The organism is Arthrobacter sp. OAP107 (assembly GCF_040546765.1).
Lineage (GTDB): Bacteria > Actinomycetota > Actinomycetes > Actinomycetales > Micrococcaceae > Arthrobacter.
Genome location: NZ_JBEPOK010000001.1, coordinates 849,671 through 1,078,132, shown reverse-complemented (window position 1 = coordinate 1,078,132; position 228,462 = coordinate 849,671). Strand labels below are relative to the sequence as shown.

Annotated in this window: 202 protein-coding genes and 8 pseudogenes (2 of these 210 only partly in view); 89 read left to right on the top strand and 121 right to left on the bottom strand. The window is 65.4% G+C overall.

Going from position 1 to position 228,462, the window contains the following annotated elements:
* The 7 genes from ABIE00_RS05010 to ABIE00_RS04980 all read right to left on the bottom strand — a co-directional run.
* Positions 1–936, bottom strand: the beginning of a protein-coding gene (locus ABIE00_RS05010) for a peroxidase family protein (RefSeq protein ID WP_354257536.1). 5,028 nt of this gene lie to the left of the window's left edge; only the first 936 of its 5,964 coding nucleotides appear in the window; the start codon lies at positions 934–936; its stop codon lies beyond the left edge, outside the window.
* Positions 937–1,179: 243 nt separating this feature from the next.
* Entirely contained in the window at positions 1,180–1,641 is a 462-nt protein-coding gene (locus tag ABIE00_RS05005) for a DUF779 domain-containing protein (RefSeq protein ID WP_354257533.1), read from the bottom strand.
* Positions 1,641–2,663 carry an alcohol dehydrogenase AdhP gene (gene adhP / locus ABIE00_RS05000; RefSeq protein ID WP_354257530.1) on the bottom strand — a complete coding sequence of 341 codons (1,023 nt, stop codon included), beginning with the start codon at positions 2,661–2,663 and terminating at the stop codon, positions 1,641–1,643. Before adhP ends, ABIE00_RS05005 begins: the two co-directional genes overlap by 1 nt.
* Positions 2,664–2,823: 160 nt before the next feature.
* Positions 2,824–4,347: an acetaldehyde dehydrogenase ExaC gene (gene exaC, locus ABIE00_RS04995; RefSeq protein ID WP_354257527.1), complete on the bottom strand. Its 1,524-nt coding sequence runs from the start codon at positions 4,345–4,347 to the stop codon at positions 2,824–2,826.
* Positions 4,348–4,480: 133 nt separating this feature from the next.
* Positions 4,481–5,857: a GAF domain-containing protein gene (locus tag ABIE00_RS04990; RefSeq protein WP_354257524.1), complete on the bottom strand. Its 1,377-nt coding sequence runs from the start codon at positions 5,855–5,857 to the stop codon at positions 4,481–4,483.
* A 51-nt stretch (positions 5,858–5,908) separates the two neighbouring features.
* Positions 5,909–7,348, bottom strand: a complete 1,440-nt coding sequence (locus ABIE00_RS04985; protein WP_502914199.1) for an FAD-dependent oxidoreductase — start codon at positions 7,346–7,348, stop codon at positions 5,909–5,911.
* A gap of 115 nt (positions 7,349–7,463) precedes the next feature.
* Positions 7,464–8,462, bottom strand: coding sequence for a DNA topoisomerase IB (locus ABIE00_RS04980; protein WP_354257521.1), 999 nt, complete (start codon positions 8,460–8,462; stop codon positions 7,464–7,466).
* A gap of 115 nt (positions 8,463–8,577) precedes the next feature.
* Here ABIE00_RS04980 and rarD point away from each other — a divergent pair, with 115 nt between their 5' ends.
* Positions 8,578–9,615: an EamA family transporter RarD gene (gene rarD / locus ABIE00_RS04975; RefSeq protein WP_354257519.1), complete on the top strand. Its 1,038-nt coding sequence runs from the start codon at positions 8,578–8,580 to the stop codon at positions 9,613–9,615.
* Between the two features lie 72 nt (positions 9,616–9,687).
* Here rarD and ABIE00_RS04970 read toward each other — a convergent pair whose 3' ends face one another.
* From ABIE00_RS04970 to ABIE00_RS04960, 3 genes are all read right to left on the bottom strand, one after another.
* A complete protein-coding gene (locus ABIE00_RS04970) occupies positions 9,688–10,554 on the bottom strand; it encodes a universal stress protein (RefSeq protein WP_354257516.1) in 867 nt (288 codons plus the stop codon).
* Positions 10,555–10,856: 302 nt separating this feature from the next.
* Positions 10,857–12,212 (bottom strand): 4-aminobutyrate--2-oxoglutarate transaminase, encoded by a 1,356-nt coding sequence (gene gabT, locus ABIE00_RS04965; RefSeq protein WP_354257514.1) that lies wholly within the window; start codon positions 12,210–12,212, stop codon positions 10,857–10,859.
* Positions 12,213–12,240: 28 nt separating this feature from the next.
* Positions 12,241–13,671 carry an aminobutyraldehyde dehydrogenase gene (locus ABIE00_RS04960; RefSeq protein WP_354257511.1) on the bottom strand — a complete coding sequence of 477 codons (1,431 nt, stop codon included), beginning with the start codon at positions 13,669–13,671 and terminating at the stop codon, positions 12,241–12,243.
* A gap of 142 nt (positions 13,672–13,813) precedes the next feature.
* Here ABIE00_RS04960 and ABIE00_RS04955 point away from each other — a divergent pair, with 142 nt between their 5' ends.
* Positions 13,814–15,250 (top strand): PucR family transcriptional regulator, encoded by a 1,437-nt coding sequence (locus ABIE00_RS04955; RefSeq protein ID WP_354257509.1) that lies wholly within the window; start codon positions 13,814–13,816, stop codon positions 15,248–15,250.
* A 6-nt stretch (positions 15,251–15,256) separates the two neighbouring features.
* Here the strand turns inward: ABIE00_RS04955 and ABIE00_RS04950 are convergent, their stop codons facing one another.
* Genes ABIE00_RS04950 through ABIE00_RS04935 form a run of 4 tightly spaced genes read right to left on the bottom strand, consistent with a single transcriptional unit; the run spans position 15,257 to position 20,688 of the window.
* Positions 15,257–15,940: an alpha/beta fold hydrolase gene (locus ABIE00_RS04950; protein ID WP_354257506.1), complete on the bottom strand. Its 684-nt coding sequence runs from the start codon at positions 15,938–15,940 to the stop codon at positions 15,257–15,259.
* Between the two features lie 34 nt (positions 15,941–15,974).
* Positions 15,975–16,241, bottom strand: a complete 267-nt coding sequence (locus ABIE00_RS04945) for a YciI family protein (RefSeq protein WP_354257503.1) — start codon at positions 16,239–16,241, stop codon at positions 15,975–15,977.
* 39 nt (positions 16,242–16,280) lie between these two features.
* Complete coding sequence (locus tag ABIE00_RS04940; RefSeq protein WP_354257500.1) at positions 16,281–18,980, bottom strand: PEP/pyruvate-binding domain-containing protein; 2,700 nt, start codon at positions 18,978–18,980, stop codon at positions 16,281–16,283.
* Between the two features lie 10 nt (positions 18,981–18,990).
* Positions 18,991–20,688: a CYTH and CHAD domain-containing protein gene (locus tag ABIE00_RS04935; protein WP_354257498.1), complete on the bottom strand. Its 1,698-nt coding sequence runs from the start codon at positions 20,686–20,688 to the stop codon at positions 18,991–18,993.
* A gap of 140 nt (positions 20,689–20,828) precedes the next feature.
* On the opposite strand from ABIE00_RS04935, the gene ABIE00_RS04930 reads away from it, so the two are divergent.
* The 3 genes and pseudogenes from ABIE00_RS04930 to ABIE00_RS04920 all read left to right on the top strand — a co-directional run.
* Positions 20,829–22,085, top strand: coding sequence for an MFS transporter (locus ABIE00_RS04930; RefSeq protein WP_354257495.1), 1,257 nt, complete (start codon positions 20,829–20,831; stop codon positions 22,083–22,085).
* Between the two features lie 6 nt (positions 22,086–22,091).
* On the top strand, positions 22,092–22,772 hold the full coding sequence (locus tag ABIE00_RS04925; protein ID WP_354257492.1) for a FadR/GntR family transcriptional regulator: 681 nt from the start codon (positions 22,092–22,094) through the stop codon (positions 22,770–22,772).
* 83 nt (positions 22,773–22,855) lie between these two features.
* Positions 22,856–24,043: pseudogene (locus ABIE00_RS04920) on the top strand (AI-2E family transporter); the annotation flags it as partial.
* A gap of 95 nt (positions 24,044–24,138) precedes the next feature.
* Here ABIE00_RS04920 and ABIE00_RS04915 read toward each other — a convergent pair.
* The gene (locus ABIE00_RS04915) at positions 24,139–24,672 is read right to left on the bottom strand and encodes a hypothetical protein (protein WP_354257490.1); all 534 of its coding nucleotides are present in this window, start codon (positions 24,670–24,672) and stop codon (positions 24,139–24,141) included.
* Positions 24,673–24,839: 167 nt separating this feature from the next.
* Here ABIE00_RS04915 and ABIE00_RS04910 point away from each other — a divergent pair, with 167 nt between their 5' ends.
* The 3 genes from ABIE00_RS04910 to ABIE00_RS04900 are packed head-to-tail and all read left to right on the top strand — an operon-like array spanning position 24,840 to position 27,410.
* On the top strand, positions 24,840–25,130 hold the full coding sequence (locus ABIE00_RS04910) for a hypothetical protein (protein ID WP_354257487.1): 291 nt from the start codon (positions 24,840–24,842) through the stop codon (positions 25,128–25,130).
* Between the two features lie 23 nt (positions 25,131–25,153).
* Complete coding sequence (locus tag ABIE00_RS04905) at positions 25,154–25,981, top strand: DUF1206 domain-containing protein (protein ID WP_354257485.1); 828 nt, start codon at positions 25,154–25,156, stop codon at positions 25,979–25,981.
* A gap of 34 nt (positions 25,982–26,015) precedes the next feature.
* Complete coding sequence (locus tag ABIE00_RS04900) at positions 26,016–27,410, top strand: SRPBCC family protein (protein WP_354257482.1); 1,395 nt, start codon at positions 26,016–26,018, stop codon at positions 27,408–27,410.
* 51 nt (positions 27,411–27,461) lie between these two features.
* Here the strand turns inward: ABIE00_RS04900 and ABIE00_RS04895 are convergent, their stop codons facing one another.
* Entirely contained in the window at positions 27,462–28,928 is a 1,467-nt protein-coding gene (locus tag ABIE00_RS04895) for an FAD-dependent oxidoreductase (protein WP_354257480.1), read from the bottom strand.
* Between the two features lie 101 nt (positions 28,929–29,029).
* Positions 29,030–30,316, bottom strand: coding sequence for a uroporphyrinogen-III C-methyltransferase (gene cobA / locus ABIE00_RS04890; protein WP_354257478.1), 1,287 nt, complete (start codon positions 30,314–30,316; stop codon positions 29,030–29,032).
* A 201-nt stretch (positions 30,317–30,517) separates the two neighbouring features.
* On the opposite strand from cobA, the gene ABIE00_RS25930 reads away from it, so the two are divergent.
* Together ABIE00_RS25930 and ABIE00_RS25925 are read left to right on the top strand one after the other, a co-directional pair.
* Entirely contained in the window at positions 30,518–31,183 is a 666-nt protein-coding gene (locus tag ABIE00_RS25930; protein ID WP_502914198.1) for a hypothetical protein, read from the top strand.
* A 983-nt stretch (positions 31,184–32,166) separates the two neighbouring features.
* Positions 32,167–32,679 carry an Rv1352/Rv1906c domain-containing protein gene (locus ABIE00_RS25925; protein WP_502914271.1) on the top strand — a complete coding sequence of 171 codons (513 nt, stop codon included), beginning with the start codon at positions 32,167–32,169 and terminating at the stop codon, positions 32,677–32,679.
* A 67-nt stretch (positions 32,680–32,746) separates the two neighbouring features.
* On the opposite strand, the gene ABIE00_RS04880 is transcribed toward ABIE00_RS25925, so the two are convergent.
* The 9 genes and pseudogenes from ABIE00_RS04880 to ABIE00_RS04840 form a co-directional block, all read right to left on the bottom strand.
* Positions 32,747–33,742: an ABC transporter permease gene (locus ABIE00_RS04880; protein WP_354257474.1), complete on the bottom strand. Its 996-nt coding sequence runs from the start codon at positions 33,740–33,742 to the stop codon at positions 32,747–32,749.
* Positions 33,732–34,457 (bottom strand): ABC transporter ATP-binding protein, encoded by a 726-nt coding sequence (locus ABIE00_RS04875; RefSeq protein ID WP_354257471.1) that lies wholly within the window; start codon positions 34,455–34,457, stop codon positions 33,732–33,734. The genes ABIE00_RS04880 and ABIE00_RS04875 overlap by 11 nt, the downstream gene beginning before the upstream one ends.
* A gap of 52 nt (positions 34,458–34,509) precedes the next feature.
* Positions 34,510–35,641: pseudogene (locus ABIE00_RS04870) on the bottom strand (ABC transporter substrate-binding protein).
* Between the two features lie 147 nt (positions 35,642–35,788).
* A complete protein-coding gene (locus tag ABIE00_RS04865) occupies positions 35,789–36,955 on the bottom strand; it encodes an RtcB family protein (RefSeq protein WP_354257468.1) in 1,167 nt (388 codons plus the stop codon).
* A 137-nt stretch (positions 36,956–37,092) separates the two neighbouring features.
* Complete coding sequence (locus ABIE00_RS04860; RefSeq protein ID WP_354257465.1) at positions 37,093–38,514, bottom strand: sulfate adenylyltransferase subunit 1; 1,422 nt, start codon at positions 38,512–38,514, stop codon at positions 37,093–37,095.
* A complete protein-coding gene (gene cysD, locus ABIE00_RS04855; protein ID WP_331573258.1) occupies positions 38,514–39,461 on the bottom strand; it encodes a sulfate adenylyltransferase subunit CysD in 948 nt (315 codons plus the stop codon). The genes ABIE00_RS04860 and cysD overlap by 1 nt, the downstream gene beginning before the upstream one ends.
* Positions 39,458–40,198 carry a phosphoadenylyl-sulfate reductase gene (locus tag ABIE00_RS04850; RefSeq protein ID WP_354263276.1) on the bottom strand — a complete coding sequence of 247 codons (741 nt, stop codon included), beginning with the start codon at positions 40,196–40,198 and terminating at the stop codon, positions 39,458–39,460. Before ABIE00_RS04850 ends, cysD begins: the two co-directional genes overlap by 4 nt.
* A gap of 26 nt (positions 40,199–40,224) precedes the next feature.
* Positions 40,225–41,964, bottom strand: a complete 1,740-nt coding sequence (locus ABIE00_RS04845) for a nitrite/sulfite reductase (RefSeq protein ID WP_354257462.1) — start codon at positions 41,962–41,964, stop codon at positions 40,225–40,227.
* A gap of 145 nt (positions 41,965–42,109) precedes the next feature.
* Positions 42,110–42,970, bottom strand: coding sequence for a sirohydrochlorin chelatase (locus tag ABIE00_RS04840; RefSeq protein WP_354257459.1), 861 nt, complete (start codon positions 42,968–42,970; stop codon positions 42,110–42,112).
* Between the two features lie 60 nt (positions 42,971–43,030).
* Between ABIE00_RS04840 and ABIE00_RS04835 the strand changes: the two genes are divergently transcribed.
* Positions 43,031–43,702 (top strand): trimeric intracellular cation channel family protein, encoded by a 672-nt coding sequence (locus ABIE00_RS04835; RefSeq protein WP_354257456.1) that lies wholly within the window; start codon positions 43,031–43,033, stop codon positions 43,700–43,702.
* Between the two features lie 14 nt (positions 43,703–43,716).
* Positions 43,717–44,139 (top strand): hypothetical protein, encoded by a 423-nt coding sequence (locus ABIE00_RS04830; protein ID WP_306925158.1) that lies wholly within the window; start codon positions 43,717–43,719, stop codon positions 44,137–44,139.
* A 184-nt stretch (positions 44,140–44,323) separates the two neighbouring features.
* Here the strand turns inward: ABIE00_RS04830 and ABIE00_RS04825 are convergent, their stop codons facing one another.
* The 4 genes from ABIE00_RS04825 to ABIE00_RS04810 all read right to left on the bottom strand — a co-directional run bounded on the left by ABIE00_RS04825 (position 44,324) and on the right by ABIE00_RS04810 (position 48,763).
* Positions 44,324–45,088, bottom strand: coding sequence for a DUF559 domain-containing protein (locus ABIE00_RS04825; protein ID WP_354257453.1), 765 nt, complete (start codon positions 45,086–45,088; stop codon positions 44,324–44,326).
* A 446-nt stretch (positions 45,089–45,534) separates the two neighbouring features.
* On the bottom strand, positions 45,535–46,635 hold the full coding sequence (locus ABIE00_RS04820; protein ID WP_331573246.1) for a polyprenyl synthetase family protein: 1,101 nt from the start codon (positions 46,633–46,635) through the stop codon (positions 45,535–45,537).
* Between the two features lie 9 nt (positions 46,636–46,644).
* Positions 46,645–47,979 carry a geranylgeranyl reductase family protein gene (locus tag ABIE00_RS04815; RefSeq protein ID WP_354257450.1) on the bottom strand — a complete coding sequence of 445 codons (1,335 nt, stop codon included), beginning with the start codon at positions 47,977–47,979 and terminating at the stop codon, positions 46,645–46,647.
* A gap of 4 nt (positions 47,980–47,983) precedes the next feature.
* Positions 47,984–48,763, bottom strand: a complete 780-nt coding sequence (locus tag ABIE00_RS04810) for a demethylmenaquinone methyltransferase (protein WP_354263275.1) — start codon at positions 48,761–48,763, stop codon at positions 47,984–47,986.
* 122 nt (positions 48,764–48,885) lie between these two features.
* Here ABIE00_RS04810 and ABIE00_RS04805 point away from each other — a divergent pair, with 122 nt between their 5' ends.
* From ABIE00_RS04805 to ABIE00_RS04790, 4 genes are all read left to right on the top strand, one after another.
* Positions 48,886–50,238 (top strand): isochorismate synthase, encoded by a 1,353-nt coding sequence (locus ABIE00_RS04805; protein ID WP_354257447.1) that lies wholly within the window; start codon positions 48,886–48,888, stop codon positions 50,236–50,238.
* Positions 50,239–50,418: 180 nt separating this feature from the next.
* Entirely contained in the window at positions 50,419–51,375 is a 957-nt protein-coding gene (locus ABIE00_RS04800) for an ABC transporter substrate-binding protein (protein ID WP_354257444.1), read from the top strand.
* Between the two features lie 35 nt (positions 51,376–51,410).
* Positions 51,411–52,376: an amino acid ABC transporter permease gene (locus ABIE00_RS04795; RefSeq protein WP_354257441.1), complete on the top strand. Its 966-nt coding sequence runs from the start codon at positions 51,411–51,413 to the stop codon at positions 52,374–52,376.
* Positions 52,373–53,149, top strand: a complete 777-nt coding sequence (locus ABIE00_RS04790; protein ID WP_354257437.1) for an amino acid ABC transporter ATP-binding protein — start codon at positions 52,373–52,375, stop codon at positions 53,147–53,149. The genes ABIE00_RS04795 and ABIE00_RS04790 overlap by 4 nt, the downstream gene beginning before the upstream one ends.
* Before the next feature lie 121 nt (positions 53,150–53,270).
* Here ABIE00_RS04790 and ABIE00_RS04785 read toward each other — a convergent pair whose 3' ends face one another.
* Positions 53,271–54,224, bottom strand: coding sequence for a hypothetical protein (locus tag ABIE00_RS04785; protein ID WP_354257434.1), 954 nt, complete (start codon positions 54,222–54,224; stop codon positions 53,271–53,273).
* Positions 54,225–54,438: 214 nt separating this feature from the next.
* Positions 54,439–56,202: a 2-succinyl-5-enolpyruvyl-6-hydroxy-3-cyclohexene-1-carboxylic-acid synthase gene (gene menD / locus ABIE00_RS04780; protein WP_502914197.1), complete on the bottom strand. Its 1,764-nt coding sequence runs from the start codon at positions 56,200–56,202 to the stop codon at positions 54,439–54,441.
* A gap of 125 nt (positions 56,203–56,327) precedes the next feature.
* On the opposite strand from menD, the gene ABIE00_RS04775 reads away from it, so the two are divergent.
* Positions 56,328–57,392 (top strand): LacI family DNA-binding transcriptional regulator, encoded by a 1,065-nt coding sequence (locus ABIE00_RS04775; RefSeq protein ID WP_354257431.1) that lies wholly within the window; start codon positions 56,328–56,330, stop codon positions 57,390–57,392.
* 78 nt (positions 57,393–57,470) lie between these two features.
* Here the strand turns inward: ABIE00_RS04775 and ABIE00_RS04770 are convergent, their stop codons facing one another.
* The 8 genes from ABIE00_RS04770 to ABIE00_RS04735 all read right to left on the bottom strand — a co-directional run bounded on the left by ABIE00_RS04770 (position 57,471) and on the right by ABIE00_RS04735 (position 68,813).
* Positions 57,471–58,892 (bottom strand): glycoside hydrolase family 32 protein, encoded by a 1,422-nt coding sequence (locus tag ABIE00_RS04770; protein WP_354257428.1) that lies wholly within the window; start codon positions 58,890–58,892, stop codon positions 57,471–57,473.
* Positions 58,893–58,914: 22 nt separating this feature from the next.
* Positions 58,915–59,820, bottom strand: a complete 906-nt coding sequence (locus tag ABIE00_RS04765; protein WP_354257425.1) for a carbohydrate ABC transporter permease — start codon at positions 59,818–59,820, stop codon at positions 58,915–58,917.
* A gap of 8 nt (positions 59,821–59,828) precedes the next feature.
* Positions 59,829–60,800, bottom strand: coding sequence for a carbohydrate ABC transporter permease (locus ABIE00_RS04760; RefSeq protein ID WP_354257422.1), 972 nt, complete (start codon positions 60,798–60,800; stop codon positions 59,829–59,831).
* Positions 60,797–62,218 (bottom strand): extracellular solute-binding protein, encoded by a 1,422-nt coding sequence (locus tag ABIE00_RS04755; protein ID WP_354257419.1) that lies wholly within the window; start codon positions 62,216–62,218, stop codon positions 60,797–60,799. Before ABIE00_RS04755 ends, ABIE00_RS04760 begins: the two co-directional genes overlap by 4 nt.
* A gap of 274 nt (positions 62,219–62,492) precedes the next feature.
* Positions 62,493–64,577 (bottom strand): PhoX family protein, encoded by a 2,085-nt coding sequence (locus ABIE00_RS04750; RefSeq protein WP_354257416.1) that lies wholly within the window; start codon positions 64,575–64,577, stop codon positions 62,493–62,495.
* Between the two features lie 229 nt (positions 64,578–64,806).
* Positions 64,807–65,805: an o-succinylbenzoate synthase gene (locus ABIE00_RS04745; protein WP_354257413.1), complete on the bottom strand. Its 999-nt coding sequence runs from the start codon at positions 65,803–65,805 to the stop codon at positions 64,807–64,809.
* A 121-nt stretch (positions 65,806–65,926) separates the two neighbouring features.
* A complete protein-coding gene (locus tag ABIE00_RS04740) occupies positions 65,927–67,318 on the bottom strand; it encodes a sensor histidine kinase (protein WP_354257410.1) in 1,392 nt (463 codons plus the stop codon).
* Entirely contained in the window at positions 67,311–68,813 is a 1,503-nt protein-coding gene (locus ABIE00_RS04735; protein ID WP_354257407.1) for a BTAD domain-containing putative transcriptional regulator, read from the bottom strand. Before ABIE00_RS04735 ends, ABIE00_RS04740 begins: the two co-directional genes overlap by 8 nt.
* 561 nt (positions 68,814–69,374) lie before the next feature.
* Between ABIE00_RS04735 and ABIE00_RS04730 the strand changes: the two genes are divergently transcribed.
* The 4 genes from ABIE00_RS04730 (at position 69,375) to ABIE00_RS04715 (ending at position 72,741) form a co-directional block, all read left to right on the top strand.
* Complete coding sequence (locus ABIE00_RS04730; RefSeq protein ID WP_354257404.1) at positions 69,375–71,087, top strand: sensor histidine kinase; 1,713 nt, start codon at positions 69,375–69,377, stop codon at positions 71,085–71,087.
* Entirely contained in the window at positions 71,084–71,812 is a 729-nt protein-coding gene (locus tag ABIE00_RS04725) for a response regulator transcription factor (protein ID WP_354257402.1), read from the top strand. Before ABIE00_RS04730 ends, ABIE00_RS04725 begins: the two co-directional genes overlap by 4 nt.
* Before the next feature lie 139 nt (positions 71,813–71,951).
* A complete protein-coding gene (locus tag ABIE00_RS04720; protein WP_354257399.1) occupies positions 71,952–72,368 on the top strand; it encodes a hypothetical protein in 417 nt (138 codons plus the stop codon).
* Between the two features lie 55 nt (positions 72,369–72,423).
* A complete protein-coding gene (locus ABIE00_RS04715; RefSeq protein ID WP_354257397.1) occupies positions 72,424–72,741 on the top strand; it encodes a hypothetical protein in 318 nt (105 codons plus the stop codon).
* A 147-nt stretch (positions 72,742–72,888) separates the two neighbouring features.
* Here ABIE00_RS04715 and ABIE00_RS04710 read toward each other — a convergent pair whose 3' ends face one another.
* Both ABIE00_RS04710 and ABIE00_RS04705 read right to left on the bottom strand, forming a co-directional pair.
* Entirely contained in the window at positions 72,889–73,284 is a 396-nt protein-coding gene (locus ABIE00_RS04710) for a hypothetical protein (RefSeq protein ID WP_354257394.1), read from the bottom strand.
* A gap of 51 nt (positions 73,285–73,335) precedes the next feature.
* Entirely contained in the window at positions 73,336–73,539 is a 204-nt protein-coding gene (locus ABIE00_RS04705; RefSeq protein ID WP_354257391.1) for a hypothetical protein, read from the bottom strand.
* A gap of 173 nt (positions 73,540–73,712) precedes the next feature.
* Between ABIE00_RS04705 and ABIE00_RS04700 the strand changes: the two genes are divergently transcribed.
* The 6 genes from ABIE00_RS04700 to ABIE00_RS04675 all read left to right on the top strand — a co-directional run bounded on the left by ABIE00_RS04700 (position 73,713) and on the right by ABIE00_RS04675 (position 79,409).
* Positions 73,713–74,669, top strand: coding sequence for a phosphatase PAP2 family protein (locus tag ABIE00_RS04700; protein WP_502914196.1), 957 nt, complete (start codon positions 73,713–73,715; stop codon positions 74,667–74,669).
* A 182-nt stretch (positions 74,670–74,851) separates the two neighbouring features.
* Positions 74,852–75,526, top strand: a complete 675-nt coding sequence (locus tag ABIE00_RS04695) for a D-glucuronyl C5-epimerase family protein (protein WP_354257388.1) — start codon at positions 74,852–74,854, stop codon at positions 75,524–75,526.
* On the top strand, positions 75,478–75,822 hold the full coding sequence (locus ABIE00_RS04690) for a D-glucuronyl C5-epimerase family protein (protein ID WP_354257385.1): 345 nt from the start codon (positions 75,478–75,480) through the stop codon (positions 75,820–75,822). The genes ABIE00_RS04695 and ABIE00_RS04690 overlap by 49 nt, the downstream gene beginning before the upstream one ends.
* A gap of 144 nt (positions 75,823–75,966) precedes the next feature.
* Positions 75,967–76,824 (top strand): class I SAM-dependent methyltransferase, encoded by an 858-nt coding sequence (locus ABIE00_RS04685; protein ID WP_354257382.1) that lies wholly within the window; start codon positions 75,967–75,969, stop codon positions 76,822–76,824.
* On the top strand, positions 76,821–78,092 hold the full coding sequence (locus tag ABIE00_RS04680) for an aminotransferase class I/II-fold pyridoxal phosphate-dependent enzyme (protein ID WP_354257379.1): 1,272 nt from the start codon (positions 76,821–76,823) through the stop codon (positions 78,090–78,092). The genes ABIE00_RS04685 and ABIE00_RS04680 overlap by 4 nt, the downstream gene beginning before the upstream one ends.
* Positions 78,093–78,287: 195 nt before the next feature.
* Entirely contained in the window at positions 78,288–79,409 is a 1,122-nt protein-coding gene (locus ABIE00_RS04675; protein ID WP_354257376.1) for a serine hydrolase, read from the top strand.
* Between the two features lie 127 nt (positions 79,410–79,536).
* Here the strand turns inward: ABIE00_RS04675 and ABIE00_RS04670 are convergent, their stop codons facing one another.
* Positions 79,537–80,934, bottom strand: a complete 1,398-nt coding sequence (locus tag ABIE00_RS04670; protein ID WP_354257373.1) for an MFS transporter — start codon at positions 80,932–80,934, stop codon at positions 79,537–79,539.
* Between the two features lie 116 nt (positions 80,935–81,050).
* A complete protein-coding gene (locus ABIE00_RS04665) occupies positions 81,051–81,986 on the bottom strand; it encodes a dihydrodipicolinate synthase family protein (RefSeq protein WP_354257370.1) in 936 nt (311 codons plus the stop codon).
* A gap of 160 nt (positions 81,987–82,146) precedes the next feature.
* On the opposite strand from ABIE00_RS04665, the gene ABIE00_RS04660 reads away from it, so the two are divergent.
* From ABIE00_RS04660 to ABIE00_RS04645, 4 genes are all read left to right on the top strand, one after another.
* Positions 82,147–83,190 carry a LacI family DNA-binding transcriptional regulator gene (locus ABIE00_RS04660; RefSeq protein WP_354257367.1) on the top strand — a complete coding sequence of 348 codons (1,044 nt, stop codon included), beginning with the start codon at positions 82,147–82,149 and terminating at the stop codon, positions 83,188–83,190.
* Between the two features lie 425 nt (positions 83,191–83,615).
* Positions 83,616–83,936, top strand: coding sequence for a hypothetical protein (locus ABIE00_RS04655; protein ID WP_354257364.1), 321 nt, complete (start codon positions 83,616–83,618; stop codon positions 83,934–83,936).
* Positions 83,933–84,493 (top strand): hypothetical protein, encoded by a 561-nt coding sequence (locus tag ABIE00_RS04650; protein ID WP_354257361.1) that lies wholly within the window; start codon positions 83,933–83,935, stop codon positions 84,491–84,493. The genes ABIE00_RS04655 and ABIE00_RS04650 overlap by 4 nt, the downstream gene beginning before the upstream one ends.
* Before the next feature lie 368 nt (positions 84,494–84,861).
* A complete protein-coding gene (locus ABIE00_RS04645; RefSeq protein WP_354257358.1) occupies positions 84,862–85,542 on the top strand; it encodes a hypothetical protein in 681 nt (226 codons plus the stop codon).
* 104 nt (positions 85,543–85,646) lie between these two features.
* Here the strand turns inward: ABIE00_RS04645 and ABIE00_RS04640 are convergent, their stop codons facing one another.
* Complete coding sequence (locus tag ABIE00_RS04640) at positions 85,647–86,864, bottom strand: MFS transporter (RefSeq protein ID WP_354257355.1); 1,218 nt, start codon at positions 86,862–86,864, stop codon at positions 85,647–85,649.
* Positions 86,865–87,077: 213 nt separating this feature from the next.
* On the opposite strand from ABIE00_RS04640, the gene glgX reads away from it, so the two are divergent.
* The 4 genes from glgX (at position 87,078) to ABIE00_RS04620 (ending at position 91,901) form a co-directional block, all read left to right on the top strand.
* Positions 87,078–89,243 (top strand): glycogen debranching protein GlgX, encoded by a 2,166-nt coding sequence (gene glgX, locus ABIE00_RS04635; RefSeq protein ID WP_354257352.1) that lies wholly within the window; start codon positions 87,078–87,080, stop codon positions 89,241–89,243.
* A gap of 228 nt (positions 89,244–89,471) precedes the next feature.
* Positions 89,472–90,377, top strand: coding sequence for a hypothetical protein (locus tag ABIE00_RS04630; protein WP_354257349.1), 906 nt, complete (start codon positions 89,472–89,474; stop codon positions 90,375–90,377).
* Positions 90,378–90,380: 3 nt separating this feature from the next.
* The gene (locus tag ABIE00_RS04625) at positions 90,381–91,058 is read left to right on the top strand and encodes a class F sortase (protein ID WP_354257346.1); all 678 of its coding nucleotides are present in this window, start codon (positions 90,381–90,383) and stop codon (positions 91,056–91,058) included.
* A gap of 153 nt (positions 91,059–91,211) precedes the next feature.
* Complete coding sequence (locus ABIE00_RS04620; RefSeq protein ID WP_354257342.1) at positions 91,212–91,901, top strand: hypothetical protein; 690 nt, start codon at positions 91,212–91,214, stop codon at positions 91,899–91,901.
* 207 nt (positions 91,902–92,108) lie between these two features.
* Here the strand turns inward: ABIE00_RS04620 and ABIE00_RS04615 are convergent, their stop codons facing one another.
* A complete protein-coding gene (locus tag ABIE00_RS04615; RefSeq protein WP_354257339.1) occupies positions 92,109–94,091 on the bottom strand; it encodes an APC family permease in 1,983 nt (660 codons plus the stop codon).
* A 405-nt stretch (positions 94,092–94,496) separates the two neighbouring features.
* Between ABIE00_RS04615 and ABIE00_RS04610 the strand changes: the two genes are divergently transcribed.
* Both ABIE00_RS04610 and ABIE00_RS04605 read left to right on the top strand, forming a co-directional pair.
* Complete coding sequence (locus tag ABIE00_RS04610; protein ID WP_354257336.1) at positions 94,497–95,957, top strand: TrkH family potassium uptake protein; 1,461 nt, start codon at positions 94,497–94,499, stop codon at positions 95,955–95,957.
* On the top strand, positions 95,950–96,642 hold the full coding sequence (locus ABIE00_RS04605) for a potassium channel family protein (RefSeq protein WP_354257333.1): 693 nt from the start codon (positions 95,950–95,952) through the stop codon (positions 96,640–96,642). The genes ABIE00_RS04610 and ABIE00_RS04605 overlap by 8 nt, the downstream gene beginning before the upstream one ends.
* A 22-nt stretch (positions 96,643–96,664) precedes the next feature.
* Here the strand turns inward: ABIE00_RS04605 and ABIE00_RS04600 are convergent, their stop codons facing one another.
* Together ABIE00_RS04600 and ABIE00_RS04595 are read right to left on the bottom strand one after the other, a co-directional pair.
* Entirely contained in the window at positions 96,665–97,069 is a 405-nt protein-coding gene (locus ABIE00_RS04600) for a hypothetical protein (protein ID WP_354257330.1), read from the bottom strand.
* A gap of 124 nt (positions 97,070–97,193) precedes the next feature.
* Positions 97,194–98,366, bottom strand: coding sequence for a hypothetical protein (locus ABIE00_RS04595; RefSeq protein ID WP_354257328.1), 1,173 nt, complete (start codon positions 98,364–98,366; stop codon positions 97,194–97,196).
* A 296-nt stretch (positions 98,367–98,662) separates the two neighbouring features.
* Between ABIE00_RS04595 and ABIE00_RS04590 the strand changes: the two genes are divergently transcribed.
* The 5 genes from ABIE00_RS04590 (at position 98,663) to ABIE00_RS04570 (ending at position 103,839) form a co-directional block, all read left to right on the top strand.
* On the top strand, positions 98,663–99,277 hold the full coding sequence (locus ABIE00_RS04590) for a hypothetical protein (RefSeq protein WP_354257326.1): 615 nt from the start codon (positions 98,663–98,665) through the stop codon (positions 99,275–99,277).
* Between the two features lie 116 nt (positions 99,278–99,393).
* A complete protein-coding gene (locus ABIE00_RS04585) occupies positions 99,394–100,164 on the top strand; it encodes a YcnI family copper-binding membrane protein (RefSeq protein WP_354257323.1) in 771 nt (256 codons plus the stop codon).
* A gap of 283 nt (positions 100,165–100,447) precedes the next feature.
* A complete protein-coding gene (locus tag ABIE00_RS04580; RefSeq protein ID WP_354257320.1) occupies positions 100,448–101,965 on the top strand; it encodes a PepSY-associated TM helix domain-containing protein in 1,518 nt (505 codons plus the stop codon).
* 58 nt (positions 101,966–102,023) lie between these two features.
* Positions 102,024–102,200 (top strand): CsbD family protein, encoded by a 177-nt coding sequence (locus ABIE00_RS04575; RefSeq protein WP_354257317.1) that lies wholly within the window; start codon positions 102,024–102,026, stop codon positions 102,198–102,200.
* Between the two features lie 391 nt (positions 102,201–102,591).
* Positions 102,592–103,839 carry a glycoside hydrolase family 3 N-terminal domain-containing protein gene (locus ABIE00_RS04570; protein ID WP_354257314.1) on the top strand — a complete coding sequence of 416 codons (1,248 nt, stop codon included), beginning with the start codon at positions 102,592–102,594 and terminating at the stop codon, positions 103,837–103,839.
* A 22-nt stretch (positions 103,840–103,861) separates the two neighbouring features.
* On the opposite strand, the gene ABIE00_RS04565 is transcribed toward ABIE00_RS04570, so the two are convergent.
* From ABIE00_RS04565 to ABIE00_RS04555, 3 genes are all read right to left on the bottom strand, one after another.
* On the bottom strand, positions 103,862–104,536 hold the full coding sequence (locus ABIE00_RS04565) for a DUF1345 domain-containing protein (RefSeq protein WP_354257311.1): 675 nt from the start codon (positions 104,534–104,536) through the stop codon (positions 103,862–103,864).
* Positions 104,537–104,732: 196 nt separating this feature from the next.
* Entirely contained in the window at positions 104,733–105,698 is a 966-nt protein-coding gene (locus tag ABIE00_RS04560) for a polysaccharide deacetylase family protein (protein ID WP_354257308.1), read from the bottom strand.
* A gap of 48 nt (positions 105,699–105,746) precedes the next feature.
* Positions 105,747–107,279 (bottom strand): purine-cytosine permease family protein, encoded by a 1,533-nt coding sequence (locus ABIE00_RS04555; RefSeq protein ID WP_354257305.1) that lies wholly within the window; start codon positions 107,277–107,279, stop codon positions 105,747–105,749.
* A 133-nt stretch (positions 107,280–107,412) separates the two neighbouring features.
* On the opposite strand from ABIE00_RS04555, the gene ABIE00_RS04550 reads away from it, so the two are divergent.
* Positions 107,413–109,029, top strand: a complete 1,617-nt coding sequence (locus ABIE00_RS04550) for a PucR family transcriptional regulator (protein WP_354257302.1) — start codon at positions 107,413–107,415, stop codon at positions 109,027–109,029.
* 52 nt (positions 109,030–109,081) lie between these two features.
* Here ABIE00_RS04550 and ABIE00_RS04545 read toward each other — a convergent pair whose 3' ends face one another.
* The gene (locus ABIE00_RS04545; RefSeq protein ID WP_354257299.1) at positions 109,082–110,107 is read right to left on the bottom strand and encodes a DUF695 domain-containing protein; all 1,026 of its coding nucleotides are present in this window, start codon (positions 110,105–110,107) and stop codon (positions 109,082–109,084) included.
* A gap of 81 nt (positions 110,108–110,188) precedes the next feature.
* Between ABIE00_RS04545 and ABIE00_RS04540 the strand changes: the two genes are divergently transcribed.
* Positions 110,189–110,884: a maleylpyruvate isomerase family mycothiol-dependent enzyme gene (locus ABIE00_RS04540; protein ID WP_354257296.1), complete on the top strand. Its 696-nt coding sequence runs from the start codon at positions 110,189–110,191 to the stop codon at positions 110,882–110,884.
* Between the two features lie 244 nt (positions 110,885–111,128).
* On the opposite strand, the gene ABIE00_RS04535 is transcribed toward ABIE00_RS04540, so the two are convergent.
* The 5 genes from ABIE00_RS04535 to ABIE00_RS04515 form a co-directional block, all read right to left on the bottom strand.
* Positions 111,129–111,890: an ABC transporter permease gene (locus tag ABIE00_RS04535; protein WP_354257293.1), complete on the bottom strand. Its 762-nt coding sequence runs from the start codon at positions 111,888–111,890 to the stop codon at positions 111,129–111,131.
* Positions 111,887–112,699, bottom strand: a complete 813-nt coding sequence (locus ABIE00_RS04530) for an ABC transporter ATP-binding protein (RefSeq protein WP_354257290.1) — start codon at positions 112,697–112,699, stop codon at positions 111,887–111,889. Before ABIE00_RS04530 ends, ABIE00_RS04535 begins: the two co-directional genes overlap by 4 nt.
* Positions 112,696–113,067, bottom strand: coding sequence for a DUF1048 domain-containing protein (locus ABIE00_RS04525; protein WP_354257287.1), 372 nt, complete (start codon positions 113,065–113,067; stop codon positions 112,696–112,698). The genes ABIE00_RS04530 and ABIE00_RS04525 overlap by 4 nt, the downstream gene beginning before the upstream one ends.
* A 2-nt stretch (positions 113,068–113,069) precedes the next feature.
* Positions 113,070–113,399 carry a PadR family transcriptional regulator gene (locus ABIE00_RS04520; RefSeq protein ID WP_354257284.1) on the bottom strand — a complete coding sequence of 110 codons (330 nt, stop codon included), beginning with the start codon at positions 113,397–113,399 and terminating at the stop codon, positions 113,070–113,072.
* A 205-nt stretch (positions 113,400–113,604) separates the two neighbouring features.
* Positions 113,605–113,931 carry a YciI family protein gene (locus ABIE00_RS04515; protein ID WP_354263272.1) on the bottom strand — a complete coding sequence of 109 codons (327 nt, stop codon included), beginning with the start codon at positions 113,929–113,931 and terminating at the stop codon, positions 113,605–113,607.
* 1,004 nt (positions 113,932–114,935) lie between these two features.
* Here ABIE00_RS04515 and ABIE00_RS04510 point away from each other — a divergent pair.
* Positions 114,936–115,487, top strand: a complete 552-nt coding sequence (locus ABIE00_RS04510) for a dihydrofolate reductase family protein (protein ID WP_354257282.1) — start codon at positions 114,936–114,938, stop codon at positions 115,485–115,487.
* A 28-nt stretch (positions 115,488–115,515) separates the two neighbouring features.
* Here ABIE00_RS04510 and ABIE00_RS04505 read toward each other — a convergent pair whose 3' ends face one another.
* On the bottom strand, positions 115,516–116,073 hold the full coding sequence (locus ABIE00_RS04505; RefSeq protein ID WP_354257279.1) for an NADPH-dependent FMN reductase: 558 nt from the start codon (positions 116,071–116,073) through the stop codon (positions 115,516–115,518).
* Positions 116,074–116,449: 376 nt separating this feature from the next.
* Here ABIE00_RS04505 and ABIE00_RS04500 point away from each other — a divergent pair, with 376 nt between their 5' ends.
* The 3 genes from ABIE00_RS04500 to ABIE00_RS04490 all read left to right on the top strand — a co-directional run bounded on the left by ABIE00_RS04500 (position 116,450) and on the right by ABIE00_RS04490 (position 120,123).
* On the top strand, positions 116,450–117,793 hold the full coding sequence (locus tag ABIE00_RS04500; RefSeq protein WP_354257276.1) for an MFS transporter: 1,344 nt from the start codon (positions 116,450–116,452) through the stop codon (positions 117,791–117,793).
* 32 nt (positions 117,794–117,825) lie between these two features.
* Entirely contained in the window at positions 117,826–119,097 is a 1,272-nt protein-coding gene (locus ABIE00_RS04495; protein WP_354257273.1) for an aminopeptidase P family protein, read from the top strand.
* Between the two features lie 171 nt (positions 119,098–119,268).
* Complete coding sequence (locus ABIE00_RS04490) at positions 119,269–120,123, top strand: IclR family transcriptional regulator (protein ID WP_354257270.1); 855 nt, start codon at positions 119,269–119,271, stop codon at positions 120,121–120,123.
* Between the two features lie 121 nt (positions 120,124–120,244).
* Here the strand turns inward: ABIE00_RS04490 and ABIE00_RS04485 are convergent, their stop codons facing one another.
* From ABIE00_RS04485 to ABIE00_RS04475, 3 genes are all read right to left on the bottom strand, one after another.
* Entirely contained in the window at positions 120,245–121,360 is a 1,116-nt protein-coding gene (locus ABIE00_RS04485; protein WP_354257267.1) for an ABC transporter substrate-binding protein, read from the bottom strand.
* Positions 121,361–121,435: 75 nt separating this feature from the next.
* Positions 121,436–122,317 (bottom strand): ABC transporter permease, encoded by an 882-nt coding sequence (locus ABIE00_RS04480; protein WP_354257264.1) that lies wholly within the window; start codon positions 122,315–122,317, stop codon positions 121,436–121,438.
* Complete coding sequence (locus tag ABIE00_RS04475) at positions 122,314–123,162, bottom strand: ABC transporter ATP-binding protein (RefSeq protein ID WP_354257261.1); 849 nt, start codon at positions 123,160–123,162, stop codon at positions 122,314–122,316. Before ABIE00_RS04475 ends, ABIE00_RS04480 begins: the two co-directional genes overlap by 4 nt.
* 280 nt (positions 123,163–123,442) lie before the next feature.
* On the opposite strand from ABIE00_RS04475, the gene ABIE00_RS04470 reads away from it, so the two are divergent.
* The gene (locus tag ABIE00_RS04470; RefSeq protein ID WP_354257258.1) at positions 123,443–125,056 is read left to right on the top strand and encodes an ATP-binding protein; all 1,614 of its coding nucleotides are present in this window, start codon (positions 123,443–123,445) and stop codon (positions 125,054–125,056) included.
* A gap of 5 nt (positions 125,057–125,061) precedes the next feature.
* Positions 125,062–125,739, top strand: coding sequence for a response regulator (locus ABIE00_RS04465; protein WP_354257255.1), 678 nt, complete (start codon positions 125,062–125,064; stop codon positions 125,737–125,739).
* Between the two features lie 65 nt (positions 125,740–125,804).
* Here the strand turns inward: ABIE00_RS04465 and ABIE00_RS04460 are convergent, their stop codons facing one another.
* The gene (locus ABIE00_RS04460; protein ID WP_354257252.1) at positions 125,805–126,107 is read right to left on the bottom strand and encodes a helix-turn-helix domain-containing protein; all 303 of its coding nucleotides are present in this window, start codon (positions 126,105–126,107) and stop codon (positions 125,805–125,807) included.
* A gap of 67 nt (positions 126,108–126,174) precedes the next feature.
* On the opposite strand from ABIE00_RS04460, the gene map reads away from it, so the two are divergent.
* The gene (gene map / locus ABIE00_RS04455) at positions 126,175–126,951 is read left to right on the top strand and encodes a type I methionyl aminopeptidase (protein WP_354257249.1); all 777 of its coding nucleotides are present in this window, start codon (positions 126,175–126,177) and stop codon (positions 126,949–126,951) included.
* Between the two features lie 9 nt (positions 126,952–126,960).
* Here the strand turns inward: map and ABIE00_RS04450 are convergent, their stop codons facing one another.
* Positions 126,961–128,679 (bottom strand): M23 family metallopeptidase, encoded by a 1,719-nt coding sequence (locus ABIE00_RS04450; RefSeq protein ID WP_354257245.1) that lies wholly within the window; start codon positions 128,677–128,679, stop codon positions 126,961–126,963.
* 606 nt (positions 128,680–129,285) lie between these two features.
* Here ABIE00_RS04450 and ABIE00_RS04445 point away from each other — a divergent pair.
* Complete coding sequence (locus ABIE00_RS04445; RefSeq protein ID WP_354257242.1) at positions 129,286–129,534, top strand: hypothetical protein; 249 nt, start codon at positions 129,286–129,288, stop codon at positions 129,532–129,534.
* Positions 129,535–129,541: 7 nt separating this feature from the next.
* Positions 129,542–130,447, top strand: a complete 906-nt coding sequence (locus ABIE00_RS04440; RefSeq protein ID WP_354257239.1) for a diacylglycerol/lipid kinase family protein — start codon at positions 129,542–129,544, stop codon at positions 130,445–130,447.
* Positions 130,448–130,509: 62 nt separating this feature from the next.
* Here the strand turns inward: ABIE00_RS04440 and ABIE00_RS04435 are convergent, their stop codons facing one another.
* The 5 genes from ABIE00_RS04435 to ABIE00_RS04415 all read right to left on the bottom strand — a co-directional run bounded on the left by ABIE00_RS04435 (position 130,510) and on the right by ABIE00_RS04415 (position 134,228).
* The gene (locus ABIE00_RS04435; RefSeq protein ID WP_354257236.1) at positions 130,510–130,953 is read right to left on the bottom strand and encodes a hypothetical protein; all 444 of its coding nucleotides are present in this window, start codon (positions 130,951–130,953) and stop codon (positions 130,510–130,512) included.
* 237 nt (positions 130,954–131,190) lie between these two features.
* Entirely contained in the window at positions 131,191–132,438 is a 1,248-nt protein-coding gene (locus tag ABIE00_RS04430; RefSeq protein WP_354257233.1) for an ABC transporter permease, read from the bottom strand.
* A 4-nt stretch (positions 132,439–132,442) separates the two neighbouring features.
* Positions 132,443–133,372, bottom strand: a complete 930-nt coding sequence (locus ABIE00_RS04425) for an ABC transporter ATP-binding protein (RefSeq protein WP_354257230.1) — start codon at positions 133,370–133,372, stop codon at positions 132,443–132,445.
* A 49-nt stretch (positions 133,373–133,421) separates the two neighbouring features.
* Complete coding sequence (locus ABIE00_RS04420) at positions 133,422–134,024, bottom strand: hypothetical protein (protein ID WP_354257228.1); 603 nt, start codon at positions 134,022–134,024, stop codon at positions 133,422–133,424.
* A gap of 3 nt (positions 134,025–134,027) precedes the next feature.
* Positions 134,028–134,228, bottom strand: coding sequence for a hypothetical protein (locus tag ABIE00_RS04415; RefSeq protein WP_354257225.1), 201 nt, complete (start codon positions 134,226–134,228; stop codon positions 134,028–134,030).
* Positions 134,229–134,377: 149 nt separating this feature from the next.
* Between ABIE00_RS04415 and ABIE00_RS04410 the strand changes: the two genes are divergently transcribed.
* The gene (locus tag ABIE00_RS04410) at positions 134,378–134,800 is read left to right on the top strand and encodes a hypothetical protein (RefSeq protein ID WP_354257222.1); all 423 of its coding nucleotides are present in this window, start codon (positions 134,378–134,380) and stop codon (positions 134,798–134,800) included.
* Between the two features lie 17 nt (positions 134,801–134,817).
* Here ABIE00_RS04410 and mmuM read toward each other — a convergent pair whose 3' ends face one another.
* Positions 134,818–135,771, bottom strand: coding sequence for a homocysteine S-methyltransferase (gene mmuM / locus ABIE00_RS04405; RefSeq protein WP_354257219.1), 954 nt, complete (start codon positions 135,769–135,771; stop codon positions 134,818–134,820).
* Positions 135,772–135,852: 81 nt separating this feature from the next.
* Between mmuM and ABIE00_RS04400 the strand changes: the two genes are divergently transcribed.
* The 3 genes from ABIE00_RS04400 to ABIE00_RS04390 all read left to right on the top strand — a co-directional run bounded on the left by ABIE00_RS04400 (position 135,853) and on the right by ABIE00_RS04390 (position 137,944).
* Complete coding sequence (locus ABIE00_RS04400) at positions 135,853–136,356, top strand: YqfO family protein (protein ID WP_354257216.1); 504 nt, start codon at positions 135,853–135,855, stop codon at positions 136,354–136,356.
* Positions 136,353–137,105: a cyclase family protein gene (locus ABIE00_RS04395; RefSeq protein WP_354257213.1), complete on the top strand. Its 753-nt coding sequence runs from the start codon at positions 136,353–136,355 to the stop codon at positions 137,103–137,105. Before ABIE00_RS04400 ends, ABIE00_RS04395 begins: the two co-directional genes overlap by 4 nt.
* Before the next feature lie 77 nt (positions 137,106–137,182).
* A complete protein-coding gene (locus tag ABIE00_RS04390) occupies positions 137,183–137,944 on the top strand; it encodes an IclR family transcriptional regulator (protein WP_354257210.1) in 762 nt (253 codons plus the stop codon).
* Here the strand turns inward: ABIE00_RS04390 and ABIE00_RS04385 are convergent.
* A complete protein-coding gene (locus ABIE00_RS04385) occupies positions 137,937–138,752 on the bottom strand; it encodes an IclR family transcriptional regulator (protein WP_354257207.1) in 816 nt (271 codons plus the stop codon). The two genes, ABIE00_RS04390 and ABIE00_RS04385, sit on opposite strands and share 8 nt — an antisense overlap.
* Before the next feature lie 123 nt (positions 138,753–138,875).
* Positions 138,876–140,315, bottom strand: a complete 1,440-nt coding sequence (locus ABIE00_RS04380; RefSeq protein WP_354257204.1) for an amino acid permease — start codon at positions 140,313–140,315, stop codon at positions 138,876–138,878.
* Positions 140,316–140,605: 290 nt separating this feature from the next.
* On the opposite strand from ABIE00_RS04380, the gene ABIE00_RS04375 reads away from it, so the two are divergent.
* Together ABIE00_RS04375 and ABIE00_RS04370 are read left to right on the top strand one after the other, a co-directional pair.
* Positions 140,606–141,658 carry a homoserine dehydrogenase gene (locus tag ABIE00_RS04375; protein ID WP_354257201.1) on the top strand — a complete coding sequence of 351 codons (1,053 nt, stop codon included), beginning with the start codon at positions 140,606–140,608 and terminating at the stop codon, positions 141,656–141,658.
* The gene (locus ABIE00_RS04370) at positions 141,651–143,072 is read left to right on the top strand and encodes an aldehyde dehydrogenase family protein (RefSeq protein ID WP_354257199.1); all 1,422 of its coding nucleotides are present in this window, start codon (positions 141,651–141,653) and stop codon (positions 143,070–143,072) included. Before ABIE00_RS04375 ends, ABIE00_RS04370 begins: the two co-directional genes overlap by 8 nt.
* A gap of 21 nt (positions 143,073–143,093) precedes the next feature.
* Here the strand turns inward: ABIE00_RS04370 and ABIE00_RS04365 are convergent, their stop codons facing one another.
* From ABIE00_RS04365 to ABIE00_RS04355, 3 genes are all read right to left on the bottom strand, one after another.
* On the bottom strand, positions 143,094–143,594 hold the full coding sequence (locus ABIE00_RS04365) for an Lrp/AsnC family transcriptional regulator (protein ID WP_354257196.1): 501 nt from the start codon (positions 143,592–143,594) through the stop codon (positions 143,094–143,096).
* A 313-nt stretch (positions 143,595–143,907) separates the two neighbouring features.
* Complete coding sequence (locus ABIE00_RS04360) at positions 143,908–144,552, bottom strand: LysE family translocator (RefSeq protein ID WP_354257193.1); 645 nt, start codon at positions 144,550–144,552, stop codon at positions 143,908–143,910.
* Positions 144,553–144,633: 81 nt separating this feature from the next.
* Positions 144,634–145,230, bottom strand: a complete 597-nt coding sequence (locus tag ABIE00_RS04355; protein WP_354257190.1) for a TetR/AcrR family transcriptional regulator — start codon at positions 145,228–145,230, stop codon at positions 144,634–144,636.
* A gap of 154 nt (positions 145,231–145,384) precedes the next feature.
* On the opposite strand from ABIE00_RS04355, the gene rox reads away from it, so the two are divergent.
* The 4 genes and pseudogenes from rox to ABIE00_RS04335 all read left to right on the top strand — a co-directional run bounded on the left by rox (position 145,385) and on the right by ABIE00_RS04335 (position 148,695).
* Entirely contained in the window at positions 145,385–146,839 is a 1,455-nt protein-coding gene (rox, locus tag ABIE00_RS04350; protein ID WP_354257187.1) for a rifampin monooxygenase, read from the top strand.
* Between the two features lie 181 nt (positions 146,840–147,020).
* Positions 147,021–147,581 (top strand): annotated as a pseudogene (locus ABIE00_RS04345) (hypothetical protein); the annotation flags it as partial.
* Between the two features lie 55 nt (positions 147,582–147,636).
* A complete protein-coding gene (locus tag ABIE00_RS04340; RefSeq protein WP_354257184.1) occupies positions 147,637–148,095 on the top strand; it encodes a type 2 periplasmic-binding domain-containing protein in 459 nt (152 codons plus the stop codon).
* 354 nt (positions 148,096–148,449) lie between these two features.
* Positions 148,450–148,695 carry a hypothetical protein gene (locus ABIE00_RS04335; RefSeq protein ID WP_354257181.1) on the top strand — a complete coding sequence of 82 codons (246 nt, stop codon included), beginning with the start codon at positions 148,450–148,452 and terminating at the stop codon, positions 148,693–148,695.
* Positions 148,696–148,844: 149 nt separating this feature from the next.
* Here ABIE00_RS04335 and ABIE00_RS04330 read toward each other — a convergent pair whose 3' ends face one another.
* The gene (locus ABIE00_RS04330) at positions 148,845–149,165 is read right to left on the bottom strand and encodes a hypothetical protein (RefSeq protein WP_354263518.1); all 321 of its coding nucleotides are present in this window, start codon (positions 149,163–149,165) and stop codon (positions 148,845–148,847) included.
* On the opposite strand from ABIE00_RS04330, the gene ABIE00_RS04325 reads away from it, so the two are divergent.
* From ABIE00_RS04325 to ABIE00_RS04315, 3 genes are all read left to right on the top strand, one after another.
* A complete protein-coding gene (locus ABIE00_RS04325) occupies positions 149,103–149,324 on the top strand; it encodes an ATP-binding protein (RefSeq protein WP_502914270.1) in 222 nt (73 codons plus the stop codon). The genes ABIE00_RS04330 and ABIE00_RS04325 overlap by 63 nt on opposite strands.
* Positions 149,325–150,512: 1,188 nt before the next feature.
* Entirely contained in the window at positions 150,513–152,189 is a 1,677-nt protein-coding gene (locus ABIE00_RS04320) for an acyltransferase family protein (protein WP_354257178.1), read from the top strand.
* Complete coding sequence (locus ABIE00_RS04315) at positions 152,186–152,734, top strand: hypothetical protein (RefSeq protein ID WP_354257175.1); 549 nt, start codon at positions 152,186–152,188, stop codon at positions 152,732–152,734. Before ABIE00_RS04320 ends, ABIE00_RS04315 begins: the two co-directional genes overlap by 4 nt.
* A 27-nt stretch (positions 152,735–152,761) precedes the next feature.
* Here ABIE00_RS04315 and ABIE00_RS04310 read toward each other — a convergent pair whose 3' ends face one another.
* Positions 152,762–153,349 (bottom strand): PDZ domain-containing protein, encoded by a 588-nt coding sequence (locus tag ABIE00_RS04310; protein WP_354257172.1) that lies wholly within the window; start codon positions 153,347–153,349, stop codon positions 152,762–152,764.
* 178 nt (positions 153,350–153,527) lie between these two features.
* On the opposite strand from ABIE00_RS04310, the gene ABIE00_RS04305 reads away from it, so the two are divergent.
* Together ABIE00_RS04305 and ABIE00_RS04300 are read left to right on the top strand one after the other, a co-directional pair.
* Positions 153,528–158,726, top strand: a complete 5,199-nt coding sequence (locus ABIE00_RS04305) for a hypothetical protein (RefSeq protein ID WP_354257169.1) — start codon at positions 153,528–153,530, stop codon at positions 158,724–158,726.
* A complete protein-coding gene (locus ABIE00_RS04300; protein ID WP_354257166.1) occupies positions 158,723–162,022 on the top strand; it encodes a hypothetical protein in 3,300 nt (1,099 codons plus the stop codon). The genes ABIE00_RS04305 and ABIE00_RS04300 overlap by 4 nt, the downstream gene beginning before the upstream one ends.
* Positions 162,023–162,190: 168 nt before the next feature.
* On the opposite strand, the gene ABIE00_RS04295 is transcribed toward ABIE00_RS04300, so the two are convergent.
* Positions 162,191–164,401 (bottom strand): S8 family serine peptidase, encoded by a 2,211-nt coding sequence (locus ABIE00_RS04295; protein ID WP_354257163.1) that lies wholly within the window; start codon positions 164,399–164,401, stop codon positions 162,191–162,193.
* A 262-nt stretch (positions 164,402–164,663) separates the two neighbouring features.
* Between ABIE00_RS04295 and ABIE00_RS04290 the strand changes: the two genes are divergently transcribed.
* The 4 genes from ABIE00_RS04290 (at position 164,664) to ABIE00_RS04275 (ending at position 166,967) form a co-directional block, all read left to right on the top strand.
* Positions 164,664–165,248: a signal peptidase I gene (locus tag ABIE00_RS04290; protein ID WP_354257160.1), complete on the top strand. Its 585-nt coding sequence runs from the start codon at positions 164,664–164,666 to the stop codon at positions 165,246–165,248.
* 35 nt (positions 165,249–165,283) lie between these two features.
* The gene (locus ABIE00_RS04285) at positions 165,284–165,946 is read left to right on the top strand and encodes a TasA family protein (protein ID WP_354257157.1); all 663 of its coding nucleotides are present in this window, start codon (positions 165,284–165,286) and stop codon (positions 165,944–165,946) included.
* Positions 165,947–165,951: 5 nt separating this feature from the next.
* On the top strand, positions 165,952–166,530 hold the full coding sequence (locus ABIE00_RS04280; RefSeq protein ID WP_354257154.1) for a hypothetical protein: 579 nt from the start codon (positions 165,952–165,954) through the stop codon (positions 166,528–166,530).
* A gap of 65 nt (positions 166,531–166,595) precedes the next feature.
* Positions 166,596–166,967, top strand: a complete 372-nt coding sequence (locus tag ABIE00_RS04275; RefSeq protein ID WP_354257151.1) for a hypothetical protein — start codon at positions 166,596–166,598, stop codon at positions 166,965–166,967.
* Between the two features lie 162 nt (positions 166,968–167,129).
* Here ABIE00_RS04275 and ABIE00_RS04270 read toward each other — a convergent pair whose 3' ends face one another.
* The 5 genes from ABIE00_RS04270 to ABIE00_RS04250 form a co-directional block, all read right to left on the bottom strand.
* The gene (locus ABIE00_RS04270; RefSeq protein ID WP_354263270.1) at positions 167,130–168,248 is read right to left on the bottom strand and encodes an acyltransferase family protein; all 1,119 of its coding nucleotides are present in this window, start codon (positions 168,246–168,248) and stop codon (positions 167,130–167,132) included.
* A gap of 248 nt (positions 168,249–168,496) precedes the next feature.
* Positions 168,497–170,491, bottom strand: a complete 1,995-nt coding sequence (locus ABIE00_RS04265; protein WP_354257148.1) for an FG-GAP repeat domain-containing protein — start codon at positions 170,489–170,491, stop codon at positions 168,497–168,499.
* A 75-nt stretch (positions 170,492–170,566) separates the two neighbouring features.
* Positions 170,567–171,937, bottom strand: a complete 1,371-nt coding sequence (locus ABIE00_RS04260) for a hypothetical protein (RefSeq protein WP_354257145.1) — start codon at positions 171,935–171,937, stop codon at positions 170,567–170,569.
* The gene (locus ABIE00_RS04255; protein WP_354263269.1) at positions 171,937–173,187 is read right to left on the bottom strand and encodes an IS256 family transposase; all 1,251 of its coding nucleotides are present in this window, start codon (positions 173,185–173,187) and stop codon (positions 171,937–171,939) included. The genes ABIE00_RS04260 and ABIE00_RS04255 overlap by 1 nt, the downstream gene beginning before the upstream one ends.
* 72 nt (positions 173,188–173,259) lie before the next feature.
* The gene (locus ABIE00_RS04250) at positions 173,260–173,424 is read right to left on the bottom strand and encodes a hypothetical protein (RefSeq protein WP_354257143.1); all 165 of its coding nucleotides are present in this window, start codon (positions 173,422–173,424) and stop codon (positions 173,260–173,262) included.
* 140 nt (positions 173,425–173,564) lie between these two features.
* Here ABIE00_RS04250 and ABIE00_RS04245 point away from each other — a divergent pair.
* Positions 173,565–174,465 (top strand): annotated as a pseudogene (locus ABIE00_RS04245) (IS982 family transposase).
* A gap of 16 nt (positions 174,466–174,481) precedes the next feature.
* On the opposite strand, the gene ABIE00_RS04240 reads toward ABIE00_RS04245, so the two are convergent.
* The 9 genes from ABIE00_RS04240 to ABIE00_RS04200 form a co-directional block, all read right to left on the bottom strand.
* Entirely contained in the window at positions 174,482–174,787 is a 306-nt protein-coding gene (locus ABIE00_RS04240; protein ID WP_354257140.1) for a hypothetical protein, read from the bottom strand.
* A gap of 568 nt (positions 174,788–175,355) precedes the next feature.
* Entirely contained in the window at positions 175,356–175,697 is a 342-nt protein-coding gene (locus ABIE00_RS04235; protein WP_354257137.1) for a hypothetical protein, read from the bottom strand.
* Between the two features lie 176 nt (positions 175,698–175,873).
* Positions 175,874–177,115 carry a MinD/ParA family ATP-binding protein gene (locus tag ABIE00_RS04230; protein WP_354257134.1) on the bottom strand — a complete coding sequence of 414 codons (1,242 nt, stop codon included), beginning with the start codon at positions 177,113–177,115 and terminating at the stop codon, positions 175,874–175,876.
* 266 nt (positions 177,116–177,381) lie between these two features.
* Positions 177,382–177,528 (bottom strand): hypothetical protein, encoded by a 147-nt coding sequence (locus ABIE00_RS04225; RefSeq protein ID WP_354257131.1) that lies wholly within the window; start codon positions 177,526–177,528, stop codon positions 177,382–177,384.
* Positions 177,529–177,955: 427 nt separating this feature from the next.
* Complete coding sequence (locus ABIE00_RS04220; RefSeq protein ID WP_354257128.1) at positions 177,956–178,219, bottom strand: hypothetical protein; 264 nt, start codon at positions 178,217–178,219, stop codon at positions 177,956–177,958.
* A gap of 94 nt (positions 178,220–178,313) precedes the next feature.
* Complete coding sequence (locus tag ABIE00_RS04215; RefSeq protein ID WP_354257125.1) at positions 178,314–179,129, bottom strand: MBL fold metallo-hydrolase; 816 nt, start codon at positions 179,127–179,129, stop codon at positions 178,314–178,316.
* 368 nt (positions 179,130–179,497) lie between these two features.
* Positions 179,498–181,045 (bottom strand): dihydrolipoamide acetyltransferase family protein, encoded by a 1,548-nt coding sequence (locus ABIE00_RS04210; protein ID WP_354257122.1) that lies wholly within the window; start codon positions 181,043–181,045, stop codon positions 179,498–179,500.
* Between the two features lie 4 nt (positions 181,046–181,049).
* Positions 181,050–182,162 carry an alpha-ketoacid dehydrogenase subunit beta gene (locus tag ABIE00_RS04205; RefSeq protein ID WP_354257119.1) on the bottom strand — a complete coding sequence of 371 codons (1,113 nt, stop codon included), beginning with the start codon at positions 182,160–182,162 and terminating at the stop codon, positions 181,050–181,052.
* Entirely contained in the window at positions 182,159–183,433 is a 1,275-nt protein-coding gene (locus tag ABIE00_RS04200; protein WP_354257116.1) for a thiamine pyrophosphate-dependent dehydrogenase E1 component subunit alpha, read from the bottom strand. The genes ABIE00_RS04205 and ABIE00_RS04200 overlap by 4 nt, the downstream gene beginning before the upstream one ends.
* Positions 183,434–183,592: 159 nt before the next feature.
* Here ABIE00_RS04200 and ABIE00_RS04195 point away from each other — a divergent pair, with 159 nt between their 5' ends.
* The 3 genes and pseudogenes from ABIE00_RS04195 to ABIE00_RS04185 all read left to right on the top strand — a co-directional run.
* The gene (locus ABIE00_RS04195) at positions 183,593–184,057 is read left to right on the top strand and encodes an Lrp/AsnC family transcriptional regulator (protein WP_354257113.1); all 465 of its coding nucleotides are present in this window, start codon (positions 183,593–183,595) and stop codon (positions 184,055–184,057) included.
* Between the two features lie 226 nt (positions 184,058–184,283).
* Positions 184,284–185,825 carry a tyrosine-protein kinase domain-containing protein gene (locus tag ABIE00_RS04190; protein ID WP_354263268.1) on the top strand — a complete coding sequence of 514 codons (1,542 nt, stop codon included), beginning with the start codon at positions 184,284–184,286 and terminating at the stop codon, positions 185,823–185,825.
* Positions 185,826–185,831: 6 nt separating this feature from the next.
* Positions 185,832–186,915 (top strand): annotated as a pseudogene (locus ABIE00_RS04185) (ISL3 family transposase); the annotation flags it as partial.
* A 112-nt stretch (positions 186,916–187,027) separates the two neighbouring features.
* Here ABIE00_RS04185 and ABIE00_RS04180 read toward each other — a convergent pair.
* The 7 genes and pseudogenes from ABIE00_RS04180 to ABIE00_RS04150 form a co-directional block, all read right to left on the bottom strand.
* A complete protein-coding gene (locus ABIE00_RS04180) occupies positions 187,028–187,981 on the bottom strand; it encodes an aldo/keto reductase (RefSeq protein ID WP_354263267.1) in 954 nt (317 codons plus the stop codon).
* A 7-nt stretch (positions 187,982–187,988) separates the two neighbouring features.
* The gene (locus ABIE00_RS04175; RefSeq protein ID WP_354263266.1) at positions 187,989–189,029 is read right to left on the bottom strand and encodes a GMC oxidoreductase; all 1,041 of its coding nucleotides are present in this window, start codon (positions 189,027–189,029) and stop codon (positions 187,989–187,991) included.
* A 339-nt stretch (positions 189,030–189,368) separates the two neighbouring features.
* Positions 189,369–189,470 (bottom strand): annotated as a pseudogene (locus ABIE00_RS04170) (FAD-dependent oxidoreductase); the annotation flags it as partial.
* Between the two features lie 27 nt (positions 189,471–189,497).
* Positions 189,498–190,700: a lipopolysaccharide biosynthesis protein gene (locus tag ABIE00_RS04165; protein ID WP_354257110.1), complete on the bottom strand. Its 1,203-nt coding sequence runs from the start codon at positions 190,698–190,700 to the stop codon at positions 189,498–189,500.
* Positions 190,701–190,782: 82 nt separating this feature from the next.
* Complete coding sequence (locus ABIE00_RS04160; protein ID WP_354257107.1) at positions 190,783–191,853, bottom strand: polysaccharide pyruvyl transferase family protein; 1,071 nt, start codon at positions 191,851–191,853, stop codon at positions 190,783–190,785.
* Between the two features lie 96 nt (positions 191,854–191,949).
* The gene (locus ABIE00_RS04155; protein ID WP_354257104.1) at positions 191,950–192,879 is read right to left on the bottom strand and encodes a nitroreductase family protein; all 930 of its coding nucleotides are present in this window, start codon (positions 192,877–192,879) and stop codon (positions 191,950–191,952) included.
* Positions 192,880–193,011: 132 nt separating this feature from the next.
* Positions 193,012–194,157 carry a glycosyltransferase gene (locus ABIE00_RS04150; RefSeq protein WP_354257101.1) on the bottom strand — a complete coding sequence of 382 codons (1,146 nt, stop codon included), beginning with the start codon at positions 194,155–194,157 and terminating at the stop codon, positions 193,012–193,014.
* A 575-nt stretch (positions 194,158–194,732) separates the two neighbouring features.
* Between ABIE00_RS04150 and ABIE00_RS04145 the strand changes: the two genes are divergently transcribed.
* On the top strand, positions 194,733–195,122 hold the full coding sequence (locus tag ABIE00_RS04145) for a hypothetical protein (protein WP_354257098.1): 390 nt from the start codon (positions 194,733–194,735) through the stop codon (positions 195,120–195,122).
* A gap of 359 nt (positions 195,123–195,481) precedes the next feature.
* Here ABIE00_RS04145 and ABIE00_RS04140 read toward each other — a convergent pair whose 3' ends face one another.
* Entirely contained in the window at positions 195,482–196,600 is a 1,119-nt protein-coding gene (locus ABIE00_RS04140; protein WP_354257095.1) for a glycosyltransferase, read from the bottom strand.
* Positions 196,597–197,460, bottom strand: coding sequence for a glycosyltransferase family 2 protein (locus ABIE00_RS04135; protein ID WP_354257092.1), 864 nt, complete (start codon positions 197,458–197,460; stop codon positions 196,597–196,599). The genes ABIE00_RS04140 and ABIE00_RS04135 overlap by 4 nt, the downstream gene beginning before the upstream one ends.
* A 670-nt stretch (positions 197,461–198,130) precedes the next feature.
* Between ABIE00_RS04135 and ABIE00_RS04130 the strand changes: the two genes are divergently transcribed.
* The 7 genes from ABIE00_RS04130 to ABIE00_RS04100 all read left to right on the top strand — a co-directional run bounded on the left by ABIE00_RS04130 (position 198,131) and on the right by ABIE00_RS04100 (position 206,944).
* Positions 198,131–199,372, top strand: coding sequence for a glycosyltransferase family 4 protein (locus ABIE00_RS04130; protein ID WP_354257089.1), 1,242 nt, complete (start codon positions 198,131–198,133; stop codon positions 199,370–199,372).
* A gap of 57 nt (positions 199,373–199,429) precedes the next feature.
* Positions 199,430–200,458 carry a GDP-mannose 4,6-dehydratase gene (gene gmd / locus ABIE00_RS04125; RefSeq protein WP_354257086.1) on the top strand — a complete coding sequence of 343 codons (1,029 nt, stop codon included), beginning with the start codon at positions 199,430–199,432 and terminating at the stop codon, positions 200,456–200,458.
* Complete coding sequence (locus tag ABIE00_RS04120) at positions 200,458–201,432, top strand: GDP-L-fucose synthase family protein (protein ID WP_354257083.1); 975 nt, start codon at positions 200,458–200,460, stop codon at positions 201,430–201,432. Before gmd ends, ABIE00_RS04120 begins: the two co-directional genes overlap by 1 nt.
* Positions 201,433–201,492: 60 nt before the next feature.
* Positions 201,493–202,929 carry a sugar transferase gene (locus ABIE00_RS04115; RefSeq protein ID WP_354257080.1) on the top strand — a complete coding sequence of 479 codons (1,437 nt, stop codon included), beginning with the start codon at positions 201,493–201,495 and terminating at the stop codon, positions 202,927–202,929.
* Positions 202,930–202,974: 45 nt separating this feature from the next.
* On the top strand, positions 202,975–204,288 hold the full coding sequence (locus ABIE00_RS04110; protein ID WP_354257077.1) for a UDP-glucose dehydrogenase family protein: 1,314 nt from the start codon (positions 202,975–202,977) through the stop codon (positions 204,286–204,288).
* A 251-nt stretch (positions 204,289–204,539) separates the two neighbouring features.
* The gene (locus tag ABIE00_RS04105) at positions 204,540–206,156 is read left to right on the top strand and encodes a DUF4012 domain-containing protein (protein ID WP_354257074.1); all 1,617 of its coding nucleotides are present in this window, start codon (positions 204,540–204,542) and stop codon (positions 206,154–206,156) included.
* Between the two features lie 170 nt (positions 206,157–206,326).
* Positions 206,327–206,944, top strand: coding sequence for an LPXTG cell wall anchor domain-containing protein (locus ABIE00_RS04100; protein WP_354257071.1), 618 nt, complete (start codon positions 206,327–206,329; stop codon positions 206,942–206,944).
* Positions 206,945–207,130: 186 nt separating this feature from the next.
* On the opposite strand, the gene ABIE00_RS04095 is transcribed toward ABIE00_RS04100, so the two are convergent.
* The 3 genes and pseudogenes from ABIE00_RS04095 to galU form a co-directional block, all read right to left on the bottom strand.
* Positions 207,131–207,877 (bottom strand): ATP-binding protein, encoded by a 747-nt coding sequence (locus ABIE00_RS04095; RefSeq protein WP_354257068.1) that lies wholly within the window; start codon positions 207,875–207,877, stop codon positions 207,131–207,133.
* Positions 207,874–209,441: pseudogene (gene istA, locus ABIE00_RS04090) on the bottom strand (IS21 family transposase). The gene ABIE00_RS04095 and the pseudogene istA overlap by 4 nt, the downstream one beginning before the upstream one ends.
* Positions 209,442–209,682: 241 nt before the next feature.
* The gene (galU, locus tag ABIE00_RS04085) at positions 209,683–210,567 is read right to left on the bottom strand and encodes a UTP--glucose-1-phosphate uridylyltransferase GalU (RefSeq protein WP_354257066.1); all 885 of its coding nucleotides are present in this window, start codon (positions 210,565–210,567) and stop codon (positions 209,683–209,685) included.
* Between the two features lie 86 nt (positions 210,568–210,653).
* Here galU and ABIE00_RS04080 point away from each other — a divergent pair, with 86 nt between their 5' ends.
* The gene (locus ABIE00_RS04080) at positions 210,654–211,133 is read left to right on the top strand and encodes a VanZ family protein (RefSeq protein WP_354257063.1); all 480 of its coding nucleotides are present in this window, start codon (positions 210,654–210,656) and stop codon (positions 211,131–211,133) included.
* Here the strand turns inward: ABIE00_RS04080 and ABIE00_RS04075 are convergent.
* The 8 genes and pseudogenes from ABIE00_RS04075 to ABIE00_RS04040 all read right to left on the bottom strand — a co-directional run bounded on the left by ABIE00_RS04075 (position 211,130) and on the right by ABIE00_RS04040 (position 218,619).
* Entirely contained in the window at positions 211,130–211,909 is a 780-nt protein-coding gene (locus ABIE00_RS04075; RefSeq protein WP_354257060.1) for an enoyl-CoA hydratase/isomerase family protein, read from the bottom strand. The two genes, ABIE00_RS04080 and ABIE00_RS04075, sit on opposite strands and share 4 nt — an antisense overlap.
* A gap of 100 nt (positions 211,910–212,009) precedes the next feature.
* Positions 212,010–213,236 (bottom strand): 1,2-phenylacetyl-CoA epoxidase subunit PaaE, encoded by a 1,227-nt coding sequence (paaE, locus tag ABIE00_RS04070; protein ID WP_354257057.1) that lies wholly within the window; start codon positions 213,234–213,236, stop codon positions 212,010–212,012.
* Between the two features lie 10 nt (positions 213,237–213,246).
* Positions 213,247–213,796 (bottom strand): annotated as a pseudogene (paaD, locus tag ABIE00_RS04065) (1,2-phenylacetyl-CoA epoxidase subunit PaaD).
* The gene (gene paaC, locus ABIE00_RS04060) at positions 213,793–214,707 is read right to left on the bottom strand and encodes a 1,2-phenylacetyl-CoA epoxidase subunit PaaC (RefSeq protein ID WP_354257054.1); all 915 of its coding nucleotides are present in this window, start codon (positions 214,705–214,707) and stop codon (positions 213,793–213,795) included. Before paaC ends, paaD begins: the two are co-directional and overlap by 4 nt.
* Positions 214,704–215,096, bottom strand: coding sequence for a 1,2-phenylacetyl-CoA epoxidase subunit PaaB (gene paaB / locus ABIE00_RS04055; protein WP_354263265.1), 393 nt, complete (start codon positions 215,094–215,096; stop codon positions 214,704–214,706). Before paaB ends, paaC begins: the two co-directional genes overlap by 4 nt.
* Positions 215,097–215,149: 53 nt before the next feature.
* Positions 215,150–216,166, bottom strand: a complete 1,017-nt coding sequence (gene paaA / locus ABIE00_RS04050; RefSeq protein WP_354257051.1) for a 1,2-phenylacetyl-CoA epoxidase subunit PaaA — start codon at positions 216,164–216,166, stop codon at positions 215,150–215,152.
* A gap of 636 nt (positions 216,167–216,802) precedes the next feature.
* Complete coding sequence (locus tag ABIE00_RS04045) at positions 216,803–217,090, bottom strand: hypothetical protein (protein ID WP_354257048.1); 288 nt, start codon at positions 217,088–217,090, stop codon at positions 216,803–216,805.
* A 62-nt stretch (positions 217,091–217,152) separates the two neighbouring features.
* Positions 217,153–218,619 carry an amidase gene (locus tag ABIE00_RS04040; RefSeq protein WP_354257045.1) on the bottom strand — a complete coding sequence of 489 codons (1,467 nt, stop codon included), beginning with the start codon at positions 218,617–218,619 and terminating at the stop codon, positions 217,153–217,155.
* Between the two features lie 466 nt (positions 218,620–219,085).
* Between ABIE00_RS04040 and ABIE00_RS04035 the strand changes: the two genes are divergently transcribed.
* Positions 219,086–219,373, top strand: coding sequence for an ArsR/SmtB family transcription factor (locus tag ABIE00_RS04035; RefSeq protein WP_354257042.1), 288 nt, complete (start codon positions 219,086–219,088; stop codon positions 219,371–219,373).
* Entirely contained in the window at positions 219,370–219,762 is a 393-nt protein-coding gene (locus ABIE00_RS04030) for a VOC family protein (RefSeq protein WP_354257039.1), read from the top strand. Before ABIE00_RS04035 ends, ABIE00_RS04030 begins: the two co-directional genes overlap by 4 nt.
* Before the next feature lie 673 nt (positions 219,763–220,435).
* On the opposite strand, the gene ABIE00_RS04025 is transcribed toward ABIE00_RS04030, so the two are convergent.
* The 3 genes from ABIE00_RS04025 to ABIE00_RS04015 form a co-directional block, all read right to left on the bottom strand.
* A complete protein-coding gene (locus ABIE00_RS04025; protein ID WP_354257036.1) occupies positions 220,436–220,972 on the bottom strand; it encodes a hypothetical protein in 537 nt (178 codons plus the stop codon).
* Positions 220,973–221,092: 120 nt separating this feature from the next.
* The gene (locus ABIE00_RS04020) at positions 221,093–221,263 is read right to left on the bottom strand and encodes a hypothetical protein (protein WP_354257033.1); all 171 of its coding nucleotides are present in this window, start codon (positions 221,261–221,263) and stop codon (positions 221,093–221,095) included.
* Positions 221,264–221,276: 13 nt separating this feature from the next.
* Positions 221,277–221,537, bottom strand: a complete 261-nt coding sequence (locus tag ABIE00_RS04015; RefSeq protein ID WP_354257030.1) for an SNARE-associated domain-containing protein — start codon at positions 221,535–221,537, stop codon at positions 221,277–221,279.
* 21 nt (positions 221,538–221,558) lie between these two features.
* On the opposite strand from ABIE00_RS04015, the gene ABIE00_RS04010 reads away from it, so the two are divergent.
* Both ABIE00_RS04010 and ABIE00_RS04005 read left to right on the top strand, forming a co-directional pair.
* Entirely contained in the window at positions 221,559–222,122 is a 564-nt protein-coding gene (locus ABIE00_RS04010) for an alkaline phosphatase family protein (protein WP_354257027.1), read from the top strand.
* Between the two features lie 275 nt (positions 222,123–222,397).
* The gene (locus tag ABIE00_RS04005; protein ID WP_354257024.1) at positions 222,398–223,873 is read left to right on the top strand and encodes a sensor histidine kinase; all 1,476 of its coding nucleotides are present in this window, start codon (positions 222,398–222,400) and stop codon (positions 223,871–223,873) included.
* On the opposite strand, the gene ABIE00_RS04000 is transcribed toward ABIE00_RS04005, so the two are convergent.
* The 7 genes from ABIE00_RS04000 to ABIE00_RS03970 all read right to left on the bottom strand — a co-directional run.
* A complete protein-coding gene (locus ABIE00_RS04000) occupies positions 223,870–224,541 on the bottom strand; it encodes a response regulator transcription factor (RefSeq protein WP_354263264.1) in 672 nt (223 codons plus the stop codon). The two genes, ABIE00_RS04005 and ABIE00_RS04000, sit on opposite strands and share 4 nt — an antisense overlap.
* A gap of 24 nt (positions 224,542–224,565) precedes the next feature.
* On the bottom strand, positions 224,566–225,186 hold the full coding sequence (locus ABIE00_RS03995; RefSeq protein WP_354257021.1) for a DedA family protein: 621 nt from the start codon (positions 225,184–225,186) through the stop codon (positions 224,566–224,568).
* A gap of 28 nt (positions 225,187–225,214) precedes the next feature.
* On the bottom strand, positions 225,215–226,198 hold the full coding sequence (locus tag ABIE00_RS03990; protein WP_354257018.1) for a sensor histidine kinase: 984 nt from the start codon (positions 226,196–226,198) through the stop codon (positions 225,215–225,217).
* Positions 226,195–226,866, bottom strand: coding sequence for a response regulator transcription factor (locus ABIE00_RS03985; RefSeq protein ID WP_354257015.1), 672 nt, complete (start codon positions 226,864–226,866; stop codon positions 226,195–226,197). Before ABIE00_RS03985 ends, ABIE00_RS03990 begins: the two co-directional genes overlap by 4 nt.
* A gap of 52 nt (positions 226,867–226,918) precedes the next feature.
* Positions 226,919–227,635, bottom strand: coding sequence for a phosphatase PAP2 family protein (locus tag ABIE00_RS03980; RefSeq protein WP_354257011.1), 717 nt, complete (start codon positions 227,633–227,635; stop codon positions 226,919–226,921).
* Positions 227,636–227,844: 209 nt separating this feature from the next.
* Positions 227,845–228,135, bottom strand: coding sequence for an antibiotic biosynthesis monooxygenase family protein (locus tag ABIE00_RS03975; RefSeq protein ID WP_354257008.1), 291 nt, complete (start codon positions 228,133–228,135; stop codon positions 227,845–227,847).
* Between the two features lie 192 nt (positions 228,136–228,327).
* Positions 228,328–228,462, bottom strand: partial view of an MFS transporter gene (locus ABIE00_RS03970; RefSeq protein WP_354257005.1) — the end only. The gene runs 1,113 nt beyond the window's last position; the window shows 135 of its 1,248 coding nt (coding positions 1,114–1,248); its start codon lies off the right edge, out of view — the gene reads right to left on this strand; its stop codon occupies positions 228,328–228,330.

Sequence of the window (228,462 nt, the reverse complement as noted above, 5' to 3'; positions counted from 1 at the left end):
GAGGTCGTCCGCGTTGCCGAAGACGTGGTCCGGACCGGCGATCAGGGGGTCGTCATCCTTCAGCGGAACGAACACGGTTCCGCCGCTCTTGACGGTCTGGTCCACGCCGTGGTCAAAGAACTGTCCGAACAACGTGAACATCGAGTTGTAGGGCGGGGACAGTCCGACGTCGGTGGTCACGTTCTCGATGAACAGCGTGCTGTGGGACGGCACGCAGCCGGCTGGAACGCCTTCCACCGCCGGGGTTGCCAGCGGATCCGGGTCAGTGGTGCAGGGAACGACGCCCGTGTTGCCCTGCGTCCGGACCGGGTTGCCTGCCGCCGCGACTGCAGCCGGGTTGGTGGAGGTCTGGTCCACGATCAGGTTGCTGATCACGCGGGGCTCGGAGTCGAAGACGTTGCCCTTCTTTTGGGCATACGAGGTCGGCTGGGAAGGCCCGAACGCGGGGGGCGAGTTTTCGGCACTTTTAAACACCGGCGTGGTCAGGCGGGGGAACTTCTGGTCGGCTGCGCCGAACGTTTCCTGCCCCGGCTGGAGGTTGTTGCATGACCCGTCCACCGTCCGGAGACCCTGGGAAACCAGAGGGCTCGGAATTTGGTTGGGGCCGGTGCCGATCAGCGCGCCGCAGGGGCCGGTGGCTGAGGTCGTGTTGGCCACATGTGCCTCGGCGATCTTGATCTGCTTCAGGATGTAGGAGAGATCGGAGGGGGTGATGGTGAATCCCTCCCCCACAGGTGCCTGGACCGCGTTGGCTGCCACGACTGGCAACCCCATGGCGATCGGCATCATCAGTGTGGTTGCTGCTGCCACCATCCGGAAGGAGATGGACTGCTTGCGGTGCTTCTTGCGTCGCTGACGCCGGTTTGTTGTTTCGGTGGGTGCAGCGGATCGACTTTGATCCGTGCCCCCGTCTGACTTCCATGCTGAGACATTCATGGCACACCTGCCGCTAGGAGGGGTTTGACCGTGCCATCGTCCGTGGCCCTGCCCGTGAAAACCTTGTGGAAGCGGCCGAGCCGGAGCACTTTGCCCTGGTGAGCCACCCAAATTGGGGGTTTTCATCGAGAGAATTAACAGGCGACACTCAGGCGGGGCCACTAGCGTGTGGCCCCGCCTGAGCAGTGTGAACCTTGGAATTGCAGTGCGGAAATTCCAGCCGGGCGCTGCGTATCGGGCGGTTTACACCGGCCAGTCCATGAGCGTGGAACGGATCAGGAAGCGCTGGCCTTCCGGCGCCTCGACGGAAAATCCGCTCCCCCGGCCCTGCACCACATCCACCGTCAGGTGGGTGTGGCTCCAGTAGCCGAACTGTTCCCTTGACATCCAGAACTCCAGCGGCTGGCCGCCGTCGTGAGTGCCGCGGCAGCCGCCGCCGTTGTCCGCGGAACCGGACCATTCGCCGTCGTCCGCAAAGAGATTAAACCGGCCCAGCAGCACATCGGACTCCCCGGTGAGGAAGTCCCCGGACGGGTAGCACATGGGCGCGGAACCGTCGCAGCAGCCTCCGGACTGGTGGAACATGAGCGGGCCGTGCTGCGCCCAGAGCTTCCGCAGCAGCTTCACTGCCTCGGCGGTGAGCGCCACCCGGGAAAAGTCCTCCCCGGGCAGCGTCACTGCGGCGTCGAGCCTGGTGACGGGCATCAGAACCTCAGCACCACGCGGCCGTCGATCTTGGCGTGCTTCATCTCGTCAAAGACCGCATTGACTTCGGAGAGTTCCCGCGTGGAGACGGTGGGGTGAATCTTGCCCTGCGCGTAGAAGTCCAGGGCTTCTTCCAGGTCCTGCCGTGTTCCCACGATGGAGCCGCGGACGGTCAGGCCCTTGAGCACGATCTCGAAGATCGGTGCCGGGAAGTCACCCGGCGGCAGGCCGTTGAACACGATGGTTCCACCGCGGCGGGCCATGCCGATGGCCTGGCCGAAGGCCGACGGGTGCACCGCCGTGACCAGGACTCCATGGCAGCCGCCGGTTTCCCGCTGGATGACTTCCACGGGGTCCTCGTGCAGCGCGTTCACGGTGAGTTCAGCACCGTGCTTTTTGGCCAGGGCGAGTTTGTCGTCCGCGATGTCCACGGCGGCGACGCGCAGGCCCATGGCCACGGCATACTGGACGGCAATGTGCCCCAGGCCGCCGATGCCGGAGATGGTGACCCACTCCCCCGGCTTGGCCTCCGTCATTTTCAATCCCTTGTAGACGGTGACGCCGGCGCAGAGCACCGGGGCCACCTCCACGGGATCCGAGCCCTTCGGAATCCGGGCGGCGAACCGGCTGTCCACCAGCATGTACTCGCCGAAGGAGCCGTCCACGCTGTAGCCGGCGTTTTGCTGGGACTCGCACAGCGTTTCCCAGCCGGTGCGGCAGTACTGGCAGTCGCCGCAGGCAGACCAGAGCCAGGCGTTGCCCACCAGGTCACCGACGGCGAGGTCCGTGACGCCCTCACCCAGGGCCACCACCTCGCCCACGCCTTCGTGGCCGGGCACGAAGGGCGGCGAAGGCTTCACCGGCCAGTCCCCTTCCGCGGCGTGGAGGTCGGTGTGGCAGACACCGCTTGTGATCAACTTGACCAGTGCCTGGCCGCGGCCGGGGGTGGGAACGGGAATGTCCCTGATCTGGAGGTCCTTGGCGAATTCGGTTACTACGGCTGCTTGCATTGTCGTCGTCATTGGCGAAATCCTTGCGTCGTGAGTGCGGTTGTTTTGGGCGGGCTAGAGTGGGGCGCGAGGGCCCCGTGGTGGCGACGGAGTCGCCGGATCAGCCCTTCCCGCAGCTCGCAAGCTCGCGGCGGGGCCCTCGGCCTGATCCTTCACGGGAGCGCCCCAATCTTTAGAAGAACCCGAGTTTGTTTTCGTTGTAGCTGACCAGGAGGTTCTTGGTCTGCTGGTAGTGATCCAGCATCATGGCGTGGTTTTCGCGTCCGATGCCGGAGGACTTGTAACCGCCGAACGCGGCACCGGCCGGGTAGGCGTGGTAGTTGTTGACCCAGACGCGGCCGGCCTGGATTTCGCGACCTGCCCGGTACGCGACGTTGCCGTTGCGGGACCAGACGCCGGCGCCGAGGCCGTAGAGGGTGTCGTTGGCGATGCCCATGGCATCGTTGTAGTCGCTGAAGCGGGTCACGGACACCACAGGGCCAAAGATCTCCTCCTGGAAGATGCGCATCCGGTTGTGGCCCTCGAAGATTGTCGGCTGGACGTAGTACCCCCCAGCCAGCTCCCCGGGCAGTTCGGCACGGGCACCGCCGGTGAGTGCCTTGGCGCCCTCCTGCTTTCCGATGTCAATGTAGGAGAGGATCTTTTCCAGCTGGTCGTTCGAGGCCTGCGCACCTATCTGGGTTTCGGTGTCCAGCGGGTTGCCCTGGATGATCTTCTCGGTCCGTGCCAGCGCGTCGGCCATGAAGGAGTCGTAGATGCCTTCCTGGACCAGGGCGCGGGAGGGGCAGGTGCAGACTTCGCCCTGGTTGAAGGCGAACAGCGCGAAACCTTCAAGTGCCTTGTCGTAAAACGCGTCGTTGGATTCGGCGACGTCGTTGAAGAAGATGTTGGGGCTCTTGCCGCCGAGTTCCAGCGTCACAGGGATCAGGTTGTTGGAGGCGTACTGGCTGATGAGGCGGCCCGTGGTGGTCTCGCCGGTGAAGGCGATCTTGCGGATCCGCGGGCTGGAGGCCAGCGGCTTGCCCGCCTCGACGCCGAAGCCGTTGACCACGTTGACCACGCCGGCCGGGAGCAGGTCGCCGATGAGTTCCATCAGGACCAGGATGGACGTCGGCGTCTGTTCTGCGGGCTTGAGGACGACGGCGTTGCCCGCCGCGAGCGCGGGGGCCAGCTTCCAGACGGCCATCAGGATGGGGAAGTTCCAGGGGATGATCTGGCCGACGACGCCGAGCGGCTCGTGGAAGTGGTAAGCGGTGGTGTCGTCGTCGAGCTGCGACAGCCGGCCCTCCTGGGCCCGGACGGCGGAGGCGAAGTAGCGGAAGTGATCGGCTGCCAGCGGGATGTCGGCGTTGAGGGTCTCGCGGACCGGCTTGCCGTTGTCCCAGGTTTCGGCGACGGCCAGGAGCTCGATGTTCTCATCGATGCGGTCGGCAATCTTGTTCAGGACCGCGGCGCGCTCGGCCACCGAGGTCCGGCCCCAGGAGGGAGCAACCTTGTGCGCGGCGTCCAGGGCGAGTTCGATGTCCTCGGCGGTGCCGCGGGCCACCTCGCAGAACGGTTTGCCGGTGACCGGGGTGATGTTCTCGAAGTACTGGCCCTTCACGGGTGCAACCCACTCGCCGCCGATCCAGTTCTCGTAGCGGTCCTTGAAGGTGACCTTCGAACCTTCGGTGCCGGGCTGTGCGTAAACGGTCATTGCTAGCTCCTTTGCTCTGCAACACGGTGGCGATCCGTCATGGTGTTCGCCGATGCATCGAGCCTAGGAGCGTGCAGGTTGCAGCCAGGTTGCAACGAGGTCAGTCATAGGGGGCAGGTGGTGGACTCTGGGGTTACGCGCCCAGTTCGGCTTCCAGCCGCTCGAGATCAGCGACGACGGCGGCCCGCTTGGGCGAGCGCGGCGGCAGGAGCTTCAGGGCGGCACGGCGGACGCCGGCGTCGTCCGCTGCCTCCGGCAGTTCCGCGTACTTGAGCAGCGACTCCGCGCTGCCGTCTGTCAGGACGGCCTCGCGCAGCAGCGCGGACACGCGGTTCCGGAGTTCGACGACGCCGGGCGCCTCCGAGCGGGGCAGGACGGCGCCGCGGTAGATATCCAGGGCGATCCGGTGGGCGCCGCGCTGCAGGCAGGTGAGCACCTGGCTGCTGTCCGGCAGGAGGTCCATGGGCAGCCGGTACGGCCGCGACTCCGGTACCGAGGCAGGGTTCAGCTGCTGCAGGACCTTACGGAGCCGCACCATCTCGGCGCGCAGAGTGATCGTGGAGCCGTCGCCCGGGTACAGGAGTACGCTCAGCTCCTCGGCGCTCAGGCCGTCCGGGTGGGTGCTGAGCAGGGCAAGGATCTCGCTGTGCCGGGCGGACAGCACCACACTGCGGCCCTCGATGCTCAACAGCGCCTGGTCACGGCCCAGCAACTGCAGGCTGTTGCGGTACAGGCTGCCTTCCCGCGCGGAACCGCCGGCCGCCCCGGAACCTGGGTGCCGCCGTCGTGCTTTGGTCCGTTCCTGGGCCGCCGCAAGCTGCAGGCGTTCCACGCGCAGCTGGGCCTGGGCCGCCGCCACCGTGGCCTCGACGAGCGAGAGCGTGTGCGGAGCCACGGCCGCCTCCGTGCCCGTGATGTCCACGACCCCCAGCAGTGCGCCGGAGTCGGGGTCCTGGAACGGCACCGCTGTGCAGCTCCACGGGTGGACGGACCGCTGGTAGTGCTCGGCGCCGGAAATCTGGATGCCCCGGCCCAAGGCAAGGGCCGTCCCGGGGGCGCTGGTCCCCACGGTTGCTTCAGACCAGTCGGCGCCCGGAACGAACATCATGCGCTCTGCGCGGCTGCGCGCGCCGGTATCGCCCTCCACCCAGAGGAGCCGGCCCACCTCGTCGCCGACGGCAACCAGCAGGCCGCTGTCATGGCTGGGCCGGATGAGGAGCTTCTGGATGACCGGCATGATGGCGGCGAGCGGGTGCTGGCGGCGGTATTCCTCCAGCTCGTCCGGGGCGATGGCCAGCGGCGCCTCGGGGTTGTCCGGGTTGGCCCGCAGCTTGGCGGACCGCTGCCAGGATTCGCGGATCAGGCGGCGCAGCCCGGGGATTTCGTCGGCATCGGGGAACGCTTCACTCTGCGCGTAGCTGCCAAGGAATTCGTGCCCTGCCAGGGCGCGGCGCTGCGCCAGCACCGAATCATTGGTTTCGGATGCCGCCGGCTGGATCAGGTTCTTCATTGAACTCCCACTCGCCCAAACGCTTGCCCGCAAAAGTCTAGCTGGTTGGGTTTAGGCGCGGGAGATTTGGATCATCTCCTCGCGCGGCACCACCTTGATGCGTTCGCGCACGACACCGCCGTCCGCCTCGGCGGCTTCCGACCAGGATGCGCCGAGGGCTGCCTCGTGGGCGTTCAGCTTGTTCCAGCCTTCCCACGTGGTGTACTCGATGCCGCGCTCCTCGAGCAGGTCGATGATCGCCTGCGGGTCGGGGTTCTTAGCCGGCGGCAGTGTGAGCCGGTCCTCGAGGAGGAAGCCGATGGTTTCCAGGGCGTCGCCCTTCGTGTGGCCGATCAGCCCGACCGGCCCGCGCTTGATCCAGCCCGTGGTGTAGATGCCGGGGACGGGATTCCCGTCAGCGTCAAGGACGCGGCCGCCCTCGTTGGGGAGGACCCCGCGCTTCGCGTCGTATTCCAGTTCGTCCAGCGCGGAGCCGTGGTAGCCGATGGCACGGTAGACAGCCTGCACCGGGTAGTCGATGAACTCCCCCGTGCCCTTGACGTTCCCCGTGCCGTCCAACTGCATGCGCTCGAACTTGATGCCGGCCACCTTGCCTGAACCGCCGTCGTCGTAAATCTCCACCGGGCTGTGCAGGAAGTGCAGGTGCAGGCGGCGCGACGACGGCTGCTCAGCCTCGGCGTGCTCCTCGACGAGCCAGTTGGTCAGGGTGTTCACCATGGTTTTGGTCTGGTTGTTGCTCCGGATCGCGTCGTCGGAGGCCTCGTCGAATTCGAAGTCCTCCGGGTACAGCACGATGTCGACGTCGCGTGCGTGGCTGAGTTCGCGCAGCTCCAGCGGGGTGAACTTCACCTGGGCGGGGCCGCGGCGGCCGAAGACGTGGACGTCGGTGACCGGGGAGTTCTTCAGACCCAGGTAGACGTTGTCCGGGATTTCTGTGACGAGGAGTTCGTCGGCGTGCTTGACCAGCATTCGCGCGACGTCCAGGGCCACGTTGCCGTTCCCGATGACGGCGATTTCCTTGGCGTCCAGCGGCCATTCGCGGGGAACGTCCGGGTGGCCGTCGTACCAGGAGACGAAGTCGGCGGCGCCGAAGGAGCCCTCAAGGCCGATGCCGGGGATGTCCATGTCGGCATCCTTGATGGCGCCGGTGGAGAAGATGACGGCGTCGTAGAAGGCGCGGAAGTCATGCAGCGTGAGGTCCCGGCCGTAGGTGACGTTGCCCAGGAACCGGATATCGCCGCGGTCCAGGACCTTGTGCAGGGCGTTGACAATGCCTTTGATGCGCGGGTGGTCCGGAGCCACGCCGTAGCGGATCAGGCCGTACGGTGCCGGGTGGGCCTCGAAAAGGTCGATGCTGACCTCGAAGTCGCCGTCCTTGACCTCGTTGGACTTGGTCAGGATGTCCGCGGCATAGACCCCTGCGGGCCCGGCGCCGACGATCGCGACGCGGAGCGGGCGCTTGGCCGCGGATTCAGCTGTGTTGGACACCATAAGCCCTTCCGGAACGGGACACCGCGCCCCACCGGCGCGCAGTTTTCAATTCTAATTGTCCGCCCGGCCGGGCGTCCCACCCGTGACGGCGCAGGGCGGTCCGTGACGGCCAGCGTCAGCCGCTCTTACGCAAGGCCACCACATCGCCCTCGCGGTACAGCAGCGCCCGGAGTTCCGACTCCGCCGAGTCCAGCCGCTTGGGGTCGATGGTCTCACCGGCCGCGAAGTGGTCCAGCAGCCGGGGGTCCACGTAGCTCTTGCGCGCGATCGATGGCGTGTTCCCCAGCACCGCCGCGGCCTCCATCATGGCGACGCTGATGGCCCGCTTCCGCTTTGCCTCGGTTTTCTGCGGCCCGCTCCGGGCCAGGCTGACGGCGGCCGCGGCGGTGCCGCGGAGGGTCCGGAAATCCTTCGCGGTGAAGTCGTCGCCCGTGCGCTCCTTGACGTAACTGTTGATGTCGGCGCTGGTGACCGGGTGCCACGCCCGGCCGTTCTTGTAGGCCAGCAGCCGCGCGTTGCCGCCGCGCCGCTTCAGGATCTGGGCCAGCGCCGCAAGGTCCGGATCGTCGATGACCGAGTCCCAGGTTTTGCCGCTCTTGGCGGGGAAACTGAGATGCAGGCAGCCCTTCCGGACACGGACGTGGGCGCAGAGCAAGGTGGCAAGCCCGTGGCTGCCGTTTTCGTTTGTGTACCGCTCCGAGCCCACCCGCAGGGAGCCGCTGTCCAGCATCCTGAAGGCCGCGGCCAAAACGCGCTGGCGGGTGACGCCGTCGGACCTCAGATCCATCGTGACCAGCCGGCGGGCGGTGGGCAGAGATTCGGCGAGCTGGAGCGCACGGTCGAATTTCACCCGGTCTTTCCGTTCACGCCACTCCGGATGGTAGATGTACTGCCGGCGGCCCACGGCGTCGAGCCCCGTGGCCTGGATGTGCCCGTTCTCGAACGGGGCGATCCATACGTCCGTCCAGGCGGGCGGAATGCCGATGCTCTCCAGCCGGTCCCGGACCGGACCGGGCGGCAGCGTGGAGCCGTCCAGGTCCCGGTAGCTGAACCCCCTACCGGCCCGCACCCGCCGGTATCCGCGGCCGGAAGCGTTGCTGCGGCGGAGCCTCATGGGGCTGTCGCCCTTCGGTGAGTCGTCCTCATAATAGCAAGCCTACTGACTAATTCCTTTCGGCAGGCAACTTTTTGCCCGTGGCAGGCGGAATACCGCTCTCTAAGATGGTGTTATGGGTCTTGTGCCTAACCCCGACGGATACGTCTCCTCCGCTGTTCCGACTGCCTCAACATCCGGCGCCGCGCCCTCGGGCGTGACCAGCCCAGGCCCCAGGGCCTTGGACAAAGACACGACGGCGGGCATGCTGTTCGGCATCGGCGCTTACGGGCTGTGGGGGCTGCTTCCGCTGTACTTCTTCGTGCTGCAGCCGGCAAGCGCCGTGGAAATCGTGGCCAACCGTGTGGTCTGGTCGCTGATCTTCTGCGCCCTCCTGATCACGGTGACCAGGGCGTGGCGTGTTCTGGGTGCTGCGCTGCGGAACCGCTCCGTGTTCTGGACCCTGGCGGCAGCGGCCGGCCTCATCGCGGTGAACTGGCTGACGTACACCTACGGCGTCACCACGGGGCAGGCGGTTGAGACCTCGCTTGGCTACTTCATCAACCCGCTGGTGTCTGTCCTCCTTGGCGTGTTCGTCCTCAAGGAGACGCTCCGGCCGCTGCAGTGGGCCGCCGTCGCAATCGGTTTCATCGCTGTCGGCGTGCTGACGGTGTCCTACGGGAAACTGCCATGGATCGCCCTGACCCTCGCCGTCAGCTTCGGCCTGTACGGCTTCGTGAAGAAGCGGGTGGGCCCGCGGGCGGACGCCGTCACCAGCCTCACGGTGGAGACCATCGTCCTCACTCCCCTGGCCGCGGCAACGATGATTTTCCTCGCGGTGACCGGCACTGCCTCGCTGACCACCCACGGCGCCGGGCATTTCTGGCTGCTCCTGGCGTCGGGTGTCATCACGGCCGTGCCGCTCGTGTTCTTCGGCGCCTCTGCCCGCCGGCTGCCGATGACCACCATCGGGCTGCTGCAGTACTTCGCACCGGTGCTTCAGTTCATCGTTGCCCTGATGGTGTTCGGCGAGACCATGACGCCGGCCCGGTGGATTGGCTTCGGCGTCGTGTGGCTTGCGCTGCTGGTGCTCACCGTGGACATGCTGGCCGCGACACGCAGGAGTTCAGCGGCAAAGCGGCTCGCCCGCAGGGAAGCTCGGGCGGACACTTAGGCCCCCGCGGGCGGGGCCACAACTGTACGTTCGCGCTCGGCGGGGCAAGGAGCTCGGCTGGGCAAGGAACGGTCAGGGGGCCGAGTCCGCGCGGTCGTAGTCGCGTGGTACCACCACCATGGGAACCGGCAGGGCGCGCAGCACCTTGTTGGCGGTGCTGCCCAGGAACATGCGGTTCTTCTCGGCCAGGCGCGAGGACCCGACGATGAGGATCTCGCCGTCGTCCCATTCGAGTCCGTCGATGGCTTCCTCAATGGTGCGGCCGTGGGCTACAGCCACGCCGACCTCGTGGCCGGCCGGGACCTTCCCCGATGCTGCCGTCAGGACGGTGTTCGCGTGGATGTGCGCGGCATTGATGGCCTCCCCTGCGTCACCGGCGGCGTCGAGTTCCACCAGCGACACCAGCCGCAGCGGCACTCCCCTCCGCTTCGCCGCCCGAATGGCGGTCTCAATGGCGGCATCGGCGCCGGCCCGCTGCCCCACGGCCAGCGTCAGGCGCGTGACGGGCGCCGTCCGCTGGTAGCCGCGCGGCGCAAGTGCCACCGGGACCGGCGAGGCGTGCAGCAGCGCGTTGGCCACTGACCCCACCGTGTAGCGCTTGAACAGGCCTGTGCTGGCGGCGCCCACGGCGATGAGTCCGGCGTCATATTCCCCCGCCGCCTCGATGAGCCCGCCGGCGAAGGAATCAGCCTCGCGCACATGGAATTTTGCGGGCAACCCCTCCGGAACCAGGGCCAGGCCCTCCCGTTCCGCCGTCAGCACCTCCTGCTCCGCGGCACTGACCCGGCTGCCCTCCGGGTTCAGGGCCAGGTACGGCATGCTCGGCTTCACCACATAGACCAGGTCCAGTTCAGCGCCCTGTGCCAGGGCCAGCGACGTGGCCAGGGCGACGGCGTCCGCGCCGCGCTCGGTGGGTGTGTAACCGACTACGTATCGCATGCGAAGCCCCTCTTTGGGTAGTGCAGACCGATCCCCGGTTCCCGGCGCCGCTCACCGGTCTGCGGCGTGAAGTGCAGTGGTGAGGATGACTCTACCGCTGCGCTGCCGCTGGTGGAGGGGAAGTCGGCAGGCAGGACCACCACGCAAGCACGACGGCGGCAACAACGACGGCGGGCCGGGCACCTTTTGGTACCCGGCCCGCCGTCGTCGTACATCCGTTAACGCGCGAACTGGCAGCTAATGCCCCGTCCGGAGCATTTTGCGGGCATCAGCTGCCAGTTCGCACTAAAAGCAGTGTGGAATTACGCGTTGGCCTTGATGGCCGCGGCGAGCACCTCCAGGCCGTCCAGCAGCAGCTCGTCGCTGATGACCAGCGGCGGCAGCAGGCGGATGACGTTGCCGTAGGTTCCGCAGGTCAGGATGATGACGCCCTCCTTGAGGCAGGCGGCGGCAACGGCCTTGGTGAGCTCCGGGTTCGGCTCCTTCGAACCGGCCTGGACCAGCTCGATGGCCAGCATGGCGCCACGGCCACGGATGTCGCCGATTACGGAAACTTCGGAGGCCACCTCGCGAAGCTTTCCGAAGGAGAGTTCCTCGATGTGCTTGGCGCGGGCGTTGAGATCGTACTCCTGCATGGAACCGATGGAGGCCAGCGCGGCGGCGCATGCCACCGGGTTGCCGCCGTAGGTGCCGCCAAGGCCGCCCGGGTGGACGGCGTCGAGCAGGTCGGCGCGGCCGGTGATGGCGGACAGCGGCATGCCGCCGGCGATGCCCTTGGCCATGGTGATGATGTCGGGAACGATGCCCTCGTGGTCCACGGCGAACCATTCGCCGGTGCGGCAGAAGCCGGACTGGACCTCGTCGGCGATGAAGACGATGCCCTTTTCCTTGGCCCAGGCGGACAGCGCCGGCAGGAAGCCAGCGGCTGGGACGATGAAGCCGCCCTCGCCCTGGATCGGTTCGATGATGATGGCGGCCACCTGGTCGCCGCCGATCTGCTTCTCGATTGCGGTGATGGCGCGCTTGGCGGCCTCGGCACCGGTGATCTCCGGGTTTTCCTCGCGGAACGGGTAGCTCATGGGCATGCGGTAGACCTCCGGCGCGAACGGGCCGAAGTTGGTCTTGTAAGGCATGGCCTTGGCGGTCAGGGCCATGGTCAGGTTGGTGCGGCCGTGGTAGGCGTGGTCAAAAGCGACGACGGCGTCCCGGCCGGTGGCCAGGCGGGCCACCTTGATGGCGTTTTCCACGGCTTCGGCACCCGAGTTGAAGAGGACGGTGCGCTTCTCGTGGGTGCCCGGGGTGAGCTTGTTCAGCTGCTCGGCGACCGCGACGTAGCCCTCGTAGGGGGTGACCATGAAGCAGGTGTGGGTGAAGTGCTCCACGGCCTCCTTCACGGCACCGACGACGGCGGGATCGGACGCGCCGACGCTGGTCACCGCGATGCCCGAGCCGAGGTCGATGAAGGAGTTGCCGTCGACGTCGTGGATGATGCCGCCGTCGGCGTCTGCGACGTAGACCGGAACGCTGGAGGCGACGCCGGCGGCGACCACTGCCTTGCGGCGTTCGGTCAGGGCCACGGACTTGGGGCCCGGGAAGTCGGCCTGGACGCGGCGCTTCTGTTCAAGGCGGTAGGTGATTTCGTTGGCGGTGGTGGTCATAAGATTGGCCTTTCTTTGCGTCAAGGATTTAAGCGTCAAGCGCGGACATGACGTGCTTGATGCGCGTGTAGTCCTCGACGCCGTACATGGAGAGGTCCTTGCCGTAGCCGGACTGCTTGAAGCCGCCGTGGGGCATTTCGGCGGTGAGGAGAATGTGCGTGTTGATCCAGACCGCACCGAAGTCAAGATCGCGGCTCAGGCGCATGGCCGTGCCGTGGTCACTGGTCCAGACGCTGGACGCCAGCGCGTACTCGACGTCGTTCGCCAGCTCCACTGCCTCGGCCTCCGTGCTGAACTTCTGCACGGTGATGACCGGGCCGAAGGTTTCCTTCTGCACGATGTCGTCCGTCTGCTGGGCGCCGGTGATGATGGTGGGCTCGAAGAAGAACCCCTTCTCGCCGGCACGGTGGCCGCCGGTTTCGATCCGGCAGTGTGCCGGCAGCGAATCGACGACGGCGCTGACCGCCTTGAAGTGGTTGACGTTGTTCAGCGGGCCGTAGTAGTTGTCCTCGTCGTTCTGCGAGCCCGTGTGCAGGGTCTTGGTGTGTTCCACCATGGCTGCCACGAGGTCGTCATGCACCGAGTCCTCAGCAAGCACGCGGGTGATGGCCGTGCAGTCCTGGCCGGCGTTGAAGAACGCGAACTCGGCGATGGCCGCGGCGCTCTTCTTGATGTCGGCGTCCTTGAAGACGATGGCCGGGGCCTTGCCGCCCAGTTCCAGGTGCGCCCGCTTGAGGCCCTTCGCCGCGCCCGAGGCGACGGCGATGCCGGCGCGGACGGAGCCGGTGATGGACACCAGGCCCGGGACCTTGTGCTCCACCATCAGCGCACCGGTTTCGCCGGTGCCGAGGAGGACGTTCAGGACGCCGGCCGGCAGGATGTCCGCGGCAAGGCGCGCCAGGACCAGGGTGGATTCGGGCGTCGTGTCGGACGGCTTCAGGACCACGGTGTTGCCGGCTGCGAGCGCGGGGCCGATCTTCCAGATGGCCATGAGGAACGGGTAGTTCCATGGGGCCACCTGGGCTACGACGCCGATCGGCTCGCGGCGGACGAATGAGGTGTGGCCCTCGAAGTACTCGCCGGCGGACTTGCCTTCGAGGATGCGGGCGGCGCCGGCGAAGAAGCGCAGCTGATCGGCACCGGCGGCGACCTCCTCGGAGGCGATCAGGGAACGGACCTGGCCGGTGTTGCGGTGCTGGGCATCGACGAGTTCGTCGCTGTTGGCCTCGATGGCGTCGGCGAGCTTGAGCAGCATGAGCTGCCGCTGTCCGGGGGTCACGTGCTTCCAGGACTTGAAGGCGTCCTTGGCGGCGTCCATGGCGGCGTCGACGTCGGCCGCCACGGAAACGGGCGACTTGGCCACGACGTCGCCCGTCACAGGGTTCACGATGTCGATCAGGCCCGTGCCCGCAGGCGTGACGAACTCTCCGTTGATGAAGTTCTGCAAGGTTTGAACCACGGTGTACAACCTCTTTCGTCCTGAATGGTGTGATGCGGCTGACTCGAGCCTATTCCAGCCCACCACCACGGGGAATAGCCACCTGCACACCCTTGAACCGGTGCTTTAGTGCGATCGGCCAGCCGCCGGCTACCCTTGACCCATGGCAATTTCCCTCGCGGCGCTGCTGGCCGTGCAGTCTCTGGGACTCAAGAAATCCAGCCTGGCGGAGACCACTTCGCACCAGGACATCCGCTGGGTTGCGGTCACCGAGCTGGAGGACCCGCAGCGCTTCCTCAACGGCGGCGAACTGGTGCTGACCACCGGGCTGCGGATGAAGAGTGCGCCCGAACAGCGGCGCTTCGTCCGCCAGGTCCAGAGGGCCGGCGCGGTGGGCATTGGCTTTGGCGTGGGACTCTCGCACGACGCCGTTCCGCCGGCTTTGATCGCGGAGGCAAACCGGTGGGGGCTGCCGGTGGTCGAAGTGCCGTACGGCACCCCGTTCATCGCCATCAGCAAGCTCGTGGCCGACGCACAGTCCGCGGACCACTATTCGAAGCTTGAGCGGCTCATCGCCGGGCACCAGATCCTGGCCCGCGCGCTGCTGACGGGAGGCGGCCTGGCCGAACTCCTGCGGCACCTGGGCGGCATGCTGCGCACCGAGATCGCACTCACCCAGTTCACCGCCCAGCTGTACAACAGCGGCAGCGAACCGCCGTCAGCCGACTCCTGGACCACCTACCCCATCCCCACCGGCCGCCGCGATGCCTGCACGCTCTGGGTGAAGCACCCGTTCGAGGATTCCGGCATCATCGGCTACGCGCAGAACCTCATCAGCGTGGAGCTCAACAACATGGTCAAGCAGCGCCAGTCCGAGCGGGCGCTCTGCGGGCAGGTGCTCGAGGATGTGATTCACGGGACTTTGGACCCCAGCGAGGCCCAGCGCCGCCTCGCTGGGACGGGTATCAACAGCACGCGCAAGAACGTGGTGATTCTGGCCGGATCCGAGGCGCACCACAAGCAGCTGGTCAGCTCCTCACTGCCGCAGGCGCTCGAGAACGCGGTGACCGCCGTCGTCGGAAAGGACCTGGTGACCGTGGTGCCCGACGACGGACGCGGCGCCACGGCGATGGCCAAAAGCCTCAGCGACCACCTCGCCGAGGCCGGCATCCACGCGACCATCGGCATCGGCGGTGCGTACACCAAACCGAACGGCCTGCGGTGGAGCTACTTCGAGGCGCGCGACGCTGCCAGCCACGGGCTTCCGGTCAATGAGCCTGAACGGCTCAGCCTGACCTCCCTGCTGCTGGCCAGCGAGGATGTGCCGCTGGCGGACATGGCGAATGAATCACTCGACCCGCTCCGCAGCTTCGATGCCGCCCACGGCGCCGAACTGATGGCCACGCTGGAGAGCTACCTGAACAACAACGGCTCTGTTGCCGCCGTCGCCGAGGCGCTCACCCTGCACCGGAACACGGTCCGCTACCGGCTGGCGCAGATCACTGAACTCACCGGCTACGACCCTTCCGTCACCGCCGACCGGGTGCAGCTGTGGCTGGCCCTGGCGGTCGCCCGGCTGGGCGCGCGGCACGCCGGCTGAGCCCGGTCACTGCGAGCCGCGGGTGTAGCCGTCCAGCCGGCTTGCGAGCTCAACCGGGTTGCTCAGGGCCACCAGGTGTCCGCCCGGGATTTCCTCAATCCCCAGACCCAGCCGGGCCCGGACCACGCGGCGTTGAAAGTCCAGCGGGAAGAAGCGGTCGTCGCGTCCAACCAGCACCTTGGTGGGTACGTCGGGCCAGCGGTCGATTTCGCAGGGCTGCCTGAAGGGCGTGCCGGAAGGGGCGCGCTGCTCGCCGGCGCCCGCGGCCACTACCTCCGGGGGAACGTCGTGCAGGAAGTGCACACGTTCATCAAAATCACCGCTGCGCCCGTTCAGCCTGTCATTGAGCGCCAGGGCCTGGGGCTGGCCGGTAGCCTCCCACCACTCGCCGGGCGTCTCACCCGGAAGCGGGACCATCGGGTTCAGCAGGACTATGAGCCCCACCGGCACCCGCCCCGCGACAACCGGGACCGTGAAGGCCCCCAGGGACTGGCCCACAAGAACCACATCGCGGTGGTCACCGGTGGCCGCGACGACGATGTCGGCGTAGTCCTGCAGGCCCAGACCTGGATCGTCCTCGCGGATATCCACCGCAATTGCCTGGTGCCCCAGCCGTTCCAGCTCAGGAACCAGCCGGTGCCAGTACCAGCCCGCTCCCCCGGCGCCCGGGACAAGAACGAAAGTGCTCACAGCCCTCCTGCTCTGCCGTCTGGTGCTGACGCGTTTACTCGAAACGCACTGCATTCCAGTCGAGGATCCGTGGCTCCGCCAGCCCCTCGGTGGTGAACGGGTCACCGGCAATGAACCGTTCGGCGTCCTCGCGCGACGTGAAGATGCCCATCGATGAGCCGGCCGGGTCAGGGCCCTGGAACGGGCCGAGCGCGACGAGCCCGCCACCGCCGGCGCGGAACTCCTCGTAGTAGGCCTTGTGTCGGGGGTAGGTCTCCATCACGCGGGAGCGGTCGACGCCCTTGCGCAGGCTGTACAACACGACGAATTCCATGACGCGATCCTACCGGCCGCCCCGGACTCACGGGAGGCCGCCGTCGGACGCGCGGGAGACGCCGTCGGACGCAAGGGAGGTGTCAACCACAACCGTCCCGGCGGCACCGTCCACGGTGACGGTATCCCCGGTTCGGATCCGGACAGTTGCGTCGGGGACACCTACGACGGCGGGAATTCCGTATTCGCGCGCCACCACCGCACCGTGGGAAATGGGTCCGCCCATTTCCATGACCAGCGCCCCGGCGGTCATGAACAGCGGCGTCCAGCCCGGGTCCGTCGACGGGGCCACGAGGATTTCGCCCGGCTCAAGGTGGGCGCCGGCCGGGTCCAGGACGACCCTGGCTTTGCCTGTCACGGTGCCGGCCGAGGCTGGCGCCCCGGCCAAGGTGCCCGGCTGCAGCTTGCCGTTGGCCGACGACCCCGCGCGGGCCGCGGCCATGGCCGCCTCGACGTCGGTGCCATCGGAAAGCAGCAGCCGGGGGATGCGCCGGCGCCGCAGTTCCCGCTGGTAGCTCCGGCGGCGTTCGGCGACGGGTCCGCGCAGGTCCGCGCCGCGCAATGCCACCCGCGCTTCGGTAAGGTCCAGGAAGAAGACGTCCTCAGGCGCCGCAATCCGGCCCGCATCCGCGAGTTCCGCGCCCACCTGCTGGAGCTGGCCGCGGAGGATGGCGAAGGCCGTTATCAGCCGGAACTTGGGGTATTCGCGCATGCCGGCGGTTTCCCGTGCGCGCCGCAGACCGTGGGCGACGATCCTGCCGTACAGCTTCCCCCTTGACCGGGCCGCGCGCGCCGCCAGCTCGGCAACCTTGGCGTCGGCCGTTTCGGCGGCCCGCTGGAAGATCCGGTCCGGTGCGAGCTCCGGGTCGGCCAGTTTCAGGTAGTTGGCCAGGACATTGATGATGTGGGCGGGGTCCTCGCCCCACCGGGGAACACCAAGGTCGATTTCGGCCACGGCGCGGTGTCCGTACCTGGCGAGGAAGCTGCTCAACGCGCCCTGGCAGACGGCAGGCAGCGTTCCTGCAAAGTAGCGGCCGGCGAGTATCTGCGGATCGTCCCCGGTCAGTGCTCGGACCGAGTCAGTGTCCTGCCGGATGACGGTGGCCGTCCGCCAGAGCTCCAGATCCATCTCGGTGGTCACGTTGTGCGGCAAGCCGCGCAGTACGGCCTGCAGTTCGCCGGGCTGCGCCAGCCGGCCCAGCAGCAGCCGGGCCAGGCCCAGCCAGAGGTATCCGGCGGCCGCCGGCGGCAGGACCCGCATCACGGCGGGCGTGATCTCAGTGGTGAGGACGCGTTCCACGAAGTCCAGCCGCCGGGCGCCGGAGACCGGCCCCGGCAGCACCAGCATCCGGTCCATCTCCTGGTCCGATTCCCTGACCCGTTCCAGCGCGGAGGCGGGGTTGGCCATCGCGCGCAGGACGTTCCCAAGCAGGCCAAAGGGCGGCGAGGCCCTGAGCTCCGCTTTCAGTGACGCCAGCCTGGGTGCCCTGGTGAGGGTAAAGCGGGGGTCATCGGCCAGGTACGCCAGCACATCCACTGACCTGGCATCAGCCACCTTCATTGCCCGCCGAAGGCTGCGCCTCCCGCCCTTGCTCCGCAGCAGGGACGTGACATCGACAAACATGCGCATGCCGGCCTGGGTGGAACGGTAGGCGGCAGGTCCTCCGCCGGCTGACCGGTAACTGTTGCTCATCAGGGTGAAGGACGCCAAGCCCATCGGTGTCAACGGCCGGGTCAGCCCCTGCAGCAGGCTGGCGCACAGGTAGGCGCGGGTGCGGCCATCGTGGTTGTCTGGCTCGGGCAGCGGAAACAGTGTGGTGATCGGACGGGACTGCACCACCAGGATCCCGCCGGCCGGATCGATGGCCCATTCCACGTCCTGCGGCTCCCCATAGAGCTCTTCCGCCCGGGCGCCGACCCTGGCCAGCGAGCGGACCTGCGCATCCGTCAGGCACGCCTGCCGCGCGCCGCCTTCCCGGTGCACCAGCCGGGTCCCGCCGCCCGGGGCGGGCCGGCTCTGGACAGGTTTATAGCCCTGGCTGCGCTCGAGGATCTCCCCTGTGGCGGCGTCGACCCGATAATGGTCCGGGTTCACAGCCCCGCTTACCAGCGCCTCGCCGAGCCCGGGCGCGGCGTCGATCACCATTTCCTTCCGCCGGCCGGTCAGCGGGTTCGCCGTGAACATCACCCCGGCCACCTGCGCGTCCACCATCTTCTGGACAACGACGGCGATCCCGACTGAGCCGTGGTCTACCCCGTGATCGGCGCGGTAGGCCACCGCCCGGTCTGTCCACAGGGAAGCCCAGCAGCGGCGGACTGCATCCGCCAGCGCGTCAGTACCGACGACGTTGAGGTAAGTGTCCAGCTGGCCGGCGAAGCTGGCTTCGGGCAGATCCTCGGCGGTGGCGGAGGAACGCACGGCCACCGGAGCGTCTTCGCCCAGGGTGGCATAGGCGGCAAGGATGGCGCTGACGGTGTCCGCGGGCACGGCTGCCGACGCCAGCCTGCTGCGCGACTGTTCCGCCGGCCCGGAAGGATCCACTCCGGCCGCCGCCGCCACCTGCCGGTATGCGGCGGTAGTGACGCAGAATCCGGGCGGGACCGGCAACCCTGCCGCCAGGAGCACACCGAGATTGGCAGCCTTGCCGCCCACCTCCAGCACCATGCCGGCTTCCACCCGGGCCAGGCTGATGACTGTGTCCCCCGGGCGTGGTGGCTGCTCGTCCACCGCCGCCCCGCTATCCCACTCCGCGCCGGATGGCCTTCCGGGACTTCCGGTGCGCCTTGCGGTACTTGGTTTCGGCCTTGGCTGCCATCTTCTGTTCCCGCTTCAGGAGCGAGCCGTAGGCCGCATCCACCGGCTCCGGCAGGTCGGGGCCGCCGGCGAGCTTCCCCAGGAAAATCCGCGCCATCACGCTGTCGTGGTGGTCGCCGAGGATCGTCTGCTGCTTGTGCGCCGCCTTGGCCAGCTTGGCGGCCCGCCGGCCGAAGACCGGGTCCACGGTCTCGGCAGCATGCCGCAGCCGTTTGGCGTCCTTCCGTACCTGGTGCAGCGCGGCTTCGTGCGCGGTGGCATCTTTGAGCTCCATGCCGGGTTTTTCGCCGGCGCCGTCCTTGACCCGCAAAGCCGACTTGTGGGCGCGACGCAGCCGTTTGGCCGACTTGCCCACCAGCTTGCGGGCGGCCTTACGCGCGGGTGCGGAAGCGGCCGGGCGGACGGGCGGGTGGTCGCGGAAGTCTTCGAGGTCGTCGAGGAGGCGGAAGTAGCGGTCGGTCAGGAGCACTTCCTGCGCCTTGCGGTAGGCGGCGTCCAGCCTGGTGCCCAGCTCCCGCTCGATCCGCTGTTTCACGTCGTCGGCCCCCTCACCCCGCGGAAGCTTCGCCGCGTGCTTCCGTAGCCGGTCCTGCATGACTTCGGCGTCGCGGGGCGTGCCGAGGATCCGGCCCAGCCACTTGAGCTCGTCGCGCAGCCGGCCAACGGCGCCCTTGCCATACAGCTTCCGGTAGACCGCGAGTGCCGACCGCACCCGGCGGGTGGCCGAGCGCATCGCATGAACCGCGTCCGGCTCCTCCAGCCGTACCCGGGCGTCGTTGGCCAGGATTTCGCTGATCTGCCCGGCCAGGTATTCGCTTACGACGGCGGACGCCGGCCATTTCTTGCCCGGTTTCCTGCCCCCGGGCTGCTTCGCCCCTCCGGAAGATCCCACTGTGCTGTCAGTCGCGGCAAGGCCTGCAGATTCTGCAACGGCTGCAGGTTCTGCAACGCCTGCAGGTTCTGCAGCGGCGGGGGCTTTCGGCGCCGCCTCCCCCAGCACGCGCCGCAGCTTGGACTCGTGCCCTGACGGCCGGGCACCCGCCGACGCCAGCACCGGCGCCGCTGCCTTGAAGACCTCCGGCTGGCCGTGAACCAGCTCGAGTTCCCATTCGCGCCACTGATGCTTCTGGCCTGCCGGTTTCTCACCTGACCCGTGAAGAAGCTCGGCGTCCACGGTGTCATCGGCGAAGTCGGCGAGGTGCACGCCGTCGTCCCCGTAGAGTGCATGGGTGGTGCGCCGGGTGTTCAGCCGGGCTACAGGCACCGGATCCGATCCGCGGAGGTAGGCGTGCAGGTAGGCCAGCAGTTTCTCGGGGACGACGTTGGCCTGGCCCAGCGGGGCGTGGACCTCCCGGCGTGGCCCCGGCTCCTCCTCTGACCCTGATGCAGGTTCCGGTGGCAGCTTCACATGCCAGCCGGCATCGGTTCCGCCGCTCCTGCGCCGCAGGGTGATGCGGCGGGAGGCGAGGACGAGGTCCTCGGTGTCGAAGTAGACTGCTTCGAGTTCAGCATCATGCGGTTCACCCACGCCGCCCACCCCGGGGATGGCGGCGAGATCGGGCAGCGCCGTGCCGGTGTCGACGTCGTACTTCTTCTCCGATTCAAGGCCTTCGGCAGTCATGGCTGGGCGGCGTCCTTTCCCATTGCCGGTTGCTGCGCTCAATGCGCCTGCTGGCCCGAGTCTATGCCCGGGCAGGGGTGCCCGCGAGAGTTTCCCCACAAAGTTCTAGACATCAAACATCAAACGTCTAACGTTAAGGAATGGCGACCACTTCTTCAGCACCCCCGACAACAGCCACGTACCCGACCAAGCCGCGAACCGCCGTCGTCGCCGGCGTCATAGCCCTGGTCCTCATCGGCCTGAACCTGCGCGCCGGCATCACCGGCGCCTCGGCCCTGCTGCACGATTTGCAGCAGGTTCTGGGTTACGGGCCGCTGGTCGCTTCACTCATCCCCTCCATTCCCACGCTGTGCTTCGCCGTGGCGGGGGCGGCAACGTCCTGGCTGACCGGGAAGCTCGGCGTCGAGAAGGCCATCCTGCTCTCGCTCGGCATGCTGGCGGGCGGGCTGCTGGTCCGGGGCATTCCCACCACCGGCATGCTGGTGGTGGGCACGGTGGTTGGGATGTCCGGCCTGGCCGTCTGCAACGTGTCCATGCCGTCCTTCATCCGGGAGCACTTTGCCGCGCGCACCTCGCTCATGACGGCCGTCTACACGGTAACCATGACCAGCGGCGCCACGGTCATGGCTGTGGTGGTGGTCCCGCTGTCGCAGTTGCTGGGGTCGCCGTCGGCCGGGCTGGGCACCATAGGGATCCTCGCCCTGTCTGCTTTCCTGGGCTTCCTGCCCGTGACGCTGCACGCCCACCGCAACACCGTGCGGAAGACGGCCGGACACGTGTCCCCGTGGCCGCTGCTGCGCACCAAGACAGGGCTGCTGCTCACGGGCATCTTCACCCTGCAGGCACTGCTCGCCTATGCGCTGCTCAGCTGGTTCCCTTACATGCTCACCACCATGGGGCTCAGCCCCGCGGACAGCGCCCTCATGTTCGGCGTCATGCAGCTGGTCTCCGTCCCTGCCGGCATGACGCTGATCGCCATCGGCTCCCGCCCGCGGATGCTGCGTCCCGCCGTCTACCTGGCCACTGTGACCATGACGGCAGGCATTGCCGCGCTTCTTGTCCTTCCCGTTTCACTGGCCGTTGTCCCGGCCGTGCTGCTGGGCTTCGGCCTGGGCATCTTCCCCCTGGTGATGGTGATCATCAGCCGCAGCGGCCGGAACACTGCAGAGACCACGGCCCTGTCCACGCTCGCGCAGTCCACCGGCTACCTCCTCGCCACCGCGGGGCCGTTCGGCATGGGCCTGCTGCACAGCGCGACGGGCAGCTGGACCCTGCCGATCGCACTGCTCCTGGTCATAGCCCTGGTGCAGATCGTCGTGGCGCACCTGCTCAGCAGCGGCCGGGCTGCCGGCGTTAGCGCCACTGGCACAGGCAGCGCCGCCGGAATGAAAGAATAAGACGCCATGACCCTGAGCACGTCGCACCGCCCGCCGCTGACGGACGAAGTCACCGCCAAACTCCGTGGCATGATCCAGACCGGCGAGTGGCCGCTACAGCAGCGCATACCCTCCGAGACCGAGCTCATGTCAGGGCTGGGCGTATCCCGCGGGACGCTGCGGGAAGCTGTTAAGGCGCTGGCCCACAGCGGGATGCTCGAGGTCCGCCGCGGCGACGGAACCTACGTCCGGGCCACCAGCGAGATTTCCGGGGCCGCCCGGCGGCTCTACAAGGAACACACGGACGTGCACGTCCTCGAGGTCCGCGTGGGGCTGGACACGCAGGCGGCCCGCCTCGCCGCCCGGCATGCAACGGCCGACGACGTCGCCGCCATGCGCGCGCTGCTCACCGAACGCGGGGAGGCCTGGCACGCCAAAGACTTCGCGCGATGGGCCCGCGCCGACTGGGGCTTTCACGAGCGGGTGGCGCAGGCCTCCGGCAATCCCCTACTGCACGAGCTCTACGTCAGCTTCGGCGACGTGTTCCACGCCGATCTTCTGAAGCAGCACCGGCGCGCCGGTTTCAACGGCCTGCCGGACGCGGGCCACGGCGAGCTCGTGAACGCTATCGAAGCGCAGGACGGCGACGCTGCCGTGGCCAGCGTGCTCCGGAACCTCAACTCCTGCGCGGAGTGGCTGGCGGAATAACGGGCTTTCGCCTCAACAGAAAAAGGTCAGTAGGCTTACTAATCAAGCCAGTCGACTGATTGATCTGATGAGTAGGAGTTCCCATGGCCCGAACAGCCCGCCTGTCCGAGCAGGATCCAGTGTCCGAGCAGGATCCGGCCCAACGGCTTATGTCCGGTCCCAACTCGCCGCGCCGGGCTGCCCGGCAGCCGGAGCATAAGCCGGCCCGGGAGCTGTGGTCCGACAACCTGGGAAGGGTGGGAATCCGGTGCGGCCAGATCCTGCTGGTCCTTGCCGTGGCGGCCGTGTCCGTCTACGGCCTTTTGCAGGTCCGGCTGCTCGTCATTCCGGTGCTGATCGCACTGATCCTCGCCGCCGCCATCGGGCCGTTCGTCAACCTCCTGCGCCGCCGCGGACTGCCCGGCGGAGCTGCCACGGCGGTGGCATTCGCGGCCCTGCTGCTTCTGCTGGCGGGCGTCGGCACCGTGATCTATTTCTCGGTCCGCAGCCAGTGGGGCGAGCTGGTCCAGCAGGCCTCCGAGGGCCTCGACGAACTTGAAAGCCTCCTCCTCTCCGGCCCGGTTCCCGTTGACCGCGAGCAGCTGAACCAGGCCAGGGAGGGCGCCGTCCAGTTCGCCACGAGCAGCCAGGTCCGGTCGGGCGCCATCACCGGCCTCTCCGTGGTCACGGAGTTTCTGGCCGGCGCCAGCCTCATGGTGGTGATCCTGTTCTTCTTCCTCAAGGACGGGGCGAGGATCTGGAACTTCCTTCTGCGGCCATTCTCCGGGGAACGGGAAGCCAGGCTTCGGCGGGTGAGCAAGCGGACCCTCGAGGTTCTGGGCGGCTACGTCCGCGGCACTGCCATTGTGGCACTGGCGGATACCGCAGCAATCGGCGCCGCCCTGCTGATCATGCAGGTGCCGCTGGCCATTCCGCTGGCCATCATCGTGTTCATCGGCGCGTTCGTTCCTCTGGTCGGGGCCACGGTTGCCGGGATCCTCGCCGCCCTGGTGGCACTGGTTGCCAACGGCCCGGTGGTGGCGGTGGTCATCGCCGTGAACCAGCTCGAAGGCGACCTGCTCCAGCCAGTCGTCATGGGCAAGTCCCTGCAGCTCCACGCCCTCGTCATCCTCATGGCCCTGACGGCGGGGACCATCCTGGCGGGCATCATCGGCGCAGTGCTGGCCGTTCCGCTGACAGCCGTGGCGTGGGCCATCATCCAGGTGTGGACCGCCGAGAATCCGCACCTCCAGGACATGAACCCAAACTTGCCGCCGGCGGACAGCCAGCCCGTAGAAACTCAGCGGTGCGGAGGTGAACCGAGCACTGCGGCCGGGCACTTGGGTGCCCGGCCGCCATGGTGCGTTATTGGTTTAGGAAGAACCCGTCAGCGCAGTCCCTTGAAAACATTCTTGGGCCGTTGCATCTCGCCGTGCTTGGCACCGAGGACGATCACCGAGGCGGCGAAGGCGGGGATGGCCCATTGCAGCACCTTCAACTGCCTCTGCGCCGACTGCAGCTTTGCCGAAGAACCGGACCGCGGCTCGGTGGCGCCCTTGGCACCTTCATCGGCCAGTTTGTCCACTTTCTTCCCCAGCACCCCCGCATACAGGGTCACGGCAGCGCCCGCCACCGTGACGGCCGTCTTGTAAACGGTGTCCCGGGCCACGCCCTCCTGGCTTGCGATCCTGTCCCTGTTTTCCAGCGCGATGAACAGGTCCGCCAGCAGGTGCGTTGCGAAGGCGGCCGTCTGGACCGGCGCCCATTTCATCCAGCCGCGGCTTGAGAGCCGCGTACGCTCGGCCGGGTCCTTCGCCTCCGCAGTGGCCCCGTTCAGGCCGATGGCGCCCATCAGCGAGCCGCCAAACCAGGCCGCTGCCGTGAGGTCGTGAACAGACCGCGCAAAAAGATTTCCAGCCATGATGTCCTTCCTAGTGCAAGAGGTTCAATCCGGAACAGTGGCTTTCGCGGGCCCGAGGTTCAGATGCCCGCCAGCCGCACCAAAGACATGGTCCCCACATGGTAAGCACACTTACTAACGTTACGGTAGCCCGTAATATCAACGGTTCTGTGCGTAAAATCAACGCCATGGGATCAACAGGAACACTGTTCGGCTGGGCATTCGGCGACTCCGAACGCGAGGACGACCAGGCATATGTGGACAGGCTGAAGGGCGAGGCGCTGGCCAACGCAACGCAGGCCGCCAAGAGCAAGGGCTTCGACGTGGAGGCCGGCTCGGAAGTATTCACCGTCCTCAGCGCTGGCGACGCACTCGTCGACATTGACACCGCACCCGACGACCTCGTGGTGCGTTGCACGGTAAAACTCGTGGGCGAAGGCTCGGAGCGCATCCATGCAGAAGGGCCGATGAACGGCTAAACGGAACGGTTAAACCGGAGGGCATGACGGACAACGATTCGACGATCAGCGAGGCGGCCGACGCCGCTGAGGCTGCATCGAACACCAAGGCGCTCGACGTCGTCGCGCGTTCCGGTTTCGCTGTCATGGCCCTGCTGCACATCATCGTGGGCGTCATCGCGATTGCCCTGGCCTTCGGGCATCCCGGCGAGGCCGAGCCCACGGGCGCCATCGAACAGCTGGCCGCCAACCCCTGGGGCCCGGCACTCATGTGGGCCGGCATGGTCGGGTGCGCCGGGCTCTCCCTTTGGCAGCTCAGCGAGGCCACCCTCCGGGCCCGCCACCTGCGCCGCAAGGAACGGATCGGGAAGCTGATCTCCTCCGGGTTCCTGGCAATCGCCTACGGCAGCGTCGGGCTCAGTTTCGGCGGCTTTGCGGTGGGGCTTCGCGGCGACTCCGGCGAGTCAACGAGGGACGTAAGCGCGGCCCTGCTCACCAATCCCTTTGGCGGCGTGATCCTCAGTGCCTTGGGCCTGACCGTCATAGGCGTGGGCATCTACTTTGTGGTGAAGGGCTTCCGGCGGGGGTTCAAGGAGGAGCTCTTCCACTTTGACGGCACCCGCCGGGGCAAACTCATCGATTCGCTGGGCGTGACCGGCCACGTGGCGAAGGGCATCGCACTGTTCCTCGCGGGGCTGCTTTTCGCCATCGCCGCCGCCAAGCACACCCCCGAAGAATCCACGGGTCTCGACGGCAGCCTGAAGGCCCTCCGCGACCACGAGTACGGGCCCTACCTGCTGTTTGCCATCGGTGCAGGCTTCATTTGCTACGGGATCTTCGCGCTGGTCCGGTCGAAGTTCGGCAGGATGTAGCCATGGGAAAGGTCTGGTCATGGGAAGGCGAAGCATGAAAAGACGATTCAGCGGCGATCCGGCGGGGGCGCCGAACCGGACCTCCAACCGCACGGCCGACCTCGCCGGGCGTGCTTTCGCTGCCGCGTTCCGGGCCGTCAAGGCCGTGCGCCCCGTCCGCCCCATCCATCCGCGGGGCATCAGCCTGGTCGGCGAACTCGTCCTCACGGGCGCCGCGGGGCGCGCTGCTGCCGGACTCCCGGGAGCCAGCGGGATCTCTTGGCTCGACGACGCCGGAACCTGCCAGGTGCGCGGGCGGTTTTCCCGGTCGGTGGGGCTTCCTGAATCGCTACCGGACATTCTGGGCCTGGCGCTGCGGATTTCTCCCGCTTCCGACACTTCCAGCCGCGCCGGTTCTCTCGGTGCCGGCGGCGCCGGTGACTTTGACGCCTCCGGCGACAGTGCCGACGTCGGGGATGTCCTGTTCGCTTCGACCGGCTGGGGCGTGCCGGGCCGTTACATGCTGCTGCCCAAGCTGGATGTTGGCACTGCCAGGTTCACCACGCTGATGCCGTACAAGGGTGCCAACGGCCCTGTCCTCCTGGGGCTGCGCACGCTGTCTCTGCCCGGGCGTGCGACCGGCCGGGCAGACACCGGAGGAAACTTCAAGGAGTCGCTGGCGACGGGAGACTGGACCCTGGCGCTGTCGTACGCCAGCCCGGCAGGCCTGTGGGTGCAGGCCGGCCTGCTGCACCTGAGAGCAGCCGCCACTGCCACCGCCCCGGGGGACGCTGCCGCGGGGGACACGGCCATCCGGTTCGATCCGCTGAAGCACCCCCTGCCCGGCGCCGGAACCTACCCCTGGGCCCGCCGGCTCCGGGAGCGTTCGTACCGGGCCGCCCGACGCCCCGCAGCCCGCATCATCGGCGGCCCGGATCCCGCCAGGTTCACAGCTGCAGACCAGACCTCCGCCTCCCGGCGTCAGGGTTTGGCCGACGAAAGGAACACCATGTCAACCGTCACGCAGGTCTTCAATTCACCGGCATCGGCAGTCTGGACAGTGATCGCGGACGGGTGGCTCTACTCCGGCTGGGTGGTGGGTGCCTCGAGAATCCGCGACGTGGACGCCCGCTGGCCGGAGGTGGGCGCCCAGCTCCACCACTCGGTGGGCGCCTGGCCGCTGCTCATAAATGACTCAACCAAGGTGACAGCGGCCGATCCGGGTAAGCGGCTGGAACTGATTGCGCGCGGCTGGCCGATCGGCGAGGCCAAGGTGGTCATCACCCTCGAGGACTTGGGCGAGCAGTGCCGCGTGACGATGATGGAGGACGCCGTCCGCGGGCCCGGCCTGGCCGTGCCGAGGGCCCTGCGCGGCCCGGTCATCACGGTCCGCAACCGCGAAACCCTGCAGCGGCTCGAACTCATGGCCGCCGGGGGCGCGGGAGCTTAAACCAAAGGAGGCCCACACCCGGCGGGTGAGGGCCCCCTTTGCCTTAAGGAGCTAGACGCTGGCGGCGATCCCGTCGCGGGAGATGGAGACCATGTCCTCGCGCGGCACCACCTTGATGCGCTCACGCACAACCTCAACGCCGTGCGAGCCGCCGGCAGCGGTGGCCTCGGCGCCCAGGGCGAGCTCGTGTGCGTCCAGTGCCAGCCAACCTTCCCAGGTGGTGTATTCCACGCCGCGGCTTTCGAGCAGGTCGACGACGGCGCTGGCAGCAGGTGCCTCGGCAACCGGCAGGTTCTCGCGGTCTTCCAGCAGGAAGGTCACCGTCTCCAGGGCGTCACCCTTGGTGTGGCCGATGAGGCCGACGGGTCCGCGCTTGATCCAGCCGGTGGCGTAGATGCCCGGGACGTGCTCGCCGGAGGCGTCCAGGACCCGGCCGCCGGCGTTCGGGACGACACCCTTCTTGTGGTCGAACTCGATCTCGGGCAGGGCGGAACCGAAGTAGCCGATGGCCCGGTAGACGGCCTGGACCGGGTAGTCGATGTACTCGCCGGTGCCACGGGCGTTGCCTGTGCCGTCCAGTTCGGTGCGCTCAAACTTCATGCCGCTGACGCGCCCGGGGTTCTCGGCGTCGTCGTAAATTTCCACCGGGCTGTGCAGGAAGTGCAGGTGCAGGCGGCGGGAGGCCTTGAGCTCGGAAAGGTCCTCGGGCTGCTCGGCGATCCAGTTGGTGAGCGTTCCGACCATGGTCTTGGTCTGGTTGTTGGTCTGGATCTGGCGGTCGGATTCCTCGTCGAACTCGAAGTCCTCCGGGTACAGGATGATGTCCACGTCCTTGGAGTGGGACAGCTCGCGCAGTTCCAGCGGGGTGAACTTGACCTGGGCGGGGCCGCGGCGGCCGAAGACGTGGACGTCGGTGACGGGTGATGCCTTCAGGCCGGCGTAGACGTTGTCCGGGATTTCGGAGACCAGGAGGTCGTCGGCGTGCTTGGAGAGGACACGGGCCACGTCGAGGGCCACGTTGCCGTTGCCGATCACGGCGATTTCCTTGGCGTCCAGCGGCCATTCGCGGGGAACGTCCGGGTGGCCGTCGTACCAGGAGACGAAGTCGGCGCCGCCGAAGGAGCCTTCGAGTTCGATGCCCGGGATGTTCAGGTCGGCGTCCTTGATGGCGCCGGTGGCGAAGATGACGGCGTCATAGTGTGTTTGAAGGTCCTCGATGGAGAGGTCCGTGCCGTAGTCAACGTTGCCGAAGAAGCGGATGTCGCCGCGGTCCAGGACCTTGTGCAGGGCGTTGACGATGCCCTTGATGCGCGGGTGGTCAGGGGCCACTCCGTAGCGGATCAAACCGTAGGGTGCCGGGTAGCGGTCGAAGAGGTCGATGCTCACGGTCAGCTCGCCGCTTTTGACGGCCTCGCTCTTGGTGAGGATGTCCGCTGCGTAGACGCCGGCCGGGCCGGATCCGATGACGGCCACACGCAACGGGCGGGCGGCGGTTCCTACGGTGGTGCTGGTTGACACGGCTGTGTTCCTTTTCTTCGGTCCCACCCAACTAGCTCGCATGTGTTGTCGTTTTGAGGGCTCAAAACGACAACAACTGCCAGCCAGTTGGGACTCGGGGGCTAGGGGGTGAGAACGCGGGTGGTGCTTGTGCGGGGCTTGTTGGGGCTGGTGGTGCTGTAGTCAGCGGTTTTGAAGTGCGACGGCGCGAAGGGGCTGACGCGGACAACGTCACCGATGACGATCACTGCAGGATTGGCGACGCCGGCGGCCTCGGCCTGGTCGGCGATGGTGCCGAGGGTGCCGATGGTGACGCGCTGGTCCGGCAGGTAGCCGTTTTCAACAATACCAACTGGTGTGTCACCGGGCAGGCCGGCTTTGCCGAGGGCGGACGCGGATTCGCGGAGCTGGCCAACGCCCATGAGGAGCACCACTGTGTGGTCCGCACGGGCCGGGACCTCGGACAGTTCCTCGTGGCCGGTGACCACGCTGAAGCCCTTCGCCAGACCGCGGTGCGTGACCGGGATGCCGGCAGCCGCGGGGACGGAAATCGCGGAGGTCACTCCGGAAACCACTTCCACCTCGACACCGTGCTGGCGGCAGAATTCTGCTTCCTCGCCGCCGCGGCCCAGGACGTAGGGGTCGCCGCCCTTGAGTCGCACCACACGGTGGCCCCGGAGCGCCTCTTCGACGAGGATCCGGTTGATCTCGGCCTGCGGCACGGGGTGGTGGCCCGGTGTCTTGCCGACCTCGATGACGCGGACGTCCGGGGCAAGCTCGTTGAGCAGTTCGCGGGGGCCGAGGCGGTCGGCGACCACGACGTCGGCCTGGCCGAGCAGCCGGCGGCCGCGGACGGTGATGAGGCCGGTGTCGCCGGGGCCGCCGCCGACAAGGGCGACCGATCCACGGTGGGCACTGTCCTTCGAAATACGGCGACGGCGCAGCGGCAGGTCCCCTGACTCCAGGGCGGTGGCGACGGCGTCGCGCAGGGCCATGGCACGGCGCGGGTCTCCCCCGGCGTTGACGGCGATCTTAACGTCGTCCACCACGGCGACGGCGGGCGTCCAGGCTGCGGAGGACTCATGGTCGGAGGCGTTGACGCACCAGACCCGCTGCGCCTCGGCGTCGGAAGCCACCAGCGTGTCCACGGCCGGATCGCCGGTGGCGGTCTGAACGAACCAGACGCCGTCGACGTCGTCGGAGCGGTAGGTGCGGGATTCCCAGGTGAGCAGGCCGGCGTCGGCGAGTTCGCGGACCGCGGCGGTAGCCTCGGGGGCGACAACGGTGACGCGTGCACCGGCGTCGAGCAGGCCTTTCGCGCGGCGCGCAGCAACGCGTCCGCCGCCCACCACCAGCACGGGGCGGCCGAGGAGGCGCAGCGCCGTGGGGTAAATGTCCTGAATTGCCATGGATCAACGGTAGGGCTGTGTTACGGGCCCGGCCAACGGCGCGGAAACACCAGTTCACGCAAGGTAACGCTGCGTCACATTGCGACAACAATCCTGCGGTGCTCCGGCACGGGGTTGATGCACCGGAATTGTCTGTGCCGAGCCCTACAATAACTCCGATCGGATTCACCGATCGGTCTCAACATGGGGGAAGGACACTCGTTGTCTCTGCACGAAAACGTCCGTACGCGGACGCGCCCTGGTTTTCTGACCAGGAGCATCGCCACAGCCGGGAGCATCGCGCTGCTTGCCGGACTTCTGATGGCTCCGGCAGCACAGGCGCTGCCGATGGAAACCGGCACTGTTACGGAGCCGGCACCGGCTCCCGCTGACTCGGCACCCGCGGATCCGGCACCCGCGGATCCGGCACCCGTGGATCCTGCTGGAGAGCCGTCGGCGGAAGCCACGCCGACGGAAACAGTGCCCGCCGAGGTGACACCCGCGGAAACAGTGCCCACGGAGACGGCGTCTGCCGCTCCGGAAAACGTCAGCCTTCCGGTTATTGAGGGCGACCCCGTCGTCGGCGGCACGCTCACGTCCATGGGTGGTCAGTGGAACGGGGCCGGCTGGATCCAGTACAGCTGGATCATCGACGGCGTTCCGGTCCAGACCGCCGGCCACGTGGTCGGCGAACCGGATGTACTGAACATCGTCCCGTCCATGGCAGGCAAGAGCGTCCAGCTCACTATGTGGCGTCATCGGAGGCCCAGGCTCCCGACACCGAGGTATCAGCCGCGGCCGTTACTGTCCGCCCGGCGGCCTTCACCGGAGTTGTTTGGAGCAACGGCGTTACCGGCACGCCCGCCGTCGGCCAGGAGCTGTCGGTAGGCACTCCGCAGTGGGAGAACTCCGCCAGCCAGGGAGCGCTGGCCTACCAGTGGTTCCGCGGCACCTTGGCCATCGGAGCGGCCACCACCGCGCGTTACACCGTCACAGTGGCCGACGTCGGACAGAAACTGTGGGCCAAGGTGACCCTGTCCGCTCCGGGCTTCACCTCGGTGGAACTCTCTTCCGTCCAGGCCACCGGCGTCTCCGCCACCTTCGCAACGGCGCCCGTGCCCACCGTCAGCGGAACCGCCCGTGTTGGCCAGGTGCAGACGGCGAACGCAGGAACCTGGGCTCCCGGCGGTGCCGTGCTGTCCTACCAGTGGTACCGCGGAACGGCGGCCATCGCCGGCGCTGTCGGCCGCACCTACACCACGGCCGCGGCCGACTACGCCAAGGCGCTCAAGGTGCGGGTGCGGGCAACCAAAGCCGGCTTCGTCACCGTTGACCGCTTCTCCGCCGCACGCATCATTGCGGCAGGGAGCATCGCTGCCACCAAGCCCCTGACCGTCGTGGGAACCCACCGATACGGCAACACCGTGAAGGTGTCCCAGGGCTGGCCCGCCGGCACCACCATCCGCTACCAGTGGTACCGGAACGGCGTAGCAATCAAGGGCGGCACTGGGTACGCGCTGTATTTCAACGCGAGTTACATCGGCTCACGGGTGAACGTGAAGGTCACGGTCTCCAAGCCTGGCTATGCGACGCGGTCGGTTACCACCGCCGCAGTCACCGTTGGCAGGGCGCTCATCAACCTGAAGACGGCGCCGCGCATCACCGGGGCTACCTCCTCGGGCTCTGTCCTCACAGCCAATCCCGGCACTTACTCCCCCGCGCCGTCGGCCTACGCGTACCAGTGGTACCGCAACGGCGCCGCAATCTCGGGCGCGCGCTACCGCACCTACCGGCTCACCGCCGCGGACAACGGCCGCTCCATCACGGTCCGCGTCTCCGCCAGCCTCATCTACTCGGACACGAGGGTCACGATGAGCCCGGCGCTGAAGCTGCCGGTCTGGGCAGTGACGGTCCTTCGCGGCGACGGCACGTACCGGGTGGGAACGCAGATCAAGCCGGGGCTGTACAAGTCCACCGGCGGATCCTTTTGCTACTGGGCACGTCTTCGCGGGTTCTCGGGAAACGTAAGTGACATCAACGCGAACGACATCGTCTCAGGTGTGACCTATGTCCAGATCCTTCCCGGTGACGTTGGCTTCGAAAGCGATGGCTGTGGAGCCTGGACCACTGTCCCTTCAACCGGGGCAAGGGCCACTAGCATCACCAGGGACGGGACCTACCGGGTGGGGATCGACATCCTGCCGGGAACGTACTACGGATTCGCGTCGGAGGACTTCTGCTACTGGGAAACCTTGAGCGGGTTTACCGGAACCTTTGACGAAATTTATGACAACGACATCCCGTCCGGGTGGATCGTCGTGACCATTCCGTCGTGGGCCAAGGGCTTCGAAGTCCACGGCTGCGGGACCTTGACGCGCGGCTAACCTCCGGAAAGCCGAAAGCCCGACGGCGACTACCGCCGTCGGGCTTTCCTGTTCAGTCGGGAGGTGCCTAGCGGGTGCTGCCTGCGAGCAGCCCGCGGCGCTGGAGGAGGCGCTTCTCGATCGGCGCGAACACCAGCAGTTCGATCAGGATGCCCACGGCCAGGATGAGGAGGATCGCGGACATCACGATCGTCATGTCGGCGAGGTCGCGGCCTTGGTTCAGCATGGAGCCGAGGCCGAACCCGATGGTGCCGCCCACGGCGATGATTTCCGCGGCCATGAGCGAACGCCAGGAGAAGGCCCAGCCCTGCTTAAGGCCGCCGAGGTAGCCCGGCAGCGCTGCCGGAAGGATGATCTGCACGGCCATCTGCAGCCGCGAGGCGCCGAGGACCGTGCCCACGCTGCGGTACTGCGGCGGGATCTGGTCCACGCCGGAGATCAGGCCGTTGATGATCGACGGGATCGCGCCCATGAACACCACGAAGTACACGGTGGCATCCGTGAGGCCGAACCAGATGATGGCGGCCGGGACCCACGCAACGGACGGCAGAACCTGCAGGCCCGAGATCAGCGGCCCGAACGCCCGGCGCAGCGGCGCCACCTGGGCCAGGAGCAGGCCAACCGGCGTCGCGATGGCGACGCTGATCAGGAAGCCCAGAAGGCCGCGCTGCAGCGAGGTCCAGACGGCTTCCTGCAGCGAACCCTCAGCCCACAGGGTGCCAAACTGCTCCAGCACATCCATGGGGCCGGGCACCTGGTCACGCCGCTTGAGACCCAGCGAGACGTAGAACTGCCAGATGATGATGAGCACCACGACGGCGGCGACCGGAAGCAGGATCCGGCTCCAGTCGACCCGGGCCTTGCGGACCGCGTCCGACTGCAGCGAGTCCAGCCCGGACTCCAGTTCACGCAGGTCGGCCGAGCCGGTCGAGGACCGGGTCAGCGCGGCGTGCACCTTTTCGGCGGCGGAAGCGCCAGCCGACCCGTGGCTTTCGACGGGCGCAACCAGCGGGGTTTCGGTCGCCTCGGGCGACTCGGCCACCGGAGATGGGTTACTTGGCATGGCGGCGGATCTCCTCTCGCAGCCGGGCGGTGATGACCCCGGTCAGCTGTCCGGCAAGACCGGCGTCGGTACGGTGTTCTTCGGTGACTTCCCATTCCTGCACCACGCGGCCGGGCCGGGAGGAGAGCAGGAGGACGCGCTGGCCCAGGCGGACCGCCTCGCGGACGTTGTGGGTCACAAAGACGATGGTGCGTCCGGTTTCCTTCCAGATGCGCTCAAGTTCGTCGTGCAGCAGGTCGCGGGTGATGGCGTCCAGGGCCGCGAACGGCTCATCCATCAGCAGCAGCTGGCGGTCCTGCGCGAGCGAGCGGGCCAGGGCCACGCGCTGGCGCATGCCGCCGGACAGTTCATGCGGGCGCCGGTCCGCGGCTTCGGCGAGGTGGACCAGGTCCAGCAGCTCTGCGGCTTTGACGCGCCGCTCGGCCTTGCCGACGCCGCGCAGCTTCAGTGCCAGCTCGACGTTCTCGCGGGCGGTGAGCCATGGGAACAGGGCGGAGTCCTGGAACATGAACGCGGCGCCGTCGCTGGGCACTTCAAGGGCGCCCGACGTCGGGAGCTCCAGTCCGGCCATGATGTTCAGCAGGGTGGACTTGCCGCAGCCGGACGCACCGAGGAGGGCGACGAACTCGCCCTTGCCGATGGTGGCGTTGACGTCGTCCAGCACCGGGGCGCCTTCGCCGAAGCGCTTGCCCAGGTTTTCCAGTACGACTGGCATGGTCCCGTCCTTTGTTCGTGGTGCGTTGAATGCGGCGCAGATGCGGGCCGGGCTAGTCCTGGCCCAGCCCTGCAGCTGTGGATTTTTCGGTGGCCACTGAATTCAGCGCCCGGAGGTCGAAGAGTCCGTTGAGGTCGGCCTTCTTGGTGGTACCGGCGTCCACACCGTCCTGGAGCAGCTTCTTGAACGCTCCGGCCAGCGGGTCCACCGTGAAAACGATGTTCTTCAGCGAGCGGTCGATGACGTTCTGTGCCAGTGCCTTGCCGGCGTCCTGTTTGAGGGCGGCGTTGACGACGGCGGCCTTCTCGGCGGCCGGGGTGTCGTTGAGCCACTTCACGGACTCGACGTGGCCCTTGAGCAGGGCTTCCACGGTCTGCGGGTGCTCCGCGGCGAACTTCTTGTTAACGATCAGGATGGTGGTGGGGAACTCGCCGGGCTTGCCGGTCAGCGAGCCGTCCCACAGGTCCTTCTCGTCCACCAGGACCCTGGCACCGGCCTGGAGCACCAGGCGGGACGCCCACGGCTCGGGCAACCACGCGCCGTCGAGCTTGCCGTCCTGGAACAGCTTCAGGGTCTGCGCATTTTCGGTGGGGTTAATGGCAACGTCCCCGCCGCCGTCGGTGTTGGTCTTGTAACCCTGCTTGCCCAGCCAGGCGCGCAGCGCCACGTCTCTGGGTACCGCCCAGCTGCGGGGAGGCCAGGGTCTTGCCCCTGAGGTCGGCCGCGGTCTTGATCTCCGGCTTGACCACCAGCTGCGCACCGCCCGAGGCTGCCCCGGCGATCACACTGACGGACTCGCCCTTGCTCTTGACGAACGAATTGATGGCGGGGTTCGGGCCAATGTACGTGGCGTCAATCGCGCCGGCATTCAGTGCCTCGATGGCGGCCGGACCGGCGTTGAACACCTGCGTGCTGAGCCTGGTGTTGCCCAGGTTCTTCGCGATGAAGCCCTGCTTGACGCCAACCAGCGCCGGGGCGTGCGTGATGTTCCCGAAGTAACCCAGCTTCAGCTCGGCTGCCGGCGTGCCTGCCGCAGGGGCCGCCGAGGCATTGGAATCCCGGGCCACGGCCGACGCAACAATAGCGCCCACACTGATCAGCAGGACGAGCCCGACAGCCAGCGCAACTTCCAGGGCGCGGCGGCGCTTGGGCGTCTGGCTTTCGCCGGCCACAATGCGGGTCATGCCCGGCCTGGAAGTACTCATGGATTCACCATAGGGACTGGCGTAAAAGGGGTTCAACGGAGCGGAAACCCGGGGTCACGCAGGTTCATGCAACGTCACATTCAGCCACAAAAATCCGCCTGCGCGCGGGCCCGTGGAATTTCGGGGCTAATCCCCCTTGACATTGACCAGCTGGCGCAGCCGGTGCCGCACCTTCACCAGATCGGCGGCGTCGCGCATGACCTGGTCGATCGGCTTGTAGGCGGCCGGGATCTCGTCGATGAACGCTTCCGTGGCCCGGAACTCGATGCCGTGCATGGCCTCCTTCAGCTGGGCCAGCGTGAACGTCTTGCGCGCCGCGTTACGTGAATACTCCCGGCCGGCGCCGTGCGGCGAGGAGTTCAGGGAAGCCGTATTGCCGAGTCCCTCCACGACATATGACGCCGTCCCCATGGACCCGGGTATCAGGCCGGGGTCGCCGGCCTCCGCCTTGATGGCACCCTTGCGCGACACCCAGACCGACTTTCCGTAATGAGTCTCTTCCTGGGTGAAGTTGTGGTGGCAGTTGATCCGCTCCGTCTCCGTGACAGTTCCGCCCACCCAGTCGCTGAACTGCCGGATCACGCGGTCCATCATTTCCTCGCGGTTCAGCAGGGCGAAGTGCTGGGCCCAGCGCAGCTCCTTGATGTAGCGCGTGAACTGCGGCGTGCCTTCCTCCAGGTATGCGAGATCCGGGTCCTCCAGGGTGATGCGCTTGTCCCGGGCCACTCCCTGCGCCACCGTGATGTGATGCTGGGCGATCTTGTTGCCGATGCCGCGTGAGCCGGAATGCAGGAACAGCCAGACGGCGTCGGTCTCGTCGGTGCAGACTTCGATGAAGTGGTTGCCGGACCCGAGCGAGCCAAGCTGGAGGTCCCATTTCGCCACGTACTGGGCGGGGTTGAACCCGGCTTTCTCGGCCCGCCTGTGCAGGTCGGCGATGCGCGGTTCCGCCGTCGCCGTCACCTTGCGGTTGTTGTGGCCGGCGGACAGCGGGACGGCCCGCTCGATGCCCTCCCGCAGCGGTTTCCGGTCCCGCGGCAGCTCCTTAAGGGCGTACTGGGTCCGCACAGCGATCATGCCGCAGCCGATGTCCACCCCGACGGCGGCCGGAATGATCGCGCCGAGCGTCGGGATGACGGACCCCACCGTTGCGCCCTTGCCGAGGTGCGCGTCCGGCATCAGTGCCAGGTGCGGGTAGATGAAGGGCAGGCGGGACGTGGTCAGTGCCTGCTCACGGGTCCTGTCATCCAGGATCGACGCCCAGTTGATGAGCTTGCTGTTGATGGTCTCCACGAGCGGCCTCCCATTCTTGATGATGGTGGGCCAGTCTGGGCATGGCAAGGGCCCGGGAACCGCGAGATCGCCGGAACGCAGCGAGGCCGCCGTACGGATACGGCGGCCTCGCTGCTCTTCCGGCGAATTCGGCGGAATCAGATGCTGTAGCGCTCGTCCTCATGGTCGCCCGGGTGGTCCTTGACCAGGCCGGCGGCGAGGGTATTGCCGTCGAGCGGGTCGATCACCAGGAACGCGCCCGTGCGGCGGTGGTGCAGGTAGTTCTCGAGCGGCAGCGGGGCGGCGAGCCGGAGCTGTGCGTGCCCGATGTCGTTGAGCTCCAGGCTGGAGGCACCCTCGAGGTTGAAGGTGGCCAGGTCCAGCTTGCCGTTGACACTGCGGACCAGGGCCTGCACGGTGCGGGTACCGTGCTTGACCAGGACCTTGGCGCCCTCGCGGAGCGGCTTCGGGGACAGCCAGCATAGCTGGGCGTACAGGTCGGCCGAGCTTTCGCGGACGGTGCCGGCGGCGGCGATGGTGTCACCGCGGGCAACGTCGAACTCGTCAGCCAGGCGGATCGCCACCGACTGCGGCGCCGCCGCTTCCTCCAGTGAGGCGCCGGCGAAGTCGATGCCCGTCACGGTGGTGGTGCGCGGGTCCTGGCCAGGCGTGAGCACAGAAACCTTGTCCCCTACCTTTACGGAACCCTCGGTGATCTGCCCGGCGTAGGCGCGGTAGTCGCGGTATTCCTCGACGTCGAGCCCGCCGGCAACAGCGTCCGGCGCCAGCGCGCCCTGCGGCCGGATGACCAGCTGCACGGGGAAGCGGAAGCTCTCCAGGTGGCTTTCGAGTTCATCGGCGGCGGGCAGCGTCTCGAGCACCTCGAGCAGCGCCGGGCCGGTGTACCAGGGGGTGCGCTCCGAGCGCTCCACCACGTTGTCGCCGTCGAGCGCGGAAACCGGAACCACCAGGAGGTCGGCGATCCCGTCGGATCCCAGGCCGAGCTCGCGGCCCACCTGCTGCACGTCGGCCTCGATCTCGCGGAACACGGACTCGCTGAAGTCCACGAGGTCGATCTTGTTCACGGCCACGATCACGTGTGCCACGCGCAGCAGCTGCAGCACGGACAGGTGCCGGCGGGTCTGCTCCAGGACACCCTTGCGGGCGTCAATGAGTACGACGACGGCATCCGCCGTGGACGCGCCGGTCACCGTGTTTTTGGTGTACTGCACGTGCCCGGGGCAGTCCGCGAGGATGAAGCTGCGGCGGTCCGTGGCGAAGTAGCGGTAGGCGACGTCGATGGTGATGCCCTGCTCGCGCTCGGCACGCAGGCCGTCGGTCAGCAGTGCAAGGTCGATGCCGCCGGCCGAGCCGCCGAAGCCGCGGTCCGAGGATGTACGGGCGACAGCCTCGAGCTGGTCGGCGAGGATGGCCTTGGAGTCGTGCAGGAGCCGGCCCACCAGAGTGGACTTCCCGTCGTCGACCGATCCTGCGGTGGCGAAGCGGAACAGCGAGGCGGACGCGAGCGGGGCCTCGTCCAGGAGGGCCGCGGCGCGGGCGGTGTCAATGTCGGTAGTCATTAGAAGTAGCCGTCCTTCTTGCGGTCTTCCATGGCGGCCTCGGAGATGCGGTCATCCGCACGGGTGGCGCCACGTTCGGTGATGGTGGAGGCGGCAACTTCGATCACGACGTCGCGCACGGTGGCGGCAGCCGACTCAACGGCGCCGGTGCAGGACATGTCACCCACGGTCCGGTAGCGGACGGTCTTGGTGATGACTTCCTCATGCGGCAGCGGCTGGGAAACCTCGCCCACCGCGCGCCACATCCCGTCACGGGCGAAGACCTCGCGCTCGTGGGCGTAGTACAGGCCGGGAAGTTCAATGTTCTCGCGCTCGATGTAGCGCCACACGTCCAGCTCGGTCCAGTTGCTGATGGGGAACGCACGCACGTGCTGGCCCACCGTGTGGCGGCCGTTGTACAGGTTCCACAGCTCGGGGCGCTGGTTGCGCGGGTCCCACTGGCCGAACTCGTCGCGCAGGCTCAGGATGCGCTCCTTGGCGCGGGCCTTGTCCTCGTCACGGCGGCCGCCGCCGAAGACGGCGTCGAACTTGTTGGACTGGATGGCGTCCAGCAGCGGAACGGTCTGCAGTGGGTTGCGGGTGCCGTCGGCACGCTCGGCCAGTTCGCCGCGGTCAATGAACTCCTGGACGGAGCCGACGACGAGCTTCAGTCCCAGCCGCTCAACGGTCCGGTCTCGGAAGTCGATGACCTCGGGGAAGTTGTGGCCGGTGTCCACGTGCAGCACCGGGAATGGGACCTTGCCCGGCCAGAACGCCTTGGTGGCCAGGTGCAGCATGACCACGGAGTCCTTGCCGCCGGAGAACAGCAGCGCCGGCTTCTCGAACTCTGCCACCACCTCGCGGATGATGTGGATCGCTTCGGATTCGAGGGTGTCCAGGCTGGAGAGGCGCGTTGAGGCAGCTGCGTCGGTCACCAGGGTGGGCTCCTCAGTTAGGAAAGTGCTCATACGTGTAGTCCGCATTCTGTCTTGTTGGTTCCTGCCCAGCGGCCGGCGCGGGGGTCCTCGCCGGGAGCCACCTTGCGGGTACAGGGCTGGCAACCGATGGACGGGTAGCCCTGTGACAGGAGCGGGTTGACGGGCAGGAGGTTGTCGTCGGAGTACTGGACCAGCTGGTCGAACGTCCAGGCGGCCATCGGGTTGACCTTGACCAGGCCGTTGGCCTCGTCCCACGTCACCAGCGGGGTGTTGGTGCGGGTGGGGGCCTCGCCGCGGCGGACGCCGGTGAACCACAGTTCGTAGCCGGACAGCGTGCGGCGCAGCGGGGCCACCTTGCGGAGGGCGCAGCACTGGGCGGCGTCGCGGGCGAACAGGTCCTTGCCCAGGAGCCGGTCCTGCTGCTCCACGGTGTTCTCGGGGAGGACGTCCACCACGTTGACGCGGAGGTTCGCGGCCACCTCGTCACGGGTGGCGTAGGTTTCCGGGAAGTGGTAGCCGGTCTCCAGGAACAGGACATCGACGCCGGGAAGCTGGTCTGCGACGAGCGCCGGCAGGACGGCGTCGGCCATGGAGCAGGCGACGGCGACGGCGGGCATGTCGAAGTTGCGCTCGACCCAGGCGATGACGTCGCGGGCGGGGGCGTCCCAGCCGAGCTCGGCGGCGCCGGCCTCGGCCAGGGCCTTCAGCTCGTCGTGGGAGCGCTTGGCTCCGCTTGTCGGGGCCTGGGATTCGGCGGGCTCAACCACCGGGTCGGCTCCCAATGCGTGCTTGCTCACTGGAGTGCCTCCTCGTCTGCTGCGTGGGCCCACTCGGCGAAGGTCTGGCCCTCGGCGCGGTCGGCGACGAACTTGCGGACAACCCGTTCGACATAGTCGGGCAGGTCTGCGACGTAGACCTTCAGGCCGCGCACCGTGCGGCCGAGGCCTGCCTCTTCACGGTCGGTGGAAGCCAGCCCGCCGCCCAGGTGGACCTGGAAACCCGGGGTCGGGTCGCCGTCGGGCGTGGGGAGCATCATGCCCTTGAGTCCGATGTCCGCGGTCTGGATGCGGGCGCAGGAGTTGGGGCAGCCGTTGATGTGCAGCGACAGGGCCTGCGGGAGCTGGCCGCTCTCCGTCAGGTCGGCGAGGCGGCGTTCCAGCTCGGCGACGGCCGTGGCCGCGGTGACCTTGGTTTCCACGATGGCCAGCTTGCAGAACTCGATGCCGGTGCAGGCGATGGTGCCGCGGCGGAACACGGACGGGCGGGCGGACAGGCCCAGGGCGTCCAGTTCGGCCACGAGCGGCTCCACCTCGTTCTTCTCCACGTCCAGCACCACGATCTTCTGGTGCGGGGTGGTGCGCAGGCGGTAGGAGCCGCGGGCCTCGAGGGTGTCAGCGAGCTTCACCAGCTGCGCGCCGGAGAGGCGGCCGGCGATGGGGGTGGCGCCGATGAAGAACTTGCCGTCCTTCTGTTCGTGCACGCCCACGTGGTCGCCCGGGGTGGACGGCTTGGGCGCGGCGGGGCCGTCGGCCAGCTTGTAGCCGAGGTATTCGTCCTCGAGGATCCGGCGGAACTTCTCCGGACCCCAGTCGGCGAGGAGGAACTTCAGGCGGGCCTTGGTGCGCATGCGGCGGTAGCCGTAGTCACGGAAGATGCTGGTGACGCCGAGCCACACGTCGGCGGCCTGCTCCGGGGTGACGAAGGCGCCGAGGCGCTTGCCGAGCATCGGGTTGGTGGACAGGGCGCCGCCCACCCACAGGTCGTAGCCCACGCCGAGTTCGGGGTGGCGGACGCCGACCAGGGCGCAGTCGTTGATCTCGTGCACCACGTCCTGGCTCGGGTGGCCGGTGATGGCGGTCTTGTATTTGCGCGGCAGGTTGGACAGCAGCGGGTTGCCGATGAACCGCTCGCCCAGCTCTTCGATGAGCGGGGTGGGGTCGATGATCTCGTCCTTGGCGATGCCTGCCACCGGGGAGCCGAGGATGACACGCGGAACGTCGCCGCAGGCCTCGGTGGTGGACAGGCCGTTGCTCTCGAGGCGGCGCCAGATCTCGGGGATGTCCTCCACGCGGATCCAGTGCAGCTGGATGTTCTGGCGGTCCGTGAGGTCGGCGGAGTCGCGGGCGAAGTCCACGGAGATCTGGCCGATGACGCGCAGCTGCTCGGTGGTCAGCGCACCGCCGTCGATCCGGACGCGGAGCATGAAGTACTTGTCCTCAAGCTCGTGCGGCTCAAGCGTTGCGGTCTTGCCGCCGTCGATCCCGGGCTTGCGCTGGGTGTAGAGGCCCCACCAGCGGAACCGGCCGTGCAGGTCCTGGCCGGGGATGGCGTCGAAGCCTTCCTTGGCGTAGATGGACTCGATACGCTCGCGGACGTTGAGGCCGTCGTCTTCCTGTTTCCAGGTTTCGTTGGCGTTAAGCGGGGTGGTTCCGTCCACCTTCCACTGGCCGTGAGGCTTGGCGGCGGGGCGGGAGGCACGGGCGGGGCGCGCGGGCTTGTCCGTGGACGCTCCGGCTAGAGCTGTATCAGTCATGCATCGACTGTAGAGCCGCGCCGAAATACGTCACAAAGGACCGGAAATGCTAAGTCACCTAAGGAAACATTTCGTCATGACTCGCCGGGAGGCCTTGAACGGCGCCCCCGGCTGTGCTTCCGGCTCCTGGCTCCGGGGCCGCTTTTCAGGAGTTGACGGAGTGGGCCGCCAGCGCCGCGTCGTACCGTTCCAGCGCGATCTCTGCGAGCACCGGCGAGGGCAGCAGCGGCTCGGTTACGAGGTCCGCGCCGGCCTTGGCGAGCTGGTCGTGGAAGAAGCCCGGCGCCAGGAGGTACGAGGCCACCACCACGCGGCCGCCGAGGCTGACTCCCCCGGCAGACTCCCCTGCCCCGGCACCGCCCGCGGCTTCCTCGCGAAGCATGGCCACGGCTTCCGGCACCGAGGGTTTGGCCGAGGCCCCGTATGCGGGCACGATCCGGTTGGAGCGCAGGGCCCCCAGCTGCCCGGCCAGTTCCTCGACACTGACGGCGGCGTTCGGGTTGGAGGAACCCGCGGCGGCGAGGACGATCGAATCGTTGTCCGTAACACCGGCCTCCCGCAGCCGCTGGTCCAGCAGGGCGGCGAGGCGGGGGTCGGGGCCCAGCGGCGCCGCGGCCACGGTGCCAGGCCGGCTCTTAACAGCCTTCGCAATGTCCACCTTCACGTGGTAGCCCACGCTGAGCAGCAATGGAACGACGACGGCGGAGGCACCGGCGGCGCCTGCCTCGCCGCCGGCCCGGGGTACTGCTGCACCGGGCGCGGAGGTGACGCCGGACGCTGGGCCGGCGGCAGCACCGCCGTCGGCCGCCAGTGTGGACGCGGCGGGGTCCGCGGGGAGCCCGGCCACCACGTCGACCAGATCGGGCTGCTGGACGTCCACGTACGCTTCGCGGACATCGAGCCCCGGACGCAGCGCGGCCATGGCGTCACGGAGGGCGTTGACCTCGGCGGCTCCCTGCGCGTTGGAGGTTCCGTGGGCGCAGGCGATCAGGATCGGGCTATTCATAGGGGCTAGCGTAACGTTGGAGCTGCACTGTCCGCCCCTTGAAATATGCCGGGACGCTCCATGACATTTTCTTTTGACACCGCCCTGGCATGGCTGGAACTGGCCGGCATCTTCTTTTTCGCAGTGTCTGGCTCGCTGCTCGCCGCACGGAAGCAGTTCGACCTCATGGGATCCCTGCTGCTCGCCTCCCTGGTCTCGCTGGGCGGCGGCGTGATCCGCGACATCATCCTCAACGCGGGTCCGCCCGCGGCGTTCAGCAATCCGGCCTACCTGGTGCCGCCGCTCTTGGCCACCGGGCTGGTGTACTTCCTGTTCTCCAGCGTGCAGCGCTACACCTCACTCCTCACCCTGTTCGACGCCGCCGGGCTGGCCCTGTTCTGCATTACGGGCACGCTGAAGGCGCTGGCATATGGAATGAACCCGGTCTCCGCGGCGCTGCTCGGGGTCACGACCGCGGTGGGCGGCGGCCTGCTGCGCGATATCACGGCCAACGAGGTACCCCGCCTGTTCGACGCCCGGGACCTCTACGCCCTGCCTGCCCTCCTCGGCGCCGTCCTCACCGCGATTTTGTGGGAACTTCGCGCGTTCAATCCCTTCTCGGCATGCGCGGTGGCGGCGCTGGTCTTCGCGTTCCGGGTGGTCGCCTGGCGCCGGTCGTGGCGCATCCCGCTGGCCGTCCGAGGGTGGCACCGGCTGGGTCTGGAACCCGGGAATTCGAGGGGCCGGGATTAGTTAGGATAAGAGCCATGACTGACATGTTCCTCGAGAAGTTCCGCGCGCTTGTTCCGAAGTATCTCGAAGACGAATGGCAGGAAGAGGACGGGCTGTCCGCCGAGGAACTGGACGCGGAGCTCTCCGATCACCAGTTCACCATCCCCCTGGTGCTGCGCGAGTTCTACCTGGCGCTGGGCGGGTGCGAGGACCTCATGGAGGCCTACCACTACTTCTGGGACCCTGAGGAACTCGAGGTGGATGACGAAGGCTTCCTCATGTTCCTCGAGGACGAGGAAGAAAACTTCACCTGGGGCTTCCGCATCGGCGACCTGAGCATCCCGGACCCCATCGTGTACCGCCGGAACAACGCCCGCGGCCAGTGGAAGAGCGAGGAAGGCACCTTCTCGGAGTTCGTCTTCGATATGTTCGACTGGGCCTTCAACGACGAGGACTAGGTTTCCTGGCTGCTGCCGTCCTGACCCTGATTGGCTGCGGACGGGCCTCAGCGCGCCGCCTGCTCGGCGTGTCGTGGGACCCGCGGCCGCAAAGTAGGTCACGAGGGCGTCACTCGGGAGCAAACGTGCCAAGTGTCCGCAGTCGGAGCACCAGCAGGACCTCTTCCACCATGGCCTCGGGACGTTAGACGACGTCATCGTAGTAATAGCGCAGTGTGAGAAAGCCCCCGCGCATGCCAGCGTTATTTCTCCGATGATCTTTCTTGACCTGCCGGGGTTCAAAATGAGTGGAGCCGTCCAACTCCACCACAAGGCACTCCTCAACCAGGCAATCCACCTCGCCTACGCCTGGCAGGGGAACATGCATGCGGACAGTGAGGCCCGCCCGGACAAAGTGGGTATGGGCCAGGATTTCCAGCACTGAATCCGCCCGCGGTATCAGCAGATCCAGTACCCCGCGGGCCCTTCCGTTCCTGTTCCCGATGAGCCTTCCCCTCAGAAAATCGGCCGTTATCTGCCCCCGGCCGGTGGCTGACTGCACCAGCGCCAGCGCCTCAAGCTCCGGCAGACACTTCACCGCGTGCAGGAGCACGTCGGCCAGGCCTGCGACTGGGTAGCCGGAATCGGGCGCATGCCGGCACGGGCCATGGTCAACCACTCCGGCTTTTGGCACCCCGTTGCCACAGCTCAGATGCACTTCTTGCGGGGTGTGCAGGGCCCATAGCCCGTAGAAGCGGGCCGCCGATACGCACGTGAGCCGGCCGTTCGCCCTGAAGGCGGCCAGTACACAGTCGTCCGCGCCGTTAAGTGCATAGACGCCCCGCAACGGCCGGTAGAGCCGGCCGGAATCCACCGCTGCCTCAAGGACGGGCCGACGGAACCCTGCGCGAACCAGATCTCCTCTTTTAGCCACTCCCCCGCGTCGCAGCAGGTACTTTTCAAGGTCCATTCATCCAAGGTCGCTGCCCCAAGCGGCCCTTGGGAGGGGTGGGCTTGCGTATGTGCAAAAGCAGTGGGTCCGTCGTGACCTGGTTTGGCTTTTGCATCCTCCTGACACCCCGTGTTTACGGCGTGTCCTGCGCCGCAGGTGACCAATCCGGGTCACGACGGCGCGGCGCCAGGCAGGAGGGCAGCAAGGGGATGTGTGACAGGCCAGCTAACAGAGATTTTGCAGATGTGACAAAGTTGTCATAGAATGTTTACCGGATCCACTGAATGCCTCCGGTGGGTTTGATGCGAACGGAGAGGCGGCCCCGGTTCCGCGCAGCGTATGACTCGTGACGCTGCTCAGAACCGGGGCCGTTCCGTTTAAACAGGCGACGGCTCACACAGCGCCGGTTAAACAAGGAAGGCCCGGCACCTTGGGGGGCGGGCCTTCCTTTGTTGAGAGAAAAGCTAGCTGGCGCGGTCCACCACGGCGTGCGCAAAGCTGGACAGCGAGGCCTTCACGACGCCCTCCGGCAGTGGGTCCAGCGCGGCGATCGCGTCGGCCGCCCAGGCGCGGGCCACCACCCAGGACTCCGCGGTGACGGGGTGCTCGCGCAGCCCGGCAACGGCTTCGGCGAGGGCCTCGTCCGAGGAAAGGTCGCCGTCGATCAGTTTCAGAAGTTCGACGGCGGACCGGTCACCGTCCGCGGCAGCGTTGCGGAGCAGCAGCACGGGAAGGGTGGGCACGCCTTCGCGCAGGTCGGTGCCCGGTGACTTGCCGGACTTAACCTTGACGCCGGTGACGTCGATGACGTCATCGGCAAGCTGGAACGCGACGCCCACTTTCTCGCCGTACTCCACCAGAACGTTCTCATAGGCCTCATCGGCGCCGGAGAAAATGGCGCCGAACTGGCCGGAGGCCGCCACCAGGGAACCGGTCTTGTCCGCGATCACGGACAGGTAGTGCTCCACCGGGTCCTCGTCCGGGCGCGGGCCGACGGTTTCGTGCAGCTGGCCGAGGCACAGCCGCTCGAAGGTACGGGCCTGGATGCCGAGCGCGCGCGAGCCGAGCTCGGACACCAGGATGGAGGCGCGGGCGAAGATGAGGTCGCCGGTGAGGACGGCCACGGAGTTGCCCCAGACCTCGTGGGCCGTGGGGGCGCCTCGGCGGAAGGGCGCGGAGTCCATCACGTCGTCGTGGTACAGGGTGGCCAGGTGCGTCAGCTCAACCACGACGGCGGCCTGAACCACGGCGGGCAGCGACGCGTCACCAAGGTGGGCGCACAGCAGGGTCAGCAGGGGGCGGATGCGCTTGCCGCCGGCCTCCACGAGGTGACGCGACGTTGCGTCAGCCAGGGGGTCGGAGTTGGCGATCGCCTCGCGGAGTTTCTTCTCCACCCGGGCCAGGTTGGTGGTGATGGCAGGGCCCAGGTCGGGGTCTTCCGCGATAGCCGCGAAACCTGCCGGCAGCTGCAGTCCGGTGGCGATGGCGGTGGTGTTGAGGCTGGGTTCAGAGTCCGGCAGGCCGTGCCCGGCGTGCGTCCAGCTGTGGTTCGCGGAGTTGGTCACGGGTTAACCCTAACTTTTTGTTGCGGAAACCGCTGATTTGGAGCCGGAGGGGGCAAGGGCGGAGGTGTTGGAGGTGGCCGGAACCAGCAGTTCGAGCACGCGGATCACGCGGTCTTCGAAGCCCTTGGCCGACGGGTCGGTCAGGTTGGCCAGCAGCCGGACCACAAAGCGCATCAGCACCGGAATCGGCATCCCGGTCCGCAGCGCAAACTTCATGACGGCAGGCTTGCCGATCAGGGCAGCGAAGGCACGCCCCAACGTGAAGTGGGATCCCCACTGTTCACGCACATAGTCTGCGTACCCGGCGAGCCGGGTGTCGGCGTCGGACGCGTTCCAGCCGCCTGACGCGGCACCGGAGCTGGCGTCGATGATGAACTCGGCCGCGAAGCGGGCGGACTCCATGGCGTAGGAGATGCCCTCGCCGTTGAATGGGGACACCATGCCGCCGGCGTCGCCGAGCAGGAGCAGGCCAGGTGAGTAGTGCGGGGTGCGGTTGAAGCCCATGGGCAGGGCGGCGCCGCGGATCTCCCCCACTTGGTTCTCCGGCGTGAAGCCCCACTCTGCGGGCATGCCGGCCGTCCACTCGCGAAGGACTTGCTTGTAGTCCAGCCTCCCGAATTCCCTGGACGAGTTCAGGATGCCGAGGCCCACGTTGGACGTGCCGTCGCCGACGCCGAACACCCAGCCGTAGCCGGGCAGCAGCTTGCCGTCCCGGCCGGGAAGTTCCAGCCAGCCTTCCATCCAGTCGTCGTCGTGCCGCGGGCTCTGGAAATAGGTGCGGACGGCGACGCCCAGGGGCCGGTCGTCGCGCTTCTGGATACCGCGCGAAACGGCGGTGCGAGTGGAGTTGCCGTCGGCGGCCAGGACGACGTCGGCACTGAAGTCGAGCGTCTCCCCCGTCTTCCGTCCGGACTCGTCCAGGATCGCCGCACGCACGCCGGTTACCCGGCCGTCGTCGCTGAGCAGCGCCTCGGTGACGCTGTGGCGCTCCAGCACGGTGGCGCCCGCGGCCTGGGCATGCCGGGCAAGTTCCTCGTCGAAGCCCAGGCGGGTGCGGATCAGGCCGTACTGCGGGAAGTCGGACACCTCGGGCCAGGGCAGTTCGAGGCTGCGGCCGCCGGCGAGCAGGCGCAGGCCTTTGTTCCGGCGCCAGCCGTCCTGTTCGGGGTGCGGCAGGCCGAGCTTCTGGATCTCGCGGACAGCACGCGGGGTGAGTCCGTCGCCGCACACTTTTTCGCGCGGGAAGCTGGTCTTTTCCAGCACCGTGACGTCGATGCCGGCTTTGGCAAGGTAATACGCGGCGGTGGATCCGGCGGGACCCGCGCCAACAATCAGTACTTTCACAGTGTCAGCGGGCGGTCCGCGGGAGGTTGCGGCGCAGCTTGGCCACCGGGCCGGTGTGGGAGGCGATGGCTTCCGCCGAGCCGTTGCCGGTCAGCGGCTTGTGGGCGCGGTGGACGGCTACGATGCCGCCGCTCAGGTTGCGGTAGGTGACATCCTGCCAGCCGGAGTCCTGCAGCCATGCGGCGAGGTGGTCCTGGTCCGGCCAGGCGCGGATGGACTCGGCGAGGTAGACGTAGGCGTCCGGGTTGGAGGACACCTTGGTGGCGATGGCCGGCAGCGCGCGCATCAGGTACTCGGTGTACATGGTGCGCCACAGCGGAACAACGGGCTGGGAGAACTCGGCGATGACCAGCTTGCCGCCCGGCTTGGTCACCCGGAGCATCTCGGCCAGGGCCTTCTTGGGCTCGTTGACGTTGCGCAGGCCGAAGGAGATGGTGCTGGCGTCGAAGGTGTTGTCGGCGAAGGGGAGGTTGGTAGCGTCACCGGCGATGAAGTCGATGTCGGGGCGGCGGCGCTTGCCCACCTTGAGCATGCCGAGGGAGAAGTCACAGGCCACCACGTTTATGCCCGCATCGGCATATGGCTCACTGGAGGTCCCGGTTCCGGCGGCCAGATCCAGCACGCGCTGGCCGGCCCGGACATCCATGGCATCAACCACAACCTTGCGCCACCGGCGCGTCTGTCCCATCGAGAGGACATCGTTGACGACGTCGTATTTGGGTGCGACGTCGTCAAACATCGTGGCTACTTCGTCCGGACGCTTATCCAAGGATGCTCGGTTCACCATGTCATTGTCTCAAAAGTTCCGCCGGCTCCGTGACACGGGCATCCCCGGGCGTGGTGGGCGTGCTGGGTTACTTGAAGTCACCGTGGGGCTCAAGTGATTCAGAGTAGTGTTGACGCATCATGACCAGAACGCTCCGCACCCTGACAGTCCCTTTGGATGGAGAATCGGCCCCCGAGGGGCTGCCGCCGTATCTGGTCCGGGATGACGTTCTGTGCTGGACCCGCCGCGAGGCCGGCCTGGTGGGCTTCGGGGAGGCCGCGCGCTTCACGGCCACGGGCCCCGAGCGCTTCCTCGAGGCGGACATCTGGTGGCGGCACCTGGTCATCGAGGCGGACATCACCGATCATGTGGAGTGCCCCGGCACCGGCCCGGTAGCGTTCGGGTCCTTCGCCTTCTCCAAGGCTTCGGACCACGAATCCCGCCTGATCGTGCCGGAGATCGTGGTGGGCGTCCGGGACGGCCGCGCCTGGCTCACCCAGATAACGGCCGACGACGCCGAACTCACCGAGGCGGGCGCATTCGCCGCCCTGAAGGGGTGGCTGGAGTCGGCCCCGGCTGCCGCCGTCGGCCCCCCTGCGGACGGTGGGGCGACGACGGATCTGGCTGCCGCCGTCGTAAACCCGGACGCCGCCACGCTGAAAACCGGTTCCCTTAGCGAAGAGGACTGGATGGACGCTGTCACCGCCGGCGTCGCCGAGATCCGCGCCGGAAAATTGGAGAAGCTGGTCCTGGCGCGGGACATCGTGGCCACGGTCCCGGAGGGCGTGAACGCGGCGGAGGTGCTGCGGCAGCTGGCCGGCCGGTACCGGGAATGCTGGACCTACGGCGTGGACGGTCTGGTGGGCGCGACGCCGGAAATGCTCATCCAGGTGGAAGGGCGCACCGCCCAGGCCCGCGTGCTCGCCGGAACGCTGGACCGCCGGGACGCCGTGGGCGAGGCGGGGCTGCCGCTGGACTACGCAGAGCGGGTCCTGGCTGGATCGGAGAAGCAGCGGCATGAGCACGAGATCGCCATCCAGTCGCTGACCACCCAGCTTGCGCCTTTCTCCGAGGCGATGAATGCCCACGACGAGCCGTTCATCCTGGAGCTGCCCAACGTCTGGCACCTCGCGTCCGACGTCAAGGCCGAGCTCACCGAGGTGGAGGGCCACGTCCCCACCTGCCTGGCGCTGATCAACGCGCTGCACCCCACCGCCGCCGTGTGCGGGACGCCCACGCAGGTGGCGGGGGCACTGATCCGGAAACTCGAGCACCTGGACCGGGGACCGTACGCCGGCCCCGTGGGTTGGCTGGACGCCGCGGGCAACGGCGAGTGGGGCATCGCCCTGCGCGGCGCCGTCATCGAGTCGCCCACTACCGTCCGGCTATATGCCGGCTGCGGAATTGTCGAGGGTTCACAGCCGGAAGCGGAGCTCGCGGAGACGTGGGCCAAGTTCCGGCCGATGCTGGAGTCCCTGGGGATCAGCAACTGATCCCAGCACGGGTAGGCTTGTCTCATATACCGGACACCCCGCTACCAAAAACCCTTGCTTTCGGGCGCCAAACAGTTATCCAATAGTGAAACAAAGTTACCTGTGACGCACATCTCTTGATCGGCGTTACACTATAACCCGCTAGTTCCGCATCCCCTCCCCGCAACAAAAGGTAAGAATATGCAGATCTCCCGTTCGCTCGTGGGCAATTCAAAGCTCAAGGCAGCTACGGTTCTCGCCATTGGCGCGCTGGCGCTTTCAGCCTGCACCAACGCCTCGGAGTCCGCCGCCCCGGGCGGTGCAGCGTCGCCGTCCGGCAACGCCGCGGCCAGCTTCGACCCGTCGACCATCCAGAAGGATGACGCACTGGCTGCCTCGGTCCCCGCCGAGATCAAGTCCAAGGGCACTCTTACCGTTGGATCGGACACCAGCTACGCACCGGCCGAATTCATCGGCACGGACGGCCAGACCCCCGTGGGCTATGACGTCGACATCGCCAAGGCCATCGGCGCCACCCTGGGCCTGAAGGTACGGGTGCAGACGTCCGAGTTCACCGGCATCCTGCCCGCGCTCGGCCCGAAGTACGACCTCGGCATCTCCTCCTTCACCATCAACAAGGAACGCCTCGGCGCGGTCAACATGGTCAGCTACTTCAACGCCGGTACCGCCTGGGCCGTGAAGAAAGGCAACCCGAAGGGCTTCTCCCTGGACGACGTCTGCGGCAAGTCCATTGGCGTCCAGACCGGCACCGTCCAGGAGGATCCCGATCTGTCCGGCCGCAACAAGAAGTGCACGGCTGACGGCAAGCAGCCCATCAACATCGTCACGCTGAAGAACCAGACCGATGTCACCACCCGTCTGGTCAACGGCAGCATTGATGCCATGGCAGCGGACTCCCCCATCATCGGCTACGCCCTGGCGCAGACCAACGGCCAGCTGGAGAGGCTCGGCGACGTCTACGACTCAGCCCCGCAGGGAATCGCGGTTGCCAAGTCGGACAAGGCCTTGGCCGAGGTGATCCAGAAGACCCTCACCAAGCTCATGGCTGACGGCACATACAAGAAGATCCTTGATGGGTGGGGGAATGGCGAAGGCGCCATCACCAAGTCCGAAGTCAACCCGGCGGTCAGCTCTTGACCACTCCCATCACCGACCGTAAGTCAGGTGCACCGATGGATGAGCATCATGGGACCGCTCCGGTCCTGAACAACGCAGTACCGGTCCGGCACCCGGGCCGCTGGATCAGTGCCATCGTCATCCTCGGCGTGGCTGCGGTATTTGCGCAGAGCCTGGTGACCAACCCGAACTTCCGCTGGGACATCGTGGGCACCTACATCCTGGACGTCAAGGTGGTCCAGGGCGTGGGTTGGACGCTGTTGCTTACGGTGGCCTCGATGGTCCTCGCCATCGTCCTGGCCATCCTGCTGGCCTTCATGCGTCAATCCGATAATCCAGTGTTCCGCTGGTCCAGCTGGGCCTGGGTATGGTTCTTCCGCGGCACTCCTGTGTACACGCAGTTGATCTTCTGGGGCCTGGTATCGGTCCTTTATCCGAAGATTGCTGCCGGAGTTCCGTTCGGGCCGGAGCTGTTCAGCGTGGACACGAGCATGGTCATCAACCCTCTGATTGCTGCAATCCTAGGGCTCGGCCTGAACGAATCGGCGTATCTTGCCGAGATCTTCCGTGCCGGGCTCAAGTCCGTGGACCGCGGCCAGATGGAAGCCGCTGAGGCGCTGGGCATGGCCAAGACCAAGATCATGTGGCGGATCATCCTTCCCCAAGCGATGCGCGTCATTGTCCCCCCAACAGGCAATGAAACCATCGGCATGCTCAAGACCACCTCGCTGGTTCTGGCGGTTCCGTTCACGTTGGACCTGACCTTCGCGACGAACAACCTGGCCAACCGGACCTATCTTCCGGTGCCGCTGCTGATCGTCGCAGCCATCTGGTATCTGGTCATCACCAGCCTGCTGATGGTGGGTCAGCACTACATCGAGGCCTACTACGGCAAGGGCGTCGACAACCGGGTACCGGCCGCCGTGAATCCAGCGGCAGCAAGGGCCGCCGCAGCCGTTGCGCCAAGCGCAGACGCGGAACCGGCCCTGAAGATGGACTTCCCCGAGGAGAGCGCAAAATGACCGTCACCGCTCAAAAGACGCTGGTCCGGATCGAGGGCCTGCACAAGTACTACGGGCACCACCATGTTCTGCGCGGCATCGACCTGACCGTCAACCAGGGCGAGGTGGCCGTTGTCATCGGGCCGTCCGGCTCGGGCAAGTCCACCATGCTGCGCTGCGTCAACCTGCTGGAAAGCATCAGCGCCGGACGGATCTCCGTGGGCGGGCGGCTGATCGGCTACCGCGAGGTGAACGGCCGGCTGCACGACCTCAAGACCAAGGAGATCGCCGCACAGCGCCGCGAAATCGGCATGGTTTTCCAGCGGTTCAACCTGTTCCCGCACAAGACCGCCCTCATGAATGTCATGGAGGCTCCGGTCCAAGTGAAGCGCCAGCCGCGTGAGGCTGCCCGGAAGAAGGCCCTGGAACTGCTGGACCGGGTGGGACTCGCGGACCGTGCCGACCACTATCCGTCGCAGCTTTCCGGCGGACAGCAGCAGCGCGTTGCCATCGCCCGGGCCCTTGCCATGGAGCCCGAGCTGATGCTCTTCGACGAGCCCACTTCTGCCCTGGACCCGGAGCTCGTGGGTGATGTCCTGAACGTCATGAAGGACCTCGCGAAGTCCGGCATGACCATGATCGTAGTGACCCACGAAATCGGTTTTGCCCGGGAAGTGGGCGACAGCCTGACGTTCATGGACGGCGGCGTAGTGGTGGAGACCGGTGATCCGCGCGAGATCATCGCCAACCCGCAGCATGCCCGCACCAAGGAGTTCCTGAGCCGGGTTCTCTAGCGGCACTGCGACGCGTAGCCGCTCCTGCGATGCGCAAATGCCCCGATGCTACTGGAATTCCGGTAGCGCCGGGGTATTTCCGCGTCATGGGCAACTTTGCGCCCCGCCATCTGCAGCGACGTCACCGCGCGGACCGTGTACGACGGCGGGGCACGCCGGCGGCCGCCAGCTTCCGTTCCAGCCGTCCCGGCATCGTCAGGTCGGCCCAAACCCACCGGACCACGGTGGGGCCGGTAGCCCGGATCCTGTCCTCCCGGTATTTCTCGTCCACCACTGCCTGCGACGGCGTCCGGCCCCTCAGGTATTCCGGCTTCATGTACTTTTCCGTGCCGTCGAATTCACCGACGATGCGGGCAGAATCCCAGTAGTAGTCCGAGTAGCCAATGAGCCCGTCCGCGTCCCGGATCCCGTGCTGGAGTTCGGGCGTCTCAAAGCCCGCCACATGCATGAGTGACCGGCTGTACGACTCCCCCACCGAAGCGGACTGCGGGTCGGCGAATTCGATGGCCACGGTGATCCGCCCTGCTGCCGCGGCCGCGTAGTTTCCCTCGATTTCAGCGAGCAGCTGCTCCTTGGACAGCGGCGGCAGCTTCCTGGCACCGTCGGGTCTAAGCACGTGATCCACCGGAACGATGGCTTCGGCGAAGGGTGTGAACGCCGCCAGGTCCAGGACAGTCCGCACGCGGCCGGTCACCAACAGGCCGTCGTGACGGAACACCTTCACACCGGCAGGGTCCGCGTAATGCCTGCGAACGCCCGCCCGGGACCGGCCGCCGTCGTTCTGAAACGTCAGTGCATGCACCGGATGGTGGTGGCCGACAGTCGGAACGCCCCAAACACTTGCCGCCGAATACCGTGCGAACACCGTCGGTGCGGTGAAGGTTTCGGCCGCCGCCTGTACCCGCAGCCGGTACTGGTCCCACGGCTGGAGGGAGCCCCACGCTTCCCCATCCACGTAAACGCCCTGCCGCAGCCGGACAAGTGCACCTGAAGCACAGCGTTGGGCGAGCATCTTGGGCGTCAATCCCTGCTGAATGTGCTCGCGGGCGAGGACGAGCCTTGGTAGTTCAGCCATGGCTCGTACACTTGCAGGTCTTGTGCCGGCCCGAAAGACGTGGATGGTGCTATGTGGATACCCAACCGCCGTCACGTGCCGGCACCTGACGATGCGGACCTCGCCCGGCGACGCGCACATTTTCCGGCGCGTAGGGAATTTCCATAGCGAAAGGTATTTTGCGCATCGCGGGGCCGGGTGCGCGTCGCGGGGCCGACTGCGCGTCGCGGGGCCGCTACTCCTCGAGCACTCCGGCCAAGGCCGAGCTCACCGCCGCCTTGATCCTGCCGTGGAGGGCCCGGAGTTCATGCCGGTCGGTGCGCACCTCAATGATGGTGCGCCCGGTGAACGGTGCGGCAAGCGCCTCGGCGAGGCCCGCCGTCGTACTCACCGAGCAGTGTCCGACGCCGTACGCCGCGGCGAGTGCCGCAATGTCCACTGAGTGCGGGGTGCCGAACAGCCGTTCGACGGCGTCCCCGTAGCCGCCGGCCTCGGCGACCGCCCCGTGTTCAAGGAGGCTGAAGATGGCGCCGCCTGCGTCGTTGAGGACGACGATGCGCAGCTGCGGCTGTTCCTCGCCGGAACCGAGAAAGAGGCCGCCGGCGTCGTGCAGGAAGGTGACGTCGCCGAGCAGCAGGGTGGTTTCCTGGTGGCCGCCCAGGGCGATGCCGGTGGCGGTGGAAATGGTGCCGTCGATGCCGGCAAGGCCCCGGCTGGCGAAGACCGTGGCGGCCGGCTCGGGTGCAGGCCGGCCGGCGAGGTCCACGTCGCGGATGCCGTTGGATGAGCCGAGGACCAGCTGGCCGCGGGCGTGCTGCCATACGAGTGAGCCAACAGCGGGACCGGTTGCTGCCTCTGCCGAGGCGAGTATGCCGTCAACGGCATGTTGGGCTGCGGCGCCTGCGAGCAGCCAGGCGTCGAGCCAGGCGGATGTGCCCCGGCCGGCGAAGTCCGCGAGTTCGGCCAGGCTGGCGATGGGCGTTTCCCGGCGCCGCCCCGGCTCGTACCAGGCCACCGGTACCGGTTCGTACAGGGCTGCCGGGACGTCCGTCCGGGCCAGCAGCACCGACACCGGCCGGGACAGCGTGGGCCGGCCGAACACCACGGCACGCTCGATCGGCAACGCCGAGTCCGGACCGAAGTGCTCCAGCAGCAGGCGGTACGGGCCCACGGCGTTGGGGCCGAAACGCGAGTTGGACGACGGCTCGGCCAGCAGGGGAAGCCCATGGGCGCGGGCGAAGGCCTCGGCAACGGGACCGGCGTCGTGCCCGGCGAGCACCACTGTGCGCCGTTCGGGAAGGTCTGCCGCGGCGGGATCGAGGGTCATGGTGAGCGGCTGGGTGCCGATCCGGAAGGTCCCGTGGCCGCGTTCTTCGGGCAGCCGCTCCCCCTTTTCGGGAACAAGCGGGTCACGGAAGGCGAGGTTGAGCTGCACGGGGCCGGGCGGTGTGTCCTCGAAGGCCCCGGTGGCGGCGGCAAGCGACGTTTCCACCGCGCGCTCCGGATTCTCGCCGGCGGGAACGTCGACGGCGAAGCGGACGTGCTCCCCGAACAGGTCAAGCTGGATGGTGGTCTGGTTTGCGCCCGTCCCGCGCAGTTCCTCGGGTCGATCCGCCGAAACCACCACCAGCGGGACGGCGGCATGGTTGGCCTCCATCACTGCCGGGAGAAGATTCCCGACGGCGGTCCCGGACGTCGTCAGCACAGCTACCGGCGCGCCCGTGGCCAAGGCAAGGCCGAGGGCGGAGAAGCCGGCCGAGCGCTCGTCGATCCGAACCAGCAGCTCGACTTTCCCTGCCGCGGAGGCCTCCGCAAGCGCGTAGGCCACGGGGGCCGACCGCGAGCCCGGCGCCACGACGACATACCGGACGCCGCCGTCGAGCAGCGACGCGACGGCAATCCGTGCGGACGCCACGGACGTCAGCGCGGGTTCGGGAGCAGCGTGGTCCGGGGTGCCGACAATGGAGGCGGAAGGCTCGGTAGGTTCGTGGGAAGTCACCGAACCAGTCTGCCACCAACCTAAACGGTTGCCCGCTTCCTGCCGCCCGGTCAGCACGGCGGCCATCTCACACGAGTTAGGTAAACTACAGCACAACAGAGAGTTTCCACCCCAAGGATCAGCCCATGAACCGCAAGGCCACCGCACTGGACGTCGCCAAGCTGGCAGGTGTCTCCCGCAGCGCCGTGTCTCTGGTGCTCAACGGGCGCGGTGATGGCAACGTCGCCCTCGAAAGCCAGCGGCGCATCCGGGAAGCTGCCTCGGCGCTCAGCTACTCCCCCAACGCCATCGCCCTCAGTCTGCGGAACCAGCGGACGCGGGTAATCGGCATCGTCTCGGACCATGTGGTCGTCAGCGCCTTTGACGGGAACATCATTGGCGGGGCCGACGACGTCGCACGCAGCTGCGGCTTTGTCACCGTAGCCATGGACACGGAGTTCGACGCGGCCCGGGATGAGAGCGCCGTGGAGATCCTCCTGGACAGGCAGGTGGAGGGACTCATGTACGTCACGGAGGGCCTAAAGCCCCTGGACGTGCCGCCGGGGATGCTGCGGGTTCCGTCGGTTCTGGCCAATTGCTTCGACAGCGCCCCGACCCCGGCTCTTTCCCACGTGATCCCGGACGAAGTGCGCGGCGGCAGGGAAGCCGCTGACCACCTGCTGGATCTGGGCCACCGCGACATCGCCCTGGTGGCTGGCCCCGCCGACGCCGCGGCCGCACCCCTTCGCGTCGCCGGCTACCGCGCAGCCTACTCCGGTCGTCACCTTCCGGTCCGGGAAGACCGGATCAGCTTCGCCGGATGGGACATCGACGACGGATTCCACGGCGCCATGGAACTGCTCGACGGAGTGTCTCCCGCCGAGCGGCCCACCGCCATCATGGCCGCCAACGACCGCGTCGCCATCGGGGTCATGCTGGCCGCCGCCCGCCTGGGCCTCAACGTGCCAGGCGACCTCTCGATCATGGGCTACGACGACGAGTTGCACATCGCCGATACCATGGTCCCCGCGCTCACCACCATGGCCCTGCCGCTTCGGGAAATGGGAGCCGCGGCCATGACACAGCTGTTGGAACGGATTGAGGGCGAGGGTGGTTCGGAACCTGCGCGAGTTGACGGCCTCGAGACCCTGGTTCCCTGCCGGCTCATCATCAGGGAGTCCACGGCGCCCGTACCAGCGGGCCGCAGCTGACTCCAGCCCTGCGACGGCGCACGCACGGCACGACGGCGGCACCCAACTGAGTGCTGCCGTCGCTAAGTAGGCCGTCCGCTATCTGGGCTGGGCCAGCTCCCAGACCTCCGCCGTGGCGCCGGCCGGAAGGCCCAGCTGCCAGCGTTCACCCGCAGCAGGGTAAGCGCGCAGCGTGGTAGCCACGGAACCGGCCCGGTAGACCTCCACCAGCGAGGAATCCACGAAGATCCGCAGCTCCTCCCCCGGTTCGAGGGTTCCGCGGAAGACTGTCTGGCTGCTGCCGTCCCCCACGAGCAGGAGTTCGACGGCGGTGTCCCCGCCACCGGAAACAGCACCCGCCGTCACCACAGCTTCGGCGAAAGGTGGCACCACAACAGTGCCCCGGGCCGCGCTGGCAGCCAGGGCCCCGCGGTACGCAGCAATTTCGGGGGCGGGGCTGACAGCGAGCACCCCGTCCACCACGGAGAGTTCACGGGGGAACGTCAGGACCCCGGCCCAGCCGGCGGCGTCGATTTCGTCCTGGCTGCGCCCCCGCCGTCCGTCGCGGCCTGGGCCTTCGTTGGCCCAGCCCCAGAGCAGCGCCCGGTCCTCCAGTGCAACAATCTGCGGTGCATAGAAGTCGCGGCCAAGATCGGACTTCCCGCCGCTGCGCGGCGTGAAAACTGGCAGGCCGGTGGCCGCATCTTCGGTCAGCGATCCGATCAGGTGGCCCACCCCGTTGGCGTGCTCGTGTGCGTCCCCCGAGAGCCACAGCGAGAACATCATCAGCCAAGTCCCGGAGTCCGAGGAGGAGTCCTTGGTGCCGCCTGAGTCGGCGGAGGCGCCATCCGGCACCCGCACCAGCTGCGGGCACTCCCAAATCTCGGCGGGCGTGGATTCGGCGGCCACCGGGTTTTCCGAGGTCAGCCAGATGCCTTGGTACTTCCAGTCAGACATGTCCTCCACCGTGTACAGCAGCAGTGCGGCGTGGCCGTTGGCGAGGCCGGCGCCCTGCATCGCGTACCGCCTGCCGTTGAACCGGAAGATGAACGGGTCACGCACCGCGGTGACTTGCCCACCCGGCATGGAAGCCGCCACGTGGCCGGTCTGTTCCCAGCTGACCAGGTCCTCCAACCCGCGGGCGATAACCACCTGTGAGTGGCCACCATCCCCGCGGACGCCGGAGTACGCGGCCGTGGGAACACCGCCGTCGTCCGTTACAACACCCGTCCAGCAGCCGTACTCGTCCGGACCGCCGGGCTGGGGCCGCAGCGCCACGGGGTGTTCCTCCCAGCGCACCAGGTCGGCGGAGCTCACGTGGCCCCAGGCGATCCTGTGGTGCCGGGCCGAGTCCGGGTTGTACTGGAAGAACACGTGGTACCGGCTGTTGACGAAGCTGATGCCATTGGGGTCGTTGATCCAGCCCTGCGCCGGCCGGGGATGGAACCGCGGGAACGCGGGGTCGGGGTGCGCGGCCGCGACGTCGCCGCAGCGGACGGCCGCGAGGTCCGGGGAGGGCATGGTTGGCCTTTCGGTGGGTAGGTTACTTTCCCGTGCCGGCCGTGAGGCCGTCCTGGAGGGCGCGCTGGCCGAACATGAAGACCACCAGTGCCGGAATCATGGACAGGACCACGCCCGCCAGCACCACCGAGATGCTGCCCGTGCCCAGGTTGCCCTGAAGCGACACAAGCCCCAGCGGGAGGGTGAAGTTCTGCTCGGAAATCGTGAGGATGAGCGGGCGGAAGAATTCGTTCCAGTGGTAGTTGAACGCGAGGATTCCCACGATCGCCATGCCGGGCATGGCCAGCGGCGCATAAATGGAACGGAACGTCCGCCACGGGGAGGCGCCGTCGATCGAGGCGGCTTCCGCCAGCTCGGCCGGCAGCCCCATGAAGTACTGGCGCATCAGGAAGGTGCCGAACGCCGTCGGAATGGCCGGCAGGATCAGCGCCAGCAGCGTGTCCGAGAGGCCCATGCCGCGGATCAGCATGAAGACTGGGACGATCGTGACCTGCACGGGCACCATCATGGTGGCAAGCACGATCGAGAACAGCGCTCCGCGGCCGCGGAACTTCAGGTGCGCGAACGCGTAGCCCGCCAGCGCTGCGGAGACCATCTGGCCCACCGCGATCAGCCCGGTCACCAGGGCGCTGTTGAGCACCAGCAGGAAGATATTCAGTTTCTGGAACACTTCACCGTAGGACGCGAAGTCGGGGTTCCAGGGAATGAACGACGGCGGCAGCTTGAAAGATTCCGACGGCGACCGCAGCGACGTGGACAGCGTCCACAACACCGGGCCCAGCGTCAGGGCGGCGGCGACCAAAAGCAGGACGATGCGCAGCGTGAAGTTCCAGCTGAACCTGCGCCGGCTGGGCGATGTTTCGGGGAGGCCCTGCGACAGCTTCGGGGAATGCCCGGCGGCCAGGACGTGGTCTGTTGAGGTTGTCATGGCTGGCCTTACTGGTAGAAGACGAATCGTTTGCTGAGCCGGAACTGCGCGGCCGTGATGGCCATGATGATCAGGGTGAGCAGCACGCCGATCACTGACGCCTGGCCGAATTCGAGGCGCTGGAACGCCGACTCGAAGATCACCATGACGGCGGTGCGGGTGGAATCGCCGGGGCCGCCGCGGGTCAGCACGTACGGCTGGTCGAACACCTGCAGGGCGTTGATGATGGCCATCACCGAAGCCACCAGCGTGGTGGGGCTCAGCAGGGGCAGCGTGACGTGCAGGTGCTTCCGCCAGCCGGTGGCGCCGTCGATGGACGCCGCCTCGTATGTCTCCACCGGAATGGAGGCGAGGCCGCCGATGAACAGCAGAAAGGAGAACCCGAAGTTCTGCCACACGTACACCAGGACCACGACGGCGGCGGACCCTCCCGGTGTGGTCAGCCACGGCACCGCGGGAATGCCCACGAGCGACAGGAACCAGTTGACCACGCCGAACTGTTCGTTGAAGAGGTACCGCATGAAGATGGAGACGGAGGCCGCTGACAGGATCAGCGGGAAGAAGAAGGCCGAGCGGAAGAACACCCTCAACCAGGCCGGCATCTTCTCCTGCACCATGACTGCCAGTGCCAGGGCGAGGCCCAGCTGGAGGGCCACGGCCACCACAACGAAAACGATGGTGTTCAGGAAGGACACCCGGACGGTGGGGTCCTGGACCACCTCCGAGAAGTTGTCGAAGCCCACGAACGATGGCGCCGAAATGATGTCCCACCGGAAGAACGCCAGAACCACGGACGCCACGATCGGGACCAGGGTGAACAGTCCCATGCCGAGGATGGTGGGCGCCAGGAAGATCCATGGCAGCCAGCGCTGCCTGTTCCTGCCGGTGGCCGCGCTTGCCGACGCAGCCGGTGCGGCACCTGGCCTGCCCCGTCGGGCTGCCTGGTCCGGCCGCTGCCGCGGAGGTGTGGTGGTGCTCATGACTGCCTCCTCAGGGCCAGTTCAAGGTCGCGCTGCATGGAGCCGAGGGCCTGCTTAAGCTGCTGCTCGTCGCCGCTGACAGCGAGCGAGACGTTCTTCATCAGTGCCGTTTCGACGGCGGCCTGCTGCGGCGGTGCGGGGATGGGGCCGGTGGTGGGGAACCTGTCCAGGGTGTCGTAGAAGACCTTCCAGTGGGCCGGCCCCTTGCCGGCGTAAAGCCGCTCGTTGACCATGGAACGCCGGGCCGGCGTCGTAATCGGGTTGGGGAAGATCAGCTCCATCGCCTCGCGGCCGGCACTGAACTTGATCCACTCCCAGGCCGCGTCCTTGTCCTTGGCGGTCTTCATGATGGCGTAACCGGCGGTGCCGAACTGGTGGCGCTGCGTTTTCCAGCGCGGGAAGAACTGGACGTCGAAGTCGTTGGCTCCCATCCCGGCCTCGTGCAGGCCCTGCACCCAGTAGCCGCCGGCCGGCGTGGTGCCGATGCGGTTGGAGGCGAACAGGCCGACGAGGGAACCGCCGCCGCCTTCCTCCGGCCGGACGCCGAGCCCGTCCTTGACCAGCCCGCGAAGGTAGTCGAAGGACTCAAAGACGCGGTCGTCGTCGGCATTGGGCTCCAGCCACTGGTACCCGCCGGAGCGGAGGCTGCGGGAAGGATCCTTGGCGTAGAAGTCGTCCCAGAGCCATTCCCCGCCCGTGGACCGGGTCTCCTTCAGGAAGCTGGTGTCATTGGCGTAGAGCCAAGGCACCACGCCGCCAAAGAGCCGGTTGGTCCAGTAGTAGGGGGTGAAGTCCGAGGTGCGGGCCTTCCGCATGGCGGTGAGGCTGTCGCGGAAGTCCACGTGGGTCCAGTCGTCCGCCGGGCGCTCCAGTCCTGCCTGGCTGAAGGCCGTGGTGTTGTAGTACATGTTGGCCGCATTCCAGTCCATGGGGAGCTGGTACAGGCTGCCCTTGTACATGAAGGCCTCGACCAGGCTGGGGTGGACGTCGTCGAAAAACTCCCGCATGTCCGCGGCGTCTCGGCGCACGAACTCATCCAGCGGATGGGCGAGCTTCTCGGCGAACAGCTGGGCTCCCTCGGTGGCCACATAGACCACGTCCGGCGGCGTCCCTGCTGCCACCATGGTGAGGATCTTGGTAAAGAAGTCCTTCCAGTCCGCTGCCTGGATGGCCTGGACCTTGACCCTGATCTCGGGGTGAAGCCGCGTAAAGGCATCGATGGCGCGCTGCCGGGCGGCAGCGTCCGCGGCGGTGCCCATGATGGCAATGCTGAGGCTGTTGTCCCCGCGGCCCGGAATATCGGTCCCCGTGAGCCGCGGCCACGATGCCACTGTCGCTCCGATGATTCCCGCGCCAAGGGCACCAAGGGCCGTTCGACGGGTGATTTCCCGCAGGTGCCCGTTTGTGGCTCCGGTCATGTCCGTTCCCTTCCTAACACGTGTTAGGAACTGTAGGTGATCTACCTAACACGTGTCAAGCATCACAGAACAGCCTCCCTGCCGCTCAAGGCCAAACGCTCTCTCACCTCCTGCCGCTCAAGGCCAAACGCTCTCTCACCTCCTGCCGCTCAAGGCCAAACGCTCTCTCACCTCCTGCCGCTCAAGGCCAAACGCTCTCTGACTTTCCCGAGGAAAGTGAGAGAGCGTTTGCCGAGAACCTGCAGGATCTGATGGAGCGTCTTGCTGATAAGCCCTACGAGGGGAACACCTGGACCACGGCCGGGCGGGGAGCCCGGACCTGGCCGGGGCGGGGCGTCGCGCCGGCGGCAACGTAGTCCGGGAAATAGGAGTGCGGGGCCTCGAAGGTGCCCTCCTCGCCCGGGTGCTGCACGGAGACGAAAACGCTGCGCTCGGTGTCGTGGACGATCGGTCCGCAGGTTTCGGCGTCGCGGGGAACGGCGAGGAACTGCTCCACGCGGCCGCGCTCGGGGCCCGCCAGGGTGACCTTGAACAGACCGTCCGCCTTGCCGATGCCGGACGGGGCGCCGTCGGTGGAGATCCAGAGGTTGCCCACGGAGTCGAATGCAAGGTTGTCCGGGCAGGAAATCGGCGAGACCTGGTCGGCCGGGAAGCCGGAGAAGTAGGTGACGTCGCCGGTGGAGGGATCACCGCAGACCATCAGCAGGTTCCAGCTGAACCTGGTGGAGGTCTGGTCGCCGGTCTCCGTGATTTCCACGATATGGCCGTCGCGGTTCTCGTTGCGCGGGTTGACCTCGGTGGCGCCTTCCTTGCCCGGCTTGCCGCGGTCCGAGTTGTTCGTGCACGCAACGTAGACCTTGCCCGTGTGCAGGCTCGGCTGGACATCCTCGCAGCGGTCCATCTTGGTGGGACCCACCTTGTCCGCAGCCAGTCGCGTGTACACGAGGACTTCCTCGAGGGACATGCCGGCAACCATGGATTTGCCGCCGACCACCAGGGGCAGCCATTCGCCGGTGCCGTCGAAGGAGCCGTCGGACGGAACGGAGCCCTTGCCGTCGATCTCCGCGGCCGGGGCGTTGCCGGTGAACTTCGCAACGTACAGGTCGCCCTCGGACAGGAGCGTCATGTTGTGCTTGCGGTCGCCCTCGCGGTACTTGGCCTTGGAGACGAACTTGTAGAGGTAGTCGAAGCGCTCGTCGTCGCCCATGTAGGCAACCACGTGGCCGGACTCGGCCAGGATCACATTGGCACCCTCATGCTTGAAGCGGCCCAGGGAAGAGTGCTTCTTCGGCGTGGACGTCGGGTCGAACGGATCCACCTCCACAATCCAGCCGAAGCGGTTGGTTTCGTTTTCGTAGCCGGTGTTGTTGGCGTTGAAGCGGGGATCATCCAGCTCCCACTGCCGCGCCGTGGCCTTGTTGGTGAGGCCGTAGCGCTTGTCCGTGGCGGACGTGCCCGGAGCAACGAAGTAGCCGTTAAAGTTTTCCTCGCCCGAGAGGATGGTGCCCCATGGGGTGGTTCCGCCGGAGCAGTTGCCCAGCGTGCCATTGATCCAGCGGCCCTCGGGGTCGGCCACGGTCTTAACCAGATCCGAGCCGGCAACCGGGCCGGTCAGCTCGTAGCGGGTGCTGTTCAGGTAGCGGCGGTTCAGCGGTGCGCCCTGGACGTAGCTCCACGGCTTGTTCTTGTTCTTGCGCTCCAGCTCGACGACGGTCAGGCCGTGGGCAGCCGCGCCCACCGCGCGCACCTGTTCGGCGGGCATGCTTGCCGGGAACATGATGTTCTCGTTCGTGTATTCGTGGTTCGCGAACAGCAGCGCGCGGCGGCCCTTGCTGCCGGGGATCTCGAGGATGTCCGAGTAGTCGTTGTTGTAGCCGAACTGCCGCTCCTGGGCAGCGGCGGTCTGGCTGCCGAGTTCAAACGCCGGGGCGTCGTTGAAGATCGGGTCGCCCCAGCGGATCACGGGCTGCCAGGTGAAGCCTGCCGGCACGGTCAGGGCGTCGACGTCGGATGCAACGGCGGGGATGGCGGTGAACTGCAGCTTGGACGCCCCCGGGCCAAAGCCGTTCTTCGCGGCGGCGGACAGTCCCGTTCCGTCGTCGGCGACGGCCTTCTCGCCGGACGTTACGGCACCGCCAAGTACGACGGCGAGGGCACCGGCGGCGCCGAAGCCCAGGGCGGCGCGGCGGGACAGCGTGGTGGAGGCGATGTCGCGGAAGTAGCTGTTCGAGCTCGTGTTGCAGACATCGCCCGCGCAGGCGTTGTCGCACTTGAGGGCGCAGGTGATGGGGCTGCGTTTGCCTTTGGTGTGCCCGAGCATGGGCAGCAGGGCGAACTTGCGTCCGGAGATTTCAGACATGGGAGAGAGACCTTCCAAGGGTTTAGATGCGGCACCGCCACCCTTCCAGTGAAAGCGAACCGGAAGCCGACACTCAGATGAAGATCCGGTGAACTCGGGCCCTAGGTGAGGAAGCGTTCCGGGAAAACCTGCAGGAAGTGAGGGAGCGTCGGGGGGAAACCTGCAGGACGTGAGGACGCGTCGGGGGAAAACCTGCAGGAAGTGAGGGAGCGTTTGTGGGAGGGCGGAGCTACGAGGGGGCGGGGAGGTGAGCGTAGGCGCGGCGGAGCCGGGAGAGCCACCAGTCCCGGCGCTCAGCCGGGGCGGCATACTGCTCAAGCAGCCCCTCGTCGGCGACCGCATCGCGCAAGGTGATGGCGCCGTCGTCGGCCACCAGGGGCGTTCCAATCACGTCCGCTTCAAGCAGCGAGACCGTACCCAGCCCGCAGGCATAAGGCAGTTCCGGCAGCGCGGCGGCGAGCGCAAGCCCGGCCCTTATCCCCACCGAAGTGTCGAGGGCGGAACTCACGACGGCGGGCATCCCCGCCTCCGCGACCAGCTCCAGGGCGCGCCGGACTCCCCCGAGCGGCGCCACCTTCACCACGAGGAGATCGGCGGCGCCGGCCCGCGCCACCCTGAGGGGGTCGTCCTCCTTGCGGACGCTTTCGTCCGCCGCGATCAGCACCGGCACCCCCGCCGCACGCAGCCGGCGGCGAACCTCCGCCAGGCCCTCGATCTGCGGCACGGGCTGCTCAGCGTATTCGAGCCCGACGGCGGCCAGCCGGGTCAGCGCCGCCACCGCAGCAGGAACGTCCCAGCCGCCGTTGGCGTCCACCCGGATGGCAGCACCCGGAAGGGCGGCACGGACAGCGGCGACCCGGGCGGCGTCGTCGTCGAGCGTCTGCCCGCGTTCCGCCACCTTGACCTTAACGGCGTCCACGCGGCCGAACCGGTCCAGTATGTCCGGCACCCGGTCAGCCGTGATGGCGGGCACGGTCGCATTGACGGGGATGCGGGTCCGCAGCGGTTCCGGGAAACCGTGCCAGCCGGCTTCGATGGCCGCGGCGAGCCAGCGGGAGGCCTCAGCATCGCCGTACTCCGGGAAGGCGCCGAACTCGCCCCATCCCAGCGGGCCGCGGAGGAGCAGCGTTTCGCGTTCCAGGATCCCGCGGAACTTCACCCGCATGGGCAGAACCACCACCCGGGCGGAAGAGAGCAGCTCCTCGAGGGGCGGGTACTGGACAGGCATGGATTCACTGTACCGGCGCGGCCGCCGCCAACTCACCAAGCCGAAAACAGGCGGACAGAACTGCGCCGGCCCCCACGCCATTGGAGGGACCGGCGGCCTGTGGGGGCGGCTCAGGCGGGAGTCATCCCGAGGGCACCGGTTCGGGCTCGTGGTCGATGCGGGCCGAAGCCTTGGCGTTGCCGACTCCGAAGCGTGCAATCACGGTGGTCCCGTGGCCGGGAGCGGACTTCACCTGGAGGGTGCCGCCGGCCTCGCCGATGGTGTCCTGCATGATCCGCAGGCCGAAGTGCCCTTCGGGTGACCCCTGGCTCTGGTCGAAGCCGCAGCCGTCATCCTGGATGCGGATCTCCGATCGGTCCCGCTCCTGCCGGAGGTGGAGTTCAGCCTTGCTGGCTTTGGAATGCTTGGCGGTGTTGGCCAGGGCCTCACGGGCCACCCGGTAGAACAGCGCCGCCCGGTCCCGGTCCAGCTCACACTGCTCCGGAAGGTCGAGCTCCAGGCTGATTCCGCGCTCCTCGAGCGGGTCCCCGAGCCTGGTCAGCGCCCCGGAAAGGCCAAGCCGGTTAAGGTCCGGCGGGTACAGTTCGCTGGTCATGGCCCGCAGGCTGCGGACATTGTCCTGCAGGATCCGCCGGGCGTCGGAGAACAGCGCCCGCTGGCCCACCGGACTGTGCAGTTCCTCGGACTCCATCACATAGGACAGGCCCGAGAGTTCCTGGATCACTTCGTCGTGCAGGTCCCGGGCGATGCGCTGCCGCTCAAGCTCGGAGGCCTCGATGGCCCGGCGGAGCAGCCGGCTCCGGCCGGCTTCGTAGGCCTGGATGCGGCGGGCCAGCTGGACCGCCGGGAACAGCTGCGCGAGCTGCAGGACGGCAAGAGAGAGCAGGAATGGCGGGGCCATGCCGAACAGCACAGCGGCCTGCTCCTGGCGGACGCCGTCGTCGTCGTAATACGTCTCGAAAACCAGCTTCTGCCCGTCCGGGGCCGTGACGGGCACGTAGACCTCCACGAGCTCGCCGTTTTCGACGTTGGGCGTGTTGACCTCGTCCTTCTGCGTTTCCAGGTTGGCCGGGACGTCCCCGCCCTCCAGGACTTCCTGCGCCTCGTGCGGCAACGGGAAGGTGTGGCCGATGAGTTTGGAGTCTTCCGAGTAGACGATGCGGCCGTTCTTGTCCCAGAGCCGGATCTCAAAGACTGAGGTGTCGTCCATCCAGGGACGGAGGCGGTCGTCCAGCCGGTCAATGGCGGTGGGGTTGCCGGAGAGGACTTCCTCGTCCAGCAGCGGTCCCACGACGTTATTGGCCAAATGGTCGGTGGCCTCCTTGGAGTTCTCCAGTGCGTGGCGTTCAGCCTCGGACCAGATCCAGAAGGCCACCGGGGTGGTGACCACCACCAGGGCAACCAGCCCCATCAGCAGGAACCGCCGGACGGCCTTGAATACCTCGGAATTGTGGTTGGCCGGCGATTCGAACGGGCGGAACAGGGCAGGTTTGCGGAGCGGAGGCCTAGCCATGGTTCGGCTGCTCGAGCATGCCGCGCCGTGACGCTTCCATGACCGATTCGAGCTGCGAGTGGGTTCCAAGCTTGGCGAAGATCGCCTTTACGTAGCCGCGGCAGGTGTTGAGGGAGATGTCCAGCTTGCTGGCCACTTCCTTCGAGCCGTGGCCTCCGGCCATCAGCCGGAGCACATCCAGTTCGCGCGGCGTCAGAACGGGGCCGCCCGGTTCCACTTCGCGGACCGCGGGGGCCGGAGCGGGGGTGGACATGCCCAGCTGGGCCACCAGTGAAGGGTGGACCACCATGTTGCCGGCCCGTGCGTAGCGGAGCGTGTCCAAAAGGGTGGAGAGCGATCCGCCCTTCGGCAGGAAGGCGCAGATGCCCATCGAGGCGGCGGTCCGCAGCGCTTCGGGCGTCGGGTCACCGGTGAGCATGACAATCCGGGTGTTCGGGGCGTCGGCCAGGATGCGGGCAGCGGCGGTGAGGCCGTCGCCGTCGGGCAGGTGGAAGTCCATGATCACGACGTCGGGCTTGAGGGCGATGCTCTGCTCCACGCCGCTCTTGGCGGTGGTGGCCGAGGCAACGCTCCGCAGGTCGGGCTCGCGGTCCAGGGCTGCCGACAGCAGTTCGGTGAACGTGCTGTGGTCGTCGATGGTCAGAATGCTGATTTCCCGGGTGATCTGCGATGTTGCCGGGATGGGAGCTTCAGAATCTGAGAGGTCCATTTCATCCTCGCTGGCGGCCGTTGCCTGCAGCAGCCGGGCGTGTGCTTCACGCAGCGGACGTCCGGGCAGGCAGCCGATCTCCTGGTCCATGACCCGGCGGCAGCGACCGTAGGCCCGCAGCGCTTCCATGTACTGCCCGGATTCCTCGAGGCCCAGGACCAGGGCGGTCCAGGCGCGCTCGTTGATGGGATCGTCCACCAGCAGTTCGCTGGCCAGGGCCACCGCGCGCTCCGGGTGTCCGACGGCGACGGCGGCTTCCGCTGCACGCGCCTTGATGCTGGCCACGCGTGCCGAGTGAAGAGCACGCTCCTCCTCGGCCCAGCCGGCCAGCAGCTCATCGCCGAGCAGCGGCACGGACGCGATGTCGAGGGCCTTCTCGAGCAGCCGGAAGGACTCCTCAGGAGAGGCATGTCCGGCCTGCTTGAGCAGGTCATCGAAGCGGTCGAGGTCAAGGTCAACCATGCTGCGGTCGATCATGTAGCCGCCGGTGACAGTGCGGAGGGCGCCGCCCTTGCCGCTTCCGGGCTGGAGGTGCCGGCGCAGCACGCTGACGTAGCTTTCCAGCGTGGACAGGGCCTCAGCCGGCGGCTGGCCGTTCCACAGGACATCGATCAGGTGGTTCTTGGAGACCGGGGTCCCCAGCTTGAGCAACAGGATTTCAAGGACCTGGCGGGGCTTGGGCCCGCCAAGCTCGTGGGATCCGATCACCGCGCCGCCGCGGCGGACACGGAGCGGACCCAGGATGTTGATGGACAACTTCGTTGTTGTGCCACCGGCGTCTTCCATTGAGTTCGGAAGGTACTCGTCGTCGTTGACTCTCCGGGACCAACGAGTATCTTCTGCAACCGTCTGTACCATCTTGTCTGCACCTACTATCCCCATGAACCGCATTCCCCATGAATGGCTTGGATTCATACTTGTCATTCAGGCAAGTAGGGGCACGAGTAGCCGGTACTCGAATTTCGAGGGCGGCACTACTTGGTTGCTTTTGCATCAAACCCGCCACCACTCGGTTGAGGCGCCCCGGGGCTCCCCTGAAACCGGCCGGGAGGACGGCAGCGGGGTCCAGAAACACCAAGTTTTTCCCAAGCACCCGGGGCTACATTCGTATTACCGCAGTTAGAGCGGTACTACTGCGATCCTCGTCCCCGGAGGACCGCCGAATCAGCATGAAATGGGTGATCCAATGAGGCGGACCATGGCCGGGCCGGGTACAACCAAGTACTCCGAGTACTCGGCGATGAGCGTCTTTGCCGCCCGCTCCGGATTTCAAAAAAATTCTGCGCGGCGGGACCGGGCGTGTGCCGTGTTACGCACGTCACACCCTAAAAGAGGCCGGGTGATCCCATGAACACGGCCGGCGCACTGCGCACGGAGGTCCACTCCGTCCGCTTCCGGCTGCTGGCCACGCTGCTCGTCTTCATGGCCGTGGGCCTCTTTGTGGCCGGCGCGGCTACCCACGCGGCACAGCTGAAGAGCCTCAACGACCGCGTCAACGCCGAGCTGCAGGTGCCGCGTGCGAACCTGGAGGACCTGGCAAGCCGTGGCTCGCCGAACAACGGAGGCGCTGCCTACGCCTCGCTGCATGACCTGTTTACGACCTATCTGCGCAATGGTGCACCCGGCGGCTACGAGTCCGTGATGACCATGGTCCGCGGCGGCAATGTCATCCTGCCCAAGGCACCACAGGCAACCAATCTGCGGACCTCCGCCGTCACCGATCACGTCTGGGACTGGAGCTCCCCCGGCCATACCGTGATGCGGGACGTTGACATTGACGGCCGGCAGGTCCGCCTGGCCATTACGTCCGTGTCGCTGGCGGGCGGCAGCAAGGAGCAGGGTCTGCTGATTGCCTCGAGCGAGATCGGTGCCCAGCGCGCCGAGGTTTTCGGTTCGATGTGGACCTTCGCCCTGGCGTCCCTGGCGACGCTCGTCCTCACGGGCCTGGTGGGCTGGCTGGTCACCGGGCGGCTGCTCCGGCCCATCCGGCGGCTCCGTGAGGCGACGGAGGCCACCACCTTTGAGGACCTGACAAAGCGGGTTGAGGTACCGGACAGCACGGACGACGTCGCCCAGCTGGCCATGAACTTTAACCGCATGCTGGAGCGGCTGGAGTCCGGCTTCGACAACCAGCGCCGCTTCGTCCACGACGCCAGCCACGAGCTGCGCACCCCCATGACGATCATCCGCGGCTACCTGGAGCTGCTCCGCGCCGGGGATCCCGAGGACGTCGACCAGACCCGCATGCTGCTCCTGGACGAGCTGGACCGGATGCAGGTGCTGGTGGATGACCTGCTGATCCTTGCCCGCAGCGGCCGGCCAGACTTCCTGACTCCCGCCTGGGTGGAGGCGGACGACCTCCTGGAGGACGTCCTGAACCGGGTCCGGGTCCTCGGCGAGCGCCAGTGGCGCCTGGACGCCAAGCCCGGGGGCCTGATCCGCGCCGACCGCCGCCGGCTCACCCAGGCGCTGGAACAGCTCGCCGCGAACGCGGTCAAACACACTTCTGAGTCGGACCGGATCTCCGTTGGCGGTGCCTGGGTGGAGAACGACGACGGCGCCCCCGAGGGCGGCCGGGCGGCGGTCGTGCGGGAGCTGGCAGACCCGGCACCCAGGGAACTGGAGATCTGGGTGTCGGACACCGGTACCGGTATCCCGGCAGAGGACCATGAGCGCATCTTCGAGCGCTTCGGCAAGGGCAGCAATTCGGCAGCCTCGGAGGGTTCGGGCCTTGGACTGTCCATCGTGAAGGCCATCGCCGAGGCGCATGGCGGCACCGTCCTCCTGGCGTCGGAGGAAGGCAAGGGCAGCCGCTTCGTGCTCCGGATCCCGTCCGGCGGCGAGGACGCCGGCGCTGAAACTGATGATTCCGCCGCCGCGGACACCACCGGACGAAGCGGCAGCGGCACGAGGGATCCCGCGGATAATCGCGCGGCCGTTAAGGGCCCGGCCGCCAAGGGACCGCGACATAAGGGAACGGGCGCCGCAGGCGGCAAACCGAAGCCGGCGGGGCCGGCGTCGGCCATTGAACTGGCCACCCCGACGGGAGGTGCCCCATGACCCGGATCCTCATCGCCGACGACGAGCCGCGGATCGCGGCGTTCCTCGCCAAGGGCCTCACGGCGGCCGGCTACACCACCACCCAAGTCTCCGACGGCGTGAAGGCGCTGGACTACGCCACGTCCGGGGAGTTCGACCTCCTCATCCTGGACATCGGCATGCCGCGGATGGACGGCCTGACCGTGCTGAAGAACCTCCGCGACATGCACTCCACGATTCCGGTGATCATCCTGACGGCGGCGGACAGCCTCGAAAGCACCGTGGCGGCGCTCGACGGCGGTGCGGACGACTACATGACCAAGCCCTTCCGGTTCGAGGAACTGCTCTCCCGCATCAAGCTCCGGCTAAGGGGTGCGCAGGCGGTCACGTCCGCCCCGACCTTCGTCTGCGGCGATCTGTCGCTGGACGTGAACCTGCGCACGGCCGAGATCGGCGGCCGCGTGATCGACCTCTCCGCGCGGGAGTTCGTCATGGCCCGGACATTCATGGAGAACGCCGGCAAGGTCCTCAGCCGCGAGCAGCTCCTGAGCCGGGTGTGGGGCTACCACTTCGAGGGCTCCTCCAACGTGGTGGACGTATACGTGCGGTACCTGCGGCACAAGCTCGGCCAGGACCGCATCCAGACTGTCCGCGGCGTGGGTTACCGGCTCGTGTGCCTGCCCGGGCCGTCCGCTGCGGCTCCCGGCGACGCAGCCGCCGATGACGCCGATGGCCACTCAATCTAGGCCTTCACGTTCCATGCAGCGGCTCTTACCAACGCCCAAAACCCGTCCGCCGGGTGCATGAGAAGACTCTCATCCGCGTCTCATCCCTGCCTCACCTTCACGCCGCAAAGTTGTTTCACGAAGGAGGTGTGGCAGGCCGATGAAGAGGTGGTCGTTGCTGAGCATTCCGCTGGTGGGTCTCGCCAGCATCACCGTCTGGGCGCAGGCTGTTACCGGGGCGCCGACAGGTCAGGAACCCGGCGTCATTGTTCGTGAACCGGACCCCCGCGACTCGGTCCTCAACTTCGACGGCTTCCCTGAACCCCCGCGACTGTCGCCGCTCACCAACCCCACGGCCACGCCCAAACCCTCATCACCGGCGCTCAAATCTGCGCCGCTGAACCCTGCCACCTCCTCGCCCCTTTCCACGAACCCCGCAGACCCGGCCCGGACCGGACCGGCACCCGACGACCCGGCCAATTCCGGCGAGGACCCCGACGTGTCCTCCGATGATTCCGGGGTCGAGCTGGTGGAACCTGGCCAGATCACCTGGACTGGCGGCACCAGTGACTACTAAGCGCACGCGGCGGCAACCCGAAGAAGCAGTGTCCCCCCGCACAAAGGAGCCAGTGATGCACACGGAATTCCGCGACTTGTATGAACCCATTCCGCCTGAGCGATGGGGCTCCACGGTTGACTCCTCCTACGGCCAGCCGACCACGGTGATGGTGGACGATTCGGAACTCCACCAGCAGGTCCTGGACATCATCCACAACGTGCTCGCCACAGCCGATCCGCGCTCCGACGTCCGGCGCCGGCTCTTGCGCCACCTCGCAGAGAACCCCGGGCACCCCGAACAGGCGCTGCTGGACCACCTGCGCGACAGGAACCGCCGCAGCGGCCGCTCCGCGCACGACAGCCGGGCTTCAACAGTCGATCCGCACGTGTAGCAGGCAGCGCACGCCGGGCAGACAAGAACGCAGCTCACGCTGCCCCACAGACCGGGTACCCGCCGCGGCACGGGTACCCGACGTATGTCCGGGCCTGTTTTGTCCGGCCGAGTTTAACGGCGGCCCCGTCTTTCAGGGCCGGCCCCGTCAGAAGAGCAGCAGCACGAAACCCGCGATGGTGCTCACGATGCCCACGCCGGTGAGGATCCAGCCGAGGATCAGGATGATGTTGTCGTGCCTGGGCGGTTTCAGGCCCCAGCGCGAAGGGTGGCAGAGGTCGTAATGGAGCTCCACCTTGGCGCCGGCCACCAGGCCGCGCCCGACGTCGGAGTCCACCAGGGTCTGGCGCGGGACGTTCTCCTGGTCAGTCCAGCGGAAGCCGGTGAAGCCGCCGGCCGTGTAGACCTCTCCCGTGGTTTTGGTCCAGGCGCATCGGCGCCGTTCAATAATCAGTCCCCATACGAGCAACGGCACTCCGGGGAGGAAGCCCACCCACGTCATTATTTCCAGGATGGGGCCAAGTACATCCGCGATACCGCCCATGCACCAACTTTAGCCGCCGGCCCGCCTGCGTCTGGCCCCCGCTGCGCGGCGTCAGCTGCCGGTTTCCTCGGGGTGCTCACGGGCCCGCTTCGCGTCCGGGGTTTCGCCCTGCTGCGGGATGAAATCCGGGTCCAGTTTGGTGCTGAGGTCGGTTTCCCCGCGGGCCGCTTCGTCTGGCGTTGTTTGACCGGGCGCGGATTCGTCGCGGACCGGTTCGCCGGAAACAGTGCGGGTCTCGTCTGGGTTTTCGGTCATGCCCCCAACGTAGTGCCCCCTGCCCTGCAGAGTCGAGCATCCGGCAAAGCCGTCGGGGCTGTCGGGGCTGTCGGGGCTGTCGGGGCTGTCGGGGCTGTCGGGGCTGTCGGGCAACAGGACGCGCCCACCGGGCGGACAGGCGGCTCCCAGCAAACTGTGACACCCTTGTTACGATGACTTTCCAGCTCAGGGACCCCCGCCGTAAGAAGCAAGGCCGCCAGCAGCAGGGCCGTCAGAAGCCGCGCCGCCAGCCGTCAGCGGGAAAGATGCGCCTCGCGGCGGGCACCGGCTTCCTCTTCGCCGTCGCCACCCTGGCCTGCGCCACGGGCCTCGCCGCCACCTACTACTACTTCGTCCGCACCACCACCGGACAGTTCATCGACGAGTCCGCCCTGGTGGAGGCCGTGGAAATCCACGGGCCCGCCGGCAAGGTGACCACCGGGTTCCTGGACTGGCTGCCCACCATCTCCCTGGTGATGGCCGCCGTCGTGGTTCTTCTGGTGACGGTGATTCACCGCCGCTGGAGGGCGGCGGGCATTGCCGTTGCGGCATGCGTTGCTGCGAACGTCGCCACGCAGGTACTCAAGGACCTTCTGCCGCTGCGGCCGTACCGGGGCGTCGAGACGCTCGAGCTGAACTCGCTGCCGTCCGGGCACACCACGCTGGCGGCGAGCGCGGCGGCGGCCGTGTTCCTGATGGCGTCCCCGCGGTGGCGTCCGCTGGCCGGGTTTGTCGGCGGCACGTTTGCGATCGCCTCGGGCATGTCCACGCTGGTGAACCAGTGGCACCGTCCGGCGGATGTGGTGGCAGCGTTTCTGGTGGTGGGCTGCTTCATGATTCCCGCGGGCTGGCTGATTCTCCGGAACGACGGCCATGAGTGGAACGTCTGGGACGGCTTCGGCGGGCACTGGGGTTCGGCGCGGCTGTGGATCGGGCTGCCCGTGGTGCTGGGGCTGGCCTCGGCTGCGGTGTCGGTGTATTCGCTGGTCATGATCGTCCCGGGCATCGGCCAGGAGGCCAGCACCACCAATTACTTCTGGGCGGGCATCTCGCTGATCGTGATCGCGGGGTACCTGGCCACCGTGGCCACGACCTCCCTGTTCGCGTACGCCGTCCGACGCCGGAACTGACCCCGGCCGGCACCCTCACCGCCGCCGTTCCCCCACCCAACTGACTCGCATTTAATGTCGTTTTGAGCCCTCAAAACGACATCTACTGCGAGTCAGTTGGGCTGCCTTCGGCCAGGCGTATTGCCAGGGCGTCCGGCTTGCTACCATTGGCGAACCTTGTCTGGTCTCTTGGGGGAATTTCTTTGCGCTACCGCGATATTTCACGCTCTCTTACGGCATTGATCGCGGCCGCCGCGATGCTCCTGGCCGCAGCCGTCACTTCGCAGGCAGCGCCGCCTGTGCAGCTCACCTACGCCAACGCGAACTACGCCATCAACACCGCCGGCGGCTCGCCCTACATCGGCACAGCGGTGGTTCCCCTGACCGCAACAACGTGGGGCACGGTGAACAGCAAGGGCGTGGTGCAGATCAAGATCAACAACGTGGTGGTCTACCACCCCGTGAACAGTGCATGGTTCGTGAACCAGATGCTCTCCTCGTACCGCGTCACGAAGAACCCCGAGTACCTCCGCCGTGCGGACGCCACCACACGCTACATCCTGTCCGGCTCGTTCTCGGACGCCAGCGGAGCCACCTGGTTCCCCTACAGGTTCAGGCATACGCCGGGCAACAAGATTGATATGGGCATCCCCTGGTACTCCGGCATGGCGCAGGGCATGATGCTCTCGACCCTGGTGAACCTGTACGAGACCACCGGCAACGTCTACTGGAAGACCCAGGCCGACCGCGTCTTCCGGTCCTACCAGGTGCCCAAGAAAAACGGCACGCCGTGGTTCCAGGACCAGGTGCTGAAGGCAGCAAAATCTATGTGTGGTTCGAGGAATACGTCGGCACGAACATTCCGCCCGCCCACGTAGTCAACGGGCATATCTATGCGGCATGGGGCGCCTATGACTACTACCGGCTCACCAAGAACCCCACTGCGCAGTGGATGTTCAACACCGCGGCCACCACCATCCGCGACTACTTCACCAGTTACCGCCGCCCGGGGACCATCTCCTGGTACGCAGCGAGCACCTACGGCCAGTACGTGTGGGGCGCCCCGGCGAGCTACCACAAGGGCGTCACCAACCAGCTCGCAATCCTTGGCCGGCAGACCGGGGACCCGGCCTTTGCCACGCAGTCGGCGCAGCTGTTGGCCGACTACTCCTGACGCAGACGCGCGCAAGCTGGGAACACCTCAGGGGTGCGCAACCTTTACAAGACCCGCCGGGAAGCCCACAATGAGTCGCACCACAGCCTCCACTGACTCAGCAGTGCGCTGTTACTGGACCTGCGAAAGCAGAGGTGCGCGGACATGAACGACCAAGCCGGGGCGGACAAAGCCCTGAAGGAGAAACACCGGGCCATGTGGGCGCAGGGCGATTACCCGGCCCTCGCCAGCGAGCTCCTCCTGGACCTGGGCGCCATCCTGGTGGAGGCCTGCAACATCAAACCGCGCCAGCGCGTCCTGGACGTGGGCACGGGCGCCGGCAACGCCGCCATCCCCGCCGCCATGATGGGTGCCAAGGTGATAGCCAGCGACCTCGCCCCGGAAATGTTCGACGCCGGGCGGCGGCAGGCAGCCGACCGCGGCGTTGAGCTCGAGTGGGTGGAGGCCGACGTCGAGCATCTCCCCTTTGCGGACGGCGAGTTCGACGTCGTCATGTCCTGCCTCGGCGCCATGTTCGCCCCGCACCACCAGGCGAGCGCCGACGAAATGGTGCGTGTCTGCAGGCCGGGCGGGACCATTGGCCTGCTGCACTGGACCCCGGAGGGCTTCATCGGGCAGATGTTCACCACCATGAAGCCCTTCGCCCCTCCGCCACCGCCCGGCGCACAGCCGGCGCCGCTGTGGGGCAACGAAGACCATGTCCGCGAGTTGTTCGGCGACCGGCTGGGCGAGATCCGGGCAAAGAAGAGGACACTTGCCGTCACCAGCTTCCGCCACCCCGAAGACTTCCTGCACTACTTCAAGTCGCACTACGGCCCCACCATCTCCGTGTACAAGTCGCTGTCCGGTGACGATGAGAAGGCCAAAGCCCTGGACGAAGCCCTCACGGAACTTGCCAGCACGTACATCGAGGCCCACGGCGATACACCCGCGCAGATGGAATGGGAGTACCTGCTGCTCACGGCGAAGGCCAATGCCAGGCCCCAGGAAACCAGGCTGTGACGGACTCCCCCGCCTCGCGCCGCGCCCTCGAGGTGGCGTCCATTCCGTCGTTCCGGCGGATCTCCGAGCACCTGAACCATTCCACGTACGCCCGCCGCAAGCACCTGCCCGGCATCTGCGACTTCACCCTGGGCAATCCGCACCAGATGCCGCAGGACGCCTATGTCGACGCCCTGCGCGATGCGCTCCGGCCGCACGACGACCAGTGGTTCGCGTACAAGACCAACGAGGTGGATGCCCGGGAGGCGGCGGCCGATTCCCTGGGCCGGCTGCTCGACGTTCCGTTCGAAGCCGGGGACTTGTACCTCACCACCGGAGGCTTCACCGCGATCGCCCTGGCGCTGAAGACTGTTGCCGATCCCGGCGACGAGGTCATCTACAGCCTGCCGCCCTGGTTCCTCTACGAGCCGCTCGCCGTCGAGGCCGGACTGGTCCCGGTCAAAGTCCGGATCGACCTTGAAACCTTCGACCTCGACCTGGCGGCCATCGAAGCGGCCATCACGGAGCGGACCCGCGTGCTGATCATCAATTCGCCGAACAACCCGACCGGCAGGATCTACCCGCCGGAGCTCCTCCGCCAGCTGGCGGCGCTCCTCAACGACGCGTCGGCGCGGATCGGCCGGCGGATCTACCTGGTGTCCGATGAGCCGTACAACAGGATCGTCTTCGACGGCGCCCGCTTCCACAGCCCCGCAGAGTTCTATCCGTACACGCTCCTGGCCTACTCCTACGGCAAGACGCATCTCTCGCCGGGCGAGCGCATCGGGTACCTCGCGCTGCCGCCGGGCATGCCGGACCGCAGGGAGCTCGGCGCCGCGGTGGAGGCCATGCAGCTGGCCATGGGCTGGATCTACCCCAACGCCGTGCTGCAGTACGCGCTGCCGCGGCTGGAGACGTTCACCATCGACGTCGGCCAGCTCCAGCAAAAGCGGGACCGCCTGGTCCAGGAGCTGGGCGGCATGGGATACCGGCTCCGGCCGTCCGAAGGCACCTTTTACCTGTTCGTCGACTCCCCCATCCATGACGACGAGGCGTTCACCGAGGCGCTCGGCCAGGAGGACGTCTTTGTGCTTCCGGGTGTCCTGTTCGAGACACCCGGGTTCTTCCGGATTTCCCTCACGGCCAGCGAGGACATGGTGGAGCGCAGCCTGCCCCACTTCCGTGCGGCCATCGAACGGGCGGGACAGGACCGCCCGGAGGACGCCGAAGTCAAGCTCCCCACGGGCCTGATCCCCGTCGTTCCCGCGAACCCCAGAACACTGCCGTGACCGGACCATCCCCCATTTTGGTGGCCTAGGTCAACTGTTTCCCGGCCAGAGCCCCACCTTTTCCCAACCTGCGAGTGCCAGCGTGGCCGTATGCCGCCCCTAACGAAGGCGGCAGACGAATTGGGGTGAGGCGAGTGGCAGTCGCTACACATTTTACGGACTGGGTCATGAGGTCCGGACTATGAGGCCCGGGCAATGAGCGGGGGCCGCGGCCGGCACCGCGCCCGCAGCCGCCACCGGCCTGGCAAAGCAGCAACCACCCGGACAGTTCCCTGGCCTGCAGACCGGCGCGGCCGGCTCCTGATCCTCTGCACCGCGATGCTACTGACGGCAACCACTGCCTACGGGTCAGCCGTGGCGCCGCCGCCTGTGCCATCACGGGCTGAGCCGGCGGGGACGCCCTCCCCCTCCAAGACCCCGGCACCGGCGGCAACCAAGCCGGTCCGGCAAGCCACGACGCCGGTCCCCCACCCTGCGAGGCCTGCCAAACCCAAAGCCACGGCCACCAAGCGGGCGGCACCTTCCCAGCCCGCCGCCGTCGTCCGCCCCACCCCGGCACCAGCCGCGCCAAAACCCAAGGCGGCACCCGCGCCACCGCCACCCCGCCCGGCGCCGCCGCCGGCGGCGCCCGCCGACGCCACGCTCGAGGAACAGCTCAACGCCATCATTGCGGTCAACAGCCGGTACCAGCTGGGGGTTGCCCTCATTGACATGTCCGACGGCGTTGTCCGCCAGTACGGCGTCCGCGAGAAGTTCGTGGCGGCCAGCACCGGCAAGATCCTTGCCGCGGCCGCGTACTACCATCTGGCCGAGGCGGGGGTCCTGTCACTGGCCACGCCGATGGGCGGCCAGACCGCTGCCTTTCAGATCCGGCAGATGATCCAGCAGAGCAACAACACGTCCTGGGCCCTGGTCCTCGGCCCCATCGGGCGCCAGGGGATCCATGATTACGCGGCGTCGCTCGGCATTGCGTACGACAGGACCTTCAACACGCTGTCCGCGGCGGAAACGGCCAGGATTCTGACGCTGCTCTACACGGGTCGGCTGCTCAGCCCGGCCCACACCGCCGAACTGCTGTCCTACATGCAGAACACGAACTACGAGACCCTGATCCCCGCTGCGGTGCCCCCGGGCATCACCGTTTTCCATAAGTACGGGCTGCTGAACGGGAATCTGCACGACGCGAGCATCCTGGTCCAGGGCCAGCGCGCATACGCCTTCGTGGTGTACTCGCTGGGTGCCAGCGTCGCGGAAATCCCGGTGCAGACCACCATCATCCGGCAGCTCACCCAGGCGGTTGTGGGCCGCATGTTCTGACGCAGGACTCTTCTGAGGTACGACGGCGTGCGGCTGGCAACCGGAAGGCGACCCGGACTCCCTGAGTCCAGGCCGCCTTTCCTCCCGGTTAACCGGTTCCGGAAATTGCCCATGGTTTGAAAGACCGTCAGGGTGAGAGTTCTTCGAGGACCCGCCCCTTGGTTTCGATGGCAAAGACGATGGTGATGATCCCGCCGATCAGGGCCACAGCGGCGAAGACGGTGAAGACGTAGCTGATGCCGAAGTTGTCGACGATCCATCCCACGAGTACCGGACCGATCGCGGAGCCGGCGCGGAGCCAGGCACTGCCGAAGCCGGTGCCGATGGCGCGGAGGCGCGTCGGGTAGAGCTCGGCGGAGTAGAGGTACAGGGAGAACGAGATCGTCTGGAGGATGGCGTAGGCGATGCTGGCGAACACAACGACCTGCGTAGCCGAGACGGCACCCAGCGCTGTGAGCACGATGAGCGGGACCGTGGAGGCCAGGAACGCCACCGAGTACCAGCGCTTGCGGCCGACGCGGTCGATCAGCAGGGCGCACAGGATGGACGCCACGACTCCGACAGCGGAAGTGACCCAGCCGTAGGCGAGGCTGGTTTGCAGGGGCAGGTTGAACGTCTGCTTGTACAGTGTGGGCAGCCAAGTGACGAGGCCGTTGTTGACCATGTAGACGCAGATCCACAGCAGCCAGATGGTGAAGGTGCGCTTGCGGTAGATGCCCGTGAAGAGTTCCCGCCAGCCGGAGCGCGCTGTGGCCTTGGGGTCCACGGGGCGTACGACAGGTTCGGACAGCGTGTGGCCGGCTTTGACTGCCTCGTTTTCGAGCATGGCGACCACCGCGTCGGCCTTTTGAATGCGGCCCTTGGAGGCGAGCCAGCGGGGTGATTCGGGCATCAGTGCCCGCATGGGGATGGTGAGGATGGCCGGGACGAGGCCGACGATGAACATCGCCTTCCATCCGAACACCGGCACCAGGAAGTAGCCTGCGATGCCTGCGAACATGAGGCCGACGGGGAAGATCACCTCGTACAGGAGGAAGAACCGGCCGCGCTTCTTCGCGCCGACGAATTCGTTGATGTACGCGCTGGCGACGGGGACCTCGCCGCCGGTGCCGATGCCCTGCAGGAACCGGAAGAGGATCATGGACCCGGCGCCCCAGGCAAAGAGGCAGGCGATGTCCATGGACACGAAGAGCAGGATGGTGATGAGCAGGACCGGCAGGCGCCCGATCCTCTCGGCCAAATTCCCGAAGAACAGGGACCCGAAAATCTGGCCCACGTAGCCGGCGGAGAGGATCATCCCGATCTCGCCGGCGCTCAGGTGCCATTCGGAAGCCAGTTGCGGCATTGCGAAGGCAATCGCCAGGACAGTGTAGGCGTCGAAAAAGGTTGCTGAACCGATGATCACGCGGATCAGGGTCAGCCGTCGCGTGAGCGGCAGCCGTTCGAGCCTGGCCACTAGCTCGGCGTTGAATCTGCCGGCCTGTGAACCGTCGGCCATGGTTGCTGTGTTGTTTGGCTCGCGCATTGCGAGTCCTCCTTCTCCAGCTGCGATGCTGGGGTCCTCATTGACCAAGAGTGGAGATGGAAAATCTTGGGGTGGGATGGCGGGCCCGGGGCCCGCCATCCCACGGGATCCGGAGATCACACGGTGGCGGTGACGCTGCCCAGGTTGGCGGACTGGAGGGCCAGCGCGATTTCGTCGCCGGCGCCTTCTGCCAGGGGAAGCAGCGGCGGGCGTACGGTGGCGTGCTCGAGGATGCCGCGGGCCACGAGTCCTTCCTTGAGGGCGACGGTGCCTTCCATGTGGGAGCCGCGGTGGTAGACGTTCTTGGTCACCGGCAGGAGACGGTCGTGGATGGCGCGGGCTGCCGCATAGTCCTTGGCCTTGCCGGCCGCGATCAGCTCCACCAGCGGCTCAGGCGCGAGCCCGCCGTAGCCCACCAGGGCGCCGTCGACGTCGAACATGGTGTGCAGCAGGTACTCGTCGTGGCAGGTGAGGATCTGCAGGTCCGGGTAGGTCTCGCGCAGCACGGGGATTTCGGTGTCCCAGCGCTTCATGTTGCGGACGCCGTTCTTGGTGGCGAAGACGCCTTCCTGGCCGGCGATTTCCAGCTGGGTTTCCAGGTCGTAGGTGGCCTTGGTGGCGTCCGGGTACTGGAAAAGGATCAGCGGCAGGCCGGAGGTTTCGTATATTTCCTGGTACCGGGTCTGCGGGGCGCCCTTCTGGTACCCGAACCGGAGCCAGCCGTGCGACGGGTACACCAAGCCCGCAGAAGCACCGGCTTCGACGGCGCGCTGCGCTTCCAGGGCCGCCACGGTGTTGCCTTCACCGGTGATGCCGGCGATGATCGGCAGCTCCCCGTTGACGGCGTTCTTGAACTCGCGGATCACCAGGGCCTGCTCGTCCTGCGTCAGGAACGTCCCCTCGCCTGCGTGTCCGAGGACCACCAGGCCCTTGACCCCTTCAACGCTGGCCAGCCAGCCGCCCAGGCGGTGGATCGCGTCGACGTCCACACTGCCGTCACGGTTGAACGGCGTTACAGGTGCGGGAACGAGCCCGCGAAGATCGATGGTCATGAGAGCTTCCTCTGTTGTCTTGATGGTAGCCCCGCTGTCATATGAAAACGTTTGCGGGAACGTTTTCATTCTGCGACGTGTCTCAACTCACTGTCAAGACCTGATTTCCGAAAGGAGGAAATAGAGTGTTTCCTAACCCACTCTGAACAGGAGTAACCATATGGAACCGGTGGCACCAGGCACGCCCGTCACCCTGCGGGACGTCGCGGCAGCCAGCGGAGTCAGCGTGTCCACAGCAAGCCGCGCGCTCGACGAACGCGGCAACGCACCCAAGTCGGCCGCAGCAGCGCACGTCCGCAAGGTGGCCGAGCAGCTGGGTTACCGGCGCAATTCGTTCGCGTCCAGCCTCCGCCGCGGAGAAACCCGCACCCTCGGAGTGCTGGTGCCCCGGCTCAGCGACACCGTGATGGCACTGATGTTCGAGGCACTCGAACGCGCTGCCGCCGGCCGCGGCTACTTTGCCATGGTGGCCACCAGCGGCGATGACCCTGACGACGAACGGCGGGCCGCTGAGACACTCCTGGGCAGGAACGTTGACGGGCTTATCCTTGCCACGGCCCGCCTCGACGACGAACTGCCCCGGCTCCTGCGCCAACGCGGCGTGGCTCATGCCCTGGTCCTGCGCACCGACGGCGAGAGCCCCTCGGCAATCGGCGACGACGAGGTGGGCGGATACCTGGCCGTGCGCCACCTGATTGACCTGGGCCACCGCGACATCGCCGTGGTCACGGGGCCCGACTTCACCTCGACCGGAACCGCCCGCCTCCAAGGGGCCCGCAAGGCATTCGATGAAGCAGGGATCAAGCCGCGAAAGGAATGGCTGATCGCCGCCGGCTACGGCATCGAAAACGGGTACTCAGCAGGCGAAACGCTGCTGGCGGGCCACTCAAGAAAGCGCCCCACGGCAATATTCGCGGCCAACGACAATATCGCCATGGGCGTCATGGCAGCAGCCCACCATCACGGCATCACCATCGCCGATGACCTGGCCCTCGTCGGCTACAACGACACCCCCCTGTCGGCCCGGCTCCCCACCCCCCTGACTTCCGTCAGGGTCCCCCTGGACCAGATCGCAGCTACGGCCATCGACCTCATCGTCAACCCGGCTGTGGAGCCGCACATACGCCGGGCCATGCCAACGCTGATTCCCCGCCAGTCCAGCGGAGGACCTGTACATTTTCAAGGAAAACCCGGACAAAGGTAGGGCATCCGGCGGCACAGGAGTACGACGGCGGGCGGCCAGGAGTTTGTGGGTCGCCGGCCCGGCATGTCAGGGGGTGCAATGCCGGGCCGGCCAGCTGGCTAAACGACCACTCGCGGCTGTGGCGTCGGACCAGATGGAAAGATCGTCCCAGCCGTTCCTAGGAAAATCCCGTTTAACCTTGGGGAACGCAGACCCCCAACCCACCAGCTGCACCGCGCCGCCGCGCACTGCTGGCGCACCTTCCGGCTGGGGGGACCTTGCCTCCTCAGGACTCCAAGGTTCACCAGCAAATCCACCATGCAGCAGCGGAACAATACCGGCAGACGGCATTCCCTTTAACACAGAGGGATTGCCGGCAACGCCGCCGGTCTCAGCGCATGCCGGAAGGGCCCGCGGGGCGGCGCAGGTGGAAGGTAAATACGATCATGAGCCCGGACCCGTACTCACGCGGTGACAGCCATTGGCAGTCCCCCACCCCGGAGAGGTTGCCTGCCCGGCACGCAGCCGGCGACCCCGCAGCAGTTCCTGACCAGCCCCGGGTCGGCCACCGGCCAGCCCAGCGGCCACCCCAAGGCGGAATACTGCAACGCCAACTGATGCGGCTCATCGGCGAGATCCTCGGCGATGAAAACCTGGACTCGACGACCCGGCTCTCGCTGCTCAGGCACATCTCCGAACATCCCGGACACCCCGAACAGGCCATGCTGGCACATTTGAACGAGATCCAAGACGGAGGACGTCCATGAGAGCCAGAGCGGTCGTCGCGCTATCCGTGGCCGGGATCCTCGTGACCGGATCCGCCGCGCTCGCCGTCAACACGCATGTTCTGAACACCGCACCGGCGGGCACCGGCAATGCGAACAGGATCCTCCTGCCGAGCAACACCGGCAATTCTCCGGCCCCGGCCGTCGCCATCAGCGCGAAAGCGGTGCCGAACGTCACCCCCAGGGTCGACGGCGGCACCACAGCTCCCGCACCCGCGAAGACTGTCGGCAAGCCGGAATCCGGGAACCACAAGGGCGGACGCAAAACCGGCACTGTTACCAAAAAGTCCAACGCCGGACCCGCCAAGTCCCAGCCCGCTGGCGCCGCCCCTTTCCAACCCGACGCCGGGCCTGGCGGGTCCCACCCCGAGGACACTGCCGGTTCCCAGTCCGACGCCGGCCCCGCCGTCGTATCCGCCCAGCCTGGCGACGACAAAGGCGGCCTTGGCGCGGCAATGGAACCGGGCGATGACAAGGGAAAACAGGGCAGCGGGTCCGGGCCCGGCGACGACGGCGGCGGCCACGGCTCGAACGATTAGGACGCGGTCTACGCGGGGGCGAAAGCCTTCGCTTCGGGCCTTTTGCACTCAAGCAGGAGGCGCGTTTGCAGTGGCTCCATTACACGATTGCCGAGCCAGATATGGCACCGACACGGCAACGAACAGATAACTCTTTCTTTGCTTTATCCGTAAATCAACCTGTATCGTATTCATTTAGGTCGACCGAGACTCCCCCTGGAGCCGCAAGCTCCAGGAGCCTGCGCCCTTCATTGCAGCGCGCCAGCCGCTCCCGGCTCCTAAATTAATCCCCCAACCAAACCCAGCAATTCCCTGCTGTCCGGAACTTCCGGTCAGCCCAGCTCCCGGCACCATTCAGGGGAGCACAACAGTGATGAAAGGCCGGCATTATGTTCGCCGACACCCGCACCACCTTGACCCACCCTGAAACCCGAACCGGCACCAGCTCCGCACCCAGGTACCAGCCCCACCGCCCTGCCGCTCCCGCCCGCCGCAACCGAGCCGCGCTGAGGAGGGCCACCCCCCGCAAACAGACGATCCGGCTGATCCTGCTGGGCATCCTCTGCACCGCAGGCTGGCTCGCGTCCCTGCTGGTGGGGCACTTCGTGGAGTTCGGTCCGGTACTGCACTGCATCGGACTTGCCGGCCACATCCTCTCCCTCGTGCTGGCCTTCGGCACCATCCTTGTTGTCGACTGGCTGGGCCTGCTGTGGCTCATGGGCAAGGTGCACATGCACGCATCCCCCAAGCTCGAACGCGCAACCAAGCCGCTGATTTGGGGCGGACTCGCGCTTCTGCTGGCATCGGGCGCGCTCATCCACCCGGACATCACCAACCCGGTGACTGCCGTGAAGCTCGCCTGTGTACTCGTCCTGATGCTGAACGGCCTGAGCATCGGCCCGGCCATGCACAAGATGTTCGCACTTCCCCGGGAAACAAGCTTCAACGAACTGGGCCGCCGGCTGCGCACGCGTTTGCTGATCGCGCTCAGCATCTCACAGGCCTGCTGGTGGACGGCCGTGCTGATCGGCCTCGTGAACAGCACCCTCCGCCGCTGGGCGGGGATGTAGCCGGGCCCCAACCGCGCTCGCGGCCCAACTGACCCGCAGTTGTTGTCGTTTTCAGCCCTCAAAACGACAACAACTGCGAGTCAGTTAGGTTTGGGCGCTACCCGTCAGAAATTGCTGCGGTGCCTGAGCCTGGGAAGCACGACGGCGAACACACCTGCCGCCGCGAACCCCAGTACCCCCGTGGCCGTCACGCCGGCACCGAGGGAGGCCACGGCCGTCACCGCGGAGAGAAGCACGGGACCGCCGGTGGAGCCGGCGTCGGCCATGAACCGCCACAGGCCCAGGAACTGCCCGCGGCCACGGTTGGGCGAGAAGTCGGCGCCCAGCGTCATCACCAGGCCGGAGCTGATCCCGTTGCCGAAGCCGATCAGCAGGGCCACGAGCAGCAGGCTGGTGAATCCGGCGGTGAGCGGGATCAGCACCAGCGCCACACCCATGATCAGCGTGGACGGGATGGCCACCCACTGCCGCCCGCGCCGGTCCATCACCTTGCCCGCCGGGTAGAAGACCAGCATGTCGATCGCGCCGGAGAGCCCGTATACCAGCGAAGCGTGCGTCGGGTCGAGGCCCAGGTGGCCGGCCCACAGCGGGATCACCACCTGGCGGGAGGCGCGCAGGGCGCTGAGCAGCAGGATGCCGATTCCGGCCGTCAGGAAAATGCCGGCGTGCGAGACGGCCACGCCGCGCAGGGTGGGCTCGGGCCTCGTGTCATTGGGATCGGCCCCGTCCACCGCCACCAGGTCAGGAACGGTGACGGCGAGCACGGCGGCGGCAGCCATGCCGGCAACGCCCACCCAGTACGCGCCGCTGATACCGACGAAAGCGATGGCCGCGGCGCCGATGAACGGCCCGATGAACACACCGATGCGGCTCACGCCGCCCAGCGTGGACAGGGCGCGGGCGCGGAACTCCACCGGTACTGCCTCGGTGAGGTACTTCTGCCGGGCCAGGCTGAAGACGGCCGCGGCCATCCCGACGACGGCCATCGCCACCGCGAGCAACCAGAGTCCGTTGCCAATCACCAGCGACACCCCGGCGGCCAGCAGGGCCAGCGCCCCGGCTGCGGCAGCGCCTACGATGGACCAGCGCTCGCCGAACTTCAGCGTGATCATCGAGGCCGGCAGGTTGAAGAACCACGAACCGAGCCCGATCAGGGTGACCGTCAAAGCGGCCACGGCAACGGAAGCACCCAGCTGGACGGCGGACAGCGCCACCACCGGCAGGATCGCGCCCTGGCCAGTGCTGAACAGCAGGGCGGGGCCGAAGGCCGGAACAGCGATGCCGCGGAGGCTGAAGGGCGGCGGGCTGTTGGGCGGGGTCATCCCCTTCATCCTAGGCGCGGGCGGGATCAGCCCAGCGGAAACCCTCGCCTCACGAGGCCAGAATCACAAACAATTTGATTTAGAAGGTCACGGTTTCAACCAGAGCTTGGCGAAATTAATAAGTGTGCTTAGCCTTGAGTCAGGGCGAGGCGCGCGGACCCCAACCGGACATCAAGTATGGTTCGGAAAAATTGAACAGACGCAGGAGTGATCATGGAAGTCTGGCCGGGCAGCGCGTATCCACTGGGCGCGACCTTTGACGGGATGGGGACGAACTTCGCGCTCTTCAGCGAGGCGGCCACCGCCGTCGAGCTGTGTTTGATAGCCGGCGACGGCACCGAAACGCGCGTGGAACTCCTCGAAGCGGACGGGTATGTGTGGCACTGCTACCTGCCCCAGATCCAGCCCGGGCAGAGGTACGGGTACCGGGTCCACGGACCGTACGACCCCGCCAAGGGTCAGCGCTGCAATCCCAACAAGCTGCTTTTGGACCCCTATGCCAAGGCCGTCTCCGGGCAGGTGCACTGGCACCCGGCGATGTTCTCCTACAACTTCGGCGACCCCTCCTCCCGCAACAACCAGGATTCCGCGCCGCACACCATGCTGGGCGTGGTGATCAACCCGTTCTTCGACTGGGCCGGGGACCGCCCGCCCCGGATCCCCTACCACCGTTCGGTCATCTACGAGGCGCACGTCAAGGGGCTCACCGAGCTGCACCCCGAGGTGCCCAAGGAGCAGCGCGGCACCTTTGCCGGCGTCGCCCATCCCGCTGTCATTGCGCACCTGCAGCGGCTGGGCATCACGGCCATCGAGCTGATGCCGGTGCACCAGTTCGTCAATGACGGGACGCTGCAGGAGAAGAACCTCAGCAATTACTGGGGCTACAACACCATCGGCTTCTTTGCGCCGCAGAACACGTACAGCTCGATCGGCCAGATGGGCCAGCAGGTGCAGGACTTCAAGGCGATGGTCCGCTCACTGCACCGTGCGGGGATCGAGGTGATTCTCGACGTCGTTTACAACCACACGGCGGAAGGGAACCACCTGGGTCCCACCATGAGCTTCAGGGGGATCGACAACGCCGCGTATTACCGCCTGTTGGAGAACGACAAGCAGTACTACGTCGACTACACGGGCACCGGCAACACCCTCAACGTGCGGCACCCGCACTCCCTGCAGCTGCTCATGGATTCGCTGCGCTACTGGGTCACCGAGATGCACGTGGACGGGTTCCGCTTCGATCTGGCCGCCGCGTTGGCCCGGGAGTTTTACGACGTCGACAGGCTCTCCACGTTCTTTGAACTGGTGCAGCAGGATCCGATCGTGTCGCAGGTGAAGCTGATCGCGGAGCCGTGGGACGTGGGGCCCGGCGGCTACCAGGTGGGCAACTTCCCGCCGCAGTGGACGGAGTGGAACGGGAAGTACCGCGATACCGTCCGTGATTTCTGGCGCGGCGAGCCTGCCACGCTGGGCGAGTTCGCGTCCCGGCTGACCGGCTCCGCCGACCTGTACGAGCGGTCGGGGCGGCGGCCGGTGGCCTCGATCAACTTCGTCACGGCGCATGACGGCTTCACGCTGCGGGACCTGGTCTCGTACAACGAGAAGCACAACGACGCCAACGGCGAGGGAAACCGCGACGGCGAATCGCACAACCGCTCGTGGAACTGCGGCGTCGAGGGGCCGACAGCCGATCCGAAGGTGCTGGCGCTGCGGGCCCGGCAGCAGCGGAACTTCATCGCCACCATGCTGCTCTCCCAGGGCGTGCCGATGATCCTGCACGGCGACGAGCTCGGCCGGACGCAGCAGGGCAACAACAACGTCTACTGCCAGGACTCCAAGCTCAGCTGGGTCAACTGGGACGCCATCGACCTGCCGCTCATGGACTTCACAGCCGCGGTGAACCGGCTGCGCGCCAAGCACCCCACGTTCCGCCGCAGCACGTTCTTCGATGGCCGGCCGGTGCGGCGCGGCAAGGGCGAGAAGCTGCCGGACATTGTGTGGCTGAACGAGGACGGCATGGAAATGCTCCCCGAGGACTGGGGCCGCGGGTTCGGCCGGACCATCGGCGTATTCCTCAACGGCGACGGCATCCAGGGCCGGGACGACCGCGGCCGCCGCATCACGGATGTGAACTTCCTGCTGTACTTCAATGCGCACGACGACGACGTCAAGTTCACGCTCCCGGCCGGTGAGTTCGCCGAGGCCTGGGACATGGTGATCAACACGGCCGGGACCGGCGTGGAGCGCGGGCCGATCGATGCCGGGTCGGTGCTGAAGGTGGCCGCCAAATCCATGGCAGTGCTCCGCGCCCGCGACCTCAGCCAGCCCGAACCCAACCTCTCCGTGGCCCCCGGACTGCAGGCCCCCGGCCCGGCCTGACGTTTGCCACGGCCGGTGTGGCTGGGTATTTTTACTCTCACAGCAATCTTCCGGGCGGCATTCAGGTAAAACTGGGGTCTCGCCGTCGTACTCCGGATGATTAGCAGTATGAGCGTCTCCCCTGCTGGTCCGGCCGGAATCTTCGGTGCACCAGCCACGAGCCGTTCTGCCGCGCGCTGAACCGCCGGGGCTGTCCCGGCGGCCACTTCGTGTTTGGGGGACGCACACATGACCGTATCCAAATGGGTCGCCGCCGGTTCGTCAGCAGCCGTGTTCGCGGGCGGGCTCCTCATTGGAGCCCCGACGGCCGCCGCAGCACCGGGCGACGCTGCCTGTGTGCAGGCTTCCACCCAGTTCGAGGCCGCACTCTCGGCCGCAGGCATCACCGAAACCACGGTTGCCGAGCTCGAGTCCAAGGCCGCAGTCGCGGCGGACGCCGAGGCCGGGTATCGCGCGATGGTCGAAGCGGCAGGGGCAGTCCCCGCCGCCGAACTCGCGACTGCACAGGCAGCACTGGACGACGCTATCGCGACGACCGACGCCGCCGAAGCGGCAGAGGAGGAGGCCGAGGATTCGGGCGATCCGGCCGCCATCAGTGCTGCCCAGGACGCCACGGAAGCAGCGGAGGCGGCCGAGGAGCAAGCCCGGCAGACCGTGACGGACCTGACCGCGGCGTACGACGCAGCCGTCAACACGCCGGAGATCATCGCTGCCCTTGACGCCTTCAAGGCAGCGGCGGCCGACTTTGACGCCGCGCTGGCCGCCGTCTCCCTGGATGAAACTTCCGCCGCCGACCTTGCAGGCCTCTTCGAGGCCTTCCTGGCGGCCTGCAACCCGGACTCCCCCGGCGCTGACCCGGTTACGCCGCCGGTGACCGGACCAGTCGCCGGCCCGGACACTGCCGCCCCGGGAAGCACGACGCCGGCCCTCGCCAATGCGGTCGACGTGACTCCCGCCGTGGGCGGCACCGCCGCGGTCGCCACCAACAGGGGCCTCAACGTACAGACCGCGGCAAAGTCCGAGCCGGTGGTTCACCCCGGACTGGCGCTCCTCGCCGGGCTCCTGGCGGCGGGTATCGCCGTGCCCGCGGCCGTCGCCATGAGGATGCGCCGCCTGGAGCGCAGCCGGAGGTAGGGAATGGAACCGCAGGCCACGACCGGCCGGCGCCGGCCGATCCGCCGCCGGTGGCTTGCCGTGCCCGCAGTTGCTGCGGCGGGTTTGGCGGCCGCGCTTTTCCTGGCGCCGTCGAACGCTGTTCCCCCGGGCGGCGGCCACCTGAACGGCCGCGGCAGCACCGCCGTCGTGCCTTCCGCAGTTCCTTCAGCGGCGGGTTCCCCGCGCCCTATGGCCGTCGCCCGCAAGGCGGTGCGGCCGCTGGCGGCGGTGCCGACGGCGGTGTCAATCGCGGCGGCGGACCTGAACGTGCGTGTCCTGCCGCTGACGCCGAGTGGGGACGAGCTGGCTGCGGCGTCGCTCGTGCCGCCGCTGACCCTCGACGCGTACTGGCTGACGAACTACGGCATGGCGGGCGCGGGCTCGAGCAACACGACGTACATCGTGGGGCACAGCTGGGACGGCCGGGATGCCCCGTTCAACCGGCTCAGCGACGAGTCGCTCGTGGGCAAGGCGGTCACGGTCACCACGGCGAAGGGGGTGCTGAAGTACGTGGTGGATTCGGTGACGACCCACGACAAGGACACGCTCAAGGACAGCGACATCTGGAACGTCGTGCCCAACCGTGTGGTGCTGATCAGCTGCTACACCGAGGACCCGTGGGGCAAGAACGTGGTGGTCACGGCCTCCCCCGCCCCGTAGCGACGCTCTCTCAGCTTTCGCCGCTTTTGGCCGAACGCTCTCTCATTTCCTACCGCCAAACGCCCGACGCGTCCTCAGTCCGGGACAGTGGGAATCTTCCTCGATCGAGAGTAGTATCACCGCCGTGACCGGCCCCATCACAAGCTTCAGCGTATGAGCACCTCACCCAGCCCGTCGGCCCCCGGTCCCACCAATGAACCAGACCGCGAGCCCCTCACCCGCAAACAGAAGGCATTGCTCTTTCTGGACTCCCGCCGTCGTAGGTTCTGGGCTGGTCTCACATTCTTCGCCGTGTGGCTGCTGCTCGAGTTCCTCTTCGACAGGACGGATAACTACCTGCTCCATCTGGTTCCCAACATCTTCCTCTACGGCGGCGGTGCCCTCCTTGTGGTCCTCTGGACGAACGGCGCCGTTCTGAACCAGCCTGTCCCACTCCCCCTGGGCACCATGCGCCGCACCGCGATAGCCCGCTTCATGAACGAGGAGTCTTGGGAGACAGGATTGTCTCCCGCTCAAACCCAGGAGGCTCTGGTCCGGCTTTTTCAACAGCCCGGCGCCGAGGCGCGCGTCGTCGGCAAGACCGTGTGGGTCCGGCTCGGCAAGGAGTGGCACGCCGAGGACTGGTGGCACCGCGACGCAGCTCGGCACATGAAACGCAGGGCGCCGGTCCACCTCTTCCTCGGCGCCACGGACTCGGGCACGTCCATCACCGCCTTCAGCAAAGACCGGCGGCTGGCCGGGATGCACGACGTCGTGCGCCTCTCGGACGAGATGAGCGCCACCGCTGTGCGGCTGGCCAGGAACGCGACCGAACGGCGGGGTGTCGGCGGCCAGGAGCAATAAGCTCGCGGCTTCTCCTTCAGCATGGTTGGGCACGCGGCCGCGCTTTCCGGGTGGGGAGGTCCGACGGCGTACTCCACCATCCTGCGACGCGTCCGGGGAGGAAAGCGGCAGGACGTGATAGAGCGTTGGGGGAAACCCGACGAAAAGTGAGGACGCGTCGGGAGGAAAGCGGCAGGAAGTGATAGAGCGTTGGGGGGCCTTGATCTCCTAGCCTACGTGGATGCCTGGGCGGCGGGCGGGGTCCGGTTCGTTTTCGCGGATGATTTCGCGTACCACGGGGGCGGTGTCGCCGCGGCCCAGGAGCAGGTACCGCATCAAGTGGGCCAGCGGGTTGCCCTCGGCCCACTCGAAGTACGCGTGCGGCTTGACTCCGGTGGCAGCGTGCAGGGCCAGCAGGATCGCGGCGATGGCGTTGGGCGCGGCCGGGCTGGTCGCGCGAAGGACCCGGTGCCCGGCCACCTCGACGCCTCGCACCGTGAGCACGTCGCTGAAGCCGGACGGGTCCGTGATGTCGATCTCCAGGAAGATCACGTCGGCCGTGCCCGGCACCGGGTTGTTCTCCCGCTGCGCCGCCTCCTTCTCCGCGTACTCCTTGGCGTCCCTGGCCTGCGGGCGGTTGGCGATGATGTTGATCCGCCCGTCGTAGTCGATCGTGTCCGTCACGAAGCGGCGCGCGGCCTCATCGAACTCGATCCGGTCCACCCGCAGCTCGGTGGTGCGCGAGACACGGGAGACCAGCGACACCACGACGATGCCCAGGATGAAGAACCCGGAGATCGCCAGGCCGTCCGGCTTCTCGATCACGTTCTCCGCCAGGGCGTAAAGCATCACCAGCGTCAGGACTGTGAAGCCGACGGCGGCCCCGCGCTTCTTCTTGCGTGCGGCGGAAATGCTCACGGCCACCGCGCCGGAAACCATCATGAACAGGATCCCGGTGGCGTAGGCGCCGGCCTGGGCGTTGACGTCGGCCTTGAAGCCGAGGGTGATCAGGACGCTGATGGCCGTGTACACGAGGACCACGGGCCGCACCGCGCGGGACCAGTCCGGCGCCATGCCGTACGACGGCAAGTAGCGGGGCACGATGTTGATGAGCCCGGCCATCGCGGAGGCGCCGGCAAACCACAGGATCAGGATGCTGCTGATGTCGTAGACGGAGCCGAAGCCGTTGCCGAGCCGTTCGTGCGCCAGGTATGCCAGCGCGCGGCCGTTCGCCGGTCCGCCTTCCTGGAACGCCTCGGCCGGGATCAGCACGGTGGTCACAAAGCTGCTGCCGATCAGGTACACGCTCATCACCACGGCCGCCGTCGTGAGGAGCTTGCGGGTGTTGCGGATGCGGTTGTGCAGCGTCTCTTCCGGCGTCGCACCGGAAGCCTTGACCAGTGGCATCATGCTGACGCCCGTCTCGAAGCCGGAGAGGCCCAGCACCAGCAGCGGGAACGCCAGGATCGCAGGCCCGGCAATATTCCCAATGCCGCCGCCAAAGGAGCCGAGTTGCGCCATCCAGGCGGCGACGGCACCCGGCTGGGTGACGGCGTCGTAAATCCCGGTGCCGATGATGACGGCGTTCAGCAGCAGAAAGACGCCCACCAGCGGAATGGCCACGGCCACGGCTTCGGAGAAGCCCAGCAGGAAAACCCCGCCCAGGATCAGCAGCATCACCACGGTGATGGGCACCGCCTGGCCCTCCAGGAACGGCGGCAGGTACGGGTTCTCCAGCATGTGGACCGTGGCGTCGGCGGCGGACAGCGTGATGGTGATGATCCACGATGTCGCCACGAACCCGAGCAGCACCAGCACGAACACCTTCCCGCGCCAGAACGGCAGCAGGTTCTCGAGCATGGCCACGGACCCCTGCCCGTGCGGGCTCTCGTGCGCCACCCGGCGGTACATCGGCAGCATGCCCAGCAGCGTCAGGGCCACGATCAGCAGTGTGGCCAGCGGCGATAGCGCGCCGGCGGCGAGCGCGGCAATGCCCGGCAGGTAGGACAGCGTGGAGAAGTAGTCCACGCCGGTCAGGCACATGACCTTCCACCAGCTCTGCTCGTGTCCGGCACCCTCGGCGGACTCCGGGCCCACCGGCTGGTGCACCTTGTGCTCCAACAGCCACCGCGTGAACGCGCCGCCGGGGCCGTTCTCCCGCTCTGGGTTGGGCACGCTGGCCGGAACGGAGTACTGGGCTGGTGCGGTCATGAAGTGACTTTCTGGATTTCGGGGAAGGTCCGCCACCGGGCCGCTGGGAAGCGGCGGGGGGCGGGCCGGGGAGCGGCTTACCCGACGCCGGACAGCGGGAGAGTCGTCCGACGGCGGGGGCTACTTCGTTGCTCTGATGAGCCGGTAGATCATGTAGCCGGTTACACCGATCCCCAGGATCAGCCACAGCAACGGGGCACTTTGGGTCAGCATTGCAGGACACGGCCTTGCGTGCTTGAGGTGGCCACGGGGTCCTTCGATTCAAATGGGCAGTTTGCTGATGACCACGGGAGCCTAGCACCGGCCGGAATCCGAAAAGCGCCAAAACCGGGGATCTTAACGCTTTCTTAACGCCTCGCCCTTCACAGCGGCCCCGGGGAATTTCGCGGTGGTAGCGTGACGCGTATGCGCGACGTTCCTGACCCGAAGGCCCGGCCTGCGGGCAGGAACGCCCGCCCTCCCGGCAAAAGGCCCCTGTCCGAGGCCAGAAGCGGCCTATGGTCCGGCGGCTCCAAGGTCTTCCCGCGCATCCTCAACGTCTTCGAACCCCAGCACCCGTCGCAGGTGATCGTGCTGGGGTTCGCCGCCGCCGTCGCCGTCGGCACGGGGCTGCTCATGCTGCCCGTTGCGCGGAACGGCCCAGGCGGCGCACCCTTCCTCGATGCCCTCTTCACGTCCACGTCTTCGGTGTGCGTCACCGGACTGGTCACGGTGGACACTCCGGTGTACTGGAGCGGCTTCGGCAAGGTGGTGATCATGAGCCTGATCCAGGTCGGCGGGTTCGGGGTCATGTCCTTCGGCACGCTGCTGGGGGTGCTCATGGCCCGGAGGCTGGGCCTGCGCTCACGGCTCTCAGCGGCCGCGGAGATCAAGAGCACCGGTTTCGGGGACGTCCGCCGCGTGCTGCTCGGCGTGCTGGCCATCAGCCTCACGGTGGAGATTGTGCTCGCGGGCATCCTGGCCGCCAGGCTCGTGGCGGGCTACGGCTACGAGCCCGGGCGGGCACTGTGGCACGGCATCTTCCACTCGGTGTCCTCGTTTAATAACGCCGGATTCGCGCTGCACACGGACAACCTCATCGGCTTCGCGGGCGACCCGTGGATCTGCCTGCCCATCGCAGCCGCGGTGATCATCGGCGGCCTCGGCTTCCCGGTGCTGTTCGAACTGCGCCGGCAGTACCAGCGGCCCATCCACTGGAGCATGAACACCAAGCTGGTCCTGGTGGGCACCGCCGTGCTCCTGGCCGCAGGCACCGTCTTCCTCACCGCCGTCGAATGGTCCAACCCGGCCACCCTCGGTGCGCTCAAACCGGGCGAACGCGTCCTGGCCGGGTTCTTCCAGTCAGTCATCACCCGCACGGCCGGTTTTAACAGCATCGACATCGGGCACATGCACGAGGTGTCCTGGCTGGGCATGGACATCCTGATGTTCATCGGCGGCGGCCCGGCCGGCACCGCGGGCGGCCTGAAGATCACCACCTTCGGCGTGCTGTTCTTCATCCTGCTGACCGAGCTGCAGGGCGGCACGGCCGTGAACATTTTCGGCAAGCGCCTCTCCCGCGCCGTGCACCGCCAGGCCATCACTGTGGTGCTGCTCGCCATCGGGCTGGTGGTGGGCTCCACGATGTTCCTCATGATCATCACCGACTTCGGCCAGGAGCGGATCCTGTTCGAAGTGATCTCCGCGTTCGCCACGGTGGGGCTGTCCACCGGCATCACGGCCGCCATGCCGCCGGCCGGCCAGGTGGTGCTGATTCTGCTCATGTTCATCGGCCGCCTAGGCCCGGTGACTCTTGGTGCCGCGCTGGCGCTCCGCGAACGCCCGCTTCTCTACGAATACCCGAAGGAAAGGCCCCTCATTGGCTAAGAACCTCTTCTCCCGTTCCCCCGAATCCGGGGCGCAGGCTGACACAGTGGTGGTCATCGGGCTGGGCCGCTTCGGCGGGTCGCTGGCGCTGGAGCTCGAGGCTCAGGGCACCGAGGTGCTGGGCATCGACTCCAGCGAGGACACCGTACAGTCCTACAACGGCCGGCTCACCCACGTGGTCCGTGCCGACTCCACCAAGGAGGAGGTGCTGCGCCAGCTCTCCGTCCACGAGTTTGACCGCGCCGTGGTGGGCATCGGCAGCGACATCGAGGCGAGCATCCTCACAACGTCGCGCCTGCTCATGTTCAAGAAGCCGCAGATCTGGGCGAAGGCCATCAGCGAACCGCACGCCGAGATCCTCAACCAGCTCGGTGTGGACCACGTGATCCGTCCCGAGCACGACATGGGCAAGCGCGTGGCCCACCTGGTCCGGGGCTCGCTGCTGGACTATGTCGAGTTCGAGGACGACTTCGTCATGATCCGCACCAGCCCGCCCAGCGAGGCCCGCGACCGCCCGCTCGGGGTGCTGGGCCTGCGTGACAAGTACGGCATCACCATCGTGGCGGTCAAGCGCCCGGGCGGCATCTGGGGCCACACCACGGCGCAGACCGTCCTGTACGACGACGACCAGATCATCGTGCAGGGCAGCAAGACCCAGGCGGAGCGGTTCAGCAACATGCCGTAGGTTCTGCCGGCCCGGTGGCTGCTTACCGTGTGGGCGGCGCCTCGATAAAGACCACCTGGCTCAGGCTTCGGACCGGCCGCCGTCTGCGGGCGGCAGGCGTGCCGGCGGCGTTGGCCGGGTTCCCGCCGTCGGACTTCAGTTGCCCGGCAGCTGGGGACCCGGGACCCGGGGAATGCCCGGCACCCGTGGAAAGCCCGACGGCGGATGCCGCCTTTCCGGCCGGCACCCGCCGCACGCTGAGCTGCTCAAGATCCAGCAGCCGGCGGGTGCCGGTCCGGGCATCGATGATCCAGAACAGGTCGATGTCCTGCAAAGTACTGCTCACGGTCCCCTGGTGCGCCAGCCGTCCGCGGTGCCAGGCCTCGACCTGGTCCCCTACTGCCAGCTCGGCGCTGGACTGCACTTCGAGCGTCACATCGTCGTTCACAGCCGGTCCCCCTCCATCGGAATATTGATGGGACTAGCCTCCCCCAGGATGTTTTCTGGGACGTTTCGGGCCGGTATTTACTGTGAGTCGTCGCGGTTTCCGGCTGCACCCGCGAACGCACCTCTCAGTTGGTGGTGTGCGGGGTGCCCGGGAGGACCTCGGCACCGGATGCGGCGGTCCAGGTGATGCGGCCGCCCTGGAACGCCTGCATGGTCCTGCCGTCGGGGGTGGTGAACTCGCCGGTGGTCGGGTAGCCGAGGCTGCCGTCCTGGGCGCCGTTCTTCAGCCATGCGGTGCGGATGGCGCCCTTGGACACCTGCGCTCCGGTCATCGAGGACCAGACGATGGCACCCTTCTCAAACGACTGCGAGGCTCCGCCCGCGCGCAGGCCGGTGGTTTCGCGCCGCTGCGTGGGGTACCCCAGGCCGCCTGTGTAGCCGCCCTCCGAGAAGTACTTCGTTCCGATGGCGCCGGAGAGGATGGACACTTCCCTGTTGGTCTGGACGATCACGCCGTTCTGGAAGCTCTGGGCCTGTCCCCCGCTGGGCGTGGCGTATTGTTCCGTGACAGGGTAGCCGAGCCTGCTCCTGTCGGCGCCCTCCTGCAGCCAGACCGAGGCAATAGGACCGGCGACGGCGAGTGCCCCGGTTTTGGGTGACCAGTAGATGAGCCCGCCGTCGAACCGCTGCCCCGCACCGCCGTCCTTAAGTCCTGTCATCTCGTCAGTCTGGGCCGCATTGAACCCGCCGTACTTGCCCTGGCCTGCCCTCCAGCGGGACCCGATGGCACCCGAGATGGGATGTGCGCCAAGCGGTGCAGCCCACGTGATCCAGCCGCCCTGATACTGCTGATAGACGGTGTTGTCGAAGGCGATGCCGCTCTTGAATTCGCCCGAGACCGGGTAACCGAATTTGCCCTTCTCGTAGCCGAGCTTGGAGTATGCGGCGCGGATGGCGCCACGGGAAACCTGGGCGCCGGTCGACGGCGAATAGACAACGAACCCGCGCTGGAACTGCCGGTACGCGCCGTCGTTTTTCAGCCCTGTGCGGACCGGTCCCAAGGCTGAACCGAGGCCGTACTTAACGGCGATCGCACTGATGGCGGCGTCCCTGGCTGCCGGTGAGGACGGTGTGGGTGTGACGCCGCCCGCGCTGGCGAAATCACTGTTGTAGCACTCGATCGAGCCATTGGGTGCCGCCGTGTAGCAGTGCTCTTCCGCGTGGGCCGGCGCGACGGCCAGAACTGAGCTGCTAAGAAGCCCGAGACCGAGCACGGCACCAAGAAATTTAGAACGCATGAATCCCCCAAGAAAAAGGCCGGAATGTCCCGGCTGGGGAAATCGTAGCTGATCGAAACCGGCGAAAAGGTAACAAATCCATCAACTGGATTTGTGTCGTGGCGCCTCGTTATTTCCCTCTCTTAAGGCCCTAGGCCACGCATCGGAGACGACCTTCGGGGCCCAGCCGGGATGCCGGCAGCGGGTCCGGCAATGAGCCGACATGAACGGCCATTTGTGGTGCCCATCACAAAAGAAGCCGTACAGTAGGTTTTACTGCTGAAGCCAACGTCGTCGCCCAGGAGAAAGGACAGCCCGTGAAGCCGCATGCGTCCTTCCGCCTGTTCCGCTCCGGACTGATCGGATCCATCGTCCTGGGCCTGGCCGCCGGCGGGCACCTAGCCGGCGGAGGTCAGCTGCCCATGCCGGCAATCCTCGCGGCGCTGTGCGCGGTGACCATGGTTCCGGTCGCGGCCCTGACCCGTTTCAAGCTGTCCCTGCCGGTTCTGATCGGGCTGGTGGGCGGCGGACAGGCCTGGCTTCACTGGGCGTTCGACGCCATGTCTGCAGAAACTTCGATGGCGGTTTCCACGGCCACGCTGTCCGGACACGCCGGACACACGCCGGCGCCGCTGAGCCCCGAGGCCCTGATGATGTCCGCGCCAGCCCACGGGGCCGCACCTGGCGGACTCATGTTCGCCGCCCACACCGTCGCCACCCTGGCCACGGCGCTGCTCCTTGCCCACGGCGAACGGGCCCTCGCGGCACTGGCCGACTGGCTGAGCCCGCTGTTCCGGGACGCCGAACCGTCCGTCGTCGTTCCCGTCCGTGCCCCCTTAACGTGTGCCGCTCCTGCGGTCCTCCCGCCCAGGCACCACTCGCTGCGGCTGCCTGCCCGGCGCGGCCCTCCGCTGCTCGCTACCGCCGCCTAGAGACAGTTCCTTTCACATCTGGCAGGAACTTCCGACGGCGGTTCTTCCGCTTTCCGGACAGGCCCCTTCCGGCCTGCTTTTCCTGACCCCAAAAACCTGTGAAAGGCACTCCTGCCATGAATACCTCCCTTCGCCGTACCCTCAAGACCACCGCAGCCGCCACCCTGGCTGCCGGAATCCTGGCCGCAGGCGCGGCCGCAGCTTCCGCCCACGTCACCGTCGATCCCTCCGCCACCTCGGAGGGCGGCTTCACCAAGCTGACGTTCAGCGTCCCCAACGAGTCCGACACCGCCAAGACCAACCGGCTCGAGGTGAAGCTCCCCACCGACACGCCGCTGACCTCCGTCTCGGTCCTGCCCATCGATGGATGGAAGGCCCAGGTCATTACCACCACGCTGCCCAAGCCGGTCCAGGTGGCCGGGGCAACCGTGACCAAGGCGCCCGCCAGCGTGGTCTGGACGGCTGACGCCGCACACCAGATCGGGCAAAACCAGTTCCAGACGTTCACCTTGTCCGTGGGCCGTCTCCCCGCAGCCGGCACCACGGTGACCCTGCCCGCGGCGCAGGGCTACACGGACGGGACCACCGTCAACTGGGCCGACGCCGCGGAGGCGGAGCACCACCACGCGTCGGCAACCTCAACCGCGCCGGCCTCGGAAGCTGAAGAGTCCCACCCGGCACCGTCCTTCGTCACCACTGCAGCCGAAAGTGAAGGCGCCCACGCAGAGGCGACCCCGGCGGCCACGCAGGCTTCGGCAGTGGCGCCGGCCGCTTCGACTTCATCCCCCGGTGGCGACACCGCAGGATGGGTCGGGCTGGCCGCAGGACTCATCGGCCTCGCCGCGGGCGTGACCGCTCTGGCCCGCACCCGCGCCAGCAGGCGGTAACCGGCCGGCGCTCCAACACTTCTTCGCTGAGCGCCTCACGCCCGGCTGGCCGGGCGAGAGGTTGCTTCGCGCTCTCCAAAAACGCTTCGCACTGCGCTGATTCGCACTGCGCCGATTCGCTCTGCCCTGATTCGGTCCCCTGATTCGTTCAGCCACGGCTTTGGGACGCCCGGCTTCGGGACGCCGCGCGCCGGTTCCATTGCGCTCCGCGGCCCGGCCCGGCCGCCCCAGCGGGTCCGGCGAGCACTGCAGCAGCGCAACCAAAGACTCGAAGGACAAACCCATGACTGTATTAGCCACCCCCCAAACGTCCGCACAACCGGCCCCGCCAGGCCCCGCTCCCGCCCGCAACGCAGCGGAGGGCCGCGGATGGTTCCGCGCGTTCCTGCTCCGGCTCCACTTCTATGCCGGCATCCTCGTCGGTCCCTTCCTGCTCGTCGCCGCCGTCAGCGGCGGCCTGTACGCCATCACGCCCCAACTGGAACAGGCTGTCTACGCCAAGGAACTTCACGTCCCCGCGGTCGCGAATCCCCTGCCGCTCTCGGCCCAGGTGGAGGCCGCCATCGGCGCCGCCGGCGGCGCCACACCGGTCACCGTCCGCCCGGCACCCGGCGCCGAGGACACCACCCGCGTCCTGTTCGCGGACCCTTCGCTGGATGAGTCCGAATACCGGACCATCTTCGTGAATCCCGGCACCGGCGAAATCCGCGGGGACCTCACCAGCTACGGCAGCAGTGGCGCGCTGCCCATGCGCACCTGGATCTCCAACCTCCACCGGTCCCTGAACCTCGGTGAACCCGGCCGCATCTACAGTGAACTGGCCGCCTCCTGGCTGTGGGTGGTGGCCCTCGGCGGACTGGTTCTGTGGATCGACAGGATCCGACGACGCCGGACAGCACCCCAGAAGGGCCGCCCGGTTTCCGGCCGGGCCAGGACGGTGTGGCTCCACGGCACCACCGGCACCCTCATGCTCGCCGCCTTCCTGTTCCTCTCCGCTTCCGGCCTGACCTGGTCCGCCGGCGCAGGCGAAAACATCACCGCGCTGCGCAGCAGCCTCGGCTGGCTGACCCCCACCGTCTCCACCTCCCTGAGCGGGCCGGCGTCTGCACCGGCCGGTGACCACTCCGGCCACGGCTCGGCGTCGCCGTCGGTCAGTGCCGCGGCGGATCCAGCCGTCTACGACGCCGTCCAGCGGATCGCCAGGGCGGACATCATCACCGCACCCATGGTGGACATCAAGCCGCCGGCCTCCGAGAGCAAGGCGTGGACCGTGACCGAGGCCGGCAGGGAATGGCCCGCCACCGCCAGCGCGGTGGCCATCGACCCCGCTTCCGGGAAGGTCACCAGCCGGGCCGATTTCAAGGACTTCGGCCTGGCGGCGAAGCTCACCCGCTGGGCGATCGCGGCGCACATGGGCCTGCTCTTCGGTCTGCCCAACCAGCTGGTCCTGTTCGCAGTGGCCGCGGGCCTGGCCGCGATGGTGGTCTGGGGTTATGTGATGTGGTGGAGGCGCCGCCCCACCGGCGGCAGTGCCTGGGCGATGGGCCGGCCGGCACCGCGGGGAGCCTTCCTGCGCGGACACTGGGCTGGGGTCCTGGCAGCGATCACGGCGATGGTGCTCGTGGGCATGTTCCTGCCGCTCCTTGGCTGGAGCCTGCTCGCCTTCATCCTCCTGGACACGGCGGTAGCGGAAGCCAGGCGCCGTCGTCGTTCACTGGAACCGTCAGCGGAACGGGCACCCTCACCGGAGCGGTTGCGCCGGGCCAAAGTGGGCATGGCCGCCCCGGCCCGCCGTCGATAGACTGGGAATGGCCGCCGCGGCAGCAGGCCGCCCCGGCTTTCCCGAACAGGAGGTCACGATGGGTTTGGGTGACAAGATCCACAACGCCGCCGAAAAACTCCACGGCAGAAGCAAGGAAGCAGCCGGCCAGGCGACCGGAAACGAACGGCTCCGGTCCGAAGGCAGGGCACGCCATATGAGGGCCGACCTCAAGCAGGCCGGCGAAAAGATCAAGGATGCCTTCAGGAGGCACTAGGGTCCCGCAATAAAGCTCGAGGCCCTGTCCGGTAAGAGCGGACAGGGCCTCGCCGTGTCTGCCTGCGCACGCTTCGGCATCTCAATCGCGGAGGCGTTAAAAAAACGTTAAGATTCCCGCCTCCGCCGGAGGAATGCTGTTGCGGCTTCGTGCGGCCAAGTACCTTGGTTGCATGCCGTCCTGCGATGGCCCCCAACACCGCAGGGCGGCATTTTCATGCCACAGGCAAAACGACGCGCCCCGCAGGACGGTAATCGGCCCGCACCTCCGGCTGGCTGACCAACCACAGAGCGACGAAAAACGGCGTACTCTCATTGATATATGAGGCCCCAGCAAAAGCCGTGTGAACATGCATCATCTGAGTAAATTGGCAGTCCTGGGAGCAGCGCTTTTGCTCGCTCTGTCTGCAGCGGGCGGCCCGCCCCAGTCTCGGTCCGCGAGTCAGTCGCTGTCGGCGACGACGGCCGAGTTCCTGCATGCGACGGCCCTGCCCGCCAAGAAACCGTCCGCAACAACCCAGCCTCCGACAAGCCTGCGGACAGCAGTCCCCCGGACAGGCCAGCACGCCGCCCACCATGCGGCGGCCGTGAAGGCAGCGGCACCACCGACTCCGGCGCAGCAGCTCGCCCGTCTCACAATGGCGCAGCGGGTTGGCCAACTGTTCATGGTGGCGGCAGCGGCAACCGGAGCCGACGCCAACACCATGTCCGACCTGACCAGGTTCCACGTGGGCAATGTGTATCTTGCCGGGCGCAGCCGTACGGGCACGGCCGCGACGGCCGCCGTCGTTCGCCGGATGACGGCCACCGTGTCGGCGGCCACCACCGGCGGCATCCGGCTTTCAGTGGCGACCGACCAGGAGGGCGGCTTCGTCCAGGTCCTCAGCGGTCCCGGCTTCTCGGTGATCCCCACAGCACTGACCCAGGGAACATGGTCGGCGGCCGCCCTCCAGGCAAACGCACGAGTCTGGGGCAGCCAGCTGCGCGCGGCCGGGCTCACCATGAACCTGGCGCCGGTGATGGACACCGTGCCGAGCAGACAGTTCGCCCCGCGGAACGCGCCCATCGGGTTCTTTGGCCGCGAATACGGCTTCACGCCGCAGGCAGTCTCTGCCCACGGCGGCGCCTTCGCCGCCGGCATGCGTCAGGCCGGCATCGCGCCCGTGGTCAAGCACTTCCCCGGCCTGGGCCGCGTCACTCTGAACACCGACATCAGCCGGAACGTGAAGGACACCGCCACCACGCGCACCGACCCGTATCTGCTGCCGTTCCGGACGGCAATCCAGGCGGGCGCCCGGTGGGTCATGGTCTCGAGCGCCTACTACACGCGGATCGACGCCGGCCACATCGCCCCGTTCTCGCCGCTGATCATGAGGACAATGCTGCGTACCGACCTGCACTTCACAGGTGTTGTCCTGTCCGATGACCTGTGCAATGCGGCGCAACTGGCTCCTTGGGCTTTAGGCACAAGGGCCACGAACTTCATCAATGCCGGCGGGACCATGCTGCTGTGCGCGAACCCCCGCGCCATCCCCACCATGTACACCGCGGTGCTGCAGCTCGCCCAGCGCAGTCCTGCATTTGCGGCCCAGGTCAACGCCGCCGCCCTGAAGGTGCTGACTGTGAAGGCCGGGCACTAGAGGCGAGACTGGTGGATCGGCGTCAGGCGACCAGGCCGGAGACCAGGTTGATGGTGGTGGCCAGCACGATCGCGCCGAGCAGGTAGGACAGCAGTCCGTGGCGGAGTACCGTGCCGCGCATGGCGTCAGTCTTGAGGTTGGTGTCCGAGACCTGGTAGGCCATGCCCACGGTGAAGGCCAGATAGGCGAAGTCCGTGTAGCGCGGCGGTTGGTCCTGGTTGAAATCGACGCCGGTCTTGTCTCGGTAGTAGATGGAGGCGTAGCGCAGTGTGTAGAGCGTGTGCACCAGGAACCAGGACAAGGTTGAGGTCCCCAGCCCGAGTGCGATGATGGCCGACTTGGCGCCGCCTTGGCTGTTGGAAGCGTCCCCCAGGATCATGGCAACGCCGCCAAAGCTGGCTATCGTGGCGGCCAGCACCAGGGCGTCAGAGGCGGCCCGGCCTGGATCGTCGCGCCGCGCGTGGGCCGCCGTGGTCCCCGCCGGGAGGCGCCCGATGACCGCCCACACCCACACCAGATAGGTGGCCGACGCCGCCGCCCACCCCATGGCCGGCGCATAGGTCCACGACTGCAGGAGCCCCACCGCCACGGCTGTTGCCAGTCCGACCGCGGCCATGACCAGCAACCGGAGCCGCGAATGATGCGCCGGCCGGTCGAAGTGCGATGCCTGGTGTTCCGCGCCGTCCACTCTGCTCATGGACTGATCATTGCAGTTCGGCCCGCTGCGGCGCCGAGGCGACGCGCGTGCGGACACGTAGGAAGCGCGAACGGACACTTGGGCCCCCGGGGAAGGGGCCTCAAGTGTCCGTTCGCGCTGGTGGAAGGGGCCTCAAGTGTCCGTTCGCGCTCGTGGAAGGGGCCTCAAGTGTCCGTTCGCGCTCGTGGAAGCCGCGTTAGCTGAGCGCGGGCACCTGCACCTGGCCGGGCTTGAAGCGGGCTCCGGCGCCGGGGTACGTGGGCACATCGATCCGCGCGTGGGTATGGACTTCGGAGACGGTCGCCTTGGTATGCTCAGCGATCTGCTCCAGGGTTGTCACCCACATGCCGTCCATTCCCTTGACCCGCTCAATCAGCTGTTCCAGGGCCACCGCCTTGGACGGCCGGCCCGAGATGAACGGGTGGTTGGTGAGCACGAAGCAGCTTCCCTGCGAGCGGTGCGCCTCTGCCTCGAGCGTCCACATCTCCAGCACCTTGGCCGGGCTTTCGATCACGCCGCTGCCGGTCACGCCGGGGTAGAACGCGTACTGCTCCCAGTCATCCAGAGCCCAGTCCACGGGGATCTCCACGATGTCCCGGGTATCAGAAGCGCCGGAAGGTGAACCCGGGCCAACCGACATCCGGTACGGCGCATCCCCGTCGAGCAGGCTGGAGTCGTAGAGGAAGCCGCGGTCCGCGAGCAGCGCCGGCGAGTGCCAGTTCAGCTCCCACCACGGCGCCCTGTACCCCACGGGCCGGACCCCCGCGACCTTCTCCAGCGCTTCAAGCCCGCGGTCCAAATAGGACGCCTCGGTGGCGGCATCGATCCCCTGCATCGGCTCGTGCAGGTAGCCGTGGTGCGCAACCTCGTGGCCGCCGTCGACGATCTGCCGCACCACGTCCGGGTAGCATTCGGCCGTGAACCCGGGGATGAAGAACGTCCCGCGGACCTCCTGCCGCGCCAGGATCTGCAGCAGCCGCGGCACCGCCACCTTCGGCCCGTACGACTGGTGGCTCATGAGCGACATGCGCCGGGTGCTGGTGGGATCGTGCGCGATGACGCAGGATTCGGCGTCGACATCGAAGGTGAAGGACGCGGCGGCGGTGAAGCCGGCAGGCCAGGTGATGTGGTGCTGGGAATCCGCGAAGGCGCTGGTGCTCATGCCGGAGTTCCTTTCGTCAGAGGGCGAAGTGAAGGGGAAGAGAAGGATTTAGAGTTCGACGGCGGGAACGGGCTGGGGTGCCTGCGCAGCGTCAGGTGCGCTGACGGCGGAGGCTGCCGTGCCGCCGTCGGACGTCACCGTCACGTACGGCCGGTGCAGCCGCGGGCCGAGGACCGCGTAGACCGCGGCGCTGGTGAGGCCGCCGGCGAGCCAGGAGAGGTCCCAGCCGCCCAGGGCAACCGCGATGGGGCCCTGCATGATCGGGATGAGCCCGTACATGAACAGCCAGGTGGCCGCGATCCCGGCGAGCAGCGCGGTTACGCCGGCCCAGTTGACTACGGGCAGCCGGCGGGTGCCGACGCCGTCGAACAGCCGTTCCACTTTGCCGGGCCAGCGCTTCTCCAGCCAGAAGTAGTGCACCAGCATCACGCCGCCCCACGCGGCCACCCAGGCCACCAGGCCGATCAGCCAGGCGTCCAGCACCGAAGCGAAGTCCTCCTGGAAGATGAAGAAGACGACGGCGATGAGCGAGAAGGCGCCGACGAACAGGTTGAGCTTGCGGCGGCTGATGGTGATGTCGAGCGCCTGCGTGGCCACCGAGAAGGTGTAGATGTTCAGGATGTTGGTGGCGATGGGGCCGTGCAGCACCATCAGGAGGACGGGCAGCGCCATGGCCCCGAAGTTCTGCACGATCAGCTTGCCGGGGTCCACCTCGCCGCTGTTGGTGGCGAGGCTGGCGCCGAGGACGCCGAGCCAGACGACGGGGATGAACTGGCCCAGGACGGAGGCCAGGTAGACCTTTTTCTTGGGCACGGTGGTGCTGACGAAGCGTGAGTAGTCGGCGGCGTAGGTGAACCAGGTGATGCCCCAGCCGATGCCGATGGCCGTCATCACGGCGCTCATGGCGGCGATCCGTTCAGAGCCTTCCAGGATGTTGCCCGCGGGGCCGGCGTAGGTCCAGTCGATCTTGAGGCCGAACCAGGCGACGGCGGACATCACCACGAGGATGATGATGGTGGGCGGCACGGTCCATTTTTCGAACGCGGCGATGGCTTTGTAGCCGAACCACGCGATGGCAACCTGGGCGGCCATGATGAAGGTGGCGACGCCGATCTTCCAGGCGTAGTTGTGGGCCGCGGGGTCCACCCAGCCGAGGGTGCCGAAGAGCGCCATGACCAGGTCGAGGATGATCCAGGTGTTGACGGCGCACCAGCCCACCACGAGCAGCGCCTGGATGGCCGCGGGGAGGTAGTTGCCGCGGCGGCCGAATGCGGCGCGGGCCAGGACCATGCCGGTGGCGCCGGTCTTCTGGCCGAGCAGCACGAAGCAGCCGAAGAGCAGCATGCCGATCAGGTTGCCCAGGACCAGGACCGTGACGGTGTCGGCGAAGCCGAGGCCCAGGTTGATGCCCAGGGCGCCGAGGACCCAGTTGATCGGGGCCAGGTTTGCGCCGGCCCAGATCCAGAACTGGCCGGACACCTTGCGGGTGCGCGCGGTTTCCGGAATGGGCTGGAGCCAGGCTTCGAAGTCCTCGGCCTGCTCCATTGCGGGCCCAGACTGCGGGGATGAGGAGTTGTGCATCGGAAAAGCCTCCGTGTGAGGAAGAAGAGCCTCCGGGAAGAAGGGATGCATTAAGCGTATGTGGGCCCCATCACAGCAACAAGGTACGATCTGTCTAACAGAATCCCCTTGCCTATGACGGAGTGTAAGATCAGTGTTCCTCGAAGACGTCCTGAAGCACCGGAGCGTGCAGGCGGCTGACCCGCTGCTGCGCGCCGGGGCCGCCGCCGTACACGGCCGGCAGGTGCGGTGGGTGCACTCGAGCGAGGTCTTGGACATCGCTCCCCTGCTGCGCGGTGGCGAGCTCCTGCTCAGCGGCGGGCAGGCCCTGGCCACCGCGTCCGAGCAGCGGCGCGTCGACTACGTGCGCGAACTGGCGGGCCGTGGCGTGGCTGCCCTGGCGATCGAGACCGGGCCGGTGCTGCCCGACATTCCCGAGTCGATGCTGGTGACCGCCGAATCCCAGGGGCTCCCGCTGTTCGAGCTGCGCAAGGTGGCGCCGTTCGTGGGCATCATGCAGGAGATCAACTCGATCCTGGTAGGCCAGTCGGTGGAGCTGCTGCAGCGCGGGGACGAGATCAGCCACGCCATGGCCGCCGAACTCGCCCACGGCGGCGGGCTGGACGAGGTGCTCGCCGTGCTCGCCGGGCAGACCGGGACCAGCGTCCGTCTGGTGTCGCCGGCGGGGCTGACGCTGGGGAGTGCGGGTTCCGGTGGTTCTGCGGGCGGGGGTTCCGGGGTCGCTGTTGGGGCGGCCGACGGCGGAGGGCCCGGCGCGTCCGACGGTGGCGGGCCCGGCGCGCCCGACGGCGGCGGCTCTGCCGGCGGTCCGGGAACCGCCGGTTCCGGGGTGAGTGCCGGGACCCTGAGTACGCTGGCGGTCGACATTCCGGTCCGTGGTGTGCTGGCGGCGCGGCTTGAGCTGGAACTGCCCGACGGCGTCGACCCCACGTTTGTCCGGGTAGCCGGTGAGCGGTCCGTCGACATTCTTGGCCTTGCCCTGCTCCAGCGGATGCCGCCCGGCCTGAAGGAACTGGCCGGTGCGGAGCTGATGCGGGCCGTCCATTCCGGCGGCCAGCCGTGGCGGCTGGAGCAGCTGGGCGCGGCGGCAGGATTCGCCGTCGACGGTCCGGTGGCCGCCGTCATGATCCGTTCCGCGGGGTCGGGCCGGCTGCGCACCGCGCTTGATGCGGTCCTGGCGGCGTCGGTTCCGCATGCCGCGAGCTATGCCGACAAGCTGGAGCTCATTGCGCTGGCCGGCCTCCCCCGCGAGGGAACCCGGGCCGCGCGGGCGGCCCTGATCGAAGTGCTGGGCGGGCTGGATGCCCCGAAAGGTTCCGCGATCGCCGTCGGACCTCTGGGGCAGGGTATCGGCGAGGCGGCCTGGTCCATGGCAGAGGCCCGGCGGACGCTGGACTTGGCGCCACGGACCGGGCGCGCCAGCGGGCAGGTGCGCGACGCCGACGCGTTTGGTGCCGAGCGGCTGGCTGCCGAGAGCATCGACGCCGGCGTCCGGCGCGATTTCGTCCGCCGCACGCTGGGACCCATCCTCGAGCACGACCAGCAGCGGAACTCCCAACTCCTGCACACCCTGACCGTGTGGCTCGACTTCGGCTGCAACACGGCGCAGGCCGCACGCGAACTGCACCTGGAACGGCAGTCGATGTACCACCGGCTGCAACGCATCTTCGATCTCTGCGGCGGCGACCCCCGGGGAACCGGCCGCCTCGCCGGCCTGCACCTGGCAACCCGCCTCGCTCCGCTCCCCTAGGACGCGTCCTCACATCCTGCCGCCTCCAACCCGACGCGTCCTCACATCCCGCTCAGGAGAATTGACGCACCCGGGACCACCCGGGATCGGAAGCGTGCCGAGTGGTCCCGCCGGCGGCACGTGCCGTGGTTTCGAGGGCGTCGCGCCCATTCTGGTCTTCCGAGTCCGAGTAGTAGTGCAGCACTCTGGTACCTGCTGCCGTCTCATGGGCGACCAAAATCCCGCGGAACCCGAGGGCCGCGGAGATGTCATCCTCGATTTCGCGGAGCAAGTCGAGCGACCGTGCTGTGGGCAGGCCGTCGCCGCGCTCGTCCTCGAACGCGAGCCATATCTGGCTATGGAGGTCGAAAACCGGATAGTCGATCCAGCGCAGCGGCCGGCGGGCAGTTACGATGCTCCGCTTCCCGTTGCGGGTGGAGCCTTCCAAGAGAGCCCACCTGTCGGGCTGCGATTGGGCGGCCATCGCCTTGACGGAAGCAGTGAGGTCGGCGGCGGTAGCGGCGGCTGTCTCACTAACGTCAGCTGTGTCGACGGCGCCAACCCACCGTTCGACGTCGTCCTCCCCCAGAATCCAGTCAAGGAGCAGGAACGAAACCCGGAGCGGCACGCCCTCGGACATGTCAGCAAAGAGCGGATGATGAACGCCAATGTCGAGGCGTTCCCTGTCGAAATCCTCTGCGATTCGGAACCGCGCATCGCCCAGATGGAGGCCGTGGCCGTCGATCTCGATGAAGCTGTCGACCGCGTCGGAGTTCGGCTGACGTGCGGCGGCGAACTCCCAGGATTTGTCGGCAGCCGGAGCTGCCCGGAGCAACTGCTCTGCGATGCGCCGCAGACCCGGGTCGCCCTCCGAGCTGACGGTGAGGAGACTGCGGGCCGCGCGCCCGGCCCCCGTATCCCAGGCCAGGCCCGGATGGACGGCTGCCACCTGGGGACTCATTTCGGCTGGAAGCTCGCCCCATTGGCCAGTATCCACGGCGGCACTGAACCGGCCCGCCGCGTCCGAGACCCACCACTGCCAGAATCCCGCAATCGGATGCACCGAAACCGGAGCGGCCCTGCGCTTGAAGAATCCCATTTCTAACCCTCATCGTCGGCGTGGACGTCGCCTTCGCACGAATCTACCCGAGGCGGCAGGTGGTCCAGATAGGCTCGACCCATGTCGCCCGAACGCTACCTTGCCGAACTCGCCCGCAGCCTCGGCGCTCTCGAAACGCTGGCGCGCCAGCCAAAGACTGTGCTCGAAAGTTCAGTTCCGGCCTGCCCGGGATGGACTCTGGATGCGCTCTTCGGCCACCTCGGCTCGATCGAACGGTGGGCTGCCGCTGTTGTTCGTGCCGGCAAGTACGTCGAGGAACAGGCCCCACCAGCAGAGAAGGCGGCCACCTGGTTTCTCGAAGGGGCGCCCGGGTTCCTGGCCACCATGAATTCGCTGGATCCCGCCGACCCGTGCTGGAACTTCGGCCCACCCCCGCGTACGGCCGGTTTCTGGCTGCGCCGGCAGGCGCACGAACACGCCATCCACCTCGTCGACGCCCATCAGGCATCCGGCGTGCCCGGCCCGGAGTTCGCCGAGGATTTCATGCTCGACGGCGTCGACGAGGCCCTGGCGATGTTCGCCCCGCGGCAGCTCCGTCTGCAGCGGATGACCGCGCCGGAACGGGCCGTTACCTTCCAAGTACCCGACGGCATGGCCTGGACGTTCGGCACTGGCGACATAGCGGCATCGGTCACGGCACCGCCTCGGGAAATGTACCTGGGCCTCTGGGGCCGCTCCAGCCTTTCAGGCGCCGCAGTGCTCGACGGCGACACCGACCTCGCGCTGCGCGTCATCCGCGGTCCGCTAACGCCGTAACGGCACAGCCATTTCCAAACCCGATGCAGTCCGCTGCCCTTCCGCCTAACGCTTCAAAGGCGGACGTACCCTGTCGTCTTGCCAGTCCCGGATACGCCAGCAACCGCAACGCGGAACGGGCGGCGCGGCAGGGCTCATCGTGGGTCAGCACACTACTGATGCTGGCGACGAAAGGTGCGGAAGCGTTGCACAGGAAATGGCCGGACCGCGCTCGGCGCGGCCAGGCCTTTCCCCAATAGCGCCCTCAGCTGATCTTCCGCCGGTACGCCGCCATGGCGAAGACGTAGGCGAGCACGAGAATCCCGAGGCACCACGCCAGGGCGATCCAAATGTCGACGCCGACCGGCCGCTGCGCAAACAGGTCCTGGATCGTGTTGACGATCGAGGTGACCGGCTGGTTCTCGGCGAACGCCCGCACGGGACCCGGCATGGTGGCCGTGGGGACGAAGGCCGAACTGATGAACGGCAGGAAGATCAGCGGGTAGGAGAAGCCGCCGGCGCCGTCCACGGACTTCGCCGACAGTCCGGCGATGACCGCGATCCAGGTGAGCGCCAGGGTGAACAGCGCAAGGATTCCGACGACGGCGAGCCACTCCAGCGGGCCGGCCGACGTCCGGAAGCCCATCAGCAGCGCCACCAGCACAATGATCACGAGCGAGAGCGCGTTGGCAACCATCGACGTCAGCACATGCGCCCACAGCACAGACGACCGGGCGATCGGCATGGACTGGAACCGCTCGAAAATGCCGCTCTTCATGTCGGTGAACAGCCGGACGGCGGTATACGCGATGCCGGACGCGATCGCGATCAGCATGATGCCGGGAAGCAGGTAATTGATGTAGTTGCCGGCGCCTGTCTTGATAGCGCCGCCGAACACGTAGACGAACAGCAACATGAGGGCGATCGGCGTGATGGCGGTCGTGATGATCGTGTCCACGCTGCGGATGATGTGGCGCAGGGAGCGGGCCAGCAGGACGGCCGTGTCTCCGAAGAAATGCTTGCTCATGGCTGGTCCTTACTTGACCCGACTTTGCCGTCCTTCCCCACAAGTGCGAGGAAGATGTCCTCCAGGCTCGGCTGCTTCTCGACGTACTCGATCTCCGCCGGCGGCAGGAGCTGCTTCAGCTCCGCGAGGGTCCCATGCGCGATGATCCGCCCCTCATGAAGAATGGCGATCCGGTCCGCGAGCTGCTCGGCTTCATCGAGATACTGCGTGGTGAGCAGAACGGTGGTTCCCTGCTCAGCAAGATCCTGGACCACCTGCCAGACTTCGATGCGCGCTTCCGGATCGAGGCCCGTCGTCGGCTCATCAAGGAAGATCACCTTCGGCTCCCCGATCAGGCTCATGGCGATGTCGAGCCGGCGACGCATGCCTCCGGAATACTCGGACACCTTCCGCGATCCTGCCTCGGCCAGGTTGAAGCGCGCCAGCAGATCATCCGCCACTGTGCCGGGGTCCTTCAGGTGCCGCAACCTGGCGACGAGCACCAGGTTCTCCCGGCCGGTCAGGATCTCGTCCACCGCCGCAAACTGTCCGGTCAGACTAATGGATTCCCGGACTTGGACCGACCGGGCACCAACGTCGAACCCATTCACGGTGGCCGTGCCGGCGTCGGGCCTTAAAAGTGTGGAGAGGATCCGCACCATGGTGGTCTTCCCGGCCCCGTTCGAGCCGAGAAGGGCGAAGATGCTGCCCGGTGCAACGTCGAAGTCCACGCCGCGCAGCACCTGCAAGGACTTGTACGACTTCTCCATGCCCCGCACACGGATCGCGGGTTCGCCTTCCCGGGCGGGAGCCGGCGCATTCACACTCATGGGACTTCCTCCTCTTTCGTGATGCCCTCGATCGCCTGGGTGAGCCGCTTCCGTTCCTTGTTGATCCACTGGCCCTCCGAGTAGTTCTGGAGGAACGTCTCCGCGAACTCAACGGGGTCCTCTCCCACGACTTCCCGGATCGGCGTTCCGCTGGCCGCGCTCTGTTCGAAGAGATCGGCCAGATCCTCGAGCATCTTCACCAGGGTCTCCCCCTTCGTGATCGCGCCGAAATAGGTCAAGTACCGCTCCAGCGCCTCGACCGCGGTGCGGTAGTTCGCGGGCAGCTGCTTGGCGCGTGCCTTGTACTGCCGGTACTGTTTCTTCTGTTCGAGCGAGCCGGTGACCTGCTCAATCCATCCCATGGCCATGTCTATTTCCCTCCACCTCGGAGCTGTTCGAGCCGCTCGGCCAGAAAGCTCCATGTTTTCCAGAACTCCTCCAGGTACTCATCGCCCTGGGTGTTGAGCGTGTACACCTTGCGCGGAGGCCCCTTCTCCGACGGACGCTTCTCGACGTCGACGAGCCCCTTTTGTTCGATCCTCACCAGCAGCGCATAGACCGTGCCCTCCGCGATATCTGCAAAACCCTTGTCCCTGAGCAGGGTCGTGATCTCGTATCCGTACGCCGGCTTCCCGGTCAGAAGGGCAAGAACAATGCCCTCCAGCGTCCCCTTGAGCATCTCCGTCATTTGCTTGCCCACCGGACACCTCCTCCAGCTACTTAGTAGTACTAGCTACCAGTACATAGTAACGCTAAGTAGATAAAGCGCAAGGGCGCCAAAGTGAGGAAGCATCGGGCGCACGACGACGAAAGCTGAGGAAGCGTTGACTGACCCAAACGCTTCCTCAGCCTTCGCAGAAAAAACCCATACGCTTCGTCACTTACAACCGGCAATCAGCTGCGCGCTACTCGCCGAACGGCCACACCGGCCTGATCTCGATCTTGCCGAATTTCGCCATGGGATGCTTGGACGCCACCTCGACCGCCTCGTCCAGATCGGCGCACTTGATGATGTCGTAGCCCGCGATCCACCCCTGCGTCTCCGCAAACGGCCCGTCCGAGACCACCACCTCACCTCCGCGGACCGTTACAGTGGTCGCATCCTCAACGGGACGCAGCCTGTCCCCATGCTGGGCCACGCCGCGGGCCTCCATTTCAGCAACCCATTCCTCGATGTTGTCCTCGGCGGCCACATACTTCGGCGCTGTGGGATCGGTACAGATAAAAAGCATGTATTCCACGGTGTCTCCTTGTTGGCCGGGTCCGGTCGGATACCCGCAAGATACCCCACCGGCAAGTCCGACGGCGGCACTCGCCGGAAGTTTGTCCGTCCAGGGAACAGACGACCAAAGATGAGGACGCGTTAGGAAAAACCCGACAGGAAGTGAGAGGGCGTTTGTCGGCCGATCTCAGGTCCTGCCGCTTTTGGCCCGGCGCTTCTCTCAGGTCCTGCCGCTGGGGGGTGACGGTGGCTGTCACCACTGAGAAAAGCCTGGAGTAGTTCGGGCATACGCTCAATTTCTCGTCAGCTGGAACACGGGCACCGTCCAGGGTCACCTTGGCGCCGTCGGACAGGGACGAGCCATCCGGCAACGCCAGTGTTTCGCCCTTGAAAACAGTGCCTTCCGGGAAGACCAGTGTGGTTGACTGCCCGTCGCCGGTCCGCACCACGAGGCATCCGGCCCCATCGGCGGCGAGACTGCCGACGAGCTGGCCGCTTTCCTCGGGAGCGGACGAAACTCCGGCGTGCACGACGGCCTTCCTGCCTCCCGCGCTCTGTACCACCGCCGTCGGCATTTCCTGCTGAACCGAGGGCACAGCGGACGTGGGAGCGGGACCGGCCTGCGGCGCCGAACATGCTGACAGCAACAGCGCGACGATCGCGGCAATACCGAAGGCAGCGCGGTGAGTCATCTCTGTCCCCCTAGAATTCGACGCCGATTCCTAGGCCAGCATAGAAGCCCGGGCGGCTCGCGCGGGCAGCATCATGGTGCTTCCGCGCGATGAACCGCCATATCCGCCAGTCCGACGAAGGTCATAGGTCTATCCGGCTTATCCTCAAGCTTCAACGTCACGAGGCCGGCGTCGCGGTGTGTCGACAGGACACGCAACGCCCACACAGTTCATCCGCCAGGCGTCGGCGCGTCAAACCGTTCCGACGCAACTGCTTGAAAACCTTCCCACGCCGGCCGTGGCCGAATACCGTAAAGCCTGACGACCCGATTAGGAGGAACCGATGCGCAAGGTGACCGCCGGACTGTTCCACTCCGTGGATGGCGTAGTGCAGGATCCATTCAATTTCCAGTTCGACAGCTTCGATGAGGACCTTGGCAAGGGACTGACCAAGATGATCAACACGGTGGACACAGTGGTCCTCGGGCGGGTCAGCTATCAGGAATGGGCGGGCTACTGGCCCAATGCGTCTCAGGACGAGGACTTCGCCGCCTTCATCAACCCGGTGGAAAAGTTCGTCGCATCGCGCACTCTCTCGGAGCCCCTCGAATGGCAGAATTCTCACCTGATCGGGGCGCCGCTCGAAGAGTTCGTTACCGATCTCAAAAAGCGCGACGGCGGCGAGATCGCCGTGTGCGGCAGCATTTCAGTCACGCGGCAACTGCTGTTCGCCGGCCTCCTCGACGAATTGACGCTTATGACGCATCCCGTTGTGGCCGGCAGCGGACGCCGGCTGTTCGAGGACGGCGATCCGCTAACCAGGCTCGAACTCAAGGACCAGTACAGGACCAGCAAAGGAAACGTTGTCAGCACCTACAGCGTGCGCAACGTCTGACGTTTGGGCGCCTCCAGGCCCGGCTCTGTCAGGACCGGAGGGTTTTGAGTGCGGTGGACCAGGAGATGAGCTGGTCGAGCAACGGCTTCAGGGCCTCTTCGGCGTCGTCGCTCGGCGTGAAGACGGTGTAGTTCTCGAACTCTGATGCGAACGGCAATGCCACTTGGGCGCGGACACCGGCCATTTGCAGTTCTGCCGTGATCAGGCGGAGATTCTCGACGGCCCTCACTCCCCCGGCGCTTCCGTAGCTGACAAATCCCGCGGCCTTGTTGTTCCATTCGGCGTAGAGGAAATCCAGCGCGTTCTTCAGGGCACCGGGGACGGAATGGTTGTATTCGGCGGTCACGAAGATGAAGCCGTCGAAGCGTGAGACTGCCTCTGCCCAGACCTTCGTATGCTCATGTTTGTACTGACCCATCGAAGGCGGTATGGGCTCATCCAGCAGCGGAAGGTCGAAGTCCGCCAGGTCTAGCAATTCGAAGTCCGCGCCGCCCCGTGCACCCGCCCGGGAGTACACCCATTCCGCCACCTGCCGGCTGCGGCGCTGCGGACGCGTGCTGCCAATGACCACCGCTATCTTCACCATGATTCGCTCCCGTTCATTGCGGTAGTTCCTTGATACAGCGGCGCGGGCCGGGAAGCCAGAGCCGCAGTCTCCACGTGCAGCCCAAGTGAGGACGCGTTCGCGAAAATCCGACGAAAGGTGAGTGAGCGTCGGGAGAAACCCTGCGACAAGTGAGAGAGCGTTTCCTCCGGACAGTGCATCGATGCCGCATGCTGCTCAACTTCGTTGCAGCCAATGCAACGCGCAACGACGCTGTTCAGCGCCGACTCCGGTCGCAGGTCTAGCCTGCTGCACCAAGCAGCCCAGAAACCACCTATTGACGAGTGAGCTGCGTCACGCCTATTCTGGTGCAACAGTGTTGCAACACAAGCAACCCCAAGTTTTCATTGGTGGACACATGGAACACCCGATAACCCGACCGGCCGGAACAGCAGAGCCGCTGACCGGCCCACCCCACACCGGCGACGAAGTCAGCAAGGACACCCGACGCCGGGTCATCACCGCGAGCTTCATCGGCAACTTCGTCGAATGGTTCGACTACGCCGTCTACGGCTACCTGGCCGGCATCATCTCCACGGTCTTCTTCCCCGATGCCGACCGCCAGACAGCACTCCTTGCAACGTTTGGCGTCTTTGCCATCTCCTTCTTCGTCCGTCCGCTGGGCGGTTTCTTCTGGGGCCACATCGGCGACCGGCTGGGGCGGCGGAAAGCACTGTCGCTGTCGATCGTCATCATGTCCGCGGCCACGTTCTGCATCGCCCTGATCCCCGGCTACGGCACCATCGGCCTCCTGGCGCCGGTCCTGCTGCTGCTAGTCCGCGTCGTCCAGGGGTTCTCCGCCTCCGGGGAATACGCCGGCGCCTCCGCCTTCCTGGTGGAGTACGCACCCGCACATCGCCGCGGACTCTATGCCGCCGTCGTACCCGCAAGCACGGCGGCGGGACTGCTGCTGGGCAGCCTCCTGGCCGCCCTGCTCACCAGCGTCCTCAGCGAAAGCCAGCTGCACGACTGGGGCTGGCGGCTGCCGTTCCTGCTCGCCGCCCCGATGGGCCTGATCGGCCGGTACATCCGCACCAAACTCGAGGACACCCCCGCCTTCCGCGCCCTCTCGCAGGAAGAACACGGCAAGGCACCCGCGAGGGACATGTTCCGGAACAACAGGAAGCAGCTCATCATCGCCACCGGTGCGGTGCTGCTGAACGCCGTCGGCTTCTACGTCATCCTCAGCTACATGCCCACCTACCTCGCCGAGGAACTGGGCTTCGGCGCCGGCGAATCGTTCCTGGCCACCACCATCGCCCTGGCCAGCTACATCGGCTTCATCTTCGTCACTGGCATCGCCTCGGACAGGTTCGGCCGCAAGAAGATGCTGATCACCGCGTCCGTGCTGTTCATACTGCTCACCGTGCCGGCGTTCATGCTCCTCGACACAGGCAACTTCCTGGTGATCGTGCTGGTCCAGATCCTCCTGGGTGGCATGCTCACCCTCAACGACGGCACCCTGCCCAGCTTCCTGGCCGAGCTCTTCCCCACGAAGACCCGGTACAGCGGCTTCGCCGTCAGCTTCAACCTTTCCAACGCCCTGTTCGGGGGCACCGCCCCGTTCATGGCCACCCTCCTGATCGGCCTCACGCACAACAAGCTGGCCCCTGGCTGGTACCTCGTGGCCGCCTCACTGATTTCCCTCATCGCAGTCCTGTTCGCCGTGGAGACTTCCAAGAAGCCCCTGCAGCAGCACTGACAACACCCACCCAAGAAAGAAAAGGAACAAGCATGACCATCACCGAGAATCTCACCCGTCGCGGCGACACTGTCAACGACGTCGCCAAGCTCGAGCGCCTCAAGGTCCTCAACAACGGCGAGAAGGTTTCACTGACCTTCTCCGACGCCGAGTTCCAGCGCCGCCTCGCGGGCCTGCGCAGCATCATGGCCGAGAAGGACCTCGACGCGGTCGTCCTGACCAGCTACCACTCGATCAAGTACTACTCCGACTTCCTGTTCACCTACTTCGGCCGCTCCTACGCCATGGTGGTCACCAAGGAGGACACGGTCACCGTCACCGCAAACATCGACGCCGGCATGCCCTGGCGCCGCAGCTACGGCGACAACCTGGTGTACACGGACTGGCGCCGGGACAACTTCATCTTCGGCATCCAGGAGGTGCTGCGCACCCGCGGCATCAGCGTCCGCCGGCTCGGCGTCGAGGACGACTCCCTGCCGCTGGACAACCGGAACAAGATCCAGGGCGCGTTCGAATCGGCCACCCTGGTGGACGTGGCGCAGGCCGCGATGCGCCAGCGCATGATCAAGTCCTCCGAGGAAATCGAGGTCATCAAGCACGGCGCCCGGATCGGTGACCTTGGCGGCGAAGCCATCCGCAACGCCATCACGGCCGGCATCACCGAGTACGAGGTGGCCCTGATCGGCACGGAGGCGATGGTGCATGAGATCGCCCGCACCTTCCCCAACTCGGAGATCCGCGACACCTGGGTGTGGTTCCAGTCCGGCATCAACACCGACGGCGCGCACAACTGGGCCACCACCCGGAAGATCCAGGAGCACGACATCCTGTCCCTGAACTGCTTCCCCATGACCTCCGGCTATTACACGGCCCTGGAGCGGACACTGTTCTTCGGCGAACCGGATGCCCGGTCGCTGGAACTGTGGAACATCAACGTCGAGGTCCACCGCCGCGGCCTGGAACTCATCAAGCCCGGCGCCGTCTGCAAGGACATCGCCGCCGAGCTCAACGAGATCTACGTGTCGCACGGCCTGCTCGCCAACCGCACCTTCGGCTACGGCCACTCCTTCGGCGTCCTCAGCCACTACTACGGCCGCGAAGCCGGACTGGAGCTGCGCGAGGACATCGACACGGTGCTCGAACCGGGCATGGTGGTCTCCATGGAACCGATGATCACGGTCCTCGACGGCCAGCCCGGCGCCGGCGGCTACCGCGAGCACGACATCCTGGTGGTGGGCGAGGACGGCGCCGAGAACATCACCAAGTTCCCGTTCGGCCCTGAGCACAACATCATCAGCGCCTAGCCCCCGGGTTAGGGGGCATGCCCTCCCCCGCCGGCCGTTGTCAGCAAGGCTCTGGATTTAGCAGCCTTGGGTTAAGTACGACGACGGCGGCGGTTGGGAGGGCATGCCCGCCCCCGCTTCCGGCAGGCAACAAGGCCGGAAGCACGACAGCGAAGAAATATAGTGAACACCATGACTCCACCGGCAACACCCGCGAACCCAGGCCCCGACGCACTCAAAGGCGACGGCAAGGAGCCCGCCAATGGCGACGCCCGCGGCGCCTCCGTGATCGTCAACGCCATCGCCGTGCTGCGCAGCTTCACCGCGGACGAACCGATGCTCGGCGTCACCGAGATCGCCAGCCGGGTGGGCCTGCACAAGAGCACGGTGTCCCGGATCCTTGCCACGTTCGAGCAGGAACACTTGGTGGAGCGGGACCCGGACACGCGCCGCTTCCGGCTGGGGCTCGGCCTGATCGCGGTGGCCGGGCCGCTGCTGGCCGAACTCGAGGAACGGCGCGTTGCCTATCCGGTTCTGCGCGACCTCACCGAACGCACCGGCGAAACCAGCGCCCTGATGGTGTGGAACGGCACCGAGTCGATGTGCGTAGAGCAGATCGCCAGCCGTCAGCAGGTCAAACACACCACCCCGCTGGGCGCACGCTACAACGATGCCCTCAGCGCCTCGGTCCAGATCTTCCTCGCCGGGGAACAGACAGAACGAGTGAACGCCCTGCTCCGCAGCGGCACCATCACCCTGCCCGGGCTCGACGATCACTCGGTCGAGGAGTACCTGAAGCGCCTCGGGGAAGTTAACCAGCGCGGCTGGGCCATCAACTACGGCGAGACGTCCATCGAGGAAGTTGGCATCGCTGCCCCGGTCTATGACCACCGCGGCGACATCGTGGCCTCAGTCCTCATCCCCGCACCCAAGTTCCGGGTCTCCCCCGACACCCTGCAGAGCCTCGGCGAGGCGTGCGCCAGCGCGGCCCGGCAGGTCACGCAGCGCCTGGGCGGCGTGGCACCGAAGGAGCGCCGGAGCGCATAAGCGGCGGCGCACAGGAACGGTACGACGGCGGGCCCGCACCTTTCGATCTGAAAGGTGCGGGCCCGCCGTCGTACTTTAACTTTGGTGACGCTGGGACTTGGCTGACGTAAGCCGGCGAGGGTTAGCCGTCCGAGCCGGCCGGCGTCGTGGTGGGCGTGTAGCCCTCGAGCTTGAGCGCGGCGTCGGCGTACTTGGTGGTGAACGTGCCGCCGAAGGTGACCTTGGACGTGTCCACGCCGTTCTGCTTCTCCATGGCGAAGATTGTCTTGGGGCCACCCGCCGGCATGAGGCCGTCCGGCAGGAACTGCCCCTTGTCAGTGTCCAGTGCCTTGACGTACTGGTCCTTCGAGATGGTGCTGTTCTGCACGAAGGTGGAGGGCAGTTTGTCCGCGATCTCCGCCGCCGAGTGTGTGCTGATCCAGTGCATGGTGTCCACGAGGGCGTTCACAACCTTCTGGGCCTCGGCTTCGTGGGACTTGACCCAGTCGGCCTGTGCCAGGACGCTGGCCGCCGGCCAGGAGCCGCCGAGCGCGGCCTTGGTGCCGTCCGCGGTCGCCAGGTCGATTGCCGAGACCGCGAGGTTCTTGCTCTCCAGCGCGCCCACGGTGGGCTGGGTGGTCATGACGCAGTCGGCGGAGCCGCGCTGGATGGCTGCGATGGCAGTGGCTCCGGCACCCACGGCGATGGTGTGGTAGTCGTTCTTCGTGACTCCGGCCTTGGCCGCAATGAACTGGGTAAGCTCATCGGTGCCGGAGCCGAGGTCGGTCACGCCGACGGTCTTGCCCCGGAGGTCCGCGCCCGAGTGGACGTTGGCCTTGGGGCTGCACATGATGCGCTCGCCCGGTGCACTCGAGAGTTGCACCAGGTCGATGACGTTCTTGCCCTTGGACTGGAAGTCGACCGTGTGGATGTACCACGCACCGGCCATGTCCACCTGGCCGGACGCCATGGCTTCCTCGGCCCCGACGCCGCCGTGCTGCTCCGTGGAGAGCTCCACCTTCACGCCGTACTTGTTGTAGTAGCCCAGGCTTTCGGCGAGCTGGTAGGGCAGGTAGATCTGCTTGTCGATGCCGCCCACCATGAGCTTGACCGTGGGCATGTTCGAGGTGTCGGCCGACGCTGTGCCGCCGGAACCGCCGGAGGCCGGGGCGCTGGCGGCCGTGTTGCCGCCGCAGGCAGCGAGGCTGAGGGCCACCACGCCCAGGGCGGCGGCGGCGTAGATCTTGTGCTTCATCATTGGGGCACTTTTCCTTTTTCTGTTCAGGGATACTGCTGTTTGAAATTTCGGGGTGTGGTCAGATGGCCTGGGCTGTCAGATGGCCTGGGCCTCGGAACGGTTCGGCGGCCGCCACTTGAGGAGGGAGTGTTCCAAGAGGCTGATCAAGTATTCGGCGGCCAGTGTGATCACCGCGATGATCACCATGCAGGCGAAGACCGTGTTGGGGTCGAAGGTTCCCTGCGCCTGGCTGATGATCAGGCCGATGCCCTGCTGGGCGCCGAGCACCTCCGCGACGAGTGCACCGATGATCGCGAAACCGAAGGCCGTGTGGAGGCTCGCGATGATCCACGTCATCGCCGAAGGAATGGTCACGTGGATCGCCACCTGGACCGGCGATGCACCGAGCACGCGGACGTTCGCCACGAGGTTCTGGTCCACCTCACGCACGCCCTGGAACGCGTTGAAGAAGACGACGAAGAAGACCAGTACTGCGGCGAGCAGAACCTTCGGGAACACCCCGAGGCCGAAGGCCACGATGAAGATCGATCCGAGGACGATACGCGGAATCGAGTTCACGATCCTGATGTACGGACCGACGACGGCCGAGAGGTACTTGTTCGAGCCCAGCAGGAGCCCGAGCACCACGCCGACGAACGTGCCGAGCAGGAAGCCCAGGCACGCCTCCTGCATGGTGATCCAGAGGTTCTCCCAAATGGTGCCGAAGGCCGTTCCCTCCGTGAAGAGCTTCACGAGGCTGTGCCAGATCTCGCTGGGCTGGCCGAAGAAGAACGCGTCCACCCAGCCTACCGAGGTGAACCACTGCCAGCCGCCGACGACGGCCACAGCGAGGACGGCGCGGCCCACCCAGATCGCCGTGGTGCGGCGCCGGTACTGCGTTTTGCCGGACTGCACGGCCGCGGCCTGCTGCTGTTGCTGTTGCGGGTTCACCGTCTCCCCCTGCACAAGAGTGGTCATGCTGCTGCACCTGCCGTTCGCGCGTAGGCCCGGGTGACTTCGTCCTTGAGGGATTCCCAGATCTGGCCCTGCAGTTCGAGGAAGCGCTCCTCGTGGCGGATTTCCTGGACGTTGCCGCGCGGGCGGGGCAGGTCGATGTCGAAGACGTCCTTGACCGTTCCGGGGCTGCTGGTCATGATGACCACCCGGTCGGAGAGCGCCACGGCCTCGTCGAGGTCGTGGGTGATGAACAGGACCGAGGGCCGCAGCTCCTCCCAGAGCTTCAGCAGCTCGTTCTGCATGATGGCCTTGGTCTGAACGTCGAGCGCACCGAACGGCTCGTCCATCAGCAGGATCCTCGGATTGTTGATGAGCGCCGCGGCCATGGCCACGCGCTTGCGCATTCCGCCGGAGAGCTGGTGCGGGTAGCGGTCCTCGAAACCTGCCAGCCCCACCCGGCGGATCCAGTCCCTCGCCAGCAGGGTGGCCTCGTGCTTGGGGGTTCCCAGCAGGACCGGTCCCATCATCACGTTGCTGAGGACGCTCTTCCACGGAAAGAGCGCATCCGCCTGGAACATGTAGCTGACGCCGTTGGTGACACCCTCGACGGTCTGGCCGCCGACGCGCACGGAACCCTGGCTGGGACGCTCCAGCCCGGAGACCTGTGCCAGCGTGGTCGACTTGCCGCAGCCCGTAGGCCCGACGATCGAGCAGAACTGCCCGGGTTCCACAGCAAGCGTCACATCCTGGATCGCCGTGAACGTCTCACCCTTGGGCGTGAGGTAGCGCTTGGTCAGCCCCGCGATATCAATGCCGGCATCCTTGCCGCCATCCGCTGGTGGGCGGATTCGATGGTTTACACCCATGGCGTAAAGCCTCTCTGTTGTCTCTGCGCCGGCCGCCTCATTTGCGGCGGCGCCTTTGTCCGTGGATCCTTGAGCCATGCCTGCGACATTCCGTCTTCTGTGACATGAGTCATGATCAGTGCACCTACCGTAGGAAGAACTGCCGGGGTGCGGCCACGCTTGCGTGCCTTGTGAGGGTTATTAGCCTTCATTCACGTTTTGAGCCTTTTGATCGGAATGCCGTCCGGGGCGCCCCGAACGCTGTCCGGGATCGGGTCCCCGGCGGGGCCGGGGGCCGGCAGTGAGCAGGCCACGGGCATGGTGGGGCGCCCGGCCGCTCGCGTCGCAGATCCTCGTGTGGACCCTCGTACTGATCGTCGTCACGGTGGGCCTGGGCGGACTGGTGACCAACCGCATCACCGGCCAGGTCCTCGATGACCAGTTCCGGCTGCGCGCCCTCGGCGTCGCGGAGGCCGTGGCCCAGATGCCGGAGGTGGCCTCGGGCGTGGCCGCCGGCGATCCGGGCGGCCAGATCCAGGGGGTGGCCGAACGGGTGCGGACCCGCGCACAAACGGACTACGTGGTGGTCACCGACCGGGACGGGATCCGTTTCTCCCACCCCACGCCGTCGCTCATCGGAAAGCGGCTCGAAGAGCCGGTGGCAGTGCTCGACGGCCAGAGCCACGTGGGCACCGACCATGGCAGCCTGGGCGACTCGGCCAATGCCAAGGCGCCGATCCTGGATGCGGCGGGGAACGTCGTCGGGCAGGTGTCGGTGGGCATCCTTGAGACGACCGTGAGCGTGGAGCTGGAACGGGACGCCGGCATCGTCGGCGGGTCCTCGGTGCTCATCCTCCTGATCGGAGGTGCAGGCTCGTTCCTGCTGGCGCGGGCCATCAAGCGCGCCACGTTCGGGCTGGAGCCTTCGGAGATCGCGTCGCTCCTGCAGGAGCGGGAGGCCCTGCTGCACGGCATCCGTGAGGGCATGGTGGGGATTGACGACGGCGGCCGGGTCACCGTGATCAACGGGGAAGCCCGCCGCCTGTTGCGGCTGGAGAACACTCCGCTGGACCGGCCCATCGAGGAGGTCATCCCGGAGGGACGGCTCCGCGACGTCCTCACCGGCGAGGTGCCCGGCGCGGACCAGACGATCATCACGGACGACTCCCTGCTCGTGGCCAACCGCATGCCGGTCAGCGTGGGCGGCCGGAGCGTGGGCGCGGTGGTGACCCTGCGCGACCGCACCGAGGTGGAGGCGCTGGTGCGGGACCTGCGGGCGCTCGAAGGGCTGATGGCTGCCCTGCGTGCGCAGGAACATGAGTACGCCAACCGGCTGCATACGGTGGGCGCCCTGCTGCATCTGGGCGACATCGAGCAGGCGCGCACCTTCATCTCTGGCATCGCCGACACCTCGCGCTCCCTCGGCGAGGGACTGCGCGCACGGATCGAGCCGCCGGAGCTTGCGGCGCTCATCTATGCCAAGATCACGGTGGCCGCGGAGCAGGACGTAAGCGTGGCGGTCTCCGACGATTCACGGCTCCGCGAACCGGGGCTCGGGACGCAGGACCTCCTGACCATTGTGGGGAACCTGCTGGACAACGCTGTCGACGCCGTTTCCAGCCTGCCCGGCCAGCGCGAGGTGACGCTCACGCTGGACGACTCGTCCGGCGTCTTCGTCTCGGTGACCGACAGCGGTCCGGGCGTACCCGCGGAGGCAGTGGACGACGTCGTACGCGACGGCTTTACGACGAAAACCGAACGGGCGGGCCAGGCCGGCGGCCCGGCGCTGCGGCGCGGCATCGGCCTGGCGCTCGTGGCACGGATTGTGCGCCGCGCAGGTGGCACGATGGATGTGTTCGCCGGACCGGGCGGACGCTTCGAAGTATGGATTCCGAAGGGCGGGGCAGAAGGATGATCCGGGTGCTGGTTGTCGACGACGACTACCGGGTGGCGCGGCTGCATACCGCCCAGGTGGCGCGCGTTCCGGGGTACGAGTGCGTCGGTGAGGCACACACCGTTGCCGAGGCACGCGCGGCGATCGCGAGGGTCCGCCCCGACCTCCTGCTCCTGGACATCTACCTGCCGGATGAGGACGGCATCTCGCTCCTCCACTCGCTGCGCGAGGCGGGCGAGGACGTGGACGTCATCATCATCACCGCGGCGCGTGACGTCGGAACCGTGCGGGCGGCGATGCGCGGCGGGGCGGTCTACTACCTGGTGAAACCGTTCGGGTTCGAACAGCTCGCCGAGCAGCTGCGGGCCTACCAGAAATGGCGCGCGGACGCAGAGTCCCGGCGGATCACCGGGCAGACGGACGTGGATGCCCTGTTTGCGTCGCGGAGGGCTGCTCCTTCCCCTGGTGCGGCCCCCAGTTCCGGGCGGCGCCTCCCGCCGACCATGCAGAAGGTGCTCGACGCCGTGGTGGCGGCCGGCCGGCCCCTGGGCGCGCAGGACGTTTCGGACCTCATCGGCATATCGCGGCCCACCGCACAGCGCTACCTGAGCGAGCTCGAACGCAAGAGCCGTGTGGCCCTGCACCTCGAGTACGGCACCACCGGCCGGCCCGTGAACACGTACGTCCCCGCCGACACGCAGTAGGCGCGCTCCCCCGCACGCTTCCTCACGTCCCTTCGCTACCTCCCCGACGCTTCTCGGATTGCGGTTTAGGAAGCCAACCGCTCCCCCGCGTTGTGCCCAGAGCCAGCCGGCTCCACACCCTGTTCCGCCTGGTTCATCTCGGCCCACACCGCGTCGAGGGAGAGGCCGAGGACAGCGGCGATGGCCGCGATGGTCGGGAAAGCAGGGGTCGCCACGCGGCCCGACTCGATCTTCCGAAGGGTCTCCGGCGAGACACGGGCATCGAGCGCGGTCTCGAGCATCGAGCGACTTCCCCTGGCGCGGCGCAACAGGGCGCCGAGACGCTGTCCGCGCTCGACTTCTTCGGATGTGAGGGGCAACCTGACCATGGATCCAATTCTAATACCGGGATAATATGGCCGGTATAGTTATTGGACACAGAAGAAGGACGCTGCATTGATCGAGATCCTGAACCCCGCCGAGCTGGCCCGAGCAAAAGTGTCAGGCGCCCTGGTCGCGGACATCCTGCACACGCTGAAGAGCCGCAGCGCCGTGGGCACGAACCTGCTGGAGATCGACCGGTGGGCCCAGGCGATGATCCTGGGGGCCGGAGCCGATTCCTGCTACGTCGACTACGCGCCGTCGTTCGGACGCGGGCCGTTTGGGCATTACATCTGCACGGGCGTCAACGACGCCGTGCTCCACGGACTGCCTCGCGACTACGCGCTTGCCGACGGCGATCTGCTGACTCTCGACCTCGCCGTCTCCAAGGACGGAGTTGCTGCGGACGCCGCCATAAGCTTCATCGTGGGCGAATCAAAGCCCGCGGAAAGCGTCGCGATGATCGACGCGACCGAACGGGCATTGAGCGCCGGCATAGCCGCTGCCGGGCCCGGTGCACGTATCGGCGATATTTCCCATGCCATCGGCGCTGTCCTCAGCGAGGCGGGATACCCGATCAACACTGAGTTCGGAGGTCATGGCATCGGGTCAACAATGCACCAGGACCCGCACGTTCCAAACACCGGACGCCCGGGCCGGGGGTTCAAGCTGCGCCCTGGCCTGATGCTGGCGCTGGAGCCGTGGGTCATGTTGGACACGGCCCGGCTCGTCACCGATGCCGATGGTTGGACGCTCCGAAGTGCGACGGGCTGCCGGACAGCCCACAGCGAACACACGATCGCCATCATGGATGACGGCGCCGAAATCCTCACCCTGCCGACGGGCAACTAGGAACCCTCGCTACGGAGCTGCCGTCTCAGTAGCAGCCGCTGCTGCGGTTGCCTTCGATTTCCTTGCTGACTCGGCTTCTTTTGCCTGCTTGCGGGTGAGCTGCTGAGCCGGAGCCTGGACGGGAGCCGGTGTGGAGGTCGCGGCAGCACTGGCTGAAGGAGTCGGAGCCGAGGACGGCATGGCCAAAGGAGCGGAGGTTACCGCGGGAGCCGGTGCTGCAGCCGGAGCCGGAGCCGCCGTTGCCGGCTTGGGTGCGGCCACCTTCGGTGCCGCTGAGGTGCTGGGCGAAGGAGCCGGCATCGGCGTAGCTGCGGGAGCAGGCGTGACGGCCGGTGCAGGAGTCTGCGTAGCTGCCGGAGTTGGCGTGACGGTCGGTGCCGGAGCCGGTGTCGGAGCGGGCGTTGTCGGCTTGGGCGTGCGGGCCGGTGTTGGAGCGGGCGTCGGCGTGACCGGAGCCGGAGTTGCCGGCTTGGGCGTGCGGGCCGGCGTTGGAGCGGGCTTCGGCGTGACTGGAGCCGGAGTCGCCGGCTTAGGCGCGATCTTCGGGGCAGGAGCCGGAGTGGCCGGCTTAGTGGCGGGCGCCCGGTGAGCCGGCCTGGGCGCGGTCACCTTCGGCGCGGCCACTTTAGGCGCCGCCGCCTTCGTCGCCGGAGCCGCAGCGCGCCTGCCCCTGGACTTGGCTGCGGAAGCAGACGCCTTGGCAGTCGAAGCGGACTTCACCGAGGCAGCGCTATGAGCAGACGCGTCGTTGACGGCACTCCGCTGGGCGCTGGCCTCTACCGGAACAGCCCAATTCGGCGTTTCCGTCGCGGTGCCGGCCTTCCGGTAGTCGGTCATCTTGATGTTGGCAACAGGTCCCGAGTGGCGGAGCCGCAGGAGCGTCCAATTGTCCGGGTCCGTGTGTTTGCCGTTCAAAATGGTTTCAAAGTGCAGGTGGCATCCGGTTGATGAGCCCGTGGTCCCGACCTTGGCGATGAGTTGCCCCACCTGGACCGACTGGCCCTTCTTCACACCGATGCCCTCAAGGTGGTTATAGGTGGTGATCAGGCCGTTGCCGTGGTCGATTTCCACACGGTTGCCGCCACCCCACGGGTGCCATCCCACTGCCCGCACCACACCGGCATCCGCTGCAAATACGTTGGTTCCGCAGGCGGCCGCAAAGTCCTGCCCCCAGTGGAACTCCCCTGCTGCGCCGGAGATGGGGCTTGTCCGCAGCCCGAAGTGCGAGGTGGGAACCAGGACCTCCAGCGGCGCCATAAGGCTTCCGGCCGCGGGGCGGCGCACCTTGGTGGAAACCACATCGAGTTTTTCGTTCACTGGCTTTGCTTCGGTGAAGACTGCCGTGCGGCTGTAGGACACGAACGCGTCCGCGGAGGCCGAGACGGCACCGGCACTCGAAATGCCGGTGCCTGAAGCGCTGGGGTTTGAAGCGCTAGTACTTGAACCCCTAAGGCTTGCAACGCCGGCGCTGGAAACGGAACCCTGAGCAGCCTCGGCCACGGCAGCGGATACGAGGGGCATGTTGACGGCGATATCGCCGGCCACCTCGGCAGGCGCCTGCCCGGACGAGAGAACTGGAGCAGCGCCCTGGAATCCAAAAGCGTAGACAGCCAGGAAAGCCGCGCCCGCGCCTACCCGGACGGCACGGCTCAGAACATTGTGATTAACGCCGGAACGCAGGTTTTGCTGCGTGCGCCGGACAACGGCAGGTGCAAGATGCTTTGGCAATTGGATCTCCCCCAAGAAGGCGCCAGATGCTGTTGGATGCTTTGGCTCCCTACTATGGGAGCATGGCGCGCAGGCCACGGAAACCGTTACGGCCCCATATGTGGATAAGCTCGGAAAATCTTGACCTGGACCTATCCCTAACTGCGGAAATCTTCAGCAGACGCTGAGGAATCACGCTGCGCCTCCAACGAAACCGGCCCTAACCCTCATGCGCGGCCGCGCCCCGGGCCGGTCGTGAGGGCCGGGGCCGGTCGTGCGGCGCAGGGTGGTTCATGCACGAGACCAACCAAGAAAAAAGCCGTAGTCCCCGGCATCGGTCGGGAGCATTCTGTACAAGCCCAGCCCACAGCAGGCTCCCGCGCCCCTTCCCCCGGCAACCAGAAGCACCAAGAAGCGCAGAAACCGAGGAACGCAACGGGCAGAAGGCGCACCGGATCCTGATGCCCGCGTTCGGTGGATGGACGAGGTGGAGCGCACCCACGGCAGGTACGTGACGGACATCTTCACGTAAGGCGCCGTCCTGTTTCGGGCTACCCGCGAGGCAGCAACTGCAGATGTATGGTTGTGCTGACGGGCAGTTCCCGCAACCCGAGGAAGCCGCGAGGTGTGAGTGTGAACGAGTACGAGGCCTCACTGGTCATCAAATCCGGAGCGGAACTGCTGTCTTCGGTCTCCTCCGACCCCCGCTCGGAGGAGGGCTATGCAGCGGTCAAGGCCAATATCTCGGACGCACTGGAGCGCATAGCGGAAGCCCTTGCGAACTTTGAAGCCAGTTCGGGCGCCCCCAGCCGGTCAACCGGCTGGGTCCAGGACCTGCGCCGCGTGGCGGACGACTTGGTGGATCGACGAGGCTGAAAGGCCCATGACAGCGAGTGGGCCCCACCGGGCACCCGCAACCCGTTTTGACCGTGCCGTCCTGGTCTTCAATCCCGGCAAGCCCGGCATGGCCGCCAGGATAGCCGAACTGCAGCGGGATCTGGCGGCCGGAGTACCGGATCTGCAGGTTGAGTTGCTGCCCACCGGCTTTGCCGGGCACGCACGGGACCTTGCACGGTCCGCGGCGGCGGCAGGGTCCCCGCTCATTGTTTCGGTCAGCGGCGACGGCGGGTACAACGAGGTTATCAACGGGGCGATGGACGTTCCCGGCAGCAGCGCGGTGTGCACCGTCGTCGCGGCAGGTAACGCCAATGACCACCACCGCAGCATGCCCGCACGACCGCTGCCGGAAGCCGTCCGGGAAGGCCGGGTCCGGCATATCGACCTGTTGCGCATTACGTTCGGGACGGAACAGCCGGCGCAGGTCCACTACTCCCACTCCTACATAGGTTTCGGGCTCACGCCGCTGATGGCCATCGGCATCGAGAGCGGCGGAAAGGGCAAATTCCTCGAACTTATGTCCGTTGCCCGTACGCTCTCCCATTTGAGCCCGTTCGAGCTGGTCAGGGCCGACGGGGCCACCGCCCGCTTCGACAGCCTGATCCTGGCCAACATTTCGCGGATGGCCAAGTACGGGACGGTCAGCGAGTCGGTGGGCCCCGACGACGGCCTGTTCGAGGTTGTGACGCTCCCCCACTCCGGGCGCTGGAAGATGGCCCTGATGACTCTTCGGGCCGTGACGCTGGGACTCGGTAATCAGCCAAGCGTCAGCAGCTACGCCTTCACCACGCGGGATGCTGTTCCTTGCCAGATTGACGGCGAGGTCAGGCATCTTCCGGCCGCCACGCATGTCCTGGTGGAAAGCGCGAAGGGCGCCCTGGCCGTTATCTGACCCAGGGGCGCCCCTGACGTTATCAGCCGGACGGCGGGCCTACGGCCCGAAAGGAACCGGGCTCAGTCGAAGTGGATCTCGGCGGCGGCCCGGCGGATGGATTCGAGCCGCTGTTCCTCGATCAGGCCCAGGGCGTCCAGTTCCTCTGCCCGTTCGGTGCGCTCCAGCGCCGCCTGGGTGGTGACCTCGCCCAGGATGACGCCGAGGAGGTGGGCCAGTCCTGTCTTGAGATCCATGAGGTTGGTGTTCGTGATGAGGAGCCGGCGGTCCGAGACGCGGAGTTCGACGTCGCTGTACCCGGCTTCGGCGAGACGTCGGCTGACGTTGCTGCCGTGGAGCAGATCGAGTTCCCTGGGCTCGGGCCGGCGGGAGAAGACTACGGGCACGGTGTAACGCGCGGAGCTGCGCGCTGTGCCGAGGTCATGCGGTAATGCAGAGGCTAGGATCCCGCTGAGTTTTAGCGGCGAATCGGCGCGTACCTGAGGAAGGGCTTGGGTGGTGGTCATGGCGTTCTGCCAACGTTCTTGGGATGCACCGTCGGACCCGTGGGAACGTGGAACGGCTGTGGCTGGGGGTTCAGTGACCCGGGACCGGATCAACTGGTGGGAGGGCATCGGCAAACGACCGTCCCGCCGAAGCAGTGCGGTCGTGTCCGCCCTCGTTGTCCCAGCCCTCGGCCGCATCGGGGTCAGGGTGACGCGATGCTGTGTTCCCGGTTTCACGGGGCGTGCAGAGGACTTGGGCTACTTGGCAGTCAGTTCCTTCCGGCGGAACGTCCCGGCGATGGAGAGCTTGCGGCCGTATTCGATGGAGCCGTAGCGGAACAGGTGCACGGCCAGGCGCAGGACGAGGATCCCCGCGATGAAGACCTCGGCGATAACGATGGCAGATTCGACGGGCCCTAGGGTTCCGAAGCCGTTGCGGAGCAGTGCGGTGACCGGGGCGGTGAGCGGGAAGTAGGTGAAGACCTGCACGATCAGGGCTTCGGGGTCGCTGACGATGAGGCTGACGGCGTAGAAGGGCACGAAGATCAGGGCCATCAGGGGGCCGAAGATGGTGCCGGCTTCCTTGGCCGTGGGCATGATGGCGCCGATGGCCACGAGCACGCCGGTGAACAGGGTGAACCCGCCCAGCAGCAGCAGCGCGCCGGTGATCATCGGGACGGGCTCGAACACCAGGGAGGACAGGTCGAGGTCGGGCAGGGACACCGAGTCGCGGAAGAGGAAGTAGGCGACGGCGATCGGCGTGAGGAACACTGCTATCTGGAGGAGCCCGACGGCGAACAGGGACACGATCTTGCCGGTGATCAGGGTGGTGGGGTTCAGGGTGGTCAGGATCATCTCCGTGACCCGGTTCTCCTTCTCCTCCAGCGTGCTGTTGAGCATCTGGTTGGACAGCAAAATGATGCTGACGTAGAAAATGACCAGAAACAGCAGCGGCGGTATGACTGAACCGATGCCTCCGGAAACCCGGCCGTCCCGGTACGTTTCGGCGTCGAACTTCACTCCGCCGCTCAAGGCGGCGGTGACTTCCGGCGAATTTACCCGGGTCTGGGCCGCGGTGGTGAGCAGGTGCTTGGCCACGGCCTCATACTTGCCGTTCTCGAACATGCCCTTGTCCGCGCCGTAGACCTTGACCGGCTGGGTGGCGGGATCGGCCGGGTAGGCGAAGTACGCCTCGCTGCGGCCGTTCTTCACAGCCTCCAGCGCGGCGGCAGGGTCCGACGTCGGAGTCCCGCCGACGGCCTGGGCCAGCGCTGCGGGGATGAGCCCGGAGGCATCGGTGTACGTGAAGGCCAGCGCCGAGTTCTTCTGGGCGTCGGCGTTGGCCGAGGTGCTCGAGTTGCTGGCGTAGACCAGGGCAAAGATGATCGCGAAGACCACCGGGATGGCCAGGGTGGCGATGATGAACCCGCGCTTCTTGATGGTGCGCATGAATTCGAACCCGACGACGGTGCCCAGGTTGTGCTGTTTGAATGCCGTGCGTGCCATCGTCCTAGACCTCTGCCATTTCGTGCTGTTCCCCGTACACCTGGATGAAGATTTCCTCCAGCGACGCCCGTGCGGTGGCGAAGCTGCGCACCGCGACTCCGGCCGCGATCAGTTCGCGCAGTACCGCCGTTTCGTCGGCGCCGGCGGCCGGGGCAAGCTCGGCGTGCCCGTCGCCGTCGCGCACCACGTCGTACAGGTCCGAGGCGGGCAGGACGCCGTCGTACCCCAGCCGGTACACGGTGCCGCCGAACTGGTCCTGGACTTCGGCGACCGTCCCGTACGCGCGGGAGGTGCCGTCCTTGAGCAGGATGACGCGGTCGCAGAGCCGCTCCACTTCCTCCATCTGGTGGGTGACCATGATGACCGTGGCACCGGCGAGCTTCTGCTCCTCGATGATGTCCATCAGCAGGCGTCGGTTCACCGGGTCGAAGCCCTTCGTGGGCTCATCGAGGATGAGAAGGTCGGGGTCGTTCATGATGGTGACGCCGAGCTGGACCTTCTGCTGCTGGCCGCCGGAGAGCTTGTCCAGCCGGACCGCGGCCTTGTCGGCGAGTCCGACGCGCTCCAGGTAGTTCTGGGACCAGGCGCGGGCATGGTGCTTGCTCAGGCCCTTGAGCCGGCCGAAGTAGACCATCACGTCCAGGACGTTTTCTTTCTTGTACAGGCCCCGCTCCTCCGGCAGGTACCCCAGCCGGGCGCCGTCCTTGGGCTCGAAGACCTTCCCGCCGATGTGCAGCGTTCCGGCGGTGGGCTTGTAGATGCCGAGCAGTGCACGCAGGGTGGTGGTCTTCCCGGACCCGTTGCTGCCCAGGAACCCGAAGGTCTCCCCGGCCCGGACATCGAAGGACAGGTCTTTGACGACCGTGGTCTCCCCGAAGTCCATGCGGAAGTTTTCGATGTGCACAAGCGGCTCGGCCGCGTCCCCCAACGTCATGAAGCCAGCCTAGCGGAAGCGATGCCGGCGTCTTGATTGCGGGCACATGCTAACGCCCGGCAGCGGCGTCGCCTCTGATGAGCCGAAGGACGTCCGGCGGCGGATCCCCCTCGCGGCGGGGGGCGTGCAGCGGACGGCTGAAATAGGCCCAGGGAAAGGATTGCTCCCCGATCCGTTGCCAGCCCTGCTCTTCCAGGTCATGGATTGCCTTGGGGTTTGCAATGATCCGGATATGTTCCCATTGCTCAGCTGACAGCTCGATGCGGTGAAACCGCACACCGAATCCCACGGAGTGCCAGCCGTACTTCCCGGCCTCCCGGAGCACAGTCATTTCGTTGAACGCATTGACCGGATAGAGCCGCTTTACCGCCGGGACGTTACCGTCAGACGATTGCTGGGCGTGCCCGAACCTCTGCTGGGCGGCCTGCTTAGAGACCCCCAGGACTCGGCCGACGGCTTCCCAGCTATGGCCTGCGCGGCGGGCCGAGTCAACGGCGGCCTGCAGGATGCTCCTCGTCTCTTCATGCGCACGGGCAGCCACTTCCAGGATCTCCGCGTACACATCCTCGCCGTCGTCCAGCCGTTTGGAGAGCTCCGGGTTGGCGTTCGCCACCGCCTGGGCGATGGCCGCCGCCAAGGAGACCGGATCCATGGCCTAGTTGTCTGCCTTCCGAATGCCCACAATGGCCGCCGACACGAGCAAACCGCCACACACCAGGGCGATGATGGCCACAACCAGAACCATGGCGTTCACGCCCCCGGTGGCCGTGAAAGCGAAATACCCCATGATCATGCCAAGCAGCGCGAGCAATGAACCACCGTAGGCAGCGAAACCGTTTTTCTGTCGAGTAGTCATGTCTTCCATTAGAGCCACACCATCACCGTCCGTCAACATTTCCTTGACGTCACTCGCCGTTCACACCGCCACTACCGGAGACTAAGCAAAGGGAAACGGTGCCCACGGGGGTCTCGTCAGCAGCCCGCCCCCACGAGTAGCTTTGTGCCATGACCGGAGACTTTGACCTCGAAGGGGAAGAATCGCAGGAAATCGCCGATGATCCGCGCCGGATTGGTTACTGGTTCTTCAGGGCGCTCCACGACAGGGCGAAGAACCTGGACGACCTGCACATGATCGTGACCCCGGAGTCCCGTCCGTTCTGGGGATCCTTCGAAATCGCCGCGGCCCTGCTGGACTCCATTGAAGATGCCGGCATGCTGCAGGAAGCCGTCTACGCGCACGGGGACCTCAACGTCTGCTACATGCGGGTCATCCGGGAAGCCAAGGAACATACGCTCATCACACCGGCCTCGGTGCTGGACGACCCGCTGCTGATCACGCTCGTGTGGCGGCCCGACCACGGCCGGTGGATGGTGCACGGCTTCGGCGACATGGTGCACCCGGACAGGGTGCCCCGCGGGGCCCAGTAACAGTTCCTCTAGCGGGGCTAACCTTTCGTTGATAGCCCTGCCACGGCAGCGATATCCCGCGGCGTCGTCCTGCAGCACCCGCCAATGAGGAGGGCACCAAGGTCGCGCCAGGCGCCAGCCCCTTCGGCGAGGCTCGACGGCCGCCAGGAACCGGGAGTCCCGCTGCCGGGCTTCCACGTTTTGGCGCCGGCGTCATAGCTTTCGCCCGAATTCGGGTACGCGAGCAACGGCTTGCCGGTGGCTTTGCCCAGGGCCCCAAGGGACGGGGACACCAATTCCAATGGCACGCAATTCACGCCGATGGCCACCACATGCTGCTGCGCCCCCAAAAGCGCCGCAACCTTAGCGAGGGGCGTGCCGTCGCTGATGTGCCCGCCGTCCCGCAGCGTGAAGGAAAACCAGGATTCGACGTCGAACTCTTCCCCGAGCGCCAAAAGAGCCTCAGCCTCTGCAAAAGAGGGCAGCGTCTCGCACGCCAGAAGGTCGGCACCTGCTTCCACTAAGGCCGCGATGCGGGATCTGTGGAAGTCCATGAATTCTTCCCGGCTAAGGATGTAGTCTCCCCGGTATTCGGAACCGTCCGCGAGATAGGCGCCATACGGACCAACGGAGCCGGCGATGAGCAAGGGGCCGGCACCGGGGTTTTCGGCCAGGTACTCCCGCCGCGCCTCGTCGGCCAAGCGAACGCTCAACGCCACCAATTCCAAGGCTTCCGCCTCGCCAATGCCGCGCATGGCAAACCCTTGCGGCGTGGCCTGATAGCTGGCGGTATTGGCGATTGCGGCGCCGGCGTCGAAATAGTCGCGATGTACCTGCTTGATCAGGTGCGGCTGCTCCAAAAGGACCTTGGCCGACCACAGAGGATCGCCCAGATCGCATCCGTGTGCTTCAAGCTCAGTGGCAAGCCCGCCGTCCAGTGTCAGATGCGCACCGGAGCCGAGCAAACGGGACAGGGTGGTGTTTCGGGGCATGGTCCAGAGCTCCAGTGGTTCGGGATAAAGCGTTGATGATCATCATACGCATTTTTCCTTGCTTGTAATGACCATCATACTATGTCACCATGGCAATTCAAGCAGTCCGGGCAGATCCACGAAAGAGGCATCCCTTTGAACATTGAGATGAAGGCAGTACGTAAGCTGCGCGTGCATTGGCCTATTGACGGGGAGACCTTTTCGCGGCTTGCGAAAGGTGAAGCCGCGGCATTCGAAGACGACCAGGGCATCGCCGCCCTGCTCCGGGCCCTGGCGGCATCCGCGGAATTGGGGGACTTCGGAAACTACCGGCACGTGTTTGAGTCCGGACTGGGGTTCGAAGGATTCACTGTGGCAGAGGGAGCCAACCCCACATTGGGCCAAGTGGGCCTGCAGACCTTCTCGCCCACGTTTGTTTTCACCACGTATTTCGATGCGGCACTGGACAACGCTGCAGTAGACAAGTTCACCCGCCGCCTCGTCGAAATCCACCCCTGGGAGGTGCCGGTCATCGAATTGTCCGCACCCATCAGCGTTTCCGGCACCGCACCGGCGGCGACCTACGGGATCGGGGCGGCATCATGATTGAAACCAGCACGACAACTTTTTGGAACGGCCTGGGGCAGTTACTTGCCGGAAGGACATTTACCGATCTGACGCACGCGTTCCACCCCGGCCAGCCGCATTTCCCGGCGTTCCCCAACGAAATCAGGGAGGCCGTCTTCGACATGGAGAAGGGCGACGGGTTCACCGCGCACCGATATTCGATCATCGGGCAATGGGGAACGCACGTCGATCCTCCGTCGCACTTCATCCGCGGGGGACGGACCCTGGACCAGATTCCCGCAACAGACATGATCCTTCCGTTGGTGATCCTGGACATCACCGAGCGGGTCAGCACCAATAACGACGCCACACCCACCATGGATGACATTCGGGAGTGGGAGCGCCGCAACGGCGAAGTCCCCGCAGGGTCCTTCGTGGCATTACGGACCGGATGGAGCCACCGCTGGCCGGACGCGGACGCCATGGCGAACAAGGACAGGGAGGGCGTCAGCCACACCCCGGGTTGGTCCCGTGACGTCCTCTCCTTCCTGATCGAAGAGCGCTCAATCACCGCTGTCGGCCATGAACAGACGGACACCGATCCCGGGTTGGCTACTTCCCGCCAGGACTTCAGCCTGGAAACCTACATCCTGGCCCAGGACAGATGGCAAATCGAGCTCCTGGCGAACCTGGATGACCTTCCAGAGTGGGGCGCTGCCGTCATCGCGACGTGGCCGAAGCCCCTGCGGGGCAGCGGATTCCCAGCGCGGGTCTTCGCTATCCACTAGCGCCCATCCGCCGGGGCTGTCCGCTAAGGGGCGCCCGTCCGGTGGCTAGAATCGAATCCATGTCCAAGACATCCAGCATGGGCCGCGGAATCATGGCCGTCCTTGCCGTCGGCTCCCGTCACGCAGCAGGTCTCCCGGGCGGCACGGTCGCTGATATTGCAAATGATCTGGGCAAAGACCGCAGCCAGGTTTCCCGGAGCCTGCGGGGAGCCGAACAGGAAGGCTTCCTGCAACGCGGCGAGTTGCGGTCATACACAGTGAGTTGGTCGCTCTTTACGGATGCCCAGCTGTTGACAGAGCAGCGGTTGCAGAGCGATGGCATGACCGCATTGGAAGGCTTGGCGGGCGAGACTGACGAAGGATGCTTCCTCGGAGTCCTCAGTGCTGACAGCACCGTGACCATCGGCGAACGGGTTCCGGCAAGCAGCAACATGGTCGGCTCCTGGCTAGGCAGGCCGTACCCGGCTTACTGCAGCGACGCTGGCCAGGCATTGCTATGGGAAGCGTCCGACACGGAGGTCCGGACTGTCTTGGCCAACGCATCGTTTGTTCGCCATGGCCCCAATACTCCCGTTGACGTGGAGGACTTCCTGGCACGCTTGCGTGACGCACGGTCGCGGGGATATTGCATTGTCGACGAAGAAGCTGAACCCGGCCTCTATTCCCTGGCCGTCCCGATCCGGGATTTCAAAGGCGATGTGGTGGCCGCCCTTCAAGTCGTGGGTCGCAAGACCCGCCTCGAACCACGGCGGGAGTCCTGCGCAGCGGCGCTTATGTCATGGGGAAAGTGGCTGGAGTCGGCGCTGGGCTATTCAGGGCAGGGGAAAGAGCTTAGCTAGGGTGGCCATGTGGAGCAGGGCTGCCGACCCGGCCGACTTGCCCCACGCCGCTGTCGCAATTCCCCAGTCTCTGGGCAGCCTCCAATAGGGCTTTGGCGATGTCATTCGAACCAGGCTCGATCTCCTGCTGGCCGCCCAGAACGCAGAGCGATGCAAGAATGCTTCCGTCGGGATTACGGACCGGAACGGCGAGCTCGTAGATTCCGTGCTCGAATTCTTCAGCCGCCACCACGAAACCGCGCTGCCGGTCGCGCTCCATCAGCCCACCGACTTCGAGCGGTGAATGCGCCGCGCCCGGGCCGCCGACCCCTATGAAGTTGACGTCCTCAAGAAGGTCCTGGATGGCGGCCTGGTGATGGTCCCAAAGAAGTGCGCGGCCCGATCCGGTGCACCATGCGGGCGTCACCATGCCGGGCTTCACAAAGCTGCCCGGGAGGGCGTCGTTACTTGAAGCACGCAAGAGAATGACGCGGAAGCCGTCCCGGACGGAAACGCGGCATCTGAGGCCCAGGGAAGCAACCAGGTCCTCCAGCACGGTTCTCGATTCGCGGACCCAGCCGGTGTTGAGCGATGCCGCCAGGCCGAAAAAGCGCGGACCTGTTCTGAACGGCCCCCGCTCAACCCTTTCCAGCAACCGCAGGTCACACAGTTCCTGGGTCAGCCGGGATACACGGCTCTGTTCCATCTCCAGTTCGGCGGCAAGTTGGGAAACACCAAGAAGCCGCCTGCCCTGCTTCTCCCGGTCCGCGACCAGCCGCACAATCCGAAGTCCCTGCGCCATGGACGACGCTTCCGAGGAAGAATCCACTGTCAACACTCCTTCCTCCGGATAACCACGCCTATTCTCACATGCCCTCAGTTCGATTCATCCGCCAGCTTCGCGGCCGGAAGACGAACGCCCCCGGGCCGCGAAGCTGACGAGAAGATGCAGCTAGGCCAGCTCGGCTGTGCGGGCCCCGCGCCCGTACTTGAAATAGAAGAAGGCGTAGCAGGCACCGACGAAGGGAATCCCGAAGTAGAGGGCGGCTACCTGGTTCGGGTCAAAGGCGATGCCGATCAGCGAAATGAAGCAGAGCGAGAACGCCAGGATCGGCACCAGCGGGTACAGCGGGGCCCTGTAAGAAAGAGCAGCCACGTTGCCGCCGTTCTTGACGAAGGACCGTCGGTGGAAGAAGTGTGAGGCGGTGATGGACATCCAGACCCCGACGACGGCGAATCCGGCCACTGAAACAAGGACGAGGTACACCGTTTCCGGCGCAACCACGCTGCTGATGAGCGAAGCCAGTCCACCCAGCATGCTGACGGATAGAGCGATCATGGGGATTCCGCGACGGGTCAGTCTCCGGAACGCCCGTGGAGCATGCCCTTCCTCCGAAAGGGAGTAGAGCATCCGTGCGCACGAGTACAGGCCGCTGTTGCCCGCGGAAAGGAGGGCGGTAATGATGACGAAGTTCATGATGTCCGCGGCGAACGGAATACCGATCGATGAAAGGACGCTGACGAACGGGCTCTCATCCACTCCGACCTGGTCAAACGGGAGGGTTGCGGCGATGACGGCAATTGCGCCCACAAAGAAGATCAGCAAGCGGAAAACCGTGGTCCGCATCGCCTTCGGGATGCTGGTGGCCGGATCAGCCGTTTCGCCGGCAGCCACGCCGATGAGCTCAGAGCCGGAAAACGCGTAGAACACCGCCAGCGCAGTAACAAGGACACCGGTGAAGCCGTTCGGGAAGAGACCGCCGGGTGTATTGAAATTCTCGAACAGGAACGGGTGGTTGCCCGAGGCGGCCAGCGGATGGAAACCGACGAGGGCAGCGCCGCCGAGCACGATCAGGACGATGATGGTGCCGACCTTGACGATGGAGAACCAAAATTCGGATTCGCCGAAGAACCTCGAGGAAACTGCGTTGGATGCGAACAATATCGCGGCGAAGACGACGCACCAGACCCACACGTCTATGCCGGGAAACCATCGCTGCATGAGGAGCCCGGCGGCTGTGAATTCAGAACCGATTGCCACAGCCCAGCAGAGCCAATAGAGCCAGGCCGTCGCAAACCCGGTGGCAGGGCCAATCGACCGTGCGGCATAGATGTGGAAGGCACCCGAGACCGGGTACGCGATGGCCAGTTCGCCGAGGCAGGCCATCACCAGGTACACAACGAATGAACCGATCAGATAGGCGATCACCGCGCCGAGCGGCCCTGCCTGGGAGATCGTGTAGCCCGAACTCAGGAAGAGCCCGGAGCCGATCACGCCGCCCATGGCGATCATGACCAGATGCCGCGGTCCCATGGACCGGCGGAGCCCGGATTCGGCCGACGGCGGGCCGGCGGGTTGTGGTTCAAGCGTGACGGACGGTGAGGGTTCCATAGTGTCTCCCAGTTGGGCGGGTCAGCTCAGGTGAGCAATGGGCTTGATGCATTGGGCAGCGGGGCCACCGGATGGCCGGGCTGCGAACGGGGTAGTGACGAAGGTAACACGAAGCGGGCATTAAAAACATTTAAACATGCATATGTTGCACAGGCGCAGTCTTTGAGCTACATGTCGAACCGGCATGCGGATGGTCGATTCGCGCTGTTTTTCGGTCGGAACCACATGCCCTGGCTGACATGGAACCCAGTGACCATTGGAGGACCGATGTAACTGACTGAAGGAGCACCATGACCACCTATGACATTGCGCTGATCGGCTTTGGCGGCGTCAACAGGACCCTGGCGGAACTGATCGCTGCCCGCGGCGAGGCACTTCATTCCGAGCTGGGCTTCGGCCTGCGGGTCGTTGCCATAACCGACCTCCGGCTCGGATCCCTGGTCCGGCCCGAAGGCATTGACCTCTCCCTGGCCCTGAATCTGGGCGGCGGAAACGAAACGTTCGCCGACCACGGCGGATCTGCTGACACCAACAATGAGTCGGTCATCCGCACGTGCACGGCCGAGATCATCTGCGAAGCCACCTTCACCAACCCCGACGACGGCGAGCCTGCAGTCTCGCACGTGCGGTGGGCTCTCGAATCCGGCAAGAGCGTCTGCACCACGAACAAGGGCCCGGTTGCCCTTCGCGGGGCGGAGCTCACTTCCCTGGCCGAACAGAACGGTGCGCACTTCGAGTTCGAGGGAGCCGTCATGAGCGGCACGCCGGTGATCCGCTTGGCAAAGACGATGTTTGCCGGCCTCAAGCTGAACGCCTTCGAAGGGATCCTCAACGGCACCAGCAACTACGTGCTCGGGCGCATGGAAGCCGGCCTGGGCTTCGAGGCAGCCATCAAAGAAGCACAGGAACTCGGCTACGCAGAGGCCAACCCCGCAGCCGACATCGAAGGCCACGACGTCCAGCTCAAGGTCCTGATCCTGGCCAACGAACTTCTCGACGCGGGCATCGAACTCCAGGACGTCCAGCGGAAGGGAATCTCGTCCGTCACGCTGGACGAAATCCGGAATGCGGCGCAGGACGGACGGCGCTGGAAGCTCATCGGTTCGGCACGGCGGAATCCCGACGGGACCGTCACAGCCGGCGTAGCGCCCGTCGCCCTCCCCCTCGACCACGGACTCTGCGGGATTTCAGGCGCCACGAACGCCGTCTCCTTCGACACGGACCTCCTTGGCCCAGTCACCGTCTCCGGACCGGGAGCCGGCCGAGTTGAAACCGCTTACGCCTTGCTCTCCGACATCATCGCGATGCACGCAGCCAAGACAGGGGCGGCCGCACATGTCTGAATCGACGCTTTGCGCCCCGGAAGCGGTGCTGCCGCAGTTTCGTGAAGTGACAAGCCCCTACGACGGCAGGGTGGTCGGTGCGGTGCAGCTGACCGATGCCATCGCCGGCGAAGCCGTGCTCGAAGTGGCCAGGGCCGGTGCGCGGAAGGCCCGCGGTTTGTCCCGCAACGCACGCGGGAAAATCCTTGACACCGCCGCGGCGGACATCGATCAACGAAGCGAAGAGTTTGCCCGGACGATCGTGGCGGAGTCCGGAAAGACCATCCGGCAGGCACGGAAGGAAGTGCTTCGCGCGGTCAACACGCTCCGTTTGTCCGCGGCCGAGGCGCGCAGGAACGCCGGCGAAGTCATCCCCTTTGACTCTTACGAAGGCTCGGAAGACCGCACCGGGTGGTACTCGCGGGAACCGCTCGGCATCATTGCGGCGATCACGCCCTTCAACGACCCTCTCAACCTGGTGGCACACAAGGTGGGCCCGGCCATCGCAGGAGGAAACGCCGTCGTCCTCAAGCCCTCCGCGCTGACTCCGCTGTCAGCCCAACTGCTCACGGACGCCCTCGTCGACGCCGGGCTTCCGCCCGAAGTCCTCACCGTTGTCCATGGAGACCGGCAGGTGACCGAAACTATCATCAGGTCCAGAGACGTACGCATGGTGTCCTTCACCGGCGGGTTCTCCACCGGTGAGAGCATCGCCCGTACGGCTGGCCTGAAGAAGCTGTCCATGGACCTCGGCGGGAACGCTCCTGTCATTGTGCTGGACGACGCCGACCTTGACGAGGCCGTGGAATCCTGCGTCTCGGGGGCGTTCTGGGCAGCCGGCCAGAACTGCGTGGGGGTGCAGCGGATCCTCGTGGCCACGCCGTTGTACGCCGAGTTCCGCGAGCGATTCCTGGCCGCGACGGCGCGTTTGGTTGCCGGCGATCCGTCGGACGAGCGGACAGACGTCGGGCCGATGATCAGCCCTGCTGCGCTGGGCGAGCTGCGGTCCAAGCTGGATGAAGCGATCGACGCCGGTGCCGTCCTTCTCGCGGGCAACGTCACCGAGGGAAACGTGCTTCAGCCGACCGTTCTGGAGGCGGTTCCGGCGGACAGCAGGCTGTGGAAGGAAGAGGTGTTCGGGCCCGTGGTCATGCTTCATGCCTTCAACACCTTTGAAGACGCCATCGAAGTCGCAAACGCCATCGATTTCAGCCTTCACGCGGGGATTTTCACGGACTCCCTGGGCAGCGCCATGGAGGCAGCCCGCCGAATCGAGGCAGGCGGCGTCATGATCAATGACTCGTCGGACTACCGCTTCGATGGCATGCCGTTCGGAGGTTCCAAATACGGAAGCATGGGCAGGGAGGGCGTCCATTTCGCGTACGAAGAGATGACCCAGCCGAAGGTTGTCTGCATCAGGAACACGAAGCCGTGACCACCCGCATCCAGGCAGCAGCTACTCCGTGGCGCCGGCGCCCTCGGTAGGGGTCCCGGCGGGGGCCACGGCGCCGCGCCTGATAAGGCTCGAAAGCGTCATGGCCGTCACGGTGTCCGTCACTCCCGGAAGGGCAGCGATTTGCTCCCAGATCTCCTGGACCCGCTCCAAAGACCGCGCCTCGAGCCTCACCAGAAGGTCAAAGTCACCGCTCACGACGTCGCACAGCACCACTTCCGGAATCGACCGCAAGACGGTGACAACGTCCGAACCCCGCACCCGGTCTTTCCTGTAGACCATCAGGAACGCCGAAACGGGTCCCTGTCCGGGCGGGCCGGCCACCACGGTGTACCCCTGGATGTACCCTTGCCGTTCCATCCGGTCCACCCGCTGGCGCACGGCATTGCGTGAGAGCAAGACTTTCGTCGCCAGTTCGGCATGACTCACGCGTGCGTTCTTCGTGAGCTCCGCAAGGATCCGCTGATCTATCCGATCAAGACTCACTCGATCCTCACCCTTCAAAGCAATCCGTCCCGGGCACCCCGGGCAAAATCCAGTTCCGAGACTGAAAGCCCCCAGAAAAAATGATAGTTCCGCAAAAAACCCGTCCGACGCGCATGGAGGTCAGCTGCGTCATGTTCGACATGGACGGAACGCTCCTCGACTCACGTCAAAAGTGGAAGACCAGGCAATCCGGCTGTCACAAAGATTTGGAATAGAAGAATATATCGTGACCATCTGCGGAGTGTCGGACAGCAACCGGAGGAAGCATTAGGGGCGGCCGCTGTCGCGTCTTCCTCGGCAGCCTGCTTCCGATGATTCTAAATGGCAGGGATTAGCTGGTCGCGCCGGAGGCGATGACGCCGGCACCAAGGGCGGCAATAATGCCGCTGCTGACGCGTTCGACGCCGGTGCTCACCTTTGGGCGCCGCAACCACCCCATCGCCTTGTAAGCGACGAGCGCGACGACGGCCAGGTAGGCGAAACCGATGACCGCCTCCACGGCGCCGAGGATCATCGCGGTGCCCATGGTGTCGCCGCCCTGCGGGATGAACTGCGGAACGACTGCCAGGTAGAACAGGCCGACTTTGGGGTTGAGCAGCGTGGACAGTGCCCCCGCGCCGAGGCCGGCGAGGTTGCTGTAGCGAAGCGCGCTTCCTTCTTTGCCGTCCGCTTCCATGCCGTTTTTGGCGGCCTTCCTGGTCTTCAGGAACGAGGAAATGCCGAGGTACAGCAGGTAGAGGCCGCCCGCGATCTTGAGCCAGCGGAACACCTCCGCGGATTGTTCCAGGATCGCTGCCAGCCCGACGCCCACCAGGGCCGCCCATGCGATGGCGGCAACCGCGGAGCCCGCCGCAGCAGCAATCCCGGCGCTGGGCCGGTTCAACGCGATGCGCAGCACCAGGAACGTGTCCGGTCCCGGCGTAAGGGACAGCACAAGGCACAGTCCAGCGAAGGCAGCGAGCGAAGCGAGGGTCATGGTGACGATTATCCCTGATCTGTGTTTTCTTCACGAAAAGGCCGCTGCCCGGACGAACCATGGGCGGTGGCGCAGCCCTGGCTACTTCTGGTGGCTGCCCATGAGCAGGGTGGCCATGTCCTTGGCGCGGGCAGCGGCACGGGGGTCCCCTTCGGCCGCGGCCACGATGGCTCCCTTGATCAGGATGTGGATGGACCAGGCGAAGTCGTACGGGTTGTCGAGACCGGCGGCTTTTGCGAGGTCGGCGATCTGTTGCCGGGTCTTCTCCAGATACTGGATGCTCGCTTTCCCGAGGGGGTGGTCGGGGCCCATTTCCATCATCACGTGCAGGAAGGAGCTGACCTGGGCGGCGCCTTGGCGGAACCAGTCGTCGAAGACGTCGAAGATGGTCAGCATGGCCGCCTCGCCGCGGCTTCCGCGCCGGGCGATTGCGTCCTCGATCGCGGCCGTGCGTTCCCGGTACCACTGCTCGAGGAAGGCCAGGACGACGTCGTCCTTGGAGTGGAAGTGCCTGTAGAAGGTGGCCTTGGCAACCCCTGAGGCACGGATCAGCTCGTCGACCCCCACATCACGGATCCCGCGCCGGGCAAACAGTTCGTAGGCGACGGCAAGGATCTTCTCCGCAGGACTGCCCGCTGCAGTGCGCCCTGGCTGCTCGGTCCCTTCTGAGGTGTCCACAACCGGATATTACAACGAACAGCTGGGAAACAAGACAGACGGGTCTGTCCGGCCCTGCCATTTTCAGAATATAGGTCGCCGGGGGGCTTGCCGCAAGGCCCCTCCCCTCCGCCAGAATGGTTGGCCGCGGCGACTTTTGGATTGGGGTTCTCACATGTTTGACGTAATCATTAGCGGCGGCGGCCCGACGGGCATGATGCTGGCCAGCGAGCTACGGCTGCACGGCGTGGACGTGCTCGTGCTGGAAAAGGACGCGGAGCCCACCCAGGCGGTCCGCTCGCTAGGGCTGCACCCGCGCAGCATCGAGATCATGGACCAGCGCGGCCTGCTGGACCGGTTCCTCGCGGAGGGGCAGCAGTATCCCGGCGTCGGGCGCTTCGCCGGGATCGACAAGCCCCTGCCGGCTGACCTGGACACCGGCCACGCCTACATTCTTGGCATCCCGCAGCCTGTCACCGACCGCCTGCTGGCGGAGCGCGCCGTCGAACTCGGAGCGCAAGTCCGCCGCGGCTGCGAGGTGACGGGCTTCGAGCAGGACGGCGACGGGGTGACCGTCGAAGCCGACGGCACCCGGCTGCGCGCAAGCTGGCTGGTCGGCTGCGACGGCGGACGCAGCCTGGTGCGCCGGCAGCTCGGCGTCGGTTTCCCCGGCGACCCCGCCACGACCGAATGGATCCACAGCGAGATGGCGGTGACCACTCCCCCGGACGAGCTGGCCACAATCGTGAACGAAGTGCGCAAGACCCACCGGGGGTTCGGCGTCGGGCCGGCCGGGAACGGGCTGTTCCGCGCCGTCGTTCCTGCGGCGTCCGTGGCCGAGGACCGCTCGGTCCCGCCCACCCTGGAGGAACTCCGGACGCAGCTGCGCGCCCACGCCGGCACCGACTTCGGCGTCCATTCGCCACGCTGGATCACCCGGTTCAGTGACGCCACCCGGCTGGCCGAACAGTACCGGGCGGGCCGGGTGTTCCTCGCCGGCGACGCCGCGCACGTCCACCCGCCGCTGGGCGGGCAGGGGCTGAACCTCGGCATCCAGGACTCGTTCAACCTCGGCTGGAAGCTCGCCGCCGAGGTCAAAGGCTGGGCGCCGGAGGGGCTGCTGGACACCTACTTCAGCGAGCGCCACCCGGTCGCGGCCGACGTCCTGACCATCACCCGCGCCCAGAGCGAACTGATCTCCCCGGAACCCGGACCCCAGGCCGTGCGCCGCCTGCTGGCGGAGCTGATGGAGTTCGACGACGTCAGCCGGTTTCTGGCCGAACGGATCAGTTCGACCGGGGTGCGGTACGACTTTGGTGAAGGGCCCGCACTGCTCGGCAGGCGCCTCCGCGACATCCCGCTGTCGCGCGGCCGCCTCTATGAGCTCACCCGCGAAGGACGCGGGCTCCTGCTCGACCAGACCGGCAAACTGTCGGCGGCGGGGTGGACGGACCGGGTCGACCTCGTGGCGGATACCAGTGCGGAACTGGACGCGCCCGCGGTCCTGCTCCGGCCGGACGGCCACGTTGCGTGGATAGGCGAAGACCAGGAAGACCTGTTCCGCCACCTGCTTAAGTGGTTTGGGCCGCCGGCGGAGAACCCTGGAATGGTTCCCTGCCGCCCTGCCTGACCTGAAAACGGAAGGTGCTTGGTATCGCCCGGCAGTCCGCGCCTGAGAGCCAGCCCGGAGTTGCCTGCGGGTTGTCTGCGCCGTCTTGTTCGGTGTGCCCGGGGGGGATGAAAATTGTTTAGGTAGAGTCCATCCGGGCCAGCCGATTGGTGAGGCTGATGGTGGACCGGAAGAGGTCAAGATGAATGCGTCCAGGCGCGTCGGGGCCGCAGCAGCCATTGCCGCACTCATCGTGACCGCCGCAGCGTGTGGAGCACCGAAGGACCCGGAGACGGCAACCGATGATGCAACCGTGCTCACCGTTGCCACGGCCACCAGCGCTAACCGTCCCGGGGCTGCCCAGATTGAAGAACTCGCCCGGCGAGTCCAGGACTTGTCGGGGGGCAGCATGAGGATAGCCACCCAGCTCAAAGCCGCGGGCGACGACACGGACGCGTGGAACCAGGCAGTGGCCCAGCTCGTCGAAGCGGACGAAGTCGACATGGCACTGATCCCCAGTCGAACGTGGGAAGGCGAAGGAGTCGCCACGTTCAGGGCCCTTTCAGCACCGTTCCTGGTGACCGGAGATCAGGTTTTGAAAGAGGTTGTCGCCCCGTCCTTCGCTGCCCCGATGCTGGCCGGGCTTAAACCGCTCGGACTGGCTGGACTGGCTCTGTTCCCGGAGGGCCAGCGGTTTCTCTTTTCCTTCGCCGACCCCATTGAAGATCCAGGCGACCTTGATTCCAAGGTCGTTCGCGCCCCAACGTCGGAAACCACCGACGAAGTTTTGCAATCCTTCGGCGCGACTCCCGAAACCTTTGCCGGGGAACCTTTTCACACAGGCACTGGCCAAGGGCGAGGTCGGTGCGACCGAGACGTCCTTCGGACGGGCCGCGGGCCTGCCCAAACCGTCCACCGTAACCGGCAATCTTGCGCTCTATCCGAAGATCAACACTCTGGTCATCAGCCAGAACCGGCTGGCCCGATTGACGGCCCAGGAACGCCGAGTACTCCAGGAAGCGGCAGACGCGACCCGTGAATGGGCCAAACAATCAATGTCGGCTACCGCGGCCGAGGCAGCAGCATACTGTAAGCGCGGGGGAACCATCTTCATGGCGCCGGTACAGGGCATCGCCGCCTTCCAGGCAGCTGTAGCGCCCACAATAGGCCGCTTGGAGAAAGACCCGGCCACGAAAGCCCTGATCGCCAGAATCCGCGCGCTCACCAAGTCGCTCCCCGCCCCCGCAGCTCTCCCCGCCTGCAGCCCCGGCCAGTAACAACCCGACGTTCAGGTTTGCCGCAGTCCTGCCGTGTGCGGCGTGTCACAGTTGCGAGCTCTTGTTTGCCTCGGGCAAGCTGATCGTGGCGCTGAGGGACCAGCTGAGTCTCTGTCAGCGCCACGGATGGTCCGTAGGCCGGGGGGCCGGACCTCTTAGGGGCGGTAGTGCAAAGCGGCGACCGCCAAGACTGGGAGGGATATGCCATGGCCAGCTTTTTCGAACGGTTCCTCGATGCACGGTCGTGCTTCCAGCCGGCAGGCCGAAATGTCATCAGTTGAGCTGCAGTCGTTTGCTTCTGCCCTACAGCTCGGGCTTGGCCACCTTGGTGTTGTTCTGATCCGCGGAACATCCGTGACCGTTGTCGTTCCGTCCCGCGATAACGGGGACAGGATCTTCAGTTTTGGTGAATCCCTCGAAGAAATCCGTGCCCTCATCGACATCGACGTCGCGTTGTGGCGCATGATGTGGCCCCAGATGTCCAGGGAAGAAGCCGCCATCGCACTCCTGGCACAGCAGGTGGAACACGCCATCGAAAGGACCGCCGAAATAGAGGGAAGACTCCGGATCACCCCCACCACGGTCAGATTCGAGTACTAAGGAAGACGGCATCCGCCTGGCACACTTGGCTCTCCAGGGTCGAGGGTTTCGTCGCCGGACACCCTGGATGGGGGAGGGCGCCTCCCATCCCCATGGAAATTCCAAGGTCACCCAGCGATGATGAAACGGTAAGTTCCGAATGTCGCCATTCAATGGGGGCCGCCATGGTTGATTCCCATCCCGTGAAATTGCTCGTTGCCTCCGACGTTGCGCTGGCCGAGCATCCGTTCGACTTCCACGCCCTCGGCCTCGCCGGTGTGATCGATCGGCTCGGAGCCAAACTCCGGTCGACTGGACTTAGTGTTGCGCTGGAGGTCGAACATGCCGACGCCGAAGTTGACAGGCGAACCGCTATCTCGCTCTACAGGGCAACCGATGAAATATTCCGCAACATCCTGGCTCACGCCGTGGCCCGGAAAGTCGCGGTCCGTCTGAAGGTTGAGCCTGGAAGCGTGCGGGTGTGCGTCCAAGATGACGGGGTAGGCTTCGACAGGTCGCCGTCAGGAGACGCCACGGAAGGCGGACTTCGCAGATTACAGCGCGAGGTCAGCCTGGCGGGCGGTTACTTGGATGTGCAGTCACGTCCGGGAACCGGGACTTTCGTTATTGTTCAGCTGCCGCTTGAGTGACACGTCTAGCGGTTGACCGCGGCGTGCAGTCATTGCGACAACCAACATCTGGCCCGCGAAAAGACGCTCGCCAGAACGTTGGCTTGCCCATGAGCCAAAGTTCGTTCCCTCTCTAGTTCAAGTCTTGGGACGCGGAGCACCGGGCGTGGCCGCGCACATTCGTGCAGATGGGGTCCTGCCCTGCAGTTCATGGGTCATCATGTCCTTTACACTCCCTCGTCCCATGTCCCCGACCTGCACCTGGCACAAGGTGGCGGCTGGGAACCGCAAGGCACAAAGTTCTTGGCGGGCCTTATCGGGGTGGTCCCTGCCCGGGCTGACCCCACATATGGGTGGTAACGGCCATAGGGTCCGGCAAACGATTCCCAGTGCCTGCGGCTGAGGATGGCAGTGCCCCGGAGCTAAAGGAGCTGCAAACTTTGCCTTCCGGGGTGGCCGGGTCCTGGCACACCCCAGCAGTGCCGGACCCGGCCGCCCAGCTCATGAAGACTGCCGGCCGACATGAACGGCCTGTACAGATCCTGGTTCTTATCGATCGTAGGGAGACCAATGATGCACGGGACCCCGAGACCTCCTTTATCTGCGCGGCCAGTTTTTCATGTTCCAGGCGGCCGGCGCGGGCGCTGCATCCTCAACAGCTTTCTGACCGGAGTGCTTGTGGCAGCCCTGTCCTTGGTTTTGATGCTTCCGTACGCCACGGCCCCGCTGTGGAAAACCGATTACTCGCTGGCACCAGCGCGCAACCAGGGCCCATGGCCCCTTGAGAGAGCGGGACCCGTACAGCAAGGTCCCCCCCTGAGCCCAGGCCACGCTCCCAGACCGTCGCCGGGCCCCCCTTCATCGCCTGCAAGTACCTAGGTAGTCCCAGTTACCGAAACTCGAGTAGTTGTTAGGGATGATTTTCCGAGAAGGCCGCCCTAGCGTTGGTTTAGTGTCGCCAACAATGACTCCGCGGTACGAGGTCCATAAGTGCAGTCCGGTTCTGGGTATTGCTGGCCGCATAATACTCGGGCCCGGGTCCCCTAGGGGGCTGAGACGGAGATCCGTGGTAGCTTCTTCCCTCGTATCTGTGCCGACCCTTGCGTGTGTCTTTTAATGGCAGCACAGCCTTGATGCTTCCGGCCGTGAACCGGCGGTCCCTTTCCCTAAAGGGTCAGCGAACCTCAGAAGGATTGAAAGGAACGGGCGATGAACGAATTCCTGGCTACCCACCATCAACGTGCCGCGACTGGCGGAATGACCAAAAAACTCTCTCTGGACACCGGACCCCGGCCGGTTCCTGCAGGTTCAAACCGTATTTCCTCCAGAGACCGGTATCTGGATTTGCTGCGTGCGATCGCCTTGGTTCGTGTTGTCGCGTATCATTCGTTTGCCTCCGCGGTCTGGCTGAGTGTGGCATTCCCTTCAATGGGTGTCATGTTCGCGCTTGCGGGTTCCTTGATGGCACGGTCTCTTGAGCGGCCCGCGTTCGGTGTCCTCAAGAGCCGTACCCGGCGCCTATTGCTACCGCTGTGGGTGTACAGTTCAGCGGTTCTGGTCCTGCTGCTTTGGGAGGGTTGGACTCCGGTTATCCGCGTCGGCGGCTCCTGGTTCCAAATCCTCTTGTGGTTCATTCCCATCGGGGACCCGCCGTTCCCGCCAAGCATCGGCTCCGACGCGGGACTCGTCGAATCCTCCTGGGCGTCACAGGCCGAAGTGGGATTATGGTACATCCGGGCCTACTTCTGGTTCATGCTGTTGTCTCCGCTGCTGCTCAAAGCCTTCCACCGGATGCCTTGGGTGACGATGCTGGCACCCCTGGGCGCAATAGCGATCCTAAGTATGGGACTTATCCCGCTCCCGAGCTGGGGCAACAGCGGCATTACTGACTTCGCAACCTACGGCTCCTGTTGGATGCTCGGATTCGCCCTTTACAAGGGTCTGCTGTTCAAGATACCGCGACGGACGGTCTTCGGTGTTGGAACGGTTCTCATGGTGCTGGGTCTGTTGTGGGCAGCCAATCACCTCGAAAACGACGGATGGGATCTGAATAACATTCCCCTTGCCCAAGCCTTGTGGTCTCTGGGCTTCTGCGCAATGCTGCTGCGGATCTCGCCGTCGTGGCAGGCGCTGCCCAGACCAATTCGTTTTCTGGACAAGGCCGTTACCTTGATTAACAACCGGGCAGTCACGATTTATCTCTGGCATAACCTGCTGCTGGTGATCACCGTGATCGTAATCAACCGGCTTTACGAAATCGATGCCATCGCCACAGCATTTCCTTGGCTTCTAGACAGCGAGTGGACACAGTTCATCGCAGTCTGGCCGCTGTTGGCCATCCTGTTCCTCACAATCGGCTGGGTCGAAGACGTAGCCGCCGAACGCGCACCACGGTTATGGCCCACGGGATCCCCTCAAAGAGCTCCGGCCATTGCCCGGAGCTCCGGCAGCCGTCAGGAAAAGCAGAGCCTCCCCCGCCCAGCCGCGGACACCCGACAACTCCAGAGTGCAGTCGAACATTCCGCAGGGACCTCGGGCACAGGCCAACCACAGGTCCCCCTCAGCGACCTAACAGTCACAGCGCTGGCGGAGCAGACCGGCCCAATCTACGCGCACAGATGCGTACTGCAGGAAGGATCGGCCCCTTCCTGGCCACAACCGCGGACGCACGAAGGACGCGACTGGATCCATGTACTAAACGGGCGCCTCCGCCTGGTGCTCGGCGATCAGGACTTCATCCTCACGAGCGGCCAGTCTGCAGAAATAGACGCTCAGAGGCCGCACTGGTTCGGACGCCGGGGAACTGAGCCGGTTGAGTATGTGCTAGTCACGGGAGAACCGGGCAAAACCCTCCATTCCTCTAACGGGGGAGGTAGAACCTGTTGAAGCAACTCATTGTGCTCCTGGCCATCACGCCCCTGCTTCTATCGAGCTGTACAGCTGTGTCTCCGGAAACACAGCCGACGCACGAACCAGCGAACCACACACACCTGAACGCAAAACCGAAAAGGCCGAACCACCCGCGTTCGACTGCTGCGGCTGAGCAGCTGGCGAGCGTCATCAGCAGTAACGAAAAGGCCTGGCGCGACTACGAAGCGAACATCCCCTCATGCAATAAAGCTGCGGAAGGTGTCACTCCCGATGACTACATCCAGACAATGGGATGCATCAAAAAGGCACAAATAGCGTCAGAGCTCGCGCGGAGTGCCACGACGACGATCCTTGGGCTTGGTTCCCCACCCCCAGAACTCACGGTACTGGTGGCCAGGACAGTCAAGGCTCTCCAACCACTAAGCGAGTCCAACGCCGCGAGGTTCTGTCAGGACGCCATTAGTAACCCATGTGCCCGGGCCGTGGACCAGATCGACCTGGCAGCTACGACACTCGTTGATGTGCTCGATCAATGGGAGCCTTACAAGCAACCCAAGTGAGCGGCCTACGGACCATAAGAAATGACGTCAGTGTAATTTTCCGATATTTATGGTTCGACTATGCGCGCCGCATTTCCAGCCCAGGCAGTTCCGGGAGATCCCATCCCGGTAGGACTTGGCTTGCTCTCCTATCGGATCAGGTACAGCAGCCCTCCTTAGGACGCCGCGTCCAGCGTGATGTTCGCGGTGTGTTCCTGGCCATCGCTGGAAGGTGATCTTCACGGTGGCACCGGCGGCCTGCTCCCGTGGGGCCGCGGTCAGCTCTGAGGCGTCGGTCACGGTGCGGCCGGCCAGTCCGGTGACCACGTCGCCGGCTTTCAGCCCGGCCTTGTCCGCGGCGGATCCGGAGGTCACCGTGGCCACCTCGGCGCCGGCGGTGAAGTCCGACGACGCCCCTGACGTTTTGTCCTGAACGGACAGTCCCAGCCGGCCATGGGTCGCTTTGCCCGCTGGTCGTCGTCGCCGGCGCGTCCGGCCACTGGGCGGCGACCCCGGAAGCCACCCCGCCGCCCAGCAGTCCCGCCGCCACGAGGCATGTGACGAAGAGCGCGGGACCCACTCGCTTCCTATCCCGGGGGCGGCGCCCCGGAGCTCTTTCCCACTAGTCCTGCCCATCGGGCCTTTCCCCCTTCTGTCGGGCCGCTGTGCGGAGCCTGTGAGAGCTGCAGCCTGCAACGGGCCGGGCAACAAACAGCGCATTGACGCCCGTCCTTACCGGGTCCATCATGTGGGTTTACGCCAGTCCAGGACGCGTAACCTCCCGGGTGGTGCGGACCAAGTGCAAGGAACGCAGATGAATCTCCTCGAAAGACTTGACCAGGAGGGCATCAGCACCGGCATGTTCGTCGATTCTGCGGCCGCCACATTTCTGAGGGGTCTTCCGGCCCCTGCAACTTTGTCGGTGCCCAGCCCCGTTACGGTGGCAACTCCTTTGGCGTTGCCTGCCGTCCTCGGTGCGACCTTTACGGGCCCCGCAACTGTTTCAGCCACCGCAGCACCGGGCTCGGCACAGGCCACAGTGACACTCAGCCTGAACGGGCTGACATTGATCCTGCCTTCTACTGTGCGGGCCGCCAACCGAATCGAGATAGCCACAGGCCGGCGCCGGCGCGTCCGCTACACGGACGCAGGCGGGCCGGCCAGCATGACGGCAACGGGATCGGTGAGCCTCGTCCTGAGCCAGCATGCCCCTGTCGTTGACATTTCGCAGCTCTCCCTGGCCCCACAGCCCCGGACCTTGCTGCTGCCCGGCGGCATCGGCCTGACCCTGCCGGAGTCGATCACCGCCGACGGCGGGAGGTTCAGATTGGCGGGAACGGAGTTCGTACTTCCGGAATCCGTACCCGTAATCGGCGGTGTCGCCTCCCGGGCCAACTTGGCATTCGGCAGCGGTCCCCTGAAGTTTGATGTCCCCATTGAGCCGATCTCCGTCGCCGACGGAGGGAACTCCCCTGCAATCGGCGGCACACTGTCCTGGAATCTGGCGAACGCAGAATCTTTCGACCAGATTGTCCCCACCGGCGCCTCGGTGACGCTCGACCTTCCGACCGGGGACGGGTTCCTGGGCGCACCCGGACCGGCGGTGGACACGCAGCTGCGGGTTCGCGCAGGCATGACCAGACCTCCCGAGGATCCCGGTGCCCTTCGCGTGACCGTCACGGTGGAATCTGATGCACCCGCCGGGCTCATGAGCGTCTTCGGTGACAGCCCGGGCGACATCGCGGCCGGCATCACAACGGTCCTCGCCCCCGCCATTGCCGCCGACTCGCCCAGCTCTGAAACCGCGGCCCTGTTTGCCACAGCAGCGGTCCTCGGCCGGGAACTGGCGGTCAAGGGTGGCTTCACACTTCATGGAGTGACTCTGGATGCCTCCGTGCAGCAGTCCGCAAAGGTTGTGGCCCTGCTCGATGTCGAGGGCCAGGTAACGGCCGACCTGTGGCGCTGTGGACCATTGGCGGTAGGCATGCGCCCGGGTGCGCGCCCTCTGCGCGTGCGGTGGAGGGACGTCATGGCGGGCGTGGATCCGACGCAAGTCCCCGGTGAGATGCTGACGCTGGACTTCTCCCGGTCCCGGGCCGAGGTGGTTGACCCGGGTGAGTGGACCGTGGACACACCGGGATCGCTCCTGGATATCGTGGGCGCGCGTTCGGGGCATGGCTCCACGTGGTTTGAGGTGGACCTGCGCTTCGTCGTGGATCTTGGTCCCGTCCGGATCAGCGGCGCCACTGTGCGCGCGACCTTCGAAAACGGTGACGTCTCACTTGGTTTGCGGGGCCTGATCGCCGGCGTGGATGTTCCCGGGCTGATCAGCGGCGAGGGGCAGGTGTCCTTCACGCCTGGCGGATTCGCAGTGGTCCTGGGGGTCGAGGTCCCGCCCGTCGGCCTTGCCGCCCTGGGTTTCCTCCGTTACGACGACCTTCCGCAGGGCCGGAAAACGGAGCTCGGTTTCGCCGTCGACCTGCCCGGACCCATACCGCTGGGCCCCACCGGGCTGGGGCTGTACGGTGTCCTCGGAACCTTCGGATACAACGCCCGCTCGCAGGCCCTTGATCCTGCCAACCCATTCCGGTCGCTCCGGGAATGGAGGCCGTGGGGAGCCCTGGACTTCGGACCGGGCAACATGACCATCGGCATCGGCGTCAGCATCGGCACCGCGCCGGACAACGGCTTTTTCTTCAGCTCCCTGGGCGTCCTCGGCATCACCGTCCCCGCGTTCGACCTGCGCGTGGGGCTGGACGGGAAACTACTGGCCGAACGAAAGACCATTACCCGCTCAATTCTGGACCAACTGAAGGATCGGGCAAATATTGATCCGCCGCCACCCGAGGGTGTCGAGATCACTGTATCCGGTGGCGTTGCCGCCACCGCTGAGGCGCTCGACATCGCAGTCGCGGGAAAGTTCACCATTCCGTACCTCGTCACGGTGGATGTCCCGTTGGCAGCGCATTTCCCCTTCCGCGGCGCCAACTGGTGGATCAGGACCGGCAGCGATGATGGAATAGCGGCGCCGACAAACCGCCCGCCCGGCCCCATCCGTGCCCGGGTCCTCCCGGGCACGCCGTTCGAGTGCCAGGGCTGGGCGTTCCTCATGGTGCATGGTGCAGGAATCAACACGCCGAACCTGATGGGCGATCCCGCCATGCCGGCGACAACGGGCTTTACTATCGGTGTCGGAGCCGGCATAGAAGTGGTCATCGGCGCCAAGGGCATTCTCTGGGCAGAGATCACTTCCCGCCTTGCCGCGCTCATCAGCACCCGGCCCCAGCTGGTCCGCGTCAGGGGCAACGTCGGCGGATCCCTGGGGATCGGCCCCTTCCGCATCGGGCTTTCCGCGGATGTCACCCTCCAGATCTGGACTGACCCGCAAGGCGACGTTCGCTACGCATACAAGATGCAGGTTTGCGGCGAGGTCGACTTGTTCTTCGACACGCTCCGGAAGTGCATCACGGTCAACACGCTGGACGCCGCACCAGCACCCCTGGCGCCTGCCCCGGGCCCCAATGACTGGCCCTGGCCGGACGTGTTCCTTGCCGACGGACTCGGCCGTTCCCTCCCCGCCGTGGACGCAGGAGCCGACGCCGCAGCTTCCCCGCAATGCCCGGCCACCGGCACCGGACCGGTCCCCGACGGCGGGTGGGCCAAGGCGCCCGTGGTTTGGCCCGACGTCGTACCCGTCCTGGCCTTTCCGATCGCACCCGTTGTGGAAACCACCAACATCACCTCACCGGCACCCTCGATCAACCTTGGCCTGGTCAGCTCCGGGGGTGCAACCATCACCTGGACCCTGCAGGACGTCGTGCTCGAGGACGTGACCCGACCCGAGTCGGTCAGCGCCGTTCCGCTCTACGACACCTCACGCTGGCAGCCGCCGGCGGACACCGGGACGTGGCCGGCCGGAACGTCCAACGCACGCGAACTTGTCCTGCTGCGGCGAACGCTGCTGGCGTGGGCGGCGCACATCGCCGGTGACGGCAGCCACCTGAAGCCGATGCTGGACCCGGGCCAGCTCATCGGCCGCGCCTGTCTCTGGAGTGCACCGGAAGGGCCGGGGTGGGCGGTGGGCGGAGACGCCGCCCCGCTGAGCGGAACGAATTGGCATGTCCCGGCCGAACACTCCGAGTGGGACGCCCGCACCCTGTTGACCTTCGCCAACGGTACCGGCTTCACGGTCAGCACCGTGCCCGTGTTACCCATGGGTGCGCCGTCCCGCCTTCCTCCCGCCACCATTCCCGCCGGCCCGGCGCCCCTCACTTCTGAAGCGACCGGGGACGGCCGACGGTTCTCAAGCGCCCTGCGCCTGACAGGCGCAGTCTTCATCGTCCGCGAGCCCTTCCTTACCATGCGTACTTCCATCACGCTGGATGATCCCGTTGTGGACGGGCGGCTGCACCTCCTCCTCGCCCTGCAGAACGACGAGAACGTTGACAACATCTACGCCGGCACCGCATCAGCCCGCACCCTGGGCGGCGCGACAGTCGCAGTGCCAATAGTTCCCGGCGACAAGACAGCGGACGGTTCCGGGGTGGTTGTGACCCTGGCCCTGCCGCCGTCAGCCGACGATCCGATTGCCGCCATCACTATTGACCTGTCATGGGGACAGCCCGCGTACATCCTTGGACTGATCGCGACCACCGGCAAGGACCATGCCGCAGCCAGGCGCGGCCGGGAAGCGCAGAAGGCCTCCAACGACGCCGACGCGGCGGGCTCAGCCAACCCCTCAACGCTCAGCCAGCTCCTGACCCCGGGGCACCGGTACCGCCTCAGCGTCAGCCTGGGCTGGGACAGCGCGCTCAATGTCGCCGGCGTCACGGCGGCGCCGGCCAGCTCGGGGCCCGGGCCGTTCACCCGGTCCTGGTACTTCGCCACCGCAGGCAAGGACCCCTCCCCGCCCGCCAGACCGGCCACACCGCAGGAGGCAACGCGATTGGTGAAATCCGGCACCGCGTCCGGGTATTCGTCAAAGTGGAAACTGGTGGAATCTGCCGCCCCGGTCTTCACGGCCACCGGCGCGCAGATCGAAGCCCACCTCGCCACCACGGTCCTGCTCGATACCTTCAAACCCGGCTATCTGGCCCGGTACGTCAAAGGCTTCACCCCCGCGGACCACACTGAATACCTTTTCCCCTCCGACCGCCCCGGAATCGAGTTCCTGGCGATGCACATCGTCGAACTCGCCGGACTCTATGGCCGGGATGTGGGCCTGCTCGTCCGCCGCTCGGACAAACCGGCACCCGATATCTACACCGTCCCATTCCCGCAGCCGGCCAAGTCGAAACCCAAACTGGCCCTGGCGTCCGCGGTCGCACTGGCAGCCGGAAACGCCGGATGTCCGGTCCCGCCGACGGAGTCAACCCTGACGATCCAGCAGGACCTGGAAAAGGGGGCAAGCTACGAGCTCTCCTGTGTCCTGCCCGAAGCAGGGAACATGCACCCGGACAAGTGGACACCCTGCATCGGCGGCATCACCTTCACCACCTCCAGCCACACCGGCCCCGCGGACCTCCTGTATTCGTTCGGGTTCGCCGCGGGGGCGGCCGGAGCGGCGCACGGCGACCTTCAGGTCATCCCGGTAACGACGGCGGCCGGGAACGTCCAGGACGACGCCGAACTCGAGCGGCTGGTTGATGCGCTGGGCCTCCCGCCGCTCCGCCCCGTCCGGGCCAACCGCTCCAGCCTGCTCTGGGCGCCGGCCGGCGCCGGATGGGCCCTGGCCGGCCTGCTCCTTGAATCTACAGAACCGCTCATCCGCGATGACTCCCGCCGAATGGGTCTCAGGGACGCCAAACTCGCCGGAACTGTCCTGCCGGTCCGCGTCATGAACCGGGCCGGCACCACGGCACTCTGGCTTGCCGGCACTCCACTGGGCATCGCCGCTCCGGCCAGCCTGGAAATCAGGGCCACCGACCGGCTTGCCGACTTCGCCTGCGGAGTCACAGTAGCGGCACCGCCCCGCTTCACCACCGCGATCCTGACAGCAGCGGAGGACCAATGAGCCTCGTTTTTTGTGACCGCGCCACCGCCTTCGGTGACATCGCATGGCTGACGGGGGCCGGATCAGATCCGCAGATCCCCGACGGCATCCATTGGCACGTCACCATGGGGCAGGGCGGCGGACTGCCCGCAGGTCCGGCCGTGATTGTGGACGTGCAGACCAACTCTGACAGCTTCCGCGGAGGCAATCCGACACTTGTCTTTGGAAAAGGCGGACCCGGCAACTGGCAAATCGACGCCGACCAGGGCCAGGAGCTCACGCTGGTCTTCGACAAACCCGCGCCCGGACCGGAGGTGCTGGGCTGGGCACTCATTCAGGCCGAGGGTGAGCTCACGCTGTCAGCTGCCGATCCGCGGCTCACCCGGCAGGGCCTATGGTCGACGAACGCAGCCCGGTCCAAGCCTGACCCCGCCGACTCCGCCCGCTGGCGGCTCGCCTCGGCAGATTGCCAGGTGGTGCGCATCACCGGACACGGGAGGGTCATTGAAGCGTCCGCATACTGGGGCCTCAGCCGCTTCGACCTCGACCACAACCGCGTTCTGAGCCGGGCATCGCTGGCGCGCGATACAGCACAACAAATTCCGTACTACCTCCCCGCCCGTGATGGCAGTGACGACTGGGAGTTCCGGGCCAGCGCGTCCGCGCCCCTCTACCGGCTGCCTTCAGACCCGGACCGGCCGGGAGAACTCGAACCCGACCCTGACCGCGAGCTGTACCGGATCCGCTCGATCGCCACACCTCAGCCAGGGTCCGGCGTCGTAGGGGTAGAAACTTGGTGCCGGACGGCATACGGAGCCCTCGACAGCGGCGTGCGCGGCATCGTTAGCGGCGAGAACGGCGGGACCCGGGTGTCCCAGGCCGCCGATGAAACCTACCTGCAGGCCTCCGTGGACCCCGGCGTCGCCCGCTGGCAGGGCCTTTCAGGCACCCTCGACCGGGAACCGGAACATACCGACGCAGGGCCGATGGGACTTGCCGCCGCCTTCATCCCCGTGTACCGTCTCTTCGGCCCCCGGGAGTCCGCTGTCCCACAGGAAGCGGAGGCGGAAAAGTTCTACGACGAGGAGATCGGTGGCTTCTTCGACCTGCAACAGACGGCCCGCGACTTCCCCCGGCTGGGCGACGGCAGCCGGTGGGAGCTCACCCTGCTCGTCGTTCCCCTGCCCTACCTGCGCGAATGCCCCCAGGACAGACCCGAAGCGCCAGAGATCCTTCCACTCGATTCCTCCTGGAACGCCGTCACCGCCGACCAATGGGCGGCCACCGTGGGCATCGGCCGGCTGGTGCCTCGCGGCGAAGTCGCGTTCGTGCAAACGGAACCAACGCCCGCCACGATGCATCCCGGAGAGGCTGACGCACCCGAGCCTATGATCGCGGGGTTTTCCAAGCCACACGGCCGGCACGTTGTGACCGCCGCCGGGATCCCCGGCGGATATCCGTCCGTCACGGTCGGTGTGAGCCTCCAGGACTGGATCGGACGGTGGGGGGACAGGGGCGAAGCGGTTCTCGACAGGCCTGCGCGGCCACCTGTTCCCCCGCCCCAGGGCAGCACGCTCGTCATCCCCGGTATTTTCCCCGACGGCGGCGCTCCCGCCTCCTCCGCCACGGTACGCGCCGAGATCAAGGTGCAGTGGCCAGCCGGCCCCGGAGCCGTCCCGCTGACCGGGCTGCGTGTGGCCGTTCCCAGGGAACCGGTCCCCCGGGTGCTTGCCATCGGACAAGGTGACATGGTGAAGGGGATGGTCACCCGCGCCGTCGAATTCGCGGCCGCCGAGACGATCCCGGGCGAAGTTGCCGTGGACACCGTGACCATCCAAAGCGTCGACGCCGAGGGCAGGGCCTCCGCCGCGGTGGCCATCACCGCGAGGATCGTGGATCCGCGGCCGATCCGGGCACCGCTGGCCAGCAGCCGGCTCATCGCCACCGCCCGCCGCGGCAATGACCCGTCCGTGACGGTGACACTGTCAATAACCGCAGCCCCCAACGCCCGCGCGTACCGCATCCTGCTCGCAGGCGAAACAACGCTCAGGAGGGCCTTCGGCCTGTCCGCCCCGGATCCTTCCCAACCGCGGGCGGAACGTGCGGCAGCCATTCTCCGCGCCATGCCGGACCACGACCAACGGCGTTTCTACTCCTGGGCATCGGTGAATACCCACACGGTCCTGAACGGCGCAGCCAAAGCCACCATCGAGCTGCCCGCCGGTACTGACGGGGTGGTGTTCGCCCGGGCAGTCGCGGTCACCACAATCCCCGGAAATCCGCCGACAGAATCGGTGTCCACCCCGTTCGGACGCACCAAACCGGTCGCCATCATCGTTCCCCGCAGCGACTTCCCTCCCGTTCCCGGCCTGCGAACGTCCGTCGACGGGGAAGGCACCGCCACCGTCACGGTCCGCGTCACCCGCCCATCTGCGGCGGTGCTGTCCAGCCTGCGGATCGACGGCGGTCAAGAGGTTCACATACAGGCCCGGCTTGTCGAATACCTCGCCAATGCCGAGCCCGTCTTTTGGCCCCAGATCACGACGCTCATCTTGAAACCATCCGCCGGGAACCCGGGCATATTTGAAGGTACCGCCACGCTGCGGGGACGGCCGTGGCAGCGCACTGCAGTTGCCGCCAGCGTCCGGTACCCGGCCGAGCCAACGCTCGCGGCCGGAGACATTGCCATTGAAAACGGTGAAATCCGTCCCGTCGGGCTGCAGTACGAACACATCCCGTCTCCCTGGGGCCCGTATTCCACCCCCGCGTGGATCGACTTCCACGGAAACGTGCCCACCATCGAGTACTCGTACACGTTCGGCACGGTGGCGGTCACCGCAAGTGGCCTGCCCGCCCTGCCATCAGGCGCGCCGCCGTGGACAATGCAGCTCCTGCGCGGAACCGCGAGCCTGGCACCGGACCCCCGGCCCGGCCGGGGACCCCGTTCCGGTGTCCGACGGTCTGACCCTGAGTCCAAGGCCCCATTACAAGTACGCGGTACTGCTCATCGATCCGTTCGGAGGGCAGCACGGACCCGTGCCGTTGCTCCTGCTGTGACGGCGTGTCTTTCGAAAGCCCGCCGGCTCAGTGGACGGGCTCAGTGGACGAACAGCACCAGGAGGACCACCACCACGAGGGCGGCGCCGGCCACTCCCGCCCAGGGGAACGAGGGGCTCGCCGGCATCTCCTTGCGATGCCGGGCCTTGCCCATGCCGCGTATCTGGCTTTGTGTTGTCATTGCTGCCTCCTCGTCGGATTGGCGCGGAGCCAGGACCGCCCGCGGGCCGGATCGTCGGCCACGGCACGCCGCCCGGTGAAGCGGCAGATGGCTTCATTGGCTCCGTTCCTCATGGTGCAAACCTAGAGAGGATTCCCCGGCGGGCCCAGCGTAGTCACTACCCGTGTCTTCCGGGAACCAACTACGCGGGTACTCGTAAGGACGCAGGCAAGCACACCGCAGAGGCCGCTGTGAGGCGGAGACCGGCCTATCCCCAGCCGTTCCCGGCGGCGGTCCGGCCGGGGAACCAGCCTGCCCCGTTGCCCCGGTAGAGCCAGAGGGTGCCGCTGGTGTCCACGGCCAGGATGTCGGCCCTGGCGTCGCCGTTGTAGTCCCCGTGCCCGGTGATGGCGGTCATGGAATTCCAGCCGGCCCCCACCTCGGTCCTGCTCCCGAACCCGCCTCGGCCGTTGCCCGGATAGCGCCACAGGATGCCGGCCGCGTCGCGGGCCAGCAGGTCCGCCTTGCGGTCGCCCGTCAGATCCCCGGGGCCGACGACGGCGGTCATCCCGTTCCAGCCGGAGCCCGCCTTCGTGCGGGCCAGCCAGCCGCCATGCCCGTTGCCGGGGTACAGCCACAGCGCGCCGGCAGCGTCGCGGGCCAGGACATCGGTTTTCCCGTCACCGTTGAGGTCTCCGGGTCCGACGACGGCGGTGAACCCGTTCCAGCCGGAGCCCACCCTGACGCGGGCCAGCCAGCCGCCATGCCCATTGCCCGGATACAGCCAGATGGCACCGGCACGGTCCCGGGCCAGGATGTCGTTCCGTTTGTCGCCGTTGAAGTCCCCCGGAGCTAGGATCGTGTAGCTGTTCCAGCCGGTGCCCGCCTGCTGGCGTGCCAGCCAGCCGCCGCGCCCGTTGCCGGGGTAGAGCCACAGGTAGCCGGAGTTCTCCCGGGCCAGGACGTCCGGCTTGCCGTCGCCGGTGAGGTCGCCGGCGGCGAGGACGGTACTGAAGTGCAGGACGGCGCTGGCGGCGTCCAGCCGGCCGGCGCCGCAGCCCTGCGGGCAGCCGCCCGTGATGGGCCGTGCGGTGCGCTTAAGGCGGGCCTCGACGGCGGCCGGTGTCGCCGTCGGGCCCATCTGGGCAATGAGCAGCGCGGCCGCGGCGGACACGTGCGGTGCCGCGTAGGACGTTCCCTCACCAAAGTCGTAGTCTTCGATGTCCGCAGTCTCCGGGTCATCGTTGGTGATCGACGGGATGCCGCCGGGAACACCGCTCTCCGGGTCATCTGGCGAGGTGGGGGTCATGTCACCGCCCGGTGCGGTGATATCGACGCCGGGGCCGAAGTTGGAATAGGGTGCCAGGGCACCGCTGGGGCCGCTGGCAGCGACGCTGATGACGTGGTTGCAGTTGGCTGGGCTGGAGCCGGACGCCTCCGTCATCTCGTTGCCCGCGGCCGCCACCACCACCGATCCCCTGGCCGTGGCGGTGTCGATGGCGGATTGGAAGGCCCGGGGGCAGGTTTCCATCGGGCCGCCGAGGCTGAGGTTGATGACGCGGGCCGGGTTCCGGTTGGCGGGCACACCGCTCACCGGGGCTCCGGAAGCCCAGACAATGGCGTCCGCAATGTCCGAGAGCTGCCCGCCGCAGGGTCCGAGCACGCGCACGGGCAGGATCTTGGCCTTCGGGGCGAGGCCGGCGATGCCTTCGTTGTTGCCCGCCACCGCGGCGATGATGCCGGCAACGTGGGTACCGTGCCAGGAGGAGGGCATGGCAGGTCCGTCATCGCCGCACTGGCCGGCCACCGTAGCGTCGCCGGGGTCGGTGGGATCAGCGTCCCGGATACCGTCAGCGTTGGCAATCATGTCGTAGCCCGGCAGCACGTTCGTCATCAGACCAGTGCCGTCGTCCAGGCCCAGATCGCGCTGCTTGGTGATGCCGGTATCCAGAACCGCCACCACCTGGCCGGCGCCCTGGGTGACATCCCAGGCGCGGGTGGCCCTGACGCCGCCGCCGTTTTGCTGCAGGTTCCACTGCAACCAGTAGTAGGTGTCCGCCGGGTCTGCGGCCTTTGCCTGCAGCTTTACGTCAGGTTCGGCATAGGCGACGGCGGGGTTGGCGCGCAGTGACGCCAGCAGTTTGTCCGCGTCACCCCCGCGTACTTCCTTGCTGATACGTATCACGCGTGCACCGCCGGCGGTGCCGCGGACGTCCTTTGCGGTGGCGCCGAGCGTGGCTGCGGCACGCCCGAAGGCGTCGGCGCGGAACGTGGAGCCCGAACGGGCGGGATCCTTGAACTTCACGATTAACTGGTCCGTGGGCGGGGTGACCACGGACGGCCGGCGCGGGATGGACGGCAGGTGCGGATCGCCGTCGGACGCCGAAGCTGCAGGCACTATGAGTGCCGATGCCACCAGGCCGGCGATGCCGGCGGACATGATGGCAGCAGAGAGGCGTGTTCCGCGGGAAATCGGCATTGAGACCATCCTGTACGGCGCCCAGTACACCACCCTCGTGCCGGACGCGGTTGTAAAGCGCGGCCCCCGCCGCGCTCAGGGTTGAGTCTAGCCGGAGTGAGTGCGGGCTCCATAGCGGCGTGCCGGGCCCGTCCGCTCCGGTCTTGATCCGATCTTGAGCGAGTGCTGATTGAGGTTTGATCTGAAGCAGACCGCATCCTGAGGACCGCCCGGCATCGTGGGCGGTGTCAGAAAGAACAGCCTCAGAAACCGGAGGGTCAGCATGGGCAGGTCAGCCAGCGCAGGTGAAGCTCCCGGCTCGAGGGCGAAAGCGTTCTTCACCACTGTACGGCGGGTGCTGGGCCTGGCAGTCGGCGTGGCTTCGGCGGTGGTTTTCCTTGCCGCCTGCGTCGCCGCTCCGCTGCTGCACATCAGCTACTCCCCGGTGCTGACCGGCAGCATGCGCCCCGCCTTCGCTCCCGGTGACCTGCTGATCACCGTGCCGAAGACGGCTGGGCAACTGCAGCCGGGCGATGTGCCTGTTTTCACCCCGCCGGACGAAAGCGCCCCTTACGCCCACCGCATTACCTCCGTTACCGGCACTCCGGAACATCCGGTGCTCACCACCAAGGGCGATGCCAACCCGGCTCCCGACCACTGGCGGGCAAAGCTGGACCAGGACCAGGTGCCGGTGGTGGTAACCACGGTCCCGTGTGTGGGCAACGTGCTCCTGTGGGCGCAAAACCCGGTCCAGCGGGCCCTCTTCACCGCTCTGTTCGGGCTGTCACTGACGGTCACCAGCGTGGTGTGGATACTGCGCACACCTTCCAAAGTTTCCGGGCAGTCCAGCCCGGCTCCCTCTCTCTGATCCTTCCAACACCTCCCAAGTAAAGGAACCTCGAAATGTCCGGTCTCACTGTTTCTTCGCCCCGTCGCCCCAACCCCCGTCTGCTGGCCGCCTTCGCCGTCGGCGCAGCCGGCCTCGCCATCACCGGCGGCGGCGTGTACGCGGCTTTGAACGCCACCGCCTCCAACACCACTGCGCAGAGCGCCAACAGCGGCGTCCTCAGCCTCACGATGGCCAACAACGGCACCGGATTCAGCCAGGGGGTAGCAAACCTGGCCCCCGGCGACGTGGTGAACCGGTACGTGGCCCTTACGCAGGGCGCGGACCTCGCCGGCAAGGACCTGACCCTCACGGTCGCGGACTCCACCCCGACCCTGCTCACCACGGACGCCACCAAGGGCCTTCGCGTCACCGTCACCCAGTGCGTCGGAGGCGACTGGACAGTGACCGGTGCAGGTTCCTGCACCGGCACCGGTGCCAGCCCCACGGTGCTGGCCACGAACGTGCCCCTGAAGACCCTGGCCGCCACTGCGTCGGCCCTCACCGGTTCCGTCACCGCCGGCTCCACGGTCAAGCTGCAGCTCTCCCTGTCCCTGCCGGACCAGAACGAAACCACAGTCAACGGCGTTGCCCCGGCTGGCACCGTCCAGGGACTGTCCTCCGCGCTGACGTGGACCTTCGGCGAAACCCAGCGCACCGCTACCACCACCGGAAGCTAGTTCCGGTGGGCGTGCACCCTCCAAGCAGCAGAGCGGGAGCCGCTGCGGCGGTCACCGCTCTGCTGCTGTGCACGTCACTGGCCGCGGAAGCGGCCAGCGCCGCGCAAGCCTCCTCGATCCTCTCGGCCAGCAGCGCCAAGTGGGGCGCTTTCGCCACCACCGGAAGCAGCCTGGTTCCGACGACATCGAACCCGTTGGTTCTTCCCGTCCCCAACACCACAGGAAACAACGGAAGAGTTGATTTTCACGCCTTCTTTTCGGTGGTTAACCCGGGAACTTTGAGGCTCACCGGCGCGAACTACTCGGCAACGGCTTCCGCCACTGACCTCGTTTTCAGCATCGACGCCTGCAGCGGCCAGTGGACAGAAAGCACCAACCAGTGCTCCGGGCAGGTCACAACGGTCCTCGCCACACCGGCCTCCGACCTATCGTCGTTGACGGTTCCGGAGGCAGCGGGAAGCACCATCCGCCTGCGTGCAGCGTTGATACAGGGGACCGTTCCCAACAAGACGACCCCGACGGTGACCATAGGCGTAAAGGTGACCCGTTCTCAGGTCCGCGCCGCTACAGTGACCGGAGGCTGACCCGGGACACCCTGAGGAAGTCCCGGGGTCAGCCGGAACGCGAACACAATGATAGGAACACGGCCATGGTTGCAGAGTGCAGGGAAGCTGTCTTCACACCTTTACGGTTGTCCCGCCTCGCCGACGACTTGGGAAACGATGAGGCCGCCATCAACTACGCGGCGATGTTCCTGGAGCTGTTGCCCGCCCGCACCGAGCGTCTGCTATCGGCCGTCCGGGCAGGTTCGACAGTCGAAAGGCTGGATACAGTCCTAAGTCTGAAAGTCAGTTCACATATGGTGGGCGGCGTCGCGCTGGAGGACAGCTGCCGCGCTTTGGAAGAACACGTTTCCGGCGGCGATCACTCCTCAGCGGTGATCGCCGCCCAGCGCATCGCCCGGGAAAGTACCGCGCTGCAGCTGGCCCTGGAAAAGTACCTTCGGAAGCAGCGCGGCTAGGTTTAGGGCGGCCGCCACCGACCGGATGTCACCGGAACTGGGGGCAGAGGAAGGTTGTGACGACTGCCGACACTGTGCTGGGGGATAACAAACCCGATCGCCTTCGAACCATCCGGACGGAGGCTTATGTCCCATGAGGTAACGTCGCCGAAGGACGAACGGTCACCCTCGTGCAGATGCCCCAGTAGTGGCCGGCTCGGGCTGCGGCTCGGCGAGGGCTGTGGGCTCCTCGGACGGTCGGGTGTCCGCCACCGGGCCGGCTTTCGAGCCTCTGTTCCGCAGCCGCGCCTCGATGGGACGCTCGAAGAACGTGTAGGCGGCGCCGGCCAGCGGGATGGAGACAGCAATTCCGACGACGGCGAACACCGCCCGCTGGGTGAGGCTCTCCGGGCCGAGTTCCAGGGCAGTCCGCAGCACCAGTTCGTGGACCAGGTAGAGAGCGAAGGACCACTCCCCCAGTTTCACCATGGCCGGGGCGCTGGCGAACGTGGGGCGGCCTCCGCAGCGGTCGCGGTCCGCATAAGCCGAAATAAGCAGGGCGAAGCCCGGAATGCAGAGTGCGCCCGCCAGCGGCCCCGCGGTGTGCCACGGCGCGATGCCGTCGACGACTTCGAGAATGAGGAAGGAGCCGATCGCTGCGGCAGCTCCGACGCCGACGCCGAACCTGGGCTTCCAGCCTTTCCGCATGGCGATGGCCAGGCACACACCCACAATGAACTCGGCAATCCGGAACGCGGGGAACGTGTAGAACAGGGCTCCCCAGTCGAAGCCGGGGAGGACGGCGAGCAGGACGGATATGAGAGAAACAGCGGCGACGAATACAGTGGCGCCGAGGCGGAAGAGTTTGCCTGGTTCAAGGCGTGACAGCAGCAGCGCCAGGAACGGGAACACAGCGTAGAAGAACGCTTCGCAGGAGAGCGACCAGGACACCCCGTTGTAGGCGTAGACCCATTGCTGGTCGCCGAGCCAGCCCTGGACGAGGATCAGCGAGGTGATGAGGCGCGGAACGTACTGGTCCCCTTGCGTGGCAATGGCCAGGACGACGGCGGCCAGCGCCGTGAGCGCGTGCAGCGGCCAGATCCTGGCGAACCGGCGCCAGTAGAACTGGCGTTTGGTGGTGCCCGGGTTCATGGACCACGCGAGCACGAACCCGGAGAGCAGGAAGAAGAACGTCACGCCGGTCTGTCCCATGGACACGAGCTGGTACATCTCTGGCACCAGCGTCACTGACGCGTGATACAGGACCACGAGCATGGCGGCAATGAACCGCAGTCCTGTCAGTGAATCCAGCCGGGTGCGTGAAATTGCTCTTTCTCCCTCGGTGAGACGGCGACCAACGGTCCAGTCTACCCACGAAAAGGGGCATTATCACAAAAAGGTAACGGCCGCTCTCGCCCGGTGGGGCCTCGAGTGGGACAGTTTTTGATATCGCCCTTTTGACTGCGCAGCAGATACATAAACGGCTGCTGCAGGGATTTGAATCCATGCAGCAGCCGTTTATGACGCTAACGCCTTGCGGGTAGCCAGCGTCAGTTCCAGCCGGATCCCACCTGCATACGCCCCAGCCAGCTCCCGGCTCCGTTACCCCGGCACAACCAGAGCGTGCCGGACTTTTCAATGGCCAGGACGTCATTGCGGCCGTCGCCGTTGAAGTCTCGGGTAGCCACGACGGATGCCATGGAGTTCCAACCTGAGCCAGCACCCGTCCTTGATCCGAAGCCGCCTCGTCCGTTGCCGCGGTAGAGCCACAGCGTTCCGCTGCTGTCACGTGCCAGGACGTCTGCCTTCCGGTCGCCGTTCATGTCACCGGCTCCGACGATGGCGGTGAATCCGCTCCAGCCAGTACCAGCCTTGACCCTGGGAAGCCAGCCACCACGGCCATTCCCCGGATACAGCCACAGGGAGCCAGCGCTATCACGGACCAGCACATCCGCTTTCGCATCGCCGTTCATGTCACCAGGCTCCACGATCGCGGTGAATCCGTTCCAGCCCGTACCAGCCTTGAACCTGGGAAGCCAGCCACCACGGCCATTCCCCGGATACAACCACAGGGCACCAGTCGTATCACGGGCCAGCACATCCGCTTTCCCATCACCGTTCATGTCACCAGGCCCCACGATCGCGGTGAATCCGTTCCAGGCTGTGCCGGCCTTCACCCTGGCAAGCAAGCCACAACGTCCGTTGCCCGGATACAGCCAGAACGCTCCGCTGCTGTCGCGAGCCAAGACATCGGCCTTGCGGTCACCGTTCAAGTCGCCCGTCCCCACCACCAAGGTGAAGCGGAATGCTGCCTTGAACGTGAACGACCATGACGTAGCCGTGCCAGCTTTGAGGACGTAGTCGGGCTTTGCCTTGGCCACCACGGTAACGGTGCCAGTACCAAAGTAGGTGCCTGGGGCAACGGCTTTCCCCTGGACCAGAAACTCAACACCTGTGGTCGCCGGAATCGTGTACCTGTCCTGTGCCGTGCCGTCAGTGTCAGTGAAAACAACTGGGGCAGCTGCCACGACAAAGGGGGTCGCCTTGAAAGTGATGCTCCACGAGGCCGTAGCTGCTTCAGCAAAAACATAGTCAGGCTTAGCCCGCGCCGTGACGATCACGGTTCCGGCTCCGGCTCCGGGATAGCTTCCGGTCTCAACGACCTTGTCACCGGCCAGGTACTCCACACCCTCCGTCACCGGAACCGTGAACGTGTCCTCCGCGGTGCCGTCCTTATCCGTGAACACCACGGCAGCCGGAACCACCTCATAAGGCGTCGCCTTGAACGTGAACTTCCACTCCGTGACGGCACCGGTCTTGACGACGTAATCGGCCTTCGCCCTGGCAGTCACCGTGACCTCGCCGCTGCCCGGGTAGGTCCCGGCCTCAACGGGCTTGCCACCGGCCAGGTACTCCACACCCTCCGTCACCGGAACCGTGAACGTGTCCTCCGCGGTGCCGTCCTTATCCGTGAACACCACGGCAGCCGGAACCACCTCATAAGGGGTTGCCTTGAACGTGAACTTCCACTCCGTGACGGCACCGGTCTTGACGACGTAATCGGCCTGCGCGCTGGCAGTCACCGTGACCTCGCCGGCGCCCGGGTACGTCCCGGCCTCAACGACCTTGCCACCGGCCAGGTACTCCACACCCTCCGTCACCGGAACCGTGAACGTGTCCTCCGCGGTGCCGTCCTTATCCGTGAACACCACGGCAGCCGGAACCACCTCATAAGGGGTCGCCTTGAACGTGAACTTCCACTCCGTGACGGCACCCGATTTGACGACGTAATCGGCCTTCGCCCTCGCGCTCACAGTGACGTCACCGGCACCCGCGTACGTCCCGGCCCCAACGACTTTGTCCCCGACCAGGTACTCAACGCCCGCGGTCTCCGGAACCGAGTAGGAGTCTTCGGCTGTGCCGTCCTTATCCATGAACACCACAACTGCGGGAACGACCTCGAACGGGGTCGCCGTGAACGTCGCAGACCACTCAACGACCGCATCCGGCTTGAACGCGTAATCAGTCTTCGCCCGCGCAGTCACCGTGACCTCACCGGCACCCCCGTACGTCCCGGCCCCAACGACTTTGTCCCCGACCAGGTACTCAACGCCCGCGGTCTACGGAACCGAGTAGGAGTCTTCGGCTGTGCCGTCCTTATCCATGAACACCACAACTGCGGGAACGACCTCGAACGGGGTCGCCGTGAACGTCGCAGACCACTCAACGACCGCACCCGGTTTGAACGCGTAATCAGTCTTCGCCCGCGAAGTCACCGTGACCTCACCAGCACCCGGGTACGTCCCGGCCTCAACGACCTTGCCGCCTACGAGGTACTCCACGCCCTCGATGGCCGGGATCGTGTAAGTGTCCTCCGCGGCGCCGTCCTTATCCGTGAACACCGCAGGCACCGGAACCACCTCATACGGGGTCGCCTTGAACCTATCCGTCCATTCGGTAACCGCACCGGATTTGAAAACGAAATCAGTCTGCGCCCTGGCCATAACCGTGACTTCACCAGCGCCCCGGTACGTCCCGGAGTCCACGACCTTGCCACCGACCAGGTACTCCACGCCCTCGATGGTCGGGATCGTGTAAGTGTCCTCCGCGGCGCCGTCCTTATCCGTGAACACTACAGCAGCGGGCGTAACCTCGTACGGTGTCGCCTTAAACTTGGCCTTCCATTCCGCGGCGGCGCCGGCCCTGATCACGTAGTCGGTCTTCGCCCGCGCCGTGACCGTGACTTCACCGGCGCCCGGGTAGGTGCCTGCCTCCACGACTTTGTCCCCGACCAGGTACTCAACGCCCGCGGTCTCCGGAACCGCGTAGGAGTCTTCGGCCGTGCCGTCCTTGTCCGTGAACACCACAGCCACCGGAACCACCTCATACGGGATCGCCTTGAACCTAGCCGTCCATGCGGTAACCGCACCGGATTTGAAAACGAAATCAGTCTGCGCCCTGGCCATAACCGTGACTTCACCAGCGCCCGGGTACGTCCCGGAGTCCACGACCCTGTCACCGACCAGGTACTCCACACCTTCCGTCGCGGGAACCGTGTACGTGTCCTCCGCGGTACCGTCCTCATCCGTGAACACTACAGCAGCGGGCGTAACCTCGTACGGTGTCGCCTTAAACATGGCCTTCCATTCCGCGGCGGCGCCGGCCCTGATCACGTAGTCGGTCTTCGCCCGCGCCGTGACCGTGACTTCACCGGCGCCCGGGTAAGTGCCAGCTTCAACGGCCTTGTCGCCCACGAGGTACTCCACACCCTCCTTCGCGGGAACTGTATACGTGTCCTCGGCGGTGCCGTCCTTGTCGGTGAACACCACCGCCGCCGGCATCACGTCATACGGCGTCGCCTTGAACGTGCCAGACCACTCTGTGACGGCCCCCTCCGTGAACACGTAGTCAATCTTGGGCCTGGCAGTCACACTAAGCTCGCCGACGCCGGGTCTGTCAGATAAACGGTGTGTGGATCCGGCCGGTTTCATTAGTGAGTGGTTCTTTCGAACCGGCCGGCGAAGGTGATCGCGAACGCGTTTAGTGCAGGCTTCCACCTCATCACCCAGCGTGCCCGACCGCCGCCGGTGGGATCAAGAGACCTGGTGACCAGATACAGGCATTTCAGGGCAGCGGCCTCGTTTGGAAAGTGCCCGCGGGCCCTGACGGCCCGCCGGTAGCGGGCGTTGATCGACTCGATCGCGTTCGTCGTGCAGATCACCCGCCTGATCTCCACGTCGTACTCCAGGAAGGGCACGAACTCCGCCCAGGAGGACTCCCAGAGCCGGACGATTGCCGGATATCGCTGACCCCACTCGGCCGTGAACTCAGCGAACCGGTCCTTCGCCGCTTGCTCGGACGGGGCCGTGTAGACCGGCTTGAGCGCCTTGACGATGCCGTCGCGGTGCTGGCGTCCGGCGTAGCGGAAGCTGTTGCGGATCAGGTGCACGATGCACTGCTGCACCACCGTTCGCTCCCACGTGGTCGTGATCGCCTCCGGCAGGCCCTTGAGCCCGTCGCAGACAGCGATCAACACATCTTCCACGCCCCGGTTCTTCAGCTCGGAGAATACCTGCAGCCAGAACCGGGCACCCTCGCCGCCGTCGCCGGCCCAGATGCCCAGGATCTCCCGCTCCCCGTTCACGGTGACGCCCATGACGACGTAGAACGGGGTGTTGCGCACCTGCCCGTCACGGACCTTGACCACGACCGCGTCAACGAAGAGCACCGGATAGACCGGGTCCAAAGGTCGGGCCGACCATTCGGCCAGTTCTCCGGCGACCTTCTCCGTGATGCGGCTGATGGTGTCTTTGGAGACCTTGGCCCCGTAGATCTCCTCGAAGTGCGCGGCGATTTCCCCGGTGGTCAGCCCCCGGGCGGACAGCGAGAGGACGATCTGGTCGATCCCGTCCAGACGCCGCTTTCGCTTGGGCACGATCACCGGCTCGAACGAGCCGTCCCGATCCCGGGGCACCTCAATCTCGACCGGGCCGATCTCGGTCAGCACGGTCTTGGACCTGGTGCCGTTGCGCATGTTGGCTGCGATCGGCGTCTGGCCATGCTCGTGCCCGAGGTGCTCGGTCAGTTCCGCTTCCAGCGCGGTCTCCAGCACATTCCTCGTGAGCTGGTTCAACAGCCCGCCCGGGCCTACCAGGCTCACGCCCTGCTCCTTGGCCTGCGCGAGCAACCGCTCGGCAAGCTCCTTCTGATCGATGATCTCTCCCGTCACAGGATCGATCATCACCCCTGTCATCTCGGTCGTGGACTCTGACACGGCCGTCTCCTTTCGGATCAGGCCGGACCCCACACACCGTTATTCAGACAGTCCCCCGACGCCCGGGTGAGTCCCTGCCTGGACGACCTTGTCGCCGATCAGATATTCCACGCCTTCAGTGGCCGGCACTGTGTAGGAATCGTTGGCGGTCCCGTCGTTGTCTCGGAACACCACAACTGCTGGCGTAGTTGCGTAGGGAGTCAAGGGTGATACGTGGTTGGTGATCTGCGCGTAGTCGAACGTCGCCGCTTTGGGACTTTGAATACCGCTAGATGAGTAAGTCCTATTGCCGTGGCGGGGCGCGGGAGCTTTTAAAGTAAGGCGGAGAGTGTTAAGCCGGGGTTGTGAACACGCAACTAAACACTCTCCTGACCACACTTTACGTCTATTTGGATGACCATGTGCTGCCGGACCTGGGCGTGTCCAGGGCTCGCCGGCCGGGCCGGAAACCGGTGCTGAGCGACGCCGAGCTGCTCTGCCTGGCCGTGGCGCAGCACCTGCTCGGCTTCTCCTCGGAGACCAGGTGGATCCGTTACTCCCGGATCCACCTGTCCGGGATGTTCCCGGCATCCCGCACCAATCCGGCTATAACAAGCGTCTCCGGGCCGCGGGCCCCGTGATCGCGGCAGCCATTACCGCCCTGGCACGGGACACCCCGTCCTGGCACGAGGTCCTGCGCCTGGTCGATTCCACCCCCGTACCGTGCGGCATGGCCCGGGAAACCGTCAAACGCTCCGACCTGTCCGGGCACGCCGGCTACGGCTACTGTGCATCCCACTCCCGGTTCTTCTGGGGCCTGCGTCTCTACCTGATCAGCACCCCGAGGGCATGCCCGTGATCTGGGGCCTGGCGAACCCGAAGATCGGTGAACGCGAGGTCACCCAGGCCCTGCTCGAACACGACCACCACCTCATCCGGGCCGGGCAGGTCATCCTCGGGGACAAAGGCTTCGCCGGCCGCGACTTCGAACGGTTCATCACCAGGGACCTCGGCGCGCACCTGATCCGCCCGGACCGCAAGGACGAGAAACCCCGCTTCGGCAAACTCGGCGGCATCCGGCAATGGATTGAATCCGTCTTCGACACCCTCAAGGGCCAACTCGGCCTCGAAGAACACGGCGGGCGGACCATGGCCGGCGTCTACGCCCGGGTGGCAGCCAGACTCCTCGCCCTCGCCGCAGGCATCTGGCACAACTGGCGCATCAACGCACCCCGCAAGCGCTCACTCATTGCCTATGACCACTAAATCCAATAGGACTTAATCATCTAGGAGACTTGTAAATCGTGCCATCGGTGCGGTAGCTGACACTTGCATAGCCATTACCGGCACCAAACCCCCACAAGGTCAGATCCCCTGTTGCAAGGCTTGTCTCATCCACCGTGAACCTGGCCGTACCGGAGTAAGCGCTCGTACCATTGGGCGCATCCCAACGCACCTGCAAGTCACTGCCAAGGCGATCTCGCAAGTAGAAAATGACATTCTTCGCCGGGCTGTCCTGAACCTCCCAATCAATGGTGATGTCATCACCATGCCGCACCACATCCGGCGACGTCCGATGAAAACTCACCAACGAGGGAGGAACCGAGATATCAGTATCCGCCTCAAAAAGAGTGGTGATCTGCGCGTAGTCGAACGTCGCCGCTTTGGGACTTTGAATACCGCTAGGAGACTTGTAAATCGTGCCATCGGTGCGGTAGCTGACACTTGCATAGCCATTACCGGCACCAAACGCCCACAGGGTCAGATCCCTGGTGCAAGGCTTGTCTCATCCACCGTGAACCTGGCCGTACCGGAGTACGCGCTCGTACCATTGGGCGCATCCCAACGCACCTGCAAGTCACTGCCAAGGCGATCTCGCAAATAGAAAATCACATTCTTCGCCGGGCTGTCCTGAACCTCCCAATCAATGGTGATGTCATCACCATGCCGCACCACATCCGGCGACGTCCGATGAAAACTCACCAACGAGGGAGGAACCGAGATATCAGTATCTGCCTCAAAAAGAGTGGTGATCTGTGCGTAGTCGAACGTCGCCGCTTTGGGACTTTGAATACCGCTAGGAGATTTGTAAATCGTGCCATCGGTGCGGTAGCTGACACTTGCATAGCCATTACCGGCACCAAACGCCCACAGGGTCAGATCCCTGGTGCAAGGCTTGTCTCATCCACCGTGAACCTGGCCGTACCGGAGTACGCGCTCGTACCATTGGGCGCATCCCAACGCACCTGCAAGTCACTGCCAAGGCGATCTCGCAAGTAGAAAATGACATTCTTCGCCGGGCTGTCCTGAACCTCCCAATCAATGGTGATGTCATCACCATGCCGCACCACATCCGGCGACGTCCGATGAAAACTCACCAACGAGGGAGGAACCAGTAGGTCGTCGACGGCCAGCGATGGCGCAGCCATTCCGGTAACAAGCAAGAGCATGGCAGTAGCAAGTGCAAGCCCGCGGATAACAAACGAGCGCAGCGTCATATGGTCCCCATGAATAAAAGATCGTTAGAGCACGCAACGCGTGTCCGGAGACCGCATATGGCATTTTTCTAAGAATCTCCGCACCGCGGATGCAAGATTCCCTAAGCGCAGCTACAGGCCTAAATGGAATGACCGCGGCGTGAACTCACGCAGCGGCCATCAAGTCATGTAAAGACCTACCGGTACCCGTCCACAATCGCCGCAGCGATCTCCTTGTAAGCCCGACGCGTCTCCGGCTTCAGGTGGTCCAGGGTCACCAGGTCACCGTCCGCAACTCCCCTGTCGTGCGGCACCGCGATGAGCTCACGGCACATGCCGGCCAGATGCTCCTCGATGGCGTCCTTGTCCACGCGAGAGGACACCTCGTCCTTGTCCGTGATCACCACGATCGCATTACGGGCGAGCTCCTCGTAACCGTGGCCGGCCAGCCACTGCAGCGTGCTGCGGGCGCGCTTGGCACCGCTCACCGCGTAGCCGGCGGCGATGATCAGGTTGTCCGCTGACTGCAGGATTCCACTCATTGCGTTGTGCGTGACGCCGGTGCCGCAGTCGGTCAGTGCCACGGAGTAGTAGCTGGAGATGAGCTTGCGGATTCGCAGGTATTCCTCGGCGGTGAGCGAGTCGGACACCTCGGGGTCCTGCTCGCCGGCGATGAGGTGCAGCCGGCCCGAGTGGTGCATGTAGCGGGACAGCTCGGTCAGCGAGTCAACGGAGTCGATGTTCTTGAGCAGGTCGGTGATGGTCCGCGGTGTTGCTTTCTGGTAAATGCCCTCACCGAGAGCGCGCTCCACGAGGTCGCCGGAGTCCGGGTTAGCATCAATGGCACAGGGCGGGTCACCGCGGAACTCAGCCAGGGTAAGGCCGACGCCCACAGTGGTGGATGTCTTGCCGATGCCGCCCTTAAGGCTGAGCACGGCGGTATTGAAGCTGCCCTGCAGCTGGCGCGAGATCCGGCGGGCCAGCTCGTCCTCCTCGCGCTCCAGCGCGCTCGGGCCCATGTTCCAGGCGCCCCCGGTGGCCCGGTACAGGAAGCCGCGGAAGCCCTTTTTCGGGCGCGGCTTCTGCTCGCGCACGAACGACGTCGGCAGTGCCGTGGCGTCCGCTTCGGCAACTTCGGGCTCCACTTGAGTTTCCGGGACGCGCGACGGCGGGACTGCCGCTGGGCGGCGGAGCGGAGTCGGCGGGGCGGCAGGTGCAGGAGGGGCGTCGCTGAGTGCGTCGGCAACGGCCGCCGCCTCCGCCCAAGACGAGCTGCGGACGGGAAGCGGCGGTGCTGTCGGTTCAGGTGTCACGGCGGGGAAGGTTCCTGTCCAGGCGTCGGAGCCGTCGTCATTTCGGCGGCGGAAGCGGCGGCGGAGCTCGGGCTGAGCCTCGTCGGTATCGGCCTCGGCTAATCGGTTATCCGCTGGTTCAGGCATGGTTCAGTCCCCCGGGACTCGCAGCGGCGTCCCGCTGCGGTGGTCGATTGGCTTGGTTCAAGCAACCATTCTAGGTGCCCAACGGGGACCTGTCGGTCACCATCCGTGGACGCCCGTCCCTCGCGGGCCAGAGCAAGCCGCAATTCATCCGTGAGTGAGAGCCGCCGCGACAACAGCGGCAGTGATCACCAGCAGGATACTCAGCCCCACATAACCCCACCATTTGGGCCGGCTGCGATGCGGGTTGATGTCTACGTAGGGCACGGCTACTTCATCCGCCCCGGAACCGGCGCGGCTGCCGCCGGCGCAACGGCCCTTCGCTTCAGCCGGAGCATCCAGTAGAGCCCGGCGAACGGGACCAGCAGGCTGCCCAGCAGGCCGGACAGCGCGAGAACAAAATCGGTGACAGCCACGGTTGAGACCTCCGTAAGCGGCAGCACCTTCGACACACCCAAGCGACTATGCTCCGGCGCGGCAAAGGGGCTGGGAATGGACCCCCATTTTTTGGATCGCTCGCCAGCCTACTTAGCAGTCAAGGGCGCTGTCCAACCGGACACGCCCATTTACTGCAGCCACTATTCAACTAATGCGTTTCGCGCCTTGCCCCTATCCACGGAGGGCCAGCATCACCACCACCACAGTCGCGATAGCCAGAGCCGCGAGCCCAACGTAGGACAGCACGCGAAGCTGACGGCGGCGAACATCCCGCCGCGAGTCCCGACCGTACCGGCCTCCCCCACGAGATCCCATGGCGGAGACGCTACGGACGCAAACTCAAGGAAAGCGCAAGCCAACCTCAAGGTTTGATCAAGATGTACTGGCTTCCAAACGGAAACAGGCCTAGCTGCCGTCACCGCGATGAATGGCTGCGTTATGGCCGCGCAACCTTTGGCGCAGTCGCTGAGGGTGCCGGCCAAGCCCGGCGTGACGGCCAGGAAGCGGCGGGAGCGGCTCCACCGGCAGCCCTGCCGCGGCCTCCCCAGCGGGCCTCTGCACCAGTGGCATGTCCTGCTGGTCGAGCCAGGAGCGTTCGGGGAGCGGGTCATCGGCCACGATGTTTTTTTCGATGAAACGGCGGATAGCTGCGCTGATACCGGTCTTCATGACCCAAACCTAAGGAGGTCTGCGGCCCGCCAGTAGCGTGGTCACTACCTGTGTTTCCGGCCGCGCGGTACCCGGCCCGCAGGGAGTACTCGGTTCAGTGCTGCGGCCGCGTCTCCTGCAGCCGCTTAATGAACCACCGTGACTGCTCCGGCCCATACGGCAGCACGGGGATGGCCTTAGTGGCGTCCGCCGGAGTATCACGGATGGACTGGCGGGCCTGCCGGACGGCCGTGGTCATGGTGTCGGCCATAGTCTTCACGAACCTGTCACTGCACGGCTTGCCGTGGCCGGGAACCAGGAACTCGTAACGGTGACGGAGGGCGGAGAGGTGCCGCAGGGCGTCTGCCCACTCCTCAGGGTAGGAGTCCTCGAAAGAGGGGTGCGAGCCCTGCTCCACGAGGTCGCCGGCGAACAGGGTGGTGGCGGTCCCAACCAGGAGGTCGCCGTCGGTGTGCCCGCGCCCCAGGTAGAACAGGGTCACCTTCTGCCCGCCGAGGTCAACGAGCACGGGCTGGTCCCGGACAATCGCGTTCGGAACGACTAGTTCCACGTGCTCGCCCTCACCGGCGGCCATTTCGGGTTCGATCTCCGTGACCTCGGCGCGCTGGGCGTCGCCGTTCTCACCGATCTCCTCGGCGCAGTTCTCGTGGGCCCAGAACTCCTCGACGCCGGCCTCGGCGAAGACGGCATTACCGAAGAAGTGGTCATAGTGAGCGTGGGTGTTCACGACGACCAGAGGCAGCTGGGTCTTCTCACGAACGGCGTCCAGGATTTCCTTGCCTTGACGCGGCCCGCACCCGGTGTCGATCACCATGGCCCGCTCGGTCCCCAGGATCAGGCCGGTATTGAGCTTTGAACCTTCAGTCGCCAGCACATAGTTGTCCGTGCCGACGTCGAGCCATCGTGACATTCGTTCTCCGTACATCTGGGGAGCATCTGCGGTCTTCAGGCCTCGATTCTACCCATCAGGCAGATGAATATCGGGGAACTGGTTTGCCGCTCCAGGCGGCGACCACCGGCCCCAAGCCTGAATTTACTCATTAGAAATGCCGTGCTCCCTATGATCTGCACATGGGGACAAAACAACACAGGCACTACTGTGACATCTGCAATGCGATCACCAACCACGTCACGTCGTGCAGCGACGACGGCGGCCGCCTGCTGGCCTCTGTCCGCTGCAGTGATCATTCGGATACAACGCCATAGGATGCGTCGACCTTCGCCCCCCAGCCGATATGCGACGGCGAAGGTCCGAGAAGGGTACAGGCGATTTCCCTCCTACAAGTCGGCCAGCAAGGAAGTTGGGGATTCGATTGCGTCGGTCATGAAGCGAAGGAACCCGGCAGCTGTTCGACCATCACAGACACGGTGATCAAAGGTCAGGGTCAGCTCCGTGACTTTGCGGACGGCGAGTTCACCGTCGGTCACCCACGGCTTGTCTATGATCCGCCCGATGCCCAGAATCGCCACCTCCGGGTAATTGATGATCGCCGCGGAACCGTCGACCCCGAACACGCCGTAGTTGTTCAGGGTGAAGGTGCCACTGCTCAGTTCCGTGGGTGTTGCCTTACCCTCGCGAGCGAGGGCGGTCAGCCGTTTGATCTCTGCGTCCAGTTGCTTAGCACTGAGCCTGCCAGCGTTTCGGATCGACGGCACCACCAGTCCTCGATCCGTTTGCGCTGCGAATCCGAGGTTGATCCCGTCGAACTCCACGATCTCCTGGGACTCCCCGCCTGACGTGTCCTCGCCGCTGACGAACCGCGTATTCAGCGCCGGATACTTCTTCAAGCCTGCGGTGACAAAGCGGGCGATGAAAGCCAGCAGTCCGGGAGTGTTGTGAGGGTCGGACTTCTTGAGGCCTGCGCGCATATCAACGAGGGCGGTCGCATCGACGTCCACCCAAACCGTTGCCTCGGGAATCTCGGAGCGGCTCCGCGCCATGTTTGCAGCCACTGCTTTGCGCATACCCCGGACGGGGGTACGGCTGATGACGCCGAGGCCGGTTCGGGGGTCGATTGCACCGCTGGTCCAGCTTGTGGAGACCCGGCTGTCGGCAGGCAAGCTTTCGACAGGCTCACCCGGCGAATGGGGCTCAGTTTCGACATGCTCAGCCTCGGCCGGCTTCGTGATCGCCGCTTCAACGTCGCGGCGCATGATCAATCCGCTCTCCCCTGAACCCTGCATGTGACCGAGGTCTACGCCGTGCTCCTTGGCCATTCGGCGGACGAGTGGCGAGATGACAGCACCGATTTTGCCGGGCACCCGGGTGCGCTGAAGAAGGAGATCATCGGCGGAAGTCGTGAGCTTTGTTTCGCTGCTTTGACTCCTGGTTTCGACAGGCTCAACCGGCGAACCGCCGGTTGAGCCTTCCGCGACCGACGACAAAGGGCGACGGGGGCGGGTCCGTCGAGCGGTCGCAGTGCCCCCAGGAGTTCCATAGCCGATGAGGACGTTTCCGGAGCCTGCCCTTTCTTCGGTGCGGTAAGTTTCGGCTGCTGCAGTTTCTGCGGCTCTCGTTTCGTTGGGCTTGGTTTGGACAGGCTCAGTCGGCGCAGCGGTTTCGGCGGGGTCAACCGCGGAACCTGCAGGGGTGACAGAGATCAAGGGCTTGCCGACATCAAGGGTCTGGCCCGGCTCGCCGTGCAGCTCGGCTACCGTGCCGGCGTACGGGGACGGGACTTCCACCACGGACTTGGCGGTTTCGACTTCGGCGATGGGCTGGTCCACGCGGATCTCGTCGCCCACGGCCACGAGCCAGTTCACGAGTTCGGCTTCGGTTAGGCCTTCGCCCAAGTCAGGGAGGAGGAATACTTTAGTTTCGCTCATTTGATCAGTCTTCCCACTGGAGGTCGTCAACGGCGTCGAGGATGCGGTCTACGCCGGGCAGGTAATAGTGCTCAAGTTTCGGCGCCGGGTACGGAACGTCGAATCCGGTGACCCGGCGAATCGGTGCGGCCAGATAGTGGAAGCAGCGTTCCTGGACCCGCGCCACGATCTCCGACGACACCGACGCGAACCCGTGCGCCTCGGCGATCACCACGGCACGGCCGGTCTTGCGGACAGAGGCGGCGACGGTTTCGTCGTCGAACGGCACGATGGTTCGGATGTCGATGACCTCCAGCGAGCGGCCTTCCTCGGCCGCCGCGGCGGCGGCCGCCAGGGCAGTGGGAACGGAAGGCCCGTAGGCGATCAGTGTGGCGTCCGTGCCGAAGCGGGCGACGGCGGCACGACCCTCCGTCGGCGTCCGGCGGGCGGTCTTCGCTTCATAGTCCGCACGGAGCCTTTCCAGGTCCACCAGGTCCTTGGACCAGTAGAGCTTCTTGGGTTCCATGAACATCACGGGGTCATCCGAGTCGATGGCCTCGCGGAGCATGAGGTAGGCGTCGGCCACGGTGGCTGGCGTGTAGACCTTCAGGCCTGCGGTATGGGCGTAGTAGGACTCGGAGGAGTCGCAGTGGTGCTCCACTCCCCCGATGCCGCCAGCGTAGGGAACACGAATAACCATGGGCAGCTTCACCCGGCCCCTGGTGCGGTTGTGCATTTTTGCAACGTGGCTGACGATCTGCTCGAAGGCCGGGTAGGCGAAGGCGTCGAACTGCATCTCGATGACCGGCCGCATGCCGTTGATCGCCATGCCCACAGCCATGCCAACGATTCCGGACTCTGCCAGGGGCGTGTCGAAGCAGCGCTGTTCGCCGAAAGTCTTCATGAGACCGTCGGTGATGCGGAAGACGCCGCCCAGCATGCCGACGTCCTCTCCGAAGACCAGGACAGACCCATCCGCATGCATGGCATCGGCCATGGCGGCGTTCAGGGCCTTTGCCATGGTGACCGGCTGCGGTCCTGCCGCCTCGGCAGTGGCCGCGGCCGAGGCGGCTGCCCGGGCCGTGGCGGAACTGACGTTGCCAATCGCCTCGGACGACGTCGTGATGGTGGGGCTCATTCGGGGGCCTCCGTCGAGGTTGAAGTGTCAGCGGTGTCGCGGGCGAGCTCGTCGGCGAGCAATGCTGACTGTTCCTTGAGCTGCGGCGTCGGCGTGGAGAAGACGTACTTGAACAGGTCCTGAGGGTCTACCGGAACGTCCTCGCCGAGTCCGTTGCGGAGTTGCGTGGCAACCGCTTCCGCCTTCTCCGCGATCCGGGCTTCGCCGTCGTCATCCAGCAGTCGCCTCCCCGTGAGGTAGGTACGCATCCGGGTCAGAGGATCCCGGGCGACCCACTGGGCCACTTCGCTATCTGGGCGGTAGCGGGTGGCGTCGTCCGCGTTGGTGTGCGCCTGCATGCGGTAGGTGCGCGCCTCCACCAGGAGCGGACCGGACCCTTCTCGGGCAAGCTTGACGGCGCGGTCCAGCACTGCGAGGAGCGCGACGACGTCGTTGCCGTCCACCCGTTCGCCAGCCATGCCGTAGCCCACGGCCTTGTGCGCAAGCGAGGGGGCAACGGACTGGTGGGCCAGCGGCACGGAGATGGCGTACTGGTTGTTCTGCACGAAGAAGACCACCGGGAGGTGGAAGACTGCGGCGAAGTTCAGGGCCTCATGGAAGTCGCCCTCACTGGTGGCGCCGTCACCGCACATGGCCAGGACCAGGGTGTCCTCGCCGCGGAGCTTGGCGGCATGGGCGACGCCCACGGCGTGGAGCAGCTGGGTGGTGAGAGGGGTGCACTGAATGCCGACCTTGTGTTTCAGCGGGTCGTAGCCGCCGTGCCAGTCACCCCGGAAGATGGTCATGGCCTCGATCGGGTCCACCCCGCGCGCCATGACTGCGACAGCATCGCGGTAGGTGGGAAACATCCAGTCGCCTTCGGCCAGGCACAGGGCAGCTGCCACCTGGCATGCCTCCTGGCCGTGGCTCGAGGGGTAGACGGCCATGCGTCCCTGCCGCACTAAGGCCGAGTTCTGGTCGTTGACACGGCGGCCGATAACGAGCTGCTCGTAGGCGGTAAGGAGCTCGTCATCACCCGGCAGCGGGTACTCGTGGCCGGGTTCGGTGCCCTGATCGGAATGGTGCTTCAGGTTGCCGTCCTGGTCCACCATCTGGATCTGGTGGCGGGCCGGCAGCATGTAGTCCTCGGCTGTGATGCCGAACTTGCGTACCGCCTCGGCGGCGGCGTCGGGCACGTAGGGGTTCTGGGTGGTGTCCTGCCCAAGCCGGCTCGGCGCCACTTGGCCGGGCGTCCCTTGTTGAGGCGCTGTGTGGTCTGCGGAGATCGTCATTGGTCCGTCCTTCTATTGCCACTATTCACTTTCAGTATGGTCCTGGTCCATGTTTCGTATCCAGCGCTAAGGGAAATCATGGAGAAGTACGTTCGACTCCCCTATTCTGAAAGACAAATCGTAACTGTGAGCTGGATAACTGATCGGGGTTGTAGACGAATGGCTGGCACGGACGCCGAGCACACCCCAGTGCCCTTGGACGATGTGGATCGCAGCATCATTGCGGAGCTGACGCGGGACGGCAGGATGTCCGTCACCCAGGTGGCGGAGAACGTGCACATTTCGAGGGCGCACGCCTACACGAGGATTTCCAGGCTGACCGGCGAGGGCGTGCTAACCAAGTTCACGGCGCTGGTGGACCCCATCAAGGCCGGCCTCAAGTCATCGGCCTACGTAACTCTGAAAGTAAGGCAGCAATCCTGGCGTGAACTCCGCGAACAGCTAAGGGCTATCCCGGAGGTCCACCACATTGCCTTAGTGGGCGGAGACTTTGACGTCATCTTGCTGGTGCGGACCGTGGACAACGTGGATCTGCGGCGGATCATCTTTGATCAACTGCAGTCGATGCCTGGAGTGCTGGACACGCAGACACTCCTCGTGTTTGAGGACTTGGATACGCGGTAACTGCCTCGTCACTGCACACACCATATCCTTCTGACCGCTGTCCACTACCTACAGAAGGTCCGGCGGGGTAAAGCATTCCTGGCTGCGTGGCGGACGGCAAATCTTAGTGCGACGGTTATAGCGCCGCGAGCCGGTTTTGAATCGGCAGGACGCAATTGGAGTTTCCGAACTCGCTCACCGGGCCGGGTACAATTGGCCTGACCGCACTATCATGCCGCACTTGTCAATGTACGACAGTGACAGGCTACTACCACAGGGGGACACCGGCTTGGATCTACGAGACTACGTGCGCATCTTACGCCGCAACTGGATACTAATTCTGACCGCCACCTTAGTCGGAGTCCTCGTTGGTGGCGCGGTTTCGATCTTCACCAAGCCAACCTATACGGCCGAGACTCAGCTTTTTGTTTCCATCTCCAACTCAGGGTCGGTGCAGGAGCTGCAGCAGGGCAATACCTTCAGCCAGGCCCGCGTCCAATCATATGTAAAAACGGTTGACTCTCCTCTGGTGTTGCAACCTGCCATCGATACTCTGGGCTTGGAAACGACCCCCGAGGCTCTAAGCACTCGTGTGAAAGCGAGCAAGGATCTAAACACCGTTCTTATCAACATCTCCGTCAGCGACAGTTCCCCGGTTCAAGCAGCGGCAATTGCTCGCGCCGTCGCTGACAGCCTCATCAAGACAGTCGACCTTCTTGAAAGGCCAAAGGCAGGAGGAACTTCGCCTGTAAGCCTCTCCACAATTAAGCCGGCCGTTGCACCCACCGTTCCGTCAGCGCCCAACACCCGCCTGAACTTGGTTGCCTCCCTAATTGTTGGGTTGATTGTCGGGCTTGGCCTCGCTTTGCTGAGGTCGACACTCGATAACAGAATTCGCGGGGAAGCCGATCTTCGCCGTGTTTCAGATGCCCCGTTGCTAGGCGCCATTTCCTTCGATCAGGACGCGGCAAAAAAACCTCTGCTTACGCAGGCACCGGCCCAGGGCCCTCGGGCAGAATCGTTCCGTCACTTGCGAACTAACCTGCAGTTTGCAAATATCACTGGGCGTTCCAAGTCATTTCTGGTCACCTCTTCGTTGCCTGGCGAAGGAAAGAGCACCACAGCCACTAACCTTGCGATAGCGATCGCCCAATCAGGGCAGTCCGTGTGCCTCATCGACGCGGATCTTCGCCGTCCCATGGTTAGTGAGTACCTGGGATTGGAGAAAAACGCCGGCCTTACGACAGCCCTACTAGGCGAAGTAGATGTGAACGACCTGCTTCAACCGTGGGGCAACGAAGAGCTGTTCGTACTGACGTCTGGAGCTATACCGCCGAACCCGAGTGAACTACTTGGTTCGGATGCAATGAAGCAGCTCCTGCTTAGGCTCGAAGTTGCATTCGACGCGATCGTAATTGATGCGCCCCCTTTACTACCAGTTACTGACGCGGCGGTCCTGGCGCCGTGCGTCGGCGGAGTCGTCCTCATCGCGGGCGCCCAAGTAGTAAAACGACAAGACCTCGAGAAATCTCTTGCATCATTGGAGCTTGTTGATGCGTCCTTGCTCGGTGTAGTACTGAACCGCATCCCGGCCAAGGGTCCGGACGCCTACACGTATAGCTATTACTCATCGACAGAGTTCACGAGCGAGCGAGCGCAAAAGCCACAACTTCCATTGCTTGAGGCCGGGGTGGCGCTTGAGTCTGACGTTGCTCCGCCTCACACTCGGAACGCCCGTCGAGGCACTCAGCCAGAGAGTGAACGTCGCGCGGTTAAGTTTCCGCAATAACCGAGCATTCGCCGCTACAAGTGCACCCGGTGAGGTCGGGTGTGGCGGCAGGACATCTCCGAAGCCGTGCAGCCCCGGGCGAAGATCTCCCGGCGCGGGCTGCGCTGGGCGCTGGAGGGCATCGTGTGCCAGCACCTCACCGTCGCCCGCGTCGCCGAGGGCCTGGGCGTGTCCTGGCATACCGCGAACAGCGCGATCCTGGCCGAAGGCAAGCGGGTGTTGATCGAGGACCCGGCCTGGTTCAACGGAGTGGCCGTGATCGGCGTTGATGAGCATGTCTGGCGGCACACCCGGCGCGGGGACAGGTACGTCACGGTGATCATCGACCTCACCCCGGTCCGCGACAGGACCCGCCCGGTGCGGTTGCTGGACATGGTCGAGAGCCGCTCGAAACAGGTCCTCAAAGCCTGGCTCGCAGAGCGACCGAAGACCTGGCGGGACGGGATCGAGGTCGTGGCGATGGATGGGTTCACCAGGTTCAAGACCGCAGCCGCCGAGGAGCTCCCGGACGCGGTCGAGGTCATGGATCCGTTTCACGTCGTCCGTCTTGCCGGCGATGCCCTAGACAGGTGTCGTTAGAGCGTTCAGCAGCAGACCATTGGGCACCGCGGACGGTCCGGGGACCCGCTTTACACCGTCCGCCGGATCCTTCACACCGGGCACGATCTGCTCACCGACAAGCAGAAGGATAGGTTGGAGGCCCTGTTCGCCGCGGACAACTATGCCGAAGTCGAAGCGACCTGGGGCATCTAACAGCGCGTCATCGCCGCCTACGGCGATCCTGACGGCACTCGAGGCAAGCAAGCTCATGCAAGCGTTGATCGGCGCGATCAGTGCGGGCGTTTCCGCTGCGCTGACCGAGATCACTACGCTCGGCCGGACACTGAAACGCCGTGCAGGGGACGTGCTCGCATACTTCGACCGGCCCGGCACCAGCAATGGGCCTACAGAAGCACTCAATGACCGGCTCGAACACCTCCGTGGCTCCGCCCTCGGCTTCCGCAACCTTGCCAACTACATCGCCCGGTCACTCCTCGAAACCGGCGGATTCAGACCGCGATTATACCCTCAAATGCGACGAGCCGTTTAACTGAGTTCAACTAAGGTCTCCACGCCGCTGGGATGAATCATACCCAATCGAGAGCGCAGACCTCGCCGCACCCTTCGGGTTCGATCTGATCCCCACGTAGTACCTAGTCGAATTAGGGGGTGATCGCCGCACGAAGCGGTTTTAGCAGAGCGTCAACTTGCGTAATTGAGGCAGCAATTGACGGGCCATGAGCTGCAACTCCGTTCCAGACACTTTGAATGTTTTTCGGCTTGGTAGAACCGATCAGCACAATTGAGTCACTAGACCGCGCGAGCTGTAGTCCGCAAAGAAATACAACCAAGTCTGCAGCACTTCTGAGCGGAGCCCCTGTCAATCGCTCGAGAGATGCCTTGCTTGGAGCGTCCTCTGCAAGAAAGGAATTTAACATATTAAAATGACCGGATACGAGTCCATAACGAATCGAACGAAAATACTCCTCTCTCGTCTCAAAGGGATTCGATTCCGTCTGAATTGGGTGATTGCCAGATACAACATACTCGGGGTAACTCGGCAGGAGTTCACGTCGAGAAGCGATTCCAAGTTCACGATAGCGGCGTCCATCTGTCGTGGAGGCTCTAAGCCATACTTCGGCCCACTCATGTGACCACGCAATTTCGTGTAGCAGTAGGAGGTCCACGGTTTCTCGTCTTAGGTGGTCCAAGCTTCGCAAGACGCTTGAATTCAAGTCATCAATAGACGGCACTGGCTCTACCCCAGATGATCCACCGTAGCTGCGCGCCAAGTTGCGCAGACCTGGGCTAGCCTTGAGCATTCGTCGGATGGGTCCCTGTACGGCGCTCAGCATTTGCGCTGCCCGCGACGGCTGGAGCCCATATTTTGTAGCCACTGTAGTGTCATGCCCGCATTGCTCAAGCGCACGTCCGAGTTCCTTTTCAGCCGCCCCCAGACCGTACAAAGGGGCCACGTCAAAATGCCGAACTCCGCTTTCCAGGGCTTCTTCGATCACGGAAAGACGCCGCGACGAACGCCCTTCACGCATGAGTGTCGCAACACCCAACCCGATTCTGGATGTGACTGGACCATCGGTTCCGATACGTGTGTACATCGAGTAGTCAGCCAAGCTGCTCCCCCAATCTGTGAGCAAGAGCAAGCGCTGTGAATGTGGGGTTCGCCATCCCACCACTCGGAAACACCGATGCCCCGGCAACGAATACATTCTGAGATCCCAAAACGCGACATTCCTTGTCAACCACGCCAGGGCGGGCCGCGGTCTGCATGGCAGTCCCACCCATCAAGTGGTAAGTGTCCGTGATTTCAAATTTGTTCCTTAGCGGCTCGAAACTCCCACCAATATTAAAACGATCCAGCACTGCCTCTACGTCTTTTTTCATGACTTCAATGGCTGTTTTTTCGCGAGTACCGACGTGCCACTTCATCTCTAGATTGAGGTCCCGGGAAGCATACGGTTTACTCCCGTTCCAAGCGATGAAATTTTCCGGACGGTGCGGTTGTTCGGCATCGATCCTTAAATACACCGTACTCGACTTCAGGACCGGCCGTTCATGTCGCAAGAGACTTCGTCCAACGGCTGAGGCAGTCGGCCAAAAGTCCCGCCGACCAGCGTCTAACATCTCGATTGCCTTGGGGTAAGGTCCGTTGCCTTGACGAGCACCCCTGAAACTCTTCGCAACATCGACCATTCCGCCTGGAGCGCTCGCAATCTCAAAGTGAGCATACGATGGCACAATGTCCCGGTTCGCCAAGTACTGCGGATGTGGAACTATTCTAGGCGCAGCCAGTACGCCTTTGTAGCGCCTGTATGCGAAAACATCCAAGAAGCGGTCCCAGTCCGTGACATCCAGCTTCAGAACGCGGGCCGACACGTGGTCCATGAATCCGCTGCCGACCAAATCGGAGCCACTTACAAAGGAGCACCTCGAAAGGATGCGGGAGTTGCCCAGTGTTCCTGCCGCGAGCACGACCTGCCGGGCCCTCAAACTGCAATCTTCGTTGCCTCTGGAGTATTGAACGTCGGTCGACCCGTCGTGACAGATCTCCAACCCGTGAACGGCAGCTCCGGTCACAATGTTGACACTTCTAAGTTGCTTCTGGACCGCCGAATTCCGTGCAAGGTTTCTTGCACGTGCCCCCATCCACGTTGAATATCGGACGCTGAAGTCGTCTCCAAGATCTACTTTCGGGCAAGTCGGTGGCCGTCCCATGTCATGAATGATGGAATGGCCCTGAGACAGACCCAACACATTCAGCACGCCCCGATAATGTTTCGACAGATCTTGTTTTCCAATTGGCCAAATGGGTCCCCCTCCAGGACCAGTTCTCGTGAATTCCCACTCCTGCCAAGGCCACAACTGTCCGCCCCATAGTTGACTGGATCCACCCAAGCCGGTGGTCCATGCACTCGCCGCCGCACCAATATGGCCCCCAGACTGTGGATTAGATCCAACCACTGCCCGCCGGTCTAAACCTGAATGCGACCCCAACTCAAGGATTAAAACTTTCTTGCCGTCCTTCGACAGCTGTGCAGCAAGAAAGAGGCCAACCGTTCCGCCCCCGATAATGCACACATCGAACATTGAATCTCCTAGAATGTCACAAGGCTGTCACTTGAAGTCGGAGCCACCGCGGGTCACCTTCCATAGATGGAAAACAAGGGCGAGAGTCTGGACCGCGAACGAAGATACGAGCCCGATGGCCGCGCCTGCCGCTCCCCAATACACGGACCCCAAGGTTATCGCCGGAACGCAGAATAGGGACGCTGCGAGCGAGGAAAAGCTGACCGCTTTTGCAAATCCTTTTGCCTGCAACAATGAGGCGAGTATCGAAGCGGACGCTCCGAACACGAGCCCGAAACATACTATCTGGATGGGCGTGACCGCTGATGAGTACACGTCACCCAGCACTAGTGGCACTACCCAGGGGACTAGCACTGCAATTAGGCAATAAAATGCTGCCATGGAACCGATCATGTAAGCGATGACGACGGCAGTGCGCTTGTTGACAACACCTTGCGTACGCGCGACAGCTGGTAGAACAACTGCAGCCAGCGACGAAGGAAGAATACGAAGGGGATTTGTCAAGCGGCTCGCCACTGCGTAGAAGCCGGCCTGCGCAGGGCTCGCGAAAACGGCCACCAACGCGGTGTCAACATTCCTAACTTGTGTCGCTGTTGAATGAAGCCAGTACGGCCAAGTCGTAGCTATCAGCGACCGCAGGGTCATTCTACGCCTTCTGGGCAGGCGAGGCCGAAGGATATGACGTCCGACCGCCGCTGCCACCAAGGACGTCATCCCCAACGATACAGAATAGGCCAATTCGGGTAACGAGGTGAAATATTGAATGGTCACCAAGAGCATGAGGGAACCAATTCGTCTTCCGAGCAACGACGCGACACTGAGCTTGGCGTCCCCGTCCGCCAAAGCAATCCCCATCCACACTTCCGCGTTGCGTTCCGCGCCAACCCAAAGCGCCAGCGGAAGCAGCCAGGCATATAGTGGGTCGATCCACAGCCCAAGAACACCCAACGTGACGATAAATGCCACGCCCAGAAGTATCGAGATACGCCCGGAAATCCTCAGGGCGAATGTGACGGTACCATCATTTGGGTCTGCCGCCCTGTGACGCACAATATATGTCGATATACCAAAGTCAAATAAGTTTTGAGGTATGACGGCAATTGCCGTTACGGACGCGACTATTCCAAACGTGCTCGGGCTAACCCAGTTTGCAAAGAGCCCCAAGCTAAGCATCTGAATTAGTGCGGAAAGGATCCGACCCCCAGCGAGCCAGGAAAAACTACCTAGCATCCTTTCTTACCCCACCAAGACTTCCGGAAGGTCCCATCTATCGGAAGCCCGACAGAGGCTGGGAGGCCATGAGTCACAAAAGTCATCCGACATCAGAAGCCGAAGCCACTAAAGCGGTTTTGTCGATGGCGCCTTTGATCCTCATCTCTTCGATGTCCAATAGCTCTCTTGCCACGCTCAAAGCCCGCTGGGTCCGACTGCGCTGGCGACATGCGTCCTTCGCCCTCCGAACTATATCTTCCGCAGAATGAATGGCGCTATCGATCACCATATTGTGCACGCCAATTTGTGCGAAGTGCTCGGATACTTTCGTCCGAGGCGAGTCGGAGACCTCGATGGGTATGCAACCCGCCACAGCGGCCAGCACCAAAACATGAAGCCTGTCGCTAATCACAACGGCCGATTCACTGTAGACTCCGCGAACAAGGCGCTCATGATCGAGATCGCTCCTGGAACCCCACTCGAGATGACGGCCCTTCAACCGCTCGGCAATTTCCCGGCTACGCTCTTCATCCTCCCGTACCTGGCTTAGTACTACCACACAATACCCATGGTCCTGAGCCAAGAGATCCATAGACGAGAACCAAGCGTCCGATGGGAATTTTCTCTTTCCTCTCATGCTAATCACAAGAGTGCGACGCTGGTCCCAAGGTAGCCCAGGGACGAACGGCTCTTGAAAGGCGGTATCGGGCACTACGCTTCCATCTCCGACAATGTCGAAGCTACGCTGTGTCCGCCACAAATTGATCTTTGCAAAGCGTGCACCGAGCCGATGCACAAACAAGCCCAGTCCGCTCGACTGGCTGATGCCCCTAGGCGGCCGGACCACAACTCCGCCACGCATACGAACAAGAAACGTCAACGCTAGTGTCAGCAGCTCGCTCCGGATACTGTTGCGTGCCAAGCTAATCTCCCCCGGATCAAACACCAGAGCCTTCGGCCGCCGGGGGGCGAAGACCAGTTTCATCCAACTGAAGGAGGAGGCCGCTGAGTAGACGCGGTCATCCGGTTCAAAGCCCATCTGCTCGATCCAGCCCCCGGGCGCATTTCCTACATAAGCATGAATCTCTCCAAGGTCGCGCACCCAGTTGAGAACGCGGCGCCGTATCACTGCGTCGCCGATATTGCCATATGCACCTGTGAGTACAATCATGATTGGTTGCTGGGACTTCAATTTGGATCCTTAAACGATTGACCGCCGCCTCCGCCGATCGGTGTGAGGCGCGAGATTTTACCGGACCGAACGGTGTCAGGCTGAATGGTGAACGAAAGTATCTGTGAGGCTCCGTCTAGGCGATCTGGCCACCCGATGATCTTCAATTGGATGGCCGACAGCAATCAGAACGACGATGTCTTCCGACTTTTCTAGACCAGCCTCTGCACGTAGGGCGTCGGAAGGTTTATTGCCCTTCGACCAATTCAGCATGCAGGTTGCAATGCCGAGCCCGTGGAGGGCATAGACCAAGCTCATCGCAAACAACCCGCCGTCTATCCACCTCTGATTTCGTTCGCCGGACCCGCTAAACAGCTCAACGTTCGCGGTGACGATAAGGACCCCTGCCGCATCCGGGCCGAAACCGCGGTTCCCGGACTGATGGCGCATTATGCGGGCCACATCATTCTTGCCAGTGAAAAGATGGGCTTTCCAAGCCTGTCGGTTACAAACCGAAGGGGAGTTGCCAGCCAACCGCACGGCCTTCATCACGACAGTAGGATCGACAGGTTGGGTGGGGTCGAAGGCGCGGACGCTTCTCCTCGATTCGAAAAAGGCAGTTAGATTATCTTCGTCGATGTCGAACGTTGGCAAACTGGCTGCGACCGGACTAACGACATCGTCGATCTGCCCTGAGTCATTCCAGCGCTTCAAAGCATCAATGGCAGTCGCCGCGTGACTTGCAAATGCTTCGTCCTTCAACAACGGGGTCCTGTCCTTCGGAAGGGCTACTTGCAGTCGCGAATGAGCGTCCGCTCCGAAAGGTCGTTTGGGACTTGCCAGCGCCAAACCCTTCTCAATCCGGTGGTAGTCCTTAGTCACTTGGCACTCAAGCTGGCGAGCATCCAACTTCGCCAAGGCACTGTTGCTTGATGGAGTACTTAGCGACCAGTAACGCCGCGCATCCAGGAGGAATTCCCTAAGCGATTTGGCACGGCTCACCGTTTGCCATGCGTGCAGTTTCACCAACGATACTATTCGACCGCGATTCCAGCGCATCAAAACTCCTCAACTCTTGCTTTACCAAAACCATCTTTAAGACCGCAGAATGCCCAAGCGGCCGACGCGCAAAACGCGGCACATCTGTTCCATACAATTTCAGCGCCTGTTACTGCCGATGCTATTCGCATCGTCCGGAGTGCCGCGTTCACCGTTCAGCATTTGCAACACTCCGGAAGTGAAATTATCAATCATGCTGGTAATAGAGGGCGTAGTCCATACCTTGGGATAGACATGAGCCATGGCCGCGACTCTATGGATAAGACTAACAAAATCAGTTAGCGTGTCCGGCGAGACAAAGACGCTGTCATTCGCCACGAGATAATCATACTCTGGCGCATGGTACAGATAATCAGTAGTCAGAATTGGTATTCCCATTGCCAGGCTCTCAACCGCCACCAACCCAATCCTGCCCGGCATAAGAATTGCACGTGAGGAGATAGCAATCTCCGACTTCAGATGATCATCTGCATATCCGAGTAATGTGGCTTGACCGCGATTAACAGCCCGACGCAGCAAATGCTCCTGACTTCCTCGGCCGGCAACAAGAATTTTGATTTCGGGATCATCTATCCAAAGCCGGTCGAGGACCTGCACCAAAAAATCGATCCGCTTGCTCTGGTCCAGGCCCCCAATGAAGGCGAAGGTCTTGTCCCTGCGCCCGGCGCCCGCAATACCTTCAACCGGGGCCGATGCGCCACGTGCCATTTGTTCCGAAATCGTCGACGTATCGACGGAGTTCATTACGGTCGTCACTTTATCAGGCTGAATGCCTCGAGCTACGGCATAATCACGGCCAGACGGAGTGTATGCGAAAACATGGTCGGAGTGAGTCATCTGCCATCTCTCGATGGCCGCATCAATGATATTCGGGTCATTGACGTAGGACTTAACGTGACCCCAGAGTCCGATGTTCAGACCACTGTGCATAGCACGGTAATGCAGAGCCCGTGGGATATCCACCGAAGTGCCTTCCAGAGGCAGGATGAGTCCGTCAAAATCGGCAAAGTGCCTGCGCTGCAACGAGAATGTAGCGGCCTTGCCACCAAATCGCAGCTCTCGCCGCTCGACATGTTCAACCCAATCGGTGGACACAGCATCGCCCCGCATATGCTGCTCGCCGACGGGGTGCGCGGCCAGCACCGTCATGGACACTCCCGACTTTGCCAGGCGTTCATTGAGGCCGGCAAAAAAAGGAACCCGGTACATTGGCACGTATGGTTGCAGTATGCCTAGGTTGATCACGGTGCACCTCTCTTCCGGCCGACACTCAGGCGGGCCTCTAACTTATCGGGAGGCGATGACCTCCTCATTGTTCTTGAATTGGACCGACTACCACTTGCCAGAGCGAACGCACGTACCCCCAAATACAAGAGCAGAATGAAATAAAGCAGCCGTGTTGTTGACCGCAAGTTGTATTGCAACATTTGCATATAGGAAAGTAAGAGGATCGCTAAAGCCACAATGGCCCATAGGTGGTGACCTCGCGTATGAAGATCTTTCCAGATCCAAGCGCAGCCAGACGTGAACAAGAAGCAACCAAGAAACAGGGCAGGAAACGATATTAATGCCAGTTCCCCAAAGGCAGTATAAGGCACGTACGCATGAATTCGGAGTTGGTCCGATACTGCAGACCAGGCTTCCGCCCCAAAAGGGTCTAAAGACAACCGCAGGTTGTCCAAGCTGAATCCACCTTGTTCAAGCACGGTTCCGGCCAGAGGCACGGATGAGACGATGTTGCGTATGGCCCCCGTCGATCTTTCCCAATCAGTAATAATCGCAGGATCACTAACCAAGAAGTCCACATATGGAAGCAACCCATGGCGGTCCAAACTCCGTGCCGCAAGCGCTACGTTGAGACCCATGAATGCGAGAGTTACGGCGATACCCAAGGAAATCTTGCCGACCCGGCCACGCATGACAGCGGCCACAGTGATAAGAATCAACGGATAGAGTCCCAGGCTGCGGCTTCCCGTGGCAGTGACCACCGCGACTATTACGGTTATAAGAGCAATGGCAGGAAGCCTGCGCAGACCGCTGGCGCTACAGAAAGCCAGTCCGCTGAATACCATAGCCCCAAGAAGAAGCGGGCCTATCAAGGGAGCAAACGCACTTACGTTTATGGCTCCCAAGTAGTTCTCCCTGTCCAGCAGGAGATCAAACCCGCGAATGTATATGTAAAAAGCAATAAGGAGCGATCCGGCGGCTAGAGCGAAGCCCGGCCGTATGGTGTCGGCCAGTTTGGGAACAACTGCGGCAAGAGTCCGCTGGCGCCCAACAACAAGAGGCCCGCTAGCCAGTCCCACGGATGCGACAGCAAAAATCGCTAGACCACTGTTGGGATCCGCACTAAACCAAACTCGTTCCTCCAAGGATCCAATTTGGATTACGTCAGAAAGGCTCGGCCAAAAGACATAGATGAGGGCCACCAGGCAGGTCGCAGTCCCAGGAACAATCAATGGCCACGATTGACGTCCCAACCGCTTGATAGCAAGCAGGCTAAGACACGAAACTAGTACTGCGACGAGAACGGTCGATGTTGTCGTTCCCAGTGCCACGCCCTCGCGAATCACAGGCTATTACCAGACGGCTCGGAAACTTCAGCATAAATGCACTCAAGCTGACCAACCAGTGCGGGAGTGGACCAGCGCTCCTCAAAGAGACGACGCGCATTGCCGCTCAGCTGCTGCGCCAAGTCCGGGGACTTTAGAAGGGCCTTCATTGCTTTTGCGACTGAGTGATCATCAGGTTCTACTACCAGCCCTGCGCCGTAATCAGAAACAATTTTTGCCAGGCCACAATCAGATGTAAGAACGACCGGCACTCCCATAGCGCAAGCCTCAAGCACTATCATTGGTGCAATTTCGTCTCGGGACGGCAGGACAAGCGCATAGGTTTCGGCCAGCAGTTGCTGTACCGAGTCATGGTCGATAGGCCCAACGAGGGAGAACTTTTCACGCGCAGACGAAGATTCTATCAACTGGCGAACGACGCCACCGTGCCCCTGATCGGGTCCGGCGACCGTAAATTCTGCTTGCCCACCCTCAGACAGCACTTCAAGGCCTGCCCGGACGAATACGTCTGCTTGTTTTCTCGGGTGCAATCTTGAGACAAATGAGAAGAGACGGGACGGCCCCAGAGTCCATTGGCGAGAAGGACGCGAAACGGCGTTCGAAACGTCCGTTACGTTGCACTCATCCACGCCGTAGTCCACTAAGGCCACGCGTTCCGCGAGAGTAAGGGCAAGCCACTTTGATGGAGCCGTCAGATACAGTCGCTTGAAAACAGAATCAAAGGCCTTTGTGGCAGCCTTGCTGGGCGTCGATATCATGCCATGTGTCTGGACTACTGTCGGCACGCCCTGTTTGCGCATGAAGGCGAGCGAGCGCGTTGAAGTGTAGTCTCGTGCCAAGTGGATGTGTGCAACGTCTACATCGGAGAATTCTTTGAGCGTTGCGTGAAGATCCTTTGCGAACAAGGCCCTGTAGCCGGCCCCTGGGAACAGTGGCCTGACGCTCAACAAGCGTCGATTGGCCGAAGAAGGGGGCTGGTTATCTAGCCACTCGCCAACCAGTGTAACGTCGTGCCCTGCATCGGCTAGGGCGAGAGCCTGCATTTCGGCCACGCGCCAGACGCCACCGGCGATCGGCCCCGGGCCTGCCATCCCTCCGATCTGCAGGATCCTCATGACGCGTCCGTACCGTTCCCGCGGTCATCACCGGCACGATTGAGTTCTCTGACTTTAAGACCAATCTGCCAATAATATGTAGAGAGCGCAATTGCATAGTCCAAACCGGGACGTCCATCCAAAAAACCCCGACGCGCTACGTAGGCGTAAGCGAAAAAGGCCAGTGGCTTGAACGGAACCTTGTCAAAGATCCGCCCCTGACGGCTTCGCCTCTTCGCTGCCTCATCTTTCACTTCGGGACGCGTCCTCAGGAAGGCCTCCCAATCCGAGTATCGGTTGTGTCGGTCAAACCACGTCCGCACGGGATCTTTGTCGTCATGTCGGATGGCGCCCCTAAGTTGCTTAGCACCTCCGGAGGTAACCGGCTGGTAGTGCCCCTCGAGTTCGCCCATGCCAGGCGCGTCGAGGTCATCAATAACGGGAAAATGCACTTTCTGCCGCTGGACCAGGGCCCGTTTCACCACACGATGCCCATATCTGAGAACTCGCCCGGAAAAAACATAGTCAAGCGGGATGTCAAACGCGCTGACCCGCCCATCTCTCATGGCGTTTTTCTGCCGGTGGAGTTCTGCGATTAGCTCGGCTGTAGGGACCTCATCAGCGTCAATAAACAGAATCCAGTCATTACGCGTTGCAAGGTTTTCAAGCTGCCACTGCTTCTTCTTTGGGTAGAGACCATTCCAGGTGAAGTTTTCAACTCTGAAACCTAGCGACTGCGCGATCTCAACAGTTGCGTCAGTACTGTTGGAATCGACGACGATAACTTCGTCAAACGCCTGCAGACCTTTCAAACAAGCGCTGATTCCGACGGCCTCATTCTTCGTCTGAACCAGAACGGTAATAGGAAGTGCCTCAGTCACGAATCCGTCGCCTCTCATGGGCAGTGCTGTTTCGAGAATCGAGGGCCAAGCGCCGTAGGCGCAATGTTTCCAAAGATCACACCGGGTTCAACAGTGCCCGAGACTACGGTCATGGGCTTGACGAGAGCGGAGCGTCCAATAATCGCCCCCCCTGTTACAACGCAACGAGACGTGACCCAAGCGCCATCCATGATTTCGACCGGTTTCGTCAACAAAGCCATATCGGCACGATGCGCATGGCTGCCTGTAGTGATGAACGTCTCCTGCGACACGACTACGTCGTGTCCGATGTAAACCTCATCCTGATTGTGTATCCAGACGCCCTCGCCGATCCAAGCCCGGTCGCCGATCCTCAACTTCCATGGAAATTTCACGCGGGTTCGAGGACGGAATACCACGTCTCTTCCGATGTCCGCACCGAACCATCGGAGGGCCCGCACCCTGAGGGAGGACGAAATCTGCCACGGGTTTGTTACAAACAACAGTTCGACGGCCGCCCAAAGATACACCGAGCCTGTACGACGACCCCAAGCTGCTCGCTCACCCGGAGCTTTGGAGAGATCAATGACCGGTACCGTCTGATGCTCGTCCCTGTCCACGCCCACTTTTGATTCTGGCACAGCATGCCCCCATAAATATGCCTTGTTGGATAGGACTTATTATTGCACCTGTGAACCAGCAACTACGCATAGCCATCATTGGCCTGAACTACACACCCGAGCCAACCGGTAACGCGCCCTACACCGCCCGACTTGCGGAAGCGTTAGTTTCGGCTGGCCACACTGTCCGCGTGATTACCGGCTACCCCCACTACCCAGAGTGGCGAATCAACTCTGAGTACAAGGGATGGAAGCGACACGAAGTCATCAACGGTGTCGAAGTCAGGCGCCTTCGTCACTTCGTTCCTAAGAAACCCCAGACACTTCCGCGCATGCACATGGAACTGAGCTTTGGGGTGCGAGCGGTCCTTGCGAACTGGAACAACCCAGACGTCATAGTAGTGGTCAGCCCGGCCCTTTTCTCGAGTGCTCTAGCTATCACGCGTGGCCGACTGAGCCGGCGACGACCAGCCATCGCTGCGTGGGTGCAGGATATCTACAGCCGCGGAGTTGTCGAGACACAGACTGGCTCAAAACTAGCCGCCACAGGGATGGCAAGAGTCGAATCACTGATATTGCGAGCGACCGACGGTGTCGTGGCAATTCACGAGCGATTTCAGGACTATCTGGTGACGAAACTCGGAGTAGAGCGAGCCCGTACTCGCGTCATAAGAAATTGGACCCATCTACCGGAGTCGCCCACCGCCGGCCTGGAAGAAATGCGCGAAAAGCTCGGATGGTCCCGTCACGACATCGTAGTTCTCCACGCCGGCAACATGGGAAAGAAGCAGGGGCTCGAGAACGTCGTTCAGGCTGCCCGCCTTGCCCAGGACCACAGAAGTTCGGTGCGGTTTGTGCTTATGGGCGACGGAAACCAACGAAAATTCCTAGAATCCATTTCCCTGGACATCCGCAACTTAGACTTTGTCGATCCCCTTCCGGGAGATGATTTTCAGGTAGCACTGGCCGCCGCTGACATCCTCCTCGTCAATGAACTGCCTGGGGTCCGTGACATGGCCGTGCCCAGCAAATTGACTTCCTATTTCAATGCGGGTGTTCCTGTCATCGCAGCGACGGACGAAGGAAGCGTGACGGCTGCAGAAATTACAACCTCAGGCGGTGGCATCCGGGTTGATGCGGCCGCCCCTGAGTCATTACTAAATGCCGCCGAGGAACTAGGGTCGCGGCCGGAATTGGCCCGAGCCCTCGGCAAAAGTGGGCTTCAGTTCAGGCAGGAAACATTGTCGGAAGCATCGGCGATCGCCCAGTATGATGAGTTCATCATGAGTCTGGCATCGTCGCGCGGTCGATAGGCCGGGCGATTCTTATTCTCTGGCAACACGCCAAACTTTTCGCTACACGGGGGCACTATGACCAAGCGCGCACTGATCACCGGCATAACTGGACAAGACGGGTCATACTTGGCCGAACTCTTGCTTGCAAAGGGCTATGAGGTTCATGGGTTGATACGCCGAGCTTCAACGTTCAACACGGCACGAGTAGATCATTTGTATGTTGATCCACACGACCCGAAGGCCAAACTCTTCCTTCACTATGGCGATTTGAGTGACGGTGCGCGACTAGTAACGCTACTCGCCGAGATCAAGCCGGACGAGGTTTACAACCTTGCGGCACAGTCTCATGTTCGGGTTTCGTTTGATGAACCGGAACACACCGCGGACACGACGGGTGTCGGAACAATCCGGCTCTTGGAGGCAGTTCGCTTGTCCGGAATCGAAACGAAGTTCTACCAGGCATCCTCTTCTGAAATGTTTGGTGCTACGCCCCCTCCTCAGAACGAGGACACGCCGTTCTACCCGCGGTCTCCTTACGGTGCAGCCAAGGTGTACAGCTATTGGATCACCAAGAACTACCGTGAGGCTTACGGGATGTTTGCGGTGAACGGAATCCTCTTCAACCACGAATCCCCCCGCCGTGGTGAAACGTTCGTGACGCGCAAGATCACTCGCGCTGTTGCCGCCATTAAGGCTGGAAAACAGGATCTGCTCTACATGGGCAATCTGGATGCAGTACGTGACTGGGGTTACGCGGCCGAGTATGTCGAAGGCATGTGGCGAATGCTCCAAGCTGACGAACCGGACGACTTTGTCCTCGCGACGGGTGGCAATTACACGGTGCGTGACTTCCTCCAGATTTCCTTTGAACATGCCGGGTTGAACTGGGAAGATCATGTACGTTTCGACGAGCGCTACCTCCGGCCTACCGAAGTAGACGCGCTTGTAGGCGACGCTTCCAAGGCGCAGGAAAAACTCGGTTGGAAGGCATCGGTCCATACGCCAGAACTTGCGCGCATCATGGTGGACGCTGACATCGAGGCTTTGAAGCATGCCGGCAACCACTGGATCGACACCGTCGGCCTGGATAGCTGGAAGAACTGATGGCGCCACATTTGGACTTCGTGCCGACGCTACTTGATCGTTCGGCGACCTTCTACGTTGCGGGTCACCGGGGCTTGGTTGGCTCGGCAATCTGGCGAAACCTTCAGAATGAAGGCTTCACCAACCTTGTGGGACGCACATCAGCGGAACTCGATCTGAAGAATCGTGACGCCGTATTCGCATTCTTTTCAGAGAGCAAGCCGCGCTACGTCGTACTTGCTGCCGCCAAGGTGGGTGGCATCCTGGCGAATAACACGTACCCCGTCGATTTTCTGAGCGACAACCTCCGCATCCAGGTGAATGTGCTCGATGCGGCCCGTGAGCACGGTGTAGAACGCCTGCTCTTCCTCGGATCGTCATGCATATACCCCAAACTTGCTGAGCAACCGATCCGTGAAGACTCGCTGCTCACGGGGCATCTTGAGCCCACCAATGACGCTTATGCGATAGCAAAAATCGCCGGAATCATGCAGATTCAGGCGATCCGCCGACAGTACGGTCTTCCGTGGATATCGGCGATGCCGACTAATCTTTACGGCCCGGGCGACAATTTCTCACCGAATGGGTCGCACGTCCTTCCTGCCCTGATCCGGCGTTACGACGAAGCGGCCCGCGCGGGAGCAGAAACCGTTACCAACTGGGGTACAGGATCTCCGCGGCGAGAGTTCCTCCATGTTGATGACATGGCCGCGGCCTGCCTCCACCTTCTGGAGAACTATGACGGGCCTTCACAGGTCAACGTTGGGACCGGCGCTGACATCACCATCAAGGAGCTCGCATCCATGGTTGCAGAAGCCGTCGGATATCAAGGCGACATCCAATGGGATGCCTCCAAGCCTGACGGGACGCCGCGTAAGCTGCTTGACGTATCTGCGCTGACAAAGGCTGGCTGGTCGGCTTCCATTGAACTTCGAGAAGGAATTCAAACAACAGTCGAATGGTATCGGGAAAACCTCGCGACTATACGGGGTTAGACCAAGTTGTTCATGACGCCGGACTCTCGGTGAATTCGCTTTAAATCTGGGGGAAACTTGATGCCTGCGGGCGCTGATTGGCGTACACGATCTTCTCGCCTCCTGGGCGTCGTTGATGCGTTCGTCGTCATTTGGGCAGTGGTCGGCGCGTACATCATCCGGTTCGGCCTTGAACCGGATTTTGTAGTAGCCGGTCAGGAATTTACGTACGCCTGGCTGTCCGTGGCACTAGCCGTCGTCTGGTGGCTGATGCTCGGTGCTTGGAACAGCCGGCAAACACGCGTACTCGGCGCCGGGCCGGACGAATATAAACGCGTTGCTGCCGCTTCGCTCTGGTTGTTCGGCTTGATCGCCATTGTCTCCTACGTTTTTCGTGTCGACACGGCGCGGGGATATGTTGGAGTTGCGCTTCCGGTAGGGCTACTAGGCCTGCTAATAGGGCGATGGCTGATCAGGCAACACCTCAATATCAATCGCAAGCGAGGTCACAGTATGTCTCGGCTGCTTCTGCTCGGGGGGCCAAGTGCTGTCGCGCACTTGGCATCTTCCCTCGAGACGGCCAAGCACGCCGGATATCTCCCCATAGCTGCCTATGTCCCGGGAGCCCCGGAAGGGCGGGGTCTGGAGCTGGAGTGTGGGCTTCCCGTGCTCGGCCACAGGCCTGACGCAGGATCTATTATTGAGGCCATCGAATCTTGCGGCGCCGACGCAGTTGCCGTTTCCGCAGGTGTGCAGCTCCATCCGCAAACGCTGAGGCATCTGGGCTGGGAGCTGGCTTCACGCAACGTGGGACTCATCATGGCGCCTGCCCTCACCGACATAGCAGGGCCAAGGATCCATACACAGCAGGTTGCCGGCCTTCCACTGATTCATGTAACGACTCCAACACTCGAGGGTGGGCAACGAGTAGCCAAGCGACTGTTCGACATCGTGGTCTCAGGTACTTTGATAGTTCTGACGGCACCAATCATGATGATCGTCGCCCTAGCGGTCGCAACTGAAAGCCGGGGACCTGTATTTTTTAGACAGATACGGGTGGGCATCGAAGGAACGCACTTCAACATGCTCAAGTTCCGCTCGATGGTAGTCGATGCAGAAGAAAAGCTTGCCGAACTGTCACACCGCAACGAGGGCAGCGGAATCCTTTTCAAAATCAAGAACGACCCTCGAATCACCCGCGTCGGCCGTTTCCTACGTAAGTACAGCCTCGACGAACTTCCACAGTTATTCAACATCTTGGCGGGCTCTATGAGCCTTGTCGGACCGCGACCTCCTCTTCCCCGCGAAGTCGAAGCCTACGAGCAGGATGTACGCCGAAGACTGCTCGTGAAGCCTGGTCTGACCGGTCTCTGGCAAGTAAGCGGCCGTTCGAATCTCTCGTGGCAGGATTCTGTACGTCTCGATCTGTACTACGTGGAGAACTGGTCAATGGCCGGGGACCTGATCATCATATTGCGGACCGTCCGCGCTGTATTTCACAGCACCGGCGCCTACTAACGTCCCCTTGCGGACAACGGCCCTCTTGGGGAAGGAAATATCATCATGCGCATTTCAGTGATTGGTTGCGGATACCTCGGTGCCGTCCATGCTGCCTGCATGGCCAAGCTCGGACATGACGTTGTGGGCATCGACGTCGACGAGCGAAAGATCCTCGAACTCTCGGCAGCCCGCGCGCCCTTTTATGAACCAGGGCTGGAGGAGCTTCTTCGAGATGTCCAGGCGACGGGCAGGCTAACGTTTACAACCGATGTGTCCGCCGCAGAGGGCAGCCAGGTTCACTTTATCTGCGTCGGCACTCCCCAGAAGAAGGGCGAAAACGGCGCTGACATGACGTATGTCGATGCTGCGGCCACCGCATTGCTGCCGCATTTGTCTCCCGGAGACGTCGTGGTGGGCAAGTCCACCGTTCCTGTGGGCACGGCTGCTCGTCTCGCACGGCTCGTGCAGCAAGTGGAACCCACTTCACACCTCGTGTGGAATCCGGAATTTCTCCGCGAAGGCCACGCCGTCGCCGACACTCTGCAGCCTGACCGGTTCGTCTATGGAGTTCTAGACGGCTCTGAGGACCATCCCGCCGTCGCAGTATTGGACGGAGTTTACGCTTCGCCGCTGGCAAGCGGTACTCCGCGACTCGTTATGGACCATCCCACTGCCGAGCTCGTTAAGACCGCGGCGAACTCCTTTCTGGCCACAAAAATTTCGTTTATTAATGCCATGGCTGAGGTCTGCGAGGCCTCTGGAGCGGACGTCACCCTCCTGGCCGACGCTATCGGCGCGGACGACCGGATCGGAAGGAAATTCCTTCACGCAGGAATCGGCTTTGGAGGTGGCTGCCTCCCGAAGGACATCCGAGCGTTCATGGCTCGCGCAGGAGAACTCGGTGCCGATCAAGCGCTGACCTTCCTGCGCGAAGTTGATGCCATCAACATGCGCCGTAGAACGCGAGTCGTAGAACTTACACGCGAGCTTTGTGACGGAACACTGTTGGGGAAGAGAATCACCGTCCTTGGCGCCGCATTCAAGCCTGACAGCGACGATGTCAGGGATTCACCAGCACTCAGCATCGCCGCACAGCTCCAACTTCAGGGAGCAGTGGTTCAGGTGACAGATCCGAAAGCGCTAGAGAACGCTGCCAAGCGGTTTCCAGAGCTGCAATTTGAGCCGGACATGTTCGAGGCGATCGCCAAAGCCGATGCTTTGCTTCTTTTAACCGAATGGGAACAGTATCGGACCCTCGATCCTTTTGCTCTTTTCAGTCGCATGGGATCGCCGCGCATCCTGGACGGACGAAACGTTCTGGATCCAGAGAAATGGCGGGCGGCCGGTTGGACCTACCGTGGACTAGGGCGGGCATAGACGTGTCGGATTCACAGGAGGCCGCTTCGGGTTCAGCCGGCATGATCAACGCCAGCCGTTCAAAGCCTCGGAGGCGGCTTCTGCTTGTAGTCGCTTGTGTGGGCGGCCTAGCGGTAGTGGCTTTAGCTGCTGCCGCATGGCTCGGATTCACGGCAACAGCCATCAGTACGGAGTTGAATGCTGCCAACGTCTTGGTCCCAAAGCTCCGGAACGACGTTCTCCGTGACGACGCAAAGGTGGCAGAGACAAGAGTGGCAGAGCTCCAGGAGCATACCTCTAGGGCACGGGACGCGGCCACCGACCCGCTATGGACGGTGGCCGGGGCGATGCCCTGGTTTGGTGCCAACTTCCGGGCAACTAGTGAAATCGCAACATCGGCTGACGACGTAGCCCGACTGGGCGCCGCCCCGTTGGTGGACACCTTCAAGACGCTTGACTGGAAATCCCTCTTGCCGAGCGAGCAGGGACTCGATCTCGAACCGCTAGCCGCGGCACAGCCCAAACTCGCTTCGGCCGCTCAAGCTGTGCGCCAATCCTCAAACCGGCTAAACGGCATCAATGCGGACGCGCTGATGCCACAAATCTCGACACCACTCATCAAGGCCCGCGAACAGCTAAGTTCATTGCGGGAAGGCCTCGACTCCGCCGCGGACGCCGCAAGTGTCCTGCCGGCCATGTTGGGCGACCAATCTCCGCGACGTTACCTCTTGCTCATACAGAACAATGCTGAAGCACGGGCCACTGGGGGAATTCCGGGTGCGCTAGCTGTTCTGCATGTCGAGAAAGGAAAGCTCTCTCTGGATTCGCAAACCAGTGCGGGCGCTATGGGTGCCTTCAATCCTGTGGTGAAAGTAGATCCCGAGCAGAGTGAGATCTACTCACGGCGCCTGGGCAAGTTCATGCAAGACGTCAACCTCACCCCCGACTTTCCGTCGGCTGCCCAGACTGCACATGCGATGTGGAGGTCGAAGACTGGCGAGCAGTTAGACGGCGTTCTGTCGATAGACCCCGTCGCACTCAGCTACATATTGGATGCCACGGGCCCCGTACGCGTCAACGATCCCAGTCTCCAAGAAGCCAGTCATGGCGGTCTGCCCACGGAACTCACATCAAGGAATGTGGTTCCAACCTTACTTTCTGACGTTTATTCAAAAATCTCAGATCCCGGGCAGCAGGACGTTTACTTCGCGGGTGTTGCGCGGGAAGTTTTTACAACTATTGCAGCCGGTGGCGGCGATACTAAGAAGCTTATTGATGGAATAACTCGCGGAGCTTCCGAGGGCAGAGTTCTTCTGTGGTCGTCCAATGCCAACGAGGAGGCTGTCATCTCCGGATACCCACTTGGCGGCTCTATTACCGGAACTAGCATCTCCCCTGCGCAGTTCGGCGTTTACTTCAACGATGGCACGGGCGCAAAAATGGACTACTACGTGAAGCGCACTGTGCAGCTCATCGAGGAGTGCCCCGCTAACGGTTACTCCGAGGTCAAGGTCCGGATTATAAGCACCAATACCGCACCGAAGGACGCCGCGACTTCGCTTCCCGAGTATGTAACGGGCGCTGGCGCATTCGGCGTTCCGGCAGGCAGTGTGCAGACGAATGTCATCGCGTACGGACCTGTTCAATCAAATGTGGAGTCAGCGTTCGTGGCAGGTGAGAAAACGGGTTTTTCGTCCTATCGGCATAGCGGTCGCCCGGTGGGTAGCGTCACAATCCGCCTTGCCCCGGGCGAGAGCAGAACCGTTGACTTCACGTTCGGCAAGATCGTTCAGCACACGGAGCCAAAACTGTCCGTAACGCCAACAGTTCAGGAGTTGAAGGACGTAGTTTTGGATACGATCCCAGCAAAATGCGCGCCGGCTGCGTAGCCAGCTCATTAACAGCATGTAAAGTGTGTGGATTGACTTTGGAGACACCCTTGTCAGGATGGTAATCTCTCCATGGGTAAAACCACGAGATTCGCCCCACGGTCACATGGGGATGGGGAATCTCCACAACGTATGTGACATCCGTGTTGAAAAGGTCTCAGGGGGACAAATTGAAGAAGTCTATCGCTGCGCTCGCGCTAGCAGGAACTATCGTACTGACGGGCACTGCGCCTGCCATGGCTGTTAATAACAACAACTACCCGGCACCGCCCGCCAACGCTGCCGTTTCTGACGGAGTCGTTGGCCCGGGTGAAACCTTCACCTTCTCCGGTCGGGGCTTCCTGGCGGGCGAGCGGCTCATCATCCGCGTCACACCCGGCGCCCGACCGGCATCCACCGGAGCAAGCATCGCTGGCGGAGCCAGCCGCTCGGTGCCGAGCAAGATCGACGTCGTGGCAGCCGTCGCCCAGGAATTCAGCACCACAGCTGACTCCAACGGCGCGTTCGCTATTCAGCTGACCATCGACGAACCTGGCGTTTACACGCTGACCGCAACGGGCGTTACTTCCGGCAGGGTTGCAAGCCAGACAATCACTGTCGAAGGTGCAGCAGCTGACCTGTCCAACACCGGCGCCAACAATGGTGCCAACGCGGGTGCGGGCCTGGCCAACACCGGCGCTGACTCCAGCCTGGTTCTGTGGTCGCTGGTCGGTGCAGGTGCACTCGCCGCCGGCGCTGCTTCGGTGGTCGTCGTTCGCCGCCGCGCTAACGCTGAGGCATCTGCCTAAGCACTGAGCTCCTCACAAAAGAAGTGGGTCCTTCCGGATTTCCGGAACGACCCACTTCTTGTTTGCGAACAGTTGAGTATTTGAAGGTTTGAAAGCCACCCGATCTTGCCTTTCGGGGCCAGCGATATTGCCGGTGGGGGCCAGCGGCCGAGGGTATGGGGGCCACCGACTCCCACCGGCGTTTTCTCATTGAGTCATAGTGGCGTGTTCACGCATGTTGTGGTTGCCGGTATCGACCCAGATGGTGTTGTGCACGATGCGGTCCATGATCGCATCGGCGTGGACCCCAGAGCCGAGCCGCTGGTGCCAGTCTTTCTTGGCGTACTGCGTGCAGAACACCGTCGAAGCCGTGTCGTACCGGCGCTCGAGCAGCTCCAGCAGCATGCTGCGCATGCCCTCGTCGGGGTGGTCGAGAAGCCATTCGTCGATCACCAGCAGGGTGAAGGCCGCGTACTTCTTCAGGAACTTCGTTGCCCCCAGAGGCTTGTCCTTCGCCAGCGCCCAGGCCTCTTCCAGGTCGGGCATGCGGACGTAGTGGGCCCGGATGCGGTGCTGGCAGGCCTGTTTGGCCAGAGCGCATCCGAGGTAGGACTTCCCGGATCCGGTGAACCCCTGAAAGACGACGTTTTGCTGCCGTTCGATGAACGAGCAGGTGCCGAGCTGGGCGATCAGGTTCCGATCCAGGCCTCGTTCGTCCATGAGGTCGAGCCGGTGCAGGTCCGCGCCAGGGTAGCGTAGCCCAGCCCGCCGGATCAGGCCCTCGACCTTGGCGTGGTTGAACCCGGAGTGGGCCTCGTCGACGATCAGCCGGAGCCGCTCTTCGAAGGCCATGCCGAGCACGAGCGTCTCGTCCTGGGCCTCGAGCGCGTCCAGCATCGGGGCGGCGCCCATCTCACGGAGCTTGCGTTTGGTTTCGGTATCGATCCGGCTCATTTGGCGCCGCCTGCGTAGTATTCGGCGCCGCGCACGTAGCCGCCGTGTTCGACTGGTTCATCCCTTGGTGGCCTGAGCCCGGCGGCTTTGTCCTGCTCTGTGGCAAGGATCGGCTGCAGGTGCGCATACCGCGGGGACCGCACGCGGCCTGCCAACGCGAGCCGGCAGGCCGCCTCGACCCGGTCGGCCGAGTAGCGTCGGGAGAGGCGCAGCACGGCCAGCGCTGCGTCCAGGCCCTGCTCGTCGACCGGGACGGACTCGAAGATCCGGTTGACCACGGTCACCGCTGCCGGACCGACCCGTCCGGCCCATTCCCGAGCGCGGGGCGGGTCCCATTGCCGGTATTTCTCGCCGGCGGGCAGGTCGGCGTCGTTGGTGCGGTACTCGTTGGCCGCGCCCTCGGGCAGCAGCAGGTGACTGGTGAGCCGTTCGGTGCCCCTGTAAGCCTGCAGCACCCGATCGGTGATCCGCAGGTCCACCGTGGTGCCGATATTGGCAAAGGGCACGGAGTAGTAGTTCCTCTCCCAGACCACGTGCCCGTTCCGGCCCACCCGGCGTCCGTAGACCCACCGACTGATCTCGTAGGCGGCTGCCGGCAACCCCGTCAGCAGGGGCTGCTCCTCGGCTGCGAACACACTGGCCCTGGACCCTGGCCGCTTCTGGAACGGCTCCGCATTGTAGGCCGCCACCCGCTCGATGATGGCGGCCCGAAGCTCCGGCAACGAGGTGAAATGTTGCCGGCGCAGCCCGGCGATGATCCAGGTAGCCACGTGGGCGACCGTGTTTTCCACGCTCGCCTTATCCTTCGGTGCTCGGATACGGCCCGGGCAGCACCGCCGCCGAATAGTGCGCGGCCATCTCCCGGTAGGCGTCATTGAGGACGACCTCGCCCTCGCGGGGATGCTTGATGACACCGGTCTTCAGATTGTCCGGCACGATCCGCGGCACCGAACCGGTAAAGGCCTCGAACATCGCCACGTGGGCGCGCAACCAGGTGTCCTGCTTCATGTTCAGGGCGGGTTCGACGAACGCGTACCGGCTGAAAGGCAGGCATGCCACAAACAAGTAAACGGTCCTGGGCTTGCCCGTGGCCGGATCGGCCAACTGCATCGTCGGCCCCGACCAGTCGACCTCCACCGTCTGCGCCGCCTTATGCCCGACCCGGGACGCCACACCCGTTACCAACACATGCCGCTGGTAGGTCCGGCAGAACCGTCATAACCCATCACCGGCTCACCCGCAGAGGCGCATGAATCGGCCGGCGTACTCACCATGCAGCAGCTTCAGCGTCACCCCGACCCGGGCCATCTCCCTGTGCACCTGGTCCCAGTCCGGCTGCGCGAACACGCTTTGATGCTCACCACGCCCGGGAAACAACCGGGCATACACCTCACCCTCTGAGCTGTCGGCGATATCGTCCCACACCACACCCGCCGCGTCGGCAGCCTCCAGCACCGCCGTGATGCTCTTCCGGGACATGCCCTGCGATGCAGCGATCGCCCGGCCTGACAGGCCCTCGGCGCGCAACTGCAACACCGAGCTTCGCTCTGATCTTCCGTACCATTGATGATTACTCCTTCCGCCGTGCGCCCTATACACACGACGGAAGGAGCCTAAATCGGGATGGCCCCCAAGCACGCCACTACCGGCACCCAAGAACGCTACTGCGCACTCTGTCCGCTGGCCCCCAAACACACGACGGATGGACCCCAAAAGCGCGAATATTCAAACAGTCAAGCAGTTCGCTAAAAAATGGAAGCCCCGACAGCCGTCGGGGCTTCCATTTTTGCTGGCTGGTAAGTTCCCTATCCGTTGAATTCCTTCATCCATGCCTTCAAGTCTTCGCCGAACTCGGCACGCTCCGAAGCCAGCGTGATGACCGCCTTCAGATAACTCAGCTTGTCACCGGTGTCGTAGCGGCGGCCACGGAAGACCACGCCGTATACGCCGGAACCCTCGCCTGCGGCAAGAGTCTGCAGGGCATCTGTCAGCTGGATTTCCCCACCGCAGCCCGGCTCGGTCTTCTCGAGGACATCGAATACGGCGGGGTGAAGCACGTACCGACCGATGACTGCGAGGTTGGACGGTGCCTCGTCAACCGATGGCTTTTCCACCAGGCTGTTGACCCGGACATAGCCCTCGCCGTCGACAGCCGAGATGTCGGCACAGCCGTAGGCGCTGATTTGCGACGGCTCCACCTCGATCAGGGCAATGACCGAGCCACCGGTCTTGGCCTGGACCTCAATCATCGTGGTCAGGAGTTCGTCCCGTTCGTCGATTAGGTCATCCCCCAGCAGCACCGCAAACGGCTCCTCACCAACGTGCTGGCGCCCGCACAGGACTGCGTGGCCCAGACCCTTGGGCTCGCCCTGCCGGACGTAGTGGATGGGGCCCAGACCGGAGGCATGCTGGACGGCGTCGAGCCGAGCCTGGTCGTCCTTGAGCTCAAGGGTCCGCTCCAGAGCAGGCGCCCTGTCGAAGTGGTCCTCCAGCGCCCGCTTATTGCGGCCGGTGATCATCAGTACGTCGTTAAGGCCGGCGCTGATGGCCTCCTCAACCACGTACTGGATGGCCGGTGCGTCTACTACCGGCAGCATTTCCTTCGGCATCGCCTTGGTGGCAGGCAGGAAGCGCGTGCCAAGTCCGGCGGCCGGAATAACTGCTTTACGTACTGATTTCCCCAATGTCATGATCGAACCTTATAAATTGACTTGCAAAAAGTGAAATTTCTGGGCGCAGATTTCGGCTGAACCAGTGACTGCCGTAGCTTTTCCGTATGGGGAAATGGAGCCGGGAAGACGCTGCCGGGACGGGACGTACGCTGCTGGCCCTGTACCTCGGAGTACTCGCGTTCATTGCCTTCTGGCCCACGCCCGTTGACCGGCCAGTGGCGGGGCGCCTGCAGGCGGCGTTGTTCGCCCTTCACCGCTCCGGGCTTCCCGAGCTGATCACCTACAACTTCGTCGAATTCGCTTCGAACATCCTGCTGTTTACACCGATTGGCATGCTCGCACCTCTGGCCTTCCCGGCGTTTCATCGGGGACGGATCGTGCTCAGCGCATTCCTGGCTTCGTGTTGCATGGAACTGGGACAGAAGCTGTTCCTGCACGACCGGTTTCCCAGCGCGATGGACATCGTGGCTAATACGGCGGGGGCGATGCTGGGGGTTTGGGTTTTGGGCGTGGTTGAGCAGTGGTTTCGAAAGGCTCAACCAGCGCTGCCCCCTAAGCCAGCCCGGCCTCCGAAGATCGGTTAGCCCTTAAACTGGGGCTCGCGCTTTTCTTGGAACGCCTTGAAGCCTTCTGCATAGTCTTCTGTCTTGCAGAGGCGCGCCTGTTCGGCGTTCTCCTCCTGCATCGAGGCCCAGAGGCCCAGGCGCTGGTCCCGGATGTGCGCAACCAGCTCCTTGCTGGCCTTGAACGCGCCGGTCGCCCCTGTAGCTACCCTCGCCACGATGACACGCGTTGAGTCCAGCAGCTCGTCCGCCGGCAGAGCCCTACTAAACATCCCCTGCGCCACGGCCTCCGCGCCGGAGATCAGCTCGGCCGTGTAGATCAGGTCCAGGGTGCGGTGCATGCCGAGCCGCTCGGTGAAGTACCAGTGCCCGCCCGAATCCAGCGTGGCGCCCAGCTTGGCGAACGGCGAGCCGAACTTCGCGTTCGCCGCAACGTACACCACGTCCGTGGCCAGCAGCAGTCCCAGCCCCACGCCCAGGCACGCACCCTGGGCGGCGGCGAACGTGGGCGCCGGGAACGAGCTCATCTTCTGCAGCAGCGGCTGCACCAGCCCGCCCAAGTAGGCCTCGGCGTCGTCGTTCTCCGGCGTGACGCCGGCAATGTCCCGGCCGGCGCAGAAGGCGCGTCCCTCTCCCCTGAGCAGCAGCGCCCGCACCTCGCCGCGCGAGGCGGCGGCAGCGGCGGCGTCGTACGCCTGGGACAAGTCCGCCAGCGCCTGCTCGTCCAGCGAGTTCAGCTTCTGCGGGGCGTTCAGGACCACTTCGGCGACGCCGTCGACAATGGAAAGGGAAATCATGGCTGCTCCTTTGAGACCGTCCCCACCCGCACCCTAACCTCGCAAGCTCGGTCAGGGAACCCTGCGGGCGTGGGCCCGATTTATAAAAAGATTTATAGGACTAGACGTCGAAGTCGACGGAGACTTCCTTGCTGGTGGGGTGGGACTGGCAGGTCAGGACGTAGCCCTTGTCCAGCTCATCCTGCTCCAGCGCGTAGTTTTCGTCCATGGTCACGGTGCCGGTGACCACCTTGGCGCGGCAGGTGCCGCACACTCCCCCGGCGCACGCGAACGGCACGTCCGGGCGGACCCGCAGCGCGGCGTTGAGGATGGACTCGCGGGCGTGCGTGGGGCTGGCCACCTCGCCCTGCAGGCCATCCAGCTTGAACGTGATCTTGTACGTCTCCTTGGACTCGTCCTCGACGACCGGCCGGCCGGCGTTGCCCTCGGGGCGGTCCGGCTTGCCGGAGGTGAACAGCTCGAACCTCACGTGCTCCGGCTTCACGCCGCGCTCGGCCAGCGTGTCCCGGCACAGCTGCACCAGCTCGAACGGCCCGCACAGGAACCACTCGTCCACGTCGTCCGCGTGGATGGCGGTGCCCAGCAGCGCCCGCAGCTTCTCGGCGTCGATCCGCCCGCTCAGCAGCGGCGCGATCCGCTGCTCGCGGGACAGCACGTGGTGCAGCGCCAGCCGCGACGGGTACCTGTCCTTCAGGTCCGCGAGCTCCTCCAGGAACATCACGTCCATGGCGGCCTTGTTGGCGTAGATCAGGTCGAACCGGGTGTCCGGGCTGGCCGCAAGCAGCGTCCGGGCGATCGCGATCACCGGCGTGATGCCCGAGCCCGCAGCGATCGCCACGAAGTTCCCCGGCTCCCCCGCCAGATCCTCCGGATGGTTCATGGAATTCATGACGTTCTGGTCCACGGCCTGCCCGTCGCGGCCATGCTTGGACACGAACGCGCCCATGGGGCTCATGACCTCCAGCGTGTCCCCGGCCTTCAGTTCCGCGTTGGCCCACGTGGAGAACAGCCCGCCCAGGTCCTTCTTGATGGCCACCCGGATCTCGCTGCTGCCGTCCGCAAAGCTGCGCGGCTCCGCGCAGATGGAGTAGCTGCGGCGGATTTCCTTCGGCTCGCCGTTCTCATCCGGCAGCGTGGTGCGCAGGGCCACGTACTGGCCCGGCAGGTAGTCGAAGTGGCCGGCCAGTTCGGCCGGGACCGCGAAGGTCACCTCAATGGCGTCGTCGGTGAGCCGGCGCACCTCCGCGACGGTGAGGGTGTGGAAGGACGGACGACGGCGGCCGGTGGCCTCCGCCGATTCGGCGGCAGTCTGGCGGACAACAGGCATGGGAAATTCCTTACAGGACTTTGAAGTAGTCGAACGGTTCCCGGCAGTCCTGGCACACGTACAGCGCCTTGCAGGAGGTGGAACCGAAGCGGGTGAGTTCCTTGGTGTTCAGCGACGAGCACTGCGGGCACTTCACGGCAAGGCTCAGGCGGACGGGGCCGGAGTGGCCGCCTGCCGCGGCCCTGCCGGAGGGCGGGGCGATGCCGTACTCCTGCAGCTTGGCCTTGCCGGCGTCCGTCATCCAGTCCGTGGTCCACGCCGGGCTCAGTACCAGCTCCACGTGCACGCTGGGATAGCCCTCCTTATGGAAGGCGGCCTTCAGGTCGTCGCGGATGGCGTCCATCGCCGGGCAGCCCGAGTACGTGGGCGTGATGGTGACCTGCACAGCGGGCAACCGTGCCGCCGTCGTCGAACAGCCTCACGCCGCGCAGGATGCCCAGGTCCTCGATGGTGAGTACCGGGATCTCCGGGTCGCAGACCGTGGCGGCGATGTCCCACGCCTTCTGCTCGGCGGAGATGCCGGTCTTGGTCTCGAAGTCCGATACGTACACGGCAGTCACCAGCTTGCTCCGGGATGCTCCCGGGCCAGGACCTGCATCTCAGCCAGGATGTAGCCCAGGTGTTCGGAGTGCTTGCCGCGGCGCCCGCCGCCCGGGGCGAACGGGACGTCCGGGACCTCCAGCTCGGCTTCCCTGAGGACCTCGCCGGTGAGGCGGTCAAAGTCCGCCTGCAGGCAGGAAGGCTCGACGGCGGCGCCGGCCTCAGCGAGGCGGGTCACCAGCTCGTCATCCTGGAAGAGTTCGCCGACGTACGGCCAGATCAGCTTGAGGCCGTGGATCATCCTTTGGCGGGACTCGTCGGTGCCCTGCGCCAGGCGGAGAATCCACTGGGCGCTGTGGTCGCGGTGGTAGTCCACCTCCTTGACGGCCTTGGCGGCAATGGCGGCCAGCGTGGCGTCGGTGGACTCGGTGAGCCGGCGGTATAGCTCGAACTGGTAGTAGCTCACCACGAACTGCCGGGCGATGGTGACGGCGAAGTCCCCGTTGGGCTGCTCGAAGAGGTGCGCCGAGCGGAACTCGTGTTCGCGGCGGAAGTAGGCGAGGTCATCCTCGGACTTCTCCCAGGCTCCCCCGGCGTAGCTGAGGAAGCTGCGGGCGTGGCCCAGCTGGTCCAGGGCGATGTTGCCCAGGGCCACGTCCTCCTCCAGCTCGGGGGCGCGGGAGATCCAGTGGCCCAGTCGCTGGGCGAGGATCAGGGCGTCATCGCCCAGGCGCAGCGCGTACTCGGCCACGTCCTCGGTGGGCTTGGCCAGGCCGGTGCGGACCTCGAGCGCGATGTCCTCCGGGCGGAGCGCGTTGCCCGGGGTGATGCGCGTGGCGCTGGCCGACCCGTCGCCGCTGGCGCCTGCACCGGCGACGCCGACGGAAATGTCGCCGTGGCCTGTGGTCTCTTGCGTCTCGGGAGTGGTCACAGGTGCTTCACTCCCTCGCTCTTGGTGTAGTACGTGGCGTGCCGGTAGTCCTTGCCCTGCGGCGATTCGAAGAACGAGCCCTTGGCGTCCGGGTCGCTCGAGGCGATGGCGTCCGCCGGGACCACCCAGATGGACACGCCTTCGTTGCGGCGGGTGTAGAGGTCGCGGGCGTTGCGCAGGGCCATGGCGGCGTCCGGCGCGTGCAGGCTGCCGGCGTGCACGTGGGACAGGCCGCGGCTGGACCGGACGAAGACCTCCCAGAGCGGCCAGGCGCTGCGGTGCAGCGGGGCCTCCTCGGCTGGGGCCGGCCGGGCCGGGACCTTGGCGGCGGAGCTTTCTACTGCTCCACCGGAGCTGGCCGGTACTTCCGGGTTGCCGTGTGGAGCCATGGCGACCGGGGTCCCCGGCCGAGCTTGCGAGGTTGGGGTGTCGACATGGAGTGTCATGCTGCGTATTCCTTCTGCTTGTTAACCTGCTTGGCCGCATAGGCGGCGGCTGCCTCGCGGACCCAGGCGCCGTCGTCGTGCGCCTGCCGGCGGCGCTCAAGCCGCTGCGAGTTGCAGGGGCCGCGGCCGGCCAGCACTTCCTTGAATTCGTTCCAGTCCAGCGGGCCGTGTTCCCACTTCTTGGTGTCCTCGTTGAAGCGGACCTCACTGTCCGGGAGGGTGAGGCCCAGGACCCGGACCTGCTCCACCATCATCCCGACGAACCGCGAGCGCAGCTCATCGTTGCTGAAGCGCTTGATGTTCCAGGCCATGGACTGCTTGGAGTTGGGGGAATCGTCGTCCGGCGGGCCGAACATCATCAGGGCCGGGGCGTACCAGCGGTTCACGGCGTCCTGGGCCATCTGCTTCTGCGCGGGCGTTCCGTTGGAGAGTTCCAGCAGGATCTCGAAGCCCTGGCGCTGGTGGAAGGACTCTTCCTTGCAGATGCGCACCATGGCCCGGCCGTAGGGACCGTACGACGCGCGGCACAGCGGCACCTGATTGCAGATGGCGGCGCCGTCGACGAGCCAGCCGATGGCACCCATGTCCGCCCAGGTGAGGGCCGGGTAGTTGAAGATCGAGGAGTAGCGGGCCTTGCCGGCGATGAGGTCATCCATCATCTGGTCGCGGGACTGGCCCAGGGTTTCGGCGGCGGAGTAGAGGTAGAGCCCGTGGCCGGCCTCGTCCTGGACCTTGGCCATGAGGATGGCCTTGCGCTTCAGGCTCGGGGCGCGGGAGATCCAGTTGGCCTCCGGCTGCATGCCGATGATCTCCGAGTGCGCGTGCTGCGAGATCTGGCGCAGGAGGGTCTTGCGGTAGGCGGCAGGCATCCAGTCGCGCGGCTCGATCCGGGAATCCTCGGAGATCACGCGGTCAAAATACGCCTGGCCCTCGGCCTCCAGGCCTAGGTCCCTGCTGGCTTCCTGGGGGGCTGCCGGCTGGTCAGGCACTGACTGCAGGTTCTGCGCTGCCATGGTTGCTCCTATGCATTCACGTCCGTACTCGGATTATTTACCGACCGTTCGTTCAGGATATGCGGAAGCGGCGAAGGGCGTCAAGCAACACAAAGACGACAGGCCTTAGCCTCTTCACTTCTTGCCCAGGTTCACGAACGCGAAATGCTCGATCTGTTGCCGCCGTCAGGGCAACGGACTCTTAGGTGTCCGCGAGGCGGCACTAGGCCCGTACCTGCTTGATTGAGCACAGGGAGGTGCGGCACTCCGTCGTACACCGGCGGCCCTGAGGATGATCCACAGGGCCGCCAGGCGGCGTTCGAGGCCTCCCCCAATCGGGCTGCCCCCCGGAGCCCAAAGGCTCCACAACGCACTTTTATCGTAAGGCTGCTTATTGTTGCCGTCCAGAATTCCGCGCCGTGCCCGCTGGCGCCGCCACCCGGCGTCGTATATTCTCACCGGTAATTCGTGCGGCTGCTCCTCAGCCGACGGTGACGGGGAAACCGTCGTGCTCCAGCCAACGACCGGCCTTCCGGGCTGGTTTTCGGTTTTGGAGTTTTTGCGGGGCCCGTTGACTTGCGGACCTTTTCACATGAAGCGCCGAAGCAACCTTCCGGGACCCATTGAAATGAGGCAACAGGCGCACCCGTGCTCTCCTCAGTCAGTGTGTCCCGACGGCAGGACGTAGCTCTTGACGTCGCCCAGGTGCTGGATCTCGGGGCTGGGCAGGCCGGCAGCCGCCACTAACTCCTGAAATGCCCGACCGCTGCTGAAACGGTCAAAGACCTCCCGGCTCGGGCAGGTGTCCAGGATGGCGATGCCGTCTTCCGTCTGCACACATAGATGCAGGTCCAGCTGGCCTTCCGGCAGCAGAGTCAGCATGCGGTCATGACCGGCGAGAAGCTCCGCCGGGTCCCCGCGGAAGCTGTACATTCCCAGATACATTGTGTGTCTCCTTCGCGTGGATTGCTGTGCCGGCTGCTGCACTGGATGGCTGCGGAGCGGGTTCACGGCACCGCAACCGATGGCCGTTGCCCCGCCCAGGGCCTGGCCTGTTCCAGCTGGGCGGCCAGGCGGAAGAGGGTGGCCTCGGCGCCGAAGCCGGCCAGGAAAGACATTCCGACGGGAAGCCCGGCGGAATCGGTGCCCAACGGAACGGACATTGCCGGGTTGCCCGTAATGTTGGCGTACTCGCCGTCGAACATCAGGAAGCGGCCAGCCTCACGTTCCCCGCGGAGGGGGTCCTCGGCCGTCGCCGTCAGCGTGCCCAGCGGCAATGGCGGCCAGCCGACCGTTGGCGTCAGCCACAGGTCGTAATCCTCGAAGAAACCGGCCACCCTGCGGCTAAAGCGCTGCAGCTCCTCCACGCCCTGGAGGTAATCTGCTGCGCTGACCTTCCGGCCGCGTTCGAACAGGACCTCGGTATACGGTTCGAGTTCGCCCGGTTCCGGCCCGCGCCCCTGCCGCCGCGTCCAGTACCCCTCGATCCACGCGGCTGCGGCACCGTATACGGCGCGGATAGCGCGGTGTCCGGCACGGTCCAGCGGCTCGGGGTGCGCCTCTTCGACGTCGTGGCCCAGGCTGCCCAGCAGGTCCACAGTTGCGTCGAAGGTCCGCTGGTAGTCAGGATGGACTTTCTGGCCGCCGTTAGGTACCGCCGTGGCCGCGACCCTGAGCCGTCCCGGCGCCGTCACAGTCTCGGCCACGTACGAGCGCAACTGTGGCGGAGCGCAGTAGGGGTCCCCGGGAGCCGGACCGGCGACGGCGTCCAGCAACGCCGCCGCGTCGCGGACCGTGCGGGTCAGTGCAAACTCGGCCGCGAGGCCGCCTACGACGTCACCATATTCCGGACCCAGCGGCACCCGTCCACGGGTCGGTTTAAGGCCGAACAGCCCACACCACGCCGCCGGATACCGCAGCGACCCGCCGAGGTCGTTGCCGTGCGCCATCGGCACGACCCCGGCTGCAACGGCGGCCGCCGACCCGCCGCTGGATCCGCTCGTGGAAAGGGCCAAATCCCATGGGTTGTGGGTTGCACCGTGCAGCAGTGGTTCGCAGTGCGGGCTCAAGCCGAACTCACAGGTGTTCGTCTTACCGACGATGGCCAGCCCAGCCCGGCGGAACCGCCGCGCGAGTTCCTGGTCGTGGCCTGAGACGTTCCCGGCAAGCCAACGCGAGCCTTCACAGAACGGCGTCCCGGCGATTTCCAGGGCAAGATCCTTGACCACGAACGGCACCCCCGGAAACGGAATATCGTCGGAGCCTGCGCCGTCAGGCAGTGGGTTACCGGCTGGGGCGGCGTCCGGGTTGCCGGCGCGCGCGGCGTCCAGCTCGGCGATCACGGCGTTCAGGTGGGGGTTAAGTACTCTGATGCGGTCCCGGGCCTCAGCGAGGAGTTCAGCGGCGCTGACCTGGCCGGAGCGGACCAGATCGGCCTGCTCTGTTGCATCCATCCAGCGGAGTTGTTCATCCACTGCAACCTCCCCGGGCAGGATCACGGCAGTCGCTGTCCGCGAGGATTCTACGCCCGGACCCCGTGCGTGGACAGGCCTCGGGGACATCCGTGAGGGAACGGGCTAAAGGACGGGTGAATTACCTGTTGGCTGAGCTTGGGAAAACCTTGCAGGCAACCTTCCGCCCCCTCAAACGGGGGGTCAAACAGGGCTCCGGCTCTCAGGTCGGGCACGTAATTCACAACGTGCCCGGCGCAGACTGTGTTGTGTCACTGAAGCACAGGTAGCCGCTAACCGCAGCTTCAGATCGGCGGGTCCGGGACGCATTCCCCAGCCTTGCACCGGACCCGGCGACGACTCCACCTCCCCCGCTAAGCGCGATAATCACGGACCAGCCGCGGGCCCAGTTCCGGCTGATCGGCGGCCGCTGCCGCGGATTTCCAGCAGCCTCTTGAAAGGCAAGTGAACACTTGCCTAAAATGCCGGCATGAGCGACGAGGTGTTCCGTGCGATCGGAGACCCCACGCGCCGCACGATCCTCGATGAGCTCGCACGCCGGGACGGCATGACACTGTTCGAGCTGTGCACGCGGCTGCTCACCGAGCATGGCTCAACGCTTACGCGGCAGGCCGTATCGCAGCATCTGGCAGTGCTTGAGGCCGCCGGACTGGTGAGAACGGAACGGGCCGGCCGCACAAAGCTGCACCATCTCGACACCTCACCGCTGCGGTCACTGCTGGATCGCTGGCTAGTTCCGGAACAGGAGACACTATGAAGCCCCGCATTCACGTCATGAGCGTATTCGTCGACGACCAGGCGAAAGCGCTCGATTTTTACACTCAGCGCCTCGGATTCACCCTGAAGCACGATGTGCCGCTGGGCGAGTACCGCTGGCTGACCGTCGTCGGACCCGACGACACGGACGGCATCGAACTGCTGCTGGAACCGAACGCCCACCCGGCGGCGAAGGAGTACCAGCGCGCCCTTGCCGAGGACGGCATCCCAGTAGCGTCCTTCCGGGTCGACGACGTCGCGGACGCACACCGTGAACTGTCCGAGCACGGCGTCCTGTTCGTCCAGCAACCCGGCGTGCAGGGCGACCTGAAGATTGCGGTCCTCGATGACACCTGCGGCAACCTCATCCAGCTGATCGGCCCCGCCTAAGCCAGAGCTGACGGGCAGCCAGGCTGCGGCCATGGGGACGACGCCTGGGCGTGGCATGATCGTCTCCGTGCCAAGCGTTGAGGCGTGGGCGGCACTTCCGCACCGCGTCGGCGTCCGTCGGCAAGGGATCGCCGCGTGGCTGATCGGCGCGCTGACGACTGCCGGTGCCTTCATCGCTGACCGCGGGTGGGAATCTCTTGATGATCCCTCCTGGACGGGCGCCTACCGCGTAATCGACATGTTCGGGCTTGCGAGCATTTTCCTCGCAGTGAGTTTTGCCGTCTTCGGATTCCTCCTCCGAAGCCCGTGGTTGGAAACCCACTACGTCCGGAGGCCGGCGTGCAGGACATCATCGACCCCCAAACGGCCGGCTATACCGGATCCGCCTTCCGATACCGGCACGGCAGAGCATGGTTCGAAGCCATGCCGCCTTTCGCTCCTGAGCGTGAACCAGAGTCCTGACAAAGTCGGGCAAGGACGCCGGACGGGCTGCTACACCGGTGGCCCCGCGAATGCATCCGCAGGGCCGCCAGGCGGCGTTCGAGGCCTCCCCCAATTGGGCTGCCCCATGGAGCCCAAAGGCTCCACAACGCACGTTAATCCTAAGGCTGCTTATTGTTGCCGTCCAGAATTCGGCAAGGTGCCCTGGCATTATGGAGGCGGCATGCCCGGCTCACGTGGCGGCCCGCTGCTGGCGGCGGAGAAACTCGCTCGCTCCGTAGCCGGCCGCAATGACCAAAACGCTGACCAGCCAGCCGAGGGCCAGAATGACCAGGGTCCTGCGATCTCGGTCCTCGTAGGGACCCAGTGACTGCCCTGCCACGACGACCTTCGCGGCCGAGGGGCGTGCCACAATTGCCATCCGCAGTTCTGGTTCCGGCTGCCAGGTCACCGCATCAAAGCCAGATGTCCTGGCGGTGTTCAGCACCCCGCCCGGTACAGCGGGAAGCCAGCCGTCGAGTGTAACGGTGCCCGACTCCGGCCTGTTGTCGGCGCCATAGACGATGACGAACACGCCACTCTCAGACGTCAGTTCGGACCTCGGACCGGGCGCAGGCGTCGGCTTCGCCAGCTGTACCTGGGCGGCGAGAGCGGCCGCTGGAGCCTCATTGGCAGAGCTTCGTCCAAGCTGCTGAAGCGCAACATAGACGCTTCCAAACACCAGCGACACCACAAGAACAGCAGTCAGCCAGCCAACGGTTCTTCTCATGACTCAATCATCGGACACCGCCGCTGCCGGCGCGCTTGTTTCGCGCACGAACTGTTCCAGCCCGCGTTCGGGCAGGTTTGCCAGCCGAACCCACCGTGGGTGCGGCGGGTACTCCAAGGGCTAGGCGGGGCAGTCGATTTTACCGTTCGACCCGAATTTGAGGGTCAGCTGTGCTGAGGCGTCCGTCTGGTCGGTGTAAGTTGCAGTGACCTGCAGGGTCACGGTACCGGGGAGGTTGTCCGCGTAGATCTGGGAATTCTCTGTCAGGTCCAGCGCCCGGTGCACAGTCACCGACCGGCCGTTTCTAGGAATCGGTGTCGGCGGCCTTCTTGCGTCTGTTTTTGAATACTTCAAGGCCAATCGGGACGATGGACGCCAGCACAATCAGGATGAAGATCAGGTCGATGTTGGCGCCGATCCATTCATACCTGCCGAGCCAGAATTCGAGCAGGGGCACGCCAACGCCCCACAGCAGCGCGCCGATCGCGTTGAAGGCGATGAACGTCCGGTACCCCATCCGGCCCACCCCGGCGGTGACGGGAAGGAACGTCTGCACAATCGGCACGAACCGCCCTCGGCTCAGAGGATGACCACCAGCACGCCAGGCCCCACCGACCAGTACGCTACCCGGCACAACCCCTTCGTCTATTTCGAATCGATCACCCGTTCTCCGGACTGCGCCGCGAACGTCGTGAACTTCGACCGGCTCGCGGGCGACCTGGAATCCGTTGCCACCACACCGAACTTGGCCTACATCACACCAAACCTATGCAACGACGGCCACGACAGCCCCTGCGCGGACGGCCAGCCAGGCGGCCTCGAAACCTCCGACGGCTGGCTGCGCCGAAACGTCCCGGCCGTTCTGGACTCATCCGCTTTCAAACAGGACGGCATGCTCGTGATCACCTTCGATGAGTCCGAAGCAAAGACCACCGGCCCGTCCGGTGTGGCTGGCGGAACCGGCGGCGGAAGGATCGGCGCCCTGGTGCTCTCCCCGTTCACCAGGGCCGGGACAGCATCGGCCGTTGCGGACAACCACTTCAGCCTGCTGGCCAGCATCGAGGACATGTCCTCCCTGCCCCGCCTCGGCTATGCCGGTGCGCCGGGCGTGCACGCCTTCGGATCCGACGTATTCAATCTGCGGCGCTGACCCTGGTCTGCATGATCGCCTGCGGTGCCCTGTCCGGCCGGGTCCGGATACTTTTAGGGGGAGTATGCACCGGACCCGGCTGCTCTGAAGCACCGGCGTCCTGCCTTCACATTGGGTCTGGCCAGTTGCCGATGTCGCTCATGGTCCGAAGCTTTCGTTTCATCGTGGAACCCCATACCCAGCTGCTTTCAAGCATGCCGCAAAGCTCCTGAGAGGAATCTGAGACCGGCACGCTTCCCATTGCGCCGGGCAGGTTCAGCCTCAATCCTTTAAGCATGGACCACCCGGATCCCTCCACTGCCGGGCTCCCGGTTCAGGCACCGAAGCAAACACTGCCGGCACGGTGGGTGCCTCTGCCCCGCGGCCTGCGCTGGCAGTCCACCCTGGCTGCGGTCGCCGTCGTCGCCGGCGCCCTGCTGGCCGGCGGGCTGCTGCTGCTCGTGACGCTGGAATCTGACCTCGTTGCCGGAACAGACAGCTTCCTGCGGACCAAGGTTCAGGATGTCGCAGCATTGATCCAGAGCCAGGACGCAGAGGAAGCCAGCATCGCGGTGGCAGCGACCGCCAAAAAAGACCCGTTGGTTCAGATCGTCGACGGCACCGGCAACGTGATCGGGGCCTCGGAACCCAGACTCATGACGACTCCGCTCAGTCCGCTGCGGCCCGCTGCCGGCCAGAGCGCCACAGACAAGGCAACCGCGCCCGCCCTCCTGGGGGACGGCGACGAACGCTATCTGGTGGTGCTCGGCGTCAACGATGAGGGCAGCAAGTATTGGGTGCTGGCCGGACGCACCATTCAGCCCCAGGCAGACACCGTCCGGATCGTCACCTGGTTCCTGCTGGTTGCCGTGCCGGTGCTGCTGGGCGTGGTGGCGTGGTCTGTGCATTTCCTCGTTGGCCGCTCACTGCGGCGGGTGGAAAGGATCCGGACCCAGGTCAGCCGCATCGGCGCTGGAAGGCTGAGTCAACGCGTGGACGTCCCGGCCACGGGTGACGAGCTGCAAGCCCTGGCCGCCACCATGAATTCGATGCTTGGCCGGATTGACGAGGCCGACCAGCGGCAGCGGCAGTTCGTCTCCGACGCGAGCCACGAACTGCGGGGCCCCATCACCACCCTCCGCACCGGCCTGGAGATCGCCGGCTCCGACCCCGGCGGCGGGACGTGGCGGGACATGAGCCCGGTCCTTGCCGAACAGACGCGCCGGCTGCAGGGCCTCGTGGAGGACCTCCTGACACTGTCCAAAGCGGACGATCAGGGACTGTCCGTCCGGCGGGAGGAAGTCGACGTCGATGATGTCCTGGCTGCTGAATTGCGGAGGCTCAAAGCGACCAGCCGGCACCGCCTCGCCGCGGACCTCGTTCCGGCCAAGGTTCTGGGGGACGCAGTCCGGCTTGGACAGGCCTTCCGGAACGTGCTCGACAACGCCGACCGCCACGCGGCAAGGACCGTTTCCGTTAATCTGTGGGCGTCGGTTCAGGCAGTGGTGGTGACCATCGACGACGACGGCCCTCCTGTCCCAGTGGCCGACAGGGAACGGATCTTCGGGCGCTTCGTCCGCCTGGATGAGAGCCGGTCACGCCAGCAGGGCGGCAGCGGCCTGGGACTGGCGATCACCCTCGGCATTGTGGAGGCCCACGGCGGCCGCGTCACCGCAACCGAGTCACCACAGGGCTGGTGCCGCTTTGAAATCAGCTTACCGCCACTGGTGACCGTCCACTCCCCTGCCGACGTGCGTCGTCGGAAACCCTAATCCGGGCTGAGCCTGTACCCCATGCCCCGCACCGTCCCGAGCGTGTTGAGGCCGAACGGCTCATCGATTTTCCTGCGCAGGTACCCGACATACACCTCAACCACGTTGTCGCCGCCGCGGAAATCGGGGTCCCAGACGTTGTCCAGGATCTGGGCCTTCGACACGACCTGGTCCGGCCGGCGCATGAGGTAGTCCAGCAGACCGAACTCCCGGGCCGTCAGGATGATGGCCTGCCCGTCCCGGGTGACCTGCCGGTTTGCCGGGTCCAGGCTTAGTGAACCGACGGTCAGAACCACCGGCCGCTCCGGAGCTCCACGCCGGATCAGTGCCCGCAGCCTCGCGATCAGCACCGGGAAGCTGAACGGTTTGGTCAGGTAGTCGTCCGCCCCCAGGTCGAAGGCGTCGGTCTGGTCAAATTCGCCGTCCTTGGCCGTCAGCATGATCACCGGCACCCAGTTCCGCCGCTCGCGCAGCTGTTGCAGCACCGCGTAGCCGTGCATGCCCGGCAGCATCACGTCCAGCACGACGACGTCATACAGGTTCTCGGTGGCGGCCCAGAGCCCATCAACACCGTCATGGGCAACGTCCACCACGAAACCCGCGGCTTTCAGCCCCTGCCGGATTGTTTCAGCCAGCAGGACCTCGTCTTCCACAAGCAGGACCCGCACAATTGACATCGTCTCATGGGGGAATCAATCTGCGGCCGCTCTCCGTTTTCTTCGTGCCGTGCGGACGTGCCACACCGCCGCAACGATGATCACGACGACGACAACGACGGCGGTGATGTCCCTGCCGGCGGTCCTGGCGACGGCCTCGTACGAATTGCCGGCCAGGTACCCGAGGAGCACAAAACCGGCACCCCAAGCCACCCCGCCGGCCGCGTTGAAGGCCAGGAACCGCGGATAGTGCATGCGGGACATGCCGGCCAGCGCTGGCATCACCGCGCGGAAGAAGGCGGTGAAGCGGCCCAGGAACACGGCCGACCCGCCGCGCCGGCGCAGGAAGTCCTGGGCCTTGTCCAGCTTCCCGCGGTGGCGCTTCAGGGCCCTGGTCTCCAGCAGCTTCTGCCCGGCATGTTTGCCTATTTGGTACCCGACAGTGTCGCCGATGATTGCGGCCAGGACCACCAGGCCCATCATGAGACCCAGCTGCACCTGGCCCCGGCTGGCCACCACACCGCCGAGAACCGCGGCTGTTTCACCGGGAATGACGAACCCGATGAACAGGGCGTCCTCGGCAAAGACCAGCAAGGTGACCAGGGCGTAGGCCAGTGCCGGGCTGACGCCCAGAATGCCATCAATGAGTGCGCTCATGTGCCTAGCTCCGTTCCGGCTGAGTCTTTCAGGCAGCCGGCAGTTCCAGGCTGAGCACTGTTCCTTCGGCCCCGGTTTCGGCCACTGTCACATCCCCGCCGTGGCGCAGGGCGGCATCCTTGACCAGGGCCAGGCCGATCCCGTAGCTGGTCCGTGCCGGGTTGTCCCCCGCCGGCATTCCGCGCGCAAACCGCTCGAAGACCCGGTGGGGTTCGATGCCAATGATCCCGGGGCCGGTGTCCCGGACCATGATCCGGACTTTCCGGCCGGCGGCCGAGACGGTGACGTCGATCCGGCCGGACTCGGGAGTGTGCGCGATGGCATTCTCCACGAGTGCCGTGACCATCCGCCGCAGCAGGTGAGCAGGAATGCGCACCCGCGGTGGTCCCGCGGCCCCGCCGGCAATGGAGCACTCCAGTGCGATGCGGGCTTCCCCTGCGAGGAGCCTAAGATCGTCCGTCACGTCCGGGACCAGCGCGGCAACATCCGCCGGGTCCGGCATTTCGTCAGATGCCGGCGCGGACATGAGCAGGAGATCGTCCACCAGTTCCGCGAGCGCGGCGCTGTCCTGGCGGAGCCGTGCCAGGGTCGGGGCGGCGGGGCTGTCGGGACCGGCTTTTCGCTGGGCGAGCTGCAGCCGGGCATCCAGTACTGCCAGCGGGGTCCGCAGCTCGTGGCTGGCATCCTGGACGAAACGCCGCTGCACGGCCAGTGCCTCGCCCAGCGGCTTCACGGCACTCCTGGCGCTGACCAGGCCGGCGGCTGCGGCCAGCACCACGGCAAGGGTCCCGCCAAGGATCAGGGCCAGCAGGCCATCGGCTTCGTCAATGTAGATCCGGCCGGCGCCGGCGGGGTGCTGCACGAGTTCGGCGGGCTGGGAACGGTAGAGCGCAAACAGCACCAGCGCCAGGATGACGACGGCGAGGCTTGCGGCGCAGACGAGCGCGATCTGGGTACTCACCTTACGGGCGGCGGTCCGAAGGATCAGCCGGTCGGCGTCCGACGCATTCATGATGGGTCTCCCACCTGGTAGCCGGCGCCGTGCACGGTGCGGATGATGTCGCGGCCCGCCTTCCGGCGAAGATAGTGGACATAGGTGTCGACGGCGCCCGGCTGGTCAGCAGCCGAGAACACCTTATCGAGGAGCTCGGCCCGGGAAAACACCCGCTCCGGCTCGGCGGCCAGGACCTCGAGCAGCGACCCCTCTCTGGGGGATAGTGATACGCGCTCACCGTAGGGCGAGAGCAGGAGCCGGGTGCCGGCGTCGTACGTCCAGGCCCCGAGCGGCAGGGTCCGCAGCGGCGAATGGAAGGTGCGTGTCAGGGCGCGGAGCCTGGCAGCGAGCTCGGCGGCGTCGAACGGTTTCACCAGGTAGTCATTGGCGCCTGCATCCAGTCCGTCCACCTTGTCCTGCACGGTGCCGAGCGCGGTGAGCATCAGCACCGGCGCGGCCACGCCCTTGTCCCGCAGCGCGGAGACCAGTGCCGCGCCGTCGAGGAGAGGGAGCCCGCGGTCCACCACCAGGGCATCCCACTCCCGCGTGAGCCCCAGGTGCAGCCCCTGCTGGCCGTCCCGGGCCAGGGTCACGTCGAAGTCGTCCCCGATGAGTTCGGCGATGAGGGGTCCGAGCTGCCGGTCGTCTTCCACCAGCAGCACGCGCTTCTTCAGGTTCGCCTCCATGACTGCCATTCTGTCCCACTCCGTCTAACGCGGCGCTGTTCCGAATGCGGTTTCAGGAGGCCGGGGCCGGAACCGGTCCCAGCCTGGCCAGGAACGGCAGGCGTGCCAGCACCGTGAGCCCGACTTTGTTCCACAGCCCCGTGATGAAGGAGGCCCCGGTCAGGGAGGTAAGGAACGACGCCGCGACGTCAGTCGGGTAGTGGACGCCAAGGTAGATGCGGGACAGGGCAACCGTCACGGTCACCGCCACCCCGATCACCAGGACCGGCCATTGCCAGCGGGTGCCCCGGGCCAGCAGGAACAGGGCGATGGCGAGCGCCACGGCCAGGGCGGTATGCCCGCTGGGGAAGCTGTCAGTGCCGGGCTCCGGGGTAATTGGATCGAAGAGCGCGGCGGCGTCGGGCCGGTGCCGCGCGACAATGAGCTTGAACAGTTCGCTGCTGACCCACGAGCCGGCTGCGACCAGCCCGGTGGCGACGGCGTTCACCGGGCTCCGGCGCACCAGCAGCAGGAACAGGCAGGTCCCGGCGATCATCCCGACCCCGCCCGCGGGACTGAACACGACATTGACGAAGAGCGCGATCGCTGTCCGCGGCGGCGTATGGTGGTGGCTCAGCACCGCATCGACGGAGAAATCGGCTGCCGTGAAGGCAGGGTCGGACCGCAGGGTCAGCCCCGCGGCCACGATCAGGACGGCGAACACCAGCGGCAGCGCGATCCAGTGCCGCAGCTGAGGCAGCCTCGCCAACCGCGTGCGTTCCGCCGTCATCTCACTTGTTTCCGCCCTGCTTGTTTCCGCCCTGCTTGTTTCCGCCCTGCTTGTTTCCGCCCTGCTTGTTTCCGCCCTGCTTGTTTCCGCCCTGCCCACTGGCCGCCCCTTCTGTCTGCTCTCACAGGCCTGATGCCTGCCATCCCAGTGTGGAAGGGGACCGCCAAGAAATCTCTAAGAACCCGCTCGGGAGCGATGCGGAGCGTGGGTCAGAGTTCGACAACCTCGAATTCGAGGAGGTCCGCACCGGTGGCCACCGGCTGGCGGTCGCCGCCGTGTGCTTCGCGGGCCTGGCCCGTCCGCCAGTTCTGGAAGTCCTCTTCGGTGGCCCAGGTGGTGACGACGAAGTAGCGGTCCTCGCCCCTGACCGGACGGAGCAGCTGGAAGCCCTCGAATCCGGGCTGTCCGTCGACGGCATGTGCCCGGGCGGCGAAGCGCTTCTCGAGCTCGGCGCCCTTGCCTTCGGGGACGTGGATGGCGTTGATCTTCACAACAGACATGGTGTTCCTTTCAGACGAGGGGCGGGCTGCTCCGCGGACTCAGCCGCCGGGTGTGATGGCGCGGACGCTGTGGTTGCGCTTGGGTTCAGAGTACCCATACCACTTCAACACCGCCCGCCACCTCGGCGATCCGCTGGGTACCGTGGCCCCACCACCGTCTAACTGGGGCGACGGTCGCGTCCCCATGGGTTTTCAGGCGATTGCGGCCCCGCCGGCACCACGCCCGCATTTTTCCGCGCGGCCCCGGGCATGAAGTCCGAGGCTGATTATTGCCGCGATGGTCGCCACTGCGACGGCGGCACCGAACCAGCTGATCCAGGAGAGCGC

What these genes read in the sequence shown, in the direction of transcription:
- ABIE00_RS05005 (WP_354257533.1), bottom strand. Translation starts at nt 1,641, where the DNA reads ATGCCCGTCACCAGGCTCGACGCCGCAGTGACGCTGCCCGGGGAGGAC.
- adhP (WP_354257530.1), bottom strand. Translation starts at nt 2,663, where the DNA reads ATGACGACGACAATGCAAGCAGCCGTAGTAACCGAATTCGCCAAGGAC.
- exaC (WP_354257527.1), bottom strand. Translation starts at nt 4,347, where the DNA reads ATGACCGTTTACGCACAGCCCGGCACCGAAGGTTCGAAGGTCACCTTC.
- ABIE00_RS04990 (WP_354257524.1), bottom strand. Translation starts at nt 5,857, where the DNA reads ATGAAGAACCTGATCCAGCCGGCGGCATCCGAAACCAATGATTCGGTG.
- ABIE00_RS04985 (WP_502914199.1), bottom strand. Translation starts at nt 7,348, where the DNA reads ATGGTGTCCAACACAGCTGAATCCGCGGCCAAGCGCCCGCTCCGCGTC.
- ABIE00_RS04980 (WP_354257521.1), bottom strand. Translation starts at nt 8,462, where the DNA reads ATGAGGCTCCGCCGCAGCAACGCTTCCGGCCGCGGATACCGGCGGGTG.
- rarD (WP_354257519.1), top strand. Translation starts at nt 8,578, where the DNA reads ATGGGTCTTGTGCCTAACCCCGACGGATACGTCTCCTCCGCTGTTCCG.
- ABIE00_RS04970 (WP_354257516.1), bottom strand. Translation starts at nt 10,554, where the DNA reads ATGCGATACGTAGTCGGTTACACACCCACCGAGCGCGGCGCGGACGCC.
- gabT (WP_354257514.1), bottom strand. Translation starts at nt 12,212, where the DNA reads ATGACCACCACCGCCAACGAAATCACCTACCGCCTTGAACAGAAGCGC.
- ABIE00_RS04955 (WP_354257509.1), top strand. Translation starts at nt 13,814, where the DNA reads ATGGCAATTTCCCTCGCGGCGCTGCTGGCCGTGCAGTCTCTGGGACTC.
- ABIE00_RS04935 (WP_354257498.1), bottom strand. Translation starts at nt 20,688, where the DNA reads ATGACTGCCGAAGGCCTTGAATCGGAGAAGAAGTACGACGTCGACACC.
- ABIE00_RS04930 (WP_354257495.1), top strand. Translation starts at nt 20,829, where the DNA reads ATGGCGACCACTTCTTCAGCACCCCCGACAACAGCCACGTACCCGACC.
- ABIE00_RS04925 (WP_354257492.1), top strand. Translation starts at nt 22,092, where the DNA reads ATGACCCTGAGCACGTCGCACCGCCCGCCGCTGACGGACGAAGTCACC.
- ABIE00_RS04915 (WP_354257490.1), bottom strand. Translation starts at nt 24,672, where the DNA reads ATGGCTGGAAATCTTTTTGCGCGGTCTGTTCACGACCTCACGGCAGCG.
- ABIE00_RS04910 (WP_354257487.1), top strand. Translation starts at nt 24,840, where the DNA reads ATGGGATCAACAGGAACACTGTTCGGCTGGGCATTCGGCGACTCCGAA.
- ABIE00_RS04905 (WP_354257485.1), top strand. Translation starts at nt 25,154, where the DNA reads ATGACGGACAACGATTCGACGATCAGCGAGGCGGCCGACGCCGCTGAG.
- ABIE00_RS04900 (WP_354257482.1), top strand. Translation starts at nt 26,016, where the DNA reads ATGAAAAGACGATTCAGCGGCGATCCGGCGGGGGCGCCGAACCGGACC.
- cobA (WP_354257478.1), bottom strand. Translation starts at nt 30,316, where the DNA reads ATGGCAATTCAGGACATTTACCCCACGGCGCTGCGCCTCCTCGGCCGC.
- ABIE00_RS25925 (WP_502914271.1), top strand. Translation starts at nt 32,167, where the DNA reads ATGAGCCCGGCGCTGAAGCTGCCGGTCTGGGCAGTGACGGTCCTTCGC.
- ABIE00_RS04880 (WP_354257474.1), bottom strand. Translation starts at nt 33,742, where the DNA reads ATGCCAAGTAACCCATCTCCGGTGGCCGAGTCGCCCGAGGCGACCGAA.
- ABIE00_RS04875 (WP_354257471.1), bottom strand. Translation starts at nt 34,457, where the DNA reads ATGCCAGTCGTACTGGAAAACCTGGGCAAGCGCTTCGGCGAAGGCGCC.
- ABIE00_RS04860 (WP_354257465.1), bottom strand. Translation starts at nt 38,514, where the DNA reads ATGACTACCGACATTGACACCGCCCGCGCCGCGGCCCTCCTGGACGAG.
- cysD (WP_331573258.1), bottom strand. Translation starts at nt 39,461, where the DNA reads ATGAGCACTTTCCTAACTGAGGAGCCCACCCTGGTGACCGACGCAGCT.
- ABIE00_RS04845 (WP_354257462.1), bottom strand. Translation starts at nt 41,964, where the DNA reads ATGACTGATACAGCTCTAGCCGGAGCGTCCACGGACAAGCCCGCGCGC.
- ABIE00_RS04840 (WP_354257459.1), bottom strand. Translation starts at nt 42,970, where the DNA reads ATGAATAGCCCGATCCTGATCGCCTGCGCCCACGGAACCTCCAACGCG.
- ABIE00_RS04835 (WP_354257456.1), top strand. Translation starts at nt 43,031, where the DNA reads ATGACATTTTCTTTTGACACCGCCCTGGCATGGCTGGAACTGGCCGGC.
- ABIE00_RS04830 (WP_306925158.1), top strand. Translation starts at nt 43,717, where the DNA reads ATGACTGACATGTTCCTCGAGAAGTTCCGCGCGCTTGTTCCGAAGTAT.
- ABIE00_RS04825 (WP_354257453.1), bottom strand. Translation starts at nt 45,088, where the DNA reads ATGGACCTTGAAAAGTACCTGCTGCGACGCGGGGGAGTGGCTAAAAGA.
- ABIE00_RS04805 (WP_354257447.1), top strand. Translation starts at nt 48,886, where the DNA reads ATGACCAGAACGCTCCGCACCCTGACAGTCCCTTTGGATGGAGAATCG.
- ABIE00_RS04800 (WP_354257444.1), top strand. Translation starts at nt 50,419, where the DNA reads ATGCAGATCTCCCGTTCGCTCGTGGGCAATTCAAAGCTCAAGGCAGCT.
- ABIE00_RS04795 (WP_354257441.1), top strand. Translation starts at nt 51,411, where the DNA reads ATGGATGAGCATCATGGGACCGCTCCGGTCCTGAACAACGCAGTACCG.
- ABIE00_RS04790 (WP_354257437.1), top strand. Translation starts at nt 52,373, where the DNA reads ATGACCGTCACCGCTCAAAAGACGCTGGTCCGGATCGAGGGCCTGCAC.
- ABIE00_RS04785 (WP_354257434.1), bottom strand. Translation starts at nt 54,224, where the DNA reads ATGGCTGAACTACCAAGGCTCGTCCTCGCCCGCGAGCACATTCAGCAG.
- ABIE00_RS04775 (WP_354257431.1), top strand. Translation starts at nt 56,328, where the DNA reads ATGAACCGCAAGGCCACCGCACTGGACGTCGCCAAGCTGGCAGGTGTC.
- ABIE00_RS04770 (WP_354257428.1), bottom strand. Translation starts at nt 58,892, where the DNA reads ATGCCCTCCCCGGACCTCGCGGCCGTCCGCTGCGGCGACGTCGCGGCC.
- ABIE00_RS04765 (WP_354257425.1), bottom strand. Translation starts at nt 59,820, where the DNA reads ATGACAACCTCAACAGACCACGTCCTGGCCGCCGGGCATTCCCCGAAG.
- ABIE00_RS04760 (WP_354257422.1), bottom strand. Translation starts at nt 60,800, where the DNA reads ATGAGCACCACCACACCTCCGCGGCAGCGGCCGGACCAGGCAGCCCGA.
- ABIE00_RS04755 (WP_354257419.1), bottom strand. Translation starts at nt 62,218, where the DNA reads ATGACCGGAGCCACAAACGGGCACCTGCGGGAAATCACCCGTCGAACG.
- ABIE00_RS04750 (WP_354257416.1), bottom strand. Translation starts at nt 64,577, where the DNA reads ATGTCTGAAATCTCCGGACGCAAGTTCGCCCTGCTGCCCATGCTCGGG.
- ABIE00_RS04745 (WP_354257413.1), bottom strand. Translation starts at nt 65,805, where the DNA reads ATGCCTGTCCAGTACCCGCCCCTCGAGGAGCTGCTCTCTTCCGCCCGG.
- ABIE00_RS04740 (WP_354257410.1), bottom strand. Translation starts at nt 67,318, where the DNA reads ATGGCTAGGCCTCCGCTCCGCAAACCTGCCCTGTTCCGCCCGTTCGAA.
- ABIE00_RS04735 (WP_354257407.1), bottom strand. Translation starts at nt 68,813, where the DNA reads ATGGAAGACGCCGGTGGCACAACAACGAAGTTGTCCATCAACATCCTG.
- ABIE00_RS04730 (WP_354257404.1), top strand. Translation starts at nt 69,375, where the DNA reads ATGAACACGGCCGGCGCACTGCGCACGGAGGTCCACTCCGTCCGCTTC.
- ABIE00_RS04725 (WP_354257402.1), top strand. Translation starts at nt 71,084, where the DNA reads ATGACCCGGATCCTCATCGCCGACGACGAGCCGCGGATCGCGGCGTTC.
- ABIE00_RS04720 (WP_354257399.1), top strand. Translation starts at nt 71,952, where the DNA reads ATGAAGAGGTGGTCGTTGCTGAGCATTCCGCTGGTGGGTCTCGCCAGC.
- ABIE00_RS04715 (WP_354257397.1), top strand. Translation starts at nt 72,424, where the DNA reads ATGCACACGGAATTCCGCGACTTGTATGAACCCATTCCGCCTGAGCGA.
- ABIE00_RS04710 (WP_354257394.1), bottom strand. Translation starts at nt 73,284, where the DNA reads ATGGGCGGTATCGCGGATGTACTTGGCCCCATCCTGGAAATAATGACG.
- ABIE00_RS04705 (WP_354257391.1), bottom strand. Translation starts at nt 73,539, where the DNA reads ATGACCGAAAACCCAGACGAGACCCGCACTGTTTCCGGCGAACCGGTC.
- ABIE00_RS04700 (WP_502914196.1), top strand. Translation starts at nt 73,713, where the DNA reads ATGACTTTCCAGCTCAGGGACCCCCGCCGTAAGAAGCAAGGCCGCCAG.
- ABIE00_RS04685 (WP_354257382.1), top strand. Translation starts at nt 75,967, where the DNA reads ATGAACGACCAAGCCGGGGCGGACAAAGCCCTGAAGGAGAAACACCGG.
- ABIE00_RS04675 (WP_354257376.1), top strand. Translation starts at nt 78,288, where the DNA reads ATGAGCGGGGGCCGCGGCCGGCACCGCGCCCGCAGCCGCCACCGGCCT.
- ABIE00_RS04670 (WP_354257373.1), bottom strand. Translation starts at nt 80,934, where the DNA reads ATGCGCGAGCCAAACAACACAGCAACCATGGCCGACGGTTCACAGGCC.
- ABIE00_RS04665 (WP_354257370.1), bottom strand. Translation starts at nt 81,986, where the DNA reads ATGACCATCGATCTTCGCGGGCTCGTTCCCGCACCTGTAACGCCGTTC.
- ABIE00_RS04660 (WP_354257367.1), top strand. Translation starts at nt 82,147, where the DNA reads ATGGAACCGGTGGCACCAGGCACGCCCGTCACCCTGCGGGACGTCGCG.
- ABIE00_RS04655 (WP_354257364.1), top strand. Translation starts at nt 83,616, where the DNA reads ATGAGCCCGGACCCGTACTCACGCGGTGACAGCCATTGGCAGTCCCCC.
- ABIE00_RS04650 (WP_354257361.1), top strand. Translation starts at nt 83,933, where the DNA reads ATGAGAGCCAGAGCGGTCGTCGCGCTATCCGTGGCCGGGATCCTCGTG.
- ABIE00_RS04645 (WP_354257358.1), top strand. Translation starts at nt 84,862, where the DNA reads ATGTTCGCCGACACCCGCACCACCTTGACCCACCCTGAAACCCGAACC.
- ABIE00_RS04640 (WP_354257355.1), bottom strand. Translation starts at nt 86,864, where the DNA reads ATGACCCCGCCCAACAGCCCGCCGCCCTTCAGCCTCCGCGGCATCGCT.
- glgX (WP_354257352.1), top strand. Translation starts at nt 87,078, where the DNA reads ATGGAAGTCTGGCCGGGCAGCGCGTATCCACTGGGCGCGACCTTTGAC.
- ABIE00_RS04630 (WP_354257349.1), top strand. Translation starts at nt 89,472, where the DNA reads ATGACCGTATCCAAATGGGTCGCCGCCGGTTCGTCAGCAGCCGTGTTC.
- ABIE00_RS04625 (WP_354257346.1), top strand. Translation starts at nt 90,381, where the DNA reads ATGGAACCGCAGGCCACGACCGGCCGGCGCCGGCCGATCCGCCGCCGG.
- ABIE00_RS04620 (WP_354257342.1), top strand. Translation starts at nt 91,212, where the DNA reads ATGAGCACCTCACCCAGCCCGTCGGCCCCCGGTCCCACCAATGAACCA.
- ABIE00_RS04615 (WP_354257339.1), bottom strand. Translation starts at nt 94,091, where the DNA reads ATGACCGCACCAGCCCAGTACTCCGTTCCGGCCAGCGTGCCCAACCCA.
- ABIE00_RS04610 (WP_354257336.1), top strand. Translation starts at nt 94,497, where the DNA reads ATGCGCGACGTTCCTGACCCGAAGGCCCGGCCTGCGGGCAGGAACGCC.
- ABIE00_RS04595 (WP_354257328.1), bottom strand. Translation starts at nt 98,366, where the DNA reads ATGCGTTCTAAATTTCTTGGTGCCGTGCTCGGTCTCGGGCTTCTTAGC.
- ABIE00_RS04585 (WP_354257323.1), top strand. Translation starts at nt 99,394, where the DNA reads ATGAATACCTCCCTTCGCCGTACCCTCAAGACCACCGCAGCCGCCACC.
- ABIE00_RS04580 (WP_354257320.1), top strand. Translation starts at nt 100,448, where the DNA reads ATGACTGTATTAGCCACCCCCCAAACGTCCGCACAACCGGCCCCGCCA.
- ABIE00_RS04575 (WP_354257317.1), top strand. Translation starts at nt 102,024, where the DNA reads ATGGGTTTGGGTGACAAGATCCACAACGCCGCCGAAAAACTCCACGGC.
- ABIE00_RS04565 (WP_354257311.1), bottom strand. Translation starts at nt 104,536, where the DNA reads ATGAGCAGAGTGGACGGCGCGGAACACCAGGCATCGCACTTCGACCGG.
- ABIE00_RS04560 (WP_354257308.1), bottom strand. Translation starts at nt 105,698, where the DNA reads ATGAGCACCAGCGCCTTCGCGGATTCCCAGCACCACATCACCTGGCCT.
- ABIE00_RS04555 (WP_354257305.1), bottom strand. Translation starts at nt 107,279, where the DNA reads ATGCACAACTCCTCATCCCCGCAGTCTGGGCCCGCAATGGAGCAGGCC.
- ABIE00_RS04545 (WP_354257299.1), bottom strand. Translation starts at nt 110,107, where the DNA reads ATGGGATTCTTCAAGCGCAGGGCCGCTCCGGTTTCGGTGCATCCGATT.
- ABIE00_RS04540 (WP_354257296.1), top strand. Translation starts at nt 110,189, where the DNA reads ATGTCGCCCGAACGCTACCTTGCCGAACTCGCCCGCAGCCTCGGCGCT.
- ABIE00_RS04535 (WP_354257293.1), bottom strand. Translation starts at nt 111,890, where the DNA reads ATGAGCAAGCATTTCTTCGGAGACACGGCCGTCCTGCTGGCCCGCTCC.
- ABIE00_RS04530 (WP_354257290.1), bottom strand. Translation starts at nt 112,699, where the DNA reads ATGAGTGTGAATGCGCCGGCTCCCGCCCGGGAAGGCGAACCCGCGATC.
- ABIE00_RS04525 (WP_354257287.1), bottom strand. Translation starts at nt 113,067, where the DNA reads ATGGCCATGGGATGGATTGAGCAGGTCACCGGCTCGCTCGAACAGAAG.
- ABIE00_RS04515 (WP_354263272.1), bottom strand. Translation starts at nt 113,931, where the DNA reads ATGCTTTTTATCTGTACCGATCCCACAGCGCCGAAGTATGTGGCCGCC.
- ABIE00_RS04510 (WP_354257282.1), top strand. Translation starts at nt 114,936, where the DNA reads ATGCGCAAGGTGACCGCCGGACTGTTCCACTCCGTGGATGGCGTAGTG.
- ABIE00_RS04505 (WP_354257279.1), bottom strand. Translation starts at nt 116,073, where the DNA reads ATGGTGAAGATAGCGGTGGTCATTGGCAGCACGCGTCCGCAGCGCCGC.
- ABIE00_RS04500 (WP_354257276.1), top strand. Translation starts at nt 116,450, where the DNA reads ATGGAACACCCGATAACCCGACCGGCCGGAACAGCAGAGCCGCTGACC.
- ABIE00_RS04495 (WP_354257273.1), top strand. Translation starts at nt 117,826, where the DNA reads ATGACCATCACCGAGAATCTCACCCGTCGCGGCGACACTGTCAACGAC.
- ABIE00_RS04490 (WP_354257270.1), top strand. Translation starts at nt 119,269, where the DNA reads ATGACTCCACCGGCAACACCCGCGAACCCAGGCCCCGACGCACTCAAA.
- ABIE00_RS04485 (WP_354257267.1), bottom strand. Translation starts at nt 121,360, where the DNA reads ATGATGAAGCACAAGATCTACGCCGCCGCCGCCCTGGGCGTGGTGGCC.
- ABIE00_RS04480 (WP_354257264.1), bottom strand. Translation starts at nt 122,317, where the DNA reads ATGACCACTCTTGTGCAGGGGGAGACGGTGAACCCGCAACAGCAACAG.
- ABIE00_RS04475 (WP_354257261.1), bottom strand. Translation starts at nt 123,162, where the DNA reads ATGGGTGTAAACCATCGAATCCGCCCACCAGCGGATGGCGGCAAGGAT.
- ABIE00_RS04460 (WP_354257252.1), bottom strand. Translation starts at nt 126,107, where the DNA reads ATGGTCAGGTTGCCCCTCACATCCGAAGAAGTCGAGCGCGGACAGCGT.
- ABIE00_RS04440 (WP_354257239.1), top strand. Translation starts at nt 129,542, where the DNA reads ATGACAGCGAGTGGGCCCCACCGGGCACCCGCAACCCGTTTTGACCGT.
- ABIE00_RS04435 (WP_354257236.1), bottom strand. Translation starts at nt 130,953, where the DNA reads ATGACCACCACCCAAGCCCTTCCTCAGGTACGCGCCGATTCGCCGCTA.
- ABIE00_RS04430 (WP_354257233.1), bottom strand. Translation starts at nt 132,438, where the DNA reads ATGGCACGCACGGCATTCAAACAGCACAACCTGGGCACCGTCGTCGGG.
- ABIE00_RS04425 (WP_354257230.1), bottom strand. Translation starts at nt 133,372, where the DNA reads ATGACGTTGGGGGACGCGGCCGAGCCGCTTGTGCACATCGAAAACTTC.
- ABIE00_RS04420 (WP_354257228.1), bottom strand. Translation starts at nt 134,024, where the DNA reads ATGGATCCGGTCTCCTTGGCGGCGGCCATCGCCCAGGCGGTGGCGAAC.
- ABIE00_RS04415 (WP_354257225.1), bottom strand. Translation starts at nt 134,228, where the DNA reads ATGACTACTCGACAGAAAAACGGTTTCGCTGCCTACGGTGGTTCATTG.
- ABIE00_RS04410 (WP_354257222.1), top strand. Translation starts at nt 134,378, where the DNA reads ATGACCGGAGACTTTGACCTCGAAGGGGAAGAATCGCAGGAAATCGCC.
- mmuM (WP_354257219.1), bottom strand. Translation starts at nt 135,771, where the DNA reads ATGCCCCGAAACACCACCCTGTCCCGTTTGCTCGGCTCCGGTGCGCAT.
- ABIE00_RS04400 (WP_354257216.1), top strand. Translation starts at nt 135,853, where the DNA reads ATGTCACCATGGCAATTCAAGCAGTCCGGGCAGATCCACGAAAGAGGC.
- ABIE00_RS04395 (WP_354257213.1), top strand. Translation starts at nt 136,353, where the DNA reads ATGATTGAAACCAGCACGACAACTTTTTGGAACGGCCTGGGGCAGTTA.
- ABIE00_RS04390 (WP_354257210.1), top strand. Translation starts at nt 137,183, where the DNA reads ATGGGCCGCGGAATCATGGCCGTCCTTGCCGTCGGCTCCCGTCACGCA.
- ABIE00_RS04380 (WP_354257204.1), bottom strand. Translation starts at nt 140,315, where the DNA reads ATGGAACCCTCACCGTCCGTCACGCTTGAACCACAACCCGCCGGCCCG.
- ABIE00_RS04375 (WP_354257201.1), top strand. Translation starts at nt 140,606, where the DNA reads ATGACCACCTATGACATTGCGCTGATCGGCTTTGGCGGCGTCAACAGG.
- ABIE00_RS04370 (WP_354257199.1), top strand. Translation starts at nt 141,651, where the DNA reads ATGTCTGAATCGACGCTTTGCGCCCCGGAAGCGGTGCTGCCGCAGTTT.
- ABIE00_RS04360 (WP_354257193.1), bottom strand. Translation starts at nt 144,552, where the DNA reads ATGACCCTCGCTTCGCTCGCTGCCTTCGCTGGACTGTGCCTTGTGCTG.
- rox (WP_354257187.1), top strand. Translation starts at nt 145,385, where the DNA reads ATGTTTGACGTAATCATTAGCGGCGGCGGCCCGACGGGCATGATGCTG.
- ABIE00_RS04320 (WP_354257178.1), top strand. Translation starts at nt 150,513, where the DNA reads ATGAACGAATTCCTGGCTACCCACCATCAACGTGCCGCGACTGGCGGA.
- ABIE00_RS04310 (WP_354257172.1), bottom strand. Translation starts at nt 153,349, where the DNA reads ATGGGCAGGACTAGTGGGAAAGAGCTCCGGGGCGCCGCCCCCGGGATA.
- ABIE00_RS04305 (WP_354257169.1), top strand. Translation starts at nt 153,528, where the DNA reads ATGAATCTCCTCGAAAGACTTGACCAGGAGGGCATCAGCACCGGCATG.
- ABIE00_RS04300 (WP_354257166.1), top strand. Translation starts at nt 158,723, where the DNA reads ATGAGCCTCGTTTTTTGTGACCGCGCCACCGCCTTCGGTGACATCGCA.
- ABIE00_RS04295 (WP_354257163.1), bottom strand. Translation starts at nt 164,401, where the DNA reads ATGCCGATTTCCCGCGGAACACGCCTCTCTGCTGCCATCATGTCCGCC.
- ABIE00_RS04290 (WP_354257160.1), top strand. Translation starts at nt 164,664, where the DNA reads ATGGGCAGGTCAGCCAGCGCAGGTGAAGCTCCCGGCTCGAGGGCGAAA.
- ABIE00_RS04285 (WP_354257157.1), top strand. Translation starts at nt 165,284, where the DNA reads ATGTCCGGTCTCACTGTTTCTTCGCCCCGTCGCCCCAACCCCCGTCTG.
- ABIE00_RS04275 (WP_354257151.1), top strand. Translation starts at nt 166,596, where the DNA reads ATGGTTGCAGAGTGCAGGGAAGCTGTCTTCACACCTTTACGGTTGTCC.
- ABIE00_RS04260 (WP_354257145.1), bottom strand. Translation starts at nt 171,937, where the DNA reads ATGAAACCGGCCGGATCCACACACCGTTTATCTGACAGACCCGGCGTC.
- ABIE00_RS04255 (WP_354263269.1), bottom strand. Translation starts at nt 173,187, where the DNA reads ATGATCGATCCTGTGACGGGAGAGATCATCGATCAGAAGGAGCTTGCC.
- ABIE00_RS04235 (WP_354257137.1), bottom strand. Translation starts at nt 175,697, where the DNA reads ATGACGCTGCGCTCGTTTGTTATCCGCGGGCTTGCACTTGCTACTGCC.
- ABIE00_RS04230 (WP_354257134.1), bottom strand. Translation starts at nt 177,115, where the DNA reads ATGCCTGAACCAGCGGATAACCGATTAGCCGAGGCCGATACCGACGAG.
- ABIE00_RS04220 (WP_354257128.1), bottom strand. Translation starts at nt 178,219, where the DNA reads ATGAAGACCGGTATCAGCGCAGCTATCCGCCGTTTCATCGAAAAAAAC.
- ABIE00_RS04215 (WP_354257125.1), bottom strand. Translation starts at nt 179,129, where the DNA reads ATGTCACGATGGCTCGACGTCGGCACGGACAACTATGTGCTGGCGACT.
- ABIE00_RS04210 (WP_354257122.1), bottom strand. Translation starts at nt 181,045, where the DNA reads ATGAGCGAAACTAAAGTATTCCTCCTCCCTGACTTGGGCGAAGGCCTA.
- ABIE00_RS04205 (WP_354257119.1), bottom strand. Translation starts at nt 182,162, where the DNA reads ATGAGCCCCACCATCACGACGTCGTCCGAGGCGATTGGCAACGTCAGT.
- ABIE00_RS04200 (WP_354257116.1), bottom strand. Translation starts at nt 183,433, where the DNA reads ATGACGATCTCCGCAGACCACACAGCGCCTCAACAAGGGACGCCCGGC.
- ABIE00_RS04195 (WP_354257113.1), top strand. Translation starts at nt 183,593, where the DNA reads ATGGCTGGCACGGACGCCGAGCACACCCCAGTGCCCTTGGACGATGTG.
- ABIE00_RS04190 (WP_354263268.1), top strand. Translation starts at nt 184,284, where the DNA reads ATGTACGACAGTGACAGGCTACTACCACAGGGGGACACCGGCTTGGAT.
- ABIE00_RS04180 (WP_354263267.1), bottom strand. Translation starts at nt 187,981, where the DNA reads ATGTACACACGTATCGGAACCGATGGTCCAGTCACATCCAGAATCGGG.
- ABIE00_RS04175 (WP_354263266.1), bottom strand. Translation starts at nt 189,029, where the DNA reads ATGGGGGCACGTGCAAGAAACCTTGCACGGAATTCGGCGGTCCAGAAG.
- ABIE00_RS04165 (WP_354257110.1), bottom strand. Translation starts at nt 190,700, where the DNA reads ATGCTAGGTAGTTTTTCCTGGCTCGCTGGGGGTCGGATCCTTTCCGCA.
- ABIE00_RS04160 (WP_354257107.1), bottom strand. Translation starts at nt 191,853, where the DNA reads ATGATTGTACTCACAGGTGCATATGGCAATATCGGCGACGCAGTGATA.
- ABIE00_RS04145 (WP_354257098.1), top strand. Translation starts at nt 194,733, where the DNA reads ATGGCGGTCCAAACTCCGTGCCGCAAGCGCTACGTTGAGACCCATGAA.
- ABIE00_RS04140 (WP_354257095.1), bottom strand. Translation starts at nt 196,600, where the DNA reads ATGAGGATCCTGCAGATCGGAGGGATGGCAGGCCCGGGGCCGATCGCC.
- gmd (WP_354257086.1), top strand. Translation starts at nt 199,430, where the DNA reads ATGACCAAGCGCGCACTGATCACCGGCATAACTGGACAAGACGGGTCA.
- ABIE00_RS04120 (WP_354257083.1), top strand. Translation starts at nt 200,458, where the DNA reads ATGGCGCCACATTTGGACTTCGTGCCGACGCTACTTGATCGTTCGGCG.
- ABIE00_RS04115 (WP_354257080.1), top strand. Translation starts at nt 201,493, where the DNA reads ATGCCTGCGGGCGCTGATTGGCGTACACGATCTTCTCGCCTCCTGGGC.
- ABIE00_RS04110 (WP_354257077.1), top strand. Translation starts at nt 202,975, where the DNA reads ATGCGCATTTCAGTGATTGGTTGCGGATACCTCGGTGCCGTCCATGCT.
- ABIE00_RS04095 (WP_354257068.1), bottom strand. Translation starts at nt 207,877, where the DNA reads ATGAGCCGGATCGATACCGAAACCAAACGCAAGCTCCGTGAGATGGGC.
- galU (WP_354257066.1), bottom strand. Translation starts at nt 210,567, where the DNA reads ATGACATTGGGGAAATCAGTACGTAAAGCAGTTATTCCGGCCGCCGGA.
- ABIE00_RS04080 (WP_354257063.1), top strand. Translation starts at nt 210,654, where the DNA reads ATGGGGAAATGGAGCCGGGAAGACGCTGCCGGGACGGGACGTACGCTG.
- ABIE00_RS04075 (WP_354257060.1), bottom strand. Translation starts at nt 211,909, where the DNA reads ATGATTTCCCTTTCCATTGTCGACGGCGTCGCCGAAGTGGTCCTGAAC.
- paaE (WP_354257057.1), bottom strand. Translation starts at nt 213,236, where the DNA reads ATGCCTGTTGTCCGCCAGACTGCCGCCGAATCGGCGGAGGCCACCGGC.
- paaB (WP_354263265.1), bottom strand. Translation starts at nt 215,096, where the DNA reads ATGGCTCCACACGGCAACCCGGAAGTACCGGCCAGCTCCGGTGGAGCA.
- paaA (WP_354257051.1), bottom strand. Translation starts at nt 216,166, where the DNA reads ATGGCAGCGCAGAACCTGCAGTCAGTGCCTGACCAGCCGGCAGCCCCC.
- ABIE00_RS04045 (WP_354257048.1), bottom strand. Translation starts at nt 217,090, where the DNA reads ATGTATCTGGGAATGTACAGCTTCCGCGGGGACCCGGCGGAGCTTCTC.
- ABIE00_RS04035 (WP_354257042.1), top strand. Translation starts at nt 219,086, where the DNA reads ATGAGCGACGAGGTGTTCCGTGCGATCGGAGACCCCACGCGCCGCACG.
- ABIE00_RS04030 (WP_354257039.1), top strand. Translation starts at nt 219,370, where the DNA reads ATGAAGCCCCGCATTCACGTCATGAGCGTATTCGTCGACGACCAGGCG.
- ABIE00_RS04025 (WP_354257036.1), bottom strand. Translation starts at nt 220,972, where the DNA reads ATGAGAAGAACCGTTGGCTGGCTGACTGCTGTTCTTGTGGTGTCGCTG.
- ABIE00_RS04010 (WP_354257027.1), top strand. Translation starts at nt 221,559, where the DNA reads ATGACCACCAGCACGCCAGGCCCCACCGACCAGTACGCTACCCGGCAC.
- ABIE00_RS04005 (WP_354257024.1), top strand. Translation starts at nt 222,398, where the DNA reads ATGGACCACCCGGATCCCTCCACTGCCGGGCTCCCGGTTCAGGCACCG.
- ABIE00_RS03995 (WP_354257021.1), bottom strand. Translation starts at nt 225,186, where the DNA reads ATGAGCGCACTCATTGATGGCATTCTGGGCGTCAGCCCGGCACTGGCC.
- ABIE00_RS03990 (WP_354257018.1), bottom strand. Translation starts at nt 226,198, where the DNA reads ATGAATGCGTCGGACGCCGACCGGCTGATCCTTCGGACCGCCGCCCGT.
- ABIE00_RS03985 (WP_354257015.1), bottom strand. Translation starts at nt 226,866, where the DNA reads ATGGAGGCGAACCTGAAGAAGCGCGTGCTGCTGGTGGAAGACGACCGG.
- ABIE00_RS03980 (WP_354257011.1), bottom strand. Translation starts at nt 227,635, where the DNA reads ATGACGGCGGAACGCACGCGGTTGGCGAGGCTGCCTCAGCTGCGGCAC.
- ABIE00_RS03975 (WP_354257008.1), bottom strand. Translation starts at nt 228,135, where the DNA reads ATGTCTGTTGTGAAGATCAACGCCATCCACGTCCCCGAAGGCAAGGGC.